A 230686-nucleotide genomic window follows, 5' to 3' on the forward strand; every position below is an offset into this window, starting at 1 on the left:
TCCAGGATACGGATTTTCAGGACCGACCCGGCAACCTGGAATGGATATCCAACGTATCGCACAGATGTTTATAGTGCTTATGGAACGATTAGGATATCAACGTTACGGCGTACAGGGTGGAGATTGGGGTTCATTTATTTCTCAACAAATAGGATTGCTAAACCCTGATCATATTATTGGAATTCACCTTAATATGTTGACGACATTTCCTCCTGAAGATTTTAAAGAGGTAGAGAGTCTGACAAAAGAAGAAAAAGAGCGTTTAGAAAAATTGAAGCTTTATGATCTTGAATTATCTGGGTACATGAAAATCCAAGCCACACGTCCACAGACTTTAGCCTATGCTTTAACCGACTCACCTGTTGGTCAACTAGCATGGATTGTTGAAAAATTTAAGGAGTGGACGGACTCTACAAACCTTCCTGAAGATGCTATCGATCGTGATGATATTCTTACAAATGTCATGCATTATTGGCTAACTGGAACAGCTGGATCTTCAGCACGTCTATATTATGAGACATTATTTAAGTATGATCCTTCAGTGGAAAACAAGGAAATTTCTACAGTACCCACTGGTGTAGCAGTTTTTCAGAAGGATACTATGCTACCGATTCGTCGATTTGCCGAGCGCGATCATAAGATCATTCACTGGTCGGAGTTTAAACGTGGCGGTCACTTTGCAGCCTTAGAACAGCCTGTACTTCTCATGAATGATATAAAGAAGTTTTTTGGCAATTTTAAATAAACGAAGGGCAGGTATTAAAAATTTAAATTACATGTTGTGAGGTCGGGATTAAACATCTAACAATTTAGTAATTAATGAGTCTCGAACGGTCTATTCAACCATTGCCAGTTCAGAAGAAAATAAAGTCTCAGACTGACATTGCTTAAATACATGTTAAATACGTGGCAGAGAACAGCAAATGATCATAAAAAATGGCGATGCCAAATCTCAAAATGGACTTAGATAGGTTAAATTATGATTATCCAAAATCAGATGTTGCAAGAACTATTATGTCTTGGGCATTAAATATTTCTGTATTGAACTTGTCTCGGGAAACGTTAGCTTAATCAAAACAAGAAGGCAGCTGGATCTGCGGCTTTTATTATGCCGAAAATCAATAGCATGCAATGGTTAGACTGATTGCCTTGTCCATTCATTAAAACACTGAAGTGCTAATCACGTATTGGAAGCATAAGTTTGCCATAAGTCGAAGTTGTAAGCATAAAGTTGCCGTGAGTCTCCATTAGGACGACTTATGATAATTAAATTTAGACAGCCGGCAAGTAATGAACTGCACCCCATTTGTTAGACACACTAACAATGGAGGTGCAGTTTTTTTGCCTAAATTCAGTTTAAATGAGAAATTGAAAGCCATTCATAGATATCAGAATGGTGCTGAAGGAGTCAAAAGTATTGCAAAATCATTACGGATAAATCATGAAACTTTACGTATGTGGATTAGGCAATACGAATATCACGGCGTCAAAGCTTTTGAAAAGAGCTATACAGCTTACACTAAGACATTTAAACTAGACGTACTCACCTATATGAACGAGAATGGGACGTCTCCAAATGAAGCTGCGGTCATATTCAATATACCCTCTCCTGGGATTATTAGAAAATGGCGTATTCAATTCAATGAGGATGGAATGGACGGCCTGAAATCAAAGAAAAAGGGGCGTCCACTCATGAAAAATACGAACAAAAATATGACGAAGAAGCTAGAACCTGCCGATGAATCAGTCGAAGTTCTACAAGCTGAATTAGAACGTTTACGTATGGAAAACGCTTATTTAAAAAAGTTGAATGCCTTAGTTCAAAACAAGGAAAAATCACCAAACAAGACAAAGCGCAAGTAGTCTACGAATTAAGGCTTGAATTCCCGGTGGTTGCATTGCTAGCGTTCGCTGAAGTCCCACGTAGCACCTTCTATTACTGGGTGAAACAGTTTGACAAGCCCGATCTAGACGCAGACCTGAAACTCCTTATTCAATCCATTTACGAGGAACATCAGGGGCGTTATGGCTATCGTCGTATCCGGGATGAACTAGTTAATCGTGAACACCGAGTTAACCATAAAAAAGTACAGCGTATCATGAAAGGATTAGGCCTGAAATCAGTAGTGCGTATAAAAAAATATCGTTCCTATAAAGGAACAGTGGGTAAAATTGCACCAAACGTACTGGATCGTAACTTTCAGGCAGAAAAACCAAATGAGAAATGGGTTACCGATATTACGGAATTTAAGTTGTTTGGAGAAAAACTTTATCTATCACCTGTTCTAGATTTATTTAACGGTGAAATTATCACTTACACAGTAGGATCTCGCCCTACTTATTCATTAGTCTCCGACATGCTAAATAAAGCTTTTAAACGCTTATCCAATGAGGATAAGCTCCTCCTGCATTCGGATCAGGGCTGGCACTACCAGATGAAGCAGTATCAACATGCTTTGAAGGAACGGGCGATAATCCAGAGCATGTCACGCAAAGGAAATTGCTACGATAATGCAGTAATGGAGAACTTCTTTGGCATTATGAAGTCAGAATTTCTCTATCATAATGAGTTTGAAAGTGTAGATGACTTCAAGCAAGAACTAGCACGATACATCGATTACTACAATCACAAACGCATCAAGTCAAAATTAAAAGGCATGAGCCCGGTACAATACCGAGTTCATGCCAAACAGGTTGCATAATAATATTTGTCTAACTTTAAGGGGTCACTTCATGTGGTCAGCTGCTTTTGTTAGCTTGTCATCCAGATGGTTGAAAACATTTGATTATAAAGGGTCTCAACGTTAAGCAATTCAAAGATAAAAAAGTCGTATTCCCTGTCCTTTAAGGAAAACGACTTTTTTATTTGACTTCTTCAAGTAAATCCCCATTAGCCACTTTTCGGAACTATTTGTAATCTCTGCGCAGGTTAAATTAAACCTGTGCTAGCCCGCCATCTACGAACAATTCAGCACCCGTCAAGTAACTGCTTTCGTCTGAAGCAAGGAAAGATACAACGTTTGCTACTTCTTCAGGTGTCCCAACTTTTCCAGTTGGAATAGTATTTCTGTTATGTTCCATTACTCCTTCAAGTGCTTCACCAAAAAGCTCATCGTAGACAGGTGTAAGAATAACTCCTGGACTAACCACATTCACACGAATTTCAGTTCCTTTTAGGTCAAGAATCCAGTTACGAACTAGTGCTCTTAATGCTGCTTTAGATGCTCCATATACACTAAACGCTGGGTTGCCAATTGATCCAGCAGTAGAGCCCGTTAGAATAATAGAACCTTCTTTGTTCGGAAATAGTGATAAAGCTTTTTGAACAGTAAAGATGGTTCCTTTAACGTTAATGTCGAACGTTCTATCAACCTGCTCTTCAGTAATTTTACCTAATGCAAGGAAGTCGCCGGTGCCTGCATTAGCAAAAAGAATGTCCAACTTACCTTTTTCCTGCTTTATAATGTCATATAGTTTGTCTAAGTCTTCTAGCTTAGAAATATCACCTTGAACACCGGTTACGTTCTTGCCAATTTGGTTAACAGCTGTATCAAGTTGAGTTTGTTTTCGTCCTGTGATATAAACATAAGCACCTTCGTTTACAAACATTTGTGCTGTAGCAAGACCAATCCCACTTGTTCCGCCCGTTATAAGCGCTATTTTACCTTCAAATTTACCCATACTGAACACTCCTTTAGAGTTAATTTTGTTTTATGTCAAGTATCATTAAGTACTTGAAAAACGACTTACAAGAAATAGTATCCGTCAGTGATGACATTTTTGGAAGTACCCACTTTTTTGTGATATAGTACCTAAAAAGTAATAAATGTAGAATGGTGAGGTTTACACATGAAAAAAATTATTGGTTTCGAAGCGACAATGGAAGTTATTGGTGGGAAATGGAAAGGGCTTGTGTTATTTTTTTTAATGAATGGACCAAAGAGAACGAGTGAATTAAAGCGTATTATCCCAAATATAACTCAGAAAATGCTGATTCAAACGCTTAGAGAGCTTGAAGCCAGTGGACTTGTGAGCAGAAAGATGTATAATCAAGTACCGCCGATGGTTGAATATTCACCGACTGAACTTGGAGAATCTCTTAAACCTATCTTGCAGGAGCTCTGTCAATGGGGAGTCCATTATGCGGAGCAAGAGTATCCAAAAGGTGAATTTGAAATCGTACCACCAGAAAAAGTTTCATATTAAGGAAAGCAACTTTAACATGTGATAAAAACGTTGATTGGTATTTCAATCAACGTTTTTTTGTTGTCGGAGAGACTCTATCGTCTATATTAAGTTGAGTTTTAACCAGTGAATTAACATAGTATACTAACTGACTTAAAAATTAGAGTTGACAGATGAGTAAAAATAGATATTATAGATATATGTTATCTGTAATGTATTTTATGGAATGTTTATATGTAAGAGGAGGGACTTTTATTGTTATAAAAGGGATATTACATCAATTTAATATCTCTTTTATCTATAATATTGAAATGAGCTGGAGGAGATATTGTTGAATAAGATTAACGAATTGGGAACAAAGTCGATAACAAGACTTATCTTTATATACTCAATTCCCGCCGCGCTTAGTTTACTCATCAATGCATTATATACATTGATCGATAGAGCATTTGTAGGGCATATCCCTGGAGAAGGATCATCAGCACTTATTGCTATCGGATTATCAATGCCAATGATTAGCGTCATCACAGCCATATCAGCTTATATTGCGTTTGGTTCTCTGGCGAATATTTCACAGAGTCTTGGAAAAGGCGAGCACCACAAAGCGAGCAGATTTGTTGGTAATGCCATTAGTCTATCTATAGTTATTGGTCTGGCTTTTACAATAATATTTTTTATTTTTAAACCACAGATATTTCACTTTCTTGGTGTAAGTAACGGGATTTACCCATATATTGACCAGTTCTTATCCATATTAATGGGTGGTGCATTCATTTCTATTTTGGGTTTCGTTCTACCAATCCTAGTACGCGCAAATGGCGGGCCTTTATACTCTTCCATGGTTATTTTAGCTGGTTGTTTGTTGAACATATTGTTAGATTGGCTATTTCTCTTCGTTTTTCATTGGGGAATAGGTGGTGCTGCGATTGCGACTATAATTTCTCAAGCTGTCACAGTCATTTTAAGCATTTTTCACTTTGTTCAAGGAAATTCAATCATAAAATTAGAGAAAAATAACTTCGCTTTGAATTTTAATATTATACATTCAATCAGTCTCATTGGTCTGGTTCCATTAACAAATAACTTATCGATTGGAATTGCACAGGTTATTATGAATTTCTCTTTAAGTCATAATGGAGGTGAGATGTATGTCGGTGCACTGGCTACAATCGTTTCGATAATCTCTCTTATATTGATGCCAATTTACGGTCTGAATCAAGGAATTATGCCGATCCTAGGATATAACTTTGCTCAAAAATCATTCAAACGGGTATTTCAAACTTTGTATCTTTCCGTGGGATATGGATTCATTTTTTTGACATTAGGCACAGTTTTCATTTGGATCTGTTCAGGACCAATGGTTAATTTGTTTACGAAAGAGGCATATCTTGTTCAAATTACAACGGAAGGATTAGAAAAATACGTTTCTTTGTTACCCATGGTAGCAATTTCAACCGGCATCATAGGTTTTCTCTCGTTAACGGGCTTCCCTAAATTTGCTGCCATCATTAATGTACTCAGACAAACAATTATTTTGTATATATGTGTTACTTTATTGCCAATGTGGATAGGGATGAGTGGTTTATGGTTAGCACAGCCTATTACTGATTTTGTAACTGCTTTGATTTGTATTGGTATTCTACTGAAGTTGTTTGGAAAGAAAATGGTTAGAAATGGTGTATTAATGGAGTCAAAACAATCTTGACTGCAGCTTTGATCATGGTCCGGAATGTCCAATACAACAAGTGGTGTTAGCTGCAGAGGTTACGATGGAAGAGCATTTAAGAAACCAGAAGATGGCGAATTTAGTTCGTCAAATGAAGATAGAGATAACATTTCCATAATAAATTACAAAGTATACAGTTAGGTTTGGGGTTGCGGAATGAACTCAAATTATAAACCATAAAGGAGAAGAACACTTATGAACACTAAATTGCTTGATGAAAAGACCTGGGAACAAGCTTGGGAGAACGACCCGTATACAGGGGTAAAAAAGATGATCCAAGCAGGAATCGATCCTGCACAGACCTTCGATGATAAGGCTAATGCTTTCAATGAAGATGTCTTTAGTGAAGAGGGGCGAAGAAGAGCAAGGAGAATAATCGGTTGGCTTCAGGACCAAGGTGTACGCTTTTCGAATGCAACTGTACTCGATATCGGAGCCGCATCTGGTGGTTTCTCAGTACCATTTGCACAGCTGGGCGCTGATGTCACAGCAGTTGAAACATCCCCGGCTTTGGTTGAATTACTTCACCTAAATACTTCTGATTTGAAATTCGGGACTGTTAGTGTAGTACATGAACCGTTTGAGAATATCGATATCAGAAAGTGGGAGGGAGCCTTTAATCTGGTCTATGTTTCTATGTGTCCAGTGTTGGTTGACTGGGCAAGTGTAGAACGGGTATTAAACTGTGCTAGAGAATTCTGCTATATGAGTCTGCCCATCGGTTTTAGGGAACATAGCTTGGTTGATGAGGTGTGGCCACTTGTAACTGATCAGCCAAGAAAGCCGGAGTTCATGGAGATGATCTACCTCACCCATTTGTTAATGGTTAAAGGTTACGCGTTTCAGTCTTTGGTCACTCGTGAAATGAAGACTGTTACACTTTCCAAAGATAAAGCATTTGAAAATACTATCACTTGGTTAGGTATGCATGGTCTAACAGTGAATCGTCATATTCGTGAAACGGTTATGGCTTACTTGGAGCAAAAGTATCCTGGTGATCAGGTGAAAATACAAGAAGGCGGCAGATTTGGTAAAGTGTTAGTTCGTCTCAAAGATCAGAGTATGTATAGTAGAGAGGAACGAATTTAATTTTATAATTTTAGATCTAGGGGGCGCTTTTAAATAAGAGGGATTTTAATTATGAAAAAAAGCACTTTGTTCGTAGGATTCTTGGTAGCAGCTTTCACGGTTCCATCTGCAGCACCAACAAATAATGTAGTGGACTCATTTACTGCATCTACACAAGGAGAAGGAATCATTACTCCAATGGCAGTTGATAATGAGATTGTGAATTCACAGATTTCCGGAAGTAGCTACACGAAGAATTTTAATATCCAAGCAAATTTTGGATAGGTCAAAGTTTGGGTCCAAAATACATCTAAGGAAACCTTAACTGTCCGAGTTACTCAAAGTACTCTGTCTGGTACCCAAAAAATTTCATTCTCTGTAGCTCTTGGTGCATCTTGGACTGAATATGGAACAAAACCATGGGCAACAGGTACTCATTGGGTAAGCATTAGCACTAAAAACGGCGGTAACATGTCAGGATTGCTTTCTGTTAAACTCGCAAATACGAAGGAAGAGCTTTAATACGGAATAAAATAATAGAAATATTTGGCCGCAAACTGAAATCGGTATTACCGGCGTCAGATGTTGTTTTCAACTAGCAGGCTGACAAAAAAGGATCGTTGCAGATATGCTAACGATCCTTTTCTGTATACCTTTGCGGACATTAAAATAAGGTCTCTCCAGAAGTTGTCGAGGGACAAGAACTTGTGCCGATTACCGAAATGGACAAGCACATGTTCCCATTACCGATTACGCTTATATCTAATTGGTGGTATCCTCCCCGTTAATTCATTAAACTAACGGGAAACGATAGTTGATTACCGGCCAAAAAGTTAAGGAGAGAAAGGATATGACATTAGTATTTAGAAAGTCAATAATTGAAGATATTGAAATCTTACTTCCAATTCAAAAAGCTTTCAAGAGGACTTGGATAAATACGAAGACTTGGATTCTAATCCAGCTTGTGAAACATATGAAAAACTAGCTGATAATATAGAGAAATATCATCATTTTACAATATTAGAGGGAGAAACAATTATTGGCGCTATGGATATAAGAGGAAATGATGATCGTATGCATATTGATAAAGTGTTTGTTTCTCCTTTAAATCAGAATAAAGGAGCAGGTACTGCAGCTATTCAGTTTTTAGAAGAGCAATTTAATAATGTGAAATTATGGACCTTATACACGCCATATCTCAGTTTTCGTAATCATCATTTTTATGAGAAATTTGGATACAGAAAGACCAAAGAGGTTCAGCTTACGCATAAGTTAATTTTATTTAAATACGAAAAATCAACTGTGTGAATACTGTTTTAGTAAACCATTGGTAGTTCAACTAAAGAGAAACTATAATTCAATAAAACCAAGGAGGCAGCCGATCTACAGATTGGTTGCCTTTATTCGTGTAATGTACACTTATCAAAGCTTCCTCCCGTGCGAAAGTAGGAGCGCGCAGCGACATCCAAGATCTGTTCTCTGCGCTGTAAGTGTATAAGCTAATTTTGTTCTTTGGTACGGGGAGACATACGTGACCTTAGACCTGCAAATTTGTTGATGTTCTATAAGAAACCAAAGGAGGAAGCCGATCAACTTGATCTGGCTCGGGACAAGAACTTGTACCGATTCAAAAGCAAACCATAATAAGTCGTTATACTAGCGGCTTTTCTTGTTTTTCGATATTGAGTCAATTAGGATCTCTTTGGATGTATTTTTACTATATTGATCTTTAAACATAAATATAGTCATAGTCTTATTAAAACAAGACTCAAGAATATACATATTGACAAAAAGATAGAGGATATTTAAGATTATTATTCGTAATGATTACGAATAAGGAGAGGAACAAGTCTAATTACAAGGCAATCCAAAGCGAAGAAGGAGACAAATATGAAAAAAAATTGGTTTACAACGGTTTCTTTGATTGTTTTTTGCATCGCATTGTCTGCATGCGCTGCTCCAAACAAAAATATACTTACTGACGGAGCTTCTCCTAAAGAACTCAAAAAAACGATTTATATTGGGCAAACCAATATTGCATCTTCAATTAATCCAACAGACTCAGGTGTTCCCTGGTCTCTGACAAGCCACGGAATTAGCGAGAATTTGTATATGTTGAATGAGAAGGGTGAACTCGTGTCTCGCATGATCGATGAGTTAGAGCAATTTGATCAAAATAACTGGAAGGCAACCCTTAAAGGGGATGTATTTTTTTCAGACGGAAGTCCTGTTAATGCCGATGCAATCGTCGAAAGCATGAATCGAATTTTGGCGGAGAATTCTTTTTCCAACTCCACTGCGGGTAAGATGGAATTCACCAAGGTAGATGAATATACGTTCAACATCTCAACAGAAAGACCAACGAAGTTAATGCAATCCGTACTCGCTGAGTGGACGTATATCGTGTTTAAGGAAACGGATGAAGGCAAGTTTATTTTCACCGGACCTTATATGGTAAACGCGTTTAACGCAGGTGTTGAACTCAAATTATCTCCTAATCCGTATTATCCTGATGCGGACAAGCGTTCCAACGTGGTCATCAAAGTATTCAGAGATACCAATGCAATGAAACTGGCCTATGAGAGCGGAGATATCGATATGGCATTTACAATCACACCAGAAGTGGCAGAGATGTTAGAAGAACAAGGCTTTACTGTAAAAAACATCGACGCTGGATATCAGTACTTTGCCATTGTTAATATGGAGAACGAACCATTAGACGATCTAAATGTAAGAAGCGCTGTAAACGAAGCCCTCAGTCGAAATGACATGATCCAAGCTTTGCATGGAGGACGAATTGCTACGGGAGCGTTCGCACAATACTATTCATTTGCGGGTAACCTTACCATAGAATCCAATATGGATGATGCTAAGAAGCAAATGCTGGAGGCAGGCTGGTCGTATAATACAGATGGGTTTCTAGAGAAAAACGGAGAAGTGCTTAAACTTCGCCTGGTTACATATGCGTCACGGCCGGATTTAACCATTTTGATGCAGGTTGCGGCTTCACAATTGAAAGAATTAGGTGTCGAAACTACGACTGAAATCGTCGATAACATAGATACAACGGCAGCCAAAGGGGATTATGATATCATTTTTTATGCCCAGCATACGGCACCGACAGGAAATCCCTCATTCTTTTTGAATCAGTTCTTTAGAACGGATGGCGGAAAAAATTTCAATCATTATGATTCCGAAGAATTGAATACGATTCTGGACGAGATGGGTGACGTAGGAAATGGCGCTGAGCTAGATACTTTGGCTGTAGATGCTCAGTCAGTGATCTACAAGGACCTGCCCGTTCTGTTTTTGGTTGACCCTCAATGGCATATTGCTGTATCGGAAGATTTGAGGGACTATCAACCCTATGGAGGGGATTATTACATCGTGAACGATCAATTAGGACTGTGAGAGCTGATGTGGATTTTGAAGAAAGCTCTCGCTTTTCTATCTAGATGGATCTTGTTTTTGATACTAGCATCTATCCTTGTTTTTACCGTTACTAGAACCATTCCGGGCTCGCCGGCAGAACAATTATTGTTCGCATACCAGCTCGCACCGACAGAGGAGAATATTTCGAGGCTTAATGCCAAATGGGGTTTAGATCAGCCACTGATCCAACAATATTGGACCTGGATTTCTAATTTTGTCCAAGGGGATTGGGGGAAATCGATAGTTAGCAAAACAGATATTAGAGCAGAATTCATGGCAAGACTGCCATACTCTTTAATTATTGGTTTGGGTGGTTTGTTATCTGCAGCCACTCTTTCATTCTTTTTCGGGTACCGTGCAGCACTGCATCCTAATGGATTATTCGACAGGCTCACCCGGTTTTTGGCGCTGTTTTCGCAAGCCGTCCCTAATTTTATCATCTCCGTCTTCATCATTTATTATCTTGGTGTTTATCTAGACCTGATACATTTCTTTGGAGCTTCATCCATCCCCAGCGTATTTTGTGCAACGGTTGTTTCGTGCATCTATTCGGTGGGGGAATATCCCGGGTTGTTAAAACACAGTTTCAGGAGCAAATGAGCCAGACTTACTTTAAATTTTACCTAACCAGGGGGTTTTCTGAAAAGAGGATCTTGTTCCGACATGCGTATAAACCGGTATTGCATGCACTGCTTTCTATCATTATCGCGAGACTGGCTTGGGTTATGGGCGGTAGTGCTGTCTTAGAATTCACGTTTGCTATACCTGGTATTAGTTATTTCCTGGTGGATAGTATGAACGCCAAAGATTATTATGTGCTACAGTCCTACGTTATGATAGTGATGCTCTGGATGTTTGGCATGCACGTAATTATAAATTTACTTATGCGTTTTCTGGAAGGAAGAGGGGGAGAATGAGAAAAAAAATGACGTTAATTCTTTTTGGATCAACGATGATTCTATTCTTCCTATTACCTACTCAAGATATTGACAAGGTGAATTTGAATTCCACTTTTCAGGGAATGTCCCAACAACATTTGCTCGGAACGGATAATTTGGGCAGGGATCTGTACTCTTTATTCCTGGGAGGAGCGATGCGTACGCTGACAGTCGTGGGAATCTCAACGGGAATCTCGCTTGTCATTGGCACACTGCTAGGCATGATGGTGGGGTATTATCAAAGATGGATGAAGTCAGTCGTTCATTTCTTTTCGGATTTTTTGTTAATCATTCCATCTTTTATTAGTGCACTCATCATTTCATCCATATTCGGACTGAATCCAGTTACAGCGGGTATCGTTTTCGGCTTGAGCCATATGGGAGAATACGTAAATCAATCGGCAGCTTTAACCAAACGTGTAAAATCCCTTTCTTTTGTTCAAGGAGAAATTGCTTTGGGCTTACCGGATTGCAAAATCCTGATCAAACACATCCTTCCCAATATCATGAGGCCGCTCTTAACATTCATGGCAAATAAGGCAAGTACCGTTACACTGTTATATGCTTCATTAACCTTTATCGGTTTAGGCGCGGATGTGAGCAATCCGGATTGGGGTACAATGCTTTATCAATATCGTGTGTATATTCTAAATGCCCCCATGCTAAGTCTTATTCCTGCCACTGGAATACTTCTATTGTGCTTGTTTTTCCATATTCTATTTGACGATGTTCAGCCTGAGAATCGAAAGAAAGGGGCGTATACATGAGTAAAGCTTTAATTTCAGTGAATGACCTGTCAATGAGTATTGAGGAAAACAAAACATGTTGCCAGATTCTCCAAAATGTCAGCTTTACACTAAACTCCAATCAGTTGTTAGGTTTGGTTGGTCATTCAGGAGCAGGCAAAAGCATGACCATGAATATGCTGTGCGGAATGGTGCCTGAGCATACGAGGGTTTCCGGGAAAGTGATCTTTCATGGGGTGCAGGATATTATGAAACTGAATAAAAAGAAACGACGTCACTATTGTGCCAGAAATATAGCGATCATATTGCAGGATTCAATTAATGCATTAAATCCGTATGAAAAAATCAAGAAGCAATTGGAAGATTCGTTCCTCTTACATCATCCTTCCCAAAAAGACGATCAGGATGTATTTGTTCGCCAATCGCTGCGCGATGTTGGGTTGGAGTATGACAATACATTGTTAAATAAGTACCCCCATCAGTTATCAGGAGGGATGCGACAACGAATCGCAATTGCTATGGCCTTGTACTCCGATGCGCGCGTTTTGATCGCGGATGAACCGACAACCTCACTGGACACGGTGAACCAGAAAGCATTCATAACCTTTCTCAAACAAATGTGTTATACCAAAAATCTTTCCATGATCTATATTAGCCACAATTTAGGACTGGTACAGTATCTCTGCGAGGATGTAATGGTTATGAATCAGGGAAGAATCGTGGAACGCGGGACAGTACGCGAGGTGTTTTCCAATCCTGTAAGAGCCTATACCCAACAGCTTGTCGAGGCAACGAGCCGATTATTGGACATAAGGAGTTCTAAAGGAGATGTCTGATACTATATTGGAGGTCCAACATCTGTCGAAGTCATTTTCAACCACTAATCCATGGGGAAAGAAGAGCCTAACGAAAGGCATTTCAGATGTCAGCTTTTCAGTAAGCCGAGGTGAAATTGTGGGCGTTGTTGGACAATCAGGCTGCGGAAAGTCTACTTTGGCCAAGCTTATACTTCGATTGGCTGACGCGGACAGCGGACAGGTTTTTTATGAGAAGAACAATATTTATAAAATGAATAAATCGCAGTTTAGACGACTTCGACCTGAAATTCAGTTAATATTTCAAAACTCTTATGATTGTATGAATCCTAAAATGACCGTTCAAAAACTGCTGCTTGAAGCGATGCTGGAGCATAAATTATACAAGAACAAAAAAGAGGCCGTACACGTTATAAAAAATGTGTTACTGGAATGTGGTATGGGATCAGAATGCTTGACACGTTATCCTCATGAATTGTCGGGAGGACAATTACAACGTATTGCCATTGCAAGAGTTCTACTGCTAAGACCACGTTTTATCATTGCAGATGAAGTCGTCTCAGCTTTGGATGTTCCTGTTCAAGAACAAATTCTGGAGTTGTTTATATCTTTACAAAGGAAATTGCAACTAAGTCTATTATTCATATCTCACGATCTGGCTGTTATTCGCAAAATATGTGATCGAATCATCGTCATGGAACAAGGCGAGATCGTTGAAGTAGGGAAGACAGAAGATATTTTTGAGAACCCTCAGCATCTTTGTACCCGCAAGCTAATCTCGAGTGTTTTAAAATTTTCATATAGTTAGATTCAGATATTGCTTTGTTTGGACAAGGCTCTGATGACTCTGCATAATAATGTGTTGCAGAATGATTCTTTTTGCATTACAATTAATCGTAATGATTACGATTAATTGTAATGCTTACATGCTAATTTTGGAGTTCATTTATCCCAGATAGAACATAATTTGAAGCTATTTTGCACATATAAAGGAGAGAAACGTACTTTGGCTACTTGGAACTTGGAACACACGCAATGTCACTTGTTAATCTGTAACGGTGGTAGCTGCACACAGCTTGGAGCGGATGATATTACGGAGTCTATACGGGATGAAATTCAAAAGCTAGATGCTGATGAGCTCATCCATACCTCCAGAACACAATGTAATGGTCGTTGCAGTGATGCTTGTGTCGTTATTGCTTATCCAGAAGGGGTATGGTACAAAGACATCACCCCTGAATCGGGGAAAGAACTTGTCCAAAAGCACCTTCAGGGTCAACGCCTGGATTCTCATATGGTTTATCATTTTGATCAAACTTTTATTCCTACAGGTACAGCCGTTAAGGGAATAAGCAAAACTAAAAAAACAGATAGTAGATAACGCTATGTTTACTTACCATTCGTAATATGAATATCGGTTTATCCATCAGAAAGTTCATTCGAATCTGGAGTAATCAACGAAAATTGATTTAGAAGCATGTTAAGGAATGTCCTTAAGTATACAAACAAAAGGGAGGAGGAAGCCATCTATGGACTGGCTTCCTCCTCCCTTTTATACAAACTGTCTACCTTCATTAAGAGTGGTAACAATATATGCTAGCAAGCCTATCGCCTGCCTTGAAGTATCATACGTGAAGAATCGAAAGCGCTGTAATTACACTTGTTATAGCTTCCGTATACGGCGTCAACCTGCAGGCCGGCATTATTAATCAGTTCCACGAACTTATCAAAAGAATAAAGTTTGACTCGCTCATGATATTGACGCGATGTATTATCAATCTTGTTACTTATGTTAATTTGCTTTTTTACATATCCATCTTCTATTTTTCGAATTTCTTCTATTTGGAATATGCCATCATTCCGGACCGAGTGGGGGACTAAATGACGAACAACAAATTCAGGATTAAGAAAGTCGATCACAAATTTCCCTCCCGGCTTTAGCACTCTACATATTTCACGTAAAACTTGAACATGATCATCATCTTCTTCGAAATAACCAAATGACGTAAATAAATTAACAACGGCATCAAATCCCCCTTCCAGAGGTAAAGCACGCATATCTCCACGAAGCCAGTTAATGGCTTCTGCACCATCCTGTTTGCGTGCTTCTCTGAGAAGGGCTTCAGACAAATCCAATCCTGTAACCACATAACCCGCTTCTTGAAGAGCCAAGGAGTGACGTCCCATTCCGCAACATAGATCCAATATTTTTGCCTCGGGAGACAGTTCTAGCCAACTAATCATTTGATCAATTTCGTTTCTAGCACCTCTTGAGTCACGGTGTTTATATACAAGTAAGTAGTCTTCTCCAAAGCTATTTTCATACCATTCGTTCATAATGATCTCCTTCACTTTTATTTCAATGAATTGACTTATTAAAAAAATAAGATATGCTATATTATAACACTTATTCGTAATGATTACGAATAAGAACCGTGTTACTTTCAACAGTTCATAACAAAGGAGGGGGAGTACCTACATGAGAGCTGTTCCTATTTTAGTTCTCTCAGGTTTTTTAGGGAGTGGAAAAACGACATTTCTATCACAAATCCTAAAAGAATGCAATAAGAAGGGCATTAATCCAGCGGTTATTATGAATGAAGTCGGTGAAGTTAACCTCGATGGTCAAATGGTGGAAGAGGTTGTGCCGATGCGTGAAATGCTCAATGGTTGTATATGCTGTACCATTCGTGGAGATTTATCTATGGAGTTGATGAATTTAATTGAAGAGGAGGCTCCCGATTTAGTTATTATTGAATCAACGGGGGTTGGAAATCCAATTGAAATTTTGGATGCAATCACGGAGACGGCTATGGGCACTGCAATTGAAATCAGGGCGTATATCACGATCGTTGATGCGAGGGACTTTTTGCATCGGTTTGGCAAAAAGAAAGGTAGGACCTACCGGTTGATGAGAGATCAAATTCGATGTGCATCAGTTCTTTTACTTAACAAGAGTGATTTGGTTAGTATAGAGGAGTTAAATCAGATAAAAGAAGAGGTAGCGGCGTTAAACCCTGTTGCTCCTATTATACCCACTGTTCAAAGTATCTCGAGTCAACTCGATTGGAATCTATTTCTTGAGAGTAGTCATAACACCTCAATGTTACCATACGCAGCGAATGTACAGGAAGAACAGTGCATTCATAACCATAACAACCATGAAGATGGGCATAACCATGCTCATCACTTACACGATGACCATCATTCTTATGAGCACTTGATGGTACATACTCATTATTTTCCCTGCTCTTTAGATAAAGTCAGTTTTAGACAGATGTTTAAAATGTTGCCCGATAACATCTATCGCGCAAAGGGAATCTTCACAGATACGGAAAGCGGAAAAAGAATGATGTTCCAATATGCGTTTAAAGAGTTGGAACTGTTTCCTATTCAGCCTAAAGGAAAAGTACAAGATGTGGCCGTATTTATTGGTGAGCATTTTCCGAAAGAGGATATTACCAGAAAACTGGAATGGATTGTTTCCACAAGTTTGAAATTAAACACTAAGGTTTAACAATGTTGCTTTCGTCTACAAAAGAAGGAGTCGCCCAATCTGAATTGAGCGACTCCTTCATGGTTATTAAATTGATGATAATTATTATTTTTAGTCAGCTACGCAACCAGCAAACTGTTCACGGAACCAATTCTCGTCCAAATTTCGCCCGATAATAACAAATTCGCTAATCGGTTCTTCGCTGGTTTTCCATTCTCTATCGGGAAACGCACCAAATAACATATGGATACCTTGGAATACTATTCTTTTTTTGGAGCCCTTGATGTTCAAAATTCCCTTGTAACGAAACGTATCTGTACCGTGATCTTGAAGCCATACGTTAATGAATCGTTCGAGTTTATTTAAATCAAGTGGTCGAGTTTCTCGGAAAAACACGGAGGATACCTCATCGTCATGATGATGGTGATGGTCTTCCTCAAGGAATTCTGGTTCTATTTCTAGTTTTTTGTCTAGATCGAAAGCACCGATTCCTAGAATTTGTTTCACGTCAATTGAAGATTGCTGCGTTCGATAGATTTTAGCAGCCTTGTTCATGCCCTGAAGGCGATGCTCAAGCTGTTGCAATTCCTCTTGTGAAACAAGATCGGTTTTGTTCAATAGCAGTACATCCGCGAAAGCCACTTGTTCCTGTGCCTCATGCCCTTCGTCAAGATGCTGACCAGCATGTTTGGCATCTACGACCGTAACAACTGCATCCAATTTGTAAAAATCGGCAATCTCCTGATCTACGAAAAAAGTCTGTGCCACTGGAGCTGGATCTGCCAAACCTGTCGTCTCAATTAATACACGATTGAAATCTACCTTACGGGAACCATTTATTCCGAGCTTCGCATTCTTCAAATCACTAAGAATACGGATAAGATCTCCTCTCACCGTACAACAAATGCAACCGTTGTTCATTTCGAAAATTTCTTCGTCTGCACCAACTACAAGTTGGTTATCAATACCAACTTCTCCGAACTCATTAACTATGACAGCGATCTTCTCACCATGATTTGCGGTTAAAACATGATTGAGCAAAGTGGTTTTTCCTGCTCCTAGGAAACCAGTAAGAACAGTAACAGGGATGGTAGTATCCTGAATGGTAGACATAATGTTTGCTCCTTTAAAATAATTAATAGTAATTATTACGATTAAATCATATTCGAATAACTATTTTTTGTCAAACTGCAGCAGCACATCTAGAAACATACAACCAATCTCCATTTAGAATTTAACAAAAATTGATTTAGGGGATGGCTACACGATTTAGGAGGAGAAACGGATGTATAAGCTTGACATAAACAGATAAAACAGATTATGTTTGATTAATAGTAAATATTACGATTAAAACTCTGGAAACATGGAATCTGTATCTATAATCTATCCCTAATTCAATGGATAAGGAGCGAATGTCATGGAGTATACATACGAGAAGCTAATTGATGATATGTCTTCTCGAGGAGTAAAACTTACAACTCAGCGAAAACTAATCGCTGAGGCTATAATAAATTTCCATAAGAACATTTCACCGCGCCAAATTCATGACTATCTATCAAAATATATCCCAGGGGTCAGTTATGATACCGTATATAGAAATCTTAGATTAATGGTGAAAATCAGTGTTCTTGAAGAATACCATATGATATCAGGAGTGCGGTTTGCGTTGAAATCTAACCATATTAACATGACCTATTATTTTATTTGTACAGATTGCCGACGAACTTTCCAAAACGAATTCACTCCGAATCATGAACAGGTTCATCCACCAGAGGCAGTTCATGTGTTATCTCGTAGCATGGAAATACATGGAGTATGTAAAGAATGTGTTTAAGAGTTTGAACGAAATAACCATACAAGATATTAGAATAAATACCGTCAGTACTGGTTGCTGACGTTTTGTTACCAATACATCCAACTAGATCGGGGTGGGAAACTGAATGATATCCATCACAGATAAAATTAATTTACTAGAGCTTGATATGTTTTTTTTGGGCAAACATAGAACTATCCATCCTATACTGATCCATGATGGCAATTCGAAGATACTTATTGATGCAGGATTACCACATCAGTTCGAACAAATGGAAAATGAATTGCTTAATGCAGGGATTTCGGCCGCTCAGCTCACTCATATATTAATTACACATCAGGATTTGGATCATATCGGTTGTCTCCCTGCGTTATCCGCGGTAAATTCCTCTGTTAGTATCTGTGCACATAGTTTAGATGCTCCATATATCCGTGGCGACGAAAAGTTGATTAAGGATAACATCGTTCCCTGGCAGTCCGAACTGAATGCTTTACCCTCTAGCAGAGTGGATCAGCTACTATCTGATCACGAAAAGATGAACATAGGAGGTGGAATTAAGGTAATTCACACACCTGGTCATACGAATGGACATGTGAGTTTCCTACTGGAAGAAACCGGTCAACTCGTAGTTGGTGATGCACTCTTTTATATTGAAGGACAGTTGATCATTCCTGGGCATGACCTAACTGTAAACGTACAGGAAGCAATTTACTCTCTCGAAAAATTACTTACCTATGAATTTGATGAGCTGCTTTGTTACCATGGCGGCATTTGTCCCGATGGAAAGAATCAGATTGAAAACTTACTTAACTCTCTTGATTGATAAAGTTAATGAAGCAAGTATCAATACACTTTGATTTGTTAGCAGCAATCGTTTCCCGTTCTGGTTATTGTATTGACATATAAACTAAACAACGATATAGTCTTATTTAATCGTAATTATTACGATTAAATAAGACTATATTTGTCTGCATCATTAATAATAGGCACAGGTGATACCCTATGGATCAGAGCTTGCTCAGGGGCATGTATTGATAATCCTCTGCCTTCGCTTGTGGAAGCAGTTTAATACGAAATCTGAATACAAATAAACATTCAAAAGGAGATGTATCTGAATGGCCAAAAAGTCAAAAGTAGTGCGTGAAAAACAACGTCAGGCGACTGTAGCCAAGTACGCAGAGTTACGCCGGGAGTTGAAAGAAAAGGGAGATTATGAGGCATTGCAAAAATTGCCACGTAATGCATCACCAACCCCCTTGAAAAACCGTTGTGAACTGACGGGACGCCCAAGAGGATATTTACGCAAATTTAAGGTATCACGGATTGTTTTCCGAGAACTGGCTCATCAAGGCCAAATTCCGGGTGTTACCAAATCAAGCTGGTAAAAAGGAAGAATCAATATGCTTACGAATGTGCTGAAGCAAGTGCCTAACAAGGAGCAATGTAAAAATGTATAAAAGTGCTAGACACGATGAGTATGTACTACCGGATAAGGCTGAGAGGCTTCGGTTATTCGGCTCAGTCGATCCGGTACAGGGAAATAAACCGGTTCGCAAAGAAGAGATGCAGGATTTGCAAAATAGTAAAAATGACTTTCTATTTGAATTGCAACAGGTTGGAATAGATAACGTGAAGTATCCTTTAGAGGTCATTTCGGCAAAGGACCCTGAGAAGTTGTCCAGTATCGGTAATTTTCGACTGACGACATCGCTGGACCGCGAATCCAAGGGGATTAACATGAGTCGTCTGATGGAGCAGCTTCAGCGTAGCCGCACTCACGGACTGAGTGATCGGATTCCGGATCTAATTACGTTAACGCAGCAGATTGCTGAACAGATGCATCAACCGAAGGCAGAGTTGAAAGTCACATACCCCTGGTTCTACGAACGGGCAGCACCCGTAACGGGGGGTTCGGGTTTAAACCATTCGCTCGCTACGGTGACTGTTATTTGGGAAGCTGGCAAGACTCCGGTTATCCGAGCCGGTCTACATATACAAATCACGACTTTGTGTCCCTGCTCGAAGGAAATCAGTGAATATAGTGCGCACAATCAGCGGGGCGTGCTCCGTATACAGGTGCAGAGTAGCCCGAGCGAAAATTTGCCAGGCTACTGGAAGGAAGAACTGTTGAATGCGGCTGAATCGAATGCAAGCAGCTGTCTCCATCCTGTTTTAAAGAGACCAGATGAGAAACGGGTTACAGAACGTGCATATGAGAACCCAAGGTTTGTTGAAGATATAGTAAGGCTGGTGGCGGCCGATTTGTACGAGAAACACTGGGTAAGCAAATTTAAGGTGGATTGCCGCAATGAGGAGTCCATTCATCAACATGATGCAGTAGCACGAATTGTGTATGATAAGTTTAAGCAACAGTAGAGTACGAAATGTCTGATGATTATATATCAAAAAACGCCGTGTAGCATATTCTGCAACGGCGTTTTTTGATGTTGAATTTATCCTTCTTTCGTGATGATATTCTTTGGATTATCTGTCGTAACATGGTCTCGTCTTAAACTCACATTATTGAGTTGGCGTAATGCTCTTTGATGTCGAAAGACAAAAACTGGGTTTTGCCGAAAAAGAAGACTGGATGTTTCGATTGCTGGTTTACTTTTATCTCATCCTTGTGATTAGGAATATGATTTTATTTTCGCTTAAAGAATTAACTTTAGACAGAGCGGATTTGAGTTTTAAGAATTGCTGAATGGATTGAAAACTTTGAAAAAAACGAACTATATACATACGCAATAATTAGGAGATTCCCCAATTCTTTTGCTATCCATTCTATTATGGTCAGTACAAAAGCGGAGATAATTACTGTTAGCCATGGATGTGCACGTCGCATATTAATGTAATAAATTACGAGGCATCCAGCCATAGGAAAGAGGCTAAGATCGAAAGGTAGAGCTGCAAAGGAGCGGTTAGTAAATTCAGGATGTAAGCGCCAGAAATATTGAAACCGACATTGTTTATAATGGAAGATGTTGCTATACCTAATGGATAAAAAATTTGGAGTATATATAGTTTTTTTCTTAAAGTATAGCAACCTACAATAAGAGGGATGACAAAACCTAAATAAACATGTTTTAGAGATGATTATGAAAGCAATAGAGAAAATAAATTAGATATTCTTGAAGTGTTGAGAACCCAGTAGTGGACCTGGAGGTTAGGTAGGAGAAAACATTTGTTAAATCAACTTTGGTAGAGAAAAGAACCGAAGGATTTAGCCTAAATACATTGCTAACATATGCTTTACAAATCAAGTTGCTGATTCAGACTTTGGAGTAGATATCTAAGTGATCTACAAACATATTGACTATATCTAGAATCAAAGTTATTCTTAATCGTAATAATTACGATTGCAGGTTGCAGCGGGAGCAATGCTGCAGATTTGATAACTACAGATAAAGGAAAAGAACTGGTATATGCTACAGCAGTAGATATTAATGATATGAATCCCCATGTGTATATAGGCTCAACGTCAGCGCAAGGGATGGTATACGAGTCATTGATTGAAAATACAGAAGATGGAATCAAGCCATTGTTGGCCGAATCCTGGAAGGTTTCCGATGATGGAAAAGTGTATACCTTCGGAGGCTTCATAGAGAGGTTAGACTATACAATTGTGGATGGTGGTTCAGCGAAAGTATTCCGCTCCGTCACAAGGGTAACCTGTAATATTGAGAAGAAAAGGAGCTACTTGCAACATGCAAGTGGTAGCATCTCCTCATGGTAGACAGTGAAAAAAAGATCATGTTACAATGAACTCAAACACTGGAAACCGGAGGGAATTTTTGTTATGCCAGAGAAAGTCACCAGCGGGCCGCGGACTAGGTGACACGCTTTTATGTTTAGACATATGCACAAAAGCCGTAATTTGTACATATGTATAAACGCCTTTTTCTTAGGCACTTGGTAGGCAACTTTTTGTGTCTGAGGACAAAAACATTGTTCCTTAAAGGACAAGAACATTGTTCCATTGTTGTTATTCTGCCCTTTCTTACAACAAAAAAACCGTTATATCATCATATCACAAGATTTAACGGTTTTAAAAATTTAATTTTTTCACATATGCTTCAATTGATTTTTGGAGTATCTTTTTATCCTCATCAGGTGTGTTGCCTCTGAGCATTAGCGCAACTGCTGGTGGTGTATAAGAACTCATTTCTTTAATGTTGAGTCGAATATTTTCATTTTGATATATGCATTCGTATTTGTTAAACAGTGTCGTCTCAGTATTTTCACCATGATGGTACTCGACGTAAGTTCCTAGCTCATCAGTTCTACATTTGAGAGCAATATTCGGAAACGCTCGGTCTCTCATTTTAATGACTTCTTTCCAAGGAGGAACACTGATCTCTTCACATCCCTTCCCTGCTATATCAAACCATGCATCGAAGAAATTTTCACTAAACTGAGTGACTAATTTTTCAAGAACCCACAATATAATTCTTCTATCAATACTATTGTGCATCTTTATTTGATAATTTATAAGTTGTGTTGTAAAGTGCTCTAGATGCTCTTCAATTAATAAAGGAGCTTTAGTAGAAATCAATTCATTATTGAAAGGATTAAATCCATAAAAACGCTCTTCCATCAATAATGATTTTCTCCAAAAAACATAAGTATATGCATAGGGGCAAATTGTTGGGAAATCAGACATGTCATCCTTTTTTCTTAGATCTATTAATTGAGTGATGCAGTCCTGATGGTTCCCAAGGAATTCTTGTAATAAACTTTCTTCTACTATTTGAAAGGCATTTGAGCAAATTTTTTGCTGTTCTTTTCGAAACAAGTTTGAATAAAGATAATCTTGTTGAATAGGTTCTATTGGATCAAAATACTTAATTTCTTCAGGCTCATTTTGAAGTAACAATGTTAAATTACAATGTTGTTCATGAACAATCCATTTCGTTTGCTGCTCGTTTACTGAATTCATGTTAAATTCAAGCCAGCTAAGTATAGACTGATTTAATTGAGGGGACTCCTTCCAATCGTTCCAATTTGAAAAACCAAGAGTAGCAAGTATATGTCCACACTTACATTGAAAAGCACTTTCCAGCTGTTTGTTAGACAATAAGAAAGGTATTGTCTGCATACATTTTGGACAGGTATCAATAAGTTTATTTTCATGAAATGCACATGTATCGAAGAGCTTAAACTGATGTAACCAAGAATGGAACCCCCCTCCATGCACTGCGGACACCACTGCAAATCATCGTGAAACCAAGGATCCCAAACGCCATAAAAATCGTAAAAAGGTGCAAGCAACTGCATAATGATGTTATCACTATGTTCTTTTAGTTTGTAATCCAGTGTTTGATGAAGTTTCTCAAGATCAAATCCGTTTAATCGCAAAAGATCACGATGAGTATCACCAATGTGCTGTTTGATTTTTTTGACTTTTTTGCTGCCAAAAACATATAAAATCTCGTTTCGATTTATTAGGTTAACTAAAGCTAATTTTTCAAATACTGACCAAGGTGATTCGTACTCATGTATCCAATCTTTCCTCCAGACAATATTCATTCCTTAACTTCCTTATGAGCCAGTGTCATATAGATCTCAGATTCAATATAACCAGTTAATTTAATGGCCTCCAACCACTGCTGTGAAGTAATCCATTCAAGTTTCTCCCCATGAGTTCCGTATATTTTCAAAGCATTTTCCACGGCATAGGTAAAGTACTCCATTGGAATTTCAAGCTTTGATGTTACACCATGCTGCTTACGAAGGTCAGTGAAATGACGATAAATAATATTAGTGTCTTTCTCTAAACGCTGTCCTTTTTCATAACCTTCCGGAAAAAAGTATTGCGTAAAGCTACAATTGCTGTTTTCGGGGTACTCCGAAATTTCAGCTGAATCGTAGCAGCGAAGTACACTTTTAATGTCTCCTTGTGATGTAATACCAAAAAAACGGTGCTCATGTGTCATAAAACGACCGATAATTTGTGATTTCCTTTGCCCAAGGAAAAAAGTCCTTCTAGTCAATAATTCTTCTTGGCCAACACAAATCACTGACATACTGATCCTTGAACGATCTAGTTGATTATAGATGTCTATTAACCATTGATAATGAGCTTCGGTTAAATTTTGGCCCTCATCCATAATTACGATGACTCTTCTTGTACCCGAAGTTTCTGCTTTCTCTTTTAGCAAGTTCACAATTTGGTTTCTCATTTCACCAGGTTTTCTACGTGCAACAAACGGGAAATTAAAATCATACAGTAGGTCAGAGTAAAACTTCTCCTCACTAGGGACCCTGTATGAGTTACTGTTGGCTATAAAAATGGGGATTGGTGATTGAAGATAATTTGGTAAATTCTCTAATGCAAACTTCAGTGCGGTTGTTTTTCCTAAACGTGGGCGCCCATATACAATCATCCCAGGTAATCGGTTCGTTACAATTTTTTTTATGTTTTCCATTAATCGAACCACTTCTTTAGTCGGGAGTTTATAGAAGCCCACTTCAATAGGGTGTGTCCCAATAGGTACAATTTGTTTATCCATGTAGATCTTCTCCTTTATTAGTACATCTTGGTTTTGAATTGTTTGGCCAGTCGATCGTAATCTTCCATTTCACTGAGCTGTTCTTTATACATTTGCTCTTGACGTACTTTATCCAACCTTTCATGTTGGAAACTAGCTTCTTCCAAAGCCTTTTTTTGTTCACTGGGTGCGTTGTCAGGCTTATACGTACTCTCCTCCATGATCTTGATCTGTTTATTAACCATTTTTTTAGATTTTTTTTGATTCATAATATAGTTAGTATAAACAAAGATCGGATCATCCCAAGTGGTTAGATGTATCAATTTCTTCCTTACTAAGGAATTGATAGCTTTTCTTGTTTGCAGAGAGTGTGGAGTTAAAGACCATCGTCCGCTTGCTGTCAAATATCCAAGTTCGCTTCCATCGGGTAGAAATGCTTTCAGTGTCCGAAGATCATCAACGTTCACATGAAGTGTAATCTCGGTATTTATCAAGTAAGCTAAATTCGCAAGTCTGTCACTTCGATAAGGAACTCCTTCGTATTCTATATACGGCTTCTTACCTGATTTTAATGATCCACGTATTGTTCGTTTTTGTATCGTTTGCATAAAGAGTATCTCCGATCTTTTATCTTCCTCTAAAATTCGTGGCATTAGCCCCGAGGTGTTCATTCTTTTCTCAAGGAGTTCTAATGGAGTTTGATGGTAGATTCCACCGTGAGGTGTCCCATTATAATTTGAGATTAATACATCAATGAGTTGTTTTAAATGATCATAAGTGATATTCAATTGAATGGCTTGTTGTTCCGGATTTTTTCTTCTCGGATCCTTTGGTCCACTTCCTGTAGTGTTAGGTAAACGGTGAAACCCGTTTTCCTCTAAAGTCTGAAAAAAACGTTCGATAATTCCTCTTCTCATGGGAAGAGCTACCGGTCCAAAATTCATGAAGCAACCGATTAAGTTCTCCAGGCGATTTTTCACCATTCGAGCATAATGGGCTTTAGCATTGTCCAAGCAAATAACATCCCATACAGCCCAGGCTATTTCCGGAAACTTCTCTGATGGGAAGCCTCCTTCTGGATGGTAGGACAATCCTGGAATCGTAAGTTCTAATCGTTTATGTGGCATTACAGCATTACGTGCGCATTGCATAAAATCACTTGCACTATATTCATGATTTAAACTAATGTGGTATCCCAAAATATTTCTGGTCGCTACATCAATAATCGTCAGAACCCAGAAACGTTCTAATACCTCAGTCATAATATCCCCATCAGGAGTAGGTATTTCGACCACAAAGTAACCATCAATTCTGTGGGCGTCGAATTGGACTTTCTGAAAGGGGAACAAGTTGGAAAGTTGATTTTGTTGTCCTTCACCAACGTGTCTCGCTTTTTGTAATGCATCGTCCCCATGTCGTTCGGCAGATCTAGAAAAATATTCATAAGAAATCCGTTTTACATACCGCTGTACTGCTTTATATCCCATCCATTCTGTATTCAAGGGGTATTCTGCTTGTGTAATTCCTTTCTTACGGCATTCATCAACGAAACGTTTATGAATGTACTTTACTTTCATGACTGGTTCTATAGAGCGTCCCTTTCTTCCACGAAAAAGGTCTTCTAAAAGCTCTCGAATATCAGGATATTTGTCTAGGAAACGATTGAACTCTCCTGTCCTTCGCAAGTTGTTCTGCTTCTTAGTGAATAAATCCAATTGATATTCTTTTACATTCTTTTGAGGAATCAATGCTCTAAATCCCCAAACAATACCTGTTTGATCATATTGCATACAACGTTTAGTGAATCTCCTAACGTTTTGACGCACTATTCCGGTTTCCTGTTTGATTTCTTCTAAGCTGACTCTTTGAAAATACATTGTCACAGCTTTTTTACGGTTAATGTATATAAAACGTTCTGATTCATCTAAAGTGCTTTCATCAACTGTAGGCCAATATTCTAAATTCGTTTGTTCCATTGCTAAGCCGCTTTGTTCATACACTCGTTCTCTACTCATTCCTATAAACCTCCAAACTCTTTCCAAAGATTTGATCTTCAATGTTCGCACAAACCTGCCCTTCATAATACAACCATTTAAGTGCTAGGTTGACCTGATCTTCTGGATACTGAGGTAATTCACAAAAAACATTTGAAATTGTTTTCTTGTGCAAAGAAACGCTATGTAGTACTTCTAAAGTACATACTGGCTTTCTACTGTTTAGTACTGCGGTCGTAATTGCGATCCTATTTTCAATGGAGTGTCTCCCCTTTCTGATTGTTTTTTCTGTACGAACTTCATAAGCTATATTGTTCTTTCTACACCACTCTCGTTGAGCCTCAATCTGACGTTTAGTTCGATCATACCTCGGCTCTGTTGAAGTTAATTCCTTTTCATATTTCACTTCGACAAACGTTTCAGAATGATCTCGATATAGAATCCACATATCAAAGATCGATTTACGCAGCCTCCCATTTAGGAGATATGATATCTCTAAAGGCTGCTCACAGTATCCAATTACTTCAGGATTTGTTTCCACAGTAAGCCAATGCTCGAATTCTAAATCACTATAGAGATCAAGAGTTCGTTTTCCTATCTTATTTCCCCGTGGAATCCAATAATTATTTCCATATTTTGTTCCTCTCGGGATCTTAATTGGCTGATATTTTATGAATCCGCCTCTGTCCATCATGATCATCCCTTCCTCGTATAGTATTTTTTGAAGGCAGTTTTGACTGAATTACCAGTTCCCTCGGGAACTGGCGACCGCCTTGTAAATTTCCAGTTTGCTCTTTGAAAATTGAATGTCACTACATTTGGGACTGGACTTTTCGGAATGCCTCTGGACAATGAATAATAGGGTTCATTTGGGGAAATTCTTTTCTCTCCTGTAGCATTGACTACTTCTGAAGTCTGTTTCCCTGGCACTCGTTTGGAACTTCTGACCCGCTGGCTGTCCCCTCTGGCAGCCCATGCCCGAACGTAGCGGTTCGGGGCAGCACATGGACCAGAGTGAGTTCTTATAGGCGAGGGTGATTGATCGGCGAGCGCGCTGGGGGCATCCCGAAAAGTCCAATTCCCCGAATCCCCCATAGAAAGGAGGAATTCCACTTGAAATTATTTGTCGGTATTGACGTAAGTAGTGACCATCTCGACACGTGCTTGATGAACATGGAAGGCGAACAGCTTGAATCCTTCCGCGTGGACAATAATTTGCCAGGTGCTCAGCATCTGCGCGACCGTATTGTAAGGATAGCCGATACGCTGCTGCCTGCCGAGATTCATATTGGCCTTGAGGCGACCTCTGTTTATAGCTGGCATCCTGCCATGTATCTGCATGAGGATGAGTCGCTTAAACAGCGGAAGACCAAGGTGTTTACCATTAATCCCAAGCTCATCAACAAGTTTAAGGCCGCCTATGCTGATCTGGATAAGACGGATCGCATTGACGCCTGGATCATTGCAGACCGCCTTCGCTTTGGCAGACTGACGACCACCATCGTCATGCAGGAGCAATATTTGGCCCTTCAGCGCCTCACACGAATGCGGTTCCATATGGTCCACAATTTGACGCGCGAGAAGCAATACTTTTTGCAAAACCTGTTCTACAAGTGCAACGCTTTTCGCTCAGAGGTCGACAGTTCTGTGTTTGGCCATGCCATCATGGAGATGCTTTCCGAGAAGTTCAGTCTCGATGAAATCGCGGGTATGGACGTAACAGATTTAGCCGATTATCTCAAAGATAAGGGGAAAAATCGCTTCCCCGATCCGGAGAACGTTGCTCGCTGTATCCAGAAGGCCGCCCGTGCCTCTTACCGCCTGTCTAAAGTGATGGAGGATTCCATTGATCTGGTGCTCGGCACATCCATTCAGACCATTCGAAGTATTCAGGCACAACTCAAGGATATGGACAAGGCGATTGCCAAGATCCTGGATGGCATAGCGGGCTCCCAATGTCTGCGCTCCATTCCGGGCATTGATCTGGTCTACGCCGCTGGCATTCTTTCTGAAATTGGCGACATTGAGCGCTTTGACGACCAGGCAGCGTTAGCCAAGTACGCCGGTCTGACGTGGCGTAAACACCAGTCTGGTTCGTTCGAAGCCGAAGAAACCAAACGCATAAAATCCGGCAACCGATTCCTTCGCTATTATCTCGTTGAAGCTGCCAACTCGGTAAAACATCGCGAACCGGAATTCGGTGAGTTCTACCGGAAGAAGTTTAGTGAAGTAACCAAGTACCAACACAAACGTGCCCTCGTCCTAACGGCAAGAAAACTCGTGCGTCTGGTCGATGTGCTGCTACGCAACGGCCAACTTTACACGCCTGGAAGGAAGGTGAATAAGGCCAGGGATTGACGACTCCATTAGCCAAATTCCTTCTGAATTCCCAGTTAAAATCTGGAATTAATTTCGATTTTCAACTGGGTCTAGTTTGCTGATGTCTTTTTTTCGGCTGCGGATGCTTTTCCTAAGGAGAATTTCCAATTCAACACATTTAGGAGCTTGACATCATACCGCTGGACTACTTGTTCTAATGTATGAACAAAAAATTAAATTCTTATACACATCTATGTATAAATGTTGTCTCTCTATGAACATACTAAATAGTAATAGAATGATAGATGGAGGAGTCTAAGATGTCTGAAAAAGAATTCTATAAATGGCTTGGAGGATGTTTACGTGATCTTCGAAAGCTGAAGAATCAAACACAAGAGGAGCTATGTCAGGAATTTCATCTTGCCCGATCTTCAATTGCTAATATTGAAAGAGGTGGGCGTGTAATTAGTGCTTATAATCTATATTTACTTCTAGAAGCGTTGAATTTGCCTCTTGAAACATTGTTTAAAAATACAATTTCAAAATGATAACCCGACCTAAGAAATTACCTCGTGAATGTATAAAACATAAGCACAGTGGGAACACAACCTGAAAAAGGACCAAAGGGTGCGTGATAATATGAAAGTACAAGAACGTAAAGATTTAGAACTAGTCTTAATCCGATTGAATGAGATGCCTCAACCCGTACAAATTTTCATAAAAAATAAGTTAGACAATAACCTTTCTCCCTCTTCTGCTTTAGAGTACGTAAGAGATTTTGGTATATTCTTTAACTGGATATCGCCAAAACTATGGCCACATGTTGAAATAAGTAAGCTGACTTTAGCTTTGTTTAATGATATAAATGCAGATCATGTAAAACAATATATGAATCACTTAACGTATTCCAAGAAATTACAACATTCCTCTATGTGCCGGAAAATTCTATCGTTACGATCCATGTTTGGGTCCCTACATCAAGAATTTGATAACGACGGCAACCCTATTTTAAGACGTAATGTTTTTGCTAGTTTTACCATGAAAAGACCTAAAAACACTAGTGAAGTCGCACATCAATTGCAGGACAAAATTCTACGTGTCAACGAAATCCCTGCATTCGTTAAGTTTGTTCAACAAGACGTGTCAAAACTAAATAATCCTCAAGCACAATGGTTTCATAACCAAAATCGAAACCGGGATGTTAGCATCATCACCTTGTTATTGGAATCTGGAATCTTAGTAAGTGATATTGTCAATCTGGATCTCAATGATATTTGCATCCAAGATGGCTACGTTATGGTGACCAGGCAACAGTCACAAGTAAGAAAGAAACATCGAATCATGTTTGGAGAAAGTGCCAAAACTTTTTTGTATGAGTACTTGAAAGTTAGAATTGGCACTTATGCCCCTAATCCTGATGAGGCGGCCTTATTTTTAGCAAAACCTAACGGAGAATCACATGGTCAACGAATTTCAAAGCGTACTATTCAGGCAATGGTTAAAAAATACGCTTCTAAATTTGGAACTTCAGAGGTTACTGTTCGCCAGCTTACTCATTCTTTTGGTTTTCAGTATGCAGAAACAAATAATATCCGCAATTTGAAACAGCAGCTAGCCCAACGAAATATTGAATCTCTTGAGAAGTACTTTATTTTGTCGAGCTTACATGAATAAATAATAGATCTATTGGGCCTTGTTCGCTTTAAGCAAGGCTTTTTTTCTATATTTAGTTTATCTGTTTTCTAATGCTTTTCTTAAGCTGCTTTAGTTGATTCAATCGATCGTGGTACTCATTCACATCCTTTACGTTTCTCTTTTCTAAGCTTACCCATGTAGCGACACTGACCTCTTGAAACTTTATAGAAATGATCAGAATTGCTTCTTGATAGTCTTTGATATGAACAATTGGAATCTTCCACTCTCCTTGATCTCTAGCTGCGTCAAACCACTTCTTTTTGATCACTTCTCGATTGGTATACATTCTTCCGTTAAACAAAATTCCATTTGCCGTTACCGTAGCAATTTCAATACCTGCTTTGAGTTTGAGTTTTTCATTCATCCTCTCCACCTCCCCTATTATTTATGTCCATTTGAAATGATATATAAACTTATCATTTTTTAAAAATAATCTATATACATTAATGTATCGAGGGTTTCGCATTGTTTAGACTAAATTAGAGGTGTAGCAATGAACGAACCTGTATTAAGATTAGTGGGACAACGTGTCCGGGAATTACGGAAAAAACAAGGATATTCGCAGGAAGAATTAGGAGAAATGGCGGGCTTCCACTTCTCCTATATTGGGGGCGTTGAGCGTGCCGAGAAAAACATAACCTTGTTAAACCTTCAAAAGATTGCAGATGCGCTCCAAGTTAGTGTCCACGAACTTTTTCATTACAGTAAGTATGTTAAAGTTGGAAACAATGACAAGGAAAAGCTATTAAACGAGATCAATGAGAAGCTCTGGCCAATGAAGTCTTCTGATCTCAAAAAGGTTAACCTGCTCTTATCTGAAATTTTTGATAACTAAACTAAAAAGCCGATGTCTTTAGACGTCGGCTTTTTATTACATATTCAATTTAAACTTCCCATCCCTTTTGGCTACGTAGATTTACCCAAGAATACCGGTTAGATTGTTGAATCATTCCCTCCATCATATTACGTTCACTTGTTAATGTCAGGAGAATATACTTTGTCCTTACATCCACTACCTTTAAGTGTTTCTGAACCTCAGTCATCGAATAGTAGCCTTTGGCTGCTAATAACTTTACTTGTTCCATATCAATCTTTCCACATCGCTGTAGTAGTTCTGTTCCTCCCCATTGAAATGCAGCGTTAGTATCGACGCATGGATCAGGTATAACTACACTTAGCTTTCCTTCAGACAGGGATATCGTGATTTGTTTGGTCTTAAGCATCTCCGTTAGAGCAGAAACACGTAAAGCATTCCATTGATCAAACAACCTAGAGTAGATCCATTTTTGTTGTTTCCAATTAGCTAATAACCCGTCTATGCCATAGTTCACCAAGTCATTTCTGTAGCTGATGTGTCCCCCATCACGTTCCTCTTGATTGATCCTCTTTGGAGTGAATTTTAAGTATGGCTTGCTGGCTAAACAGTTCTCCTGAAGTGAGTGTTGTTCCAGCTCATTTAAACTATTCCATTTAATTCGAACAGTCTTAGGGAGCACACCATGACTATCTAGTAGCTCATATAACTGATCATTATTCAAATCGTAATGTTTAGTTGCAATGAATTTGCCGACCACATTCCGCTCAGCCCACTCAAGCCGCTGTAATCCAAGAGAAGCCTGATATTCACTGATTAGTTGTCTTAGAATATTTACTTTAGCTCCAGAGAAAAACATCTCCTCGTAGTGGGGTGATTGAACAAAATGACTTATTTTATCTATGCTCACTATGTGTTTACTCCTTTTTTAAGATAGTGAATGGTATTGACGGTTCAAATTAAATTTATTCATCATCTGAGTAAAGAAAAAACAAAGAAGCTGCCTAACGGCAGCTTTCTAGGGATCTAAGCTTTACGTTTCTTTTTTTTGGAGGAATGTGCTAGACCCCACTACTTAGATCTGTTAGATGCTCTTAGTCTCTAAATAATAAGTCAAAAATGATCTTCTTAACATTATTAAAAAGTTCACTTCGTTAAATTGTGACTTTTCTTTTTAAGAATTCAAAGTATACTGTTGATTAAATTTAATCGATTTAGCAATGTTATCAAAATCTCCATAAATACTTTCGATATTTATTCCTAATAAGTTGAGTTCATTTAAAATTGCCTGATGATTCTGAATCTTAATAATAAAATCCGGTTGTATAGATTGAAAACGTAGCATTCTATGTTTATTATGTTCATCCGTTTTTGACAAATATAATTGGTAAATGAACATTCCCTTTTGATTAATAATTCTATCAAAAAGATCTGGAGGTTGATAAGTGAAGTAAACATTAAGATCCAGTTTAAGGGGCTTATCAATGTTTCTATATTGGAGCTGAAGCAAATTTATTAATAAAGCAAAAAAGACTCTTATACCCAGTTCCTCATTAGAATAATACTCTGCATTATTTAAGTGATATACTTCCCCATGAGTAATATTTTCGTCATAAATCTCATTAGCGAGAAAGTAATAAAGTTCGATAACGTCGTTTTTCCCTTTAAAATCAGTAAGTTTTTTCAGATTGTCATAATCATCCTCTAAGAATTCTTCATCCAGATCTACACTCTCAGTCAGCTCTTCGCCATCGATATCTATATTGTTTAATTCATAGCATTCGATCAGTTTGTTAATATAATTTGGCAAATCATGAGCTTGATTTGCGAACATTTTTCGTAAATTGGAAAACAACTTTAATTGAGCATCTTTAGTTTGAATTAACAATTCAAAAAAATTCTCATTCTGCAGAAGTAATGGAGTAATATCAATCAACTTTTTCTTATTAATAAGGTAGATTTCTGCTTCATTACTAGTAAGTTGGTCTTTTCCGTAACAAGCAAAGAATAGAGCGACCAAAGGAGATGTAGTGAAGTCAACCAAATTTGTAGGTAAGCCGTGATGTTGGCAAAATGCTAAAAAATATTGTTTCTCTTCTTCTGATATTTTTCTAACTACTTTACTATAGAATTGCTTTTTCATTTCCTCAATATCATAATATTTACTTGCCTCTGCGCTACCTGAATATGATCTAAAACCACTAGCTTGAATTCCGTTGTAAGCTTCGTTTTGTCCTCTGAAAATATAATTGTGAAAATCATTAGTTCTTATCAAATCCAAATATATAGAAATATTGGGTATTATGTATTCTTTAATCAAGTTAACACTTCCTCTGTATGATTTTTTGATTGTACAATTATTACTCTATTTTTCCCTTTCATGTTATTTAAATAATCTTCCTAGGGCGCTAATGGAACTGAGATGTATTTACTTATTTTTTTACTAGAAAGAAAGGCCTCCCAGTTTTGGATTGTATATTTCAGGTGTACCTCTAGGGTGATAAATAGCACAAGTTCTCTCTTTGATCTTGTGAGCGCTACATATAGATAATTCATCATTTTATTCTGATCTTTTTTTATACCAAGCAAATACTCTGCAATTTCTGTAGTAACAATGAATAAACACTTTTCTCCTTCTAGTCCTTTTATAGAGTCAATTGAGTTTACCAAAATACCTGGTGAATGGGATTTTTCATTAGCAATCTTCAATGAATCATGTATCTTGGCTTTGTCTTGTGAGTTCAATTTCAAATTTAAAACTTTCTCTATGAGTAATAATATTTCGTTATTGTTGGAATCTTTTAGTCTAGAGAAAATATCTTTTAGCAATTCATACTGAATTAATTTTCTTTCTTTCTCATTATCAGTTGTTCTAGAAATTAGTTTCTCGAGTTCAAAAATCAAATTATGATTGCTAGCTTTATCTTTTTCATGAGTGTTAAATCGATTGTTTTTTTGATATATATAAATCCTATCCCAATTTTGGTTATTAAAGAAATCTTCGCTTGATTCAATCTCTTTTTCGAGCACAAATTTTATTTCCCCTTCTATCTTAGATAGTGGAATTTGCTTTTGTTCAAAAGGAATGTAATGATTCGAGAAATTAACATGTGATAGTGGACTTCTATGATTAGTAGGTTCATAGACAACCGCCTCTTGATGTTGTATGACCAAATTTGAGAAAAAATTACGACCACGTAAATCTTGCTTCGGATCTCCAATTAAGAATATATATAACCCTTTATTATCTAAAAGTTTGACTATCTGAGTCATATGTTCATCCATGTCTTGAGCCTCATCAATATAAACACAATCTAAATATCTTGAAATGGTATTGATGATTTTTTCGCGTTTCTCTTTAATTAACCTATTGTCACCAGTCTTCTTGCACAGAATCCATTTAGCAGTTTCCGTCACTTTCTCTACGTGGATATAATTATTTTGTTTTAGTTCCTTTAATTTCCCAGCAGAGAATGCTCTATTTGTAGGTAAATTTATATATGAAACACTATTAAAATGTCCTTCGAATAGTAAATGATGAAATGGGTAAATGACTTCATGGAGAAGGAAAGCATGGATGGTTTCAATTCGTAATTGTTTCGGGATGATCCCTTTATTCTCAATAATCAATTCTCGAATTTTATTCTTTGCAGAATTAGTGTAAGTAATTACGTAGAGTATCTTTCCATCCTCAACTTTTTCCAACCGGTTCAGAATATGACTAGCCATAGAGGTTGTTTTCCCAGCCCCAGCTCCAGCAACTATTATATTCATTTTTTCTCTCCACTTTTTAAGAATTCAAGAACATTAGCTATGTGCTTAGGTAGCACTATATTGGTAAGCTCATTTTTACCAAAATCCCTACAAAACCTCAACATAGTAGAAGCTTTTGCCGATCTCCAACGTTCTGATAACTCCTCAGGGCTTGTGCACTTCTCCCACCCGTGATTTTGAGTAAAATACTCATTCATTTTCTTAAAATTAGTGCTCGTCTTTACGAACTCTGGTTCTAGAGTATATTCAGTTGTTGTCGTTACATATATGTTTGAATACTCATTATATCTTTCATGATTTATTTGTGCATTTGGTTGGTCATCATAATCCCTAATAATTCCTATTCTACTGGTAGTATACTGGTTTATTTTAAGCCAAATGTCCAACATCTTAGTGAAGCCTTTATGCAAGGCTATAACCTCTATATCGTACAAGGAATTAGCATTAGAACTCAGGTATGCCTTTATAAGCATCTCTTCAGTGGGCCCCTCTACTAAAATGCAATTTCTAGAGAAAAGAAACTTTAGAAAATCTAAGTTAGGCTTTTTGGCTAAATAGTTCAATTCTTGTGAGGTAATTGTGTCCTTTAAAGAAAATGCAGATCCATTTGCTAAAACAACAACGTTTTGTAATTCGAGTTTATTAACAAATTCTGTGCTATGTGTTGAGAGGAACAACTGTAAGTTACTACTCGAATTCAAAATCGAATTAAAAAAACTGGCAAGGAGATGCTCATTACTGACACATAAATGTGCCTCAGGCTCCTCAATTGTTAATATATTTAAAGCACTGTCGGTATGTACTTTTAAAGAATTTATCATCACAAGCAAATAAATTAAGTTACGGTAACCTAATCCTTGAGTGTTCAAATATTCTTCGCCAAAACCGAGTCTTAGATTGTTCAATAATGAACCCATGCTTGGCATATTCGGGAGCAATGTAATTTCTTTGAAAAAGTCTTTTGCGTTCTCTAAGGCAGAATCTTCTTGCCAATTAAAAACTCCCTCTAATTTACTGATGTGCTTGAGATCTGAGAAAAAGTCCTCATAAGATTTTTCTACAGCTACCTTCTGCTCATCACTAAGCTTGTTTTGTAATAAATTCACTAAAGCTCTAGAACCTAACTGGTTATTCTTAATTGAAAAATCGTCTCTCTCCGCAGCGAGGGAGTTATATTTGAAATTAATAAGATCACTAAAGGATACTGGATCTTCTGTGAGAGGTACTTGTATCGTATATTTGTAAAACTCAATGGGTAGGAGGTTCATTTTAATATTATCAATGGATGAGTTCGTCATCAGAATATTAGTAACTAGTTCTAATAGTTTTTGGTGGTCTTGTACAGCATATTTATATTGAATACTGTATTGTGGCACTTCTTCATCCATAGCAGTAATCCATTTATGTATGTAATATTCGTCTGATCCATCAGGAGAAAATGATACATCTACTGTAACTATAGGCACAATCTTAATAAACTCTTCTATGTTTATTTCTTGGTTCGTTATTCGTTCTTTGTTTGTCTTTAAAAAGTTAAAATACATTTCCTTAGCTGAATTATTTATGTCATGCCATCCTAATTTTTTACTTAAATTTCCTACCTCGTCGTTTAAAAATGGAAGTGTGATGGCTTTTAGTAAATTACTTTTTCCACTATTATTTTCACCGATTAGAATCGTAATTCTATTTAAACTGATATCAATACATTTTAAGTTACGGAAATTAAGAACTTTGACTTTTGATAGTTTCATTATGTATTACTCCTTTAAAATAAAATTAGCGAGATACATGCAGTGAGAACATCTTTGCATCAGCCTTCAATTATCGTTTCTTAATTACCTGAATAAATTATAAAGGTTCTATAACAGCAGTATTTCCTAGTTCTCACCTAGTAAGATCTCTCATTTCCCGAGGATTGCATCGTGGAATAAAGCAAACTGCTCATCTCTCTTCAGCAATTCTTCAATTTCTAAATTACTCGCTGCTTGACGACATTGCTCAAGGCGATGCTCTAATCTCCATTTTTTCATCAGACTAACGTCGAGGTCAAGCCATACTTCAATAGAAGGATTAGGGATAGCAGCAATCCACTCGTTAAATTCGAGGCCTTTCTGCAACATTTCTTTTGTCCTAACAGGATCATCATCACCATCGGTCACTATTAAGACCTTAGATTCTGAATAAAAAGTATTCCACAAAGCATTCGCTACACGGGGAATTGTGATCTTGCCCCTTGCAACAGTAATTTTAATTGACCGATTTGAACCCGCTTTACCTAGAATCCTTTCAGACAGTAGGGCAATTATTTCACGGTCAGTATCACCTTCGCATACAATTAATAAATCAGCTGTAGTTGCATCAATTGCTTGCGTAGTCACTACCCCACCTGAGACATGGTCATAATGAAGAAGATCGATCTCTACGAGTTTTTTCTTTTCAGCGGTCACGATCTCACCTTCAGAAGGGAAATAAATAGCTCCTTCCTCAGCAGCCATACGAAGCTTACGTTTGAGAACATTTGTAAATCCAAGACTACGAGCTATAGCAACATCTAAGTCTCTTTGGTCGAGTAAAATAATATTTAGCGTCTTACCTAAAACTAGTGCATCAACGGCGTCTTCTGCATATCCTGACATTGAAATAAATATTCCAATTGTACCTGCCAACTTACCTTCGACCTTGCCTTTGAACTGGTAGAGGGTTGAAGCTGGTAGTGGCTCTGCATGCCACTTGGCTTCCAGTAGATATATACGTCCGTCAAGATAAATAGAGCCATCAATTTGCTCACCCAAAGGTCTGTATCCTGTGCGCGGTTCAAGTTGTTCAAAATTAAAAAGCTTATACAGTAATCGCTCGAATGCAAATCCTCTGCGCCTTTTATCAACTCCTGTTGCGTTGGAAGCTAGGCCAATAAGTTCTTCGTATTCTTCTCTTATGGAAATCAACTCTGTCTCCATTTTATCCCCCTCAAGTCGTAGTCTAACAAATTTCTCTACAAATCTATTTTATCATGATTCAGCAAAAGGAATATTGAACTTCAAGTTCACCTTGAAAATTCACGCCAACAGGAGCATTCTATGTTGAAGAGTAATTTGAAGATTAAAATAATATTTTGTTATGTAGTGTTCACGGTTGTAGAGATAGAGACTATGTCGATATATTAGCAAGAAATTCAAATAAACTACGCCTAACTTGAGTTATGTGCAGTAAATTGCGCAATCAGCGCAACAACAATCCTAAAAATAATTGAAAATAATGGGATCAAAAGTTCTTGTCCTTATCGGTAATCGGTACAAGTTCTTACCCTTGGCTCGGGACACGAACTTGTACCGATAACATAAAAAAGCCGCTAAAATAGCGACTCCATTAGGAATATCTTCTAGTTTAGGTTTCATCTTACATATTGGACATAGTACGAAATATCATTAATTAAAAGATTATGAAACCTTCTGATCGAAGCAAGCAGTGATCCTAAGATATCTATATCGAAACCTGTGTTGAGTGCAACTTGCCATAGTTTATAATGCTTGCCTATGGGTTGCTCCAGACGATGAACTTCTTCTTACCCCATCCACGTTTTCAGATATGATATTCCGTATATTCAGCTTTTTCATAACTTCTTTCAAGGGTACCTCGCCAATCTCATTTCTATGGCTTTCATCTTTAGTTCGACGGGATAACTCACTCCAGTTTCCAGGGAAACACCAACTTGAATTTACACATTTTTCTATAAGGAAAAAAATCGTTTATTTACTTTGAGGAATGACGGCGCACCATAGTTTTTTTCGCTATGCACAACGGTTACTTCGCGATAGGGACCACCATCTGCCGATGTAGCCATACGTTTAACTCTCGGGAGGTCACCCACACGATTCTTTTTAATAACGAGAACTTCAAGTCATGAGGTTACAAGCTTTCACTTAGATATATATTAGGCACAGTCGATTATCAGAATTATTCCCATAACGATCGGTGTGATCATAGAGACGAGAATCGTATGTGTCTCTAAAATAGGGACAGTTAGCTTGGCATTAGGATAAATAATCTGTTGCAGTCGATAATTTATAGCTACATGAGCTAAATGAACACCTTTAAGCATCGGTTCCCTTTTATGTTCCTTAATCAGACTCAATAAAACGTTTCCTATCTGTCTTGTACTTTTCATTTTATTTATTACAAATTGATCTGCTTTTAATTCCATTTCAACTTCATAGTAGCTAGCTAATTTTTTTATTACCGGCAAAAAAATATAACATTCAGATAATATTTTTAAAATAACCGTGTAAAAGGGATGACGTTTTGTACAATGATAATATTCATGGTAAATAATTGCCCTAATTTCCTCATCATTAAATTGATCTAATAGACTCGTTGAAAGGATAATGTCTGATTTAAAGAATCCAGCTGACATTGCTATTTTGTTTGGATGTGATACCACTTTTATTTTTATTTTTAGGGAGTTGTATTTTTCTGAATACCCATTAGATAACTCTAACTTCTCCATCTGGAAAAGGAGTTTCTTCATATTCATATAACGTAAATATTGATTAAATACTTGATACCCAAAGGTTATAACTGAAAAGGCAATAAAAGCATTGATAATCATTTCGGTAGTTACATGATTCACAAACATATCCGTAATAGTAGCCTGAAGCAATAAAATTATATTATCGTTACTTGGTACATCTTGAAGCTGATGATATATAACATAGCCCATCTGAAAAATAACCAAACTGCATATAACTATCGCCACGAACAAAGCCCGCTTTGGGTCAATTAGTATCTTCGAATAACTATTCATTTTTTAATTCCTTCAATTTGTTTTCTAGTTGTTGAATCAGCTCAGGGTCGGCTTTGTCCAAACTTTCAATTAAATTACGAACCATATATGAACCAAAGTCAGCAATCAGTCCATCAGTGACTGCTTGGGTTTGCGCCTGAATAAATTCTTCTTTAGTTGTAGGTGCTGAGAAAAAAGTTAATCTCGTTCTTCCCCGGCCACTTGATTCTTTTATTAAATAATCTTTATCAGTCAGTCTTGTCATTACCGTCATGACTGCGTTCAATGAGATGGGGGATTCTGCATTTATTAACTCATGGACTTGTTTAATTGTCATCTTGCTATTGTTCCACAAAATCTCCATAATTTTGGCTTCTAAAGAACCAAAAAATTTATTGATACCTTCTTCATCTAGATGGAATCTCTTTACTCGCATATTTTAGCTACCTCTTCCAGAAAAGTTTCGTTCTTATTTACTATTTCTGTTTCCAACTACAAACTATAGTTTAAACTAATTAAAGTTCAATGCCAATTTAACTAAGCAATCACAATCAAATCTTCAGATTAATATGACCCAATCTATGTTAAAAAGTGCGTTGCAAGAGGTTCAACCTCTTGCAACGCACTTTTTAACTATCCTACTATCCGAAATATTCCTACCTGTAATCCTTGTTATCATTAGTACGAATAATAATCATTGCAAAGACCTTTTGAACTAATGCTCTATAAATAGCTTAATGGGTTCTGTGGAGTTCCATTCACACGGACTTCAAAGTGCAGATGTGGACCTGTTGAATTCCCTGTTGAACCTACTTCTGCGATTTTTTTACCTCGGGATACTGATTCACCTTCTTTTACTTGAATACCGTTCTCCCTAATGTGAGGATATAGAGTCCATAAACCATCCCCATGATCGACGATAACTGTATTGCCATATCCGCCATACCATTCTGCCATAATGACAACCCCATCTTCTGCAGCATATATACTCGTACCCTGAGGAGCAGCAAAATCAGTCCCATTATGCATTTTTCCTAACTCACCTGTTATGGGGTGGACACGTGGTCCAAAGTTTGATGAAATGGTTGCACCTTGAATTGGCATCCCTAACACTCCGCTTCCATTGGAAGAACTGCTGGAGCTTGATTTAGTGCTAGAGCTAGAAACCTTCTGTAGTTTTTCTCTTCTTTCAGCCTCTTCTGCAGCTGCTTTAGCTTTTGCAGCTCTTGCAGCCTGCTCTTCTTTCAGCGTATTTTTTTCTTGAACCAGTGCCGACCGCTTTAACGCAATTTCAACTAGCATTTGATCTTGCCTATCACTGAGCTCACTTTGTGTTTCAATCTCTTTCTCGTATCCAAGAATAAGCTTCTGCTTCTCTTGCTCCTTACTAGCGAGCTCTGTCTTGTGGGCTTTCTTCTCTACATATAGCCGCTTATGTTCCGCATACTGCCTATCAAGCTGTTGCTTCTTCTCTACAACAAGCTGCTTATCTTTCTTATGCTCAACTAATAGATTCTGGTCTTGGTCCACAATCATTTTCAGAGAATCCATACGCTGAAGGAAGTCAATAAAACTAGTAGATGATAACAGCACATCCAAATAGGAAATTGTACCATCGGTGTACATCAAACGCACTCGGGATGCTAGTACGTCCTCACGAGCATCAATTCTTTCTTCTGCAGCTTCCAACTCTTTTTTTGTAAAGCGTAAATTTTCTTCCGTTGTTTCAATATTGTAAGAGACAGTTGCAAGCTCGTTACTTACATTTTCTATTTGCTTCATGATGCTCTTCAAATATGTCTCTTGCTTTTGCTTATAGTAAACGGCTTCCTTCTTCTTCTTTTCAGCTTTTTCCTGTTCCGATATTGCCGAATTAGACTGTTGTTTGAGCTTTTCCAACTCATTATCAATATCACTAATGCCTGATGCTGCATGACTATAAGCAGGACTAAGAATTGTGATTGTAATCAAACTTATTGCAAGTGCAGTTGCTGTCTTTTTCAACTTAATTCCCATCCTTGTACATATTTTAGATTTGAATTATTTCTTTCATTGAGTTTAATGGCCTTATGATTGATAGAACGCTGCTTGTCCTACATCGCCACAAAGTTACTAAAAACTCTAAAATTATCAATAATTGCATTCGAGACATGGCGAAATTATTAAAATTTTGTTACCCTACATAATGTAGTTTATTTATCACTACCTTGTCAACTTTTGCGACGACATATAAACAGAAATTATTATCTTATCTGACAGCAGAGAAGATCAATTAAAAGAGCGTTAACTTATTTAGAATTCTCTATGTAAGTGTAGGTTCACAGTCGATCTAATTGTTAGTAACATAATGCAAATCGCTTGCTAAAGTCCTGTACACAAAGTAAACAACCTTAGTCTAGTCAATCACCATGATCTAAGGATGATTTGATTGTAAACAAAACATGAACCTTTTAAAGATTAGTGTTTGTGATATGACAAAAGAAAAGAGCAACTAAGCTGCTAAAATAAACACTTTAACGGCGTGATCTTCCCAAAGAATTCTCCCATAAAAAAACACCTTAAGAAAAGACAAGTTGTAACCCTCGCCTGTTTACTTAAGGTGTTCTGTCGAAGCCTAATTATGCTTATGAACTTTTCAGTATTCGTACTGCATTTAATACAGCCAACAAAGTGACACCAACGTCTGAGAATACCGCTTCCCACATCGTTGCAATACCAAATGCACCAAGGAGCAAGAAAACCACCTTCACTCCGAGAGCAAAAATAATGTTCTGCCACACTATTCTTCTTGTCCTTTTTGCTATCCTAATAGCCGTTGTAATCTTTGACGGCTCATCAGTCATAATGACTATATCTGCTGCCTCAATAGCAGCATCAGATCCAAGTCCGCCCATAGCAATTCCTACATCTGCCCTCGCCAATACCGGCGTATCATTAATTCCATCACCAACAAACGCGATTTTCTCTTTTGACGCTTTTTCTTGATCTAATTTTTCAATTTCTTCTACTTTGTTTTGTGGGAGCAACTCTGCATGCACTTGGTCTACTCCAAGCTGGCGTCCAACCGCTTCTCCCACTATTTTTGAATCACCAGTGAGCATGACTGTTTTTTTAATTCCAAGCTTTTTCAATGATTGAATGGCTTCTAAGGAATCTTCTTTCACCTCATCAGAAATGACGATATACCCTGCATATTCATTATCAATGCTCAAGTGCACTATTGTACCTAAGTCAGCTGGTTGATCATAACGAATTTGTTCCTTAACCATTAGTTTTGCATTACCAGCAAGTACTTCTTTTCCATCGACCTTAACCTTAATACCATGTCCTGAAATCTCATTATACTCCACTAACTCGTTCTCATTTATACTTTCACCATAAGCAGCTCTAATGGATTCGGCGATGGGATGAGTTGAGTGAGCTTCTGCATAAGCTGCATATTTCAAGAGTTGCTCTTTAGAAATATGCCCTCCAGTTTGAATGCTTGTAACCGTAAATGCTCCCTTAGTTAGGGTTCCCGTCTTATCAAAGACGACATATTTCACATCATTTAGGGCTTCCAAGTAGTTACTCCCTTTAACCAACACTCCATTCTTTGATGCTGCACCGATTCCTCCAAAGAAGCCAAGTGGAATGGAGACCACCAATGCGCAAGGGCAAGAGATAACTAAAAATATAAGTGCACGGTAAATCCATTCTGAGAAAGTAGCTCCACTTACAATGAGAGGAGGTACCACAGCAAGCAGTACAGCAATGATCACTACTACTGGTGTATAATAGCGAGCAAACTTTGTGATGAAGTTCTCTGTTGGTGCTTTCTTGCTGCTGGCATTCTGAACCAAATCTAATATTTTGGATACAGTTGATTCAGCAAACTCCTTCGCTACTTCTATCGTTAACACACCATTTTTGTTTATAAAGCCACTGAGCACATCATGACCTGGCTCCACTTCTCTTGGAACAGATTCTCCAGTTAGAGCAGAAGTATCCATAGCAGATACACCTTCAATGACTTTGCCATCTAACGGAACCCTTTCACCAGGCTTTACTAAAATGATGTCTCCGATCTTCACTTCTTCAGGAGATACACGTTCTATTTCGTCACCTATTTTTAAGTTTGCGTAGTCTGGACGGATATCCAGGAGTGAACTGATCGATTTTCGAGAACGATTTACAGCAATGCTTTGGAACATCTCTCCTACTTGATAAAACAACATGACGGCTACACCTTCGGGATATTCTTGTATCGCAAAAGCTCCCACCGTTGCAATGGCCATCAAAAAGTTTTCATCAAAAACTTGACCCCTGACAAGATTTTTGATTGCTCTGAATACAATGTCGCCACCAATTATGATATAAGCTAATGCGAACAGTGAGAACTCTATATAGCCAGAAAAAGAAGAGAACCACGCACCAGCAGCAATAAGAGTACCAATAATTAACCGGGTTAACATACGTTTGGTGTTCTCATTTCCATGGTCGTGGGCATGATCGTGAGCATCTTCATGACTATGATGTTCTTCTGTACCTTTGGAGCCACTTCTTGATGAAGATTCACCTTTTTCAATTACACGTATATGAGGCTCTAATGTCTTCACCTTTTCTTTGGCTTTTGATACAATACTTTCTGCTCTTCCCTCATCAGTCTCTAAAGTTAAAGTTTTAGTTACGAAATTTACAGAACAAGTACTAACTCCATCAATTTTCTTAACGCCGTTCTCAATCTTCATAGCACAGTTCGCGCAGTCTAAACCATCTAATATTAAGTCTTTTCTGACCTTCTGTTGCTGTGCTTCCATATAACGCTCACTCCTCTCCAGAGATAAATTCAATTTCGATATATGAACAAATGCTCATACGTTTGTATATAAACTCATTATACGCAAATGAAAATTTAATTGTCAATAAATCGTATGAGATCAAAATAAAAAAGCACCTGCCATAAGCAGATACCTTTAATGTTTAATTTTCATGCATAGTATGCTGAAGAGTTTGTGTGAATATTTGTTCAATATGAGTATCATCTAATGAATAAAAAACAGTCTTTCCCTCTTTTCGGCGCTTAACGATTCTCATATTTCTTAAATAACGCAGCTGGTGAGAAATCGCGGACTGTCCCATTTCAAGAAGAACAGTAAGATCATGAACACATAGTTCTCTCTGTAATAAAGCATGTATTATTTTAACTCGAGTAGGATCACTAAATGCCTTAAACCAGTCTGCCACTTGAACTGCCACATGTTCTTCAATCATTTGAGTCTTAGCTTGTTTATAATCATCCTGAGAGCCAAGACATGTAGTATCACAATCTTCGATAAGGGTGGCTTTCTGGTCATCTTATAAATCACCTTCCTATTCACCATTACTACTTATTTTATAGTAAAGGTCAAAAAAACGAAAGGATTACGATTAAGATATGTTACATAGATGAATATAGTTAACTCTGCTCAATTCATCTGAGTAACATATTGACCCCATCCAACCATTGTATTCTCAAAAGGTCTGCCATGGTAAACCAACGAAATAAAGCCCCTCGGCTACAGATACCCCCTCCGAGTGCTCAATCTCCCCTTCTTTAAACGCCTCAATAATATCTATCCATTAATCAACACGTTAAAACCAGTAGCAAAAAAAATCACGATTTAGAGGATAATGGGTTCACCAAGCGACAGGTTGTACCATTTGAAGTCTCTATAATGGAAGGACAGATCAACTTCAATTGTTTATTTGTTAGACAGTACAGCCTTAATTACTCTAATGACTTCATTTTGTATACTGACATTGCTAATTATTTTCGCAGGTCTTATTGTGAGCAGATACTTATATTTTTGGATTCCCTATATTCTAGATTGGCTTTAGCTTTGTGGAATTTAGTGTCGTGCGACGAATTCGCATCGTCCGCAACATGATCTAAACCTTCCCATAAAAAGCGGGGTCATGAAGTCTTTTCAAGGACTTTAATTATATCTTTGACAGATGCTTTATTCTTCAGCTATATTTTTTCTAGTCGATTGTGGGGTAAATGCAGCAAAAAAAGAACTACATATTGTAGTTCTTTACACATGACTTTATATTTAGATCGGATCACCTGTCGATCAATCCAGTTCTAACGCTGTTACTAATGCATTTCTTTTGTCATCTTGTTGGAGTTATTTTGTGAAACGACTCTTCTTGCCGTCACATACCGCTCTTTATAATACTTTTCACTTAGCCGGCTAATTGTAACTCCCCTACTACTTGAGGAATGAGCAAAAGAATTGTCTCCGATGTAAATACCAGCATGTGAAATTCCTCGCCCGCTCGTATTAAAGAATACAAGGTCACCTGTTCTCAGGTCTTCCATCTCAACCTTAATCCCCGATTTCGCTTGCATTTGTGAAGTGCGCGGCAAATCAATGTTGTACTTGTTCATAATATATAAAATAAAGCCAGAACAGTCAAATCCTGAAGTGCTTGTCCCCCAGACGGTATGGAGTGCCTATCACTTCATTTACTTCTGTCTCAATACGTACCTCGTTTGCCGACACAGACTCTATGTTAGAGAACATAAATATAGCACCAAGGGCAATCATAAATACTCTTTTCAAAAGTTTACTCCTCCTTTGAAGGTGAATATCTGTTATTGAATGTCAAAAAAGATTAAAAATTTGTAACCCTACACACTGTAGTATATTGTTGTATGGCTCGTCTACTTTTTCTCCATTCTTTTAATTCTTGTTGGTCATAGGATTAATCGCTTCAATGCGTGGGTATGACTCTCTGACATCACGCTCTGACTCGGTGAACCTCTCACCGTAGAACTGTTGTACCAGGAAATTTAAGTTAAAAAGGTAATCATCCTGGATAAGAATAGTCATCTGTCTCAGCATTTTTTTGCAATCTCTCGGACTAAATTAGGATACGGAATGTATGAAGCCAACAAATGACACTAGACTAAATAATACACCAAAGGCCACAGCTGCATATACATTCTTATTTTGTTTTAAAACGACGTACATGGCGATAATTGTACCCAAGGCCAATAGATACATAAATACTGTAAAGGTTTGAACATGAAACTGAACAGGGTACAAGATGGGACCTCCCTGGTTAAACCAATTGTACAAACCTGAAGCAGATAGTTTCATGGTTTCGGGGTTCAGTTCATGTGGTGCTGGTTGTTGATTCAAAAAACCGGTGATGATATAAATGACCAAAATTAAAATACCTTCTGCCATTAGCCATGTTTTAGGATTGAAATGGGCATTATTTTTAATTCTGCGTTTCATTATAAACCCGTTGAAAAAGGCCATTATTAAGAGTGGAACAATTAATAGATGTTTCATAAGTAATGCTTGCCCGTACGAAGTAACCCATGAGTTAACATAGTCTGGATCCGTTCTGAAATTTAGAAAGAGGCCAGAAAGAAGAATCATGATCATCACTACTACCGCAAATGGATGATACCAAGAAAGAAATGCTTTCCAGTTATCGGCGCTATTCGGCATGTATCTACCAGCGACCATCAAAATCCCCGCCCAAATCGTTACAGAGAACAAATGAATGAAATGATTCCAAAAACCGACCATCCCAAAATAGGAAGAAGAATGGCTTGACCAGGATAAAGTAGCTATAAGCCCAATCGCTATCAGTAATAGTGCCACTGTGTGAACACGACTCATTTGTCTTTTCGTGAAAATCATCATCATGAACAAGATTGAGAATATCAATGTCCACATATATGCTTTTCCTTCTGCAAATGAAAGCATAACACTTCTAAATATGATGAACCAGTTTGTGTCATTTGCGAAAAAAACAATAATCCGAAGAACCGGAAAAAATGAGAATATAATGATCCCTGTAACGACCCAAACCATTTTCATTTTAGGCACCTGAATATTAGGATGGATTCGTGGAAGGATTATCGTACCCAATAATAATGCTAAAAAAATGTAAAGAAATGGCTCTCCTAACCAATACCAGTTCATGATTTTCTCCTTCTTACAAATCGTCTGGAAAGATCAATAATTATCAAAATCACAGCTAATCCAATAGCAAAATACCACAAAGCATTAGAGTTGGATGAATTCTGAGTTAACTCTTCACCTTCAGATGGTGCAGTCGATGTAAACTCAGGAGTAGTTTGCGGATTATTTGGGGTCATGTCATTCGTTGCTATTTCATCACTCACAGGAGGCTGAATAGGAAGATTCACTTGAAATGGGTAGTCTCCTTCAATAGGATGACCATCCTTACCAACAATCTTCCACTTAATCGTGTAGTTCCCGTTTTCAAGACTGCTTCCTGTACTGATGTGCCTGATCATGGTATTATCCTTAATTTCAGTAGAATCCAATGGGACTTCTTTTTCTCGTTCATCCAACAATTTAAACGAACTTAACACCTCAATCTTTGTGTTGAATTGAAGTGTGATCACATCTAGATTCGTTGTGACCACCTCGCCGACTTTTGGGGAAGAAGATTCCAGCTTGGTATGTGCATATGAGTTAGATGGAAACAAAAAAAGAAAACTAAAAGATATAATCAGAGCCAATAGTATTGTTGATTTACGGATGTTCATGAAGAATGAGCCCACCTTCCTAGGGATAAAATAAGTCATTTAATTTACTGTAGAGTCATACTGTCTTGAAAAGTGGAATCCACCAGCGGCATAAAAGTGCCCCAATAATGTGTAGTCATTGCTTGATAACAATTTCGTTTCTGTCGAGTATATCCCTTCACCTTCATAGGCAGCTTGGAGCCATACGGAACCATTAGTCTCAGCGCTCCATATCTCAAACATAACCCATGAACCATCACTAATGATCGACTCATCGAGAATTACTTCAATACGGGATTCATCCTCAGATTCTTGTTCAACCTTGATCTGCATATCCGAAACACCCCCTGTTCCAGCCATTGGTGTACTACACCCTGACAGAATCAGGATTATAGTAAGTAGAGACATGTATACTGTATATCTACGCATTCACTACCCTCCTTTTATTTAAGTATCGCGCCAGCCACAGTCATTCATACCTGACGAATCTTCTTGTTTAGACTATCATATGAACATGTATTCATTCAACGAGGTGAATTCGACAAAATTCCAAACAAAGTATCAACTTTATCTTTTGAACTGGAAAATTAATATTTAATAATTCTATTGAAAAGTTCTTTCATATATTCACTTGTAGATTGTTATTTGTTCATCTATGGTATCCAATGATTGAGGAAGAAACTAGAAATAAAACGAGGTTTGTTCCTTCATTAGGAACAAACCTCGCTAGTATATTAATTTGCCCTTACAAATCCAAGGTAATCAATGACTATGATGAGCATGTGCATCAGGCTGATCTGCTTTGACAACGCATAAGACAGAAGAATCATGCAAATGTTTTTCTGATTCAACTTGTAGAGTCACGTGTTTAATCCCTTTATGTTCAAGCATATGTTCAACCTTCTGTAGGAGTACTTCAGTTTCATATACATTCTGATTTCCTTCTACGACGACGTGGCCCGTCAGGACATTAAAGCTACTGGTGATCGACCACACGTGTACGTCATGCACTCCTTTAACACCGTCAACTTGTTCTAGCCGGTGTTCCTTCCATTAATACATTTAATGCTGACTTCGTCACATAGTATCCACTACGTAGAACCAAAGCTGCAACAATAACGCTTGCAAGAGGGTCTGCCCAGCTCCAGTTAAAGAACATCATGAGCAGGGCCGCCGCTATTGCGCCGATGGAACCTAACATGTCACTGATAACGTGAAGGTAGGCACCACGCATATTTAAATTGTTTTCGGTATCGCTTTTGCGCATCATCACCCAAGCAACTAAGATGTTAACTAGCAAACCAATTACGCTGATGATTAGCATTCCTAATGTAGCAACTTCTGGCGGACTGATGAATCGGTTGATAGCCTCGAAGAAAATATACAGAGAAACCACAATTAGAGTGATGCCATTCAATGCAGCTGCTAAAATCTCAAAACGACGGTAACCATATGTTTTCCCGGTATTTACTTTTTTTTCACTAAAGGTAAATGCAAGCAGTGCTACACCAAGTGCAATAGAATCGGACAACATATGCCCTGCATCCGATAGTAGGGCTAAGCTGTTCGTAATAAATCCACCAAATGCCTCCACAAGCATATAACCTGTTATGACAATAATGAGACTAAAAGTACTTTTCTGTTAGCTGATTGTCCATGACTGTGTGTATGATCATGACTTTCATTATAACTGGACATTTGCTCTCTCCTTATATGCGGCAATCACTCATACAATTATGGGTTTTTTTTATTGTATGGATGGTTCTAATGTCCACCATATGAATGAAAGTTATGCAAATGATATTTAAAGATAAATCAAACATCTCTTTGTTCCATAAATCTAAGATTTTGTTGTTTTCGTAATAAATTGACTAGCAAATTTAACCTTGAATTAAAAAATAATCAGTTAACAATAATATGTCTTGACTCCCATTTGAAAGGATGATTTTTATGCAAGAAATTTCCATCCCTGAGCATTACGAAGTGAGACTTCACAATGGCCATTTTGACTTAGCGCAACATGAAGAAGCGCATACTGGTTATTATGAAGGAAAAATGGAAACTCTCTCAGGTGAACCACCACAAGGACATATCCCACACGGATACCATTGGATCTCAATACCTGGACATTATGATCGACACGGTGATCATGATCATTATGAGGCACCTCACTGGGCTCTTCATGAGCATCATTAATACTGATCCGCTGAATTAAGTGTGTAGGGTAGGGTGTTGTTTTGAACAATGCCCTACCCTTTCTAGGTTAATCCAGACATTATTCAAAAAATGAGCACTCGTGTACGTGACAAGCACTCTTCTTTACTTTTAATATACATATTCCTAGATTTTTATTTACATTTAAACGATAACCTTCATATTGGTAGATAGATGAATAAAAGCACATGCGTTCATATTTGAAACAATAGGAGGAATAAAAGTGAAATTATCAAAAAAAATATTCCCTGCTGGTATTATCCCCTCATGGTAGACAGTGAAAAAAGAGGACATGTTACAATGAACTCAAACACTGGATACCGGAGGGGATTTTTGTTATGTCAGCGAAGAAAGGCCATACCTTTAATCGATAAAGCGAAGAAACGAAGAAAGAAGCCGTTCGTCTGCGAGTGGAAGAAGGTTGGGCGTACAGTCGGATCATGACAAAGTTTGGGATTGAGAGTGAGAGCCAGATTATCACATGGGTTCGTTTCGTAAAAGCCAAAATGGAGAAAGTTTCGAGGATTACCATGGACGTTGGACGAAGAAGCATTTTAGTAGTGCAGAAGAAGAAAATGCTTTTCTGAAAGCACAGGTAGAATATCTAAAAAAGCTCAATCCAAATTTGCACGGAGAGGAAAGTTGGATTTCGAAGTCCGGTACCAGTCCGTTCGAGAAATAAGCACGAGGGCACCTGTGGTTTTGCTGTGTAAATTGGCTGGAATTTCGCGAGCAGGTTACTACAAATGGAAAAAAAATGCTGCCCTTAGAGAGAAACGAGCAGATCGGGATGCAGATCTAAAGGCACATATTTTAGGCATTCATCGCCTTCATCCTTATTTCGGCTACAAAGGCATGCGAACCGCGTTAGGCAAAGAAGGCCTTGTAGTGAATCACAAAAAGGTACGCCGCTTAATGAGAGAACATCAGATTCGTTCCGTGATTCGAAAGAAACGCCAATTTGCTGGCCGGAAACCGTCCGTTCTGTTCCGTAATGTCCTAAATCGGGAATTCTCAGCGACAGCTCCTGTGCAGAAGCTCGTGACGGATATTACATATGTCCGGATTGGGCATGATTTTGCTTATCTCTCCGTGGTGATGGATCTGTACAACAATGAAATTGTAGCGTGGGAACTATCTGAGCGAAATGACTTAAAACTCGTTACGGACTCAGTGAAGAAACTGAAATGTGGACCTTCTTTGCTCCACTCGGACCAAGGGTTTCAGTATACAACACAAACCTATGCCAAGTTACTGGAAGAGAAGAAGCTTACAGGAAGTCATTCCCGGCGTGGAAACTGCTATGACAATGCTTATATTGAGTCGTTTTTCTCCCACTTAAAGACGGAGAAGTTGTATTTGGAGAGACCTCAGAATCCGGAGCAAGCAAGGAGCCAAATTACGGAGTATATTTCGTTTTACAACATGGAACGTTTCCAAAACAAACTGGGCGACCTCTCCCCGATTGAGTTTGTGAAAAAGTCGCCGCTTGATAAAATCTCTTTTTTATTGTCTACTTGACGGGGCTATGACCACTGTTATGCTTCATTTCATTGAACTAACCTTCCCGTTAGTTGAACAAAGACCACCGTTCATGTTGATCGGCGGCCTCCTATGGTTTAAAGAACTGTTGAATATTCATTAGATAGATATCTAATCAAAATAACTCATCGTGTTCGCACCTTAACATTCGAAGTGTTCTTCTATTATAATGGTTGGTTAGCTATAAATATGATGAATTGCAATTCGTAAGATTTGAGCAAGATTCTAATGATTTAGCTCATTTGTTCTAGTTATGGCTACGTCTTATCTGTACTGCAGACCATATAGCCGTATCCCCATACGGTCCGAATGAACTCGTCTCCTTTAGGAGAATGAAAAAATAGCTTCTCCCGTAATTGCTTGATGTGGGTATCTACCGTACGTTGATCATAAATCTTTTGATGGGACGACGTCCATACTTCTTTAAGCAATTCCTCCCTTGAAAAGGCGGTCTCTTGATGCGTGACCAGAAAATAGAGCAGATCGTATTCTTTTGGCGTTAAATGAACTTCGCTCTTATGCACCAGAACACGTCGAGCGGAAGGCTGAATAATAAGGTCTGAAATCAGAATTTCGCTGTCTGAAGGATTGTTGAATTCAAAAAAGGACGTTCCCTCCATCCGAGCCAGAATGCTTTGGATTCGCAGTACGACTTCTCTTGGGCTAAATGGTTTGACCACGTAATCATCAGCTCCTGCTCTAAAGCCTTCGAGTCGATCCCTTTCTTCCGAACGCCCGGATAACATGACAATTGGAAGGCCCTGATGGTAGTATTTTATATATTCGCAAATTTCAATGCCGCTCATGTCAGGAAGCAACCAATCCAACACCATGAGATTATAATTTCCACCATTGATATAACAATTCCGAATGGCTTCTCCCCCACTATCGGCCTCTTCTACGATGAAGTTCTCTTTCTCCAAATACTTCTTCAGCAATGCACGAATTCGGCTCTCGTCGTCTACCAACAAAATTCGTTTATGAACATGGATCATGTCTCTGCACCTCCTCCAACCATTTGCCGTTCGATCTGCTTCATTTCATAGAAATAGCCTTGTTGCATCATTAATTCTGCATACGATCCCGTTTCTACAATTCTGCCTTGCTCCATGACGACGATCCGGTCCATTTGTTCCAATCCGGTAAGCCGATGACAGATCAGCAATAGCGTATCTCCGGCTGCTTGTTCGTATAGATGTGTCATCACCCTTTGTTCTGTCACGTAATCCAGGGAGGAGGTCGGTTCATCCAATAGCCATACTCTTCCCTGACGGAGTAAAGCCCGAGCCAGAGCGATACGCTGCTTCTCGCCCTCGGATAAATTCTCCCCTTTTTCGAGCACTAGATCCGTTAAAGAAATCCTGGACAATTGAACTTTGGCAAGTACGTCCAACAAATGCTTGTCGGTATGATCTCCACGACTGAGGAGCAGATTGTCACGAATCGTTCCCCGAAAGAAATGATTTTGTTGTAATACAACATTCGCCATTTCCCAAAGGCTCGTCTCATTCAGTTCATCCATCGAAACGTCGTTCAATCGAATATCTCCAGCCATTGGTGTACGAAGTTTCAGAATCAAATCGATTAGCGTTGATTTTCCCGACCCACTCGGCCCAACAATCGCTGTTTTGGAACCTGCAGGAAAGTGCAATGAGATTTCTTTGAGCGCTGGCCTCCATTCCCCCTCATATTGAAATGTAACTCCAGATAGTTCGATCGAGGCGGGATGATCCGTGGACACTTTTCCGATCGGTTGTTGTGATGACAGCGTGGCGGAGGCAACTACCGTTTCCGTTAAACGTTTGGCCGCATGCTCGCTATCCTGCTTATACACAGGTAATGTTGCCATGGCCGCCGCTTCTTCAAATACCGTTAATGAGGCCATCACCAGCATGGCCAAAAATACGCCAGCAAGCGCTCCATCCATGATTAAATAGCCGCCAAGCGCCAGCACTCCCCATGAAATCAGAAACGTAACAAAGGCATGTATCGATTGACCACGCAACAAGTTCCCTGCTGCACGTTGCTGCTCAGCTGCTAATGCTGCGGAGATGTGCTGGAGCTTCTGTTCGCCCTGTGCCATCTGTCCGTATACTTTCAAGTCCCGGAATCCGTACAACACCTCCGTAACTTCTGTTGACAGTTGTGCCCGCTGTTTACGGACGCGCCCCTGTGTTTTTCGCTGTCCTAACAAAACGATTCCAGGCACAATCAGTGCCGTTGCCAGCATTCCAAGTACGAACAAACACGCAATCCAGATTGAAAATGAAGCAGTGAACAGCATCGTAGCCAGAAAGACCATGACCACAATCACTGGCGGATAAGCTACCCGCAAAAAGTAATTTTGCAAACTTTCAACATCGCCGACGATTCGAGCTAGCAGATCCCCGCTTCGCTTTTTATTCAGCACACCAGGTGCTAGTGGGATCAATTTGGCAAAAAAGGATGTACGCAAACGGCTGAGCATGGAGAACGTCGCACGATGGGAATATAAGCGTTCTGCGTAACGACTCGCCGCTCGAAGGAAACCAAGGAGTTTGACCAACGAAGTAAGCACAATTAATGTATAAAGCGGCGGCGCAAAAACGGTTTGTGAAATCATGTATCCACTTGCGGAAAAAAGAGCCACACCAGCGATGCCGGCAATTAATCCTCCCAATATGGAAAGAAGAATGTCTTTTCGCTCCCCAAGCATCGCTTTTGATAAAATAGTCAGTTCGCTCACGCGAATCCCCCTTTCGTTGAAGATCGACCATTTCGGCATACTGCGGCAAGCGTTCCAGCAGTTCAGCGTGTGATCCGGAATCGACCAACACTCCTTGCTGCATAAATAAAATGTTGTCAGCTTGTTGAATCGTATATAATCGGTGAGCCACCGTAATCATCGTCGCTGTTTTTGCCAAAGTAGCGATGGAGCGTTGCAACACACGCTCGGTTTGTAAATCAAGTCCAACTGTAGGTTCGTCAAACAATATAATGGCAGATCGCTTCAGAAAAGCCCTTGCCAGAGCAAGCCTTTGCTTCTCCCCGCCAGAGAGCCCCTGCCGCCTTCGCCCACAAAGGTATCAAACCCCTGTTCGAATTGAGCAACAACCGCAGCAAGCCCTGCGTCCACCGCTGCTTGCTCGATTTCCTCTCGAGACACGTCTCGGCGGGTACCGATGGCAATATTATCAGCGAACGTACCTGCGAAAATATACGGGTGTTGCGTAATATAACTAACGTACTCGAACCATGCAGACTCATCATGTGTCGTGACTGAATTTCCGTTGATAAGGACCTTGCCTGACGCTGGTTTCAGTAAACCAGCAATGAGATGTAACAAGGTTGTTTTGCCTGAACCACTTTGTCCAACAATGGCGATATGTTCTCCCGGAGTAATCGAGATCTTCTTCGTTTGAAGCTCAAATGAATCGCTCCTATACTGAAAACGGACATGATCCAGTTCGATGGTTGGTGGCAGGGGTAATAGATTTTCATGAGATGTCTCGTACTCTTGCGACAGTTCTTTTAGGGCCTGGTTACTGCTTGGATGTGCCCCCAGTTCCCCCTCAGTTTGTGTATTTCGATCGTCGTCCGTTTCAACCAGCAACTTTTCAACTCTGCGAATCGCCCCCATACTCGTTCTCCCGCTATGAAAAGCCGTTCCGGTATTCTTCAGTAAGGTATAGAACTCTGGAACTAGCAACAATACCAGAAAGGCGGTGTGAAACGACATGGATTTGAAGACGAGCAGCTGAATGGCCAGTTCGAGAGCGATAACGCCGATGCTTAGCATGACAATCGATTCCAGCATGAACGTATTCGTAAAAGCGATTTTTAAAATATCCATCGTAGCATCACGGTAACCTAGGCTGCTGCGTTCGATGACCCGCTTCTGATGATGGGCCCGTCCAAATATTTTCAAGCTAACCAGCCCTTGAAGCGAATCCAGAAAAGTACCGGAAAACTCAGCCAATTGCTCATATTTTTCTTCTGATTTGTTTTTTGTTCGTAGTCCCACAAGAATCATGAACAGCGGGATAAACGGAGCGGTAAATAACATAATCCATCCCGAATTGGGGTGCTCGATGAATGTAATGATTAGAATTAAAATCGGAATGATTGCGGCTTCCAGCATACGTGGCATGTACTGACTGAAATAACTGTCAGCCTCATCTACTGCATCCAAAGCGACACTCACCTTTCCACCCGTTTGCCCGTGAAGAGTTGACGACATTGAAGCATGGATCAAGTTCTGCAGTACGGCTGCTCGCATATTCGTCTTGGCAGTCGCCGCCATCTGCAAGCCAACTTTTCCGTTTGCATACGACAACGCCGTGCGTAGAGCCATGACGGACAACAATATGCCGAGCAACATGGCAACAGAAGTAAAAGACGACTTCTCCACGAAAATCCGCTGTACCACTTCGGCCAGAAGTGCAGCCTGACTCACGATAGCAACGCCAAGTGCGGTCGACATGACCGCAAGGAGAACAAGACGATTTCGCTGTAAAGACATTTGTTGAGAAATGATGCCTTTGTTCTTTCTCTTCTTCTTCAACTCTTCCCCTCCTTGGTGTTTATGGCATGCGAGGGTACACCCACACATGCACTCTTGAAGAAACTACTTTCGTTTGCCCTTCACATAATCCGCGTCAAACAGGAAAAGTTTGAAGACCAGAATCAGAGACGGTATCAACAGACACATCCCGCCGATAAACACAACAACGAGTGCGAAGCCCATCGATGGTGAAGTGACGCTGTTCTGAATCGTAATATATGGGTCAAGAATGTACGGATACTGACCAATGCCATAAGCGAAGAAGGCACAGAAAAATTGCAGCATTACACATATGAATGCTAGTCCGTAACGGCGTCCGTTATATAACAGCCACATGGCGACCATGAAGAATGCAACCGAAAGCGCGAGCAGCCACCATAAATCCATCATATTTTGAAAATGGCGTTCATTGTGTTGACCTAAATAGATGAATGCAGTGAGCGCGATGATAATCGTCGGCGTACTCCAGAACAGTGCATAAGTGCGCATCAGCTTTAACGCAGCGTGATCCTCTGCCCTAGAGGCATAGAAGGCTAGAAATGAGCCGCTAATGAACAAAACGGATACGATGGCCAGCCCTACGATGCTCCAAGATAACGGATTGGTAAACAGGGCCCAATAATTCAGGGAAACCGTCTCACCTTGCTGCAAAATAAAACCGCCTTCAGACAGTGTCAGTGCCACTGACAACGATGCAGGAATCAGCAAACCCGTAGCGCCATATAAAAACAGATATACGATGTTGTTTTTCGATCCATAATTTTCAAAAGCATAAAACGAACCCCGAATGGCGAGCAAAACAACGGCAATGCTGCCAGGAACGATTAGAGCTGAGCCGTAATAATAGGCCGTATCTGGAAAGAAACCGATAATGCCGATGTAAAAGAAAACAAAGAACACGTTGGTGATCTCCCATACGGGTGATAAATAACGGGAAATCAGGCGATTGATCAAATGGTCCTGTTTCGTCAATCGTGCATAAAAGGCAAAGAACCCTGCTCCAAAATCAATCGAAGCTATAATTAAGTATCCATACAAGAACAACCAGAGCACCGAAATTCCAATCAACTCGTAACTCATTGTGTGTGCTCACCCTTTACCGTTGTTTTGTCGCCTACATGCTGCATCCACTTCTCCATCTCAGTTTCAGCTGGATTATTTTTGAATAGGCGTCGAAGTACGAGAACACACACGGTACCCAATACGATATACAACAACGAGAAGAGGAAGAAAAGAATTCTTACACTTGGTGATGTCGTAGCCGCCTCTTCTACGCGCATATATCCTCGGATAATCCATGGCTGCCTTCCGATTTCCGCGTAAAACCATCCTAGCTCAACCCCTAAAAATGCGAGTGGCGCGCCCAAAGCAATAATCCGCAGTAGCCACTTGTTAACTTCATTACGTTTTTTCCAGAATACAAACAGAAAATACAACATGGAGATGCAAAGCAACGCAAATCCGATTCCAGCCATCATGTCAAACAAATAATGCACAAGTAGCGGCGGCTGCTCATCCAGGGGAAATTCATTTAGCCCCGTCACTTCTGAGTTGAAATCTCCAAAAGCCAGAAAGCTGAGAAGTTTCGGCAAGTGAAGCGCCCCTATAATTTCATGCTCTGCATTAAGCCAGCCTAGCAGAATCAGATCCGCACCACTTTCGGTCTCGAAATGCCATTCTGCAGCAGCCAGCTTCTCCGGCTGATGTTCGGCTAGAAATTTAGCGGAGACATCTCCGGCTAATGTGTTGAGTAACCCAAACAACATCACAACAGCCATCATTAGCTTCAGAGCTTTTTTGTGGTATCCAGATACGCCCTTTCTCAGCATCGTAAAAGCCGCAATTCCTGCTAACAGCGCAGCACCAGTTAAGTAGGCGGAACTTAAAACATGGAACACCTTGGAGAACGTGGCTGTATTCAGCATTGCTTGAATTGGGTCAACAGCTGTGAAGAGTCCTCCTTCCATCGTAAATCCACCAGGTTGGTTCATGAATCCATTCACCGTTGTGATAAAGACCGCGGACATTCCTGCTCCCGCGACAATCGGAATCGTGAGCAGCCAATGTATGTATGGATTTTTGAAGCGATCCCACGTATACAAATAAATGCCTAGGAAAATCGCTTCAAAAAAGAAAGCGAACACTTCCATAAATAATGGCAGTGCAATCACGTTCCCTGCCAGCTTCATAAAATTAGGCCATACCAAGGCTAGTTGCAGCGAAATCGCCGTACCTGTCACCACACCAACTGCCACAGAAATAACAAAACCTCTCGACCACCTCTTTGCCATCAAGATGTAGTGGTTATCTTTTTTGCGAATACCTACAAACTCCGCAATAGCGATCATAAGGGGCACACCGACGCCAATCGTCGCGAATATGACGTGGAACCCCAGGGTCATCCCTGTCACAAGCCTGCTCCACAGTACCGTGTCAATGCTCATCTCTTCCCTGCCTCCCTTCAAAATCCGTTTAATTATTGTACTAAGATGTTGCTAGATTTCTGAAACACTTGCCCTACATTACATTCGATATCAGGTTTGGCCAGTCAATGAGCTCAACACCCACAAAAGAGAAATATTTCACAAAGTAATTCGCAAAAGTGACCACTGCTCAGTAAACTTCCCGATTGGTCGGTTCGATGTGCGCTCCAAGTAACTGCAAAATCTAATATTTAAAATTATTATATCTTTGACTTTAAACAATTCAATGACGGTCACGTATTCGCCCCTAAACGTTCAAGAAAGGATCAATTCTTCCTGACATATCAGTGAATATCTTAATAACCACCCGATAGAGCTATTGATTGAACTTATTATACGTGATGATCCACTCCACTAAGTAGTAATCACATCAATATCATCTACCTTATATCCATTAAGACTTCGTTGAAACGTCATTCCAACTGTTTCTGGCCACTCTCTTTTCATCATTGTCATTTCTAAAATAAATTCAGCCTTAAGATTATCCGAACCTTGGATCGGTAACACGTGGAGGTTCGCGTACAAAAGGTTGTCGCGATATTTTGACGAAGAGTGTTCTGGATTAACGAGCATTGCGTTGTGTGTTATACAGACAGAGTTTCTTCTCGTTTAGCTGGAGTTTTGATTAGCGAAGATAACCCGAGCGCTAAAACGATTGTCAAAAAATTAGCTTTATCAAATGCAATCACCTCATAGTTGGAATTTTTTATTTTTCCTCATATGGGTGAGTTTTATGTATAAAGGAGTTGTTCTGTTAAAATGTCCGTTAGATGAACAAAAACAGCCGATCATATTGATCAGCTGCTTTCTTAGTTTTATTAGGCCATCGCTTCCCGTTAGCGTAATGATTAAAATCCTTGTTTCAGAATATTTTATTTAATAATTCCTTTTGAATTGGTTTAATATTAATGATACTTCTGATGTGTTTTGCCTTTAACTCAGCATCCTCAATTGTACTGGCTAATCCTAGTTCTAACAGTGTTCCAGCTGCGACGGTCCCCGTTCTACCCTTGCCTCCCCCACAGTGAAAAGCAACTTTCTTACCGGCGTTATACGCTCCAACAACCTCATCAATCGCTTGTTTAAAAAGTTCGGCTTCGTTTTCTTTCGTGTTGTCATCAAGCGGAACTTTTACCCACTTCACATGATCTGCTGGATACGCGCCCTCTGTTGCTTCCTCCCGAAGATCCACCACGACCTCAATGCCTTCGTTCAGAACCATTGCCTCTACGTCGGCAGCTCCGCCCATAAATACTTGTTCAGCAATAAGGGCATGGTATTTCTTTTCGGCATGATCCATTTTACTTACCTTCTTTCAAGAATTGCTCAATGCGAGCTTTAATTGAATCACGAACCTCAGCAAATGTAGCTGTGATTTCTTCCTCTGTACCTGTCGCCTTGGCTGGATCCTCGAAGCCCCAGTGCCATCTTTCAGCTTTATCATTACGTACAACTGGACAATTATCGTTAGCATGACCACAAAGCGTGATGATGTAGTCTGCTTGTTTTAAAATCTCAGGATCAATCACATCGGATGTATGACTCGAAATATCGATTCCAGCTTCTTTCATCGTTTGAACAGCACGAGGATTTAAGCCATGTGGATCTAACCCAGCACTTCTCACCTCATATTTGTCACTACCAAGTGCCTTTAAAAATCCATCGGCGATTTGGCTTCTGCAAGAGTTTCCTGTACACAAAAAGTAAACAAGTGGTTTGTTGTTCATGATTATTGATCTCCTTTGTCTTTGGTTTGGCTTACTTGTATTTTCGCTTCGCTCATTTTTGAGTTAATCAACGTTTTTATGATCACAGCAACAACAACCAATGCTACTGTGATTACGGCAATCATTAACCAAACGTTTATGTTTGTTGAATGAATCAAGTGTAACCACAAATACAGTCCTGTTAACGTGATAAAGAGCGTTGGAATGGTGAGCACAATTCCGATTTTGAAATAACTTCCCCACGTGATTTTTACATCTTTGCGGGACAGTACATGTAGCCACAAAAGTGTGGCGAGCGATCCAATCGGTGTGATTTTGGGACCCAAGTCACTGCCAATAATATTGGCATAAATCAGCGATTCCCGGATGACACCTTGCGTGCTGGTTCCATCAATAGCAAGCGCATCAATCATCACCGTCGGCATATTGTTCATAACCGAAGACAATACTGCAGCTAGAAAGCCCATACCCAGTGTGGAGATGTAGAGCCCTTGGTCGGCAATAGCTTGAATGACCTTCCCCAGTTCATCTGTCAATCCCACATTTCGCAGTCCATAAACGACCACGTACATACCAATGGAGAAAATCACGACTGCCCATGGAGCTCCTTTAATGAGCTTCCATGTTTGAATAGCGTGACTCCGCCTTGCAGCTAATATAAACAAGATGGCTATAACCCCAGCGATAACAGACACCGGAACTTGAATGAACTCGCTCATCAAGTAAGCAATCAGTAGTACGACTAAGATCACCCAAGATATGTTGAACAGTTTCTTATCCTTGATCGCTTCGGCTGGCTTTTTGAGCTGACTGACTTCGTAGTTCCCTGGAATATTCTTTCTAAAGAACAAGAACAGGACCAGAAGACTTGCAAATATTGAAAAGAAATTCGGAACAATCATACGACTTGCATACTCCACAAAGCCAATACCAAAGTAATCGGCAGAAACGATATTGACGAGGTTGCTCACGACGAGCGGAAGTGAAGTTGTATCTGCAATGAAACCACTAGCGATAATAAAAGGTAAAATCATCTTTTGATCAAATTTGAGCGCTCGGACCATAGCAAGCACAATGGGCGTTAAGATCAGTGCGGCTCCGTCATTTGCAAAGAACGCTGCCACCCCTGCCCCAAGCAGCACAACATAAACGAACATCAGCTTGCCATTACCTCTTGCGAGCCTTGCCATGTGTAGAGCAGCCCATTCAAAAAATCCAATTTCATCTAAAATCAGTGAAATTAAAATAATAGCTACAAAAGCAAGCGTGGCGTTCCATACAATCCCTGTAACCGTACCTACATCGGATAGACTCACGACTCCAAAAAGAAGTGCAAGGACAGCTCCAGCTGACCATCCAATATTAAGTCCCTTAGGTTGCCAAATCACAAAAGTCAGTGTTAGCAAAAAGATTAATATCGCGATAATGGTCATGCTTCCTCCTGAGGACCGCAGCAGTTTTTCAATCCTGCTATTTTTTCTTTCATGGATGGCAGATACGGATACACACACTGAACATATGCTTCTGCATCTGGATTAAGAGAGTAGTAGACCCACTGCCCTTTTTTCTTTTCATTAAGGAAACCGGCTGCCTTTAGTTTTCGAAGATGCTGACTGGCGTTTGGTTGTGACATGCCAATAATGTCTGTGATATCACATACACAAAGTTCCTGTTCCTGAAGTAGCGCTATTATGGTCAAACGTGTTTTATCAGCAAATAACTTATACGCCTCAGCCATCTCCTGAATTCTTTGTTCCATATGTACACCCCCTGTGATTAGTCTTGTCGGCTTCATTTAATGATATAAGCATATAACAAACCACTTATATAAGCAATCACGAATATAAAGGATTTTAGTGCATCAAAAAAGTCGGCAATAAAGAATACCGACTTTACTCACGAACTAGAAATTCACATTTTGACTTCATAAAATAATGACCGTCTTTTATCTTAACTATATCTTTAATTTGATACTCAATGACTCCACCTTGATCTAATAATTCATCATGCTAATATACCTCTACGTGCTATTGTTTTAAAATTGCATCATTAAGTTGTGCTGCGGTATACAAAAGTGTGCCCTTCATTATAGTCACCTCAAGAATAGTTATAATCACCAATTATAACATCCTCCTGAGATTCGATAGCTCACAATCTTTTCACAAGCGAATGTACAGCTTTTTTCGCATCTTTCCCTGAGCCTCGAATCGTCGCAGAAGCAAAAGAGGTCTGCCACGGTATACCTACAAAATGAATTCTTTCATCGCTTTGTTTTAAAAGTACACCTGATGCGTCAAGAACATTCAATCCACTAAGATATTCGAAATTCGGAATATACCCTGTGGCAAAAATAACGGTATCCACATTTTCACGAGTCTCATCTGCCCACACTATCCCATTTCCCGTAAAAGCTTTAAACATCAGTTTGGCATCCGGCTTACCTTGATCGATAGCATTTTTATAGATACCGGTATCAAGGACACCGTCACTGCTTTTTTGCAATAATCGTTTGCCCCAATTGGATTGATCAAGCCTAAGTATGGTTAGCCAAAAGTGAATATCTTTCCCTGCAATAACCTGCGGCTTGAATTTGATCGGGCTTCTGGATGCAATCGTTACATGCGCCGTCTTAGCAAGTTCAACCGCTATTTGGACCGCCGAATTGCCTCCTCCCACAACAATGATCCGTTTGTTTTTAAACTCTTTCTCATTTCGGTAGTCCTTCGCATGAAGCAATTCCCCCTTAAATTCATGCATGCCAGGAATGTCTGGAATATGAGGATTCACGAATGCCCCGCTTGCACAAATGATGGACTGTGTACGAAACTGTTCTCCGCTTGAGGTATGGACTGTATAGATATTACTTTCCTTATCCACTTTGATTACTTCTTGCCTTGAGTGTATGGGAAAATGGTATGTAGCCGCATAAGACTTTAAGTATTGAACAACCTCATCTCTGGTCGGATAAACATTTGCACCGCCTGGAAATGGGAGTCCTGGCAATGAGGAATACGGTGCAGGTGAGAACAACGTTAAGCTATCATAGTAATTTGCCCAAGATCCTAAATGCTCTTCACTTTTTTCAAGGATGATAAAGTTCCGTTTAGCTTCCTGTAAGTAATAGGCTGCTGCCAAACCGGATTGACCACCACCAATAACGATGCAATCATATACCAAGTTTTTCATTTTTCTCCTCCTTCTATAAAAAAGCTACTGCATCACGATTCGGGTGCAGTAGCTCTACATTCTTGATTATCAGCAGCAAGAATTTGATCCTGCTTTTCCCGTTTTTGAAGGTGAGCAGCAATCCGAAGTTGTTTCCTTCACTTGAACCGGTTCACAGCAGCTTTCCGTGCTACTCGCACCTAGACTACAAACCCCCGTCTCCGGCAGTTCCAGTTCTACTTTTTGCGCTGATTCCATATCTCCCACTAGTGCTGCTACAATGGATCTGACTTGCTCATATCCCGTTGCCATGAGGAAGGTTGGCGCTCTTCCATAACTTTTGGCACCTACGATATAAAAGTTCTTTTCTGGTTGACGGAGTTCTTTTTCGCCATGTGGTCGAACTGTACCGCAGCTGTGTACATTGGGGTCAATTAATGGTGCAAGTTCATAAACACATTCTAAGCTTGGGTCGGTTAATACCCTTACTTCTCGCACCATTGATAAGTCAGGGCGAGAACCTGTATTACCTACAATTTCATCGATGTGATCAATAACCAGTTGTTCATCTTCAATGGTTCCGGAAACCTGGATCTGTTCACCTTGTTTTTGGAGCTTTTCAATATGAAATGCTGTCAGGACCTTTACTGCACCGGATTCAACCACTTTTTGAATCCGATTACCCAGTTCTCCCCTTGCCTGAAGCCCATCTAATTCTCGTCCGCCATAAACATTCTCAATATTTGATTTGCGAATAGCCCAAACGATCTCAGTTCCCGACTCCTCTTTTGAAGCCGGGCAAGTTCAAGCAACGTGTTAATCGCAGAATGTCCGCTCCCTACAACAAGCACCTTCTTTCCGCTATAACGATTTCTCTCTTTTCCTAATACCGCAGGAATGCCATATGAAATGTGACTTTTTAGTGCTATTTCCTCTTCTGAAAATACACCGTCTGAACGAAGCGGGTTGGGATTGGACCATGTCCCAGACGCATCGATAACAGCCCGCGCTTCATAAATAAACGAAGATCTGCTTTGTTCAACATGGATCACAAACGGCAGTTTCTCACGCCCATTTGTTTTCACCTTACTTAACCCTTTACGACTGATCGCGGTAACTTTCGTATTCAAATGCACATTTGGACTTATTTCAGGTAGCGCAGCCAAAGGTTTTAGATAATGCTCAATAACCTCCTTACCCGTTGGGATTGTTTCGTTCTGTGGAGCAACCCAATTCGCCTTTTGCAGCAACTCTTTAGCAGCTTTATCGATGTTATACTGCCATGGCGAGAACAGTCGTACATGTTCCCATTTTCGAATGTTTGCCCCCACTTCATCTCCAGCTTCAAACAACATAAACGGCTCACCTTTTGATATGAGTTGTGCTGCTGCCGCAAGACCAACCGGTCCAGCTCCAATGATTACAACAGGTAATTTGCCCTTCTCTTGTACTGGTGCTTCGCAGCAGCTCACTTGGTTCACAGGAATATGTTTAATCATTTTAGTTTCCTCCTCATAATTAGTTGCATTTTGCAAGTATTTTATAAAATAAACGGGATAAGTACTATCCCAGTGGTGTACAGCATACGCTTGATTTTGCCATACTTTCATTTAACAGTTTGACGGCGTTAATCACCATATCCCGTTCAAATTCAGACATATGCGAAAAGACTTCTTTTAAATAATCATTCATCTGCTCATCAATGACCGTAGCAACAAACTTACCTTGTGTAGTCAAGGATAAGATGTAAATCCGTCGATCTTCATGTAAAGGCGTTTTTTGAACCAAACCCAACTTTACGAGACTTTGAACCTGGCGGCTAAACGTCGTGATGTCAATGGAGAGTGCATCTGCCACCTGCTGAATGGATGGATTAGGCTTACGATCAATTTCATAAATGATATGACTTTGAACAAGTGAAATATCCAGCCCTCCTGCGGTGCAGCAGTTTTTATCCAGTATTCCAAAACGTCGTGTCATGATCTGAAACATCTCTCTTACGTTGTTTTCCAATGACCTCACCTCTTGTTATAGTTATACCCTTATTATTTGCAAAATGCAAATGTTTTTTTCAATCCCCTTCCCATTTCAAATTACATTGTGATATATAAACATATACACAACAAAATATAGGATTGATCAACATGATAATTCAGCGGCAAGCTGCCGAAGACGCTCTGAGAAGGATTTTAACTATCTATAACCAAGGTATTGAAGACCGCATTGCCACGCTAGAAACAGATATCAAAGATGAAGCTTACATGTCAGAATGGTTTAACAAGCACCAGGGGCGTTACTCAGTACTTGTAGCCGAACAGAATAGTCTAGTGGTAGGTTGGGATTCTATCAATTCATATAGCTCAAGAAGCGCTTATAACGGTGTCGGTGACCTCTCCATTTAAATTCATCGTGATCCTCGCGGCAAGGGATCGGAAAACAATTGATACAGATATTAGAGGATATCGGTAAGCATATCTATATAATTTTGTTATAAAAATAAATGGAAATGTATTCTCTATTTTTTATCAGTCCTATACTGTATATCCGTTCTCTCTACTTTTTTTATCAAAAGTCGAGAACTTCAATGTACATTTGTCTATAACTATGTGCAAATACCGGATTTTTTTTGAACAATCACTGAATTTTTCGAATTTAAACTGTATTCTTTTTGTAAATGCACTACAATGTGTAGTACATGATTATTTAAAATTTTATATATCGGGAGGCTTATTATAATGTTACTTACATTATTAAGCATAGTAATGATTATCGTTTTGTCCGGATACGTCGTGCTGAATACCTATAGACGTAAGGATAGAGTCAAAGGTATGCCTGGAATGATGATTGCCATGAGCATCGGAATGATGTCTAGTCTTGCCCTTGGTTTTCAACTAGGTATTGTGTTTGATCACGACTTGGCTGTCCCTTCCATCATCGCTATTTTATTCGGTTTGGGGATCGGTTACTTTACAGGAAAGCCTATTAGTGTACTGGCATCGTTAGATGGCATGTTAGCTGGAATCATGGGTGGAATGATGGGAGCCATGCTCGGATCTATGCTTGGTTTCACCTATATCATGGCATTGTTTATTGATATCGTATTTATCCTTATATTTTGTGTTGTTCTTCAATTAACAAGTTTAGATGCAGTTAAAACCAATAAAACAAAAAGTAGTGGGATCAGCATACCTTTTATTGCGGGTATAATTACGGTAGCCTTTGGAACTGTTTCAGTGGGTTTGCTGCTATTTAATCAGTATCATGATAATCGAACCTCTGTAGTTTCTTCTCAAAGTAATGAACATAGTTCAAATCAAGAAAATACAGACTACCAAGTTATTTCAGTGGATGTAAAATCCAATGGTTTTAGCCAAGAAAATATTGTCGTCAAAGCCGGTGTTCCAACAAAAATAAATTTCATAAAAAAAACAGGTTATACTTGTATAAAAAGTGTTGAGTCTACAGATCTAGATATTGATGTTTACCTTGAAAAGGGAGATAACTACATTACTTTAGATGATTTGAAACCTGGAACATATCATTTCAATTGTGGGATGTATATGTATTATGGGACTATTACAGTTGTATAACTGAGTTTTGACTGGTGTCGGCACAGTAAAACCATCTCTTTAGAGATTTATTCATGTTACTCAACCCTTAGTTTTTCGTACATTGGCCGTTCTAAGAGTTTCATGCTTTAATTAATGCTAGAAGCATAAGTTTGTTGTAGACCCAATAGAACGCAATATTATAATTCAAGTAGACAGCCGACTAATTAGTCGGCTGTTTTTCGTCAACCTAACAAGTAGGGTAGTTCAATTCAATTGTAAGTAAGGAGTATAGCAGTTACAAAAAAACCGCCTTTCAGCGGTCGGATCGTATTACTTTTGTTTTTGTATTTTTAAAAGCCTTAAGCTGTTCAGGGTTACAATCAAAGTTGCCCCCATATCAGCCAGAATCGCAAGCCATAAGGTAAGCCATCCGGGAACGATAAGTATTAACGCTAGCAATTTTATTCCTAAGGAAAAGGCTACGTTTTGTTTGATAATAGACAGTGTTTTTTTGCTTAACCGGATTGTGTAAGGCAATTTTCTTAAATCATCTGCCATCAGTGCAATATCAGCAGTCTCTAGAGCAGTATCCGTACCTGCGCCTCCCATGGCTATACCCACAGTGGAAGCAGCGAGTGCAGGCGCATCATTTACTCCGTCACCCACCATCGCTACATGAGAGTATTCACTGCGGAGTTTCTTAATGTAATCCAATTTGTCCTGAGGTAATAGATCCGCTTTAATTTCTGCCACACCTAACTGCTGCCCAATTGCGTTAGCTGTCGCTTGGTTGTCACCAGTGAGCATGATCGTCTTTTTTACACCGATAGAATGCAATTCATTAATTACAGCCTTACTCGAATCACGTACGGCATCGGCAACCGCAATTAAGGCAAGGACTTCGTGTTGTGTCCCCAGCACCATTACCGTTTTCCCTTGAGTCTGAAGCGTGATAATTTGTTGACATATTGGACTGGATACCTCAGCTTCCAATTCATCAAAAAGCTTAGGGCTACCAATATAATATAGCTGTTGTCCCACCGAAGCTTTGACGCCTTTCCCTGTGATTGACTGAAAGTGCTCAACTGAAATGGAGAGGTCGGCTCCCATTTGTTCCGCTTTGCGCACAATTGCTGATGCTAGTGGATGTTGTGATCCTTTTTCAATTACAGCAGCAATGGAAAGCATATCGCTCTCAATATGTTCTCCAAATACAGTAATATCCGTTACCTCCGGAAATCCTTTAGTAAGGGTACCTGTTTTATCAAATGCAACAGCCGAAATGCGCCCAGCTTCTTCGAGATGGATACCACCTTTAATCAATACACCGTTTTTCGCGGCATTCCCAATTGCAGTAACAATAGAAATCGGGGTAGAAATGACCAGTGCACAAGGACACCCTACTACAAGCAAGGACAACCCACGATATATCCAGTCTCCCCAGTCCCCACCTAGCAAAGGCGGAATAATGGCGATACCCAAAGCCAACACCATAATCGCAGGCGTATAGTAATTTGCGAACCGATCGACAAAAGCTTGAGATGGTGCTCGTTCAGCCTGAGCCTCTTCCACGAGATGAATAATTTTAGATATAGTCGTATCTTCTACATGCTTGGTAACTCTGACTTCAAGCAGCCCTTCTTCGTTTAGTGTTCCGGCAAACACCTCATCGTCCACAGTTTTAGCGACCGGAACTGATTCTCCCGTGATTGCTGCCTGATTTAGCGTTGACGTTCCTTGTATTACAACTCCATCCATAGCCAATTTTTGTCCTGGCTTAACGATCATTACATCTCCAACCTGAATATCATCAACACTTATGGTCATCTCAGCAGAACCACGTCGAATTAGCGCTTCCTTGGGAGCAATATCCATAAGTGAACGGATCGACTGACGTGCTTTCTGCATAGAGTAGCGTTCTAACGCTTCGCTAATGGCAAAGAGCAACACAACAACAGCGCCTTCGCTCCATTCTCCTATAGCAGCTGCACCGATAATGGCAACCGTCATCAGTGTGTTCATATCGAATTGCAGCTGAAACAGGTTCTTGATCCCTTTTTTAAATAGTTCATACCCGCCAATAATAATGGCGGTACCGAATGCCAATGCAGGAACCATGGCTTCATCACCATAGTACGAGGCCAAATAGTAACCTGCCGCCATCAATACAAGTGAGAGAAGCACGTTCCAATTCTCTTTCCAAAATGGCTCTTTCTTTTCTATAACTCGTTGCTTTTCAGGCGTTATCTTTAAGTTTTCAAAAGCGCCTGCCTTTTCCAGCTCTTCAACAGTTGCATTTCCCATTACGGTTATTTTGGCTGCCCCAAAGTTAACTTGTGCGTCTGTGACACCAGGAAGTCTTTTTACGTTATTTTCAAATTTACCGGCACAGTTTGTACAGGTGAACCCTTGTACACGATAGACCTCTTTATTACTGTTTTCTTCTTCATGTTGTTGCATGCAACATCGACTCCTTGCTATGTGTTGAAGCTAAATGAACTAATTGGCGCATGTATTCATCTTCCAGTGAATAAAACGCCAACTTTCCTTCTTTCCTGTATTTAGCTACTCCAAGCTGTTTTAGTGATCGCAAATGGTGAGATGCAGTTGCAAGTGAGGACCCTGTAATATTGGCCACGTCACAAACACAAAGCTCGTCCTCTTCACATAAAGCAAACGCGATCTTCATTCGAGTTTCATCGGCCAGAACTTTAAACATCTTGGCCATGCCCTTTATATCTTGCTGTTCTAATGCCTTTTGTACTTTACGAACTTTAGGCTCGTCATAACAGTAAATTTCACAACTGTCCTTCATAAATATACCCTCCAGTCAATCAAAGTTGTATTTGATTATTGTTACCTTACCATATTATAATTATTCAATCAAACGAAAATTTGATTGAAGTTGATTACTCAATTGAAGGAGGATAACTATGTACGATGTGTTAGTTATTGGTGCAGGACAAGCCGGATTAGCCACAGGGTATTACTTAAAACAAACGGGTTTAAACTTTATGATTTTGGACTCTGCACCATCAATAGGCGATTCTTGGCGTCGCCGATACGAATCACTCCATCTCTTCACACCTCGCATGTATGATGGATTACCAGGAATGTTGTTGAATGGGGATCAAAATGGTCTACCGAGTAAAGATGAGATTGCAAGTTATCTTGAATCATATGCAAATCACATGGAGTTACCCATCATGTTGAAATGTTTAATTAAACGACTTCGTAAGAAGGATAAACACTTCATAGTAGAATCATCCAATGGTGGTATAATGGAGGCGCGTAAAATTATCGTTGCAACAGGCCCTTTCCAAGTCCCCAATATCCCGCCCTTTTACAAGTCCTTTTCAGATGAAATTATCCAGTTGCATTCTTCAGAATACTTAAATCCGGAACAGTTAAGACCTGGAAACACGGTGGTTGTTGGTGGAGGAAACTCTGGTGCTCAAATAGCAGTGGAGCTGGCAAAAGATCAAAATAGAAACAACTCAATATACATATCCATAGCACGGGAGATTGCGTTTAAGCCTTTGTACATTATGAATCGAAGCATCTTCTGGTACTTTGAAAAACTCGGGTTTCTCCGTGCTAAGACTCAGAGTCCAGTTGGTAGATGGTTAAAAAACCAGACTGAGCAAGTATATGGATATGATCTGAAACGACTAATTAAAAGCGGAGAAGTATGTGTTGCTCCTCGGGCACTGAACGCTAGTGGCAACTATATTACATTTGAGGATGGGACTCAGATCAAGGTGAATAATATAATTTGGGCTACTGGATTCAGGCGAGATGACCAATGGATTGATATACATGACGCATTTAATTTGCATGGCCAAATTCAACATACTGAAGGTGTTTCCCAGGTTGCTGGATTGTATTTTGTCGGGCTACCTTGGCAAAGTTCTAGGGGTTCAGCCTTATTGGGTTGGGTAAAATATGATGCTCAAAAAATTGTAAGCCATCTAAATGCAACTTTTAATTAGAAAATGCTTCTGTTTTCACTAACGGTTGAAAATAGGGATCGGTGCAGAAAAGCTACGATCCTTTTTTTATACCTTTACGGACATTCAACTACCCTTCGTTAGCTTAATGATTTAACGAAGAAAAGACCGATTAGTTATATTCCTAATCGGTAATAAGACCATGTTCTTGTCCAATACAGTAATCGGTTCAAGTTCTTGTCCCTCTACAAGTACAAGTCAGGACAAAGTACGATCTAGATAATATTTTCACTCTTTGATACAAAAGCACATTCGCCATCCTCTACATTTCTTTGCTAAAGTGCTTATTGACGAGCTTGTTATATCCATTTCAAATGGGATTAAAGTTCCAGTTGATATACTTCCGAGTATTGAAGCTGGTCTTTTGATCATAATCCAGCCTTCAGCGTTTTAGTCACTCAAAAGAGACCCACCACTTCCACTTTAGATATTCACCTAATCGGTAATAGGACTATGTTCTTGTCCATTCCGGCGATCGGTACAAGTTATTGTTCCTCGACAACCCGGTCTCAGATTTCATAATAAAAAAAATAAAACAAAAAAGCCGCTATAATAGCGACTTTGAATGGGACAAGAACTTGTACCTTTGTCAGCATCGTTGTTTACTGTTTTCATCCCCTATCGATCTCATTAATTAATTTAATAAGTGACTCCGTTTTTTCAACTGATATTTTGTACCCAGTGTCCGTATCATCTTTATTCATGTACATCGCATTACTTTTCTTCGTTTTGTCGTTAATATTGATCCATAAATAACACGAAATTTCATTACCATCGTTCTGAATGGTCACTTCATAATTTGGAGAAGCTACATTAGCTATTCCGCTTATTTTTTGAATCCTTAATCGCATCAGTAAACTATGTGGTGTTCGAAGAATCTTCAACTTCAAGGATTACATCCTTTTGAGTATGAAGCTTGTATTCCTGAATTGTTGTGCGTATCGGTAATTTATTAATTATGATTTTCCCTTGAATTGCTCTTTCGGTACCAGAACTCCCCTCAATTTTTTCACTCGTTGTATTACAAGCGACACTTACCAGCATAAACACAACAAGCAAAAATAAAACACTTGTTTTTCGCATCTTTAGAACCCACTTCCAAATTTAATTGTATTACCTTAAAAGACGTTACATAATTGAAAAACATTTCTGGAAAAGGATATTTTCTCAAATGTTTATTCTTCATTTATTCCTATAAAATGATTTTTTTACATACATCGGCCATTTCAATTCCTTCAAAATTTCTTGCTTATTGGTGTTAGATTAATTATAAACCTTCTGCAAAATGAAAATAACACCCTTTATAACGAGTTCGCACAGATAGGATATCAGTACTTCACATCTTACAAAGAGTGTTTACGTCAATAGTACTTACGCGATTGAACCTTGTACCAACAGGTAAGTGCAGTGGTGGGTAAGCTTTTCTTATCATCTGATTTTTTTAGTCCACACTAAAATTTCCCACGCTATTTATGGATACGGTTCTTCATGACTAAAACGAACTATCCTGCCTTAGTTTAATGAATTGAAGGCAAGATGACGATTAGATACACGCCTAATCGGCAATAGGAACATGTTCTTGTCCAACACGGTAATCGGTACAAGTTCTTGTCCTCAGCAGCTATTTTCAGTCAGATAAGTCGCCTTATTAATACCGAGCAACCGTCTTTAACCTCTCACCTTGTCAGTTGTCACATAACAATGTGAACATGTTCATGTTTTATGATACTTAATGAAGCTTTAAGTGCATGTGATCGATATTTAGATATCCATCTAATCGGCAATCGGACTATGTTCTTGTCCATTTCGGCAATCGGTACAAGTTCTTGTCCATGGCTCGGGACAAGAACTTGTACCGATAAATAAAATAGCCGCTAAAATAGCGACTTCAATGGGACCATGTACTTGTCCCTCGACATTATCACCCTTATATAAATTCTGTAGTATTACTAAACGATGATTCAACATCTATTTTAAGGGTAAAGACATATTTGGGATACTAGTTTTATCCTGAATATCCCTAAGGGGAGTTTTGGATGAATAACTTTAATTTTTTCGATACAGATGAATCATCTGGATGCATAATTGTACATCTTATTAGTGGTGAGTTTTATACTGGAAAATGCATCAAGACTTCTAAACCTAATATCATCACTATAGATACCACAGAAAGTAAAATTGAAATTCCATTGTGGACAATCAAGCGTGTTAAATTTGTCTAAAACTTTGACTTATCATGGTCATGATGCAGTTTAGATATCTGGCAATAATTTCTCAATGAGCTTCTTAAAGACCATTGTTAACCCTTCTAAATATATCTGTCTTAGTTGAACAAAGCAGCTGATCATATGGATCAGCTGCTTTGTTGGTATTATCCAGGTATTGTTTAAACTAAGAAAGCCTTAGAAATAATGACCAATAATATAAAGAGTACGAGTATTGCACCGATGGACGTAAAACTACTATAACCTCCACTTACTCCTCCTACATTACCATTTCCATATTCACTCATGCTCCCATCCCCCTCTTTGTGATATGAGATAGATTATTCAGATACATCTTTTTTGTTAAGGCTCTACAAAAAAAGGGCATTACCACAAACAGAGAACGTCTTCTCCGTTCAGTTTATGAAATATGTTATACCTATTAGTCTTAAAACCAACCATGCAATCAAACACTTTTATTGTTATCTAATTGATAATAGCCTTTTTTATTTTGATAGCCACTTCATCCATGCAATTTACCGGGTATTACATATATTATGCCATATCTAAGTTGTAAGGAGGTGAGTATTTCATGACCACTTTTTTGGATGCTCGAACATCACAAAATGCAAGTTTAGCTAACTCTATTTCTGTACCCCATTCTATTAATTAACACTCCTCAGTTATTCGGACAAATTGGACTACTGACAGCCGGTGCTGGGACAAACCCACGTGTTCAATTTAAAGGAACGGTTTCCGTTACACTTCCGCTAGCCCTTGCTGGAATTACGATTCGAGTCATACGAGGAACCCAGGCAACAGACCCTGCAGTATATTCTGCCACGGCTACATTTGCGCTAAGCGTCTTAGCGCCACAGGTCATTACGTTTTCGGGTAACGATTTTAATCCACCTATCCTCCCCCAATTGACGTACACTGCATTTATCAGCTCCAACCTACTAGGCACCGTGCGTGTAGGACCGGAAAACTTTGATGGATTTATTGTATCCGATTAATAAAAGTGTATAGATAGGAGGAATCGCCATGGTACGTACGCTAGATGCTCGTACTTCTCTCGGATCCAACGGTGTTACTCCATTAAATGCTCCACTAGCACCCAATGTGCCGACTCTTGTGGGGATCCTCGGACTTAATATTTTTAGTCCAGGACCACTCATTCGAACACAATTTAACGGCACGTATCGCATTTCAGTTGCCAATTTGTCTTCTATTCCTTCTGCAGTCCGCTTTGAAATATATAGATCTGCTTCAAATTCAGGAACACCAGTCTATGTCGTTCAACAACCCGTTTTCCCTTCGGAAGGAAGTATCTTAGCGAGTTTTGAAGGATCCGATTATAACGTTCCAGCTCCCCCATCTGGCCAACTGATCTATTCATGTTATGTAACGTTTGTTCCAGTATCTCCATCTGAAGTAGCTACACGTGTAGGGCCCGAATGTTTTAATGCCGTTGCATATAGTGACGATTAAGGTCAATCCACTCCTAAATAAGAGAGGAGGACTACCATGGTCAAAACGTTAGATGCACGTATTTCTCAAGGTTCCAATGGACGAAATATTTTAACTCCGAGTTTTACAAATGGAGTTCCTTTACTTTTTGCGCAATTAGGATTGCAAGTAAATAACCCGGGTGCATCGGTCCGTACGCTTTTTTCAGGTATAGTCGAACTTACAGCGAATGAATTGCCTATTAACGGAAACCTTGTTATCGAAGTATACCGGGGATTAGGAGCCTCTCAGCAGCTGGTTTACCGAGCTGGAACGATCGTACTTGGTAACGAATTTTTTAGTCCATGTGTATTTAGCTTTACGGGTGCAGAGTACAATGTACCCACTTCTGGAAGTGGACAAATTATCTATTCAGCTTACGCAATATTTACCTATAATCCTTTGTTTAGTGTGAATAACGTGCGTTTGGGGCCAGAAAGTTTTAATGCAACGATGTATTCAGACGATTAGGGTTCGGATATACTTGGTGGCTGCAGTTCTTTCAGTTAATTAGCCTTCGAGTGTATAGTATAAACTCTATCACCGTATAGCTAATATGTTGAGTCAGTTGTATCAAGTTAGCTGTACAAGCTCTACAATAACAAAGCCAGCCGGGAGTGAATCGGCTGGCTAACCTTTTCCAACAGAAGTAGACACAATGTCTACAATAATATGATATGTAACTCTACAGAATTGGTGCAATTTTAACTTTGAATGACAAATAAAAGGTTCGAAGAACGATTCATCATTCCTTTCCGTTAGCTTAAAGAAACAGATAAATGACCTAATCAACATTGGTACCATATACTTTATCTTTCCAATGTAACAAGCTCTTACCTTAGCCAGAAAAAAGATGGTTTTTAGATACAAAACACGTTTTCAAAACGGTGAATTTTTTATTACCTTGCTTTTATCAGCCACAATAGTTCCAATTAAAATTTTTCAGATAACTATCTAATCCGAAATGACACAATGTTCTTGTCCTTTTCGGCAATGGAACCAAGTTGTTGTCCTCAGCTTGGGACAACAACTTGGTTCCATAAAACAAAAAAGCCGCTATAATAGCGACTTTGAATGGAACAATGTTCTTGTCCCGCGACATTTTGTCATTCTTGTCGGAGGACAAGAACATGTACCGTTAAAGGACAAGAACTTGTACCGATTACCGTAAACTTCCGTAAACTTCTCCCTTTTCCTTTTTTCCTCTGGGGTTTAGTGTCTAAACACACAAAAAAACCGTTGATCATTTTCGATTAACGGTTTTAAAAATTCAATTTTTTCACATATGTTTCGACTTTTTTTTGAAGCATCTTATGCTCATCACTTGGATTATTCATGATAAGCATTGCAACTTTTTGTGGTGTGAACGATATCATCGACTGAATATCTCCTTTAGCGCTTTCATGCTGATAAGGACATTCGAAATCATCAAGTATCGATTTTGATTCATTTTTATTTAGATGATAATACTCAATGCTGCTGGAAGAACTGCTCTCATCAAAATTGTATTTAAAAGCAACACTGGGAAAAGACCGATCCCTCATGTTCTCAATTTCTTGCCAAGATGGTACGCTAATTTCTTTACTCCTCTTCCCTGCAATCTCTAACCAAGCACAGAAGAATTTTTCACTGAACTGCATGACTAGTTTTTCTAGAATCCAGGTAAGTATTCTCGGATCAAGTCTTTGGATAATCTTCATTTGATAACTGACGACCTGATCAGAAAAATACTCCAGAAGATCCCTGATTATTAGTGGTTCAGCATCAGAGATCAAGGTTGTTCTTAAAGAATTAAAGCCATAGAAATGTTCCTCCTTTAAAATAGATTTCCTCCAAAAAATATAAGCATAGGCATAGGGACAAATTTCAGGAAACTCAATCGCTTCATGCGATTTTCTTAGCTCCATTAATTGAGTGATGCAATGTTGATGGGTTTGGAGTATATCCTGAAACAGTCGCTCTACAACTCGTTGAACAGCATCGGAAGTAACTTTCAGCAATTCTTTTTGGAAACGATTAGAGAAGTAATCCCCATGTGTAAGGATTCGGCTGAATGAAATACTTTTATTTCTTCAGGCGAATCCTTAACTAATCGTTTCAGATTGCAATGTTCTGAATGAATGATCCATTTAGACTGCATATTTGATTGACTTGCCTGATTTACTTGAAGCCAACGAAGGACATCGGGATTCATTTGATTAGGCGATCTCCATTGGTTCCAACTGGACACATGAAAATTAGCCAAAGCATGTCCACACTTACATTGAAATGCATGTTCTAACTGTCTATTAGACAACAAGAAAGGTATTGTTGACCCACAGCAAGGACAAACATGATTCAATTTAACATCATGAAATACACACTCATCGAAAAGCCTGAACTGATGCAACCAAGAATGAAACCCTCCCTCCATACACTGCGAACACCAATGTAAATCTGGATAAAACCAATGCTCCGAGGAGCTGTATAACTCAGTAAATGGAGCTATCAACGACTGAATATTTTTATTAATGTGCTCTTGCAAGTTGAAATCCATTGTTTTATGAAGTCTTTCGATGTTAAAACCACTTAACTGTAATAGTTCTCTTTGCTTATCTCCAATGTGGTGTTTAATACTCTTTACATGACTACTACCAAATACTTGTAGAATCTCGTTCCGATCTGTAAGGTTTACCAAAGCCAATTTTTCAAATACAGACCATGGAGATTCATATTCATTAATCCATTCTTTCCTCCATATGACATTCATTAATTAATCTCCACTACCCGCTAAAGACATATAAATTTCTGACTCAATGTAGCCGCTAAGCTTAATGGATTCTAACCAATCTTGAGGTGAAATCCATTCAAGTTGTTCCCCATGAGCCCCATATATCTTCAAGGCGTTTTCAACAGCATACGTAAAGTACTCCATAGGGATCTCAAGTTTTGAATGAACACCGTGTTCGCTGCGAAGGTTCTGAAATTGTTGATATATTAAAGTAGCATCATCTTCCAAGCGATGACCTTTCTCATATCCTTCTGGAAAAAAATATCTGGTGAAACTCCAATCACTGTTTTCTGGATATGCAGAGATTTCTGATGAATCGTAGCATCGAAGAATAGCTCTGATATCGTCCAAGGAAGTGATACCGAAAAAACGATGCTCATGTGTCATAAAACGTCCAATGATTTGTGACTTACGTTGCCCTAGAAAAAATGTTCTTCTCGTGAGCAATTCTTCTTGACCAACGCAAATCACAGTCATGCTGATTTTCGCACGATCCAGTTGATTGTGGATGTCCATTAACCAAATATAATGTGATTCTGTCAGGCGATGTGCCTCATCCATAATTAAGATTACCCTTCTTAAACGAGACAATTCTGCTCTTTCTGTTAGCAGATTGACAATTTGGTTCCGCATTTCATCAGCTTGTCTTCTAGCTATAAACGGAAAATCAAAGTCATGAAGGAGATCTGCATAAAATTTACCTTCGTTTGGAAACTTGTATGAATTACTGTTGGCTATAAAGATTGGTATGGGCGCATTCATAAAATGTGGCAGATTCTCCAAAGCAAATTTTAATGCAGTTGTCTTCCCAAGGCGTGGCCGACCATAGACAATCATTCCTGGTAATCGGTTCAGTACAATCTTTTTGAGGTTATCCATCAAGCGGAGTACCTCTTTGGTTGGGAGTAAATAATGCCCTACTTCAATAGGGTGTGTTCCTACAGGTATTAAGTGATTTTCCAATGTCATCTTCTCCTTATTTAATTTAATACGTCTTTGTCTTGAATTGTTTTAATAAGCGTTCATAGTTATCCATCTCATTAAGCTTTTCCCTATTCCTTTGTTCTTCTCGAACTTTGTCTAATAATTCATTTTGTGCTTTTGCTTCTTGTAATGCTTTTGTTTGTTCTTCCGCTTCATCTGTTAACTTTTGTTTAATTACCTCTTTTACTTGAGTAATTTTATTTATTGTTGATTTCTTGGAATTTTCTTTACTCAATAAATAGTCAGTATACACGAAGATAGGGTCGTCCCAAGTCGTGTAATGAATTAGCTTTCGCTGAACTAATGAATTGATCGCACGTCTCATTTGCAAGGAATGTGGAGTGAGTGACCACCTTCCACTAGCTGTTAAATAACCAAATTCACTGCCGTCAGGTAAAAATGCTTTTATGATACGCAGATCGTCAACATTCACATGTACAATGAGCTCTTGCTTGATTAGATGAGCAGAATTCGCAAGTTTTTCACTCCGGTATTCTACACCTTCATATTGAATGTAGGGCTTTCTTCCAGTCACTAGAGAGCCTCTTACGGTTCGATTTATTTGGGTTTGCATAAACAACATCTCCGATCGTTTCTCTTCTTCTAGGCGCCTTGGTAATAAGCCTCTTTGGTGTATTCTTTTTTCAAGAAGTTCAAGGGGCGTTTGTTGATAAATCCCGCCATGAGGTGTACCATTGTAATTTGAAATCATTACATCCACGAGTTGCAATAAATGTTCGTAAGTGATGTTAAGACGCAGTGCTGCTTCTTTAGGATTGTTTCTTCTAGGGTCATCTGGACCACTCCCCGTTGTATTTGGTAACCGGTGAAACAGGCTTCCTGCTAAGGTTCTAAAATATCTCTCAATCACTCCTCTTCTCATTGGAAGTGCTACGGGACCAAAGTTCGGTGTACATCCAATAAGATTCGTGAGTCGATTTTGCACCATTTTAGCATAGTGGGATTTCGCATTATCTAGACACATTACATCCCATACTGCCCACTCTAACTCCGGAAACTTTTCTGATGGAAAACCTCCAGGGGGATGGTAACTCAGGCCTGGGATTGTCAATTCAAGTCGTTTATGTGGCATGACTGCATTACGAACGCAGTGCATCACGTCACTTCCCCCATACTCTCTACTTAGTGAAATTGAATATCCCAAAATGTTCCGAGTACTTACATCGATAATAGTAAGAATCCAGAACCGCTCAAGAGTCAGGGTCATAGGGTCTCCATCTGGTGTAACGATATCTACTGTAAAAAAACCGTCAATTCGATGAGCATCAAACTGAACTTTCTGATAAGGGAATAGACTTGATAGTGAGTTTTGATCCGCTTCCCCTACTCGGTTTGCTTTTTGGAACGCATCGTTACCATGGCGAGATGCAGCTTTTCTAAAGTTTTGCTCAGCTATTTGTTTGATGTAACGTTGTAGAGCCTTATACCCCATCCATTTTGTATTTAAAGGGTAATCGGAGAGCGTTATCCCCTTTTCCCTGCACTGATCAATAAATCGTTTGTGTATGTGCTTTATCTTCATGACTGGTTCCAATGAACGCTTTTTTCTTCCTAAGAAAAGATCTTCTACCAGGTCTTTAATATCTGGATGAATATCCATAAAACGATTGAATTCTCCGGTTTTTTGATCTTTATTTCTTTTTTGACCTAATAAATCCAACTCATATTTTTTTATATTTTTTTGTGGAATCAATCCTCGAAATCCAAGAACAACGCCATCTTGATCGTACTGAATACATCTTTGAATTAATCTTCTCAAGTTTCTAGGGGAAACTCCGGTTGTGCGGTGAATATTGTCTAAATCATCTCTCCGGAAATACATTATTACTGCGTTTTTACGCTGTACATACATTGTATGTGCAGATTCAGTGAGAGCATTCTCATCTACAGAGGGCCAAAGTTCAGGATTAGCTTGGTCAGGTTCTAATCCATTCTGCTCGTATATTCGCGATCTGCTCATGATCTCCAAACCTCCATATCAAACCCGATAATTTGATCTTCCATGTTCGCTTTGATATTCCCCTCATAAAGAAGCCATTTTAAGCTTAAAAGTGTAGACTCAATAGAAAGATTAGAGAGCTCTTTCACAACTTCTTTAATCATTATCCCTTCAGGAGGAATAATGCCGATTACTTCGTTTAAATAAAGAGGCTTCTTATTATTGACTACTGACATACACAAGGATGTTCTGTTCTCAACTGAATGTCGGCCCTTTCTTATATCGCCTTCTGTGCGAACTACGTAATGTTTGTTGTTGATACGACACCATTCTTTTTGCGCTTCGATTTGCCGTTGTGTTCTCGCGTGTTTTGGATGTTTAGATGTCAGTTCCTTCTCGTATTTGACTTCAACAAAAATTTCCGATCCATCTTTTTTTAAAATCCACATATCAAATATAGATGTGCGAAGGCGGCCGTTTAATACATAAGAGATCTCCAGTGGTTGCTCACAGTATGTAATGACTTCGGGGTCCGCATCAACCATAGCCCAGTGATCGTATTCCAGATCACTATATAGGCTCACGATCCGCTTACCTACTTTATTTCCACGCGGGGTCCAATAATTGTTTCCATATTTTTTGCTTCGTAGAATCTTGATGGGCTGGTACTTTAAGAGTTCGTTTCTATTCATAGCAAGTTACCCCTTTAGATTTGTTTACCTGTATAAACAAAAATTTAGAATTTTATACACATCCATGTATAAAAATTGCCTTTCTATGAACATACTAAAAAGTAATAGAATGATAGAGGGAGAGAATTTTATATGTCAGAAGAAGAATTTTATAAGTGGTTAGGTGAGCAACTTCGGGATCTTCGCAAGTTAAAAATGAAAACGCAAGAAGAGTTATGTCAGAATTATCATCTTGCTCGTTCTTCCCTTGCCAATATTGAGCAGGGAAGGCATATGATAAGTGCATATAATTTGTATCTATTGTTGCAATTGTTAGATGTTCCACTCGAATTATTGTTCGATAGTCCTCTTCAAAAAAAGGTTTTAACAAACAAGGTTTCATCTTAAAATGTATCAAACTGAGGCATTTGGGGCACACATTCTGAAAAGAGATTAAGGAAGGTGTCCGTGTTTATGAAAGTGCAAGAATCCAGAGATTTAACCATACTATCGGAGCTCATTGAAGAGTTACCTTTAGCCGTAAAATGTTTCATTGAACATAAGCTAGACCATGATCGATCACCTTCTTCTTTGTTAGAGTATACCCGAGATTTTCGTATTTTTTTTGACTGGATCGCACCACATCTGTGGCCGTTCGTTGCTAGTGAAAAAGAAATTACCTTAGACATGTTAAATGATATAAGGCGTGAACATGTGCAAGAGTTCGCAGATTACTTGACATCGTCTAGAAATTTGAAATATACGTCCCTAGTACGTAAGATTCATTCGTTGCGCTCGTTGTTTACCTATCTTCATTTGAGATTTGAGTGTAACGAAACACCTATTCTGAAACGTAATGTTTTTGCTACTTTCATCATGGAAAGGCCTAGTAATAATATGGAGGTCGCGCGTCAGTTACAGAACAAGATCCTACGTCTCAATGAAATCCCTGCATTTGTTAAGTTTGTGCAGGAAGGCGTAATAGAACAAAATAATGTACAAGCCCAGTGGTTCCATAACCAGAATCGAGCTCGTGATGTCAGTATCGTTACCTTCCTCTTAGAGTCTGGAGTGATAGTAAGTGATATTGTCAATTTGGATCTTGATGATATTAGCCTTCAGGATGACTGCGTTATTGTGACGAGGCAGCAAGCTAGCGTACGAACGAAACACCGAATTATGTTTGGCGATAATGCCAAAACCTATCTTTACGATTACTTGAAAGTTCGAACTGGCACGTATACTCCTCAAACAGATGAACGAGCGTTATTCTTGGCAAAACCTAACGGCGAAACACAGGGTAAACGAATCTCAAAGCGTGCAATTCAAGTTATGGTTAAGAAGTATGCTTCGAAATTCGGTGCCTCAGAAGTTACTGTACGCCAGCTCACCCATTCATTTGGAGTTCAATACGCAGCAACGAATACTGTCCGTAATATGAAACAACAAATGGCTCAGCGTAATATTGAATCACTAGAGAAATATTTTATACTGTCCAGTCTAGTTGATTGAATTACACTTACTATTAAGGTCTTATTCTCTTTGAATAAGACCTTTTTATTGTTTCGGTGTGACTAATTAATCTGTTTTGTGATGTTCTTCTTTAGCTGCTTTAGTTGGTTCAATCGATCGTGATAATCATCTAAATCCTTTACGTTTCTCTTTTCCAAGCTTACCCAAGTAGCCACACTTACTTCATGATATTTTAACGAAATAATCAGAATTGCGTCGTGATAGTCTTTGATATGAACGATAGGGATCTTCCATTCTCCTTGATCTCTAGCCTCGTCAAACCACTTCTTTTTTATGACTTCTCGATTGGTATATTGTCTTCCGTTAAACAAAATCCCTTCTGCCGTTACCGTAGCGATCCCAATACCTGCTTTGAGTGTTTCATTCATCCTCTCCACCTCCCCTATTATTTATGCCCATATAAATTGATATATAAACTTATCATATTTTAAAAATAATCTATATACATTAATGTATTGAAGGTTTCACATTGTTTAGACTTAATTAGAGGTGTGGCAATGAACGAACCTGTATTAAGATTAGTGGGGCAACGTGTCCGGGAATTACGAAAAAAACAAGGATATTCGCAGGAAGAATTAGGTGAAATGGCCGGCTTCCACTTCTCCTATATTGGGGGTGTTGAACGTGCCGAGAAAAACATAACCTTGTTAAACCTTCAAAAAATTGCGGATGCTCTTGAAGTTAACGTCCATGAACTCTTTTTTTACAGCAAGTATGTTAAGACTGGCCAAAATGATAAAGAGAAATTGCTAAACGAAATCAATGAGAAGCTTTGGCCTATGAAATCTTCTGATTTAAAAAAGGTTAACCTGCTCTTATCTGAATTTTTCGATAGTTAACACAAAAAAACCGATGTAACTGACATCGGCTTTTTTTGTGTTTCATTATTCCTTCCAGGCTGCTTCACTTTTTATGTTAATCCAAGAGTATCTATTATTCTGCTGTACTAGTCCCTCCATCATATTACGCTCACTCGTTAATGTTAAAAGCAAATATTTCGTTTGGATATTCTGCACATGTAGAAGTTCATACACTTGTGACAATGAAAAGTATCCTTTAGCTGCATATAATCTTACTTGTTCCATATTAATCTTTCCGTTTCGTTGTAGCAGCTCCTTCCCCCTAGTTTATGTGCAACATCGGTATCAACGTGAAAGTCTGGAGTAATTAAACTTAATTTACCTACAGGCAAGGTTACTTTGTACTGATTTGTACTCAACATTTCTTTGCAGGCGATATTTCGTAGAGAGTCCCATTGTTCTACCAAGCAAGAGTAAATCCTTTTATAATGCTTCCATTGGTCTAATAGGCTATCCATGTTTTTGTTGATTATGTTCTTTCTATACACACTTATTTCCTCTTCTTTATGGCCACCAATCCCTTCAAATGGAGTAAATCTTAAATATTCGTTACCAGCCATACAGAATTCTTTAAGTAATAGTTTATCCGTCTCGGTTAGTTTGTTTAATTTAATCCGGACTACTTTAGATAGAACTCCATGACTTTCTAATAAGTCGAACAATTGTAGATTTTTCATGTCATAATGTTTAGTTGTGATGAATTTTCCAACGACATTATGCTCTGTCCACTCAAGTCGTTGAAGTCCCAGAGATGACTGATATTCACCAATGACTTGCTTCAGCAATCCTACTTTTGCACCTGAACTGTGCATTTGCACATAGTTTGATGATTGAACAAATTGAATGATTTTTTCTATACTCACTAATCTATTCTCCTTTGCCTCAGCAGATTAATTAGTGAGTGGTATTGACTATTTTTTTATATTTTATTCAAAGTAAAGAGTAGCGAGTATAGAAAGTTGGTTGCATCATATAGATAAATGTGTCTATAAGTATCTATATTCCTTGTAATTATTCTCATTTTGTATGGTTTAATATGCTAACTTATGAAGCTAAATGAGCTCTGAAATTATGTGCTTTCATTACTGTTTAGTTCTATACTAAACTAATTCACCCTATTATTTTTATCCAATTAAGAATTATGTTGTTGAGATGACTTCTATTTCGAAAATGAATTAACTGAGGAAAACATCAACATGACTTGATAAATTCAATACCTTATATAAAGAAAAGCCAGCATTGAAATGCTGGCTTTTCATTGTAAATCGTTTATTTATCTTTGAGGAAAGAAGGTATACCATAGTTTGCTTTTCGTTGGTAAACAACGGTAACTTCGCGATCAGGACCACCATCTAACGAAGGAGCCAGGAGTTTCACTTTCGGGAGGTCACCAACTTGCTGTTGTTTAATAAACTCTTCATTCGTTTTACTCATTTTAATCCCCCTCATAGAGATAATTTAATGTGGTGATAGGTTCTTGATTTTCTTCATCTAAAGTAGCAAACTCTTCAATCGAAACCTCTTCCTGACCTCCGATATGAAGAGTGACACAATTTACCCAAAGGATAACATAATTCATGTGAAAATGACACTCTGCCATACTAATTGAATGTTACATTAAGACAAAAAATACCGACCTTTCAACTTCAAAGGTCGGTTTACCCATATGGGAGAAGAAAACAATGGTAATAACTGCATTATATCCACCCTATGTCGTTATATACCGTATTCTGTTCTAACTCTATGTTTATCTGTGCATAAATGTAACAACGTTTTATTAATTAGCCCCTTTTCACAAAAAAAACGTCGATCATTTTCAGATAAACGGTTTAATGGTTCAAGAAAATTTCATTCAATCTCATGTCTCGATAGTGAGTGTATACCAGCTTATACTCATCACATTTCCAAATAACAAACATTAAAAGAATTGTTAATTGAAAGAAATACAAGCTGTTATACATTAAAGAAACCATATCTCCCTACTTCTTTGTTTTTTGTAAACTCAATGTAATTTATTTTTTTTGAAATAGATATTGGAGGTTTTTTATTTTCCAATATAATTACTTGTCGTTTTGTTTGAGCTAATTCTTCAAAGAATTTGTTTTGCAGTTCTTCAGGCGTCTTATCTTCGTTTTCATCTTGTTCCTTATAGGAGGTTACAGGGGAATCAAGAACAACAAATCCTGGGTGAGGCAAAGCGCTACTAATACAATATTCCATTAATCCTATAATAAAGGCTCCATAACTAATAGATCGGTATCCTTTTCCAAATAACCTCCTTGCTTTTCCTGATATAAGAACATCTTTATTTTTAGGATCAAAATCAACAGTAGAAGAATCCGGAAAGTTCCAATCAGTCAAAAATCTTTGTATATGCACACACAATTCAGCTATTAATCCAGTGTAGTCCATTTCAACAGTTTGATTCTGTTCGTCTACTTTTGTTAAAACTAATTTACTTGCTATTAATTCTCTTTCATTCGTCAGTTTTTCAATCGATGATCGAAAACCAGAATATTCAATTATGTTTTTTTGCTTTTTTAGAAATGCTGTCAATTCCTCTTGAATAAATAGTATCTTTGGAGAGAGTTGCTCATCGAGTTTAATACTTATTTCTTCATACTTTAGATTAACATCTAAGGTTGATTCTAACAGTAAAGCTTTTTCACCTTCCATAGACTCAAGTGCATCATTAAGGTCTTTAAGATGACTATTTATTTTAAGAAGTTCTTTCGTATATGAGTCCTTCCTTTGTTTAATTTCTACGTGGTCGCAATCTTCTGTATTTGTAACTAGTTGATTACAATGAGGACACCGTTCAAAGTCTAACATCGAAAAGTAATGATCCCCTTCAATCAAGAATGATAACCTTTTAATGTCAGTCTCATATTGTTCTTTCAGGAGATAAAATCTCTTGATTAATTGATTAGTAGAGAGTAGCCTAGACTCATTACTTTGAATATTCTCCCAGAAGATCTTACGTTTTTCTGTTAATGTTTCGATTTCCGAACTTAATCCACTCCGTTTTAATAACAATTGTTCAATATCTTTAGATAAATTCTGGTCACTCTGTGGCAATTCTAATAATTTAATTTCCGCTTCTATATCCAAAATTAGTTTATTAATAATATCTATTTGAGCATTAAAAAAACCATTTTGGTTGTCAGTCTTTACTGTATTTCGTGTTACAGAATCATCTTTATTTGAGATGATAAGCTTAAAAATAGATTCCTCTGCGGTTTGGTTGTTATTTTTAGATTGAATTGGTGAGTTCTTTGAAATGATCTCAACCTCATTAATAAGAATATAATCGTTAAAACTACGGTAGCTGAACCTTTGAGTTTCCTTAGTTCCCTTGTTTTTAATTACAAATAACTCTGTGTTTATAAAGCCAGACAACTTCATGAGAAAACTGGATACGCTTTCTTTCTTCGCATGCTTTTGAGCTAATTCTGTAAATTTGCTATTAGATTCAATTTCCGAAATAGCTGAGTTATATTTTTTAACTTTTCCCCTGTCAGTCCTCTCTCAAGAGTATAGACTTGGTTATTACGGCTGATTATCTCAAGCTGGACAGTGTGGTACTCCTTAGCTTCATCGATGGGTTCAGGTAACTCGGTACCACCTAACATAAAGTTAATACATTCAAAAATATAAGTTTTCCCTGTATTCGACGGGCCTGCAATCACATTCAATCCACTCTTAAACGAAACCTCTGAAACTTTCTCATCATTCCCTATAATTCGGAGCTTTCTAAGTTCAAAGCCGTAAATCATTCAAGACCACTCCTTGTAAGAGCTTCGTACATAAACTCTCCTCCCCAACTTCCAAGTTTATTATCAATATATCCTTTTAGTTCTTCATCCGAGTATTCTGAAAAAAATTGACTAACCCAAAATGCATTGTTCCGTAATAACTTATAATACTCAGACTCAAAAAGATCTAGAAAAGCATTTGATAATTCCGTGGCTATATAAGAAACACCATTTCCCCCAAAAACAATTTCTAATAAGGTTCTACTGTACATTAAATCCAACCCATCTTGCATAGCTTTCCTTCGAACAACAATTTCTCCTGAACGATGAGGAGTAGCGGGGTGAATTGAATCCGGTGAATTGGGATCACCGATATCCCTGGTATGTAATACTAAGTAATCGTAGTAAACCAATCTTTGCAAATCGAGATAAGCCGGCTGATTCACTGATAATATGATTAAAGCTCTTAATCCAATCTCCAATGGAGAATTAAAAGCCATATCATTCGCCGAATGCTCTGCCATTAGTTCACCCATTTCTTAATTTCGTCTTCATTAGCCAGATGATGGCATATCCCTGCCAAATCATTACCCTTCAGTGAATTGTATAGAGGGTAACTCGGTACATTTAGGTTTCGAGCTGCTAGACAAACTTTTTTGACTCTCTCAAATCCATCTTCATGTTCAGACTCAAGTATGTCTATTATGCCATCGTAAACTTCTTCCTTCAGCTCTTTAAAAGCATCTACACCAGGAGGAAGTGTATCTCTTTCAAACCTCATTAGTGATTCAGCAGAATAAAAAGATTTCCTTTGCCTTTCAAAATGGTTAAAAAAGTTATGATGTTCAGGAAGCTCTTTAACAATAATCCGCTTTACTTTATGACTATCAGAATATGCCTCAAGGAGCTTCGTAATGTATAACAACTCATCTTCCGCAATTTGTTCAGGAGGAAGCACTGGCTGAGGCCGGTTCTTTTGAAGTCCACCAAACCTATAAGGGAAATATCTAGTTTGAGCATGTTGTTCGATTAATCTTTGTGGTTCAACACTATCAATAATAGTGAAATCGAAGGAGGAAACATAATCAGAGAAATCTCCTTGTAATTCAATATTCTGCTTAATGGTAATCTTTTTCTTACACTTTGTTTCCCAGTTTGCTATGAGTCCTTTCCTTAGAGATTCAGGCTCATCTATTAAATCTCCTAAAGTTGTAGATACACCTTTTGGGGCTACGAAGTAATACTTTCTAGGAACAGTATATTTACCAATATAAGTGTAGTAACAAAGTTTTCCAAGTTCTATCCAAATATTGCTGGGAGTAAGAGCATTATCGTAATGCTTGCATTGATAATTATCCCATATAAGTTGCTCCTTCTTGTCATAGACTGAATATGCAACTACATCTCTACCCATATCACCGGCTCCCCCACAGCGGCGAACCTTTACATATGTCTGAGCAAGATATCCTGTAGCCCATTCACAAACTAAATCTTCAAAGTCATCTTCGGAAATAACTTGTAATCTTTTAATCGGTTCAATAGTCTTTCCTAAGAGTAAATCCGCATTTGTGATTTTCTTTCGAATAACAGGAATTGGTATCTCTATTTCTTCCTCATCGTTCACATTTGTTCACTCCAATCTATACAATATTTAGTAAAATAGTACCACATGCAGCCAGTATAATCACCTAAATATTCCATCAATTGAGAGGTGGTATTATGATATTCGTAACACACAAAACGAAAAAGCTAAATTATAGTCTGTTGTGTCTGATATGACATGGATTAAGGGGGTTTCTCGAATCATATGTTATAAAACATGTTACATATTTGCAACTGACATTAACAGTACAAATTCTTATAATGCCTATATATATCTTGAGTTTTATGTAGTCCTATGTGTTATTCTTATCTGCTAATACTTTCAACTAACGAAAATCCAAATATACAATTGTGATTTTGCATGCGTTAAGATATAACTGAAATGAGGTGAATAAAACATGGAAAATGTACGCGAGTTGTTCCAAATCATGACTAGACGGTTTGGTCTGCTCAATAAGAATTGTTGTACCGTGGGAGCTATTGATGTATCGCCGGCTCAAAGTCATATATTGTATGAGGTAGATCGTCAGCACAATCCCTCCATGCAGCAAATTGCCGACACTTTAGGAACAGATATTACAACCTTCAGTAGACAGGTTCAATCCTTGGTGAAGCTTAAATTACTTAACAAAACACCAGATTCTACAGATAGACGTGTATATCTACTCTCACTTACAACCGAAGGGAAGTTTGTTGCAACCACTATTGATCAGCAAATGAGTGCCTATCTAGATGAAATCTTTTCGCATATGAGTGGATTTGAGAAGGAGATGGTGATTAACTCAATTAAACTGTTGAATAAAGCAATGCTTCAATCTGATAACTGTTGTCAACCTGTGAAGGGATAAACACACAATCTAACTCCTCCTACAGTGACAGATTTTTTAAGATATCTATTATCTGGCTTATGTTACATACAACAAAAGACCACCGAGGTCTCTCGGCGGTCTTCATACATTAATGTAGTGTGTATTTGGAACGTAAAGCTTTCTCGAGATGTTCATATTCAACCTGTTCCGCAAAACTCATAAGCTCACCATTAATGACAACGGCAGGTGTAGCAAACTCGATGAGCTTATCTGACTGTATATGTGCAAAACCTCGCTCTTCGAATAGAGATCTTAACTTCCGTTTTGCAAGCGCTCGATCCATAGGTAGGGAATAATCATACACATGAATAGTTAGCTCGTTTTCAAATGTCTCTTTTAATTTCTGCTTAATCTCAGTATATATACTCAAAGAAGCGGAATAGTCAGGCGCAGAGCAACAATCAGCAGCTTCTACCCCGTCTTCATCGCAACAATCAGTTGTTTGCTGACTATTTATATTTGGAAAGAGTTCGATAGAGTTTTTTGTATTCAACATATGTTCCTCCTCACTTTAAGAAGTTACTTTCATCCGATGAGTCGGTTGTGGAGGCAGTGGACTAAAACATTCGTGGTACGTTTGATCCCAAACCGTTCCCAGATTCTGATCAATGGAGGCAATCGCATCCGATACGACTAAGTCCAGAAGTCCCGGTGAAGCTTCAATCCTAATGTTCAGAACGACCCGGTACTGATTACCCATTTGTGAGTAGCTATTGGTGTATATAGGTGCTGCACCTGTTTGAACAACACTTGCTTTGACATAGCCTGTATCATTACCAGCATGTACCTTCAGATGCGCTACGGCCATCTTTTCCCTCAAAAAATGCCCGTTTAATTTACTTAAAAGTCCATCTACCCACTGCTGAGGATCGAATGCTTTTCCATCCGGATGCTTCACGTCACCCAGCATATTCATCCACGCAAGCTTGGCTTCGCCTTCAGCATATACACTGTAATCAATATCCAAAAGTTTGTGACCGCTTGGAATTGTACTATTCCATAAATCGAGTAGAGGGGCTAAGTTAACACCTGTAGTCGCTGAGATCGGCTGTATGATTGAATTCGGATAGCGTTGATGAAGATACGTGACCACTCTATCCATCTCTTCTTCCGTGTATTGATCCAGTTTATTTACAGCAATAATATCTGCCTCGGCCAACTGCTTCTCAAAAATATAACTAACGGATTGAGAAAATAGAAGACGTCCTGCTTCTTCCTCATTTAATTCAGCCAACAATCTAGCCGGATCAACCACAATAGTCAAGGGTACCGTTGTGAACTCGTTAGCATAATTTTGTTTTAAGGGCTGAATGACCGTTGCAGCGAGATCCGTACAACTACCAACGGCTTCACAGATGATATAATCCGGTTTCTTTTCTAAAGTAAGTTGGTTCAAATGTTCATACAAGTCTTCAAACCGACAGCAGAAACATCCCCCTGTTACTTCTTTGGTTTCCAGTCCACTGATTTGTGCGAGTTCCGTATCAATTAATTCTTTCCCTTGATCGTTAGTAATGATGGCGACCTGCTTCCCCTGCTCTTGTAAAACTTTGGCCATTTGTATCATTGTTGTTGTTTTCCCCGCTCCTAGGAAGCCACCTAACAACACCATTTGGACCTTTTTCATATAAACGCTCCTCCTCTTTCATTCAAAATGGTTATTCGTGAAGTATTCTGTAGACATAAGCAGCCGTGATCGCGCCCATGGTTGTCCATACGATATATATCCATAAAAACTCCAAGTGTCCGGAGGCCAAAGCTGGGCCTAAAGATCGTGCAGGGTTCATAGATGCCCCACTTACAGGACCTCCAAACATTGCTTCTAGAGCGACTGTTCCTCCTATAGCGATTCCAGCGAATGATTTTGATGCTTTTGCATGGACAGCAGAACTTAAAATGACCATCATTAAAATAAAGGATAGAATGAATTCCAAAATGGCACTTTGCAACCAGGGCCCTGAAGGAAGCGTTGCCCCCAATCTCCCTACATTACCAAACATAAATAGTAAGGTAAGGCTGGCTGCATAGGCTCCAACACATTGTATGAAAACATAAGAGAAGGCTTCAATCGCTGTGATTTGTCTTGAGAAATAAAAAGCGAGGGTGACTGCCGGGTTAAAGTGAGCACCTGATACATGTCCAAAAGCATATATCAAAGCCATGACCACAAGCCCAAACGTTATAGCTACCCCGATATGTGTTAATGTTTTTGTAGTGGTATCTACTACTACCGCACCTGTGCCGGCAAATACTAAGAAGAAGGTTCCAATAAACTCAGCTATCCATTTTTTTCGGAGATCAAGTAGTAAAGAACTGCGACTGGTTTCAAAGCTCAATAATGGAAAACCATCTTTGACTTCTGTCGCATTCAAATGGTTGTCCCCTCTTAACATTTTAAACAACAGCGTTTAAAAATACCGTCTTCAGGAACTGTAACGATCTCTTGAAATAGTTCATCCATATCGGGGTTAGGGTGTTTCCATTCGTAATAGAACTCATGTTCAATCAGATCAAGTGTTTGTATAGAGGCTTGTCTCAGTAAAGGGGAGCCCTTATATAGGTACAGTCTTGTTTCATATTGTATGGGGTCAATGATGCTCTTCAGGTCATTATCATCTACAAAAGAGCGGAAAGTCGTTAAATCTTCTGTATTGGTCCAGGGGTTGAACATGATAAAGGTTGGATTGAGTGAAATCTCGATGTGGCGGAGATATGCAATAGCCTGTTCGATATCTTGAATAGAGGTGTCTTTGGCTACGGCATCCAGTACAACTTCCGATGGAAATTCTAACGCGGATGTAATGAACTTAACACCGAGCCCTTTCATTTCAGCTAATGTTTCTTTATTTTCAAGAATATGATCTACTCGGGTAGTGAAGTCGTAAGTGAGATCAGGAAATTCCTCATGTAACTGACGCAATATCTTGATACCGTGGTATTTCGCATTAAAGAAGTCTGCATCAATAAAGGATAAGTGCGTCATCCCCCCTTCGACAAGGTTTCTGACATCCTGTAGTACAATCGATTCAGATACCAGGATGACTTTACCCTCATAGGCAGCATATACCGAGCAATACAGACACTTATGATGACACCCGCGTGCGATTTCAGTGGAGCCCACGATCTGCTCAGAGCCTAATAGTTTGTTGATTTGCTTCTGGGGATACTTGTAGAGCGGCGGAAGCATATGCCGTGTCGGAACGCTTAAATGATCTCTAGACATATACGGATGAATTTCTTTACCCTGCAGAGCATCACGTCCGATGAGAACCCCATCCAGGGTACAATCAGTGTCTCCAGACAGATACTTTGCAAGATTGACCAAAGGTCTCTCCCACTCTCCACAAACGCAGGAATCACTATACTTCCCGGCAAGTCGGCTGGCATTAATAGTTGCATGCTGACCAAAGTACGTAATATGAGCCTTCGGATTAACCTGACGAATGATTTGAGTTAGTTCAGTGGCCGCTTGAACAGCATCAAATAATGGAATGGAAATGGCGATAAGCTCTTGATCCAGAAATCGTCCTTCATCAATTCCTTCGACATAAGTATCAAGCACAGACACATCGAAATCTGCATGTAATAAAGCGGTCAAGGCTGTAGCTACCGTCATCGGTTGATAGCCACCTTCAAAGTTAGAAACCAACAGGACCTTCATGAGCCTTCCTCCCTATCTTTCAAGGTTCTTCTTCGGTTAAACTTTCGTGGCTTTAATCAAGTAATAGCCTACTTTTTCTTCTAAAAAATGATGGGCCTCAGCATGATCCTGCTGAAATTGCAGATATTCATCTTTATACTCTTCACTCGATTCCATCAGCTCACGATATCGTTTGTTTTTGTCATCTGTAAAATTGATAACTTCCAAATCGATATACCCCGCTTCTTCAATTTGGGCAATGTTCTCGCTTAACTGAATACTCCCAGCGCGGCAACCGCTAACCAAGGACAAATCATTCTTGATGGAAGACGGGACGGGTGCATAAGAAACAAAATCCGTGTAGATAAAGGTACCCCCAGGTGCTAACACACGTGTAATTTCCTGGATGGCTTTAATCCGGTCAGGCACCAGATTCAGAACACACTCACTGTATATCAAATCAAACTGGCCATCCATATACGGAAGCGACTGGACATCGGCAACAAAGAAGCCCAACTTTTTACGAAACCCATCTGGAAATTGGGTGCTTTTTTCCCTGGCACGGGCAATCATGTTCTCACTGAAATCTACACCAATAAATTGCTTTCCATCTTCATGTGACTCCACCAAAGAGAGCAGTGTTGTTCCCATGCCACAACCGATATCGAGAATTCGCTGTTTATCTGAAGCAAGAACAAACTCTTTAATACGTTCTGTAGGTCCGGACGGAGAAAATTTATCCGTTCCTTCCGAGTAGTTACCTTCACCTTCAGCTACAGAGTTATAAAAGTCTTTGATTGCTTGCGTTGCTGCATCCAATTCAGCTGGACCAGGCGAGCAGCAGTTTGAAACATTGGAAACTACCAGTTCTTGATTAGACATTTGTTATTTCTCCCTTCGAGATGCTTTGTATTTTTATGGAACGGACATAGGCAGTCCATAATACATAGAAAACAAGAGTGCCTAGAATCCAAAGGAAACCTGAGAAATAGAACGTAGTGTCAATTTGAAAAGTGTCCATTAGAATGCCAGATGTCAGCGGACCCACAATCATTCCCAAGCTTGTCGCAGAACCCAAAAATCCCATCGTCGCCCCCATTCCCGCCTCTCTTCCCAAAACAGTAGACAATGCTGAAGAGGAAGCCAGTGTGACTGCCGAAGTTAGTCCGGTTCCAATCATCAGTAAAGCGATCGTCCAAAGCGAATGCATAGAGGGAAACATCATTAAAAGAATCGTGGTCAACATAGCTGAGATAAGAATTAACTTCATTTTATTAAAACGGTCAACCACCCAACCTAGCGGTACCTGTGTTGCACCTATTATGATGTTGTTTAAGGCAATTAAAAAACCGATCATCAGGGCATTAAGCCCTCTGCTTTGGGCGTACAGGGTGAAGAAGGAAATCATGAACATGGAAAGAACAGCTACAATGACATTGACGGAGGACAATGCTAGAATCCCGGGATGTCTCCAGGGAGATCGTTTCAGATGAGTACGCTCTGAATTGGTTTCGTTAAGATCAGCCACATTGGTTTCTTTCTTCGCCCTTGATGAAGGTAAAGCAAAGACAATAACTAAGGCGATGACCGCAAGGCCGAGTAAGGAGAAAAATGCATTCTGTGTCCCGTACTGAACTGATATATATCCACCGAGAAAGGGACCCAACCCATTTGCCAAGAAAATAGCAGTGTTGTATATCCCCATATACTTGCCTTCTTGCCCTTTAGGGCTAATTTCGCCCATGTAAGCCATAGCCATAGGTAGCATCATGGCTGATGCTACGCCATGAAGTAACCGTGCCCCTAGAAGACCTGCTATACTACTTGCTAGTCCATAACTTAGCGCAATAAAGGGGTAAAGTATGAGGCTATAGATAAGAATGGCTTTAGGTCCTTTTTTATCTGCCAATCTCCCGATCGGTGTACCAATTAAAAGACGAACTACGTAAAATCCGCTGTACAACGTTCCGACCCACAAACCGGTTGCCCCTAAGTTTTTTGCATAAGGAGCAAGTAGTGGTGCTACAATCCCGGTACCTACGACCAATATAAAGACAGATAAACACAGGAAAATAATATTCTTTTTCATATGACACCCATACGTTTATCAGTAGACGAAGGCACCTCTCCATCTTGATCCTTTGTTATGAAAAAATGCATGGCTTCTTTTGCGGTATTCAAGACTTGAGATGCATGCTTACCATCTACACCATGAGCTATCATATAGCCCAAACGATTATAGTTGCTCTTAGTCATCGTTACGTAATCACCATTTTGAACAGAGATCTCAACTTGCTTTATTCCTTCAATTGATTGAGCTGCGTTCTTGTTCAATCGAACATTTCCATCTTGATACGCAAGTAAAAATTGAATTTGGGCTGAATCTGTGATGGGTATGTCCCTAGGAGCACTTGCAAAGGTTCCCCCGTAACAATATGAAATGCCAACTTACGCAGATCATATCCGGTAACAGCATGAACCAAGTTGTGAATTTGATCTCCGCCCACCCTCGCATTCACCTCGATTACTTTGGGTCCTTGAGGAGAAAGCTTAACTTCAGTGTGGGAGACAATATAATCTACGCCTAGGACCGCCAAAGCCTTAATAACGACCTCTTGAATCAGGGTAGAATCCTGTTCTGATAATAGAGCAGGTACCAAGTGTCCTTCTTCAATTAATGCGGATGTATTTTTAGCGGTAATTGCAATGATATGTGTGGTTCCATTGATCGTACATGACTCAACACTAAATTCAGGTCCTTCGATGTATTCCTCTACGAGAATATGCTTCTCTAAAGGTTGTCCAACCCAGTTTAGAGCATTAGTGCTAATAAGTTCAGCAGCACTCCATGCTTCTTCTAACGTATTACATTTTTGTACCATATGACTGCCCGCATCATTAGAAGGTTTTACGATAACGGGTAACTTCATTTCACTAAGGATGTGTAGTATCTCTGCAGGTGTTTGGATTAAAGCGTATTGGATGGGGGATACCTGGTGTTTGGTTAAATATGCGCGGGTTTGTGCTTTGCTGCGGCAATTTAAAGCGGCCTGTGAAGATAAGTGGAATTGCAGACCCAAGGCCTCGGCTATTTTCGCACCTAGAACGATGCGATATTCATTATTCGTATACACAGCAACAATAGAAAGCCGTTTAGATATTTCGATTGCCTTAGCGATTGCCTCTTCTTCCTGATTCAAATCCATTTCAAAAGGGAAATCTGCAATCATGGCATCTTCAAAAGGTATCTTCGTATTCATGAGAACCACCTTATAGCCTTGTTCCTTTATGAAAAGGATCTCCTCAACATCATCTCGCCGACCAATAAGCAGAACTACAGGACGATTCACCATTTTAATGCCTCCTTATCTGCAACACTCGGATTGGGAACTCTGTGGCAAGATACCTTCTTGAGTGGAGGTTTCATTGAATAATTTCTTTGTTTTGGCTACGGCGATGATACCGGCAACTTGTCCAATTTCTTCGTTCGTAATGAACTCTTGCTTAGCAGAAATAAGTGCCTTCCTCAAATCTTCTTGATCTCCGATGATCATCGCACTTGTTAGTTCAACTAATGCTCGATCTCTGGGTGAGAGGTACTCCGCTCTTAGAGCTTCTTCCACAAAATCAGTATACTTCCGATGTAGCTCAGGCAATAATTGGAGCATTTTAAATTCACCTCACGATAGAATGGTTAGTACATTTATATCAATCTATCCTTATGTAAAGACAGACATGATAACTCACTTATAATAGTTGTTTAACGCAAGTAATTACACGCCTTGTTATATATCACATTTAAATGAATAAGAGACACACATTGAATACACTTCATTATTTATGGCTTAATTCACATTAAAATAAGGATACAAAATACATTTACTTGAATAATTTTCCTTTATTATATTCTGATAATTTGCAAATAGCAACTTTATTTTTCGTTGTTCAACATTAAATTTAAGTGTTGATTTCCAAAAACAGTCATGCTAAAGTCTGTTCATGAATTCATTATTTACTTACAATAGATAGTTAAAAAGTGAGGGATTCTTATATGCAAATGGTATCTATCCGCCAAGCCAAAGTGAACGATTTAAATAGTATATTGGGCATCTACAATCAAGGTATTGAAGATCGAATTGCAACGCTAGAAACGGAAACGAAAGATATGATATACATACAAAAATGGTTTAACCAACATCAAGGGAGACATGTCGCATTGGTAGCAGAGGTATCAGAACAAGTTATTGGATGGGCTTCGTTAAATCCGTACTCGCACCGCTGTGCTTATCACGGTGTCGCTGATTTGTCGATATATATTCATAGAGAGTATCGTGGAAAAGGCATTGGAAATGCGCTCCTTTTAGAGTTGGAAAATGAAGCGAGGAAGCATAACTTTCATAAAATTGTGTTGTTTACCTTTCCCTTTAATAAGGCTGGGCAAGGATTATACCAGAAACTGGGGTATCGAACTGTAGGTTTTTTTGAACAGCAAGGTATTATGGATGGCGAACTTATTGATATTATGATTATGGAAAAACTCATTCACCAAGCTGGAATGCACGGATAAAGGGATGAAAACAACGCTCTTCAGCGACTACTAAAAGAAATGATAAAGGGACGTCGTCATTGTGTATGACAACGTCCCTTTATTAAAAGAAATAATATTAACTATTAGTTGCTTCATACATACTCTTCAGTACATGACGCATTTCAGGCTTGATTGAAATGTCCGGACGTCTCTCCATTGCGAGTTTTTCAGCTTCTTCAACTGTAGTAGCTTCACCCAAGTTCATCAAAAGAGCTGTAGCTACTGTACCCGTACGGTTCCGGCCACCAGCACAGTGAAAGAATACTTTTTTACCTTCCTGAACAGCTTCAGTCACGGCTTGAATAGCGGACTTGATGGATTCTTCCTGATCATTCCCATTTTCAACAATTGGATAATGATGTCGGTGTGCTGAATCAGGAAATCCTTCTTGTGCCTTACCATCATCTCGGAGATCAAATACCTCAGTTACACCTTGCTCCTTGATCGCACTTAGAGCAGCATCTGCTCCCCCAATATATACTTTACCTTTAACCAGTTCATGATAGTTAGACATCGTTATCCTCCTCTTTTCTAATTGTGCTTAACAGCAACTTGAGCCTCCACTAACGACGAGTCCAAGTCCATCAGCAGATTGTTCCACATCCAGGGTAATCGATTCTACGGTAGCTGCAATCTCGGGATCGACAGCTACGCGTATCGCATTGATTTCCTGTACCACATCGTTCTCTGCAGGATCAGCGAGCCCTAGTTGAAAACTGGGTCCACAGCATCCGCCGCCAACCATGGCAAACCGAAGCGTATGCACACCTGCTTCTTTCATCATTGCCTCGATATAGGTTTTAGCACCATCGGTAATCATCATCCTCGGTTGACTCCTCTCTATACTTCACTCGTACTTCCCGCTTCAGTCCAGGTCTTTAAGCTATCATAACCAACTACTTCTCTGGATTCCCATGGTATAATCACGGTGTTTCCATCCGAAGCTTTATGAATCTGCTGAATCCATTCCTGCTCAGCGATGGCCCGTCCGCTAAGAATGGGGTCCATGGTGTCTGTCACGGCAAAACTTTGATTAATGGTCCACCACTTGGTTGGTATACTGGCCCGCTGTAAGTCCTGTTCCAAACGAAAAGCCTCATAATACGGTGTAGCCTCTGCGAGTGTAACAATAACAACACTTGTTTCATTCGGATCACGAAGTCGTGGTAACAAATGCTGAACGGCAGCCGGGATGGCACCTGCTGAACGTGCAATCTCCTTATGGTACTCTTCCGTTGCATCGAGAAGAAGTAACGTGTGCCCTGTTGGAGCCGTATCAATAACCACAATCTCATCGCTGCTTCGTTCAACCAGATTGGCAAATGCACGGAAAACTGCAATTTCTTCAGTACAAGGTGATCTTAAATCTTCTTCCAAGTAAGCCAGACCATCCTCATCCAAAGAATCCTTGTTCTGCTCCAGGACTTCCTGTTTATATCGTTCCAGTTCGACCTTCGGATCGATACAGCTCACGGTGATGTTGTCCGTCTCTTGTTCGAGCACATGACTCAGATGGGAAGCGGGATCGGTTGTGCTCAGATGTACCCGGTGACCTCTCTCTGCCAGACCAACAGCTATAGCTGTTGCGACCGTTGTTTTGCCTACGCCGCCTTTTCCCATGGTGAAAATCACTCGGATACCCTGGTTCTCCATATCATCTACGAGATGTTGCAAAGGGAAAACCAACGAAGAATTTACATTTTTCTCTTGTACCAGCCTAACCTCCGGGGCATCGAAGAAATGACGCAAATGCTCAATGCCAGTGATGTTAAACGGCGCTAGAGGAATTTGATAGATTGGAAGCTGCTGAACAGCTTCAGGAAGTTTCTCCAATGCACGTACCTGTCGACCGTAAAAAGCAGAAGAAACTGTATCCTGCTCGACAACCGAAGAAAGCATCCCGTTCACGATCAATAACTGATTCTGAATACCGATCTCTCCAAGCTCTTGCGATGCCCGCGCAGCTTCCTTCAGCGGCGAATCATCCGGACGAGTCACCAGTACAAGTGTCGTCTCATTGGAATCAGACAAGGTTTGGACGGCATCCTCATATAATGTTTTTTTCGCTTCCAGACCGGCAAGCGGTCCCAGACAGGAAGCGCCATGCGTACTTTCAGATAAAAACCCGCTCCAGGCGGTCGGCAATTGCAACAAACGCAGCGTGTGCCCTGTCGGAGCCGTATCGAACAAGATGTGATCATACTGCTCTCGCAGTTCTTGATTAGTCAGCATGGAACTGAACTCATTAAAGGCAGCTATTTCAACCGTACAGGCTCCAGATAATTGCTCTTCCATCGTGGCGATCACTGTATCTGGAAGCACGCCGCGGTATGGCCCAACCATTTCAGCTTTGTACTCATTAGCGGCGGTTTCAGGATCGAGATTGGCGGCATCCAGATTATTCATTCCAATTACAGGTACGGGGTGATTAGAGAGCTCCATACCAAAAACATCCTGTAGGTTAGAAGCTGGATCGGTGCTCACCAGCAAAACACGCTTCCCCGAATCGGCAAGCGATACGGCTGTTGCACAAGCCGTAGACGTCTTGCCTACGCCCCCTTTTCCGGTAAAAAACAGATAAGGGGTTAACGACATGGATTTCGGTTCAAATCGGTTTAACATGTTGAGAGGACCTTCTTTCCTAAAGCTCGGATTTGGTTTTGACTTCAAGACGTATTCTCGGCTTAGCCACCAGTTCTTCTTCCGTCAAACCGGTCCATTGAACGAATTCTTCGTTGCTTGGATAACCATTTTCCTTTACCACTTGACCATCTACAATGATAATGGGCAGCACTTGAGGACCCTTTTCAGCCAAAAGCTGTCCTACGAGCGGACTTGCCACAAAAGCATCAGGTTCACTGGTTAAGTTATAACGGGATACCTGAAACTGTTTCTTTTGCAAATTATGGACGACAGCAGATACACGAATCAGTTCCGGATCAACACCCGGACCACACACGCCGGAAGAACAACACATGGCAGGATCGTAGATCTCCATTGTTTTCAACGCGAACACCCCTCTCCAAATTAGAAAAGCCGGGAAACATTCTCCCGGCAGTTTGTATTATTTGCCGGTTTCAGCGAACGTTTTAATGCGCTCCCCAATCTGGTCACGAACCCTTTGGAATACAGCCCATTTCTCTTCATCTGTCCCTTGCGCTTTGGCAGGATCATCGAACCCCCAGTGTTCCCGCTTGACATGTTGTGGTGTCATTGGACATTTATCCGCAGCGTCTCCACACAATGTGACTACAAAATCAGCATTGTTCAACAACTCTGAATCAATGATATCGGAAGTTTGAGTTGAAATATCTAGGTCAACTTCTTTCATGGCTTCCACTGCTTTTGGATTCAGACCGTGTGCCTCAATTCCCGCACTATAAATGTTCCAGTCCTCACTTAGATATTTCTTAGCCCAGCCTTCGGCCATTTGGCTCCGGCAAGAGTTGCCAGTGCATAGGAAGTACAGTGTTTTTTTACTCATGTTCATCGTCTCCTCGTTGTTTGAATTATAGAATGCTTTTTATAGAATGCTTAACCACAGATACAGACCCAATAGCGTAATAAGCAGAGTCGGAACGGTGATCATGATACCTGTCTTAAAGTAAGTGCCCCATGAAATTTTGACGCCTTTCGTGCTAAGTACATGAAGCCAGAGTAGCGTCGCCAGTGAACCGATCGGAGTAATCTTGGGACCCAGGTCTGATCCAATAATATTGGCGTAAATGAGCGCCTCCCGAACCTTTCCTGTAGCCGTTGTTGCATCAATGGCAAGCGCATCAATTAGCACGGTAGGCATATTGTTCATCAAGGATGAAATAATTGCCGCAATAAAGCCCATACCCATCGTTGCAGCAAACAATCCTTGATCCGCCACAGCCTGAATGACCACGGCTAGGAGATCCGTTAAACCCACGTTACGTAGACCATAGACCACGACATACATGCCGATGGAGAAGAATACGATGGCCCACGGCGCTTCTTTGACAACCAATGTAGTCGGTACAGCAGAACTGCGGGAAGCCATGAACAGGAAGAATATCGCGACAACACCGGCCACAAGGGATACGGGAATACCGACGAATTCACTGGTGAAGTATCCAATGAGCAGAACTCCCAAGACCACCCACGACAATCGAAACATTTTCATATCTTTAATGGCAGATACTGGAGGTTTCAATTCACTGGCATCAAAACGTTTGGGAATACTCTTTCGGAAGAAGAGATACAATACGCCGATACTCGCAACCAGTGAGAACAGATTCGGAACAAACATCCTTCCTGCGTACTCCATGAATGTAATGCCAAAGAAGTCAGCAGATACAATGTTGACTAGGTTACTTACAACCAGTGGCAAAGAGGTCGTATCCGCAATAAATCCGCTGGCGATAATGAATGGAAATACTTTTTTCTCATCGAAATTCAGTGCGCGTACCATGGCTAGAACAATCGGTGTCAGAATCAGTGCGCCTCCGTCATTGGCAAAGAAGGCAGAAACCACAGCACCCAAGATTGAGACGTAAACAAACATCCGGACACCATTTCCGTGAGCAGCCTTGGCCATATGTAAGGCAGCCCACTCGAAAAATCCGATACGATCCAGAATTAACGAAATCAGAATGATCGCTACAAACGCAAGCGTGGCATTCCAAACGATTTGCGTCACATCCCAGACGTCTTGGAGATTGACCACACCCACAAGTAAAGCAAGAATTGCTCCGCCGCAAGCAGACCAACCAATGGACAGGTTTTTAGGTTGCCAGATGACGAGGACTAACGTAATTAAAAAGATAATGCAGGCCATGACGACAGAAAACACAAGTTCTACCTCCTCTAATCAAGTGCAGTATAGCTAATAACATTCTCCTCATACCTTCATGTCATTCAATTATTATATAATGATGTACTTATATAATGATCAAAAGTTCAACTACAAATGCGAGGTACGTCCACCTTGTTCAGAGTCCGGAGAATGTTTTGGGAATGAGGCATGGCGTCCAGAACGGTTTTGATATAAGGTGTATCATCCACATTTAAAGAATAGTAGACCCACTGTCCTCGTTTATTTTCCTTAACCATCCCTTGATCCTTTAATTTACGTAAATGCTGACTAATCCCCGGTTGAGAAATATCCAAGACATCAACAAATTCGCAAACACACCAATCCCGATCTTTAAGGAGCGTCAACATGGTTAAACGGGTTTTGTCTCCCAAGAGCTTTAGTTTGTCTGCCGCTTCATGTATGGTCTTCAATTGAATTCCTCCTTCCAGACGGTATATAATCGAATAATTATATTATAATATAGTTATTTAATTGTATCAACCCTTTACCGTAAAAAAGTGTGCGTCGACTCCATGGTATAAAGAGTCCACGCACACCGTTTTATTCGGTTGAGTATTCAGCCTCCCTTAACACTGGGAACCGACTCCTTTTTCCCCAAAGACAGCAGCACAGTTTCCTGATCTGGCATCTGATCGAGCACCGCTTTAATATATGGCTTATCTTCTACATCTAAGGAATAGTATACCCACTGCCCCCGGCGTGTTTCGCTAACAATCCCCTGAGACTTTAATTTGCGTAAATGTTGGCTAATTCCGGGTTGAGACATATCAAGTACTTCAACAAAATCACACACACACCATTCTTTCTCTCTAAGAGAATGAGCATGGTCAGACGGGTTTTATCTCCAAGCAACTTTAACTTATCTGAAATTTGTTCAATAGATTCCATTTGCGTTCATCCTTCCCTGCGTTCAACAATCCTAACTGATATATAAGTTTATATTTATATTCTAAAGCAAGGATATGTTGAAATCAAGGAAGTCAGTGTAATGCTTCTTTCGTGAACATAACCTTCAACCAAAACGACCTGCAACATAATTCTCCGTTTTTGGATTTTTCGGGTTACTAAATATTTGGCTTGTGTCGTCGTATTCAATCAGTTCTCCATCCAGAAAAAAGGCACAATGATCTGAAATCCTTGCAGCTTGATGCAAGTTGTGAGTCACCATCACAATCGTATAGGATTGTCGAAGTTCTTTAACGAGTTCTTCAATTTTAAGGGTGGATAACGGATCTAATGCAGCAGTAGACTCATCCATCAGCAAAATTTCAGGATTCATCGCCAGAGCTCGGGCGATACATAAGCGCTGCTGTTGTCCTCCTGAAAGCTGCAGAGCGGATTTTTTTAGCAGGTCTTTCACTTCGTCCCATAAAACCGCTGCTTTCAGACTCTTCTCCACAATATCATTCAACTCGGGTTTGCGGGTAATGCCGTGTAACCGAGGACCATAAGCGATATTATCATAGATTGATTTGGGAAACGGATTAGGCTGCTGAAACACCATTCCCACTTTTTTTCGGAGTAGTTCCACACGCACTTGATCATCATAGATAGCATGCCCCATAATGCGAATATTTCCTTCAATTCGCACCCCATCGATACGATCATTCATCCGGTTAATGGTTCGAAGAAGTGTTGATTTTCCACAGCCCGAAGGACCAATAAACGCAGTAATGGAATGTTCAGGTACATCTAGACTAATATTTTTCACAGCCTGTTGCTGTCCATAAAATACACTCAAGTCTTGAATTTGAATGGCGTTCATACAATATGTCTCCTTAAAATTACAGGTTTTTCTGATATTTATTTCTCAATACAACGGCAATCAGATTAAGTGTAAGCAGCAGAATGAGCAGAACAATAATACCACTCGCGGCTAAATCGTGAAACGAAGTCTGCGGTTTGGATATCCAGTTGTATACCTGTATAGGAAGCACCGTAAATTGGTCCATCAGATTACTAGGTAAAAAGGCTACATAGGTTAAAGCTCCAATCATCACCAGAGGAGCCGTTTCTCCGATTGCTCTGGACACTGCCAAAATGATCCCCGTCAAGATCCCTGGAAAAGCGGACGGAAGGACAGAACGTTGTACGGTCTGCCATTTGCTGGCTCCCAGTGCAAAAGAAGCATCTCTGCGGGAACCTGGAACGGCTTTTATCGCTTCTTGTGCAGACACGATAATCACCGGAAGGACAAGCAGTGTCATGGTTAATGCCCCGGATATCAGACTTCGCTCCAGGTTTAATCCTCTCACAAAAATGGTGAGTCCCAGGATACCATAGACAATGGATGGAACTCCGGCAAGTGTACTAATATTAAGCTGTATTAGTCTAGTCAGCCTGTTTTTCTTTGCGTACTCTTCCAAAAATATAGCTGCTCCGACACCAATAAGAAATGAAATTGGAGCCATGATACAGACCATATAGAGCGTTCCAACGAGGGCTGACTTCAAGCCAGACCCCTCTGCCCTGCGAGAAGGGTAATTGGTAAATAACTCAGGAGTAAATGTAGCAACTCCGTCAATCATAATATCGATAATAAGAAGCATAAGTGCAAGTACCCCGACGGACGTCGCCGCCAGAAACAAAATTTTCATCCAACCGTCTCTTTTTTTCTGGCCTGAACCTGTTTTGTTTCTGTACTCTGGATGTTCTGCTTCACAACCGTTTCAGGCATTTAGTAGACCTCCCTATATCTTTTCGATACAGCCGCAGCAATGATATTTAAGATAAGCGTGATTACAAACAACGTAAGACCTACAGCAAAAATAGATCCATACGCTAGTGATCCATGCGGAGTATCACCCAAACTCACTTGCACGATGTAAGCTGTCATGGTTTGAATACTATCAAGTGGGTTCGCCGTAAGCTGAGGAGTCGCACCTGCTGCAACAGTTACAATCATGGTCTCTCCTATAGCACGAGAAAAGGCAAGAACAAATGAAGAGATAATTCCGGATAATGCTGCAGGAAGAACAACTTGTACAGCCACTTCAAATCGTGTTGCCCCCAGCGCATAAGCCCCGTATCGCAAACTGCTGGGCACAGCTCTCATGGCATCTTCGCTGAGTGATGAAACCATAGGAATGATCATCACGCCAACGGCAATTCCTGCACTTAGGGCATTAAACAGACTCGTTCCGGGAATAAGCGTTTGAATGACAGGGGTAATAAAGCTTAAGGCAAAATATCCATAAACGATGGTTGGAACTCCGGCCAAAACCTCTAGCACAGGTTTCACGATGTTTCGTACTCGCAGTGTTGCATATTCACTCAAATAAATGGCTGTTGCCAGCCCTACAGGGATGGCAATACAACAAGCAATTAGCGTGACCATCAATGTTCCAAACATTAACGGAACTACCCCAAAGCTTACTGGCTGAATTAACAGCGCCCAAGTCGTACCTGTTAAAAATTCAAGAATCGGCACCTGCTTGAAGAATGCAATGGATTCTGAAACGAGTGTGTATACGATGCCTATTGTTGTAAGGATGGACACCAATGCACATAAGAATAAAAGGAAAGGCATCACATAATCTGCGTATCGCACCTGGTTAGAGCGAAAAGGATGATTTCCTTGGGGTATTGTGTTCATATCAGCTCTCCTCATTAAAAACTAAAGCGTGTGTGACGCCTCTTGGTCCCCAAGAAGCATCACACACGTTAAGGTTTACGCGGTTACTTTAACTTCTCCAAATCTTCCTTATACATTTCTTCTGGCAAACGAATATAGCCGACCTCTTCTGACAATTCAGCAGCATTCGTCAAGTAGTATTCAACAAATGCCATAACTTCAGGATTTTCCAGCTTTTGTTTGTTCACATAAATATAAAGCGGTCTGGATAGAGGTGCATAGGTCCCATCATTAATCGTTTCGTGTGTAGGTGTAATTGGACCGTTTCCTCCATCAATGGGAACCACCTTCAACTTGTCCTGATTCTCTTCATAGTAAGCAAATCCGAAATACCCAAGGGAATACTTCTCACCTGCCACACCTTGAACCAGTGTATTATCATCTTCACTGAATGTAACTTGCGCATCGTTCCGGCTTTGCTGCGCTTCCTCGTTTACCGTTTCTGTGAAGTAGTCAAATGTTCCTGAATCGGCACCTGGTGAGTAGATTTTAATATTCTCATTTGGCCATTCACTGCGTACGTCACTCCATTTCATGACTGTACTTCCAGGTTTGAAGATGCTGTGCAACTCTTCTACAGTCAGATGATCGACCCAGTCATTCTCGGGATTGACCAAGACGGAAAGACCATCATATGCAACTTCAAGTTCCAGATACTCTACGCCATTTGCTTTCGCATTTTCGGCTTCTTCCGGTTTAATTGGACGGGATGCATTATTAATCGCCGTCTCTCCGTTAGCAAATCGTTTAAACCCGTCTCCTGTACCTGAAACACCAACGGTGACACGGACATCTCCATGTTCTTTACCAAACTCTTCAGCTACCGCCTCAGTAACGGGATATACCGTACTTGATCCGTCAATATCCACCGTTCCTGTCAATTTTTCCGAGGTGCCTTGTTCTTCTGATGTAGCGGTTTGTCCATTCCCTGAACTCTCGTTACTACCTGTACTAGCTGTACCCCCTGCGCATGCTGACAAAGATAGTGCTCCTACCAGCACCAACAGCATATAAAACCATTTTCCCTTTTTCATGATCCCCATCGCTCCTAAAATTTAATGTTTATATACACATATCATTATTAGTTTATATGATTAAATGAATTCTCCTTTTGTGTTAAATCTGTGTAAAAGGTTTAGCCACAATCGTTTTGGATTCAAAAAGTCCGGAGTAATCCATATTCGTTTAGCAATTCCCTCACGTACATTTTGATCTCTTCTCTAGTTTGACGAACAGCAAGGATCGTAGGATTATTTACAGCGAGTGGATCGGTAATCGGCCATACTCGGTAATCCAGACCAAAAGGGATTACGGGACAGGCCTCTCTGGTCTCATCGCACAGTATAATAATAACGTCGGAATCTACAAATGAAATCATATTGAGGAGCTTGCCCAACTCTTCATGACAAGGTACATGTTCTTCCTGAAGAACTTGAATGGTAAGTGGATGAACAGGCCTCGGATCTATGCCGCCGCTATCTACCTGCACCTGTTTGTCCGCATAGAAAGAAGTATACGAAGCCGCGAGCTGACTTCGACAACGATTATGTGTACACCAGAAAAATATTCGTTTGGGCTGTTTCATTAACTCACTCCTTTAAATTGCAAGCAATATCCAAAGTTTCGTTTGGTTTGAATATGAATCAAATCATCAAATATCTCTATCTTCCGCCGCAGTTCATTCACGTAATACTCAACACGCCTCCGGTCCAGTACAATGTCTTTCGCTAGCAAAAGTTTTAGCTGTTCAGCCGATGTATACTGCTCTGGCCGTTGAAGAAGTTGCATTAATAGATAAATTTCTGCCTTGCGTAGTGCCTGACGAACATGCCCCAAACGTATCTCCATACAATCGAGATAAATTTCAATTTCATTTAACTTAAATGCTTTATGTTGAACAGATACTTGCCAGTCATAAGGTCGAATCTTCATTCTGTACTTGGCCCAAATCAACTTTAGTTTCAAGTTCAATTCCTCAAATTCAAAAGGAACGTTAAGATTTTCCTTAACAAAATCTAAACCTTCTCCAGCTTCATTTCTTTCATCATCAACGGGCGTCTCAGCAAGCAAGAGAATTGGTGGCGTATGTCGAAAAGACTGTATTGTCAAAAGAATATCCCTCTCCTTGGCTTGCTTCGAATCTAAAATAATCAGATCCAGATGACTCGAATCTGTATAGTGTCTATCTTCAAAGTTTTTGACGTGGTATCCTTGCTTGGATAAACCGAATTGCAATAAGCTGATCATCATTGGATTATGATGAATAACTAAAATTTGTTTTGGTACAAAGTCCATCCATTCCATAAGCAAAATCACACCTTCTTCCGTAGACTATAATCAATCTTCTTGAGATACTTAAGTGTCGATAAAAAACTCTATTTCAGACAAATATAAGCCTATGCTTATATTGTAATACTCAATTTACCTAAAGCAAATGGTTTTACAGAAATTTTACAAAGGGCTGGTTTTCAGCAATCCTGATTGGGTGGCTAAAAGATAACCATATCAACATAATTACCGTTTGAAGAAGTAGATCGAGCCATAATAATCTTGACGGAAGTAGGAAAATTCAAGAAGAATATAAAAAGGTACGTTAACAAATAGGTTGTTAACGTACCTTTTTTGAAATTTCAACTCATATCATCCTTCATTAGAACAAGAGGAACTGCAATCACCGGTGGCTTGCACTTGCTTTGCTTGTGGACGACTGACACTGCATACCCCTGTTTCAGGCAGATCGAGTTCTACTTTTGCAGCAGCCTCCAGATCACCCGCCAGAAAAGCAACTACAGATCGAACTTGTTCGTAACCTGTGGCCATCAGGAAGGTCGGTGCACGGCCATAACTTTTCATACCCACAATATACAGGCCTGGTTCTGTATGACGCAATTCCTTTTCCCCATGAGGTCGAACGGTACCGCAACTATGAATGTTCGGATCGATTAGCGGAGCCAACGCTTCCACACTTTCTGTTGCCTGGTCAATGCTCAAACGTAGTTCGCCAAGAAAGGAAAAGTCAGGTCGGCTTCCTGCATTCACAATGATTTCATCCATGTGCTGCAGTTCGCGGCTTTCCCCAAGCTGCTCTCCACTAATAGTGATTCTCTCCCCATCTTGCTTCAACTCCTGAATGTGGAACGGGTGACCACACTAACCTTTCCGGAATCCACCAATTCATGCATGCGACTGCCTAATTCCCCCCTAGCTTCCAGTTGATCATTCGCTTCTCCACCATAAGCTTCCTCTACTTGATCTCTTCGCATAATCCAGGTCAGTTTGGTATGAGCATTCGTTTCTTGCAGTTTAGCTAAATCAAGTAAGGTATTTAAGGCTGAATGGCCGCCACCTACGACAGCAATATGTTTACCCGTATAGCGCACTTGATCGGCCCCAAGTACATCCGGTATACCATAGAATATCTGTTTATGAAGAGATTGCTCCTGAGAAGTCAGTACTCCGCTTGAAAGCACCGGATTTGCTTTTCCCCAGGTTCCCGAAGCGTCAATGACAGCTCTCGCCTCATATTGTTTGGCCTTGCCTTTTTCTTCTACATAGATGACAAAAGGTTGTTGTTCTCTACCGGGTGTTTTCATTTTATCTGTATTTTTGCGACTGATCCCAACAACACGTGTATTCAAATGAAGATCGGAGTTTATCTCGGGTAACTCAGCGAGTGGTCGTAAATACTGATCACGCAGCTCATGTCCCGTCGGTAATTCGTCTGGAGATGGGGCAATCCACCCATTCTTCGTCAACAACCTTTCTGCTGCTTTATCTAGGTTATACTGCCATGGCGAAAATAGACGAACATGGCCCCACTTGGAGATATTCTCACCTACTTTACTCCCCGCCTCAAAAATGATAAATGATTGGCCAGCTTCAATCAGATGTGCCGCTGCTGCCAGACCAATAGGCCCAGCACCAATGATGGCTACAGGTAAATGAGATAGCTCTCCTTGGTGTACAGGATCTTGAAGAGAGATCTGCTTTTCCATGAGCGTAGGTTCACAACAGGACTCGACTGGTTTAAATTCAATGTTTTTCATTTCAAATGACCTCCAGTAGTTAGTTAAATATATTTGCAACCTACAAGTATTAGAGAAATGTAACGGGGTAATAATGCTCATTACCCCACTGACGTACAGCACATTTTCGATTTTAACATACTCTCATTAAGCAGTTTAACAGATTGCATAACGATTGCTTTTTCTGTATCAGTCATGAAAGAAAAAACCTCTTCCAGATGTGTATTCATCCGATGATCTATAGCTGTCGCTACAAACTTCCCCTCTACCGTCAATCTCAGAATGTATACTCTCCGATCTTCAGGATGAGGTGTTTTTAAGACCAGGTTTTTCTTAATCAACGTCTGTATTTGACGACTAAAGGTTGTAATATCCATGGCTAGCGTTTCGGCAATTTGTTGCATAGATGGCTCATGTTGATGGTCAATTTCATATAGGATATGACTTTGGATTAAAGATATTTCCTGCTCTCCAACCGTGCAACAATTTTTATCCAGCAAGCCGAAGCGACGTACCATGATCTGTAATAACTCTCTTGGGTTTTGGTTATCCGGCAACATGATCACCTCTTGGTGTCTATTATAATCATATTATTTGTATATTGCAACTATTTTAAATTATTCTGCTTTTCTAAATTGTTTTGGATATGCTTAACGACATACTCAGCATCTGGCCCCACACCCCGAAGAGTTGCTGATGCAAAGGAGCGCTGTCCAGACAAGCCTACAAAATAAAGTCCGGGGATTGTCTTGCTAATCCCGTTCTTTTGCTCGGGTTCGCCTTGACCATCCAGTCCACCTAATGCATCAATATAAGAAACGTTGGAACGATATCCTGTCGCGAAAATGACGGTTTGGACCTCTTCTTGTGTTCCATCAGACCAGATCACACCTCTGTCATAAAATGCGGTGAACATTTTCTTTTGTTTCGGGTTCCCCGCTTTAAGCCGCTGCTTATATCCATCCAAATCCAGAACGGATGACCCGTTTGCAAATGACTTCCCAAATTTCCAAAACGAATCGATCCCCGTTAGCTTAAACCAGAAGTGAATATCCTGGCCCAAGAGACGCTGCGGGATTAGTGCTACTGGTTCTCTCACAGCAAGTGTTGTTTCAGCTACTTCGGATAGTTCCATCGCAATCTGAACCGCGGAATTTCCTCTCCCTACAACAATGACCGATTGATTATGAAAAGGGGCCGGTGTTCGATACGTCGCGGAATGTAAGATTTCTCCCTCAAATTGTTCATGGTTTGGAATCGAAGGGGTATAGGGTCTACTAAACGATCCAGTTGCCAAAATCAGATTGCGAGCCACGTATTTCTTTCCACTTGAAGTTGTTACTGTAAAAACCCCGGATTCTTTGGATACTTGATCTACATGGCTGTTATAAACCAAAGGCAATCCAAAATGAGAAGCATAGTCCTTCAAGTATTGAATAACTTCATCACGTTGTGGGTATCGATCCCCTGGAGAATCTATCGAAAGCCCCGGCAGAGACGAGTACTTGGCCGGTGAGAATAACTTCAAATTATCGTAATACTGTGGCCACGCCCCTACCGCTGCTCCTCCTGCCTCCAAAATCAAAAAAGACAGCCTTTTCTTTTTTAAATGATAACCGGAAGCAAGTCCTGCCTGACCTCCACCAATAACAATGACATCCCAGATTGGCTCCATAACACATCTCCTTCAAATATAATTAGAGTGATTCATTCTTACAAGGTATGTACTCGTTTAGTATAATTGTTTATTTGCAAATTGCAAGTATATTTCTTCGATGACTAGTTATCTCATCTAAAAAGCTACCCTGGAAGTGTTCATTAAAACGCTCGGTAAAAAAATTATAACGTTTACTTACGTAAACGCTCCACGTCATAAAACCAATGTAAACATGTAGGCTTATGCCCATTATTGCAAATGTTGTATACCTTTCTATAGGCGGCTGCATAGGGTGTGAGTAGATATTTCACCAAAGAAGGAGAATGACTATGTACCCTAAATTATCAAATCGAAATCAATGGCATAATCCAGTGCCTAACATCCGGAATAACAACGGACAGGTCCTCACCCCTCCGTATTGCCATGGAAATGTGAACCTTAGTCACCCTGGTGGAAATATAGAAATAAGAGATTATGGACAACAACCACTTGTAATCAATATTGATCAAGCTACAAAGTATAATCAAAATTATCGTACGGCTCTATGGACAGGAAAGCACTTTCAAGTGACTCTGATGAGTATCCGTGTTGGCGAAGATATCGGTCTGGAAGTCCACCCGACAACCGATCAATTCATACGGATTGAAGAAGGTCAGGGACTTGTGCAAATGGGAGACGAGAAAGACAAATTGAATTTTCAAACGATGGCCTGTGAGGACTATGCCGTTATGGTGCCTGCTGGAAAATGGCACAATATCCAACACAGGCAGTATACCTCTTAAAGTGTACGTGATCTATGCACCGCCTGAGCATCCTTATGGGACAGTGCATGGAACAAAAGCCATTGCCATGTCTTCTGAAAGTTAGTTGATCGTATTCTAATGCAATTTACAAAAGCCTGATTTCTCTTCATCGTCGTGGAGAAAAATCAGGCTATTTCTTAATTTAATTACTTATCGAGGTATCGATACAGCGTTGTTTTGCTAATACCTGTTTCTTCACGAATTTCAGCAAGACTGTACTCTTTACTTTCATACATTTGTATCGCCTTCATTACGTTCCCATCCAATTTACGAGGACGACCTAACTTCGTCCCCTTTTCCTTCGCTTCATCCATTCCTTTTTTCGTGCTTTCACTGCTTAAATCTCCTTGGAAGTCAAGTAAAGCCTTCACATGCTCCAGAAAAATACGACCAGAACTGTCCTGTGTATTCAAATTTTCATTCAGAGAATACAGATGGGCCTCTCGCTTTTGAAATTCCTTCAGCAGATCGACAAGATGTTTTGTAGAGTCAGCTAAGGAGAACAATCGAGTAACAACGACGACATCTCCTGCTTCGAGCTGGTTCATCATGGCATTTAGCTGCGTTCTTTGCTTTGCAGATGAATGTTCTTCCTTCAATATTCGATCACAGGATTTCCGCTTTAAAATTTCGTGTTGATTTTGACAATTCGGGTCATCCTGTGAAGGTCTCATATAGCCAATAATCATGTTAAAACTCCTAACTGCAACTGACATTATAAAATTATAACACAAAATAAGAACCGAAATGGTTCCTTTTTGGGACTTCCTGTGATAAGATCAATATACTTCAACCGGATATGACTTTTAGTCGAGTAAGAGTCATAAAAAAAGATAAGGAGTGGAAGTACACGTGATTGAACGGATTAAGAAAGATTGGTTCTCTAATATTCGAGGGGACATATTAGCCGGGATTGTAGTGGCATTGGCACTCATCCCCGAAGCCATTGCATTTTCTATTATTGCTGGTGTAGATCCCATGGTGGGTCTGTATGCATCGTTTTGTATTGCTGTCATCATCTCATTTATTGGTGGCCGACCAGGGATGATTTCGGCTGCTACTGGAGCCATGGCCTTACTTATGGTTCCTTTGGTCAAGGAACATGGCGTTCAGTATTTACTGGCTGCCACCATTCTTACTGGGGTTATCCAATTGCTTTTTGGCGTATTCAAAATCGGGAAACTCATGAAATTCATCCCGAGGGCTGTCATGATCGGTTTTGTGAATGCTCTCGCTATTCTGATATTCATGGCACAAGTTCCCCATTTTGTAGGCATATCTACGCTGACCTACATCTTCGTTGGAGTTACCTTACTTATTGTATATGTTTTACCCCGATTCTTCAAAGCCATTCCAGCACCTCTTATTGCCATTGTGGTTCTAACCGCAGCTGCCATTTGGGGGAACCTGGATTTGGGAACGGTTGGAGAGCTAGGTATTATCACACAATCTCTTCCCTCATTCTTTATTCCCGATATTCCTTTTAATATCGAAACATTGCAAATTATATTCCCTTATTCTATTTCACTGGCTATTGTCGGGTTGGTTGAATCTCTATTAACGGCTTCCATCGTGGATGATATGACGGGAACGAACAGTAACAAAAACAAAGAAGCTCGCGGACAAGGAATTGCTAACGTCATTACCGGTTTCTTCGGCGGTATGGCAGGCTGCGCCATGATTGGACAGTCTGTAATCAACGTCAAGTCTGGTGGGCGAGGAAGGTTATCTACACTCGTTGCAGGCGTATTCCTCATGTTCCTTATCCTTGTACTTGGCGGTGTCGTTGTTCAGATCCCTATGCCTGTACTCGCCGGGATCATGATCATGGTAGCCGTCGGAACATTTGACTGGTCTTCCTTCTCTTATCTCCGTAAAGCTCCAAAAAGTGATGCACTCGTGATGCTAGTCACCGTTATTGTTGTTGTAGCAACCGATAATCTTGCACTAGGTGTCATTGTCGGCGTCATTCTCAGTGCCATCTTCTTTGCTTCTAAAATTTCAAAGGTGAGTGTGAAGCAGCTCTCAACGGAGAAAAACGTAAGATTTGATGTGTCGGGTCAGCTATTCTTTGCATCGGTGGAAGGTTTTATTGAATCTTTTGACTTCGAGATTGCGGATTCGGACATTAGTATTGATTTTTCAAATGCACATATTTGGGATGACTCAGGTGTAGGGGCTGTCGATAAAGTAGTCATTAGATATCGGGAGAATCATAACCGAGTTAAGATTAAAGGACTGAATACGTCAAGTGAAAAACTCGTAAATAAGTTAGCGGTTTATCAAGATCCAAATGCACAATTAAAATCACATTAAGGTAGGAGAGATGAACATGTATCAACATATTCTACTTGCTGCAGATGGTTCTAATAATGCCATTCGGGCAGCGAAAGAAGCCGCTTATATTGCATCCTTAATCCCTGATGCTGAGGTCGAGATTCTGTTTGTTGTAGACCTGTCCAAGGTCAAAGATGAAGTGCTCCATTCTCAGAATCATGAGGAAATTGAACTGAAACGTAAACAGAAACTTATGCCTGTTCAGCAAGAACTTACAGAGAAACATGTGAACTATCGAGTTACCTTCGTAAATGGAGATCCTGGTCCTACGATTGTTGATTACGCGAATAAGAACAGCGTTGATCTGCTTATTATCGGTAGCCGGGGACTGAACTCCTTACAGGAATTCGTACTTGGAAGTGTGAGTCATAAAGTCGTTAAGAGGGCTCATTGTCCAGTTATGATTGTGAAATAGATGATGGATATGAAGCACAGGACCTCTGCAATTGCAGAGGTCTCGCTTCTTTTTCTAAAGGAATTAGATTAGATCATTTAAACGTTGACTGGAGGAGAGGAAATCTTGGAACACTCCAAATTAAAGACTCAAAAACCACAAAAAACATCACGCTATCTTCCTCCTGCTGTACGTATTTTTGCGCTTGGAGGTCTCGGGGAAATTGGAAAGAACATGTATGGGATCGAATATAAAAATGAAATCATTTTGATTGACGCAGGTTTGAAATTCCCCGATGCCCATATGAACGGTGTAGATTACATTATTCCTGATATACGTTACTTGCTGGACAAGCCTCAACAGATTAAAGCTCTTTTCCTTACTCACGGACATGAAGATCATATTGGCGCTATTCCCTATTTACTCAGACATCTTTCGTTTCCAATCTATGGCGGTGCACTAACAATCGGCTTGGTCAAAGCCAAGTTGGAAGAGCACAAGTTAACGAATTCAGTGGATTTTCATATCATTCAGGATCACGAACGCGTATCATTTCAGCAGCTTTCTGTTCATTTTTTCCGAACAATACACAGCATACCCGATGCCTTTGGTATCGTTGTAGATACGCCCTATGGTTCTATTGTGCACACAGGTGACTTCAAATTTGATATGACACCTGAAGGAAAGACAGCAGATCTTCATAAAATGATGCAGTTAGGTGAAAAAGGTGTGCTTGCTTTGCTGTCTGATAGTACCAACAGTGAACGCGAAGGTCAGTCTCTTTCAGAACAAACAGTGGGTGAATCTGTTTTGGAATTAATCCAGCAATGTGAAGGCCGAGTTTTGTTTGCGACTTTTGCATCCAATGTCCACAGGTTACAACAAGTCATTCATGCTGCTTCAGAGTGTAATCGGAGAATTTTAATACTGGGCCGCAGTATGGAAAAAATATTCTCCATTGGTCAAGAACTTGGACACCTTCATATACCACAAGGTATGTTAATGAATATGAAGGAAATCCACACCACTCCACATCATCAAGTCATCATTTTATGCACGGGTAGTCAAGGAGAGCCTAATGCAGCTTTAACCCGTATTGCAGCCGGCTCCCACCGTCACGTTCAAATATTCCCAGGAGATATGGTTGTCTTTTCTTCTTCTCCGATCCCTGGTAACGTCATTCAAGTCAATCGAAGCATAGATATGCTGATGCGTTCTGGAGCCGCTGTCCTCTACGGAGCAGAGTATGACATTCATACTTCAGGGCATGGATCACGGGAAGATTTAAAACTGATGATACGGACCATGCGCCCGAAATATTTCATACCGATCCATGGAGAATATCGAATGCTGGTAAGTCATCAAAAACTAGCTGAGCAAGTTGGAATACCCTCCAACAGAATCTATGTATTGAACAATGGAGAGCCTCTCCTCATTACTAAATATCATGCTCGAAAAGGAAGGAATCTCCCTTCGGGATCGTCATTTGTGATACGTGGTAAAGTTGAGAGGCATGAGCCTGAACTCATTGATGAACGCAATAGATTGGCTAAGGATGGTGTACTTATTGTAGCACTTGTCTTAAACAATGAGACATGCCAAATGATATCAGGGCCTGATCTCATTAGCCGAGGGTTTGTCTATGTACGAGATGCTAACGAACTGATGAAAACAGCAGAATCACATTTGAAATCCGCACTATATGGACTAGAGCAGAAAAAAGAAGCCCGCTGTGGGATTTGGGAAAGGAAGATCTCAGAAGTACTCCAGAACTTCTTTTACTCACAATTACAACGAACTCCTGTGATTTTCTCTTCCATTCATAGCGTTTCACATCCTACTCAAGTAAAGGACGACTAAACAATGAGAATGATTCAAAAGTTAATTCATCCCGATACACCTGATCCAAATGGCCGAATGTTTGAACGAAAAGCAGCACGTGGCATTATTATGCGTGGTTCTGAGATTCTTCTACTCTATACCCGTAGATATAATGACTACAGTTTTCCCGGAGGTGGTGTGGAAGCGGATGAGGACCTACTAAGTGGGCTAAGAAGAGAAATTGCCGAAGAAACCGGAGCTACCCAGGTTGAGGTAACAAACGAGTTCGGCTACATTGAAGAGTATCGTCCCCATTACAAACCCGAATATGATCTGATCCATATGTTATCTTATTATTATGTTTGCAACATTCATGAACAGCTTGGAGAAGCCAAACTCGAAGATTATGAAATGAACAATGGGATGTCTGCCGTCTGGATCGACATTCATCAGGCCATTAAGCATAATCGGCAGGTAATATTGAATAAAGAGGCTTCCATGGGATTTTCCATTGAAAGAGAGACGATTGTTTTAGAGTTGATTGCATCTGAATTAATCTTTTAGATTAGAATATTAGACTCGCAATGTAATTTGTAATGGCCCCACATTCATGTCCTCAACCAGGACATGAATGTGGGGCCATTAAATTAAACTAACCTGTCTATAACGAACTATCTTATGAAAGTTCGATATAATTATTAGAGTTGAAGCCATCTAGTTACATCTTCAGATATAAGACCATTCTGACGATGTGTGACAGGCATTTCACTGATTTGTAATAAAAAGTAACTATCATGCGTCCGCAGACACTCAAGAAGGTACTTATCTAACAAATCAATATCATCAGCTGTTTTAATTAAATACACTCTGTCATGAAGATGTTTGACCTCAAACAGGTGTTCAAGATGAAAGTTTATACACTCCTCAGTCCATCCTTCATTTTTAGGCTTATAAGAAAACAAATAGAGTTTAGATATAATATTCGCCCCCTTTTACTCTTATAGTCCGCCTTCTTTTGAAGCAGTTTCCTTACGTGGCTTAAATAACACCTTTAACATTGGTGGAGCCATTAAAGTTGTAAGAATGACCATTATAACAACTGAAGTGAAATATTCAGGTAAAAGAAGCCCTGCTTGTATACCAGTTGAAGCAATAATTAATGCAACTTCTCCTCTTGATACCATCCCAGCTCCTATAGCAAAAGAAGATACATTGCTGAATCCTGTAATCTTTGCTCCCAATGCACCGCCCAGTAATTTAGTCAAAACAGCAGCAATGGTTAGAACGACAAGGAATCCTATCTGTTGTCCTACACCTTCAAATGAAACATTGAGGCCAATGCTCACAAAAAACACGGGAACAAAAATTGAATATGCAATGGGCTCGACCTTTTTTCAACAACATTCTTAAAATTCGTTTGTGAGATTGCAATACCGGCAGCAAATGAACCAATTATACCGGCCATACCCATCAAATCAGCAAAGTACGCAAATCCAAAACAAATGAAGAGTGCGATTGATATTATGGGTTCTGTTACCTTAAGAGTTGAGAGCCACTTCATAACACGAGGAACTATAAATACCCCTGCAACAAACACACCTATGAAGAACAGCACTTTCTTCCCTACTAAAAGTCCTAACGATACATCCTGATCTGTACCCAAGAAACTCATCATAAATGCCAAAAGAATAACAACTAAAATATCGTCTACTACAGCAGCTCCGAGAATAGTTGTGCCTTCTTTTGAACTTAAACGATCCATATCCTTCAGCACTTGTACTGAGATGCTTACAGATGTTGCACTGAATAAAACACCCATAAAAAGTGCATAGTTCGTGGATAGTCCAAATAGATCTGCTACTCCAAATCCACCTACAAAAGGAAGAATAATTCCGCCAATGGCAACGGCAACCGCGGACTTCCAGTTTTTCTTTAACTGGTCAAGGTCCGTTTCTAATCCAGCAATGAACATAAGTAATAGGACACCTATCTCAGAGATGTAATGAATAAATTCATTATTATTAATCCACCCGAGAATTGCAGGTCCTAAAATAATACCGACTACCAGTTTGCCAAGTACAGAGGGTTGCCCCAATTTTACTGATACATGTCCTGCTATTTTTGTACTAACAATGATTAAAGCCAAATACCATATAAATTCCATTCTATCTACTCCTCAACAACAACATATAAAATAACTTGAACGCGTTCCTGAACATAATAATTGACCTAAAACCTTAGGTCAATATAGCATTTAAACCAACGAAATAGAGTTGTAATACTTATGATAACCCTTGATAATCCCTGTATACGTATTTTTTAATTAAAAGCCAAAAAACAAGCATTAGGGTCGATTTTTAATATGTACAAAAAAACATAATTACTGAGAAGCGGAACCCCTCAGTCATACTCTACTTGCATACGCATCTTGCCTGAAATAATGAAATCAACTTCATCACCATAGTCCAAATAGCTTGACTGAAGGATCTTCTTTGAAATGATCTATAATCAGACCATCTTGTTTGGTCTTGTAACGTTGTGCATGCTAAGAGTCATTTTTCTTCCTCTGCAGTAGGCAGCCGTCTTTGCTATGATCCACAGTATAGCTCAAAGGCAACCGTCGTTTGTATTTTTATGAACCACCTCCTTTTCTCTGCATTTGTTTAACTAATCTACCTGTTAGCCTAATGAATTGATGAGCGAAAACTTTATTAGAAATATGTCTAATCGGTAATCGAACTATGTTCTTGTCCACTCCGGCAATCGGTACAAGTTCTTGTCCTCAACTGCCAGTTCATTCTGATAATTCTCTTTTTTAATGCCAAGCCGACCGTGTTTAACCTCTCATCGTGTCAGTTTTCCTTTAACAATATAAAAATTGTTATGTATTAAGGTATTTAATGAAGTTGTAACTGCGTGTGTTAAATGTTTAGATATATACCTAATCGGCAATCGGACTATGTTCTTGTCCATTCCGGTAATTGGCACAAGTTCTTGTCCCCAAAAGCAAATTCCAGTAACCAAGATTTCGGTTTTTAATGCCAAGCCGCCCATATTTACTTCTCACATCTTGCCTTTTGTCCCAAAACAACGTGAACATTTTCATGTTTAATGTAGCTTAATGAAGTATTAAGTGCATACGCTGATTATTTAGATATCCATCTAACCGGTAATCAGATCATGTTCTTGTCCATTTCGGCAATCGGTACAAGTTCTTGTCCTAAAAGCTAGTTCCGATAACAATATTTCGCTTTCTTTACCCTATCTGCCCGTGATTTATCTCTAATCAATTCATTTGATCCATTAGAAATGAAAAAACTGTCCTGCACTATACTGACTATTGAGACTTTAATTATTTCTCATTTTATTTAGACATGTATCTAATCGGTAATCGGACTATGTTCTTGTCCATTCCGGCAATCGGTACAAGTTCTTGTCTTTTGCTCGGGACACGAACTTGTACCGATAAATAAAAAAGCCGCTAAAATAGCGACTTCAATGGGTCTATGTTCTTGTCCCTCGACAACAATTGAACTTAAAGTTTATTGCATAAAAAAATTTAAATCCATTTTATTAACCGCTTTCTTCAAATCATCATCTGATAAATGTGTATATATCATCGTTGTCTGTACTGATGAATGACCTAGTTGATCTTTCAGTTTTGGAACATCATTGTTAGCCTTATGATATCGAGTTGCAAATGAATGTCTCAATGCATGCACATTTAAAGATGGTTTACCATAAAGATTAGCATATTTTTGAACTAACTTTTCTATGGCTCTTTGAGTAAGTCTTCGTGTGCCTCCTTTTCTTCCTACAGGAGCAGCTATAAATAAGGCTATCTCTTTTGAGCTGGGTTTATACTTTTGATCTCTAATTTTTATATATTCTTTGATGTCATATAATGCAAGATCACTAAAGTAAACATACTGCTCCTTACCGCCTTTACGGACTACTCGTAGTAAATTTTCAGTCAAGTCTACATCTTCAATATTAGCGCCAACCACTTCGGACAGTCTCAATCCAGATCCCAGAATCAAAGAAGCGATGGCTGTATCACGCTCACGATTAAATAAAAAATAGTTATATAATCTCTTATTTCCTTTAATCAATTCACCATAATCATTTGCAATAAATTGTCTGAATAGATTGAACTCCTCATGCTTCAGAATCTTACCACTGATTTTTTGTGCACTCGACTGAGCTGTGCTTAAAACAGGATTTAATTCTAACTTGGCCATCAGATTACGCTTAATATAAGGAGCTAATTCAGAAGTTTCAGCTTTATTCTGTAAGTAATTAAACAATGATTTAAGTGCAGCCAATTTTCTGTTCACAGTACTTTTAGAGTTCCCTAGTTGATTCTCCAAAAAGAAAAGAAAATTTTCCCCATCACGTATAGTCAATGATTCCAGTGTACTTAACTCAACTTCTTTACGACTACATTTAACAAGCCCCTCAGAAATTAGCCAGTCAAAAAAAATTATATAATCATGGCAATAGTTGAGCATGGTGGTTGGTGATAATTTTCTTTTTCTGCTATCTATATACTCTGTAACATACCAGGGCAAATCATCAAGTTTTTCTTCAATACGTTCTAAATATTTAATTTTTGTTTGCTTTTCCATGGGATTCTCCTTTTTCTAAAGGATACTTTGTACATATTATAATTCAATATTTTTATTCGTCAAATTATTATTTTACGTAATTATATGAGATTATTTGATATCGTTCTTACCATACCATATATATCCATACCAGCAGCCGGGTTGGTTTGGGAAGATAATCAAGGATAAATTTAACATCAAATTAAACATTATTTCCGGCGGGAGCAAAATTCCGGTATATTTGGCGCAGCGACAGCAGTAGAAGTACCACCCATGGATGCATGAAAAGTCACTAGGATAGAGTACGTTTTTACCTTTCTTTAGAGTGAGAATAAAGCCTTCATCATCAAACATAACTGCAAATGCGTTTCCCCTCGTACCTTCACATTTCATACCAAAATAAGTCTCTAAAAACTCGCGAGCAGCAGGAACATCAGTAACTGTTAGGTTCAGATGATTTAATTTCATAATTACACCCTTTCCTACATATTTTGTACGTCCTCCGTAGAGCTTTATCTTCAATCCAAATAATACCACATAATGGATCCGTTCTGTAGCGACAACACCGGCACTGCGAAGTTTCTGCAAATGTTGAGATACGGTTGATTGGGGTAGATCAAGACATTCCTGCACATACTCAAGAATTTTGTCCAGAAAAAGCTTTAATTACTCTTGAGAGTTAGTTTAATTTTTAAATGCTAACAGCCTTCTCCCGATACTCGGTGAACCTCTAAGTGTTATTGAGGTTTTAACTACATATGCTTATTATTTAGATGATCATCTAATCGGAATATGTTCTTGTCCTTGTCCATTTCGGCAATCGGTACAAGTTCTTGTCCTTACCTTGAGACAAGAACTTGTACCGATAACATAAAAAAGCCGCTAAAATAGCGACTTCAATGGGAATATGTTCTTGTCCCTCGCCATCTGCGGTCTGCTGCCACAATGTGTGCATAGCGAGAGGTTTGAGGATCTCTTTTCATTTTTTCATTTAATTACCATTAGAACTGCTGAATGTAGTCAGAATATTTCCATAATAAATTTCCCACTACAGTTATTCGTAATTTCTGATTCAGGTGCTACAATTATTTGGGTTATGTTTTGACAGCTACATGCTCTTGAATTTCCGGGGTATACTGGAAAAATGTACGAACCATCATTATAGAATATATGAACTAAAAGTGAGGTTGTATTCTTTTGATCATTATATATGGTTATTGATGCATGTAGTTCTTTGTTATTTATAGAGGACCAGATCGTAAGGTTCTCTAATCCCGTCTTTGGATCAAAAAATATTTCTCCACTTAATGAGATTTTAGCCCCTCCATTCGCTTTCTTTACTGGGTTATCATTTTTTTCTTATTTCTCATAGACAATTGTCTTAAACATTCCACCAATTGGTTTAGTGAAGTTATTGGATATATGATGTGGCATATGGCAATGGAAGGGCCATGTTCCTGGGTTATTCGCGCAAAAGAGTAAGTCGTATGTCGTTCCACTCGAAACTTCTATCGTATTTCGAAGTAATCTGGCGGAACTTGAGATTTCATTACCGTCTGCAGCTGTGAGAAGAAATTGATGTCCATGAAGATGAATGGGATGTGCATTCATTCCTATGTTCCCAAGACGAATACGAATGTTTTCGCCATATTTAACTGGTAAAGAATTAGAATATGGAAAACAACGCCCATTCATTGTGAAAAAATTAAAACTGTCCGTTAAGGGGTCTAAATCGTAATCTCCTTTCCTCAATTCACCCTTAGGCAGGCCTTGAAGATGAAATTCCTGAAGCATGATGAAGTAATCTCTATGAATATAGTCATTACATCCCGATTCTATTATAAATCCACCCCCTAGTCCCATTAATTCTTGAGTAACTGTATTGTGATGAGTATGATACATATGCGTTCCCGGTGCATTCATAATCTGAAAACAATAATCAAAGTATTCACCTGGTCTAATTTTGGGTGTTGGTTCAACTTCAGGAACACCGTCCATAGAGTTGGGGATATCCAGGCCATGCCAATGGACACTGGTTGCCTCCGGTAGATGGTTTATAACCCTGATCTTAACCCAATCGCCTTGTTTAACTCGTATAGTTGGACCCGGAATGAAACCGTTATACCCCCAGCCCTTCATTTTTATTCCAGGCAATAGTTCTCTCGTTACAGGCTCCGCAACTAACACAAAGCACTTCATTCCCTCTTCGACGGTAAAGGGAAGATCCGGGATATCCGGTGTGATAACCATAGTACTCCTCCATCCCAAATGGAATTGTTTACAATGGAGGATATATATGAAATTCGAGGCTTGTGCTATTACTTTATTTCCATAGCCGAATACTATGTCTAAGATGAACCTTAGTTTATATCAAATGCTTGCTCGCTAGTACATCCAAGGACATTTATGATTTTCAGCCTAGGTTGTTGTTCTCCGATATAGTTATTTCTGTGTTGTGTCGCAGGAGCCTAAACGATATCCCCTAAGTGACTTCTTCTTCACTTTTCAAGTCCAAACAAGAAAAGCGTGCAACAATCGGAATTCTGCCCTATCCCCCAGTTCTTACTAACAACTCTTGCTATCATATGGTCACTATAAATCAATTGAATAATATTTTTGTTTTTATTTGACGGCTCATTTTGCTGGATTGCTACCCAGTCCATATTCCCTATCATAGGCATCAAATATTTCACGAGCAATGGGTGCTGCGCTACTTGATCCATACCCCCCTTCAGGTACAACCACGGCTACTGCCAGTTTTGGATTCTTACGAGGTGCAAAGGCGATAAATACGCCGTTCTCAACATTAATCGATTGACCATTTATATAAATAGTCTGTTGAGAGGTGCCTGTCTTTCTCGCGAAATCATAGGGAAACCCACTGAACGCGGCATCTACATTGGTAGACATTCCACGTTGAATGGTGCGCCAGTATCTGTCATCATAATTTGCTGTATTTAGTGTTTTTGGTTTAATTTTTTTAACGACATTACCTTCAGAGTCACGTATTTCTTTTACCAGGTGTGGTTCAAGACGTTGTCCTTTATTCGCTAACATCACGGTATACTGTGCGAGCTGCATTGTTGTATATTTGCCTTGTTGTCCAAATGAAGCAAAAGCCAAGCCTGTGAGTGCAGATTGATTTTCTTGGTTATATTCAATTCTGCCTCTAAATTCTTTGGGTAAATCCACTCCAGTATCCACGCCTAAGCCGAATTCTTTCATATATCTGTCCCATACTTTAATACCTTCCACATTATACTTGTTCCAAAGCTGCTCACCGATCATGTCAATCATAAAAGCATTTGATGATTTCGTGATTGCTGTCTCTGGATTTAAAAGACCATATACGCTTCCTGAAGAGTTTCTGACTCTGGTACGATCTTTACCAAACTCCGCGTATCCGCGATCCTGATATGTTGAATTCGGAGCAAAAAAACCTTCATTTAAGCCAATCAAAACACTTAATGGTTTTATTGTTGACCCCAATAATACGGTTGACTCTGGGTGCTTTCCGGTGTCGTTTGGAGGAAAGGATTCAACTGTACCATTTCTATAGATGTACTTAATCTTTTCATAATCCCATTCCGCATTCGGATCATAATCAGGCATACTTGCCATAGCCACGACATTACCGCTATCTACTTCCATTGCGACAGCAAAAGCTGTTTTTGCATTAGTATGAAGTTTTCCTGAAACTGGAGTCCGCTGTAACCAATTCAACTGTTCTTTTATAGCTTGTTCTGTTTGAACTTGTACGTTTTTGTTGATGGTCGAGATGATATCGTATCCTTTTTCTGGAGGGAGCATGTTTCCTCCCTCTTCAGGCAAATTTAACGCATTAATGGGGATCTCTTTAAAACCACTTTGTCCTCGTAACACGTCCTGATATTGAAGTTCAAGACCATCAACACCAACATTTTCTAGCTCAGAGTATACAAGCCCAGGATTGGTTTGAGTTGGATTTAAACGATCAATTTCTTTGTATTTTGCTAGTGTCTTTGATGTTTTGAATGTTTTCATGTAACCAATAGCTTGAACAGCCACGCCATCCTTATCATATTTGCGTTTGCTTTCTTCCACTACACTCAATCCAGGAATGATATTTCTATTCTGAAGAAAGTAAGCGACTTCTCTATCAGATAGGTCACTCTTGATCAATCTCGGAGAATAACCTTGGGTCTGTCGATATTCCAGATCCATCGCATTCAAAATATCATCTACCGAGAACTCTTTACTCCCTGGATCTTTAAATTCCTGAAATACTTCATACAATTTTTCTGCAAATTGACCAGCTTCCTCACGATTGGGATTTTTAGGCCCCCCCTCCTGTTGACTATAATTTTTATACAATGTGATGTATAACGACTGAATGGGCTCGGAATATGCCAATTTTATTTTACCTGATGAATCATAAATGGAACCACGAACGGGCAACAAAGGACTTGTTCTGGTGACACTTTCACTTTGTAAACGGCTAAGCTCGGGGCCTTCTACGAATTGCATATAAGCGAGACGAATGATGATAACTGAAAAAATGACAAAGGATACAAAAAAGAAAAAGTTAATGCGAAACTTAGAACTGATTGGTTTTGGTTCTTCTGCATCGTAATGATTGTTCATCTGATAATACTCCTCTTGGTCGTTCTTAAGTAACAGTGTAAATTTTAAATTTGAAGGAAGTGTGTTTTTTTGTTATATCAATACAACCAAATTTCAAATAGCTGAAGGCAAACCAAAAAAGCTCTACGAGGACGTAGAGCCTTTTTAGTCACCTTATTGAATTGTATTTATTCTTTATATCGAAGATATATTCTATAGCCGATAAAAACCAGTAATAAAAATGAAGCATACATCAAACTGACTTGTACTAGTCGTGTTCCTTCATTCCATATTTCATGCCCTATATAGGCAAAGGTCATCATTGCGGGGATTTTACCTAATAAGGTTGCGAGTATGAAAATCTTAAAATTTAAATGGAATACTCCTGCGTAAATATTGATTGCCGCAGCTGGTAAAATGGGTATGATGCGAGCTGATAGAATCATCCAAAACAGGCGCTGGCTACTCATCGCATGTAGTTGATCTAGAGATGTAAATCTCTGGGTAATCCTTCTTCCCCAAGAATAAAGTAAGTATTTTGCCAATAGATAGACAATAATCGCAGCTAAAGTGGATATGGCCACGTTCATAGTACTGCCCAATACTACACCATATTTAGCGCCGATCACTCCACCTACAATGCCAAACGGGATCACAGGAAACATAGCAAGAATAGTAATTACAAGAAACATCAGAGGTAAGCTAGCCGTATTATCCCCAGCTATCCATGCATACAATAAATCCCGCTTCATGAAAACAAGCATAAATACAACCAGGTTAATACAGAATATAATCCATTTTTTCAACCTAACATTCTCCTGAACGAATTTCTAGTTTACAAGTGAGTTTTGGCAATCTTTTTCTAACGTACACATAGGGGTACCCCTGTTACTGATACTTTATATAATGTAACACAAACGTACCCCTATCGTTATATTATACAATGATTTTATCACGTCAGTTTTTAAGAATTACGAATTTTCACACGTTGTAGCCGAAGTGCATTAAGAACAACAGATACTGAACTTAATGCCATTGCAGCACCAGCTACCCATGGAGCCAAAAGGCCGATCGCAGCTATTGGAATACCCAGCGTATTGTAACCGAGTGCCCAAAATAAATTTTGTTTAATGTTAGCCATAGTTTTACGGCTCATATAAATAGCGTCAGGGATACTTGAAAGATCGCCACGCATCAATGTTACATCAGCAGCTTCCATAGCAACGTCTGTTCCTGTACCAATAGCCATTCCGATGTCTGCCATAGCAAGGGCCGGAGCATCGTTTATACCATCTCCTACCATCGCTACCTTTTTACCTTGTGCTTGCAGTTTTTTAACTTCTTCCGCTTTACCTTCAGGGAGAACTTCAGCCAGGACGTGGTCAATGCCAACTTGAGCCGCAATCGCTTTTGCCGTCCGTTCGTTGTCCCCGGTAATCATAATGACCTGGATACCCATCTCCTTCAAACGGCTGACAGCAGCCTGAGAGGTTTCTTTAATGGTATCTGCCACAGCAACCATCCCCGCATACTCTTTATCAATAGCGACAAGCATAGCTGTTTTCCCGGATTCCTCTAAAGTAGACATCATGTTGTAAGCTTGTTTTGCTTCTACATCGAATTTATCCATTAGACGACGTGTACCAATTAATAACTCTTTACCACTCACAACAGCCTTGATTCCAAAGCCTGGAATGGCCTCAAAGGATTCTGTTCTGAGCAGTTCAATATTTCTTTCCATAATGCCCGCAACTATAGCCTCAGCTAATGGATGTTCTGAATTTTTCTCAGCTGCCCCACAAGTTTAAGGAATTCTGTTTCATCGCCCTCGACCAAAACATCGGTAAGTTCAGGTTTACCTTTTGTTACTGTACCTGTTTTATCGAGAATAATTGCATCAATTTTATGGGTCTGTTCCAGATGTTCTCCACCTTTAAACAAGATTCCAAGTTCAGCTGCACGTCCAGAACCAGCCATAATGGAGGTTGGTGTAGCAAGCCCAAGTGCACAAGGACAAGCAATAACCAGAATGGCAATTGCTTTTTCTAAAGAACCAGCAAAATCACCCGGTGTTACTCCGAAGTACCATACCAAGAATGCCACTACAGCGACTCCTACAACAATCGGCACAAAAATCCCTGAGATGACGTCTGCTACCCGTTGAATAGGAGCTTTTGATCCTTGCGCTTCCTCGACAACTTTAATAATTTGTGCAAGAGCTGTTTCTTTACCTATTTTTGTTGCTTTCATTCGAAGCACACCGTTTTTGTTTATGGTTGCTCCGATAACAGCATCCCCCACTTTTTTTTCTACAGGGAGACTTTCACCAGTAAGCATCGATTCATCCACAGACGAGAGTCCTTCCAGAACTTCCCCATCCACAGGCACTTTACTCCCTGGTCGAACAATTACAACATCACCTACAATCACTTCTTCCACGGGAATGGTCAATTCTTGATCTTCTCGGACAACTATCGCCGTCTTGGCTTGAAGTCCCATTAGGGATTTAATAGCTTCTGACGTACGTCCTTTTGCCAGGGATTCGAACAGTTTCCCCATAACCACTAAGGTAATCAACACGGCACTTGTCTCATAGTACATCGCAGGTCCATGATGTACGCTACCGCCTTCAATTGCCCAAACGATGGTTAAATACAGACTGTAAAAATAAGCAGCTGAGGTCCCTAATGAAACAAGAACGTCCATGTTTGCACTGCCATTGCGTAAAGCTTTATATGCACCAATATAGAAGGGTCTTCCGATATAAAATTGAACTGGCGTTGCTAATGCCAATTGGAACCATGGATTCATAAAGAGATCTGGTAACCATACCCACGAAGTAAATGAAAAGTGACTTACCATTGCCCAGAGTAAGGGAAACGATAAAATCGCAGAAATAAGAAGTTTTCTTTTTTGTTTTGATAATTCTTTTTGTCGACGTTCAGCTGGGTCGCTTTGTTCCTGTTTCGGTACAGCTTGATAGCCGAGTTTCTCTACTCTCTTTTGCATATCAGTCACAGAAACATCTGCCGGATTATATTCGACATGAGCAACTTCCATGGCGAAATTTACGGTGGCCGTGCTTACGCCAGGTAACTTATTCAGAGTCTTCTCGATTTTTAAGGCACAAGCCGCACAAGTCATACCGAAAAGTTCCAAATCAACGGCTTCCTTAACTGTACTGTAGCCAAGCTTCTCAATGCTTGCTTCCATCTTACCGATGTCGACTTTACTTGGGTCATATGTTACTGTCGCTTTTTCCATCGCAAAGTTTACGTTAGCTTCTGATACACCTTCCAGCTTGTTCAAAACCTTCTCAATTTTTAAAGCACAAGCAGCACAAGTCATACCTGAGAGTTGAATTGATGTTTGTGATTTTTTCTCTTCAATTGTTGACACTATATATACACCTCACCTTTTAGACTTCATATCCTTGCTCTTCAATAGCCTCTTTAATGGTCTCTAGAGTCACCTTATTTTCATCATATACTACGGTAACAGTGCCATTTTCAAGATTAACATTCCCTTGAACACCGAGCGATTTCAAAGCACCTTCGATTGAGTTGACACAATGTACACAAGACATGCCATTCACATTTAACACTTCATTTTTCATAATTCACTTCTCCTTATATATGAGATTTTTATTTCAGTAATATTAACTTCACTTCATGTATAAAGCATACCCCCCTACCCTATATTTTGTCAAGCGCAATACCCGAAAATTTTAAGCCCATTTTATTGTTGATATGTAATTATGTTATTCTTCCTTTTCAAAATTCGAATTATTTCTTAGGAATTTAATAAAAGGAGTTCTCTCAGAATTTATGAACTGATTCTGAGAAAACTCCTTCTGTGCTACATTTCTTTTATTAAGCGGCCATTTCACGACACATTTTTGCACAAGCAAAACACGCTTCTGCACATTGTTGACAATGCTCATGATCATGTTTTTTACATTCGTTCCCACAAGCTTCACAAGCGTCTGCGCAAGCAAGACATATCTCTTTAACATATTTGCTATTGATCGACATGGCATGAGCGGCAAATTCACAGATATCCGCACATTCACGATCCAAGCGAATACATTCTTTCATCATTCCAATATGCTCCTCATCTAAACAAGAAACATAACAATGATTACATGCAACCATACATTTTAAACACTCTTCAATACACTCTTTGTACTTTTGATGTGACATTATAATTCTCCTCTCGTATCTAAAGTAGTAGGGTAGTCCCCTATTTTATATTTACCCCATATAGAAATTTCTATTCATGGCGGCATTTCAGAAGATAATCTACTACTCTAGAGTGTGAAAGAGGATAATTCTGTGCACATTTCACAATCGATGGAGTGAACCGAAATATCATTTAGGGTTCTTATCCAAGAAGTGTTTTTTCAATTTCTTGACGATTGAAGACAAATCCGAAATAAACTTTACCTTCAATGAAAATTGTAGGGACCAAATTTTTACCTGTTCGTTCGCGCAGAAGGACAGCATTTTCTGGATGATCAGCTATACTAAACTCTGTATACGGTATTTGATGATCATTTAAGAATTTTTTGAAATTTTTGCAATCTTCACAAGTTGGCGTTGTAAATACCTCGACATGCATACGCTTCACCTTCTTCTAACTTGAAGTAATGATTCAAGAAGATCATGTTATTCGACTATGTCGTAGCCTTGATTTTCAATTGCTTCTTTAATATCCGAAAACTCTAGTTTGGTTTCGTCAAATTTAACTTCAACCTTACCTTCCGCGAGAATTACTTTTCCTTCTACGCCTATTTGATTTAAGGCACCTTCAATTGAATTTACACAATGCCCACATGACATACCTTTTACTTTTAGTGTAATATTTTCCATTTTTCATACTCCCCTTTAATTGAGTTTAAATATATGTTATTTCATTGAGGCATGAACTCTTTTGATTAATTCATTCACTACTTCAATATGCTTTGTTGACTCCATTAAGTGCACCTGCAGCGGATAGGAGCATTAGGCCTCAATGATTGTTTGTCATTGGACCATTAACTTCATCCTATATTGTCCAAATGAATGACTTTTAATGTACATCACCTCCTTCATTAATACCATACCCCCCTCACTATATTTGTCAAAGTATTTAGCTGTAAACAAAAAAAGAGTTTTTGCAAACCCTCTTTTGTTTACAGCACTATTTGATTAATTTATTTATGGTCACTAACAATTCATCTATAACTTCGTTTTCACCTTCCTGAATTCGTTCAATTACACAGCTTTTCATGTGATGCTCTAACAAAAGTTTTCCAACACCGTTCAAAGCCGATTGGACTGAAGAGATCTGATTCAGCACATTATCACAATAGGTATCTTTTTCGATTAATCCTTTTAGCCCTCTAACTTGTCCTTCAATTCTGTTAAGTCGGTTAATTAAATTATTCTTTGTTTTCTCAGAATGATGGCTCCTGCGTTCTTCCGTGTTGCATGACTCATGCTCTTGAATTAGGTCTCCCATTTTCCGATCACTCCTCATTATTTTATCTTATATTATACTATAGCCCCCCTATACTATACAAAATGAAATTCATCTACATTATTTCTACATATATTTTCTATACTATTATCGTTATTACCAATCAAATACAAAACGGTGGAGGAAAGAATATGAAATTGATGCTTTTAAAGAGGTTCATCGTAATTGGTTCTTTAGCTATTCTCGCTACGGGATGTACTAATGCGATTAAAAATAATGCAATGGAAGGAATGGATCATTCAAACACGAATAATCCTACTTCGGCTGGTTCCAGTCCTGTGAAATTCACATCTAGTACTCCAGTGGTAAATGGCAAAGAATTTACGATCACCGCACAAGAGAGCAATCTTGAAGTTTCCAAAGGTAAGATATTACCTGTTTGGACTTTCAACAATTCTGTCCCCGGACCTCAAATCCGTGTAAAGGTTGGAGACAACGTAAAAATCAATCTAAAAAATGAGTTGAATCAGCCTGTCTCCATTCATTGGCACGGCTACCCCGTTCCGAATAACATGGATGGCATTCCTGGCGTTACACAAGATGCCGTTGAACCAGGTAAAACATTTACGTATACGTTCAAAGCTAATGTACCAGGTACCTATTGGTATCATTCTCATCAAGACAGTGTAAACCAAGTGGATAAAGGCTTGTACGGTTCCCTTGTTGTTGAGGAACTGAAAAATGACTATGACCGGGACTATACTCTCATGTTAGATGAATGGATGAGTTCCAGCGACATGAATACGAGTGATTCCGACAATATGGGTATGAAAGAGATGAATCATAATGAAATGAATATGTCCGGATCGGATATGAACATGGACGAGAACACTACGGGTATGGGCGGACATGATATGAGCATGTATGACCTATACACGATAAACGGGAAATCAGGTACTGCCATTGATAAACTCATGGTTAAAGAGGGCGATAAAGTTAGAATTCGCTTAATTAATGCAGGATACATCAGTCATCAAATGCACTTACATGGCCACAATTTTAAAGTAATAGCGTTGGATGGACAGCCCATAAATGAACCCGAGATGATAAAAGATCAATTACTTTCTATAGCTCCTGGAGAACGTTATGATATTGAATTTACAGCGGATAATCCAGGCTCCTGGCTACTTGAAGAACATGGAATTGAGTCGCCGAAACAAAATATGAAAGCCGTTATCCAATACGAAGGTTCAAAAGTTCAAAATGACAATTCCAATGCTTCAGCTACGCTTCCTGTGTTTGACTTCGAAAAGTATGGTAACATGTCAGATTCATTATTTTCGTTGAATCAGATATTTGATCAAAACGTGACAATGAATTTAAATACAGAAATGAAAGATGGAGAAATGGTGTACACCATAAACGAAAAGGTATTTCCGGATACAGATGTCATAAAAGTCCAGAAAGGTGACAAGGTCAAAGTTACTTTTGTGAATCAGTCCAAAACGGATGACCATCCTATGCATCTCCATGGACAGTTTTTCCAAGTGCTAAGTAAAAATGGTCAATCCTATCAGGGGTCAACGATCATAAAAGATACACTAAATGTTAAACCAGGGGAAACTTATGTTGTTGCTTTTGAAGCCGATAACCCTGGAAATTGGATGTTCCATTGCCATGACTTGCATCATGCTTCCGCGGGAATGGTAACGGAAGTCATGTATACAGATTATGAAAGTAACTATACACCTGATCCGAGTGTGGAGAACGTAGCGGAATAAATAAGTAGCATTGATTTACTCTTTATTAAGATCTGCTAATAATACGTTAAAAGATAAACAGAAGAAATTATAATGCGGCGATCTTTCCCGGAATGTAACCGAGGATTGGTTGCCGCATTTTTTTAGAAACACCATAATTGTAAAAAAGCGATACTGTTGCGCTTAAATGCATATCATTCTCTTCTATTAGCTAGCATACCAAAATCCCCCAGGTATAGAGAACTCATTAAAATGAACTCTAATCCGAGGGGACGATATTTCAGAACTATATTGGCGACGTTACTGACTTTTTTATTACAATATCATTCTATTGGAAGATGGACCTGAAAAGGAATACGCACGATCTTCAATATATATTTGATGCCATAAGATAAATACAAGAATGGTCCACAATTTACGGCTTGCATCCAATTTCCCTTCCTTATGGATCTCAAGTAGCTGCAATACATACGTTTTATTGATCCATTGATCTACGTCTGCTGTCATAATCAGATTCCTAGCCCATGAATACCATTCACTTTTTAACCATACTCTCGTTGGGACAGGAAAACCTAATTTTTTTCGTTGCTGTACATCAGGTGGAACCACATCTTTCATAGCATCACGGAGTAATAATTTAGTTGCTGTGGGTGTAACTTTATACTTTGTAGGGATGGTAGCAGCTAATTCAAATACTTTGGTATCTACAAAGGGAACGCGAAGTTCCAAGGAATTTGCCATCGACATTTTGTCTGCTTTCATTAGGATATTCCCACGTAGCCACGTATGAATATCAATATACTGCATCTGTGTGACTTCATCATATAACTTCGCTTGTTCATAAAGTGGCTTAGTCACCTGCTGGGTTGGTTTACATACTCCCTGCTCCGATAACCATGGTGCTAATACCTTACTTTTTTCATGATCCATAAAAATCTTCGCATTTCCAAAGTAACGTTCTTGCAGAATAAGACTCCCTCTTTCCAAGAATCCTTTGCCTTTCATGCCGGTAGGCATTAATCGTCCAAGATGTCCTGCAAGACTTCTCCATGGACCTGGAAGACCCTGAAACATGCGGAGAGCATAGGGTTCCCGATAAATGTTGTAGCCACCAAAAAATTCATCTGCACCTTCACCTGAAAATGCCATCTTAACATGCTGACTAGCCAACTTCGATACAAAGTAGAGACCCACGGCTGATGGGTCTGCTACTGGCTCATCCATATGCCATATTAGAGAAGGTAGTATATCTATATAGTCGCGGGCATTAATCCGAATTTCATGATGCTCAGTCCCTAAATAGGCTGCTGTCTTCCTAGCATCATCCAATTCACTATAGCCCGGCATATCAAATCCAACGCTGAATGTTTGGGTGGGCTCCAAGCGATGAAGTAAACCAACTAAACTGCTTGAATCAATACCACCCGATAAGAATGCTCCCCTAGGGACATCTGAGTTCTTATGAATACGAACAGATTCCGTTATTACTGATCGTGTTTCCTCTACTAAATCGGAATACGACCTACTTTCATGGGGCTCAAACTTCACTTCGTAATACGGTCTGATGGTCATTCCATTATTCTGTACAATCAAATAATGGCCTGCTTTCAGTTTATGGATCTCTTTGAACATCGTTAGAGGTTCAGGTACATATTGAAATGTGAGATACTGATAAAGAGCATTTTCATCCACTTCCCTATCAATCCTACCTGAAGCCAGCAACGTTTTAATTTCAGAGCCAATCATGTATCCGGAGGCGGTCTCACTGTAATAAACAGGCTTGATTCCGAAATGATCCCGTGCCGCAAATAAAAGATCACTCCTTTGATCCCATATGGTGAACCCAAACATGCCTCGTAAATAGTTGACACATTTAATTCCAACGTCCTCATAAAGCCTCAGTAATACTTCGGTATCGGAATCTGTATAAAATGTATACCCCTTCTGACTCAACCAATCCCTCAACTCTTTATAATTATAAATCTCTCCATTGAATACCAACCAAATATCTTTGTTCTCATTGGTCATGGGCTGTGCCCCGTGCTCAATATCCAGTATACTTAGTCTCCTAAAACCCAGACCGATATGATCATGGATATATATCCCTTCATCATCTGGGCCACGATGAGCTATGGAGTCGGTCATATGTTGCAGAATGTTTGCATCTACTGGCATACGATATTTGTTATATAAACTTACAAATCCACACATAGGGCTATTCTCCTCTAATCAATATAAGATTAGTTTAGCTTTTATGTATGTGGAATCTGTGAAAGATTACCGTCCATATCATAAATCACAGTTTAGATAAGTTATTTACTTATTTATTAGTTTAGTTCACTGGAGAATGGTTCTATCTGTTCGAGGCAAGTTGCTAAACAAAATGGACAAACCCGTGAATTACCCACGGGCTTGTCCATTTTAATGACTATCGTTAACCATTTTAAGATAGTTCTGCTCGCTAACCACTCTACGAGCTGTTACATATTTGGTTTTATAATAACTTTCAGATAAGCTACTAATTCGAACACCCTTACTGCTTGATGAATGTGCAAATTGATTGTTACCTACATAAATTCCCGCATGTGAAATGCTGCGACCATTCGTATTGAAGAAAACGAGATCCCCTGGGCGTAATTCTTCTTTCTCTACAAACGATCCCTTTGCTGCTTGCATACTAGAGGTGCGCGGCAAATCTAGTTTAAACTTATTAAAAACATACAGGATAAAACCGGAACAATCAAAACCAGATGTTGTTGTCCCACCATAAAGGTATGGCGTTCCAACCACTTCTTTTATTTCTTCTGTTAGCTTTGCCTGACTAGCAAATGCACCTGTTGCTGTGGAGGTAAATAAAACTGCTGCTCCAAGAACCGATAAAATGACTTTCTTCAAACTTTTGTTCCTCCCTTAGATGCCTACGGAGTTAGCTTAAGGATTCGGTTAAAGGCTCCCTATATTCTTTTCTTACAAGAATAATTCACCCAACAAATGGTTCCCCCGTTTTCAATACGAAATTCGGCAAAAATAGTTAAATATTTGTAACCTATAGAGTATTATATTGTTAAATTGTGTGGATTTAATGTGGAATTCTCGTATATCTTATTCTAAAAGAAACGACCGTCTCCTGCTGAAGTTAGGGAGCGATCGCTTCTTAGCACATGTTCTTTTTGTATTGCCGAATTCTAGTTATAAGTTCAAGGCTCCTCTACACTATACAACCACTTATACCCTATGCCCCAAACCGTTTGAATGGGGTTCTGTTCCAATCCAGCCAACTGCAACTTCTCCCGGATATTTTTCACATGGGTGTCTACGACTCGGTTATCTCCAAAAAAGTCACTTCCCCAGAGACGTTCAATGATTTCATCTCTAGAGAAAACTCTTTGTGGATTCTCGGCCAATATAAGCAATATATCAAGTTCTTTTTGGGTCAAATCCAGATTTGTGTCGAGTACAATAACCTGTCTTCGATCTGGATAAATAATCATGTCAGTATACATGATTTTTTTACCGATTTCTTTAAGGCTTAAAGACTGTGAAGAGCGTCGAACAAGCGCAAACAAGCGAGCAATGAGTTCATCAGAATTTACAGGTTTCACCATATAATCATCAGCACCGACACCTAACCCATGTACCTTATCCTTCACATCCCCTCGAGCTGTAAGCATCAATATAGGTGTTTCAGTAAACGATCTGATTTTTTCACAAAGATGCCATCCATCCATATCCGGCATCATAACGTCTAATAAAATGACATGATACGAATTTTTCTGAAGATAGGACAGTCCTTCGGTTCCATTATGAGCTTCCGTAATATCAAAACCCTCTTTAGTTAAATAAATTCGCAACAGATTTCTCATGTTCCATTCGTCATCAATAACTAATGCTTTCAATTTATTCATATGGTCATCCCATCCATTTCATTAATCTTTAGTAATATGCGGTTTCTGACCGTAAATTTGAACGATCATTAGCTCATTTGTTTCACATATTATATTTTGAAGCTGTGTGATTTTAATGAAGAAGAGGTGATGGACGGGAACATCACTTTAAATCGCGTCCCCTCTCCAATTTTACTTTCCACATGAATTGTTCCTCCTTGTTGTAAAACAAGACTTTGAACAATGGACAGCCCCAGTCCTGTTCCTCCATATGCCCGGGATCTGGATTTCTCAACCCGGTAAAAACGTTCAAATATATTGGGAAGTTCTTCTGTTGAAATTCCGTGCCCCGTATCGCAAATGCTTATTACAACCCCTTCTAATTCAGAAGTTAAAGAAACTTGAATATACCCCTCGGCTGTGTAACGAATGGCATTATCCAATAGATTCAAAATAATCTGTTCCAGTCGGTTAGAGTCTACAAAAATATGGGGTACGGGACTCAACTTACTTCGAATCGTAAGATCTTTTTCTTGGGCTTTTAATTGAACCTTATCTATAGACCTTTGAATAATCGAAGTGGGTTCTACAGACATCAGTTTCAAGTCAATTTTACCTTCTTCCATCTTAGACAATTCAAAGAGATCATTTATGATTACATTTAAACGTCGTGCTTCCTCAGAAATGATTTGTAGATATTTTTTCTTTTCTTCATCATTTTCCACAAGATCTTTAGCCAATATGTCTGCATACCCTTCCATATAAGTAATGGGTGTTTTCAATTCATGAGAGACGTTGGCAAAGAACTCCGAACGATTATCTCGATATTGTTTTAATTCTTTAGCGAGGTCGTTTATGGCTTGTGACAATGAACCAATCTCATCTTTAGTTTCCACAGGAATTTCAAGATTCAGTTCTCCTTTGGCAATTTGGCGAGTTGCACTTTCAATTTTTAATAATGGATTCGATAATCTTTTGGATAGAAAAAATATGCAACCCAACGCCAATAACAGTGCTCCAAATCCAGTGATAAACAGTAAATTTCTAATCGTTTGGATCGAATCTTTCATATTTTCTAGAGAACTAATCACGTAAATCCCTTTGACCGTTGGATTAGTGGTTACGGGGATACCATGAAGCAGGTAAAGTTCGTTATTAAAAGTGAATTCTCTTTCCACCTTCTTCCCTTCTAACAATTTGCGATTATCCCAGATATAGTTAGGATAAATGGAGGCGTCTGAAGTCTTTGATTCAATGAATCTTCCTTGTGAACTCAAGATGTACATCTGGACGCCTGTAAAATCAGCCATTTGTTCCGCACTGTTGCCTTGCTCCTCAAGCATAGTAGACAAATGTGCTGCTAACTCATTAGCTTCATCGTGTACCTTTGATGACAAAAAATTCGTGAATATGAGGTTAAGTACAATACTTAGCAATATTAAAATCCCAATAAACAAGCTGAAAATGGTAAAGCTAAGTTTTAAATGAATTTTATTCCACACCGAATATATCACCTTTTGAAATCATATTAGGAAAACAAAACAGTCGCCATTATGGCGACTCATAAAATTTATTTTGACTCAGAAAGGACGAATTGTTTTTCACGCTACGTAGTATGCACTTCATTTGTTATTAGACGGTTCCCCACTTGCAGTGCTTTAATTTTATTTTTGCCAATTACTATAGAATTAAAGCATTCTCTTTAATTCTTCAGCAGTGATTCTCTTCAAAAACTTGCTGAATTTTTCTTTACCTTTTGCATGAATTTTGTAATAATCGATTATTTTCATTACCTTTTGTGTCACTTCCGCTTCCGTTAAACCAGCTAGAAAAAGTTCAGCCAAAGAAGCTTTGATTCCCTTTGGATCTCCACCTATATACATATCGAATTTGTCTTTCATTTTAACGATTCCGATATCTCTCATGAGGGGTTCACTACTCCCGAGTGCACAGCCAGCATATCCGATCTTCAGAGGTGTCGGTGTCAATATCCCAGCTATAGCTTGATTTAACTTTTGAGCAATGTCTAGTCCGGAATCTTCAGCCCCTCTGCAGAAATTACAAGCGATCAGGGCCTTAGTTGCATAACCTGCAGGGTTTACCTCAAGTCCAATGCTTCGAAGATTGTCAGTTACGACGCCTTCCGATTCAGCCGATATTTCAATATAAAATTGTTTAAACGGAGTCATCTCGGTCTTTTGCTCTGGACCCATAAGTTTACTGATAGCTGAAAGTTGTACTGCAGTAAACAAGCTTCCTCCTACTTGAACCGGTGGGGAAACTGCAATCATCAATCTTTCATTGTTCACTTCTTTTTCTCCTTTAACCGAATTAATGTTATAAAGAATGCGTTTAGTTTATTGCCCTCTTCATGTATTTCATATGACTGAATCAAAGCAACTCTTACTTAAGTCCACCGTTGCATTTGATGACTTTAGAATACCCCCCTATAGTATAATTTTCAAGCTTTTTCTTTATATATACACTTAGATTTAAATTCTTTTTCATAATAAAGGAGCTACCTAGGTTTATTCTTTCACGATTCCCTTAAAGACCAGTTCTCTCCACCATCATTGCTTTCATAAACCGAATACTGATCTGTCACAATGATGAGCCGATTGGGATCTTGTTTTGAACTTTTGATCCCCAAAGGCATCTCACCATTTAAGTCTACGTCGAGGTCAGACCATATTTCCAAATCAGTAGATTTTAAAAATCCACTCTCTGTCATGATAATCGTTCCTCCATCGAACAAAGACAGTACTCCGTATGCCGGCTCGTTTGTAATCTGGATTTGTTCCAAATCTCTGCCCTTGACATTATAGCGAACCAGCCCTGATTCCGTTGCAGCCAAAATGGTCTCTTTAGCCGAAGGAAGTATAGAAATCGAATACGCCCCTTGGGGGATACTTCCGATTTTGTTCCACTGTTTCCCACCATTCTTCGTTTGATACACATTGTTGTCAGCACTAGCCAACAACGCAATTAATCGACTTGAATTCCTCGGGTCCATCGCTAAGTAGTGCACATCCGGCTCATTGGGTTTTGCTTTATTTGGAAGTCCATTCTCTGCAGTTTCCCAGGTCTCCCCACCATCATTAGAACGTTTCACAAAACCATGGCCCGCGACAAAGATGTTCATGGGATTATTCGGATTCGTTTCAATTGCCATTACATCACTTGTCATAAGTTCTTTACGAGTTCGCTGCCATTTTTGATCTATAAATTCATATATACCATTATGAGTTCCCATCCATATGGTTGTATCATCATCTGCAAAACTAAAGATATGCGGATGGGTGGTGGACTGAGGTGTTAATAGATCCAAATTTGCAGTCCTGTCTTCTCTACTCTCCCCCAGAAAATAAAACCGACAATCACTACTAATGATAATGCGAGATAAAATCCAACACCCAGGGATAGCCCTTTTTTCTTTTTTGGCATGGGTCATTCTCCTTGTCTAAAATAATTTTAGGTCAGTATAGAGAAAAATTGTGAAGATTCTGCGTGTTTTGACGAAAATATAAAGGAGGACACCCTATATCTACAAGATGTAATAGCTTAAATATACAAGCGCATCAATAGCCAATGGTCAACACGATTTCCATGTATCAGCCCATGATCAGCTTTTAGTGGGGGAAAATCAATAAAAAAACCCAATCAGCAGAGCTAATTAGGGTGAGTGCATACTTACTGTTATGAGAGGGTTGAGCCATGGTCTTCATGCCAGATTTGATGGATTACATCGGCCAAGATCGAAATCGTTCTATAATTTTCTTCAAGTACATTTTCTACACCACCGATTTCGATCAGGGCACTAGATTCAGCAAGCGATTGGTTGTATTGTCCGTTACCGCTAGAATGATCTTTTGAGTATATCCCCTTTGATATTCCGGGTATTTTCTTGTTTAATTTATTCTGTAATTTGGTGGCAAACTCCATCGTTTCTTGCCAATTGGGATTTTCTTTTCCTACGACAAAATATAATTGTGCATAGTTAAGTTCATCAAACTCTATGGTCGTCTGATCTTTGGGTTGTGAATCACGATGGATATCAAAGACATAGTCAATGGATTTATGATTAGACAATTCTTGGCTCAATGTATCCTTCGAATAACTATACGATTTAGCGTAATCGAAGTTCTTAACTACACTTGGATAATCAGCAGTAGATTGAATCACATTCATCCCCTTTGCTGTTAGTTTTTTAGTGAGGTCCTCTCCTAGTAAGGTGACATTAATATTAGAGTCAAATGCTTCATCTGCAGAGGTTTTGCCTTGCAGCTCCGGCAACCAAGATTCACGGTTATGAGTATGATAAATAAGAATTTGTGGTTGTGTGGATCTAGAACCACTTTTTTGCTGGTCTTTGTTTTTCGTGACGGTTATATTATTTGGCTTCTTAGTCACATGCTCATGGTTTGTATTTTCATTTTTTGTTTTAGTCGTTGATTTGGTTATCTTATCTTTAGAAGCCTGATTATCCTTACTCAGTTTGGTTACTTCTTTAGATTTTATTCCGACTGTTTGATCTGAAGTAATGTTGTTCATCTTTACCTGGTTGCGTGGAGGTAGGCTTTCCTCTTCAGGAATGAAGTCAATGTACATAGGGATAACCTTCAAGGAAATTATGAAGGATGCTAGAAATGTAAAAACGACTAACTTACTCCTTCTTCTTCTACGTGCCATTTCGTTCCTCACTTCCTTTTCGTTTTGTCTCTACCATTTCTATTCGCTTTTTCATAGAATAGAACAAATGCCCTTCCCTTACCCGCAATAAAATAGGAAGGCCTTTGAAAGCCTTCCTTTGGATTTATATATCGATCTTATTGAATTAATTGCCTGTTCTCGACCTCAATTTTTTTACTTTTTCTTTTCATGTGTATACCAACAATGGTTAGCGACTAAGAGGCTAGATCTTCTGAAAGATATTCTTTAATTTTTTGAGATTTTGAACACGACAGTCTATAAAGTATGTAGTTTAACTTCGCTACATATTGCAGCATAAGAAAGAATGACGTCATTACTGACGTCATTCATCATAAAGAGCTATTTTGTAGAAAGTTCACTCTCTACTAACCATTGGTGATTTTTAACCGGGTTTCCACCGGTTGCTGGTGTATAATCGACCATATAAACCGTTGTTCTCTCAGCTGAGTCAATAGTGGCCTCAGCACCCATCATGCCTTCCATATGATCAGCTTCAAGGGTAACCTTGTCCCCTTCTTTTAAGGGCTCACTGCCTGCATCTTTGATTTCTTCTTGAATAACCCACTTATGATCCGGTATTGGGTCTCCTCCAGTAGTCGGAGTAAAAGTTACTGTGTAGGCTACCGTATCATATGCGCCTACTACTGTTGCCTTTGCTCCGTTCATACCCTCCATGTGATCAGCTTGAATGACGACTTCGTCTCCAACTTTATAAGTAGGATTCTCCGCATCCTTTATACCCTCCGGAACCTCACCCGATCCTGAATGATCCATCTCACCCATATTCGAGTGCTCGCTTTCTGTAGCCGTGTTGGAATTGTTGCTGTTTTCCTTGTTCCCACAGGCACTCAACACCAATATAACTGCCAAGCTAAGTAAAACAAGTGATTTTTTCACTGCTTTCACGCACCTTTACTTTTATTTTTTTGTACTTATGGGTCGGTGTAATCGAGTCACTTTAACATTTTACCCAAAAACTTTGAAGATATTGTGAAGATACTCCGATTGATTTGAGCATTTTAACAACTTCTTTTCAAGAATGTACGCTGAGCAAATGCTAGGAACAAATTGCATTTCTAGTTTTTTGGTGATATTATCCCCTTGTTTAATTCAACTATCCTGGCCCGTTAGTTGAACAAAAACAGCCGATCACATTGATCAGCTGCTTTCTTTGTTGTATTGAACTAACGTTTCCCGGTAGTAGAACAAAAGCAGCTCACCCTCTTGGCCGACGGCCTCCTTGTTTTAGTGAGCTATCGTTCCCCGAAAGCAAAATCCGGACGATATTGTTTCCTAATTCGACTTTATCAAATCTATTTGGAATATATTTTTTGTAATAATTCCTTTTGCACAGGCTTAATATTGATGATATTTCTGATTTCTTTTGCCTTTGTTTCAGCATCATCAAGTGTACTTGCCAAACCTAGTTCTAATAGTATACCAGCTGCAACGGTCCCCGTTCTGCCCTTGCCTCCTCCACAGTGAAAGGCAACTTTCTTGCCGGCGTTATGAGCTCCAACAACCTCATCAATTGCATGTTTAAAAAGCTCGGCTTCATTTTCTTTTGTATTGTCATCAAGCGGAACTTTCACCCACTTCACATGATCCGCAGGATACGCGCACTCTGTTGCTTCTTCCCGCAGATCCACCACGACTTCAATGCCTTCGTTAAGAACCATTGCCTCAACGTCTGCCGCTCCGCCCATAAAGATTTTGTCAGCAATGAGTGCATGGTACTTTTTCTCGGCATGATTCATTTTACTTACCCTCTTTCAAGAATTGCTCTATACGAGCTTTGATTGAATCACGGACATCAGCGAATGTAGCTGTGATTTCTTCCTCCGTACCTGTCGCCTTTGCTGGATCATCGAAGCCCCAATGCCATCTTTCAGCCTTGTCATTACGTACAACGGGACAATTATCATTGGCATGACCGCAAAGCGTGATGATGTAATCTGCTTGTTTTAAAATCTCAGGATCAATTACATCCGATGTATGATTTGAAATATCAATTCCAGCTTCTTTCATGGTTTGAACAGCACGGGGATTTAAGCCGTGAGCTTCTAGACCAGCACTTCTCACCTCGTATTTATCACTTCCAAGTGCTTTCAAAAATCCATCGGCGATTTGGCTTCTGCAAGAGTTTCCTGTACACAAAAAGTAAACAAGTGGTTTGTTGTTCATGTTTATTGATCTCCTTTATCTTCGGTTTGGCTAACTTTTACTAGTTCATCTTGAAATTTCGCTTTGCCCATTTTTGTGTTAATCAAAGCTTTTACCAACATAGCGATAACAATCAATACTACAGTGATAACCGCAATGATTAACCAAACATTTACGCTTGTTGCATGGATCAAATGAAGCCACAAATATAGTCCTGTCAATGTGATAAAGAGCGTTGGGATAGTGAGCACAATCCCAATTTTAAAATAACTCCCCATGTGATTTTTACATCCTTACGGGACAGTACGTGTAACCATAATAGTGTTGCAAGCGAGCCGATCGGTGTGATTTTTGGACCCAAGTCACTGCCGATAATATTGGCATAAATCAGTGATTCTCGAATCACACCTTGCGTATTGGTCGCATCAATAGCTAGCGCATCGATCATCACTGTGGGCATATTGTTCATGACCGAAGACAATATCGCAGCTAGGAATCCCATGCCGATTGTGGAGATGTAGAGCCCCTTGTCGGCAATGGCTTGAATGACTTTCCCAAGTTCATCCGTTAATCCCACGTTTCGTAGTCCATAAACTACGACGTACATACCAATTGAGAAAATCACGACTGCCCATGGAGCCCCTTTAATGAGCTTCCACGTTTGTATTGCCTGACTGCGGCGTGCAGCCAAAATAAACAAGATTGCAATAATCCCAGCGATGACAGACACCGGAACTTGAATGAACTCGCTCATCAGGTACGCGACAAGAAGCACGGCTAAAATCACCCAAGAGAATTTGAACAGCTTCTTGTCTTTGATTGCATCAACTGGCGTTTTGAGCTGACTGACTTCGTAGTTCCCTGGAATACTTTTTCTAAAAAACAAGAACAAGACCAGAAGACTCGCTAATATTGAGAAGAAATTAGGGATAATCATCCGACTTGCATACTCCACAAAACCAATACCAAAGTAATCAGCAGAAACGATATTGACGAGGTTGCTGACTATAAGTGGGAGCGAAGTTGTATCTGCAATAAAACCACTTGCAATAATAAAAGGCAAAATCATCTTTTGATCAAACTTGAGCGCTCGAACCATGGCAAGCACAATAGGCGTTAATATCAGTGCGGCACCGTCATTCGCAAAGAACGCTGCTACCCCTGCACCAAGTAGCACAACATAAACGAACATCAGCTTACCATTGCCTCTTGCGAGCCTTGCCATGTGTAGAGCAGCCCATTCAAAAAAACCGATCTCATCTAAAATAAGTGAAATCAGAATAATGGCTACAAAAGCAAGCGTGGCATTCCATACAATTCCTGTAACCGTACCCACATCGGATAGACTTACGACCCCAAATAGGAGAGCGAGAACAGCTCCAGCAGATGCTGACCACCCAATATTAAGTCCCTTAGGTTGCCAAATCACAAAAGTGAGTGTAAGCAAAAAGATTGAAATTGCAATGAGTGTCATGCTTCCTCCTCAGGACCACAGCAGTTTTTCAATCCTGCTATGTTGTCTTTCATGGAAGGCAGGTACGGATACACACATTGAACATATGCTTTCGCTTCAGGATTAAGGGAGTAGTAAACCCACTGCCCTTTTTTCTTTTCATTAAGAAAACCAGCTGCCTTCAGTTTTCGAAGGTGCTGACTGGCGTTTGGTTGAGACATCCCAATAATGTCTGTGATATCACATACGCAAAGTTCCTGTTCCTGAAGTAGCGCAATAATGGTCAACCGCGTTTTATCAGCTAATAACTTATATGCCTCAGCCATTTCCTGAATTTTTTGTTCCATATGTACCTCCCCTGTGATTATCTTCGTTGGCTTCATTTAATGATATAATCATATAATAAACCAATTATATAATCAATTGCGAATATATAAAAAATTATATAAAATTCAATTCACGAAAAAGCCGGTAATAAAATTACCGACTTTAACGTCGCTATCTTTGCTCTCGAACTAAAAATACACATTTTGACTTAATGAAAGAGTGACCGTCTTCCATCTTTAATATCCTTCGTCTGATACTCAATGACTCCCCTTCATTTTAGTTCACAGCTTATACCATTTCTAAATCCAATACCTCACAATTTTTTCGCAAGCGCTAGGACCGCTTTCTTCGCATCTTCCCCTGCACCTCGAATCGTCGCCGAAGCAAATGATGTCTGCCAGGGTATACCTACAAAATGAATATTTTCATCGATTTGTTTTAAGGGGTTACCCAGGGAATCAAGAACATTCAATCCGTTAAGATATTCAAAATTTGGAATATAACCTGTAGCAAAAATAACGGCATCCACATCTTCACGAGCATCATCTGACCACACTACACCTTTTTCCGTAAAAGCTTTAAACATATTTTTAGTGTCTGGCCTATTTTTATCAATTGCATCTTTATAAAAACCATTATCAAGGACACCTTCACTGTTTTTCTGCAGTAGGCGTTTACCCCAAGTCGATTGATCGAGTCTAAGTATGGTTAGCCAAAAATGAATATCTTTCCCCGCAATGACCTGCGGCTTAAATTTGATCGGACTTCTGGATGCAATTGTTACATGGGCCGCCCGGGCAAGTTCAACGGCTATTTGGACAGCTGAATTCCCTCCGCCCACAACAACGATGCGTTTGTTTTTAAACTCTGCCTCATTTCGATAGTCTTTGGCATGAAGCATTTCCCCCTTAAATTGATCCATCCCTGGAATGTCTGGAATACGAGGATTTACAAATGCCCCACTTGCGCAAATGATGGACCGTGTAAGAAACTTTTCTCCGCTCAAGGTATGGACCGTATAGATATTGCCTTCCTTATCCACCTTGATTACTTCTTGCCCTGAGTATATTGGAAACTTAAATGTAGCCGCATAGGAATTTAAGTATTGAACAACCTCATCTCTGCGCGGATAATAATTTGCACCGCCTGGAAATATAAGTCCTGGCAATGAGGAGTACGCTGCGGGTGAGAACAACGTTAAGCTATCATAATAATTTGCCCATGATCCTAATTGTTCTTCACTTTTTTCGAGTAGAATAAAGCTCCGTCTAGCTTGCTGTAAGTAATATGCTGCTGCCAAACCTGATTGACCACCGCCAATGACAATGCAATCATAAATAATGTTTTCCATTTTGCCCTCCTTCTATAAAAAAGCTACTGCATCACGTTAAGGATGTAGTAGCTTTGAATTCTTGTTTATCCGTAGCAAGAATTTGATCCTACCTTTCCGATTTTGAAGGAGAGCAGCAATTCGTAGAGGCTTCCTCCACTTGTACGGGTTCACAGCAGCTATCTGCACCACTAGCACCCAGACTGCAAACACCTGTCTCCGGCAGTTCCAGCTCTACTTTTTGTGCTGACTCCATATCTCCCACTAAAGCCGCTACAATGGATCTGACTTGCTCGTATCCCGTCGCCATTAAGAAGGTTGGTGCTCTTCCATAACTTTTAGCACCAACGATATAAAAGTCCTTTTCAGGTTGACGTAGTTCCTTTTCGCCATGAGGTCTAACTGTACCGCAGCTGTGTATATTGGGATCAATTAATGGCGCGAGCTCATAAACGCAGTCTAAACTGGGGTCCATTAATACCCGCACTTCGCGGACAATCGATAAGTCAGGACGAGAACCTGTATTACCTACGATTTCATCAATATGATCAATAACCACTTTTACATTTCGAATGGCTCCGGAAACCTGTATTTTTCCACCTTGTTGTTTAAGTTCTTCAATATGGAATGCCGTCATGACTTTTACTGTACCGGATTCAACCACCTTTTGAATTCGGGTACCCAGTTCTCCTCTTGCCTGTAGCCCATCTAATTCTCGACCGCCATACACATCTTCAATATTTGCCTTACGAATTGCCCAAACAATTTCAGTTCCCGATTCCTCTTTTTGAAGCTCTGCAAGTTCAAGCAAAGTGTTGATCGCAGAATGTCCGCTTCCTACAACAAGAACTTTCTTGCCTTTATAACAATTTTTCTCTTTCCCTAATACAGCAGGAATACCGTATGAGATGTGGCTTTCAAGCGCTTTTTCTTCTTCTGAAAAAATACCGTCTGAACGAAGCGGGTTTGGATTGGACCATGTTCCAGAAGCATCGATAACTGCCCGCGCCTCATAAATAAACGGGGGTCCGTTTTGTTCAACATGGATAACAAACGGAAGTTTCTCGCGTCCACTTGTTTTCACTTTGCTTAACCCTTTACGACTGATCGCAGTAACTTTCGTATTCAAATGCATGTATGGACTTACTTCAGGTAGTGCAGCCAAGGGTTTTAGATAATGCTCAACAATCTCCTTACCCGTTGGGATGGTTTCGTTTTGAGGAGCGACCCAATTCGTGGGAAGCAGCAATTCTTTAGCAGCTTTATCGATGTTATATTCCCAAGGTGAGAACAGACGTACATGTTCCCATTTTCTAATGTTTGCTCCCACTTCATCTCCGGATTCAAACAACATAAATGGCTCACCTTTTGAAATGAGTTGTGCTGCTGCCGCAAGACCAACCGGTCCAGCTCCAATAATCGCAACAGGTAATTGGTTTGTTTCTTTTACGGGTGATTCGCAACAGTTCACTTGGTTAACAGGGATACTTTTAAACATTATATTTTCCTCCTCAATATTACTTGCATTTTACAAGTATTATATGAAGTAAATGGGATAACAAATTATTATCCCAGTGGTGTACAGCATACGCTGGATTTCGCCATACTCTCGTTTAGCAGTTTGACCGCATTAATCACCATATCACGTTCAAACTCAGACATATGCGAAAAAACTTCTTTTAAATAATCATTCATCTGCTCATCAATGACAGTAGCGACAAATTTACCTTGTGTAGTCAAGGATAATATGTAAATCCGCCGATCTTCTGGTAATGGCGTTTTTTGAACCAATCCCAACTTCACGAGACTTTGAACCTGACGGCTAAACGTTGTGATATCAATGGAAAGTGCATCTGCCACCTGCTGAATGGAGGGATTATGTTTACGATCAATTTCATAAATGATATGACTTTGAACGAGTGAAATATCCAACCCTCCTGCGGTGCAGCAGTTTTTATCCAATAATCCAAAACGCCGTGTCATGATCTGAAACATCTCTCTTAAGTTGTTTTCCAATTCCCTCACCTCTTGTTATAGTTATACCCTTATTATTTGCAAAACGCAAATGTTTTTTTGTTTTATTCTTTGCCCTTCCCATTTCGAATTACAGTATGATAGATAAACATGTAAAAAACAAACGTAGGAGTGATCATCATGGTAATAATACGACAAGCTACCGAAGGGGATCTGGGTAGCATTTTGACTATCTACAACCAAGGTATCGAAGACCGCATTGCCACGCTAGAAACCGAGTTAAAAGACGAGGTGTATATGTATGAATGGTTTAAAAAACACCAGGGACGCTACACCGTACTCGTCGCTGAAGTGAACCAATGTGTTATCGGATGGGCATCCATTAATGTCTACAATCCTAGAAGCGCTTATGACGGTGTCGGTGACCTTTCGATTTATATTCATCGTGATCACCGCGGCAAAGGGATAGGCAAACAGTTGCTTGGGAAATTAGAGAAAATCGGTATGCAGCATAACTTTTATAAGTTTGTTCTTTTCACCTTTCCATTTAATACGCTTGGGCAGAGCTTGTATCATAGAGCCGGATACCGAGAGGTAGGTGTATTTCAGAATCATGGCTTTCTAGAGGGGAATTTTGTAGATGTGATGGCAATGGAGAAATTACTTTAAGCATCGTATCGTATATGTATTGTTTGTCATAATTGGTCTTCTAAGAAAACCTTCGAATTATTAGAGTACAATTCAGTAAAAATTGCACCTCGGTAAATAATCCTGCTACCAGCGACAAGAAGCCGATTCCTGAAGGAATCAGCTTCTTAGGTTATTTTCTGTCAAAAGTACATGACAGTTAAATTTATAGGTTCAACGCTTCATTTCTATCGCATGAGGCTACTTCATTCTCCACTTGTGCATACACATCATCCATGACTTGCAATAGGTTCCTGATCTGTTCATTTCTTAAGGAATAATAGATGTACTTTCCTTCCTGTCTGCTTATGATAATTCCACATCCTTTTAAACAGGCGAGATGCTGCGAAATGTTGGATTGGTTGCCCCCAAGCTCTTCTACAATTTGCGAAACCGTTTTTTCTTTCTGATGTATGGAATCTAGAATTAGCAACCTCGTTTTGTCGCTGAATCCTCTCAGAAACTTGGCTTTTACCTCACAGCCGGTTGTATTCAATTTTTATCCCCCAAACCTTACACTATTGATACTAATTTAAATTTAGCATGTTGCCATAGAAGATTCAATTCAACCGTTGTACTTCAAGGTTTAAGGCTTATGAGCTTCAAACAACTACTCGTGGAATTCCGAAAGTACAGGGTTGTTCTGGGAGTAGTCATATATGATTTATCCTACTCCCCGCAATAACGCACTCAGTAACGTAGCAATGATCAATTTTCGCGAATGCTGTTTGTTTCAGAAATTAACCTCGTCTCTAAATAACGTTCAGATCTTAGCTTCTCATTCGCAACAATCTCATGCTGTTCAAAATCACCAGCAATGCCGCTCCTGTGTCACTCATCACGGCTGCCCATAAGGTTAACCAGCCATGGAAAATGAAAGAAAGAGCAACGACTTTTACTAACAGCGAAAACCAGATGTTTTGCTTAATAATTCGAAGCGCTTTGCGGCTCAGTTTCATCGTATGAGGAAGTTTTTCCAGATTATCGGCCATCAGGACGATGTCTGCTGTTTCCATGGCCGTATCCGTGCGGCTCCTCCCATTGCAATGCCCAAGTTGGCTGTAGCCAGCGCAGGAGCATCATTGATCCCATCTCCTACCATGGCCACGAGCTTGCCTTCTTTTTGAAGCTGCTCCACTGCGGAAACCTTCTCTTCCGGAAGCAATTCGGCGAAATAACGATCAAGTCCAGCTTCCCTTGCGATTTTGCGTGCCGTGCCCTCATTGTCTCCGGTAAGCATCACGACTTGCTCGATGCCCGATTGTTTCAGCGCCTGCATCGTGGTTATTGTAGTCTCCCGAATTGCATCAGACACGGCTATCATGCCGAGCAGATTGGATTGCGTACCGACAAGGATCAAGGTGTTTCCTTCCTGTTGGAGTCGGGAAGCCTGCTCTTCCAGGTGCACCATCGGTACGCCCATTTCTTGAAATAGCTTTGGATTACCAGCGAAATATTCGGTGCCTTGAATGGTTGCATACGCACCTTTACCCACGAGAGCTCCGTATTGTTCACCTTGGAGCGGGATAGTTCCCGCTGCTTCGCGTACTCCACGATGGCTGATGCGATTGGATGTTGCGAATGCTCTTCAATCGTTAACGCAATGCGAAGTAATTCTTCTTCGGAGACCTTTTGCGTAAATAACGCAGATACCTGGGGTTTACCCACAGTCAGTGTTCCTGTTTTATCAAAGGCAAGCGCCTTGATCGAACCGGCAACCTCTAGGAACGTTCCGCCTTTGATCAGCACGCCGTTTTTGGCTGCGTTCCCGATGGCAGACACGATGGCGACCGGTGTGGAGATGACCAATGCACAAGGACAGGCCACGACAAGCAACTCAAGCCCCCGGTAGAACCAATCGCCCCAAGTGCCCCATCCAAACATAGGAGGGATTACCATGATTAAAAGAGCGATAGCAAATGTAATCGGGGTATAAATTCGTGCAAAACGGTCTACGAAGGCTTGCGAAGGGGCTTTTTTCTCTTGTGCTTCCTCCACCAGATGAATGATTCTCGCAATCGTGGTATCTTCCACCAGCTTTGTGACGCTTACCTCAAGAGAACCACTTTCGTTTACCGAGCCTGCATAAACAATACTTCTAGGTTCCTTCTCCACAGGGACGGATTCACCGGTAATTGGAGCCTGATTGACCACAGAGTGACCCCTTGTAACTTCACCGTCCAGCGGTATTTTTTCACCAGGCTTGATGACGATGACATCCCCGATATGAATGTCTTCTACGGGTGTGCGCACCAATTGTTGCCCTTGTTTGACCCATGCTTCCGGAGGAGCCAAGTTCATTAGACCACGAATGGATTTTCTTGTTTTTTCGATCGCTCTATTCTGCAGGGTATTCCCTAACGAGAACAGGAAAACGACTGTGGCGCCTTCGAACCATTCGCCAATCAGTGCGGCGCCCATAGCCGCAACGGTCATCAATACGTTCATGTCGAGTGAAGCGCTTCGTACTGCATAATAGGCACTTCGGGCAGGTTTGTATCCACCTATAACGATAGCCAGGGCATAGAGCAATGTGATGAGCATTTCCGATACATTGCCGTACGAGCCCACAAATCCCATAACCAAAAATATGCCGGAGTACAAGGTTGCTGGTGTTGGCTTCTTCGATTTCTCCTCCACCATATCAAATGGAGACCGACTATTGGTAGGCAACAATGCCGTGAACCCCGCTTTGGATACCTCTTCCTTCACTTTATCATTCGTTAAATCATGATCGATCCGCATCTTCCCTGTCGAGAAGTTTACGTTAACTTCACGGACTTCAGGAAACTTGAGCATATGTTTTTCCAAGGTGACGGCACAAGCCCCGCAATCCATGCCTTCAATGATATAAGTCTGTCCGGTTTGCTTCGGAGCAATGGATTCAATGGAATACCCCAGTTTTTTGACCTGCGATTCAATTCGATTTCCGATGGATGGATCAGAGACGGTAACACTCATCTTGGCCGTGCTGAAATTCACTTGAACCTCTTCTGTACCTTCCATGCGGGAGATGCTCTTTTGAATCGTTTCAGCACAAGAAGAACAATCCATGCCCTGAACCCGATATTGAAGCATCTGCCCTGTATCTAATTTCAAATCGAACTCAGAGACCCTTGGAACGGAAGCAGCTGAGCTGGAACAACAAGAGTCTTCTTTGCCTTTTTCTTGCCCCGCGCTGCTGCAACAGTCTTGTTCATCCGCACAGCAGTCACTATTTTTCGTTGGTTTGGAAGTTACCGTGAACTGAATCTGCTGTTTAAACGTGGCACCTGGTTTGATGCTGGGTTGAATAGAATCGGTGCAGGAATGGCTTGAACAACAACTTTCCTGCTGAATTTGTTGTGACTCCGGTTGTTTTGCTGATGAGTTGCATCCTCCCGTTTCAGAACAACAGGAATCCGGATGATTTCGTTCAGACATGGCCAATCAACTCCGTTTCTTTACTTCACATCATTGTACGGTAAAAGTTTGAAAAATAAATTAGTTCCTATTAATATGACAATCATATTAGCGTTTACTAATATATACGTCAATGCAGAAATTATTCACTAAACACTCTCAACCGGTCGCTACGTTAATTTAAAAAAAGATGATCTTATTCTATCGTGTTCATTATAGGTATGAATAGGATGTTTCGATAACATCAGTCGACTTTAAACGTGCAATAAGTTAATGAATTTACCGGATGTTAACTCAAGTAATTTTGGATGCACAAAATTTGATCTTTTTAATTTTTCAATTAGTCCCTACTGTACACCCGTTCACTCTACTTTTTATATCAAAAGTCAGGAACTTCCTGCTGGAGATTGCCTTTAAGCAAGTATAAATATCTTGTTGGATGTTAATATATGGTTTGAAATTGATTTATCTAACTGGAGAGAATTAAGTATTTAAGAATAAAGATGGTTCAGGGTGCCCTGTTGGAGAAGCATGGGAAAGTAGATGGACAGTTTGTTGACGTTATGATTATGGAGAAAATCTTATTAAAATCGGCTAAATCAAAGTCCCTAGGCTTATCCTAAGGGCTATTATTCTCTAGGAGCCTTTATGGATAAATCCCATACCCGAATAGTTTTCCTTCTTTGAGCTATTTACTTAAAATTTTATGAACAATTAGAGAATGTTTCGAATTTAAACTGCATTGTTTTTATAAATGCACTACAATGTGTAGTACACATTTATTTAAAATTTTATATATCGGGAGGCTCATGATAATGTTACTTACATTATTAAGCATAGTAATGATTACCGTTTTATCCGGATACGTCGTGTTGAATACCTATAGACGAAAAGATAGAGTCCCAGGTATGCATGGAATGATGATCGCCATGAGCATTGGAATGATGTCTAGTCTTGCCCTTGGTTTTCAACTAGGCATTGTGTTTGATCATGATTTGGCTGTCCCTTCCATCATCGCTATTTTATTCGGTTTGGGGACCGGTTACTTTACAGGAAAACCTGTGAGTGTACTGGCATCGTTAGATGGAATGTTAGCTGGAATTATGGGTGGAATGATGGGAGCCATGCTCGGATCTATGCTTGGTTTTACCTATATCATGGCATTGTTTGTTGATATCCTATTTATCCTTATAATATGTGTGGTTCTTCAAATAACAAGTTCAGATTCAAATGAAACCAATAAAAAAACAAGCAGTGGGATTACCGTGCCCTTTATCGCAGGAATAATAACTGTTGCCTTTGGAACTGTATCGGTGGGTTTGCTGCTATTTAATCAGTATCAAGATAATCGAACCTCTGTAGTTTCTTCTCAAAATAAGGAACAGAATTCTGTTCAAGAAAATGCAGGCTATCAAGTTATTTCAGTAGATGTAAAAACCAATGGCTTTAGTCAAGAAAATATTGTAGTCAAAGCCGGTGTTCCGACAAAGTTAAATTTCATAAAACAATCAGGCTATACGTGTATAAAAAGTGTTGGATCTACAGATTTAGGCATTGATGTTTACCTTGAAAAGGGAGATAACTTCATTACTTTAGATAATTTGAAACCTGGAACATATCATTTCAATTGTGGTATGTATATGTATTATGGGACTATTACAGTTGTATAATCGAGTTTCGACTGGTTTCCGCACAGTAAAAACGCTATTATCCCATAGTTTGGCTTGTAATGTCCGTTTTAAAGGGGGGCATGCTTTCTTTTTTTAATGCAACTTAGAAGCATAAGTTTGTTGTGAGACCCAATAGAACGCAGTATTATAATTCAAGTAGACAGCCGACTAATTAGTCGACTGTCTTTTCATTAAGCTAACGAGTAGGTTAGTTCAATTGTAAGTAAGAAGGATAGTAGTACAGAAAAGACCGCCTTTTAGCGGTCAGATCATATTACTTTCCTTTTTGTATCCTTAAAAGTCTTAAACTGTTAAGGGTCACAATCAAAGTTGCTCCCATATCTGCCAGAATCGCAAGCCATAGAGTAAGCCATCCGGGAACGATTAGTATTAACGCTAACAACTTTATCCCTAAAGAAAAGCCCACGTTTTGTTTGATGATCATCAGTGTTTTTTTACTTAGGCGGATGGTGTATGGTAATTTCCGTAGGTCATCTGCCATCAATGCGATGTCGGCTGTCTCAAGAGCAGTATCAGTACCTGCGCCACCCATGGCTATACCAACAGTGGAAGCCGCAAGTGCAGGTGCATCATTTACTCCGTCACCCACCATCGCTACATGGGAATAATCTCCCCGTAGCTTCTTGATGTAATCCAATTTGTCTTGAGGTAACAATTCTGCTTTAATTTCTGCTACACCTAACTGCTGGCCAATTGCGTTAGCTGTTGCTTGGTTGTCACCAGTGAGCATAATCGTCTTTTTTACGCCGATAGAATGCAATTCATTTATCACAGCTTTACTCGAATCGCGTACAGCATCGGCAACTGCAATTAAGGCAATGACTTCATGTTGCGTCCCCAGCACCATTACCGTTTTCCCTTGAGTCTGAAGCATGGTAATTTGTTTACGTATTGAAATGGATACCTCAGCTTCCAGTTCATCAAACAGTTTAGGGCTACCAATATAATATTGCTGTTGTCCGACCGAAGCTTGGACGCCCTTCCCTGTGATTGATTGAAAGTGATCAACTGAAATGGAAAGATCGGCACCCATTTGTTCCGCTTTCCGGACAATGGCTGATGCTAATGGATGTTGTGATCCTTTTTCAATTACAGCAGCAATGGAGAGGACTTCGCCTTCACTACGTTCCCCAAATACAGCGATGTCCGTTACCTCCGGGAATCCTTTAGTAAGGGTACCTGTTTTATCAAATGCAACTGCTGAAATGCGCCCAGCCTCTTCGAGATGAATACCACCTTTAATTAATACACCGTTTTTCGCTGCATTTCCAATGGCAGTAACAATAGAAATTGGGGTAGAAATGACCAATGCACAAGGACACCCTACTACAAGCAAGGACAACCCACGATAAATCCAATCCCCCCAGTCCCCACCCAGCAAAGGCGGAATAATGGCAATACCCAAAGCCAGCCCCATAATTGCAGGCGTGTAGTATTTAGCAAACCGGTCCACAAAAGCCTGAGATGGTGCCCGTTCAGCTTGTGCTTCTTCCACGAGATGAATGATTTTGGAGATTGTTGTATCTTCAACATGCTTAGTAACTCTGACTTCAAGCAACCCTTCCTCATTTAGTGTTCCGGCAAACACTTCATCGTCAACAGTTTTAGCGACAGGAACAGACTCTCCTGTGATTGCTGCCTGATTTAACGTCGATGTTCCTTTTATTACAACTCCATCCATAGCTAGCTTTTGCCCTGGCTTGACGATCATTACGTCTCCAACTTGGATATCATCAACACTTATGGTCATTTCAGCAGAACCACGTCGAATCAGAGCTTCTTTAGGTGCAATGTCCATAAGTGAACGGATCGACTGACGTGCCTTTTGCATTGAATACCGTTCTAAAGCTTCACTAATGGCAAAGAGCAACACAACAACAGCACCTTCGCCCCACTCTCCGATAGCAGCTGCTCCAATGATGGCAACAGTCATCAGCGTGTTCATATCAAATTGCAGCTGAAATAAGTTCTTGATCCCTTTTTAAACAGTTCATATCCGCCAATAATAATAGCAGCACCAAAAGCCAGGGCAGGAACCAAGGCTTCTTCTCCATAGTACGAGGCCAAGTAATAACCTGCCGCCATCAATAAAAGGGACAAAAGCACATTCCAATTCTCTTTCCAAAAAGGCTCTTTCTTTTCTATAACCCGTTGTTTCTCAGGCGTTATCTTTAGGTTTTCAAAAGCACCTGCCTTTTCTAACTCTTCGACAGTTGCATTTCCCATAACGGTTATTTTGGCCGCCCCAAAATTAACCTGTGCATCTGTGACACCAGGAAGACTTTTTACGTTATTTTCAAATTTACCGGCACAGTTTGTACAGGTAAACCCTTGTACACGATAGACCTCTTTGTTACTTTTTTCTTCATGTTGTTGCATGTGTCATCAACTCCTCGCTATGTGTTGAAGCTAAATGAACTAATTGACGTACGTAATCATCTTCCAGTGAATAAAACGCCAACTTTCCTTCTTTCCTGTATTTAGCTACTCCAAGCTGTTTTAGCGATCGCAAATGGTGAGATGCGGTAGCAAGTGAAGCCCCCGTAATATTGGCGACGTCACATACACAAAGTTCGTCTTCTTCGCATAAAGCAAACGCGATCTTCATTCGAGTTTCATCTGCCAAGACTTTAAACATCTTGGACATGCTTTTTATATCTTGCTGCTCCAATGCCTTTTGCACTTTACGAACCTTAGGCTCGTCATAACAGTAGATTTCACAACTATCCTTCATAAATATACCCTCCACTCAATCAAATTCTTGTTTGATTATTGTTACCTTACCATATTATAATAATTCAATCAAACCGAAGTTTGATTGATAGCGAACGAATAGCTTATATTAACTCAATTTAAGGAGGACAACTATGTACGATGTTTTAGTTATTGGTGCTGGACAAGCAGGATTAGCCGCAGGGTATTACTTAAAACAAACTGGTCTAAACTTTATGATTCTGGACTCTGCATCATCAATAGGCGATTCTTGGCGACGCCGCTACGGATCACTTCATCTCTTTACGCCTCGTATGTATGATGGATTACCAGGAATGTTGTTGAATGGGGATAAAAATGGTTTACCGAGTAAAGATGAGATTGCCAGTTATCTTGAACCTTATGCAAATTACATGGAGCTCCCGATCAAGCTGAAATGTCTAATTAAACGACTTTGGAAGAAGGATAATCACTTCATAGTAGAATCAACCGATGGTATGATGGAGGCGCGTAAAATTATCGTTGCAACGGGTCCGTTCCAAGTCCCTAATATCCCATCCTTTTACAAATCCTTTTCAAAAGACATTATCCAGTTACACTCTTCAGAATACTTAAACCCGGAACAGTTAGGCCCTGGGAACACGGTGGTTGTAGGTGGAGGAAACTCTGGTGCTCAAATAGCAGCGGAGATGGAAAAAGATGGAAATAAAAACAAATCAATATACATATCCGTAGCACGCGAGATTTCGTATAAGCCTTTGTATATTATGAATCGAAGCATTTTCTGGTATTTTGAAAAACTCGGGTTTCTTCGTGCTAAAACTCAGAGTCTAGTTGGTAGATGGTTGAAAAACCAAACTGAGCAAGTGTATGGATATGATCTGAAACAACTAATTAAAAGTGGAGAAGTAAGTGTTGCTCCTCGAACACTGAACGCGAGTGGTAACTATATTACTTTTGAGGATGGAACCCAGATCGAGGTAAATAATGTCATTTGGGCTACTGGATTCAAGAGAGATGACCATTGGATTGATATTCAAAATGCTTTTAATTCGCATGGTCAAATTCAACATCATGAAGGTGTTACTCCGATTACTGGGTTGTATTATGTAGGTTTACCATGGCAAAGTTCTAGAGGTTCTGCATTGTTGGGTTGGGTGAAATATGATGCTCAAAGAATTGTTAAACATCTGACTCTAACTACTAACCAATAATTGAGTTTATTTCCTATGGTGATTGTGGGTTTATAGAGCGTGACTCGAAGATCTATTAGTCCATTTGCCGTATTTATGAGCTAGTTTTGATTAGAATGCCCTCTAATCGGAAATATGTCCTTTTCCGTTACGGACAAGGGATCAAATAGGGATGCAATATGGCCAGTTTAGCTATTTGATGTTTCTTGATACCGGCTTTGTAAGGGGTTGTACCTGTCATCTGGCTGTTTCAAATGATTTTCTTCAATGGGAAAACGCTTTAAAGGCCCTATTGGAGATGTATTAAGGAACTACCACTGTTGTATGTTGGATATTATCTCAAAATTGATGAACAGGTTAGCACATAAAAAACTCTCCATCGGGAGAGTTTTTTTGTTTCCACCTTGCGTGGTCTCTTGTCCCCCTCAATTGATTGAGGTGCAAATATAAACACTGCTGTGCCCTAAGACCCTAGACAGGTAATTTTACTATCAGAGGGCAAGAACTTGCATTTTAATCTAAAGTCATTTTTCGCTACTTTTACTTCGCGTGTACAGATTGCTTGAATTTTATTTACACTCGAATGATAATCTTCATATTATCAACAGATGAATAAAGCTTCATACATTCATACTTATAGATAAAGGAGGATTCATCTTGAAATTATTAAAAAAAGTAATCCCAGCAGCAGCACTGAGCCTAGCCTTTGCTGCTTCTACAGTCTTTTCTGCGGGACAAGCACATGCAGTTCAAGCTGTTAGTGTAGAAAAAAAACAAATTAAGAATATCATCTTCCTCATTGGTGATGGTATGGGTACTGCTTATACTTCCGCTTATCGTTACATAAAGGATGATCTTTCTACAAAGGTAATGGAGAGAACAGCATTTGATCCATACCTTGTGGGAGCTCAAATGACATATCCGGATGATGACACTCAGAACGTAACGGATTCAGCTTCCGCAGCTACTGCTATGTCTGCTGGCGTAAAGACATATAATGCCGCTATCGCTGTAGATAATGACCAAACAGAAGTCAAAACTGTGTTAGAGCAGGCAAAGGAAAACGGAAAATCTACCGGGCTTGTTGCTACCTCAGAGATTACCCATGCCACACCAGCAGCATTCGGCGCCCATGACATCAGCCGAAAGAATATGGACGCTATTGCGGATGATTACTATGATGAAATGATCAATGGAGAGCACAAACTTGATGTCCTATTAGGTGGAGGAAAAAGCAATTTTGTACGTGAAGATCGTGACCTGACGAAAGAGTTCCAGGAAGCCGGTTTTAGCTATGTGACTGATCGGAGCGCCCTGATCGCAGATACAAATGAACAGATTCTAGGACTTTTCGCTGATGGAGGCTTGGACAAGATGATTGATCGGACTAGCGAAACACCTTCGCTGGCTGAGATGACGAATACGGCCATTGATCGTCTGAGCACAAACGAAAATGGGTTTTTCCTAATGGTTGAAGGCAGTCAGATCGACTGGGCAGGACATGATAATGATATCGTAGGTGCTATGAGCGAGATGGAGGATTTCGCGGGAGCATTCCAGGCAGCTATTGATTTCGCCAAAAAAGATGGAGAAACCCTTGTCGTAGCTACTGCTGACCACTCCACTGGCGGACTCACGCTTGGGAAAGACGGAGAGTATAACTTCTTTGTGGATCCGATCAAAGCTGCATTACGCACTCCCGACTTCATGGCAACTCAAATTGCTGAAGGTGCTTCAGTTGAAGAAACGCTTAAGAGCTATCTCAAGCTTGAGCTAACAGCTGAAGAAATTCAATCTGTAAAAGATGCTGCCAAAGACGCTGATGTGACGACGATCGACAATGCCATTGAGGCTATTATCGATAATCGTTCATTCACTGGCTGGACAACAGGTGGACATACGGGAGAAGACGTACCAGTTTATGCTTACGGTCCGGCAAGCCATCGATTCTCCGGCCTAGTCGACAATACGGATAATGCAGAAATCATTTTCGATATTTTAAAGAAACATAAATAATTATATCCTCAACAATAGCCCTCTCTTCTTTTTATGAAGAATCAAAGAGGGACTTTTTTATTTATTATAGAAATGATGCACCTCTCAGATGTGCCAGTGAATCCATGATTCTGTAGACTTCGTTAGTAGGTAATTAGTTTGCATTAAACCCTTTTAATGCAAATTAATTACCTACCACATCTTTTACCTCCACCCCACTTTATTCTTTTCCTTTTTAGCACTCTCTTGATAGCGGCGGAGATGAGCCTTCAATGTGTCAAACACCAAATTCTTCTTCACGATATATGACCCTTTACCGACCTTGGCTGCCTGTACCCCTCATGGCTCTAACACTATTTCATCGTAGCATCGAAAATGAGTAAACTGTCATCTTATGCAGATACAATCGTAAAAGTCATTCCTATACATCTTGCGTTTATGATCAACATGCCATTTATTATTCGCTTGATTGTAAAAGGTTTCTCATTGGACATGCGTTCAGGAAGGGCTGTAGTGTTTAGTGCTGGAACCCGAATTTCTTTAGTCGTGCTCCCTCTTGCCCTCTCCTTACCTGATGAATGGAGCTCACTAGTTGCGGTTATTATCGTAACGAAACTATTGTTGAACTATTCGGAGAGCTGATCTATATCCGTCTCGTTCCCAGTGTTATTTTACCGAATAAATCGATGAAACAAAACTCCGGCTAAAAGATCAATATATTCAGGAACGTAATAGCTAAACGATAAAGAATCAGGGTCTTGTCTCTACTTAGAGCGAGGTCTGGGTGTTTGCTCACAATTTTTTTCTGCGCTTGCCTTAAGGGTTTTAATCACTCAAAAGAGACCCACCACCACCTATACTTAGATACCCATCAAATCGGAAATGGGAACATGTTCTTGTCCACAACAGCTAGTCCAGTACCAATACTTCGTTCCTATAATACCTAACCACCGTGTTGTACCTTTTCATCGTATCACTAGATTACACAGTGAACATTTTCATGTAACATGGTACTTAATTAGGTTTTAAGTGCATGTGCTCATTGTTTAGATATACATCTAATCGGTAATAGGTACAAGTTCTTGTCTTCAGCAGTTAGTTTCAGTCCTATATTTCGCCTTTTTAATACCTAGAAGCACGTGTTTAACCTCTTATTGAGTCAGTTATTACATACCAATGTGAACATTTTCATGTATTATGATACATAATGAGGTCTTAAGTGCATGTGCTCAATGTTTAGACATACATCAAATCGGCAATCGGACTAGGTTCTTGTCCATTCCGGCAATCGGTACAAGTTCTTGTCCTTGGCTTGGGACAAGAACTTGTACCGATAAATAAAAAAGCCGCTAAATTAGCGACTTCAATGGGAATATGTTCTTGTCCCTCGACAGAACTCCCTTACTCACTGACTAGGACTGGTCGCTCCAATGTGACCCATCCCACCATTTATGATAAATTCGATTATTTAAATCTCGAATAAAGCAATCTAAGCGATTCGCACCCCATGATACCACGGCCGGTGAATTTGCAAGGTCGCCACCAAGATCTTCCCACCCACCCCAATTTGAACCATCATACCACTTGTGAAGCATATTGTTATCTGATTTTCTTACAATGAAACAATCTAAGCGATTTGGACCCCAGGATATAGCTGCTGGAGGAGAGGCCAAATCTCCACCAAGATCTTCCCACCCACCCCAGCTGGATCCATCCCACCACAGATGATGCATATGATTATCTATACTTTGAATGAAGCAATCTAAACGATTCGGACCCCAAGAGACCGCTGTTGGAGGAGAGGCCAAATCTCCACCAAGATCCTCCCATCCGCCCCAGTTAGATCCGTCCCACCACTTGTGATGTAGATGGTTGTCTGCACTTTGAATAAAGCAATCTAAACGATTTGGACCCCAAGAGACGACTACTGGAGGAGAGGCCAGATCTCCGCCTAGATCCTCCCATCCACCCCAGTTAGATCCGTCCCACCACTTGTGGTGTAGATAGTTGTCGGTACTTTGAATAAAGCAATCTAAACGATTTGGACCCCAAGAGACGACTACTGGAGGAGAGGCCAGATCTCCGCCTAGATCCTCCCACCCACCCCAGTTAGATCCGTCCCACCACTTGTGGTGTAGATGGTTGTCTGCACTTCGAATAAAGCAATCTAAGCGATTTGGACCCCAAGAGACGACTACTGGAGGAGAGGCTAGATCTCCGCCTAGATCCTCCCACCCGCCCCAGCTGGATCCGTCCCACCACTTGTGATGCATATGATTTTCAGTACTCTGGATGAAACAATCTAACCGATTTAAATCCCAGGAAGCCACTGTTGGATTAGAAACGAGTTCGCTAGAAAGATCTTCCCAGGCAAAATCCCGCGGGTACTTACCATATAAAGACTGCACAGCTTTAATGTCATCTTTATGCAGGAAAGGATGCACGGAATAATAAGAGTACATCAGAGAACCTATTTCACTTGAGTGTGGTAATCCAATAGCATGCCCAATTTCATGTGCTGCAACAGAAACAAGATCAATTCCAGTTGGAGGTGTAATCGTTGACCAGATCTCAAAATCATCAAAGTGAATCTGTCCAGGCAAAGAACCCAGTGTTGCATGTGCTAGTGTATTCCCAGAACTATTACCACCATCATCAAAAGGACTACCATCCCCATGATCACCGGTAACAAATGCTATAGATAGATTGGCTGTTTCTTCCTGAACCTCGGTAAAGGAAAGCGGCGCTACTGAACTCCAAAGATCACAAGCTGAAGTTATTGCACTCCTAATCTCTTCTTCAGTCAGATCTGGTGTGAAATTTAAAAACCTATACGTTAAATTTGTTATAGGCAAGCGAGAAGCATCTGGCCTTCTAATTAAATTTGTTATAGGCAAGAGAGCACCATCTAATTTTTGTATATCTTTATTGCCACACCTCGGTAAACTCATCTGATTAACAGTGATTTCATCAAGTAGCCCCGTTACTGGTAAGCTGTTAAATTCTTGAAATCGTTTTAAAGCTTCACTTACTGTAGATTCATCAAATTGTGCCAATTCATTGTTAGGAGATGAACTTATTTCGGTTAAATACCCGAATTGTTGTAAAAATTTTATTGAATTCTCTACTGTAGCAGGAATGTTATCCGCCTCCCTAATATTATTTTATCTTCAATATTATTTACATATTCAATGTCTTTTTATTAATTATATAAATCCTATTTTAAGGAATAATATTAAGTTGATACTTGCGCGGGATCTGCCCTTCTGACCTTACTTAGTCTCCACACTGCGAGATCATCGGCACAAGTTTCTTGTTGGCTCGGGATTCAAACTTGTACCGATAAAATAAAAAAAGCCGCTAAATTAGCGACATCAATGGGAAAATATTTTTGTCCCTCTACTCTGGTAGTAAGCAACCATTATTATGTCCGCTCACTCGCTTTCAAGCGGTCACGCAGAATTTTATCCCAGCGCGCTTCTGGATCTTCTTCGTTAGGGTCATAAGCAATTGAAGGATCACTTTCCTTGCGATATTCTTCATCCTGGGCGCACGCAAGAGACATCCAATGAATCCTCCGTTTCTAGCGGATCGTTGTATCCGTCTCCACCTCCTGCCTCATATTCTTCTACCGCCCGTTCAAGAACCCCGGCACAATGCTCGTTTCTGCACGCCAATAATTATTTTCGTAAACCAGCCGGCCATTATCGCAATCAATAAGCAGCTCTATGACGTCTTCCTCATAACTGCCCAAGGTTAGGGACTTAGGGCAAGTCTTTTGGAGGAAAATTGTTAGATCATTGATGTCATTGATCGTTTAGTAACCTTCTTGGTTTAATGCTAATGCCAGTTCACTTGAAAGTTCCAAGGTCTGTTCAGTAAGGTTCCTCATATACCCGGTCAACTTCTTAGAATGATGTACGTAGTAGATCGATGTACTACTTTACTGCTCAATACTCAAGTAATTTTTCCTTCATTATCTGATAAAAAATTTGCCTAGGAAACTTCCTGTATCAGATCTAAATTGTTGTTCCTCACATTACCAACTGAAGAATCAACTTTGTATGCGTGCATCTCTGACGCTGAGAAGGGTCTGAGAAGGCTTGTAACACTCTTAGTGTCCGTTTCTCTATTTAACCACTCGGATTCATCTTGTGGCCTAATAATGGCCGGCATTCGATTGTGGATTTCGGCCATTAGGCTGTTGGGCTCGGTGGTGATAATGGTACACGTTGATAACTTGTTTCCGTCCGGATCCAACCAAGTGTCATACAGACCGGCAAGGGAGAAAATGGAGCCATCTCTCATTAAGATTCGCATTGGCTGCTTTCCGGATTCATCCTTCTTCCACTAATAAAAACCTGAACAGGGAATGATACATCGCTTGGGACTGACCAGCCGCCTAAATGCAGGTTTCTCGGTTAGCGTCTCAGCTCGTGCATTTATCATCTTAGATCCGATTTTGTCATCTTTAGCCCATGAAGGTACCAAGCCCCACCGGAGTGAGCCTAAGCGATTACCATTACTGGTTGCAATGATTGACGGGATAAACTGCATAGGGGCAACATTATAATTTGGACGATAATCAAAGCCTTTAACGTCTGAAGCCAAGTATCGTTCCATTATGCTTTCAATGGGATCTATAATTGTAAATCTGCCGAACATACGAATACACCTCACTATAGAATTCGTTATAGGTACAGGTGGGAATTTGTTAGTCTCACAGGCTCCGCACCTCGTTATGCTACAGTCAAATCAACTAGTTCCTCTATTATTGGTGATCTTAGTTTACCATCTTTGGTAAAGCACTGAAATCGAACTTTGCAACTTAAAACTGGTTCAAGATAAATCCAATTCTTATTCTCATTTCTTACAAGTTTCTTAGAAACATGATGAAACTTAGATAGTATATCTCTATGTGGTGGAAATTCAAGTACCCCCACGTATTTACCATTCAATTGTAGTCCCCAGCCAAATGCTCCTTTTCGAGTTGCAGAGACCTGGCAAGTTACATATTGATATGCCTTTATTTTTGTAATTACATTCTTGGGTCTTGAATTTAAAAAATATGGCGCATCACTGTTGTACTGAACTATGCCCTCTAAGCCTTGTTGTTTTACTCCTAAGAAGAGCTGGAGACCATCATCATACAAAGGTGTTATGGATATTGTCTCAGATGGGGTTAACAACGTCTGAAGAAGTTCACGCCTCTTATCAAATGTCATGGTTGTTACCGACTGGCCATCGACCCACAAGACGTCCCATATCGGAAAATGAGCTTTTAAGGTTTTACAGATTGATTTGACGGCGGTAGACTTTTTCGTGTGAAAACGGGTCATTGCATCGTCCCACCAGATTTTCGGTGGCTGATCTGTTTGCTGAGTAACATCAAAAGCGATGCATTCTCCATCCAGGATGGCCGTTTTAACTGATAACTTTATTTCTTGAAGCTCCGGAAAGCGTTCTGTTACTTCAGTTCCATGTCTTGTATATGCACGTACCCTACCATTATCGTAGTGAATTAATATTCTAAAACCGTCCCACTTAATGCTGGACTTCCAATCTTTTTTAATCTCACCAGGTACTAATGGCTGTAATAACATTGGTTTTAATGGTTTATTTAGCATAAGCAAAAACCTCCACCCTAAACTTAGCATGGGAAGTATAAGTGATTCCATATGAGATTGTTGGGTTGATTGAGAATTATGTACAGTAAATGTTTCATTCGATTCCAGTGATATTTTTAAAATTCCGAATCAACCTTAGAGAGTATTGCTTAACCTGGCGTTCCTGTTGTAGTGTCACGCATTCAATCTAATCAGTCATTTTTTTGTGATGCTTGTTTGATTCACTTTGAAATGAATTTAAATGATCACGTAAACAGTAGGTCATTACAACTGACGCAGCACGTGTCAGTCCGTTTTTGTGATAGAAAGAAATGCCCGGATACCCTTTACGAATTTCTGTCTTCCAATGCCCATACTGAAATGCAATATCCGAATCATCAGAGAAGTGTTGAGCTGTAGGTGGCGGTGTTACGCATTCCTTAACCAACACATTGACCAGCAACTCTGCTGCTTGTTCTCGATTAACTACAGCATTCGGTCTGAATTCATTGCTATTAAATTCTTTTGCGATACCGTTAACAATAGCTACATCTAGTTCATCTCTACACCATGCAGTCTCTTTGACATCCTGGAACGGTATTGTGATGGATCCGACAGGACTAGCATTTAAAACACGTACAATTTGCTGCAAATGGTCCAAGATGCTCATCAAGAAGAGTTTTTCAATTAGGATGAACAAATACGGAATTAAAATGTTTGAAATAATTAACAAACTTTTCTACTCAAGCGGTGTTTTTATTTGTATAAATGAAAATATCATGACTATTTCGTAAATATTGGCTATATTGTATGAGTAAATCCAAATATAACCTAAGGAGCTGCCCCATGAATAAGAAAATGATTCTTTGCCTTGTTTTACTATGCACTTTTGTTATCAGCTGTGAGTCTAATTCCACTGAAGTAAAGAATGAACCATCTATAAGCAACGTGGTAGACAATGATAAGAACAATAAAGATGTTTTCAGCTACGAGCAATATACTACCTTAGTACAAGACTTTGCTGAGAAGGTCCAGATCCCCAATTATGAAATTAAAAATACCCCCCTCATCAAGAGCCTCGTCCTCGTAGAAGAGGAACTAACTTTTGATAAAAACAGTCGCTAACTGTGGAAGGTAACAAAACCGATATGCGGCCCACTCAACAAATTTTCATGTATGAAAATAAAGATCAATCTACCCAAATTCAAATTAGAATAGGTTTCACAAAAAATTATCTGGATGAGGACTTAGTAATTTGGGATTCATCAAAGGGATTCGAGGAAACTAATACAGAATTGTCTAGCAAAACCGATGTTGCAACATATCTCTACAAGAATCTTGTAATTTCTATTCTTGTAAATACGGAAAAGGATGCAAGTATCCCTACAATGAGGAACGCAATGCATGAAATTGTGGATTTTTTAAACAATCATTGACATATATTATATAATATAGTAAATTATGATAGAAAGAAAAAACACGAAAGTAGGTACCTAAATGAAAAAGAAGACTTTAATGAAATTGTCTATCCTTTCAGTCCTATCTCTTACGTTGTTGACACCACAAGCAGCTTTTGCACAAGACGGAATTCCCGCCGATATACAAAAGAAAATTGATGAGAACATTTCACAAAGTGAGTTTAAAATCCCGGAGAATAGAGCCTGGGAAACAGATATGAATGGTAACACAGTAGAAGTTACACCTTTAAGTAAGCGTATTCAGACTATGGCCCCGCCAAATGATGGTTATATTTATTCCTTTGAGAAATATGACCCAAACAGTGTCGCTAAAAACTGGCGTTATCAAAATATGGGGACATTCCGTGTAGCAAATACTAGTCCTGGTAACACAACAGCAACATATACACAACAATCGACCAATACAGCTACTTGGAATGTAACAAGCAGTATTAAAAATTCTGCTCAACTAAAAGTTGGTTTCTTGGCTGGAACGAGTCTTGAGATGGGAATTCAACTTTCAGATGCCAAAACATATTCATCCGGTAAGACCTATGGTGTATCAAAAACCATTCCAGGGAATACAACCATTTATATGACCAATTACGCGGTAGGTGTAAATACGGCTGGTAATCTGGTTTATAAAAAATATGCTCCAGGCGGTACTTCTCAAGTGGGAATTTACACTGAGCAAGTAGGTGGAACAGTTGTAAGTATTCCTGATGTTAACATTGAAATAAACTAACGAAATTCCATCCTGATAACCAAAAGGCCACTTTGCTTATAGCAAGGGGCCTTTTGGTTCAATTTAGCTGATAACTATATTTTTTTAAAGCCGAAAGCGTTCAGTTACTACAGTCTTCCATGTGCTTGTGTGCACGTACCCTACTATATTAATACTGGCCTATGATTGGGTCAGCCGTTGCATTATGAGAGATTCGTTGAAGGTCAATCAACCAACATATTTTTAGAATTTCAATTGCACCTCGTATTTGTTTTCCGGAGCTAATAAGAAGAGCGTTCTTATTTTCTTGTATTTCTTTTTCAATATCCTTGAATATGATACCATCACAACTTTTTCATAAATTATTCCGGTTCCGGTCTGTTCAAAATTAACTGAGACTATCTCTTGAAACTTATCATCTAATAGCTGATCTAAGATTCGTTGGTGAGTCTTCATGCGGTACGTTTTCTTTGTATTTCGAGATCCTTTTTCGAGTGCTTCTATAAGTTCTAAAACAATTGATTTAAGTTCGTGACGATCTAGTGTACCTTCTGGGAGATTCATGTGAAGAGTTTTCATAAATCGGTTCATTAGCACATAGGTGGTGATTTTCTTATAGACAAGTCGATCGGCTACGCTTACAACGAAAAATAAGAATGAAAGTAACACTAGATCAGCAGCAGCATTAACATTAAATCGCAGAAGAACAATAAAGCTACATAAACATAATGTGATCCATAAAGCCCAGACATACTTTGCTTTAATAGCAAATCGAATAGTATCACTACATAACTTAAATAAAACTAATTTGATCATAATAACTTCTCCTCTTCTATAATATATAGATTCATTATAGAATTTTTAAAAATTGAGATGGGTTAAAAATGGTTCTATACTGTTTGAGTCAACATCTTGATTCGTTGAAAGAATAAAAGATTAGGAATACATGATCTGATTTTGAGATTGTTTGCTCTGTATCCCTGTTTTCAAGGGATTACGTCATACTGGCTGCTGTCATATCATAATTCATAACTTGAAATTCCTAGGCCGTTGCGGACCTTCGCTACTAGAATAAAAAAGCCGCTAAATTTAAGCGACTCCAAGTGTTGCTATCTTCTAAAAACAAAAACACCTAGATTTACTAGCTACCCCAACCGTGACCACACATTAATATAGTTCCTTTATGGTATCTTTACGTTCCTGTAGCTGTTTATGTACTTCAGTAATCACAGTTGAACGTATAAGTGTCTTTAATTCTATCAAATCAATAGTGACTTCTGGTTCAGGGGAGTGTACACAATGGACTCCGCCTTACCTAAAATAAACCAATTCAAAGTAACATTGAAATGCTCACATAAAGCGATAGCCATATCAAGGGATGGTCTATGTCGATCTTTCTCTATATTGGAGATTGAGGCGCTCGTGGTGCTTTTATATTCTGTTATGACATTGCTACCCTGCTCTCGAATGGGTATACGCATAACTTTAGCTAAACAGTCCATGCTATCACCAATTGTGTCCAAACTGGAAGCCCTCCTTGATTAATAAAGTAATTAACTTTCAATGTAATAGCGTTCGGATTATAAGTCAACAAAAAGAGACTGATTAATTCAGTCTCCTCTGGAGAGTCTCTGGGTTAGCAGGTAAATAACCGGGCAACTCACTGATGAAACCATACGAAAGATTTTTTAGATCAAGTGATCTGCCGCAGCTTATTATTATCTAATTTGGGAGTAGAATCATAATTTTCTTCTTTCCATTCATAAACCCACTTGTCCATTTCAACTATATGTGACTTCTTCTCCACCCTTGCCAGGTGAATCCCCTCGACCGTGGTATCAATAAATATCCCCTGATCCAATGCTCCGACAAAGTCTTTTGCTTCAATTACATACCTTTTGTATTCAGCATTACATAAATCGTAATCTCCAATACAAATTAAACCCATTTCGTTGTCGTAAACTAACCAAAGTCCTTCTTTGTCCATCCAACTATCCCCCAGTAAGTAAATATAGGCGATCATTTTTCATGTTTACTCAGGTATTTATAAGACCGATTCTATCTCAATTGATAGGTAATATAATCTAACCTCCAATGATTCCAACACTATACTATCTAAGAAATAAGGATGAATAAAGTTATCAAGCCCAGCACACAACAGCCTAGAAAAGCTTTTGGTTGATTAAGGTTTTCTTTAAACTTCAGAATCCTGAAAAACGCAACACAACCAGCAAATATAAGAATCAAATGTTCAGTTTTTTCTGGAAATAAAATAAGACCTGTAATGCCCCATAAAGATAAAACTAAGTAATACAAAGCAAATGCTAGAAAAGGAATTTTATTGATAAGGTTCATTTGAAAATTTCTCCCGTCATCATGTTCTACATAAGTTGTTGAATCCATTGGTATCTACGAAGTTGGAACTGATTACTCCTTGAGTTTGGTATCATTCTCGAGTACGATATTTCGTAGGACGGATTGAAGTTCATCTTGTCTGAAAAGTTCCATATCCATAATCTCTTTATCATATCCACACCATGTTTCCCAATTGAGAAAAAGATCAATTTCACATATATCTGGATCATATTCAATAATCTCTACGGGGTTGTCATACAACATGAGAACTATGTCCATAACCTCGTCTTCCGACATTCCATAATGCGGGTCAATGTCAGAAGCTTGCAACTGAATGTAAGCAATTAAAAATTCCATGATTTGTGGTTCAATAGATGAATTCATTATGCATATGGTGTCTTCAAAGCCGTAGGTGTGTGTCAACATATATGCATATAAGGTGTGTGAGTTGAGTTTTTTCTTCTGCAATACCTCATGTAATCTATTTTCTCTGGTATCTATACGTTTCTCAACTTGTTCTGACTGATCCGATCGTTGAGAGGGTTCATTTAGTGCCGCCACTCCTTTCCAATCTTCAAGAGTGAAATTTCGTCCTATTACCGTTCGTTCAAGTGAGAAAATACCTTCTCTTTTCAAAATATTATCTTGGAGAGATATATTATCGTCGTGCTTAAACGAGGCAAGGGTGTTTCTATTTAGCTCAATCTCTCCTTCAACTAAAGCCGCAAAAGGAACGCCGCTTTGCAATGCAGGATAAACTTGAATGTCCACCAATTGTAGTTGGATACAGTATGGTCCCTGAAGATAGACCAATCTCTTTCCGATAGTTTGTTGGATAATGGATTGAATACTAACTAATTCACCGGATATAGTAATTCCAGACTGAGGTTTATATAAACCGAAAACAATGTGAATTTCGTCCTTTTTGTGAGGAGCGATCTCAATCAAACTATTGGAACGTTGAAGGTATTCAATTTCGGAAACATGCACCAAGTGCTTGCTGCCATCACGATCCATTACTGCGTATTCCATGCGAACTCTCCTTTGTTATATGGTACAATTAAGTTTGAGGTTCATAGTCATACCTGGCAACTACACCATACATGCCTGTATGCAGATGTTGATTACCAACGATGAAGATTTAATTACTTCTCAGGTATTACAATAAAGGGCCGAGCATTGAGGATAATTTCTGAATTCGTATTTACTGGTTTTTGGCCATCCCCTCTATCTTCATGTGCTCTGAGTTGTTCTTGTACGTTTCTAATAGCCCGCTGAAGCTGACGTATTTCTTCTTGCAGTTCCACAGGTACATCCGTATATTCCAGGACCGTTAATCCCCATGATACGTGATGAGAAGCATTTCCGAGATGCACTAACGATTGAAAAATATAGTCATCCTGCTTACCGAGTTGCTGGAAATCTTCATAGTTTGGTTGATGAGCTGCGTAGCTACCAAATGGCTTGTCTGAATTTAAATCATTCATCTATTATCCTCCTTGATGAGCCAGTCAAACAAATGACGAGCTTCATATTGTTTAAATATTGCAGGGCAATAGTGTCCAGATACTGATAAGATAGCGGCTAATCAGTCCTCTGTGTACCATTCATCATCTTTTCGTAACTCTCTAACCGATTCATGTTGAGATTCACCGCCACACTCCGGACAGTTTTCCCAGCAGATGAGGAGGCTGTCTACCCACTTATTGTTACAATTAATGCATATCCAGGGCATAATTTTAGTTATGTCCTTTCCCTCTGTTGTACAATTGTTTTCTCCACCCACATCCAATTCACCGCCTGCAGTCATCGATTTGACCTTCAGCAAAATTTGCTCAGTTTTTTCATGGAGTTCCTTCACTATTCCATCTAAATACTTAAAATTGATAACCCATCGACCATCTTGATCTGATTGACGTGGGAATTTGAACATAGTTCTTTCTTCAATCTTCATGTGCTGCTGACTGATCCCAACATCTGGTGAATTCTTCCGCTCATACTCGTTCCAAACAATCACATGGTGCGAATTCTCGGGCTCGTTCTCGGTACTTACAAAAGATTGCTTTTCAATTCTTGCAAGTACTATGCGTCCCTCGCCTTCAGATCCATGAGAAGAAAACTCGTTCTTTACTGCCTCAACTTGCCCCTCATACTCTTCAGAAGCCTTGTTGTATTCCGCCACACACATTAGGCCTTTATGGTTGTCCCACACCATCCATAAATCAAATGTATTCTTGGTCGACTGTACTGGCTTAAATTCTTTCTCCCAATCTTGAGGATGTGATACCTCTATTAGTGTCATATAAGCAGCCGTAGCCCGCTGTAAAGGTGTTGCATCTAACAACCAAGCGATACCTTCCGGCGCCATATGACCTTCCACACTGTAGAATATGTTCGCCTCCATCAGGTTGGATAAATTTGTTACATAACTCTCAGCGTTTACTTGAAGGGCCTTACTTTGAATTTTCAGTGAAGCGGAACACTCATAGGTGTAGCAGGGTTCATCATATTCATCCATACCTTCAAATGAAGTCAACTCGGCAAGCGCCGCGTTAAGGTGTTTATCCGTCATGGCGTTTATATTCATGTTAATTCTTCCTCTCCTAAACCTTGAAAATTGAGCTGTGCTGCGTATGTCCAATTAAATCTGCGATCGTATTGACAACAAATCTGGCTTAAGTCTGTAGTGCCTCTTCCCGCCGATTAACATACATTCGCACCATTCCGATTCATAATTTGATAGCGCAGCAGCAAGACTGTTTTTTGGCGATGAGTAATGCGTGCTGCACTTCTCCAGTAGATCCGGCAGTGACACCCATCCATCCTGGCATCTTAAGTTTGCACGTTCATGATCATAGCGGTCATGCATCCGTTCAAGAAATTCCCTGACCCTGAGCATAGTAGTGCGGTATGCCGTAACGTGACCGCCTTTGTTGCTTCCTTCATCCGGTGAGTGGGTCAAGTGGTACTCCGTTAGAGCTTCGCGTAGAATTGGCTTAATTTTGCGGTTTAGCTTTGCTCTAATGACGTTGTGTACCTTTTCCTCTGTTACATATAAAAGACCTATCCCATACATTTTCATAATCTCAAGCGCAAGCTCTGGCACAAAGTTACTTATGAGCTGACCGTGCACGTATCTTACCGGAGCAGGGACAGCAGCGTAAACAAGGTTGGCGTGTTCCCTCCAACCTACACACTGGTCCAGTAAGACGAGAGAAAGTGATGTTTTAAGTTCAACTACCGTATCAACTGGACCATGTAGCCCAAGCAAGTCGGCCCTGCGGAGCGTTCCCCTCTTCGGCTGTACCTCTGAGAAAACAGAATTCCCTCCATATTCAAGCCAGGATTTCACTGGCAAGAACAGTTCAGTCTCTTTCATTCTCCACCACTCCTTCCTGTTATAAGGACTGTGTTTGTATTGAAGGTTTTAATTCTCTCGCGGCCAAGAGTTCATCTACCCTCATCTTGAAGTCTTCTGCAGCAGCATCGTGATGATTAGCGGTATCTTCAACTTCAGGGAATAGGTGATATGTAAGGTCATTAATAAGGTCGTATCTTGTAAGTCCTTCTCGCCGGTAGGCCTTTATATTATTTTTGTATTTGTAGATTTCCTCGATACCTGACGCTAACCAGATCTCCAGAAGCGTCCGTTCCAGCTCTATTGTTGATTTTCGTGAAAGAGCATTCTTTGCTTCTTCAAGTTCCAATCTGAGTCGATTAGCCTCTGCTTGTGCGTCAAGCATTTCGCATAGATTTTCACCACGTTTAGATTTATAATCTCTCAGTTCTTGAATAGCTTTGTCCCTATCCATTTCTGCAGTGGACAGATCCGTAGGTCCATTAATTGAAACTTGGGAGTTTGATGCATTCTCAGTTAATTTCTTATTCTTAACAATGACTTGTTCCAAGGTTAGGAATATTTTCTCTAATCCGCTATTTGGACGAACTAGCATATTCTCAATACCGCTACCTGGACAGATTGTAATTGCAGTACTCGTGCCTTCAGATCGCCCTGTATAGTTAAATAGTAATTGATCGCCTGCCGTCCAGAGTAACTGCCCGTCATCGATTAAATCGAGTACTTTATAACTCTGGTTATCTAAATTCACACTCATCTTCAAAACCCTCTTCCTGGAATTTTTTTTATTGTGCTGAAGTCGTACTAGATTACAATTTGTTTGCGGTTAAGTTGTCAGATACATCAATGTCCCAATGATGCAATTCTCCAAGAATTTGTCGCTGCTGTACGTCTGTCATTCGATCCAGTTTAGTAAGTAGCCATGTCACTTGTTCATCTGTTGGTTTATTCTGACCGAGTACATGACATCCTGAATTCCCCTGTTTGTCCACCCATGGTAGGCATCCAAACTTTATGAAATTTGGTACCTTGTTAGTGTCACCTTCAAAAAGCTCTACTTTGTATTGCTCCACAAGCCTCACAGCCAGGTCTTTGTGCTCCTGATAAGCACACTCGTGAAATACACCATCTGGTGCGAGAAATCCGGAAAGCCCGTTATAGTCTCTTGGACCACGTCTGACTCTATTGGCTTTCACCGCTACTGAATTGGCTTTCTCTCGAATCTTCGTTAAAACTAACTTGTCATCATTACTGAGGTGCGTCATGATAGTCTAATAAATTGAGTATCCAACTTGCTTCTTTTGTCGATAGATATACTTGTTGTCCCATACGAGCGTCACTCCTTTATAAATTATTGACTCATTGCAAGTTGCCGTTAGCTTTTCCGTGCTCTCTACTATTTTCCGGATGGAGAGTTAATTCTGCATCCGGTCTAATTCCTGACCCCTATTCCAACGTGTTTCCCAGTTTATTAGGATCATCGTAGAGGTACACTGGGCCTTCCCAGTAATACTCGCACCGTTCACATTCCCGTTCCACGTACCAACAGCCTAATGACTGATCAAAAGTCCACTCCTGCTGTTTTTCACTGCACGAACAATCTGTGACCATTTTACGGGGAGGGGGAGGCTTACTATAAACCTTAGGAGTATTGAGTGCTTCGATAATAGGTGCCTTTTCCGACATAGCTTTTCTGCGCTTCTTTTTCCAAAACCACATTTCTTTCACCTCATAAATTTTGATAATGGTGCATCTGCCGGAAGTGACCCGAGTAAGAAGATGCTATAAGGGGTTTGTGTGAAACGCCCCCGGTTGCAAAACAGGAGATATTCGGGGTGAATCCTTTACAAATAAATTTGGAATCTCCCGGTGTAGAATGTAATAACTAGAATGATTACTGTAAGACCAATACATGCTCCTTCCACAACCCTTCCCCAGCGTGAACCGGTACTCATGAGATTAACCTTTAAACGATACTTAAATGGTGGAAGTGGGCGTATCCCCCGGTTCGTGAGGGAATCTGCTAACAGATGTAGAGCATAGGATAAGCTGCCCCCAATCCATATCGCACTGCTTATTTCATGTGAAGCAAAATATAAGATGGCTGCCCAGATGCCAAGTCCGTAGATGGTGTGGGTGAGTCCCCGGTGTGGAAGAAAGACACAAACCACAAGTAAAGCACCAATAATGTAATTCCAAGGGGCGAGACCTTGGCCAACTACGATCAAACTTGTACCGATCCCCACCATGCACATGTTCCGGAGTGTGCGGAGGGGGAGAAAGGAGAACAGTCCAATTGCGATCGCTATTCCTATATTCCACGGCCAAGGCATGACACCGGAAAAGAAGACGACTGGACCGGTTGCAATGAGTAAGAGCTGCAGAAGACGTATGAGCCCCTTTGGCAGTGTTCTTGAGACGATTAAAGAGTTGGGTTCATCAATATCCGGTAATAGCGCACTTATCCCTGTTATGAGTATGGCCGGAATAGTAATAGGCTGATTGAGGATAGCTAGCGCGGACAGTGTTAGTCCTGTGCTAATGACAAAATGGGATCGTCCCATCATTTGAGTTGCCCCCTTAACAAGGTAGAATATGTACCAAATCGGACACGTTACGCGAATACTTGCATGTTGGCAAAGTCTTAATTATCATCTTTCCGTACCTTTTGGTGTACATACGATTATCCAGGATGATGACAGCCCCTTGGCACTGCATGGATCGATTCAAACGTCCGAATCCTTGCTGAAGTTTGACCATCATCTTGGGAAACATATAATCGAAGAAACTGCTACGTTCTGCCTTTTCTATCACAGCAAGCTGTGCTTGGATTAAAGGTTCATTGGGCATAGGAAAAGGTAGCTTTACAATGACAACGGTCGTCAAAGCATCTCCTGGTACGTCTACGCCTGTCCAAAAGCTAGAACATCCTAGCACCACTGTCCGAGGTTCCGTCTTCAGCTGCTTAATAATGAACTCCCGATCGCAACCAGGATACTGAATCAACAGATTCAACCCACTCTCGACACAGAAACTTTCTATGGATTTCGCGACTTGGTTCATGGTTTCAAAACTTGTGAACAAAACAAGCATGCGGCCACCGGTATACATCAGGATCTCTTCTAACTTTTCACCGAGGTACGTGTTGTAGTTAGAGCTGTTCGCATCTGGTGCGTCGTCCGGACAGATAATCATCGTTTTATTCTTATAGTCGAAAGGGCTGTCAACGATAATGCTACTGTAGTCATAACCTTTAGCCCCAACACGACCAGCGTAGAATGCGAATGTTTTACCATTGGATGTGATCGTAGACATCGTGGCACTGGCAAGAACAACAGTCACTTTATCGAATAAACCTTTAGACAAGACAGCTTTTGGATAGAGCGGAGCTGCATGGAGTATAAGCTGGCCTCTGCTCTCAATCGTGGCCCAGTATGCCCACGATTTCCTTTCATTTGAGCTAATGAAGTCTAAGTCATCGTTCGATTCAAACATGCGCTCTAATACGTCTGAAACGCCTTTTAAGCGATAGGATTTAACCTTCTCGATAAAAGCACCGAGTGTGCTAACGACTTCCGATACCTCAATGCCCTGGTTCATCAGTTTAAATGCGATCTGTTTACCATCCTCGTTCTTCATGTGATCACGTACATCTTGGTACACATCATCAATCTGTTTTTGAAAAGTTTGTCGCAGTTCATTCAGTTCCATTTGTTGATCCAATCCGAGTGAATTTACTGAGTTGCGTTTATATAGGTTTTCAAATAAGTTTTCGAAGTGTTCTACACTGACTTCTTTCTCGAAAACTTTGCAGCATACATCCTCAATTTCATGAGCTTCATCAAAAATGACTGCATCATAGGGCGGTAAAGAGCCATTTCCGCCGGTTTTCTTTCTCATTTTCAAATCATTAAAGAAATATGCGAAATTGGTTACGATGATATGGGCTTTTTGCATCTGTCCTTTGAGTACTTCAAGCATGCAATTGTCTGGTTTGGAGGTGGCGGGACACCTGGATGCACTAATTTGCCGCCAAAGTTTGTCCTCGACATCAAACCCAAGCTCGGTACGTTCTCCAATCCCATCACGGCTCATACGGGAATGTATTTTTTGGATGACTTTTGCATCCTCATCCGCACTTAAAAGTTTTTCTTGCCACAGTTTTTCTACCTTTGTATGACAGAGGTAGTGATCCTTGCCTTTTACCAATTGATACTTGAGTTTCATGTTTTCCATTTCTAAGATGCTTGCTACTCGGGGGAGTTCAACATTAACGATTTGTGTCATGAGGGGAATTGTGTGGGTACAAACGATGACTGTTTTTTTGTTTTGAATGGCCCAGCGTGCAGCGGGAGTTAAATAACCCAATGATTTACCGGTTCCCGTTCCTGCTTCACAAAGCAAATGTTCACTTTTCTCAAGCGCATGTCCTACTTTTGTAGAGATCATGATTTGCGGAGCCCTGGGCGTATAACCATTTATCATTTTAGACAGATGGCCATCTGCCCCAAATGCGCGTTGAATGAAATCGTCCAATTTACATCATCCTATCATATATATTAATATACTAATATATTAACAAATTAAAAGCGGAAAGTATTCCTTTCCACTGAAATTGTTGCTGCTTATGTTTCAAATTTTTTCAACGTATCCTTATTAATCTTACGCTTCAGGTGGTTTGGTAGATGTCCAAAGCAGTAGGTCATTTTTTCACGATTTAAATTGGGGACCTGACTTAGTAGTTCCCATTCATCTGCAGTGAGCACTTTATTACATACTAAGCATGTACGATTAAATGCTTCTTTTGAAAGTACGACTGTGGTTTGATTGCTAGGATTCATATGTTCCAATAAGTGCTGCAGAGCAGGATTACCAGCCCAATCGTTCTTTTTGTATGGAGCCAGATCGCGCCAACCCATTTGATAAGTATCTAAGGCGGTAAGATAGGCTTCGTTCACAGCCTGGTCTACAGCAGTAGTGATATTTTTTGGATCTGCAGAAGGATCGCCTGGAATGACGGCAAAGCCATATCCGTCTCTGTAGTGTATGTCAATTTCCACACGCACAATAGATTTTACATAGCGAAAAGGAACATTTATTTCAAGTTCTTTGATTTCTAAGTTCCACCGGCTTTCAGTTGCTGACTCCACCCGATCGGTGTACACCTGGTTCGGTATATATGGTCTATTGTTATCACTGCGAAACTGAACTGTACCATTGGCAAAAGTACGTTTCAGCTCGGCTACTATTTCTTTGTAATCTCTTTCCAATGGTATTCGTCCCTTCACTCATATTTTTTCAATGTGGACTCAAACGCCTTATAAACGCGTAATGCCAATGAGACCCGGTCTGGAAGATCTCGCTGAAGCTGTTTGAAATATTCAATACCAGACTCCGTGATTTCATAATAGCGGTAATAACGGTTCTCGCTTTCCCAATAACTATGAGCATGGCCTTTTTCAGCAAGCTTCTTAAGCCTTTGGGTGAGGTAGGAGTCGTTGACTCCCACTCCCTTCAATGTTTTGGTAATGACTTGATCGAGCTCTTTACCGAATCTCCGTCCGGATTGTAACTCGGCCAGAACTAAAAAGTCGATAACTTGCTGAACTTTGACCACATGCCCTAAGGATGACTGTTTATCAATTTTGGTTGTATCTTTGCGCATGCAGGCTTGCCTCCTTTGTTTTATTGAACGAGTTTTTTGAAGATCAACTTCATGAACTTATCTGATTTCTTTTCAGGAAACTGATCAATGAATTCTTTAAGAATGGTAGTAAAGTCTTCAGAATCTCGTGCAAGCCAGTGTAAATACTCTTTGATAGTAATCTGCCAGATCGTGTTCTGAGCCACATAAATGGGCTTTTTTTGGTAGTGCAAAACAAACATTAAACTAACTAAATTGAGCAAAGCAAAAATCGCTATGAAACCAGCTGAACCAAATTCAAAAAACAAATTATTTAGAACTGCAGTACAAACTAAAGATCCAATGGTTGCAACGATGGTAGAGGTTGTGATGTAAAAGTCAATGATCTTATGCAGTTTTTCTGTCTTGGCCAGTTGTTCCATGCCGTAGTAGCTAAACAAGACCAGGTTCTTAAATTCAATTTGGTTCGAATCTGTCAGACCACTCATGTACTCAGTGAGTTCAGCCTTACCTGGATTCCGTTCTAAAAATTCAAGATATGTTCTGAGTTTGAGAGACACATTCAGGTCTCCTTCCGGTTTGAGTTATGAGCATTAACGTAACTGGGGATGCTTGGCAGTATACACTGCACCACCCTGATGATACTTCTCCAATTTAATGACCATATCATAGTACTTTTGTCTTCTAAAAAAGCTTGGACCGAATGTATCTCTGTAGATCACATGATTTGTTGCTAGGGTACCTGTGCAACGCATAGAAGTAAGCATCTCAGTGATTCGGTCGAATTCTGCACCTACATCATCAACTACAAAAAAGTCTGGAGCTTTAACGCTACCTATTTTTAATACATCACTCGCTGCATAATCGGAATCTAAATTAATTGCTCGAGCAACCCGACGAACATCCCAAGGGTGGATATTTCTCTCATTATATGTTGCATTCATCCCATTTCGATAAAGGTAACCAAAATGGTGTTCCGGATCAGTCAGTAGTATCAAGTCCTTCAGCAGGGAGGTCTTTCCGCTGCCCACTGGCCCGGTAATGAGGATGTTCCGGTATTCTTCAATGTGTTCTACAATTAACGAAAAAGACGCTGGATCAAAATTCCATTCGGCAAGCCGTGCAAGGTTAGAAACGGGTTCAATTTTCAATATGTACACCCCTTATAAAGTTGTTTAACGAATTGGGTAACTCAAGTATACCACAAACTTACGTGTTTACAACTTACGTGTTAACACGTAAGTTAATTCCGCTTTTGCATCATTCCCCTCTATCTTCGTATCTCCCCTCTCCCTTTAAACCCAACTGTTCTCTGTATCTAGATTCGTACTCAGAAACAGAACAGCAAAATTAGTTACTCTATCCGTATCTATTCTTTTGCTAAGTACGTATCTATATCAGATCAGGAATTCTGATTCTATATATGAACAAAGTAACAATTTTCGATAGAATGGGGGCGCGGCTGGATCGCGAAAACCGGGTCACAAAGGGAAAACCGATCTGGAAAATAATGTAACTTGGTTCATGATAGATTATCTACCTTAAGGGAAACTAAATCCGCGCAAATGGTCCCCGTATGAAGAGACAAGGTACTAGTGGAGTGAATCTGAAATGAACGTCCCAAGGTACAGTAACGAACGTACGTATACGTATAGTGATTCAGATGCCGTAACAGGGACCTCGCTGTCATGTAGCCGAAGAGACACATTAGAAAAAAAATGATGCGTGTAAACACGTAAGATTAAAACACGCAAGTTTATCTCTCTGCTGCTGTGCCACATGAAAAAATAGAGATCTACTTACTGATCTATTGTGATGACCCCGTCCGGATACCTATGAAATTCTTCTATAAGTACCGAAAGCCATAGTACAGCGATCCGGTAAGTGCTCGCTGTATTTAAGAGGTTGAACTTCCTGTGTCGCTGAGATTCAGCAAGCAACTTTTTTAATCCGAGTTTAAGTGTTGGCAGCACCTCTATCGAGATTTTTCCATCCGATTCATAAAGAACCTCATATACTCCGGCTTCTTTCCACATTCGATTTAGATTATGCCTGGTGTGCTTATCATCCGCATTATTTCCATCTTCAACGGTTAACCGAATATCCAAGCTCATCTTGTTCCTCTTTTCTCGTTGATCACATCACTCATCTTATTTCGTAATTCTATTATATGAACCATTTTCTCTCTAATTTCGTTATTTATCTCGGGTACATCAGGAAAAACTTTATCACCGTCCAAATAGCAATCAAGCTCGCTGCCATTGTCAAATCTTACTGTGAATGATCCATCACCCACCCATCGGGCAGTATACATTTCAATTGATCCATTAGTACATATGGACGCTTCTGCAATCGCATCATTCAGCGGCTTGAGCACTTTTTCTAATCGTTTAACCGGCCAAGAAGGATCAAATTTCTCACACTCTTCATTCATACAGATCCATCTTGCTTCTCCATACTGACCTTCTCGCATGGATGAGCCACATAAATCACAGGGTTCAATAGTCATTTTTATTCTTCCACCTTCCCATAGAGTATTTCATTACAAAAACAAGGTTCACGCTTCATGGTTTGATGTTCCCTTCCTTATTTACAAGCTTTGGCTGTTCACTCTTGGCCACGATCTGGCGCTTCTTGTAATCTTTTAAAATAAAATATGCCACTATGATTAACGCGATCGGAATTCCATAATTAACTACCATATAGAACACTAGTAGTGTAAATAGCCATACCATGGCAGTAATCTCGTTCAATTACAGGCCTCCTTTGTGCGAAACGATCAGACTATTTAATAATATAACGAATAAGGATCAATTCCAATATATTAATTAATATATTGGAATTGATCCGACCTTACCTTTGACTTTATTGACCTTCATAATCAGATCAAAGCTTATCCATCAGTCTGAAGTTATTACAAAGACAGCGAAAATTACTCATATGAACAATTGGGAATCACAAAAAGGCCGCATAAACGCAGCCTTCTTATTAATGAATCAATTAGTCCAGTGGATAAATTTCAATTCCAAACATAATACTCCAAAATGGGGAAAATTGAAGACCAAATCGATCTCCTGGATACTCCCGTTTAAATTTTGGTTCGAGAGTATAATCAAAATTGCTAATTAGATCCCTTATCTTATTAAGTTGATCTAAAACCCTAGCCATATCTGGATGCTCATCATCTATGTACCATCCATTGTCCCACAAAACCCTCCCTTCTCTTTTTAAACTATCGAGCTTATTGACATCATACTGGTCTGATACAGTAAATGCCGTGTCATTGTACGAATAATACAGCACGCTTTGAGCTAGTCTATTAAATGGTCGTACAGCTTCTCGTACCTCATCCGCAAGCTTTAGTAATGTTTCCCACTCGTTTAGGTTAGCATCATCCATTGCCTGTACTTCTTCAGCATCTTTCATTTTACGAAGATATTCATTTTCTGTCCGAAGTCTAGTCAACTCATCATCTGCCTGTGCAAATGCTTGTTCTGCCGATTCTTTCTCTGTTCTTAACTGCTTTACTAATGCTGGTGAAACAATTTCTTTTGCTCTCATTTCTATAATAAATGGTTCAAGATAATCGGTCTGAAAGACTTCAGCGCGTTTTAAGAAACGGGTCAAATTCGGGTCTCTTCCAATTTTTCTTTTGTTGAATGAATCAAAGATTCTAGTAAGTCCATCCCGAGAATCTAAAGTGATGACCTGAATCACTGATCTGTAAGGTGTAGAATCTAATGCTCTGTAATCAAGTGGAGGTATGATAATAGGGACAAGGTTTGCATCGTTTACCCAAGCAGCACCCAGTTCACATAAACAAAAATCACTATCTAAATAATTTGGTGTTATGATTGCGATGATTAGGTCCGCATCTTGCATACTTTCCCGGATTTCTTCTACCCAATTTTTCCCTGGATTGAGCTGCTCGTCAGACGTATTAAAGAAATTGTCCCGCACAAGATTAAATTGATTCTGAAACAGGTCTAGAAAGGGAGTTACTAGATCCGCATCTTTTACAGCATGGCTTACGAAAATCTTTGTCAAATTCAATCAACTCTTTCTTAATTTTTTTAGTTGAGGAATATCAGAAATAGCCCAGAAACAGGTTTGTAGTATTTCTATTTACACTTAAACCAGTATCTAAAATCTGAGGATGTTGTATTTTTACTATCTTTCAACACCAAAGTTCTCTGATTCCTATATCAACGAGCTTTGAACAATTATACTATTTTTAATATAGTTCAACATCAAAAAATAAAAGCGTTCCACTTTTAGAGGAACGCTTTTTTACCTAACTCAATTCCAATTGTAACTGAGAATTATTTTGAACAGCTAAAAATGTAAAAGCCTCTTTAGCCCGGTGGTGGTAAAAGTCTTCGATTACCAGAGGTCTCTTATTATGAAGTAGCCGTTGCTCTGAAGCCTTGTTTATCTCTTGCATTATCTTAGTAAGCATTCCACGAATTCCATCTTGCTCCGTTTCCATTCCTTCTTTGATACACTGATCGTGGAAAACAATATATCTTCCAATGCGGTCATTTAACATTCGGATAGAGGTTTGTATGTCATCATCATCTTCCGGATCAAACACTCTTAGTGCATCAGCATAATTTTCTTCAATAGCCCTTATGATGTATCCAGATATATTACTCACTTCCATGTTACGCTTTTTTCGTACACATATTTGATGTTTGCCCGTATGTGTTCTTCGCCATGTTTAGAAAGTAATTCTTTAGCGAGTTTCTTTTTAATTTCAAACCGGGCTAAAAGCTCAAGCGTATCTTCCTTATCAATGTATTCCTCATCATTAAGGCTAGCCCGTTCTCCTTTATGGTTAGGGAAGATATGGAATACGATTCCTATCACCTTTGCACCACTTTTAATCTCTTCAAAAGTAAATCGTATATCTGTTTTGGCTTCGAGTTCCACCTGAGATGAAAGAAGTATCCGGTTTTTGAGATGGCTATACTTTACATACTTCCCTTCTTCCAGCTCCAGTTTGTCCCGCAACTGTTCCATGGTGAACTTACGCTTTTGCAGAGGCAGGTACTGTTTAAGTAGCTTGTACAATTTTGAAGAGTAGAAACTCTTCAAATAGAGTACATTCCATAACTTGAATTTAGTGAAGTTCTGATGGAGTTGCAGTAAATAAGGCCGCAGCATCTCAGAAAACTCCAGCTCAATCATGCCCTTACCATGATAATATCGTGCAGCAGCAAGCCAGTGTGCAGATAAGGTGGAATTCATGCTTCGTTCCTCTATTACTACTTTCTTGTCCTGGAGGCTATCGATGATCTCCCAAACCCGTTTATAGAAGTTTTTCTCAGTTAAGCCCAGCTTCTCAGCAATATCCTTCACTCGGAAGTGATGTGTCTTGAAACTCGTATCTTCCGGATGAATCCGTGAGGCTAAAATATATATCAATCGTTCTTCATGTAAGGTTAAATTTGTCCGTGCTTCAATCAATGCATTGGACTCGGAGACAATGTAGTGGTCTGAGATCGTATCAAGTTCAAATTCAAATTCTAACTGGTTATCCTCACCCATGTTATTATCCTCACTATATCTTTGATAATTAGATTGTATGGTAGTATCAATGTATTAGCCACTCCTTTTCTTGTGGCCTTTCTGTACTCATAAAAGAGGGGATTATATTTGAAATGCCACATAAAAAGGAGTTTGTCCTTAAAGAAAAGACCCAAACAACACCGATTTTGAAAAAAGGCCACACTAAAGGGAGTTGTTTTCGTTAAAATTGTGGATAACTCACGATAATACTCCTTTATATGTGGCCTTTTGCCATACATTTCTCCTAAGGCCACATATAAAGGAGTTAATTTAGAAAATATCCACACATCGTGCTTTATCTCTTATGCTAAGGAAACTACATTGCGGTTATCATCTTTATAGAAACAAACTGCCACACCAAAAGGAGTGAAGTATGTAACAAAGCTGAATAAATTACCTTATGAAGCGATTTATTTAGCTTAAAGTGCCACACAAAGAGGAGTATCGGGTTGCTTTATCCCCAACATTTGCTAATCGTTCACTACCCTACTCCTGTTAATGTGGCCTTGCTTATCCCTTACGTGTGGCCTTTCACTCCCTTTGGTGTGGCTTCTTAGGAATTGTATGTGTGGCCTTTCACTCCTATATCTGTGGCCCTTTACTCCCTTACATGTGGCATTAAAGGTCCTTCAAGCCAGTCGTGGCCTTACTCTATCAATCTCTTAAACAAGCAAAACAATAAAAATAAAAACTAAAATAATAAAAATATATATCTAAAGAAGAATAGATTCCGATAAATCCTAAGTCACCCTTTTCGTGTGGCCTTTCATACAATTATCACTCTTACCACATGAAATACAGCTACATCTTTTAGTACTTTATGCTTCAATACATAGGCTTAGAATCAATTCCTCAAACTTCATAATCAACATTAGATGCCCTGTGGCCAACAAAAAGTTTTCTCATTCAGGTCATTTGTAGCTGTTTTTAAACCATACGATCCATCACTCACCTCAATAATTCGAAGGCAAACAGAATGAACAGCATCTTTCCATTCATTATTATCAACAAGTAACTCTATCTTATTTTCAAGTTTATTAAGAGCTTCGCCAACATTTTTAGCTTGTGCTGCTGGAATCCACGATCCTTTATTATCTAAATACCATTCAAGCTCAACTGCTTCAATATCTCCACCACCTGTAATATCACGTAATTGATCAACATATGCTGCAGGGCCAATCATCGCCCACACGTCTCCCCCATAACGAGCTTCCCACACTTCTAACGTCCACCCATGTGAGACTAACTGATTAATAGCAGTAATATTCATACCTATCTCCTTCATGAATTAATTTTGTAGCTATAGCTACAAAGATATTGCAGCATACCTTTCTTGATCCAACCACATCTCTTGAAAAACGTCTGACCAATATTCAGCAATAGCTTTATCATGAATCACAACCAGGACCTCATCATTATATTTTGTGGCAGCTGCTGAATAGTTAAACGAACCCGTAGTAGCAACCGAACGATCCGCGATCGTTGTTTTATGATGCATCAAACCACTATGTGTATTTTCCTTTACCTCTATACCTTCATCTAAGAGCTGATGTATTCTTTTAGCTTGTGATTCGCCTTCTGATTGAGAGCGATCTGTAATAACTCGAACTTTTACCCCACGCTGATGAGCATTAATTATTGAATTCGTAATATTTCTTTCAGTCAAACTATAGATTGAGATATCTAAAGTATCTTGTGCATCATCAATCACCTGGATAAGAAGTTTTTCCGGATGCTGATCTTTCTGAGTGAAAGCATATTCAATGTTAGAAGACTGAATACTGACAGATTGCTCTGGATCTGAAAAAGAAGATGTAAAAAGCGTACTTACTCGATCAAATGAATCAGTTGAGGAGCAACCTGCACTTAGAAAAAAAATAATCCCAAAGCAAGAACACCTTTTGAACGGATAAACATATTCGACATCCCTAATCTCTTTTTCTCTCTGAAAATGCTTGTTCTGCCCATTCTTGAAGAGTAAGTCCGTGCTTCAACTTAAAACCATCAAGTTCTTTGCCGGCATCATAGACCAACAACTCCTCATCAGCAGCTTCATCTATAGTCTTACCATCAGATGTAAAGCCATAATTAAAATCATTAGGTACAGCATGCAATAAACGCACATAATCACCAGATTTAGTACAAGCAGCTCCGATGGCTGTGTTGTTTGTTTCTGCTAATGATACCGGTCCATATATTGCACAGTGGGTCATATCTGCTTTTAATTTGTCGCATAGATTGCAAGTTGGATAAATTTTCAGTTTTGTACTCATAATTCTCGTTCCCCCTAATTCAAGTTATATTTTTATCATATAACGGTTTTTCATTTTCTCCAAACAATTAATTAATTAACTAATTAATATGTGATAAAAATCCAATTGCATTGTACATCGATAAAGTAGAAGACGAACAACCACAAGGATTGTTCGTCTTCTACTTTAAATCTATACCTCTATCAATTTACGTCCAGTGTGTTTATATTTTTCTCTTAAAACATTACGACTAATATCAATTCCCAATTTCGATGCAATTCTTTCAATTGTTTCCCATCCCCGCTGATCCGGTGCATCATCGAGATAGTTTGTTAATGGTGTTCTATAGATTTCCCCAGCAACTCTATTATCTAAATCATCTTTACTAAATCGATAATTAACCATAGATGGATCAATTGAACAATCATTTAAATCATGCCCAGCGTACACTCGTGAATGTCGCTTCTCATCCAACGTCAATTGAATAGCAATATCAAAAGGGGCCCCATCTATCTCAATCCAAGAATGATCAAAATATCCTAAGCCAGGCACCTCCACTTCTCCAATACATGCTTCACATTCAACGTTTTGCTCTTGCAGTAGTACATACATCACGCTCGATGTGATATGACAAGATCCAGGATTAGGGTTACGTCTAAAATCCTCATTTATTGCTACATATGTATCACAAATTACTTTTTTCTGAGGATGTTCAAATGGAATATTCAAAATTTCTTTGTTATATACCTCATCATTGCCGTGGCATTTCTTATACTTCTTTCCACTTGAACATAAACAAATATCATTTCTCCCTAGCATTTAGAATCTCTCCTTCAGAATAAAATACGAACAAATATAGTATACTTTCTACAAACAATACTTCATATAACAATATGTGAACTGCTATATATAATGTATTGAAATAAAAGATCCCCACCCTATTAGAAAATGGGAGGGGATCTGAGCAAGAACTAATGCTTACAAAATAAAAGCGATTTGCCCTTCAGATACGTTATAGATTTTCTTTCTTTTCGTCTTAACTTTCTTTCCTTCAATAACAACTGACGGAGTCCATTCATCTATACCGGCTCTCACCTGTACAGGCATATTCGTCAAATTAAACGCCCATCTACGGAATGCTGTTTCATCCCCGCTTATGGCAGATGGATCCCACACAAGTTCCATATCACCAACGAGTGACGCTCTTGAGTACGACAGACCCTCTACTCCACGTAAAACATGCTGTGAAACAAATTCAATATGTTTCGTAAAACGAGGAACAAGATCACTTGGAATATGGTGATTAGCCCAGCTCAAGATAGCATCCTCAAGCGTTTTCCGTGATAGCGATTGCTGACAGGAAGCAATTCGCTGTTAAAGTTTTCTTCCACTACTACTTCAACTGCACCGACAGTGGCCGACTCTATTTGAGTCGCAAATTGAGTAGCATCTATGGTCATCTTACCCCAGATCGATTCTGCACTCTCTACACCATCTATTTTATTTCCAATGAAACGTTTAGCCAACTCATTAGCCAAACTACCACCACCAGAACTATCCGTCAATGCGGATAAACCATCCTCACTAAACTGTCCTTCAAGGGCTAAGGCTGCGTTCATTTTAGTTGCCATTAGATTAATGGCAAGTTCCTGCATAGACCCTTTGTACCCACTGTAGACAGTCTCACAAGCGTTTTTCTGACCAATGCGCCAATGTCTTCCACTTGCTTGACGAACAATCGTCAAACGATGACCAGTCTGATAGAAAAACAGTGAAGGGAAGCCAAGTAGATCCAGCCCCGTACTCACAAGTATCGGGTTCGTCAACAAGACTTGTATCCCTTCCCTTTCCTTTTGTGCAATCCATTCTTCTCGCTCCGGACCCTCAACATTAGACTCAAGAACTGCTGTCTTAATGTTTTGCTCCTCCAGCAGCAACTGTAATCGCTGTAGAGTACCCAATTTTCCGGTATACGTTGCATAGATACCTACCTTACGGCCCGCTCTAATCCGTGACTTTACAAATTTAAGCAATTGCTGCTCTTTTGGATAGATTACCCGGTCACTTAAACGATACATTGGTGAAACGATCTCTTCACCTGTGTCCGGATGATAAACACCTTTGAAGTTAAAAGGAACATCGGGATAAGACAGTAATGTATTCACCAAACTCCCTAACAAAACTGATTGTCCCACCGCCAGTTCCTTCTCAACCGCGCTTCTCAGTTTGTTCGAGATTATATCTAGGTTATTCTGAAGATACCAGGACGGAGCCACTAGCCGCATCCCTTTTTTTAGACGTCGTCTGCTACCTGGTCTTTTATGAATCTTAGTGACGTTATTTACAAAACGTCTTTCACCTTCCATGTCCACAAACATAGGCCCCTGATCAAGTGTAGGCAGAACCTCAAACATATCAGACATCTGAATAAAGCATGATACATCACTTAAGATATCTGTATAGAGCTGAGGAGCTGCTGCAGGCAGTTCTTTCGTGCTCACCTTCACCGATGAGCCATTACTTGAACTATTCAACTCTACATTTTTCTTGATCTTCGTCGTTTTTTCCCTAACACCATAAAGATCAATCCACTTACCGACGTCACCCCACATAAAGCCCATATGCTTCATCCGATTAGGATACATTCGGAAGATCAGTTCGAACAAGTTACTCGCGTAACCATTCATCAGAGTACCGGTCATAGCGACTGTATTTTTGGCACAACCCATAAGCACATGAAATGCATGGGCTTGAGCACTCCCACCAGTGAGTTCGTGGCACTCATCTCCGATTGTTAAATCAAATTTACGTTTGAAATAGCGCTTGAACAGATCTGCAGGCGAAACCTTTCGGGGTGCTGCCCCAGACACTTTAACGCGTTCTCCAGCAATGTTCATTTTGTTTTTATTCTTTGCCGACCACAGACGTGCACCACACTCGCGGTACTCATCTTTATCTGGATCTGCATTCTTGTATAATCTAAGCTGATTTGAACATGAGAGATTATACTTCCGACGTGCAGGTTTACCATGTTTATTATAAAAATCATCGTACTCCAGAGGGACGGCATCCCCCTCTTCCTTTTTCATCAATTGCCCGCCACAATCAGGACAAACCCATCCTTTGAAACTGGTCTTCATGAAAGATTCCTTTTGCTCTCCATGACCAACATGTTTCTCATATGTACGGTCAACCCACTTCGCTACAGGTTCATACATGTAACCGAGTTTGCACGTATCTCTGGCAATGATATAAACTTCCATTTTGGTTGGGGGCGAATTCATGATCCCGCTGTCCCGCAGTTGAATCACATCCTGATAACTCTTTAGATAACGAGCTTCATACAAGTCCTTATCCAATAAAATAGAGATTTCTCGCTTCGTTTTCTTTAGCAGATGATTTGGAACCATGTAAATGACTCTACCTGTCCCCTTCAACATCTCGCGTATAAGTGAAAAAAAAGTAGAAATGGATATAGCAGTTTTGCCGGTACCCATGCCTCCTATTAAAAAGAGCCTTTTGTGCTTCTGGAACCCTTTAATTAAAGCTGTGACCACATGGGCTTGAGCATTAAATAAAGGCCGTTTAATCTCTTCGAGGACCTCTAAGGGACTATCTGTACCAGGATGATGAACAGGGATATACTCACTATTTAGGCGCTTGATCAAATCAGGACCAAACATGTGCAAATAGTCACTTATACTCTGAATGTCACCTAAGGTCTCAAGTGGACGATCTTCTAGGACTGCAATCTGATTTTCTGTTTGCATTATATGGCCTCCTGTTCAATCTCCGTCAATGTGATCTTTCCGTTCTGTAATCCGCGGGTAACATATTCATCTAATACATCCTCGTTAGCGATTAGATCGTACACTACCAATTCGGAATAATTCCCATCAAAATCATACACCGTGAGTGGAACAAAACGTTTGTCCTCGATCAACATGTCCATGAGATACGCTGTCCATTCTCTCAGCAGTGGAGTCTCATAGTAGCTATCCATCGCCCAAAACAATTTCTCTTCTATATTCCCGTCCCATGCAAAGATGATATATCCATCTTGTTGTCGCTGTAGGGCGTTTTCACTAACAACAACCCCGGATACTAAGGTCTCATCTTCACGCTGTGACTGATGTTTATACTTTCCTGCAGGGCGGACAGAAAACGATGATTTATCATAATTCTTTTCTCCGATTCCTGGTGCATGCATCAACATAAAGTACACGTCACTTGCTTTTCTTGCGGAATGAAACTGGGCAAATACAGCCTGTACCCTGGAATCAATATCAATGACATTGGCATACACTAGTTCATCCCGAAGTTTCTTCTCTTTTTCAAAGACTTCACGAGTTACAATGAGTGATGTGTGTACTTTTACATAGATATCCTTATGTCGAAACTCCATAAATTTCATTTATATGACCTCCTGAATTAACCTTCGATTGTACGAATGGTGCCGTAGCGATCTACCGTTTTAAACGTAATTTTATATACCTCTTTGTCCGTAATGATTTGCTCAGTGGCAGTTTCTTCAACGGATTGGATTATAGCCTTCTTCACAATCCCCTTTAGTACATGCAGGAGCTCACCTGAACCGACTTTCCCGTTCAGTTTACCTGAAGCCATCCTCATGACCCGATGCATCTCTTTATCTGGTAAGAGTGGCTGCAGCTTCTCTGATGGTTTCTTGGGAGTCGTCCAGTCCATTGTTTTCTTCGTTAATGACGATGCCAAAGAAACCTTCACGATCTGCTCCACATCCATGTGACTCGAGCGAAATAGCTTTAAAGTAAAATTACCTGCTTTCACTTTGTAAAGCGGTTGCTCTAAAAAAGGAATTCGTTCCAGTTCATTGTCCTCATGTAGAAGATCCAAGATACATTGGACTTCATTACGATTTATCATCTTCTCCGCACGTTTTCGACCAATCGTATATACCTGGTGATATGTATCATCATGTGACTGATAAATTCGAATATCATCCAGATTGGCCACAAGCATCGTGACCACATCTTTCGTCATACGGCCGCGGGGAATGTTATAAATCAAAATCCCGTCTGCCGAAACATACTGAAGGAGCTGCCGGAGAAATCGTTTCTCTTTCCTCTCCAATTTCGAACTTGCAGTCTCACTATCAGAATCGTAAGGTGGATTAAGATACATCAACCTAAAGGTATCCCTACTGATACGGCACTCCTCATATCCCCAAATAAAGCGAAATTCGCTCTCTGACGTAACTCCATATATTTGTTCTCGTTGGGTTCAATCCCAAAGGTAACAGCCTGAGAATCGTCGCTGAGAGTCTCTAGAGCTTTCCCGCTGCCTGCACAAAAATCGGCTACTGAAAAAGCTTCATTGGGATACTGAAGCAGACTGCGTAGACAATGCATGTCCTTTTCGGTTGTTTCGTAATTCCCCATCCGGACCTTATTTCTCTGGATTCGATCGAACATACCCTTTAGATTGTGATTGCTCATATTATCCTCCTCAAAAATAAAGAAGCCGGCACAAGCTCAGCCAGCTCCTCATTGTTTTAATTCACTCTTATCTAACCGGATTGATGACGACCATGATAGAAGGATCTCCTTCAAAGGAAACAAATCCAGGTAGACTACTCCCACTCACCCGAAGATGAATATTTTGAATGCCCTTGTCACAAATCGTGATTGCATCTTTCAGGTATCTTCCGTTGAATTTCATTACAGGAAAATCTTCTCCTACAGCGACGTCTTCAAAGGGATCACAGACCTCACTGTTTTCAGATTCCGTATGAACCACAAATACACCATACTCATCGACTTCTAACGTCACCCGGTTGTTCGTTGCATCCAAAGACAGTGCTCGATTCAGAGTATCATTTAATTCACTCTGATTAATGGATAGCTGCATGCCTTTATTCTCACCCCTGAAGATCACGTTTAGTGAATCTAGTGGGAAGGTGAGATCGAGTTGTCTCCCAAAATATATCGAATTCTTTTCTCTCAGGATCAAATAATGCTTAGTGATACTGAGATCGACCTGTTCACCATGAAAGGAATCTACAATTTGCTTAAAAGCAATTGCTGGTATAAGGGCTGATACGAATTGATCTGGGTCTAAAATGTCTACATCGGTGACATATCGAAAGACCCGATGCCGATCAGTGGCCACGAAACCTAGCTTCCCCTCATGATTATATAAATGAACTCCTGTTAATGCCGGTGTCTTATCATCACCTAAAGCAAACCTTGCAGCGTTAGCTGCCTTTCTAAGAACTTGAGACGGGATTTGTAGAAATTCATCTGTGACAGGCTGAGGTAAATTCGGATACTCCTCGGAAGATAAGATCTTCAGATTCGCTTTTCCCCTCTTCCCATACGATATATGAATGGTCCATCCTTCTTTCACAAAGGTTAAATTCCCATGTGGCAATCGTTTCAGCAAATCAATACCTTCTCTAGCCGGAAACAGAAAACTACCGGTAGAACCACCTGTGTTGGTAATGGGTATCATCTGAAGTAAAGATTGCTCCGTGTCCATCGCCGTAATAAATAACGTCTCGCCTTTAATGTCAAATTTCAGATTTTGCAAAATAGGAATTGACCCTGACTTAGGGACGATTTTTGCACATACAGTAAGTACGTCAAGAATCTGTTCATGCTCAATTTCAAATTGCAGATCATTGACAACTACGTTCTCCGAAATCTCTTGTTCTTGCAGGTCTAATAGCTTAACCATTGAAATTCCTCCTGATGTGGGCACGCAAAAAAGCCATGGAAATAAAAAAGACATACCTGTGGTATGTTCCTTTAATTCTCCATGGCTAAACGATGCCAATTTTTATGTGTTCTCTTTGAACGGCTCCCTCACTAGCTGTATTGAACAGCAGTGAAAATAAATAATTCAATCGTAATAAGCTGATAATACAGCATTGTTGTGTAACTTTCAACCAAAAGGTATAAGCGGATCGATATACAAAGATCTGTTATACCTTTTGGTATGAAAACTTACCACTTAACTTTATTGATGATCAAGCTCATCCAGGATTTCAATGAATTCAGTAATTTCGAAACCTCCAAAAGCAAAGGTAACCGAATTCTTGACATAAGTTGTATCAAGAAGATCTGTACCTTCTAAATCAAATTCGAGTGAAAAAGTCCCAGTAATGTCACACTCTCCAATTATAGTTTTGTCTAGTTCAGACTCTATCACTAAAAGAGATACCGAGACTGTTGTTGAAAATGTACCGTATATATAAAATTTCTCTCGTTCTCCTACTCCTTCAACTGCAAATTCAGGGATTTCTGAGAGGACTTCAATTACATCCCCGAAAGCTAAATATCCTGTTTTTAAATATGATTGTAATTCACTATTAAAATGAAAGTAGCCTTGAAATCCTTCACTTTTAATCAGCGCATGCTGCCAATTTTCTTTGGTGAAAATTTCATGGCACAGATCTATAGAAGCCAAATCTAATAATGCCAACCTTGTCTTAATATGATTTAGGTCTGAAACATAACTGATAAAGTTAACTCCTCTTACCATAATTAAACTCTTACCGACTATCTCTTTAAATTCCTTAGAAAGTTCATATCTTGCTTGAATGGGCTTGTTTTTTTCATCGATTTCCCACCAGTCTTCTTTAGTATCGTTTGTTACAAATATCAAATCCTTACCCTCTTTTGATGCCTGATCAAGAGTCTGTTTCCATAAGATCAAATCTCCAAATTTTCTTTGTTTGGTTCCATCTTCCTCGTCTTTCTTTATATCTTTATATCCAGGAGGAATTAGATGCTTATATCTGACCTCTCCTTCCTGAAATAGAGAAATCATTTCTGAGAGAGTGTAAGAATCACCGGTTGCTCCATCCTTCATAATTCCAGTAACAAAATTCTTTACATCGTCTACATGGAGCATCTGTTTATTCGCTTCTATGTCATACTCTATGGAATTCTCGTAATTCTTTAGAGATGCATGTATGTCAGACATACTCTGATTAATCTGCCCTCTCAGTTCTTCAAGTAAGGGATACTTGTACTCCTGATGTTTAAGGAACTCTCCTTCTAATGAATTTTTATTCTTACTAATAGATTGTCTGATTGAGTTTATGAACGTCGTATATTTATTAAAATTTTTCTTATGTTCCTTTTGATGATTCTCATGATACTCTCTTACTACTTGATGTGGTAACCAAATTCGCTTCCTCATTGATCTTAAAATTTCAAGGGACTCTTTTGTTGCCTCTGGATTAAGATGATATAATCGTAGCAATACATTGGTATCCAGTACCACCATAGCTTCATTGTCCCATGTAGTCTTAAAGTTCTCAAAATTATCTATCAAGTGAATTCCCCCAGCATCATCAGTATGTATACAATCCCCATGATTGTAACAAGAAATAGAATCACTTCCAATATCAAACTTTCCACAATGACCACCTGATAGGCATACAAAAAAACAGTACCCTTCAAAAAAAGGGGTACTGTTTTTCAGTTAATTTGCTATGCTTTATTCAATCCATATTTCTTAACGATAGGAAGTGCGATTTCTTCAGCTGCAACCTGCGGGTAACGAAGGACAATCGTATTTTCGGTACGTGTTGTAACGTTACCACCCAGTGTTTTTAATAACTCACGAAATGCAGCATCCAATACATCCTCATCTTCATGGGTATAAGCCCCTTGTGCAAAAAACTTAAAGTTTTTATCTATTAACATAATGAAACACTCTCCTTAGATAATTTCTAAAGAAGGCATGCCGGTATGCTCGGCTGCCTCACTCTCATGGAATTACGGTGCAGATCTAATTCATTTCGTGTGATGAAACTTGGAATGAGACGTAAAATTGCTGTGTTAAACAAGTTCTTTGCAATGTCTGGCAACCATATGCAATCCAAAAACCAGCAATCCAGCAGCTCTTCCTTGTCCATAGCAGGAAAAGAAATACTTAGTCCCAAATGATATGATCGAATGGTTAACTGCAGCTTTCCTTCTACCTCATGTACACATAAATTAGTGTACGGATCTCCAATTGGGTAAAAAGAGCATACCGTGATTTTACCTTGCTGATATGAGATGCCATTGCAACAGTCACACTCAAGTGTACTCACTGCCCCAAGTTAATAGTTCTTTTCAATTAAACCTAATTTTTGCATCAAATTCCCTGTTTTATCTGTCATATCAGTTCTCAGAATCACTGTCATTAGATTGAGGAGAGAACATTCCTCTCAACATATCGACAATGATATCCCCATCAGTGGTACACTTCTACCTAGAGATACATTGATAAGCGTACGCATCTTTTCTTCCGTAAGGATTGTTGGATTAGCTGCTTCGACCGGATATTTGACCTGTTTCAATGACTCATCTAACCTTTCGGTACCGTCAAAATGATAGGTCCAAATTTTTTCTTCATCATTGGAAGGATACATATTAATGCGAATAATTTCGGCATATCCGTCGTCCAATGATAAAACTGTGTCGCTTGCAGTGAAGCCATTATCCATTAGGAAATTAAAGCACTCTTGTTCAACTAAAGGTAGTAACTCAGAGAGTTCATATCTAGCACATGTTCTTCTTACAATTCCCCCGTCTACAAGATGCAAGATATAAATAGTAACTCCCACTGTCAGTTCCATATATATTCCTCCATGTGAACCCCTTTCGCCGCGGGATTCAGAAACTTCCCCGCGGCAGGGGCTTAAAAGGATTGATGATTTAGAAATCAAACCATGAGATCCCACATGAAATTGGCAACAACATTTTTATGTGCTCCTACCTCAGAAAGGCAAGTCATCATCTGAGATGTCAATCGGCTTTCCATCTTCAGAGAATGGATCCTGATTACTGGAACGAGAATTATAGTTAGACTGGCTTCTCCCTCCACCGGACGGTTCTTCAGGTCTGTTTTGACTATTACCACCTCGGTTATCCCGGTTGGCCGATTCTAAAAAACGAACATTGTCAGCAATAACTTCTGTGACATAGACGCGTTTTCCCTCGTTATTCTCATAATTACGAACCTGAATTCGACCTTCAACTGCTGCTAAGCGGCCTTTACGCAAATAATTGGCACACGTTTCTGCTAATTGACGCCAAGTGACGATCGGGATAAAATCTGCTTCCTTTTCGCCCAGTTGACTTGTAAAAGGTCTATCCACTGCCAAAGTAAACTGAGTTACGGCAGTTCCGCTCGGAGTATAGCGTAAATCAGGGTCACGAGTTAACCGACCAATCAATACCACTCTGTTCAACATATGTAACACTCTCCCTAAATTTTTTTTATTTACTCTACCATGAGTGAAACCTGGGGGGTGAAGCCTAGGTCCAATAAATCGTCGATTCCTTTACCTTGTGACATATCCCACAGAGCCAAGCTAAGCTTCATATCTGTATTTTCTGCGAAGAAAGCAGCGCATAATTCCAAGGCCTGTTGCACCTCTGGAGTGGACACCGCATCTGCATCGAAAGCAAGTACAACATGCTTACAGCCTAATTGTTTAAGCGGCTCTAAAATAAGGGGATATGATCCAACACCAGGCAGACCGAAAAATGGCTTTAATAAACCATCTGCGGCTTTATCTGCCTTTAAGGCACCCTCGGTAACCCATACCTCGGAACAATCGATTAATTCTTCCGGACTCTCGCCAAGCTGCCAATAGGGCATGCAGGGTGCCGGTAAAGCGAAGTGATAAGGGATGGGCCCACCGATTGAAGAACCGTTTGTTTTGGATCCACTGCTCCACCACCAGTATCTTTGGGTTTGTTTAAGTTCAATACTGAAAACGAACTGACCGCTTTTAGAAGTACACACTTTCTTCTCTTTCTCTGTCAGTTGAACAATCATTGTTTTCCCTTGAACTTCTATTTCGCATTGTGCACGACGTTTACCCAGCTCATTTTTTTCTATCTCCTTCTTAATGACTCCTTTGATTGCTCCCTTCATGTCTATTTCCAGTGGAGGATTGTCTACACGGATCTGCCAACCAGTGATTTCATTGTAGATGGAGCGGAATGGCACCATCAGGCCAGAATATCCGGCCATCGTCCAGTACGGACCATATTGTCCCTCATTTACAAAGAAACCTGGTACGCCCAACAAATCAGATTCATCACTTAACCGATGAATGATTTTTTTGGCAACCTTATATCGATCACCAACAGGCATTGTCCGGTATTCCCTGGTTCTAATAACCGGTTCCTCCATTTTTCGAACATCACGTAAATGATTTTCGTGGAAAACGGATAACGGAAGTTCTTGGGTCATTACTCGATAGACACGATTCAGGTGACGATTAGATTTTTTGTCAACAGAGTCTACCTGCATGATTTCCACTTTAGTCGTAGGCCTCTTATCCGGATCAAGATAATGTTTATACTGCCTGCCCATGGTGGAATCGAAGTAATCGTCTGATGCAATTCTCATGCAATTGACAACGGACTGATCACTATCAATTGCACACCATCCTTTGTGACCACAAATCGGACAACGGGACATGATCTCATACCATCCTGGCTGATTTCTTAATCTACGTAGCTTCATGAGCATATTTCCTCCCTTATTGTTGACGTTTAATTGAACTACTGGATATTCAGTACAGACTTAGTGTTGTGAATTCGATTTTCCCGCCAAGAAAAGTCATCTGTACACCAGCAGTCAATCTTCTTCCAGATCTGCAGCTGCAAACGTCTTATGCAAAAAAAGGCACATTCATTAAGTGAATGTGCCTTCCTGGCGTAAACAGATAGCAAAAAAGGACGCACGTATAGTGGGCGTCCTTTATAGCAACTGTTACTTTATCTTAAATCGATGCTTAATAGCATATCTCACTCTTCACCATCTTTAGATGCGAAGAAAATCAATTCGTTTTCGTATTAAAGTGATTATACCATTTGTCATTTGGTGGGTAAAGTTAAGAAATGAAAGGGGCAATGATAAACAGCTTATATGCCGTATCATTGCCCCTTTGCGTGCGTTATTAAGTTGATTTAAGTTTATCACACGTCATAAATTATGACAACGACATAGTTTGATAGAAACTGCCAAAATTATCTTTACCCTAATATATTAATATGCTATAGTCGAAGTGCGTGCAAAGCAATGGGTGAAGTCTCTTCGTATCGAAGAAACGGACCTCTGTTTAGTCGCACACAAATTCAAAATTGTGTGTTTTTTTTATCTCTCATTACTAATTAATTACTATATTAAATAACTACCGTAAAAGAAAAAAGCCCCTATCGCGAGAGCAAATCGTGTCTTCGGCCGCCAAGCGTACGACATGAATTGCTAGAAGATTAGGGACTCTACTTACAAACATTTGTGAAACCATCTTATCACAGAGTTTTTTAAAAGTGAAGTCCCTACTCTTCTTCAATGTTGCCTAATTGGGTGTCAATTAAAGGAGAGTTTTTATGTATGAAAAAAACCTGAAGGGTTCCCCTCATAAGTTACTGTACTATCGTTATAGACCCACGGGTGCGGAGGAATCGAAGATCCGGGTCGTAAACGAAGAAGAACAGGCTTATACCAAAAAAGAAATCGAAAAAATCTATATACCTGAAGAAGAAATAAGACGGTTCAGCTTAGATAAGCATGGGCAACCCATACCGCACGTCGATGGTCACATGACGATTATAAGTAACTACATATGGGATTACTGGGGGCACTTTTTTAGCGCTGAAGGGGTTGCTTTGTATGGCCATCTTAAGCGTTTCTGCTACGGTGATAAAGACTACTGTTGGCCCGACCTCAAGCTCATATCACAAAAAATGAATAAAAGCCGCAATACAGTGAAAAGAATACTTGGAATTTTAGAGAAGTATGGATTTGTTGTCGTCTTCAATGTCCAAAATGCTGACAAAAACAATCTGGAGGAAAGCCCACTTTATAAGGTGCGTAAGAAGGTCCCTTTTCTACCAGTTGAATTGTATGAGCAGCTGCCCACAGAATTAAGGTTAGATCACGATAAGTACATGCAGCGGATCGTGGAGGACATGGATGATGTCATTCATCTGGACCCATCAGTTGATTTTACGGAAGTATATGACAACGTAATCCAGAAAGGTACGGTAGTTAGAAAACAAAAAACAGGTCAAAAATTGGAGAAGGAAACTCAAACCAAAGTTAAGTCACTCGAAATTGAACGATCGGACCAGGACAGAAACTTATGGATTGAGGCTCTCAACATTTTACAAATTAAAATGACGAAGCCGTCTTTTGATACCTGGCTAAAAGATTCATTCTGTATTAAACGTGATCGCATTGTGACTGTCTATTCACCTACTCAATTCGCTTCAGAATGGTTAAGTACCCGAATGGATATTTTGATACGTGAGGCGTTGCTACAGTCTGATCCAAGTATTGAGGATTTTAAGTATGATTATTTGTATCAATAACTTAATTGTAAATTTCATTAAATAATGATTTCAAAATAACCGCAGTCCTCAATGGAGTTGAGAAACTCGGTTATTTTTTATTTTTATGTTCATTTGTCCAATAAAAATAAAGTATTTTCTTAGTGCTTAAGTTAAGATAAGTCCCCTGTTTAAGCACTACATGCTACCCGCGTACGTTCTTTAATAGGTGATTGGAAATGGAATATAATGAGGAGGACGTAGCCCAAGCGAAGGCGCGGGAGCGTTCTTTTTATTGAACTAACTGACAGTTAAGTAGCAACGCATTACAAAAAGCCGTATACAAAAAACAAATCTAAAAATTATCGTTTAAATCGTACACGGTCCAAAACGATTAGAATATGTTCACCTTTAAGGTAGGTAAACAAAAAGACATGATAAAGAAGTTTATCCAGTGTTTCGGCTAAAGGCTACGCAGAATCCCGGCTTCTTCACGGAGTAGAAGCCGGGATTCTGCGTACTCGAGAAAATTGTTTTGCCTTTTTAGCGTGAAAAATCTATCAGGTCAACCTCATAAGTGCGGAAATCGCCCGAAAATCTCTCCGGCCGTTCCGCCCAGTTTCGGCGGCCAATTCACCTTGATTTTCTCGATTTCAGGTAGAGGAAAACCAGCTTCGGTCATTACTTGAATAATTTCATCACGCTCTAGTTTTAAATTTTCAAAGACGTCGGCCACCTTATTCGTATCCCACTTCCAGTCGATTTTTGCATGGGAAGCGATATCCACCGGTTTAAAACCGATCTCATTAAAACACTCGGCCATTTCTTCGTTTGTAACGGTGTTAAAGACACTTCTGATCCCAGCCTCGATTACACCCATCTCGTCAGATAGCGCTAAAAATGCTTTTCCTAAGTCAGGAATGCTTGTCTTGAGGGTATCCTGAATGCCTTTGCCGATCTCCGAGATAGAGTATTCAGCATAGTGAAGAAGTTTAGCCATGTTTTTGGCTGTAATATCATCCCATACTTCGGTTAATGCCTCGGCCACTTCGCCTACATCGTCTGGAAAGACTGCTTTTAATAAGCTCACCAACTTTCCTTGAGGTTTTAATCCAAGTGAATGCAACCCTTTCGCAATTTTAGAAGCAGGAAATTTAAGCTCTTTTAGCTTCGCGGCTATTTTTGCTGGTTTCAAACCGTCTAAATCGAGCAGCTTCGCCAGAGCAAGTGGATCTGTTAGGGTTGCGTTGTAGTTGTCTTCGACCTGACTCATAATGGACTTTAAGATCGCATCTGGAATTTCTTCTAAGTTGGGAATAGCTTCGTTAAAAGTTTGATTCACGTTTAGTTCTGGAAGGCCAGGTAGTTGCAGTGTTGCAGAGACCTGTAGAAGAAATGTCTCCTTATTGAGTGATATAAACATCTTCCCAGTAACTTTTGTACCTAATGTAAATGTAGCAATGGTTATATCTTGTACCTTCAGTTCAATACTTTGGTCCGGGAATTCATATATTAACGCGGCCTGGCCTTCAAAGTTATCCATCCCCGACAACCGACAACGGAGCTGAAATTTAGAAAGTCCCCTTACACTGTACGCTAGCAAACACTCGAAGGTATTCTGCGCCGCTTTAATGGCCACACTTTGCGTTATGCCAAAAAGTGACATCTTTGCAGAGAGATGGATATATCCGAACTCCTCAGTCCACTCACTAGTTTGAGTTGAGTCGATGATGAAGAAAGGACCTTTCGTACCCGTTTCGTCGGTAATTTTCAGTACCCCGCCTAAATCAATGATACCCAGCTCGCCTTCTGCTTTAACCCCGCTATTTTGCTGAAATTCAATCAACGCTCTGCATGCTAATCCGAATAATGACACCTCAGCATTCATGGCTAATCCACGATAGATCTTACCAGGGTCTGATGGGGGTTCAAAACCATCAGGGTCAGCGACAACATACATCGTTAAATCTTTAATCTTAACTTCTTTAAGCAGAACAAAGTCCCTCAATGGGATCTTTGTGAAATATTCAACAAGACGGGAAAGCGGAATTCCATCTTGAGAGGATGACGACGCCCGAAGGGAAGCAAGTAGTGCCGATGGGACTTGGCCATTAATAAACTTGACCCCTGCCTCCATGATGATCTGATCAGCAGAACCTTCTTCTCCTATGGCAATCTCACCAGATAAGCTAATTTCAGTTCCCGTTGTGCCTAAAGCTATACCTACGCCAAACTTTTGTATAGTAATGCCGGAGAATCCAAAGGGATCAGTCCATCCAGTTGTTTCTGCCATCTCTTGACCTTGTTTTTTAACCCCAGTTAAAGCACATGTGAATTCAAAAGTTCCGTTCGGTAAAACTGCTCCCCACCATCCAAGAATAAAGAGTCGTTTTGAATGTCTAGTTTGAGTGTCGTCCGAAGCTGAAGTGAATCCGTCTTGATGATGATTCGAGGATTCAAAAGTTTAAGAGATCCCATGGCGGGAGGGTCACTCGGTACTTTAACCTCAATAGGTCCTGAAAATACTTCAGATGTAAAAGGCGTACTTAAATCAAGAGGATTAAGTGTGCCGAAGATACTTTGCAATAGGGTAATGGGTTGACCTTCAATATCCAATGTGGAAAAAAAGGAAATCCCTTTGGTTGCGAAGTCTGGATGAACCGTAAAAAGATTTGGTGGAAAGGGTAAGTTATCGACCGAGGCGAAAACAAGACCCGAGTTATGCATTTTATATGAAGATTGAAAGATGGAAAGCGTATTTCGTAACCAGGTAGCCACGCTTGCTGGCTCCCACCCATCAGGCAGCTTAACCCCAATCGTACATTCCGGCTTATCTGCGACGAGAAAAAATTCTAGTGCCACCAAAGGTTTGGTTAGCCCTAGAATATTTACTTTACTCTGTCCCCGAATTATAATGCTGCTTTCATTCTGCATTTGTATAGAAGCGTCGTTCAGCATCAACTTATCTGAAATGAAGGTCTGTATTAACGCTTTGAGTTCATTGTTGAGATGAGAAACATCCGGCAAGGTAAATTCTTCGCCACTCATCCCCGCTTTCAAAGTCGCTTCAAGCTCCGTAATCAGCATGTATGTTCACCCAACTTTTCTTATTTATAGTTGAAATGATTCCCCCAATCTTATCTGAATATGCTTTTGTCCGATGAAAATAAAGTGAGGTTTGGTTCAACTAACTGGGAACGTTAGTTCAATAAATAGGCTTTTACCACTTTTGAGCAACATGCTAAAGTACCGTAGTACCCAGTTAACCTCTGAGTCTAATGTGGAGCTTAGAAAGACTACTATAAAGTATTTGTGGTAAGTGGTACCGTATTAGAAGGAATTAGCCCTTAATAGGCGTATATATAATTGTGCAGTGACCTCTCAGGGAACGACCGCCCAGAATAGGTTTGGAGCCGGCAGGACATCCTCCTGGACTTCTTTAACAGAAATGGCGCGCTCCATGTTTTTGGTGCTGCACATTTGATGATTATTCAACCTGTCGAAATGACAGTTTTTTTTTTGCTCATGTTTTGATTATCGAAAGCACCCTTTTTTCACCAAGCCGTTTTGTTAAACGCGGCATACGAATCGGCCGTATAGATCTGGATGATATTTTGTGGCGGCACAGAAGCATCTTCATTTAAAAAAGAAATAGTATCCTCTGGCCCCATCCCCCATGCTATGCAACTCGATAGTGCGCGGAGGGCTGTCGTCAGTAAGCCATGAAGTTTCATTTCTTCGATCTCTTCAGAAGATGTCTCTGCCAGAAATTCTCGATGTATTGCAAATGTAATTGGACTGTAGTCCGATATCGGGGCGATAAATTTCAGCACATATGCTTGCCGATTTGGATCCCTCACCCAATCCGATTCAAGCCTTTGATCTTTAAATAACTTAGCCACATTCATTATAAACTCAGGCCGCAGATGCACATCCCCGCCATAGTCAAGCACATCCTCTGTACATAGGAATCCATTGATTTGATGATCTTCGTAAAGTTTAAACGCGACAAAGTCTCTGACTTCGTTTGATGTATCTCCTATCCCACTATAGTTTTTTCTTAGGTCATACACGTTGCCTTCTCTTCTTACGGTTTTGTTATCCAGGTCAAAAATAACGTCGTGTTCAATTAAGTATTTTGCAAGTGGCGTGTCTTGCCTTATCGTTTCTCTTAAATTTAGTAGCCCAAGCATCTGTATGGAGGCGCAGCCATCCATATTGGTCGTACTATGATAGGAAGCTAAGTATAGATCAGGTCTTATCAGTGAATCTTCCATAATTTCATTTGCTTCACAAAAAGAATCCAGCGAAACATCATCGTTCATAATGATAAAATCCTCAATCTGCTCCTCAGAGAGTCCAAAATATCTGCACATGGATTCCATTAATGAATCTTTGCTGGTCATATCAAAAATAAAGGGTGTTGTCATCACATTATCATCTCCTATTACTCTTAGTATAAGACAATAGGTGCAAGCCTTGAAAGGAGGTTCTCGATGTTTGGAAACTGTACGAATGTGACCACCTATATTTATTCATAATAAGGTGAGTTTCCATTTCATATTACGCTTCTCGAAAATTGAGAGGCTACCTATATATTTTTGAGAAGCTGTTTCTCGAAGGTTGAAAGTCTGCATCTCAAAAATTGAGAAGCGGCGTATCTCAGAATTTGAGAAGCGAGAGTATAGCGGTATTCTTGCTTCTCAGAATTTGAGAAGCAGCTTCTCAAAATTATATAATCGGTTTAGCTTCTCAATATTTGATAGTACCCCCTTTAAAATTTGAGAGAAGGTATCTCAGAATTCGAGATATCCTATCTCAGATATTGATGGACCCCCTCTCAAATATTGAGAATAAATAATAACAATCTTTAATCCTTAGAAATAAGCTTTAAAAAGAATTAGAACTGAAGAATAGTTTTCATCATAAAAAAGAACGCGGCTGATTAGCCGCATTCTCTGTTTAATCTTTTATTAAAGTCATTAAGAAGCAAATCTAACTCCTGAGATACTCTTAGCACCTCTGGCGACATTAACCCATGAAGTGTTCCAGCTTCATGCATTTCTAATCGCTTAATCTCTATTTCCTCGCAGATATCGGTTGGTTTATCCATTGTATAACCTCCAGATAGAATATGTGATAGTGGTTTTCCCAGTCTCAGCATTTATCTATTCCAAATTTGGTCATCATGAAAAATGCCTGAATCGTTTAATGTCTGCCACCAATTGCGGAAAGCATCGTTAATGTCTTCACGTTCTTCATGTAATGGATAGGGCCCACCGAATTTGGTGCCGGTGACTAAATATGAATTGTCCAGCTGCGCTGTATGAAGCTCATCTTCAATCCATGACTCGAATGCTCTTGCAAATAGTTCATGGTCTCTTTTCCAGTATGGTCCGCGAGATCTGGCATCAAGTAGGAAGTTACTTTCATCCGTGGGAACACGGAATGAAGCCGGAACTTCTAATCCTTTACGCTGTAGCATGTTACAGTAGAGTAACCCGATATCATTCCACATTCGCGGTTTAACATTAAAATTACAGTTTTTAAGAACCAGCATTGCAGCATCGATGTCATTATTATTCATTTCGAGTAGTTCAATAACACGAGCCCGATATTGGTACTCCTCAGATGGTAGCGGATCCGGAACGATCACGCGTTTCACACCATCTCCCTCTTTTATAATTTTCATTAGTTCAGTAAAGGCGATACCCACATTACGGGGTAAATAGTTACCCGGCTTATGTCCAGTCAGTGAGAGAGGTTTGCTATTGGAGAATTGATGAGAGAACGAATATAAGTTGAAGTCCAATGCATGTGCCCACTCATGGCAAAGGGATCCCCCACCTCTGAGTTTAGTAATGTTCATGATATTGCTGCCAGGCTCGTAATGAGCTGAGGCTGACCCAGATCCTCTTGCACCGAAGGCTAATCCTAACAAGCCATAGAAAGATGCTGCCTTGTTTGGAATGTCTAACAGGCCCACCAGATCGTTTAGGGCGTGGCCACAACTTAAAACATGATACCTCCCAGCGACATCCTGAACCCAATGGTGATAGGTAAGGGTCAGCGTCGGCTTTATCCGCTACGCTCCCCTTTCCCCACCTCACACGGAACGTGATAGTTTCCCATCATTCCGCGTTCCATCATCAGTTCTGAAAATCAGATTTCCTTCAATTTTTCTCTAAAACCAAGAATCTTACTCCATATTTTCTTACCTAGATGCGAGAGATCTTCACTTGAATGGATCATGCTATGACATTTCTGATGAACCGTAGCTAGGTGCATCACACGGTTAACTTCCGACAAAGACAGATGAGGTTGAATATGATGGATGTTCACATTTTCAGTTACATGCTCCCCACAAACTCTGCATTTACCTTTGTCTCGATTAAATACATAGGGTCGATTTAAAAAGTATTCAAAATTGTATATAGCCGGCAATGTTCCCTTAAGGATATGGAATGCAAGATTAGATTGCATCAGGAGTTCATCAGCACGGTATTTAGGAAGGGTTCTCCGTCTTCTCGCAACACTTAGAATTCTCCCCTCTTCTGAGAAGGGAGTCTCAGCTGGAGCCTTCGGAAACGTATCCTTCCACCTAGAAAACGCTAGTGAGGTGATTCCAATCTTCATCCCTCTGTACTCGATTGCAGGCACTGTCATGGTGTAGTCCAGATGAATCGAAGGAAGATTGTATAACTCTTTCGCTTGAGTCCAGCAAACAGCATACTCTTTCAAGGATTTCCATCCTGCATATCGTAGCTTGTATGAATGTTTTCGAAGTTCGATATTAACCCATGTTGCTGGTTCATAATACTGGATCACTCCACGGATCATAGCGTTAACTTCGTTGATTCGTGCAAGTAGCCTCTCCTTGTCTGGCATGTACCTTAGTCTTTTGATCTTCCTGTGTATCTCATCGACTTTAGTTTTTAATCTTTTCCGATTTGGAATTGTCTTTGTAACATATCCATGCCTTGCGTTCCCTCTTATCATTTTTAGCTCAAATCCAACAAACTGAATTGGCCTTTTTGTGGCATTAGTGATCAAAGTCTTTTCTTGGGAGAGACTGAGTTTAAGGCGAGTTCTCAGGAAACGAGTAATCCGAGCTTTTAATCGTTCAGCGTTTGCCTTTGAATCCGTAATGATTACCCAGTCATCAGCATATCTGACCAAATAGGCTGGCTTAATGTTACTACTCTCACGTAGAGCCCTAAGAGTCCCATCATGCCTAGCATATCGATGTTTAGTCTGCTTTCTCTCCCATTCCCTAGTGATCCATTGGTCGAAGTTGTGCAAATATACATTAGCAAGTAATGGAGATATAATTCCGCCTTGTGGCGTCCCTAACGGGTTAGTATCATATTCATCCATAACTCCTACTTTTAGCATGCACTTAATAATCATCAAAACTCTACGATCACGTATCCCCATGTGCCAAATCTGCTTCATCAGGATGGAATGATTAACGTTATCGAAGAACCTGCTGATATCTCCTTCAATTACCCAATGATCACCAGATGTGTGAATTAACCTTTTAATTCTATCCAATGCCATATGAGCATCTCTCATAGGTCTGAATCCATAACTATGATCAAAGAACTGAGCTTCTAAAATCGGTTCTATGACAAGCCGAATACATTCCTGTATGATTCGGTCGACGATTGTAGGGATACCTAAAGGCCTCTTGTCCGGTTTACCAGCTTTGTCGATATAAACTCTTCTAACCGGCCTAGCTTGGTATTTACAAAGGAGGTTTTGTACCCTTGTAATAACTTCCGGATACTGTTTCTCCAGAATGTTAGCCCTCATCGTTTCCCTGTCGCTCCCGGGAGTTTCGCTTCCTTTATTGGCTTTCAGTTTGTGGATTGCTGTAAGAATTACGGCCTCCGAGGCCATGATTTCTAGTAGGCCTTTAAAACTCGGTACCCCACCCTTATCGATGGTTTCCTTTGTTAGGGCATACATTTGGTCTTGGATTAGCCTGAATTCAGATTCTGATTTTGGATAGTCAAATTTTTGAGCCAATGCAACCACCCCCTTTTTCGGAGATTGGAAGATTGGTTGTAGTCAGGTTTGCACAACGGCTTCCTTGACAATTGAAGGTGATTAACATGAATTTGATGACTATGCCCCTTCGCTCCATGGGCATTACCCCACTTCAACACTACTACGGGCTGCTGCCCCAAAATATACAGGTCATTTCCTACCTATTCGCTTCATTGCGTCTAGCCTCGCTCCACGTTTTCGGTTCCATTGTTCCTTATATCCTAGCCTTGCATTTTCGCTGTAGCCGCCTTCTTTAACCCGTCTACCATCCTTTTGACCATGCAGGCGGTCGCAGGACTCTATAACACTAGTTGGATATAGTGCAGCAGCCGAAAGGCAATATTTTCGGTGCCGCGATAGAACTCCACTTGGGAGTGACAATCTTACTATTCGACTGTCCCAATTTTACGAGCCGTACATACGAAGGTTCCTGGTGAGTCGGCATGGCGAATTTGTGGCCCCCGCTTACTTCTCTAACCACTTTTCAGGTCTGATTTTCAGCGACTTCACCGGGCTTCACACATTGAAAGGGCTAACTTTCTTTGCATGCCGGATTTTAGGGCGAGGTGTTTGCCTGCTTTACCTCCACGTAAGGAGCTTCCCCTTACCAATTAGGATATAAAGTTAAGTTACAGTTAACTTCTCCTATATCCGAATAAAGACTATAATATAGAGAAAACAGCTTAAGGTGTGTGACAAATGGAAACCAAAATATCGATTATCAACGGTTTATTTAATGAAGATGAGTACATTCCAACTGAAAAAATTGAGTTGGTTGATGCGTTAGTAAACCAATCAATTGTATTTGCTGATTTTAGTAAACTATCACAACAGGAACGCGACGAATTATTTTTCATCATCCAAGGAGAGCTTATGAAGAGGAATCCTGATTCTAGAAGTTCCTGGAGAAAACCTCAATCAGAAGATACCCAATCTCCATCAGAAGACTATGAATCACCGTATTATAATTCAGATCACAATTTGTTACTTTACCTCGGTGCTCTATATAAAGAAAGAATTTTTTCGGACTATAGGGGGTAACCATAACCCCCTAGTTTTGTTGCGTATTTCTACGCAGATTGTCTAGGAACAATGCGCACATTACCAAACTGAACCCCTCTAACACCAAAGATATCGATTAGATCATCCGGTTTATTAACTCCAGATGCTTCATTGGATTTTCGGACTACCTCTTCAGGAACGAGCCGTTCCCACTTTTCTTTATTCTCTTTAATGGTTGTCTTTTTCACTCTACTTGTGTTCAGCCAATTCCAGTCCTTACCCTGTTCAGAATAAAATGCTTTCTGAATCAAGTTATACAAGCCAGGATGGCCGCGCCGAGTACTATAGAACAGTGATTGAAATCGATCTCCCAATGCGAGCCAAAATTGAGAACGAACCAATTCAGGTTGCTCATCAATTTTATGGGAATAGGTTGATAGTCGAGCCTGATACAAAGCTTCTTTAAGCATCTGGAAAGCTTTATTCATGCGATCCTCATCCTTGGCTCCGGACAAGATGGACTGTAGTGCTCCTATGCCCTGAATATAGTCTGCCCGCTTTTGTGGTGTATCCTCCGGATTCTGGCACACTCGTGCCCATATCAATTTAATCGCGAAGGCAGCTTCCGAAGTAAATCCTTCAGCCTGGAGACTTCTCAGATCAAAATCCTTTAGTAATTCATTCTTGCAGACCATTTGGTATGCCACCGAAGGGTTCTCTTCAATTTTGGACCAATCAACTCTGGTTTGTTGACTCAAGTGTTTTTTTGCACCAAGTAATTCTTCCCCGACATCATAAACATAGGAATTCTTCGAATTCCTATGAGCCCAGCCCTTTGTTTCCGCAGGTACTAGAGCATTTACAGATAAGATTGCATTTTGATTTGGGAAATAGTCGAAAAGTGAAATTTGATTCATATTTATTACCTCCATACTCTCCCGCGGTAGGCGGGAGGTTTTTCTCCGCCAGCCGGCTGGGATTGCATGTGGTTCCTACCTAGGTTACAAAGGAAACCTAATTTCTTTTTGATCGTGAATGCATGTTATTGCAAAAACAATTCTCCTGTTTTTGGACGCAAAAAGGAGACTTAAATACACGTGTGTTCCGTGTTAAGTCTCCTAATACAAGTCCTTAATTTATAGGCTAATAACTTAGCATACTCCCTCTTTGTCTCATTTAATGTGACAAAGAAAATTAATGAATCTTTTAATAGATTTAGTATACATTAAGGATAAGTCAGTTGTAAATTTATTGAAAGAAACTTTAGGTGATTATGTATCAGTCATTGAATGATTCAATTATAGATAACGTTAATTAGGATGTAGGTATAGCGTAGTTTCGTATAGGAACTTAAAAAGGCAGTCGAGAAATTGTCGACTGCCAGAACTAAAGCTAATTAAGGAATATAATTATAAAGGTGACCCCAACCGCTACTCAAAGTCTCAACTATTAGTCTATACTGCTTACCCCCTTCTAGATAATAGTGTGTTTTAACTTTAGGGTTTGAAGGAGTTGCAACTAGTGTATACATACTTACCCAAGTGCCTGATTTAATTTCCTGTAGTGTTACATTCACCCTATAGTTCCCGCTATGGAGAACAGCTTCCAGTTCCCCGTATTGATGTTGTCCCATAATTGGACTACTCTCTTTCGTACCACCTGTAACAACAGTCCCTGTTTGGTCATTTGCAGCAAACACCTTACTTGAAAATACCCCCATCAGAACCAATACCAACAGAAAAGAAAACCAACTCTTTTTCATCGTCATTAGAGATCTCCTCCTTAATAGTATGTAAAAATTAATTCTATCTTCAATAATATAATTACATCTTATTTGCATATGATATCTATCACTTTGAATCAAGTATATTACATTTTTTTGTTAAAAATTGAATGAAGATTGTTATTCCTTATATGATCAGTAGTTTTGTTTTGTACATAAATCGTTTAGGTCATTGTATGGACAATATTTAAATTAGGGTTGTATAACGACACTTTACTTTTCCTACATAGTGAAGAGGAAATAAACCACTTCAAATAAATGATTAACAGAGAGGAGGCATTCTTTTATGGCACTTAATGGTTACAAGGTTTTCGTTGACCCCGGACATGGCGGTAAAGACCCAGGGGCTGTAGGTGGCGGGTACACGGAGGCATCAATCGTACTGGACATCGGTAAGTTTCTGAAGACCGAACTGGAGAAGCTCGGCGCTACGGTCCAGATGAGTCGCTCTACTGATACCTACCCAGAAAACCCGGATCGCTCCGTAGCGTCCAATAACTTTGGGGCGGACATTTATGTGAGTCTCCACATTAATGCGGGTGGGGGTACCGGTATTGAAACATGGATCCACGACAATGCAAGCAGCTACACCACTTCATTGGCTAACGCTGTTAACAATGCACTGGTTGCCGCACTGGGCAAGACCAATCGTGGGGTGAAGAAAGCGCCGAGCCAACGTGGTGGGACGAACATTCACGTCATTGATCCTAAGAACACTCGAGCGTGGGCCATTCTGCCTGAAATGCTGTTTATCGATACCGCATCGGATCGCAATACGTTGGTTGCCAATAAACAAACGTGTGCCCGCGCAATTGCTAACGGGATCAACAGCTTTGCCATGACTCTCCCTCCTATTTAATTCATAACACAAAAAGATTAAGAACTTAATCGTTCTTAATCTTTTTGTGTCGTGTCTAGATTTTTCAATTTAAGGCGCACAGCTTTCCTTTATTTCTTCTATATATACGTTTCCGCATCATGCTGATGTACTGTCTCCTTCAAAACCATTTATCGTTGGATATATGCTGGCCGCTTGGTTCTAGGCATATTACACGCTATAACTACCTCAAAACTATTTTATAACATTAAGAATACTACGATTGAAGAGGAAGATCGAAGTCGTTCGTGAATAGTCCGTAATGTTGAAGAGCAGTTTCTCGCTTAGCATAAAACTCTTCTAAATTTTCTTTTTTCCATCTTTAATGTACTTTTTAAGTGAATCAATGGCCTCTTTATAAGCTTTTAAACTTTGATTTGCATTGGCGAAGGCAAAGGATGAAGAATAATCCATGATTGGTGTGAAACTTGCTGTATCAAAACTTTTAGATTCTACTTCTACAACACTCACTAACTCCGTTATCTTAGTCATTTATGGCGGGCACTAAAAACAATTTACGAAAAAATATAAATTAGGTTGTATATCATCATGGATAATCACCTACATAGTGAAGAGGAAAAAACTTCTTCTCACAAAATGATTAACTTCTAATAATGGCTGCACTAGTGAGGGATACACTAGAACAGTTCTATCCCATGAAGTTAAACAAACGTGAAACACATTTTATTAAAAGGGGATATTTCTATGTCTTGTAACCAAAATACGAAAACCAAAGTCTCATTTGTTATTCCGGAGTCTGCACCAAACCAACTAGTAGGAACTAAAGCAAATACAGATACTCGATTTGTTATTTCGGATAACCATGAAACCATTAATGCGAACACTCCGTTTACGAATGGATACTGTACCCTATGGCATGATACTGCTACCGGAAAAACCTCTGTAAAATACCGCATGTTCGTATGGCACCTTAATAATAAAGGGGCAAGCATGAAGTATGGGATCACTATAGGTAACAACAATACTTCAGCGTACTCCATTCATAATGTGAAAAGTACCATTGCCCCGATTACTTCGTTCGTTGAACAGGGTCGGTGTACTGCAGCAGCTTTGGTCGGTGACACAATGGATTCTATCACGCCAACCGATACCTCCGTACCCGCGGGTAAACTGGGGGTTGTTAAAGAGTGGATCGTGCCTAACAACCAGTTGATTGGTGGGCTCATTGAATTTACTGTTACTAATACTACTTCTACTGCAATGTCTTATCGATTGCGTTCCGTTGCAGCAACAAGTACAACAGCAGATTTGAGACTGAATCAAAGTCCGGTTGTTTCCTACTTTACAGGTGGTAATGACTCTGTACATCCTCGCGGTTCCTGGGACTTCGCCGAGATTGCTAGCAGTGTAAGTTACTCGGCAGGTAGTGGATGGAAATATTACAATATGAGCAATGGACAGAACGATAACTTAATGACCCAAGCGGCATCGTACGACAGTGCCAACGCAGCAGACAGTAACAAAGGTCATTACGGCGCAAAATACACGCTCACTGTCAATCTTTCGAATCCAACAACAGCTGAAAAAACAATTAGTATCTACATGGGATCTCGCGTAAAACCTTATGGTGGTGCTGTGAAATGGAGCGGAGACAATGTAACATACAAAGTACCCAATCTGGCAAGTCCTCCGGATAAAGTCGCGGGTACAACTCAATATCAGGAAGGTGTCCTGCTTGCTGAGGTCAAATTATCGGCAGGGCAAAGTCTTACGCGGACCATCACTGCAGCATCAGCAGGAGGATTATCAACCCCAGCTTTGATTGCGTTCCAAACCAAATAGGAACTCTGAAATCTACAAAAGAAGCCGAAACGACTCATAAGTAGTCGCCTCGGCTTCTTTTGCCTTTACTATTTAGATGATCCTAGCGTGTATCCAGGAAATACGCGTTGAACATCCACTGCAGTTGATTTTACAACTTCGCGTTTGCTGACCACGTATTCCATTTTTCCTCCAGTAGATATGGTCGTTCCATTATCGACGGTTGGAGCCAACGTTACGGTCAGATTCCAATGATTTACTTTAAGTTCATCTCCCCCCGTTTGGATGCCTACTCTGACCAAATACTCTGGTCTTTGGTCATTTAGATTTTTTTTAAGGGTTTTCATATCGAGAATTTTGGTAGACAACATGGTTGGTCCCATAGAAGAGTGCTCTTGTTTCAAGCGATCCAAGTCTAGTTTGGTTGTTGATTTCTTTAAGAGATCTTCATCTCCAATATCTACTCCAGTAAGGAAAACCTGTACCGTGTTATTAATACTTGCTAATTGATAGGGTCCAACATCTTTCATGTTCTCATCCCACACATTTTCGTAAGGGATACCGGTTGTATTGATGGAAACGGTCTGTGTAGTATTGTTCCAAGAGACAGATGCACCTAAGGCTTTGGAGACAAAACTAATAGGTACCATGACACGGTTTTTGTCCATTTTTGGAGCCACATCAGTTTGTAAGTTGCTTCCATTGACGTTCAATTTGATCACACCGGCTGAATACGCTGATCCGAGTACTCCTGACATAATTGTAACTGTAGTTAAGATTGAGAAAATAATCTTTTTTTTCATATGCTTGAAATCCCTCCCATTTATCAATATAAACGATTTATACCCAAATAAGTTACATAAAAATCAAAATTATTTTTCACATTAGAAAGAGGTGAGGTGAATACCCGGATTTTATCATGCTTCCAATACAATTATTGAGGTTTGAAGTAATAATTTTAGTGGATTCCTGACTGGATTCAATGCAGCTCTTTATCTAAACGAAAATGACCTAGATTAATTCCGTTCTATAAAATAGTTACCTATATTATACAACATTAACGCGGTGTCTTGTGAAATCAAAATCACATAAAGAAGGCTGTCGAGACTTTCTCGACAGCCTGAAAGGGACTAAGAACTTACAAGTTCTTAATCCCTTTTTTTGTTTAAGTGTGTTATTATACTTTTAGAAAAAGGAGGTATATAATGAAAAAAATTCTCTTTATGTTATTTTTAGTTGTAGTATTATCAGCTTGCAGTAACGGAGAAGACTCAGCAAACTCCTCGAATGCCCAGGAACCAGGAAATACAGATGCTTCTAAAATTGAGGAACTTCAGAACGAGAACAATTCACTTAAAGAACAATTAGAAAACAGCAAAGGCGCGACGGATGAGACAGATCTCGTCAATAGTTTAAGGGAGACACTCAATCTGACTTTTAAAATAATTTCTGCTATGGAAACTAAGGACTACGCGTATATTGAATCCGTATCATCCTCAGACGTTGAAGTATCACATCAAAACAATTCCATTCTTTTAAAGAACGCAGAATCTCCCTCAGAAGTTGCTTTTCTTAACGAAATAAGTTTGGAAGAACTTGAATTTAGAGGATACAACCAAAAAGATAAGGATCACTTTATGCTAGCGTTAGCTAAAGTCATCACCACTAAAGGTTCTGAAGGTAACATTGAGTTGAATTTCGACTTTGTTCGTGCGGATAATGATGGCTGGCTCTTTAATGGTTTTACAACAAATTAAATTTCGTCGTAACTAAGAAGAAGATCATAAACGGAAACTCTCGTTTATGATCTTCTTCTTTTATTAAATATTCATTTTTTTTGTGTATCCGAAGAATTTGTCTCAAATTCTCTCACCACCGATAGATCAGTTTTAGTTAGTTTATTTAAGGTTTTATCTACCAGTAAAATTGACTTATTAAGTTGTATTAATCTCTTATCTAAATCGTCTAATCTTTGATTGAAATTACCCAGGACACTTCTTAGTAGAATAATAGCAATTAAACTTGGAAATCCAACCGTCCCGATCAAAGCACCTAAATTCTCAAGAGAAATTGTTTCCACAAGATCTTCCCTCCTCTCCTAATCAAAATTAGCTACCTTTCATTTTTAATAAACTCAAGGAATTCAGTAATAATTTCTGAAGCAGCATCTTCTGGTGGTAGATAAATATATCGACTTAATTTTTGTATGTCAGGATTAAATAAGTTCAACAATTCCAAAATCGCTGCTGGCTCGTTGTTTTTTGCAGCAGTCAACAATTCTATGAACTGATTTTCTGAGATAATAGGTTCAACATTTTTCTCTTCCATTTATTCACCGCCTGCTGACTAATGTTTAGTTTAAGAGCAACTTCAGATTCTTTGTAACCCTCTAAATAAATCTTACTTAGTACATTCTTCCCTATATCTGGTAGAGAGCTAATGAGTTGTTCTGCCATAATTTTGTTTTCAGAGAAGAACGTAAAATCCCCCTTTATTGCTTCATCTTCAAAAATTGGTAACTCACGATATTTAATTTTTTTTGCTCTATACTGTACTCTCCAACCAATTCGATAAATCTCTTTCCTATATCGCTCGTATACTGTTTGCTGATTTTCCAACTCGAAAACCACTCCTTTCGAAATAAACATTCTACATATGTAGGGAAAACAAAGAAATATTTTACAACCAAAATAAGAACATTTGTTCTATTTTATTATAACATTCTTATCGTTTTTTGGCTTCTATTTATAATGAAGCTATTTAAATTCAGACCTGTATTTGAAACTGATTCGTTTCTTCAAAATTGAAAAGAAATGAAGGTAAGTATCAATAAGAACCAAAACCCGAGAATTGCTCCTGCGCGCTATAATCCATGCAATCTGATAGTTGAATATACCCTTAAAATTTGTTATCATTTAGTTATAAAAAACTCACCATCAAGCGCTAACCTATGTATATGGAGATTGGGTTCGGCCATATACGAAAAAGAGCCTTACCGCGTCAACGGTAACGACTCATAGTACCCAAAAGGCTGTGGACTGCCACGGCGAATGCTATTCAAGCGAAACCCACCGTCAGGCGTCCGACCTTATGAGGTGGGTTTTCTCTTGCCATGAATTCTTGAGGTAATCACGTTGATTTTTATTTGGATTTCATGAATTTGGAATAAATGTCACCTCAAAAAACAACCATCTTAAATTAAGATGGTTGTTCTTTAGATTTTTTAAAAGCGGGTTACTGCTGCAATGGGTGCATAAACAATGGCTACAATTCCAAATGTGATCATAGGATAGGTCCATAATCGATCGGTATTAGGATTCCTTCTTCCGATCAAATAGTAAATTGAAATCATAATTGTAGTCACGAGTATGCCTGGAATAAAGAAACTCAAAAATAATGACACATCAAACTCCATTTTTCTCAAAATTTCACCTCGCCACTTACGGTTAAAACGCAAATCCTATCTGGCCATGTTGGTCCCTTATCACTCCTATGTTGTCATTGTTCTTATGATTCACCCCCGCAAATCTGCGGAAGAACAACGAACTAATTTCGTTGGCAAAGGCACGGATTACACGGCCACATACACTTTGTCCAATCATCTCGTATATACGAGACATAGGAATGTGCTCAGGAAATTTAAACCATGCTGGAATCTGGAAAATACGCCGTAATTCATTGATAGTCAAGAAACGCCATTGGTCGCCCTGTTCGTTTAGAACATAGGAATTACTGGCACTATGACTTCGATATCTTGCGGGTATGCATTGTAGTTCAGTACATTCTTCTGGTTTGACGAAGGTTTTATCCGTATTGCGATCTGCCCACGAGTTATTCTTCGCTTTTTTCCCTAGAAAACTGTCCCACCAAGTTTTGACCGATTTCCATTCATGATCTGTTGCAGTGTCCAGGTACTCTTTTAATTTGTGTCTTCGGAATACTGGAGCTTTTGGTTCACGGAATAGATCGAAGTCCTCTTTATCCTTAACAAAGAGTGTATAGGAACGCTTCCGATGCGCTATAGAACCAAAGTTATAACTATCAATCGTGATAGGCCCAATCATATAAGGATAATCGGGAGTCAAAAGTTCCTGAAGATTATGAAATACAGTAGATTGATAGAATGCCGGGACGTTCTCAGAAAAAATAACACGGGGATCCGCGGCTTTCAATATTTTATAAGTTCCTAGGACAATGTTATCGAAATAACCTTGTCCGCCGTCTCCTATACTACTGTGTTCGGAACAATCCAAGGAGATGAAAGCTACATCAGCCTTAGCCACCGTATTGCAATCTCTTAGATCACCATTGAATAAGTAGGAATAAGGAAAGTTCTCTTTGATAACCTCCGCGCAATCTTCTTCGATTTCAACTTCCTGTACCGCCGTGTAGTATTGGCTATCTACAAACATGGATGCTCCTATCCCAGATCCCGAACAAACCGTTAGAAGGCTAATACGTTCGTCTGAAGACTCAAATGTTTCAGTGTCGAATAAGCGGAATCGAAGTGGTCTCACAACAATTTCTGCATGTGGGCCATTGCGATATACACTTATTTCAATTTTCTCCTGAATGCAAAGGATAGACGAAAATTTCGATCCGGATGTGTCTACCAGAGGACGTGGTTTGCCACTAGTACGGTTCATTCTAGACGAAACGCTGATCTCGTACACATCTTGTGTTTCATCGAATGGACTATTCCGGATCGTAATTTGCTTATTCATTTCATCCACTTGAACGAATAGTTCTGATCTAGGTATCAGACCTGCAGCTTCACATACCATGTGTTGAAGCCACAAGCGTGGAGCATTATTCTTTTTACTTACCGTGTAGACCTTTTTTAAAGTCAATTTGCGATTATTCATATTGTGAGTTTCCCCATAGGTGAGGGGAAATCCCCTCAACCTTATGGGGATTCCCTCCTTCCTATTCGTTAATTATGTTAACAACCAAACTGTGAGCCAGAATCTCTATTGGTTAGTTACTGACTTCAACCAGCACTTTTCTTATAAGCGGGACTAGTTCTGCCCCATTTCTCGCTAATATAGCATTTCCACTCATCAAGCCACATGGCAAAATCCTTTTTATAAGTACTCCGTAGCAGCTCGTATACAGGGAACACGTCTCGTAAAGGCCGGCGGCTATAATGAAGGAAGGGAATACTCCTCATAATTTTTGATCCAGTCGCCTGAACTTCGCGCAGCTGCTCATCAAACCAGCAGGCCTTTAGAAAGGATAATGGCTCTTCTCGAATGATCTCGTCCCAATCCATACCGATTTCATTGTCTGCTGAGCAATTGAATGGGCATAGATAGCAGCGCGATCTCCGTGTAGGGAAGTCATTATCAATCAGGAACCTTATGCTATCATCTGTCGTTACGTTCTTCTCAACTAGCGGGTAAGCTAATCGCATGTAATCGTATTGAGGAGACTGATACGTTTTAATTCGGCGGATTTCATCAACACTAAATCCAATGTCGATGATAAATCCCACGTGGTCTGGCATTTGCTGCCTTGGGCCTAGACCGTACAACTGTAATACAAGCTGCCGGGCTCTTTGTTTAACAGGTACAATCTTAAAATCGACTGTACACTGTCTCGGCATCAAACCACCCCGAATCATCTCTCCTGTCTCCGGATCTATCCGGTTGCAGTATACAGGAAGCTGAAAACGTTGATAGTCCGTATAAATGTAACGCATCAACATTTCCTCCAACCCGCGCTCCATCGTATTATGTTGCGTTGTAATGAAGGGGGTTGTGTTGCCAACATCCTGTTGCCTTTGACGCCACCAGGCTACTTGCTGGTGAATAAATTCCGGCTCAGCCCCCGTATCAGCGAATATGATAAAGTCGTAATGAATCAACCCTCTAAAGTGCTGTTCAAGTAATTGTGTTGACTGAGTACCGGCTCCAAAAGATAAAACATGAAATATCTTATCTCTTCCCTCTTCCTGGAATTTTTTAATTAGCTCCTCTTTGGATTTAAATACACCATCCAGGTATTTCCTATGTTCCGTAAAATCGGTTTGGAATAGGTCAAGTTGCTTGTCTGTAGTCATGATGACTCCCCCTCTTCGAGACAAAAAAATGGACACAAAAAAGGCATACGGGTCCCGTATACCTATTTGTCTCCATTGTGTTTGACTCTATATTTATTGCTTTTTAAGCGTCTCCCTCATTGACTGCAACTACTGTGCTTCAATGAAAATTATTCATTAATTCGTAATAGCATTAGTTTATCAGATTTAACATCTTTTGAACATGAGAAGCCTATTGAGTTCCTTGTAGATATGGTCTCTTCTTACAGACGTATGCTTCATAAGATTATTCTCATGAAAAAAGCACGTACCGATTAAATACCGGCACGCGCTAGTAAGATAAACTTTCTTATATGCTCCTTGCTGACAGGCTCACACCTTAACTGATACTGATTTATTAACCTGTCTCATGTGTTTTCTAAATTGTTCCCCCAAAAACTTCTCATCGCAACCAGTGTCGTACCAGTCTTCAGACTCAGCTGGACGGTACCAAATTTCACCTTGGATACCGGTCTCTGTAGAACCATCATGTATGCTCTTATATTCATACTCTATGTCGTCTACATCAATATTATTGAAATATCTAGCATGACAATCTTCAACATCAAAACTGGTTTTTCCACCAAATGCTAATGAGATCGCCTTTTCTAATTCTTGTACTTCAAGGATGTTTTCCATTGTATATCTCTCCCTAAACTCATTTTATTTACTCCAGTGACTCATAAATCATAAGCTGCTATAACACAGGGATATTAACGTAATCGATTGTGGAATCAAGCAACATGGCCCCGTTTTCCAGGTTTAATGTAACGAGTTTGGCTCGTACATTGTAGTGATTTATTGGATCCACAAGAACAAAGAATTTGCCCATCCAGTTCCAGGAAACATCCATTTTATTTAATCTAACTTCAATTTCTTCTTTAGTTAACTTCCACTCTTTAAAATAAAGATTCACGATGTTGTGTATGACACAGTTCTCGTTTACACACACCTCTGCAGAAGTAAATCCACTTTCCGTTTCTAAATACTCCATTGTTTCCATTTCTTCTCTACAGTAAATACATCTTGGCATAGTGTTCCTCCTGTTGTGACTTCTATTTCTATTTTAAAAAAGTGGAATTTGAGTATTCTGCTCCGGTAAATAGTTCATGAAGACATACTCGGTTTCATTCCGTCGTGTCTGTCCTAACTCAGCTTTTGCTACCGTCCCCACTTTTGAATTAAAGGTTAGACAATGCCAGTCCTTATACAGGTCCAAAATTAGCGGATCACCATAATAAGTCACCATAGCCTTCCCCTTAATGTTGTTTAACATATCTGCAAGCTGAATATGCTCTTTAAAAGCTCCCTTATAATAGTGCTCCCGGTTTTTGTAGGGCGGATCGATGAAGAAAAAAGTCCTTTCAGAGTCATACCGTTTGATGATTTCCTTATAGTCCAGGCATTCGATCATGACTCTGCTAAATCTTTTCTCAAACTCATGCAACTTACTTACCGCGTTTTGATAATCATTTGCTGTGTTTTTGATCTTTCCAGATCGCCAGCCGCTCTTAATACCATTAGCTGGAATGATGCATTGCCGGAGTAAATAAAACCACCGGACTGCTCGCTCGAATGAGTCTGCAGGTAGCTGCTCATACTGCCATCGTTCAAATAAGCTGCGGCTTGTTGGGAGTGAGCTAAGGTTTTCAATCAGTTCTGCTTTATGAGTACGGAGTACCATCAGGAAATTAATCAATTCTTCATCCGTATCGTTAAAGACTTCGACCGTGCTTCTTTTTTCCCAACAGTCATATGGGCACCCCCACCAAATACATCAGCCCAGCAATGATGTTCCGGAATTAAAGGAATCAAATCACGCGATAAAAAGTGCTTACCTCCAAACCATCGAATTACACTATCAATTCTATTTACATCAACATAAGATTTTGTCATTTCCATCTCTCCCGTTTCCGTATCATGTGTTATCGATCCGGAAATAGGCAGGACTCTCTTTGTCCTCTTACGCTTTCTCGAAGGCCGCGTAAGTGCTACTTATCCCTCTATGGGGAGCTCGCCTGAAGGGGGCTACAATGAACCTCTAAATGAACTACATCGTCCATTCCTTCATCACACCTGTTAGTAGAGAGGATGGGGTATTTTCATAATCCTATTATTCATATAGTCCACCTTTATTTTATGAGTGCGATTTGGGTACGAAACAAGGCTTCGCTAATTTTGTTCTCAATCAATCGGACATAGCCCTTCTTGATCAAGTAACATGTGAACTTAGCAATGCTCTTTCCATACTTATTTTTATATAATTCGAACTGTTTATTTTTATGAAGATCAGATAGCGTCTCTTGATACTGAAGAAAATGCTGAAGTTCTCCTCCGGGATCTTCCTCTTTCATTGCATACTCAAAATCTCGATAAGCTTTATCTTCATCTTTCTTTTTTTGCCGGAGTCCTCCGAGAAGCTTCTTCAATTCCTCCACATTTGGCTCAACACCATACAACTGAGCTGAACTGCCGTATGTGTTGATAATTTTGCTGGCTTCCGAAGGAGACAATTCACTAATTAAAGAAGAGATATTCCACTTTTCTCGTTGAACTTCTTTAAATCGTCTTTGCTCCAGCTCATCACTTATTAGCATTTCATAGTAGGTAGGCTTTGTTCCTAATGGAACGCCATCCGCATACAGTCGATAAGGAATATTATTCTCATCTAACAACTGTCTCAGAGGATCTGCCAACGTTCTACCTGCGTGGATCTCTACGAACACACTTACTCCCATGGAATGGACATGCGCTAAGATTTCCTTTGCGAACACATTGGCATCACTAGCCCTGGGTGATTTTTCTGCTTAGGATATGGTTCGATCACCTCTTGGTAAGGGATGATTCGATTTTTATAGAAGCTTAAGAAGAATATATCTTCTGTTGGAAAGCTTCTTGTCTCCATGTACTGAATCACCGTATTGATCCACCGACTCATCTTCCCTTGGTAGAAAAGGTGAGCAGGCATAGCCGTATCCGGGCGAGCCGAGGATTCAGTAATCAAAGCAATTCTTCTCATGTTTACATCGTCTCCTTTTTGGACACAAAAAAATGGACACAAAAAAGGCATACGGGTCCCGTACACCTATCTGTCTCCATTTTTTTGAATCAGTATCTTTTAGCTGTTAAGCGACTCACTCATTGCATGCTCAGTTTGGGGCAGCAAGGAAAACTAATAAAATAATCGTAATATGTTTATATTAGCAAAATGAAATCAATTTGAAAAGTAACTAACTAATAATAAACTATGTCTGAGACCCTATCCAGCAAGCATGTACTGATAAGCCGATTATTTAAAATTCAGCTGGGCTTCGGCGAGGCCAAAAGCATTCCATAGCCCGTTTAAAGCAGGCTTAATGGCTAAACCAATTTCTTCGTAGCATCTAGTCACGAGGTTCTTTGGATCAATTAGAACATCCGGTAAAATAATCTTCTCTTCATTTAATGGCCAAGTTGCTAAAGAGGACGATTCTGGACCAAGAAGGAAACCAATATCTTGTACTCCATAGAATGAACAAATAAAGTAAAATGGTTCGTCAATTTCTAGAACGTTGTAGTTATAAATTTGTCGCTTTACGTGTATGAGTGTTTTTCTATGGTGTAAGGAATGATCGTAGAATATTCCATCATTCGAACTGTTGATAATTCAATAATTACGTCCATTATTACATGAACCATTACAGGTACAATCAAATTGTTCAATGCCCAATAAATCTAGACAAACATGAGACTTGGAAGGAAAATGTTTAATAACATGATTGTCCTCAAGAGAGTTAAACATTGGATGTAAGACACTAAAGGAAAACAAATTTTGATTATCAATTGGTTATTATATGAACAAACCGGAAATAATTCACTCATATTGCCTTAGGAGGGTTATTTCATGGATACCAATGATATTCAATCACAGCAGAGCGCTTATTTTAAAGAACTGAATGCCTTATTTATCCCTTTGGATGGCATGGAAGATCTGGACCGCATGGTTAACGCGATCGGGGATGCAGATATTGTGCTGCTCGGTGAAGCAAGCCATGGGACAGCTGACTTCTATCGATATCGCGCCGAGCTATCGAAGAGGCTAATTGCAAGCAAGGGATTCAACATCATCGGCGTGGAGGGTGATTGGCCCGCTGCTTATCGATTGAACCGGTATGTGAAAGGAATGTCGGGATCCGATTCTTCGGCATCCGATGCACTGGGCGATTTTACCCGCTGGCCCACCTGGATGTGGGCGAATACGGATATTTGTGATTTTGCCGAGTGGCTGAAAGAGCATAATGCAACCAAACACACTGAAAGTATTGAACGTCCGAAGGTTGGATTTTATGGAATAGACATGTATTCGTTGTGGGAATCCATGGAGGCCATTATCGGTTATTTGGAGGCAACAAAGTCCCCCCAACTTGAACAGGCACGAAATACATACGCCTGCTTCGATCCTTACAGCAAGGATCATCAGAGTTATGGCATCGCTGCAGGATTGCTTTCGGAGAGCTGTGAGAATGAAGTGGTTGAACTGCTGAAACAGATGCAGAACAGCCGCATGGCACATCCAGGCAGTGAGGAAGAGCTGAATGCTGAGATCAATATGTTGGTTACTTCCAGCTCCGAGGCCTACTACCGTACGATGGTCCGAGGCGGTCCGGAATCCTGGAATGTTCGGGACAAACATATGGTTGAATCGCTGAAGAGAATCATGGCCTATTATGGAAGATCTGCCAAAGCCATTGTCTGGGAGCATAATACGCATATTGGTGACGCGCGGGCAACGGATATGATACAGGATGGCATGGTGAATGTGGGTCAGCTGCTGCGAGAGGACCCGGAGCATCGGGTGTATGCCGTTGGCTTCGGGACCTATCAGGGTGAAGTACTCGCTGGAAGAGCTTGGGGAGATCCTGTGGAAAAAATGATAGTTCCTCCTGGACAGCCAGGAAGCTGGGAGGATTACATGCACCGTGCAGGTAAAGGCCGGGATGGTATGGTCATGCTCTCCGATACATCCTCCGTCTTGCATAAGTCCATTGGCCACCGTGCGATCGGTGTGGTATACAATCCTGATCATGAGCGATACGGCAATTATGTACCTTCCAACATGGCGGATCGTTATGATGCGTTTATTCATATCGATCGAACCACTGCTCTTCAGCCATTGCCAGTGCATCAATCGGTTGCAACAGAAGCTTTATTTTAAACATAACGGATCTTGCTAAACATCTGTGTGTATCGCAGGCGGATTCCAACATAAAAGCAGCAGTCACTGCATCGTTCAATCGAGATGGGAGACTGCTGCTTTTTATTGGACTATCGTTTTCCGTCAGTAAATGAGTAAAGAACTAACATGGGCAGCTCATTCGCCCCTTATTCCAGCTCTGACCCATGCCGATTAGCTTAAAATAGGATATCATGAAAAAACAGCTAACCGTGCTAAACATATGGAACCAAGGTCAAAACAGTTGAAAAGTTATTATCTGAGTTAAGCCTGCAGCATGTGAACGAAGATGGGTACGAACTGTGCGAATCAAAAATGAATTATGGTTCAGAACTCGTATAATCTATAGGTATTATCGGCGGGCCTAACATTGTTAATGAATAAAGACAAGAAACCATTCTAAATTAAATCGGAATGGTTTTTTTATGAGAATAACCCCTCACCGGTATTATTTAAATTTTCGCCTACCACACATACTTCCCTGATAGTACAATCTCAGTAAGAGCCCTCCATAAGAAAACGACGCTCAATTCATCTTCTTTACTTTCAATCACTATCTCGCTGTTCCACAAGAGAATCCACCCAGCACCAAATGAATTCAGTATGAACGGGTGTAATTCGGTTAGGAATTCCATGAGCATACCAACTGAAAATATTGGGAAGATTTCTTCGTACTTGGCTGTCTGTCCCCCTCGTACACGAAATCATCTGCATACTCAGCCAACACAGTGAATACTGTGTCTGGAGTATTTTTGAAAAAGAATCGGTCCCCCACCTTGTAGTCAAAACAGGTCTTTTCCAAGATTAAATTTAATGTAGATACTCCTGCGGAAAGGGTCTCATCTGGAGTTAATGAATCTCTTTTTAGTCTCATATACTGGTTTCCTTTCAATGATAATCTCTGCATTGTACAACGATATAGGGTTAACGTCGAGATGAGGGAATCCAAAGTCATGATCATACGCGGGATAATAATTCAATATTGTACAATAATAATCCTCGAACGTTTCAGTTATTTCACCCCTGAGGAGGTAAAGGAATATGTGTATTGAAGCAGCACGGGTCAATGCCTCAATGGATTATGTATTGAGAGAACTTAAAGGCGAAGGGTACATTGCAGGGTTCCCTAATTTTCATCAGGCTGATTATGGTGAGGGTGTAGTATTTGGTACGAATCTTATAAAAGGTGAGGCTGGTGGTTTACGTGAGGTACCACTTTCAGCTCTTAACATGCCTTTTTATGAAGAGGTATTTGCACTCCGAATAAGAGCACATCATTGATACCGAATATTGGGGAGACATCACGTGTATGCTTGCAAACCTGGATGGGCACTTATGTTTGTGCCGAGAATGGGGAGGTAATCTTTGTGTTGTAAATCGACCAGAAGCTAAGGCATGGGAGACATTTGAACTTCATCGATTGGATGAGGTAAGGATTACTTTAAAGGCTAATAATGGTCAGTTTCTGAGTACTGAGCAAGACGGAAAGTCACTTGTTGTAGCTTTCAGTCTGGAAGCTAGGGAAAGGGAGACTTTCCAGATCTACATTGATGAGAGTGGATTGGTTGCGATAGCTGCATATAACGGAAAATATCTAAGTGCAGAGTCTGAAGGTATACTTACAGCAAATATCGCGATGTCCCTAAATCGTGGGAGGGGTTTCGTATTATAGATCCCAGTGATGCAAATGTTATTAAACAGACTCAAATCGTAGTAAACGTCTATAAAATTCTCACAGCACCAATATGGCATACAGGCACGGTCATTGGAGATCGAGAGTATTATTTCCAAACGAGCAATCGAGTTGAGAGTTGCGAGCCGGGTGGCATGGCACTCCAACACCATCGAAAAATGGTCCGAATTATCCCAGGGAATCTGGATCAGGTGAAATTGAAACTTGATGCTGTAATCAATACATGGAATGGAACAAGATATGATGTTACTGGTCACAATTGCAATTTCTTCACGAATGCTTTGCTCATTGCCTTGGGTGCTCCAGGATTAGATCAAGAGTATCTTGAAGCTAGCGGAATTGCCAAAGGACTTAATCAGATACCAGGTACTACTCTTCTTCAAGAAGTCCCTGTAAAGTGGCCAATTAGTGACAAACGACTTGATGTGGCATTCATGGATGAGATAAGAAAACTTGCACGTCTTCCAGAGGATATAGTAAGTGAAGTGGAGCGATTCAGTAAAAGATTGGGAATCTCGAGTATATTATCAGGTAGTGGTATCCCAGGTATCCCAGGTATTTTTCGTTAGAAAGTATAGAGGCCCGTACCCGGTGCCTCTATTAAACTCATTTTCGTTTCTTTAGCAGATCCAATACTTTTTTGTTCTGGTCTAATATCTTCTTGATTCCCCAGTCCGGTACTGTAGTATTTGGTTTATCATTAACTGCAGGTTTAAGAGGTTTCTTTTTCACGGTAAGCCATCTCCCCTATTGTTTTGTTAACAAGGGTTGGCATAATCAAAGAGATTTATACAAGGAGTCTCTTTGATTCTTTTAGGTAAAATGAATAAAAAAAGTGCTCTATGAATATTCATAGAGCACTTTCGTATATTATTATCTATTGTTGATGATTTTCAGGGCGCGATCGTTTGCCTTCAGTATTTTTTCCAGTCCCATATTAGAATGGATTACTGTTTTAGGACGAGGGCTTTTCGATTTTGGTGGCGGCTTCAGCGTATTGTTTTTAAATTGTTTGAACATGGTCATCGTAATCACCTCTTATATTAAATATACCACACTATCCATCTACGAACCAATCAAAGATTTGGACCAAGTTTACTATATTGTTTGCGTCAATACCGTTTAGTACAGCGCCAGCTTCAGTCGTTTGGATCGTGACTATGAAACTATTGGTTGTTCCGAATAATGGGACACAGATTAATTTCCCTTCTTCAATCACATAAGCTTGAGCTTTAGCTAGTTGCGAACCCATTTCTTCCTTTTTTTCAGGAGGAATAACAAGAATGTTTGAACGCTCAATCTGCGAGAACGATCGCATTATATTTTCTTTACGAACGCTTTCGTCCGCATCATATACAAAAGCGGTAGTTGAAGCTTTTAACCCAAATGTGTCCGTGTACAGGCAAAGGTATTCTTTTAATAAGGATGAATACAAGTTCCAATTAGGTAATTGATCTCTTTGGGACTCTGTAAGTTCAGAAAAATGGTGTTGTGAATAATGAACAACAGCAGTGAACTGTTCCGTTTTTTGAAAACTGGAACGGATAATCTTTTCGTTGTTCTCTATCGTATCAGCAATGATTCGATCATTTCGTTTAAACTCTGCATTCCCAATTTTTATAATGCTAGGCGTCTCCAA

At 39.8% G+C, this 230686-nt stretch carries 222 protein-coding genes, 17 pseudogenes and 1 riboswitch (2 of these 240 only partly in view); of the genes and pseudogenes, 58 read left to right on the forward strand and 181 right to left on the reverse strand.

Going from position 1 to position 230686, the window contains the following annotated elements; all coding sequences use genetic code 11:
• Both ACTWJ7_RS34960 and ACTWJ7_RS34965 read left to right on the forward strand, forming a co-directional pair.
• A protein-coding gene (locus ACTWJ7_RS34960; protein ID WP_443146576.1) for an epoxide hydrolase family protein crosses the window boundary here: on the forward strand, positions 1-745 show its 3' portion. The gene continues 455 nt to the left of window position 1, outside the view; only the last 745 of its 1200 coding nucleotides appear in the window; its start codon lies beyond the left edge, outside the window; the stop codon is at positions 743-745.
• Positions 746-1341: 596 nt separating this feature from the next.
• Positions 1342-2702, forward strand: a protein-coding gene (locus ACTWJ7_RS34965) for an IS3 family transposase (RefSeq protein ID WP_443146577.1) whose coding sequence is annotated in 2 segments (ribosomal slippage) — positions 1342-1798 and positions 1798-2702 — 1362 coding nt in all. Because the reading frame shifts where the segments join, the coding sequence is not laid out codon by codon here.
• A 232-nt stretch (positions 2703-2934) separates the two neighbouring features.
• On the opposite strand, the gene ACTWJ7_RS34970 is transcribed toward ACTWJ7_RS34965, so the two are convergent.
• Positions 2935-3681 carry an SDR family NAD(P)-dependent oxidoreductase gene (locus ACTWJ7_RS34970; protein ID WP_443146578.1) on the reverse strand — a complete coding sequence of 249 codons (747 nt, stop codon included), beginning with the start codon at positions 3679-3681 and terminating at the stop codon, positions 2935-2937.
• Between the two features lie 168 nt (positions 3682-3849).
• Here ACTWJ7_RS34970 and ACTWJ7_RS34975 point away from each other — a divergent pair, with 168 nt between their 5' ends.
• From ACTWJ7_RS34975 to ACTWJ7_RS35030, 12 genes are all read left to right on the forward strand, one after another.
• Positions 3850-4206, forward strand: a complete 357-nt coding sequence (locus tag ACTWJ7_RS34975) for a winged helix-turn-helix transcriptional regulator (RefSeq protein WP_443146579.1) — start codon at positions 3850-3852, stop codon at positions 4204-4206.
• A 310-nt stretch (positions 4207-4516) separates the two neighbouring features.
• Positions 4517-5890 (forward strand): MATE family efflux transporter, encoded by a 1374-nt coding sequence (locus ACTWJ7_RS34980; RefSeq protein WP_443146580.1) that lies wholly within the window; start codon positions 4517-4519, stop codon positions 5888-5890.
• A gap of 216 nt (positions 5891-6106) precedes the next feature.
• Positions 6107-7000 carry a class I SAM-dependent methyltransferase gene (locus ACTWJ7_RS34985; protein WP_443146581.1) on the forward strand — a complete coding sequence of 298 codons (894 nt, stop codon included), beginning with the start codon at positions 6107-6109 and terminating at the stop codon, positions 6998-7000.
• Positions 7001-7051: 51 nt separating this feature from the next.
• Entirely contained in the window at positions 7052-7264 is a 213-nt protein-coding gene (locus ACTWJ7_RS34990; RefSeq protein ID WP_443146582.1) for a hypothetical protein, read from the forward strand.
• Positions 7265-7906: 642 nt separating this feature from the next.
• On the forward strand, positions 7907-8287 hold the full coding sequence (locus ACTWJ7_RS34995) for a GNAT family N-acetyltransferase (protein ID WP_443146583.1): 381 nt from the start codon (positions 7907-7909) through the stop codon (positions 8285-8287).
• 582 nt (positions 8288-8869) lie between these two features.
• Entirely contained in the window at positions 8870-10390 is a 1521-nt protein-coding gene (locus tag ACTWJ7_RS35000; RefSeq protein ID WP_443146584.1) for an ABC transporter substrate-binding protein, read from the forward strand.
• A 6-nt stretch (positions 10391-10396) separates the two neighbouring features.
• Positions 10397-11011: an ABC transporter permease gene (locus tag ACTWJ7_RS35005; RefSeq protein WP_443146585.1), complete on the forward strand. Its 615-nt coding sequence runs from the start codon at positions 10397-10399 to the stop codon at positions 11009-11011.
• Positions 11008-11328: an ABC transporter permease subunit gene (locus tag ACTWJ7_RS35010; RefSeq protein ID WP_443146586.1), complete on the forward strand. Its 321-nt coding sequence runs from the start codon at positions 11008-11010 to the stop codon at positions 11326-11328. The genes ACTWJ7_RS35005 and ACTWJ7_RS35010 overlap by 4 nt, the downstream gene beginning before the upstream one ends.
• On the forward strand, positions 11325-12116 hold the full coding sequence (locus ACTWJ7_RS35015) for an ABC transporter permease (RefSeq protein ID WP_443146587.1): 792 nt from the start codon (positions 11325-11327) through the stop codon (positions 12114-12116). Before ACTWJ7_RS35010 ends, ACTWJ7_RS35015 begins: the two co-directional genes overlap by 4 nt.
• Complete coding sequence (locus tag ACTWJ7_RS35020) at positions 12113-12931, forward strand: ATP-binding cassette domain-containing protein (protein ID WP_443146588.1); 819 nt, start codon at positions 12113-12115, stop codon at positions 12929-12931. Before ACTWJ7_RS35015 ends, ACTWJ7_RS35020 begins: the two co-directional genes overlap by 4 nt.
• Positions 12924-13718, forward strand: coding sequence for an ABC transporter ATP-binding protein (locus ACTWJ7_RS35025; RefSeq protein WP_443146589.1), 795 nt, complete (start codon positions 12924-12926; stop codon positions 13716-13718). The genes ACTWJ7_RS35020 and ACTWJ7_RS35025 overlap by 8 nt, the downstream gene beginning before the upstream one ends.
• A 198-nt stretch (positions 13719-13916) precedes the next feature.
• A complete protein-coding gene (locus ACTWJ7_RS35030) occupies positions 13917-14291 on the forward strand; it encodes a (2Fe-2S) ferredoxin domain-containing protein (RefSeq protein WP_443146590.1) in 375 nt (124 codons plus the stop codon).
• Between the two features lie 224 nt (positions 14292-14515).
• On the opposite strand, the gene ACTWJ7_RS35035 is transcribed toward ACTWJ7_RS35030, so the two are convergent.
• The gene (locus ACTWJ7_RS35035) at positions 14516-15247 is read right to left on the reverse strand and encodes a class I SAM-dependent methyltransferase (RefSeq protein ID WP_443146591.1); all 732 of its coding nucleotides are present in this window, start codon (positions 15245-15247) and stop codon (positions 14516-14518) included.
• 142 nt (positions 15248-15389) lie between these two features.
• On the opposite strand from ACTWJ7_RS35035, the gene ACTWJ7_RS35040 reads away from it, so the two are divergent.
• Positions 15390-16427 (forward strand): CobW family GTP-binding protein, encoded by a 1038-nt coding sequence (locus ACTWJ7_RS35040; RefSeq protein ID WP_443146592.1) that lies wholly within the window; start codon positions 15390-15392, stop codon positions 16425-16427.
• Positions 16428-16517: 90 nt separating this feature from the next.
• Here ACTWJ7_RS35040 and ACTWJ7_RS35045 read toward each other — a convergent pair whose 3' ends face one another.
• The gene (locus ACTWJ7_RS35045; protein WP_443146593.1) at positions 16518-17519 is read right to left on the reverse strand and encodes a CobW family GTP-binding protein; all 1002 of its coding nucleotides are present in this window, start codon (positions 17517-17519) and stop codon (positions 16518-16520) included.
• A 304-nt stretch (positions 17520-17823) separates the two neighbouring features.
• Here ACTWJ7_RS35045 and ACTWJ7_RS35050 point away from each other — a divergent pair, with 304 nt between their 5' ends.
• The 5 genes and pseudogenes from ACTWJ7_RS35050 to ACTWJ7_RS35070 all read left to right on the forward strand — a co-directional run.
• Positions 17824-18240 carry a Fur family transcriptional regulator gene (locus ACTWJ7_RS35050; RefSeq protein WP_443146594.1) on the forward strand — a complete coding sequence of 139 codons (417 nt, stop codon included), beginning with the start codon at positions 17824-17826 and terminating at the stop codon, positions 18238-18240.
• Positions 18241-18346: 106 nt separating this feature from the next.
• Entirely contained in the window at positions 18347-19042 is a 696-nt protein-coding gene (locus tag ACTWJ7_RS35055; RefSeq protein ID WP_443146595.1) for an MBL fold metallo-hydrolase, read from the forward strand.
• Between the two features lie 292 nt (positions 19043-19334).
• Positions 19335-19604: a 30S ribosomal protein S14 gene (gene rpsN, locus ACTWJ7_RS35060; protein WP_443146596.1), complete on the forward strand. Its 270-nt coding sequence runs from the start codon at positions 19335-19337 to the stop codon at positions 19602-19604.
• Positions 19605-19668: 64 nt separating this feature from the next.
• A complete protein-coding gene (gene folE2 / locus ACTWJ7_RS35065) occupies positions 19669-20595 on the forward strand; it encodes a GTP cyclohydrolase FolE2 (protein ID WP_443146597.1) in 927 nt (308 codons plus the stop codon).
• Between the two features lie 976 nt (positions 20596-21571).
• A pseudogene (locus ACTWJ7_RS35070) lies at positions 21572-21811 on the forward strand (nickel ABC transporter, nickel/metallophore periplasmic binding protein); the annotation flags it as partial.
• A 456-nt stretch (positions 21812-22267) separates the two neighbouring features.
• Here ACTWJ7_RS35070 and ACTWJ7_RS35075 read toward each other — a convergent pair.
• The 5 genes from ACTWJ7_RS35075 to ACTWJ7_RS35095 are packed head-to-tail and all read right to left on the reverse strand — an operon-like array spanning position 22268 to position 27398.
• Positions 22268-23158 (reverse strand): hypothetical protein, encoded by an 891-nt coding sequence (locus ACTWJ7_RS35075; protein WP_443146598.1) that lies wholly within the window; start codon positions 23156-23158, stop codon positions 22268-22270.
• A 32-nt stretch (positions 23159-23190) separates the two neighbouring features.
• Entirely contained in the window at positions 23191-23748 is a 558-nt protein-coding gene (locus ACTWJ7_RS35080; RefSeq protein WP_443146599.1) for a hypothetical protein, read from the reverse strand.
• A complete protein-coding gene (locus tag ACTWJ7_RS35085; RefSeq protein WP_024630810.1) occupies positions 23745-24731 on the reverse strand; it encodes an ATP-binding protein in 987 nt (328 codons plus the stop codon). The genes ACTWJ7_RS35080 and ACTWJ7_RS35085 overlap by 4 nt, the downstream gene beginning before the upstream one ends.
• Positions 24732-24748: 17 nt before the next feature.
• Positions 24749-26725, reverse strand: a complete 1977-nt coding sequence (locus tag ACTWJ7_RS35090) for a hypothetical protein (RefSeq protein WP_024630809.1) — start codon at positions 26723-26725, stop codon at positions 24749-24751.
• The gene (locus ACTWJ7_RS35095; protein WP_024630808.1) at positions 26718-27398 is read right to left on the reverse strand and encodes a TnsA endonuclease N-terminal domain-containing protein; all 681 of its coding nucleotides are present in this window, start codon (positions 27396-27398) and stop codon (positions 26718-26720) included. The genes ACTWJ7_RS35090 and ACTWJ7_RS35095 overlap by 8 nt, the downstream gene beginning before the upstream one ends.
• A gap of 419 nt (positions 27399-27817) precedes the next feature.
• Here ACTWJ7_RS35095 and ACTWJ7_RS35100 point away from each other — a divergent pair, with 419 nt between their 5' ends.
• The 3 genes from ACTWJ7_RS35100 to ACTWJ7_RS35110 all read left to right on the forward strand — a co-directional run bounded on the left by ACTWJ7_RS35100 (position 27818) and on the right by ACTWJ7_RS35110 (position 30697).
• Positions 27818-29062 (forward strand): IS110 family transposase, encoded by a 1245-nt coding sequence (locus tag ACTWJ7_RS35100; protein ID WP_443146600.1) that lies wholly within the window; start codon positions 27818-27820, stop codon positions 29060-29062.
• Between the two features lie 281 nt (positions 29063-29343).
• The gene (locus ACTWJ7_RS35105) at positions 29344-29571 is read left to right on the forward strand and encodes a helix-turn-helix domain-containing protein (RefSeq protein ID WP_024630807.1); all 228 of its coding nucleotides are present in this window, start codon (positions 29344-29346) and stop codon (positions 29569-29571) included.
• Between the two features lie 91 nt (positions 29572-29662).
• The gene (locus ACTWJ7_RS35110; RefSeq protein WP_024630806.1) at positions 29663-30697 is read left to right on the forward strand and encodes a tyrosine-type recombinase/integrase; all 1035 of its coding nucleotides are present in this window, start codon (positions 29663-29665) and stop codon (positions 30695-30697) included.
• 52 nt (positions 30698-30749) lie between these two features.
• Here the strand turns inward: ACTWJ7_RS35110 and ACTWJ7_RS35115 are convergent, their stop codons facing one another.
• A complete protein-coding gene (locus tag ACTWJ7_RS35115; protein ID WP_024630805.1) occupies positions 30750-31082 on the reverse strand; it encodes a hypothetical protein in 333 nt (110 codons plus the stop codon).
• Between the two features lie 129 nt (positions 31083-31211).
• Between ACTWJ7_RS35115 and ACTWJ7_RS35120 the strand changes: the two genes are divergently transcribed.
• Entirely contained in the window at positions 31212-31553 is a 342-nt protein-coding gene (locus ACTWJ7_RS35120; protein WP_024630804.1) for a helix-turn-helix domain-containing protein, read from the forward strand.
• Positions 31554-31602: 49 nt separating this feature from the next.
• Here the strand turns inward: ACTWJ7_RS35120 and ACTWJ7_RS35125 are convergent, their stop codons facing one another.
• The 17 genes and pseudogenes from ACTWJ7_RS35125 to ACTWJ7_RS35205 all read right to left on the reverse strand — a co-directional run bounded on the left by ACTWJ7_RS35125 (position 31603) and on the right by ACTWJ7_RS35205 (position 50323).
• Positions 31603-32442, reverse strand: coding sequence for a hypothetical protein (locus ACTWJ7_RS35125; protein WP_024630803.1), 840 nt, complete (start codon positions 32440-32442; stop codon positions 31603-31605).
• A gap of 264 nt (positions 32443-32706) precedes the next feature.
• Positions 32707-33852 carry an FRG domain-containing protein gene (locus tag ACTWJ7_RS35130; RefSeq protein WP_024630802.1) on the reverse strand — a complete coding sequence of 382 codons (1146 nt, stop codon included), beginning with the start codon at positions 33850-33852 and terminating at the stop codon, positions 32707-32709.
• Between the two features lie 80 nt (positions 33853-33932).
• Complete coding sequence (locus tag ACTWJ7_RS35135; protein ID WP_024630801.1) at positions 33933-35306, reverse strand: UvrD-helicase domain-containing protein; 1374 nt, start codon at positions 35304-35306, stop codon at positions 33933-33935.
• The gene (locus tag ACTWJ7_RS35140) at positions 35303-37057 is read right to left on the reverse strand and encodes an ATP-dependent nuclease (protein ID WP_024630800.1); all 1755 of its coding nucleotides are present in this window, start codon (positions 37055-37057) and stop codon (positions 35303-35305) included. Before ACTWJ7_RS35140 ends, ACTWJ7_RS35135 begins: the two co-directional genes overlap by 4 nt.
• A gap of 150 nt (positions 37058-37207) precedes the next feature.
• On the reverse strand, positions 37208-38263 hold the full coding sequence (locus tag ACTWJ7_RS35145; RefSeq protein WP_024630799.1) for a TOPRIM nucleotidyl transferase/hydrolase domain-containing protein: 1056 nt from the start codon (positions 38261-38263) through the stop codon (positions 37208-37210).
• A gap of 608 nt (positions 38264-38871) precedes the next feature.
• Positions 38872-39003, reverse strand: a pseudogene (locus ACTWJ7_RS35150) (IS3 family transposase); the annotation flags it as partial.
• Between the two features lie 234 nt (positions 39004-39237).
• Positions 39238-40059 (reverse strand): M56 family metallopeptidase, encoded by an 822-nt coding sequence (locus ACTWJ7_RS35155; protein ID WP_161634268.1) that lies wholly within the window; start codon positions 40057-40059, stop codon positions 39238-39240.
• Positions 40060-40099: 40 nt separating this feature from the next.
• Entirely contained in the window at positions 40100-40522 is a 423-nt protein-coding gene (locus tag ACTWJ7_RS35160) for a BlaI/MecI/CopY family transcriptional regulator (RefSeq protein WP_024630797.1), read from the reverse strand.
• Between the two features lie 287 nt (positions 40523-40809).
• Complete coding sequence (locus ACTWJ7_RS35165; protein ID WP_024634432.1) at positions 40810-42090, reverse strand: murein hydrolase activator EnvC family protein; 1281 nt, start codon at positions 42088-42090, stop codon at positions 40810-40812.
• Positions 42091-42710: 620 nt separating this feature from the next.
• Positions 42711-44921, reverse strand: a pseudogene (locus tag ACTWJ7_RS35170) (heavy metal translocating P-type ATPase); the annotation flags it as partial.
• A 127-nt stretch (positions 44922-45048) separates the two neighbouring features.
• Entirely contained in the window at positions 45049-45402 is a 354-nt protein-coding gene (locus ACTWJ7_RS35175) for an ArsR/SmtB family transcription factor (RefSeq protein ID WP_029881674.1), read from the reverse strand.
• A gap of 802 nt (positions 45403-46204) precedes the next feature.
• The gene (locus ACTWJ7_RS35180; RefSeq protein ID WP_443146601.1) at positions 46205-46498 is read right to left on the reverse strand and encodes a C40 family peptidase; all 294 of its coding nucleotides are present in this window, start codon (positions 46496-46498) and stop codon (positions 46205-46207) included.
• A gap of 25 nt (positions 46499-46523) precedes the next feature.
• Positions 46524-46673 carry a hypothetical protein gene (locus ACTWJ7_RS35185; protein ID WP_443146602.1) on the reverse strand — a complete coding sequence of 50 codons (150 nt, stop codon included), beginning with the start codon at positions 46671-46673 and terminating at the stop codon, positions 46524-46526.
• Positions 46674-46979: 306 nt separating this feature from the next.
• The gene (locus ACTWJ7_RS35190; RefSeq protein WP_024634526.1) at positions 46980-48053 is read right to left on the reverse strand and encodes a copper resistance D family protein; all 1074 of its coding nucleotides are present in this window, start codon (positions 48051-48053) and stop codon (positions 46980-46982) included.
• On the reverse strand, positions 48050-48646 hold the full coding sequence (locus ACTWJ7_RS35195; protein ID WP_024634527.1) for a copper resistance CopC family protein: 597 nt from the start codon (positions 48644-48646) through the stop codon (positions 48050-48052). The genes ACTWJ7_RS35190 and ACTWJ7_RS35195 overlap by 4 nt, the downstream gene beginning before the upstream one ends.
• Before the next feature lie 39 nt (positions 48647-48685).
• Entirely contained in the window at positions 48686-49054 is a 369-nt protein-coding gene (locus ACTWJ7_RS35200) for a hypothetical protein (protein ID WP_024634528.1), read from the reverse strand.
• 333 nt (positions 49055-49387) lie between these two features.
• Positions 49388-50323 (reverse strand): annotated as a pseudogene (locus ACTWJ7_RS35205) (cation diffusion facilitator family transporter).
• Positions 50324-50575: 252 nt separating this feature from the next.
• Here ACTWJ7_RS35205 and ACTWJ7_RS35210 point away from each other — a divergent pair.
• A complete protein-coding gene (locus ACTWJ7_RS35210) occupies positions 50576-50821 on the forward strand; it encodes a hypothetical protein (RefSeq protein ID WP_024634529.1) in 246 nt (81 codons plus the stop codon).
• 356 nt (positions 50822-51177) lie between these two features.
• Positions 51178-52360: pseudogene (locus ACTWJ7_RS35215) on the forward strand (IS3 family transposase).
• A gap of 278 nt (positions 52361-52638) precedes the next feature.
• Here ACTWJ7_RS35215 and ACTWJ7_RS35220 read toward each other — a convergent pair.
• The 12 genes and pseudogenes from ACTWJ7_RS35220 to ACTWJ7_RS35275 form a co-directional block, all read right to left on the reverse strand.
• On the reverse strand, positions 52639-53376 hold the full coding sequence (locus ACTWJ7_RS35220) for a response regulator transcription factor (RefSeq protein WP_024634517.1): 738 nt from the start codon (positions 53374-53376) through the stop codon (positions 52639-52641).
• Positions 53373-55106: a thiol reductant ABC exporter subunit CydC gene (gene cydC, locus ACTWJ7_RS35225; protein ID WP_024634578.1), complete on the reverse strand. Its 1734-nt coding sequence runs from the start codon at positions 55104-55106 to the stop codon at positions 53373-53375. Before cydC ends, ACTWJ7_RS35220 begins: the two co-directional genes overlap by 4 nt.
• 7 nt (positions 55107-55113) lie before the next feature.
• Positions 55114-56882: pseudogene (cydD, locus tag ACTWJ7_RS35230) on the reverse strand (thiol reductant ABC exporter subunit CydD); the annotation flags it as partial.
• 105 nt (positions 56883-56987) lie between these two features.
• Positions 56988-58004, reverse strand: a complete 1017-nt coding sequence (locus ACTWJ7_RS35235) for a cytochrome d ubiquinol oxidase subunit II (RefSeq protein ID WP_024634576.1) — start codon at positions 58002-58004, stop codon at positions 56988-56990.
• A complete protein-coding gene (locus tag ACTWJ7_RS35240) occupies positions 58001-59368 on the reverse strand; it encodes a cytochrome ubiquinol oxidase subunit I (protein ID WP_024634575.1) in 1368 nt (455 codons plus the stop codon). The genes ACTWJ7_RS35235 and ACTWJ7_RS35240 overlap by 4 nt, the downstream gene beginning before the upstream one ends.
• Positions 59369-60269: 901 nt before the next feature.
• Complete coding sequence (locus ACTWJ7_RS35245; RefSeq protein ID WP_029881670.1) at positions 60270-60707, reverse strand: protein-tyrosine phosphatase family protein; 438 nt, start codon at positions 60705-60707, stop codon at positions 60270-60272.
• A 1-nt stretch (position 60708) separates the two neighbouring features.
• Positions 60709-61134, reverse strand: a complete 426-nt coding sequence (gene arsC, locus ACTWJ7_RS35250) for an arsenate reductase (thioredoxin) (protein ID WP_024634574.1) — start codon at positions 61132-61134, stop codon at positions 60709-60711.
• A gap of 2 nt (positions 61135-61136) precedes the next feature.
• Positions 61137-62567 carry an arsenic transporter gene (locus tag ACTWJ7_RS35255; RefSeq protein ID WP_301248433.1) on the reverse strand — a complete coding sequence of 477 codons (1431 nt, stop codon included), beginning with the start codon at positions 62565-62567 and terminating at the stop codon, positions 61137-61139.
• The gene (locus ACTWJ7_RS35260; RefSeq protein ID WP_175393887.1) at positions 62564-62893 is read right to left on the reverse strand and encodes an ArsR/SmtB family transcription factor; all 330 of its coding nucleotides are present in this window, start codon (positions 62891-62893) and stop codon (positions 62564-62566) included. Before ACTWJ7_RS35260 ends, ACTWJ7_RS35255 begins: the two co-directional genes overlap by 4 nt.
• Before the next feature lie 389 nt (positions 62894-63282).
• Positions 63283-64320, reverse strand: coding sequence for a flavin-containing monooxygenase (locus ACTWJ7_RS35265; RefSeq protein ID WP_175393888.1), 1038 nt, complete (start codon positions 64318-64320; stop codon positions 63283-63285).
• A 69-nt stretch (positions 64321-64389) separates the two neighbouring features.
• A pseudogene (locus tag ACTWJ7_RS35270) lies at positions 64390-65798 on the reverse strand (NAD(P)-binding domain-containing protein).
• 64 nt (positions 65799-65862) lie between these two features.
• Positions 65863-66291, reverse strand: a complete 429-nt coding sequence (locus ACTWJ7_RS35275; protein WP_029881704.1) for a MarR family winged helix-turn-helix transcriptional regulator — start codon at positions 66289-66291, stop codon at positions 65863-65865.
• A 152-nt stretch (positions 66292-66443) separates the two neighbouring features.
• Between ACTWJ7_RS35275 and ACTWJ7_RS35280 the strand changes: the two genes are divergently transcribed.
• Positions 66444-66701 carry a GNAT family N-acetyltransferase gene (locus ACTWJ7_RS35280; protein WP_175393890.1) on the forward strand — a complete coding sequence of 86 codons (258 nt, stop codon included), beginning with the start codon at positions 66444-66446 and terminating at the stop codon, positions 66699-66701.
• Between the two features lie 333 nt (positions 66702-67034).
• A complete protein-coding gene (locus ACTWJ7_RS35285) occupies positions 67035-67889 on the forward strand; it encodes a cupredoxin domain-containing protein (protein WP_175393891.1) in 855 nt (284 codons plus the stop codon).
• Between the two features lie 291 nt (positions 67890-68180).
• Here ACTWJ7_RS35285 and ACTWJ7_RS35290 read toward each other — a convergent pair whose 3' ends face one another.
• Together ACTWJ7_RS35290 and ACTWJ7_RS35295 are read right to left on the reverse strand one after the other, a co-directional pair.
• Positions 68181-70310 carry a heavy metal translocating P-type ATPase gene (locus ACTWJ7_RS35290; protein ID WP_175393892.1) on the reverse strand — a complete coding sequence of 710 codons (2130 nt, stop codon included), beginning with the start codon at positions 70308-70310 and terminating at the stop codon, positions 68181-68183.
• Entirely contained in the window at positions 70297-70665 is a 369-nt protein-coding gene (locus tag ACTWJ7_RS35295) for an ArsR/SmtB family transcription factor (protein ID WP_024634449.1), read from the reverse strand. Before ACTWJ7_RS35295 ends, ACTWJ7_RS35290 begins: the two co-directional genes overlap by 14 nt.
• A gap of 118 nt (positions 70666-70783) precedes the next feature.
• Here ACTWJ7_RS35295 and ACTWJ7_RS35300 point away from each other — a divergent pair, with 118 nt between their 5' ends.
• Positions 70784-71842 carry a flavin-containing monooxygenase gene (locus ACTWJ7_RS35300; RefSeq protein WP_024634450.1) on the forward strand — a complete coding sequence of 353 codons (1059 nt, stop codon included), beginning with the start codon at positions 70784-70786 and terminating at the stop codon, positions 71840-71842.
• A gap of 876 nt (positions 71843-72718) precedes the next feature.
• Here ACTWJ7_RS35300 and ACTWJ7_RS35305 read toward each other — a convergent pair.
• Positions 72719-72943, reverse strand: a complete 225-nt coding sequence (locus ACTWJ7_RS35305; protein ID WP_152532794.1) for a hypothetical protein — start codon at positions 72941-72943, stop codon at positions 72719-72721.
• A gap of 1303 nt (positions 72944-74246) precedes the next feature.
• Positions 74247-74372 (reverse strand): YjcZ family sporulation protein, encoded by a 126-nt coding sequence (locus tag ACTWJ7_RS35310; protein WP_236642278.1) that lies wholly within the window; start codon positions 74370-74372, stop codon positions 74247-74249.
• A gap of 284 nt (positions 74373-74656) precedes the next feature.
• Between ACTWJ7_RS35310 and ACTWJ7_RS35315 the strand changes: the two are divergent.
• From ACTWJ7_RS35315 to ACTWJ7_RS35325, 3 genes and pseudogenes are all read left to right on the forward strand, one after another.
• Positions 74657-75080 (forward strand): annotated as a pseudogene (locus tag ACTWJ7_RS35315) (hypothetical protein).
• Positions 75081-75108: 28 nt separating this feature from the next.
• The gene (locus tag ACTWJ7_RS35320; protein WP_024634216.1) at positions 75109-75555 is read left to right on the forward strand and encodes a hypothetical protein; all 447 of its coding nucleotides are present in this window, start codon (positions 75109-75111) and stop codon (positions 75553-75555) included.
• Between the two features lie 36 nt (positions 75556-75591).
• On the forward strand, positions 75592-76044 hold the full coding sequence (locus ACTWJ7_RS35325) for a hypothetical protein (RefSeq protein WP_024634215.1): 453 nt from the start codon (positions 75592-75594) through the stop codon (positions 76042-76044).
• Between the two features lie 791 nt (positions 76045-76835).
• Here the strand turns inward: ACTWJ7_RS35325 and ACTWJ7_RS35330 are convergent.
• The 5 genes from ACTWJ7_RS35330 to ACTWJ7_RS35350 are packed head-to-tail and all read right to left on the reverse strand — an operon-like array spanning position 76836 to position 81979.
• Positions 76836-77573, reverse strand: a complete 738-nt coding sequence (locus ACTWJ7_RS35330; protein WP_443146603.1) for a hypothetical protein — start codon at positions 77571-77573, stop codon at positions 76836-76838.
• Positions 77567-78322, reverse strand: a complete 756-nt coding sequence (locus ACTWJ7_RS35335; RefSeq protein WP_443146604.1) for a hypothetical protein — start codon at positions 78320-78322, stop codon at positions 77567-77569. Before ACTWJ7_RS35335 ends, ACTWJ7_RS35330 begins: the two co-directional genes overlap by 7 nt.
• A 3-nt stretch (positions 78323-78325) precedes the next feature.
• Positions 78326-79306, reverse strand: a complete 981-nt coding sequence (locus ACTWJ7_RS35340) for an ATP-binding protein (RefSeq protein WP_024634213.1) — start codon at positions 79304-79306, stop codon at positions 78326-78328.
• Positions 79307-79328: 22 nt separating this feature from the next.
• On the reverse strand, positions 79329-81308 hold the full coding sequence (locus ACTWJ7_RS35345; RefSeq protein ID WP_024634212.1) for a hypothetical protein: 1980 nt from the start codon (positions 81306-81308) through the stop codon (positions 79329-79331).
• Positions 81305-81979: a TnsA endonuclease N-terminal domain-containing protein gene (locus ACTWJ7_RS35350; protein WP_024634211.1), complete on the reverse strand. Its 675-nt coding sequence runs from the start codon at positions 81977-81979 to the stop codon at positions 81305-81307. The genes ACTWJ7_RS35345 and ACTWJ7_RS35350 overlap by 4 nt, the downstream gene beginning before the upstream one ends.
• Positions 81980-82111: 132 nt before the next feature.
• Here ACTWJ7_RS35350 and ACTWJ7_RS35355 point away from each other — a divergent pair, with 132 nt between their 5' ends.
• Both ACTWJ7_RS35355 and ACTWJ7_RS35360 read left to right on the forward strand, forming a co-directional pair.
• Positions 82112-82366: a helix-turn-helix domain-containing protein gene (locus ACTWJ7_RS35355; protein WP_024634210.1), complete on the forward strand. Its 255-nt coding sequence runs from the start codon at positions 82112-82114 to the stop codon at positions 82364-82366.
• 66 nt (positions 82367-82432) lie between these two features.
• Positions 82433-83470, forward strand: coding sequence for a tyrosine-type recombinase/integrase (locus tag ACTWJ7_RS35360; protein ID WP_024634209.1), 1038 nt, complete (start codon positions 82433-82435; stop codon positions 83468-83470).
• 62 nt (positions 83471-83532) lie between these two features.
• On the opposite strand, the gene ACTWJ7_RS35365 is transcribed toward ACTWJ7_RS35360, so the two are convergent.
• Positions 83533-83859 (reverse strand): hypothetical protein, encoded by a 327-nt coding sequence (locus ACTWJ7_RS35365; protein ID WP_024634208.1) that lies wholly within the window; start codon positions 83857-83859, stop codon positions 83533-83535.
• Between the two features lie 129 nt (positions 83860-83988).
• On the opposite strand from ACTWJ7_RS35365, the gene ACTWJ7_RS35370 reads away from it, so the two are divergent.
• The gene (locus ACTWJ7_RS35370) at positions 83989-84330 is read left to right on the forward strand and encodes a helix-turn-helix domain-containing protein (protein ID WP_024634207.1); all 342 of its coding nucleotides are present in this window, start codon (positions 83989-83991) and stop codon (positions 84328-84330) included.
• 233 nt (positions 84331-84563) lie between these two features.
• Here the strand turns inward: ACTWJ7_RS35370 and ACTWJ7_RS35375 are convergent, their stop codons facing one another.
• The 6 genes from ACTWJ7_RS35375 to ACTWJ7_RS35400 form a co-directional block, all read right to left on the reverse strand.
• The gene (locus ACTWJ7_RS35375) at positions 84564-85214 is read right to left on the reverse strand and encodes a hypothetical protein (RefSeq protein ID WP_443146605.1); all 651 of its coding nucleotides are present in this window, start codon (positions 85212-85214) and stop codon (positions 84564-84566) included.
• 406 nt (positions 85215-85620) lie between these two features.
• Positions 85621-85785, reverse strand: a complete 165-nt coding sequence (locus tag ACTWJ7_RS35380) for a hypothetical protein (RefSeq protein ID WP_161634271.1) — start codon at positions 85783-85785, stop codon at positions 85621-85623.
• Positions 85786-86304: 519 nt separating this feature from the next.
• Positions 86305-87756 (reverse strand): hypothetical protein, encoded by a 1452-nt coding sequence (locus tag ACTWJ7_RS35385; protein ID WP_443146606.1) that lies wholly within the window; start codon positions 87754-87756, stop codon positions 86305-86307.
• Positions 87757-87797: 41 nt separating this feature from the next.
• Entirely contained in the window at positions 87798-88127 is a 330-nt protein-coding gene (locus ACTWJ7_RS35390) for an AAA family ATPase (protein WP_443146607.1), read from the reverse strand.
• On the reverse strand, positions 88124-88642 hold the full coding sequence (locus ACTWJ7_RS35395) for an ABC-three component system middle component 2 (RefSeq protein WP_024634204.1): 519 nt from the start codon (positions 88640-88642) through the stop codon (positions 88124-88126). Before ACTWJ7_RS35395 ends, ACTWJ7_RS35390 begins: the two co-directional genes overlap by 4 nt.
• A complete protein-coding gene (locus ACTWJ7_RS35400; protein WP_024634203.1) occupies positions 88630-89730 on the reverse strand; it encodes an ABC-three component system protein in 1101 nt (366 codons plus the stop codon). The genes ACTWJ7_RS35395 and ACTWJ7_RS35400 overlap by 13 nt, the downstream gene beginning before the upstream one ends.
• 376 nt (positions 89731-90106) lie before the next feature.
• On the opposite strand from ACTWJ7_RS35400, the gene ACTWJ7_RS35405 reads away from it, so the two are divergent.
• Positions 90107-90556: a MarR family winged helix-turn-helix transcriptional regulator gene (locus tag ACTWJ7_RS35405; protein WP_024634202.1), complete on the forward strand. Its 450-nt coding sequence runs from the start codon at positions 90107-90109 to the stop codon at positions 90554-90556.
• A gap of 109 nt (positions 90557-90665) precedes the next feature.
• Here ACTWJ7_RS35405 and vcpD read toward each other — a convergent pair whose 3' ends face one another.
• Genes vcpD through ACTWJ7_RS35450 form a run of 9 tightly spaced genes read right to left on the reverse strand, consistent with a single transcriptional unit; the run spans position 90666 to position 97885 of the window.
• A complete protein-coding gene (gene vcpD / locus ACTWJ7_RS35410; protein ID WP_052016867.1) occupies positions 90666-91073 on the reverse strand; it encodes an ArsD-related vicinal cysteine protein VcpD in 408 nt (135 codons plus the stop codon).
• 15 nt (positions 91074-91088) lie between these two features.
• On the reverse strand, positions 91089-92204 hold the full coding sequence (locus ACTWJ7_RS35415) for a GTP-binding protein (RefSeq protein WP_024634200.1): 1116 nt from the start codon (positions 92202-92204) through the stop codon (positions 91089-91091).
• A 31-nt stretch (positions 92205-92235) separates the two neighbouring features.
• Complete coding sequence (locus ACTWJ7_RS35420; RefSeq protein WP_024634199.1) at positions 92236-92949, reverse strand: MIP/aquaporin family protein; 714 nt, start codon at positions 92947-92949, stop codon at positions 92236-92238.
• Positions 92950-92963: 14 nt separating this feature from the next.
• A complete protein-coding gene (arsL, locus tag ACTWJ7_RS35425; protein ID WP_024634198.1) occupies positions 92964-94238 on the reverse strand; it encodes an arsinothricin biosynthesis radical SAM protein ArsL in 1275 nt (424 codons plus the stop codon).
• A 36-nt stretch (positions 94239-94274) separates the two neighbouring features.
• Positions 94275-95099 (reverse strand): putative arsinothricin biosynthesis methyltransferase ArsM, encoded by an 825-nt coding sequence (gene arsM / locus ACTWJ7_RS35430; protein ID WP_024634197.1) that lies wholly within the window; start codon positions 95097-95099, stop codon positions 94275-94277.
• A complete protein-coding gene (locus tag ACTWJ7_RS35435) occupies positions 95092-96306 on the reverse strand; it encodes an MFS transporter (RefSeq protein ID WP_024634196.1) in 1215 nt (404 codons plus the stop codon). The genes arsM and ACTWJ7_RS35435 overlap by 8 nt, the downstream gene beginning before the upstream one ends.
• Positions 96303-96551: a hypothetical protein gene (locus ACTWJ7_RS35440; RefSeq protein WP_443146608.1), complete on the reverse strand. Its 249-nt coding sequence runs from the start codon at positions 96549-96551 to the stop codon at positions 96303-96305. Before ACTWJ7_RS35440 ends, ACTWJ7_RS35435 begins: the two co-directional genes overlap by 4 nt.
• Positions 96548-97570, reverse strand: coding sequence for an ATP-grasp domain-containing protein (locus ACTWJ7_RS35445; RefSeq protein ID WP_443146609.1), 1023 nt, complete (start codon positions 97568-97570; stop codon positions 96548-96550). Before ACTWJ7_RS35445 ends, ACTWJ7_RS35440 begins: the two co-directional genes overlap by 4 nt.
• Positions 97571-97582: 12 nt before the next feature.
• Positions 97583-97885: a carboxymuconolactone decarboxylase family protein gene (locus tag ACTWJ7_RS35450; protein ID WP_024634194.1), complete on the reverse strand. Its 303-nt coding sequence runs from the start codon at positions 97883-97885 to the stop codon at positions 97583-97585.
• A gap of 383 nt (positions 97886-98268) precedes the next feature.
• On the opposite strand from ACTWJ7_RS35450, the gene ACTWJ7_RS35455 reads away from it, so the two are divergent.
• Positions 98269-98784 (forward strand): arsinothricin resistance N-acetyltransferase ArsN1 family A, encoded by a 516-nt coding sequence (locus ACTWJ7_RS35455; RefSeq protein WP_024634514.1) that lies wholly within the window; start codon positions 98269-98271, stop codon positions 98782-98784.
• A 97-nt stretch (positions 98785-98881) separates the two neighbouring features.
• On the opposite strand, the gene ACTWJ7_RS35460 is transcribed toward ACTWJ7_RS35455, so the two are convergent.
• From ACTWJ7_RS35460 to ACTWJ7_RS35540, 17 genes and pseudogenes are all read right to left on the reverse strand, one after another.
• Positions 98882-99319 carry a protein-tyrosine phosphatase family protein gene (locus ACTWJ7_RS35460; protein ID WP_301249749.1) on the reverse strand — a complete coding sequence of 146 codons (438 nt, stop codon included), beginning with the start codon at positions 99317-99319 and terminating at the stop codon, positions 98882-98884.
• Positions 99320-99346: 27 nt separating this feature from the next.
• Entirely contained in the window at positions 99347-99628 is a 282-nt protein-coding gene (locus tag ACTWJ7_RS35465; protein ID WP_301249748.1) for an iron-sulfur cluster biosynthesis family protein, read from the reverse strand.
• Between the two features lie 17 nt (positions 99629-99645).
• Positions 99646-101427: an arsenical pump-driving ATPase gene (arsA, locus tag ACTWJ7_RS35470; protein WP_301249747.1), complete on the reverse strand. Its 1782-nt coding sequence runs from the start codon at positions 101425-101427 to the stop codon at positions 99646-99648.
• Between the two features lie 19 nt (positions 101428-101446).
• Positions 101447-101812, reverse strand: a complete 366-nt coding sequence (gene arsD / locus ACTWJ7_RS35475) for an arsenite efflux transporter metallochaperone ArsD (protein WP_024634599.1) — start codon at positions 101810-101812, stop codon at positions 101447-101449.
• A gap of 57 nt (positions 101813-101869) precedes the next feature.
• A complete protein-coding gene (arsC, locus tag ACTWJ7_RS35480; protein WP_024634598.1) occupies positions 101870-102289 on the reverse strand; it encodes an arsenate reductase (thioredoxin) in 420 nt (139 codons plus the stop codon).
• Between the two features lie 39 nt (positions 102290-102328).
• Positions 102329-103624 (reverse strand): arsenical efflux pump membrane protein ArsB, encoded by a 1296-nt coding sequence (locus ACTWJ7_RS35485; protein WP_024634597.1) that lies wholly within the window; start codon positions 103622-103624, stop codon positions 102329-102331.
• Positions 103625-103731: 107 nt separating this feature from the next.
• Positions 103732-104058 carry an ArsR/SmtB family transcription factor gene (locus tag ACTWJ7_RS35490; RefSeq protein ID WP_024634430.1) on the reverse strand — a complete coding sequence of 109 codons (327 nt, stop codon included), beginning with the start codon at positions 104056-104058 and terminating at the stop codon, positions 103732-103734.
• A 146-nt stretch (positions 104059-104204) separates the two neighbouring features.
• Positions 104205-104536: pseudogene (locus ACTWJ7_RS35495) on the reverse strand (ArsR/SmtB family transcription factor).
• A gap of 124 nt (positions 104537-104660) precedes the next feature.
• A complete protein-coding gene (gene pstB / locus ACTWJ7_RS35500; RefSeq protein WP_024634428.1) occupies positions 104661-105413 on the reverse strand; it encodes a phosphate ABC transporter ATP-binding protein PstB in 753 nt (250 codons plus the stop codon).
• Between the two features lie 19 nt (positions 105414-105432).
• Complete coding sequence (gene pstA / locus ACTWJ7_RS35505) at positions 105433-106245, reverse strand: phosphate ABC transporter permease PstA (RefSeq protein ID WP_443146610.1); 813 nt, start codon at positions 106243-106245, stop codon at positions 105433-105435.
• Between the two features lie 80 nt (positions 106246-106325).
• A complete protein-coding gene (gene pstC / locus ACTWJ7_RS35510) occupies positions 106326-107243 on the reverse strand; it encodes a phosphate ABC transporter permease subunit PstC (protein ID WP_443146611.1) in 918 nt (305 codons plus the stop codon).
• Positions 107244-107326: 83 nt separating this feature from the next.
• Complete coding sequence (locus tag ACTWJ7_RS35515; RefSeq protein ID WP_443146612.1) at positions 107327-108316, reverse strand: phosphate ABC transporter substrate-binding protein PstS family protein; 990 nt, start codon at positions 108314-108316, stop codon at positions 107327-107329.
• Between the two features lie 122 nt (positions 108317-108438).
• Positions 108439-108867 carry an arsenate reductase/protein-tyrosine-phosphatase family protein gene (locus tag ACTWJ7_RS35520; RefSeq protein ID WP_443146613.1) on the reverse strand — a complete coding sequence of 143 codons (429 nt, stop codon included), beginning with the start codon at positions 108865-108867 and terminating at the stop codon, positions 108439-108441.
• Positions 108867-109586 (reverse strand): winged helix-turn-helix domain-containing protein, encoded by a 720-nt coding sequence (locus tag ACTWJ7_RS35525; RefSeq protein ID WP_152532790.1) that lies wholly within the window; start codon positions 109584-109586, stop codon positions 108867-108869. Before ACTWJ7_RS35525 ends, ACTWJ7_RS35520 begins: the two co-directional genes overlap by 1 nt.
• Positions 109587-109922: 336 nt before the next feature.
• Positions 109923-111328, reverse strand: a pseudogene (locus tag ACTWJ7_RS35530) (NAD(P)-binding domain-containing protein).
• Positions 111329-111408: 80 nt separating this feature from the next.
• Entirely contained in the window at positions 111409-111867 is a 459-nt protein-coding gene (locus tag ACTWJ7_RS35535; RefSeq protein ID WP_175395102.1) for a MarR family winged helix-turn-helix transcriptional regulator, read from the reverse strand.
• 47 nt (positions 111868-111914) lie between these two features.
• Positions 111915-112982 carry a flavin-containing monooxygenase gene (locus ACTWJ7_RS35540; RefSeq protein WP_024634062.1) on the reverse strand — a complete coding sequence of 356 codons (1068 nt, stop codon included), beginning with the start codon at positions 112980-112982 and terminating at the stop codon, positions 111915-111917.
• A gap of 311 nt (positions 112983-113293) precedes the next feature.
• Here ACTWJ7_RS35540 and ACTWJ7_RS35545 point away from each other — a divergent pair.
• Positions 113294-113831: pseudogene (locus ACTWJ7_RS35545) on the forward strand (cupin domain-containing protein).
• 82 nt (positions 113832-113913) lie between these two features.
• Here the strand turns inward: ACTWJ7_RS35545 and ACTWJ7_RS35550 are convergent.
• Positions 113914-114456 (reverse strand): recombinase family protein, encoded by a 543-nt coding sequence (locus tag ACTWJ7_RS35550; protein ID WP_024634061.1) that lies wholly within the window; start codon positions 114454-114456, stop codon positions 113914-113916.
• A gap of 163 nt (positions 114457-114619) precedes the next feature.
• Here ACTWJ7_RS35550 and ACTWJ7_RS35555 point away from each other — a divergent pair, with 163 nt between their 5' ends.
• The 4 genes from ACTWJ7_RS35555 to ACTWJ7_RS35570 all read left to right on the forward strand — a co-directional run bounded on the left by ACTWJ7_RS35555 (position 114620) and on the right by ACTWJ7_RS35570 (position 118883).
• Positions 114620-116083 (forward strand): SulP family inorganic anion transporter, encoded by a 1464-nt coding sequence (locus ACTWJ7_RS35555; protein ID WP_024634060.1) that lies wholly within the window; start codon positions 114620-114622, stop codon positions 116081-116083.
• 16 nt (positions 116084-116099) lie between these two features.
• A complete protein-coding gene (locus ACTWJ7_RS35560; protein ID WP_024634059.1) occupies positions 116100-116519 on the forward strand; it encodes a universal stress protein in 420 nt (139 codons plus the stop codon).
• A gap of 105 nt (positions 116520-116624) precedes the next feature.
• Entirely contained in the window at positions 116625-118358 is a 1734-nt protein-coding gene (locus ACTWJ7_RS35565; protein ID WP_024634058.1) for an RNase J family beta-CASP ribonuclease, read from the forward strand.
• Positions 118359-118361: 3 nt separating this feature from the next.
• The gene (locus ACTWJ7_RS35570; RefSeq protein WP_024634057.1) at positions 118362-118883 is read left to right on the forward strand and encodes an NUDIX domain-containing protein; all 522 of its coding nucleotides are present in this window, start codon (positions 118362-118364) and stop codon (positions 118881-118883) included.
• A 434-nt stretch (positions 118884-119317) separates the two neighbouring features.
• On the opposite strand, the pseudogene ACTWJ7_RS35575 reads toward ACTWJ7_RS35570, so the two are convergent.
• The 14 genes and pseudogenes from ACTWJ7_RS35575 to ACTWJ7_RS35640 form a co-directional block, all read right to left on the reverse strand.
• Positions 119318-120483: pseudogene (locus ACTWJ7_RS35575) on the reverse strand (cation:proton antiporter).
• A gap of 1378 nt (positions 120484-121861) precedes the next feature.
• Positions 121862-122947 (reverse strand): tyrosine recombinase XerS, encoded by a 1086-nt coding sequence (gene xerS, locus ACTWJ7_RS35580; protein ID WP_024634443.1) that lies wholly within the window; start codon positions 122945-122947, stop codon positions 121862-121864.
• Between the two features lie 90 nt (positions 122948-123037).
• Positions 123038-123394 carry a VOC family protein gene (locus ACTWJ7_RS35585; protein ID WP_443146614.1) on the reverse strand — a complete coding sequence of 119 codons (357 nt, stop codon included), beginning with the start codon at positions 123392-123394 and terminating at the stop codon, positions 123038-123040.
• A 78-nt stretch (positions 123395-123472) separates the two neighbouring features.
• Positions 123473-123568, reverse strand: a pseudogene (locus ACTWJ7_RS35590) (ArsR/SmtB family transcription factor); the annotation flags it as partial.
• Positions 123569-123946: 378 nt separating this feature from the next.
• Entirely contained in the window at positions 123947-124240 is a 294-nt protein-coding gene (locus tag ACTWJ7_RS35595) for an S-Ena type endospore appendage (protein WP_442952320.1), read from the reverse strand.
• 45 nt (positions 124241-124285) lie between these two features.
• A complete protein-coding gene (locus tag ACTWJ7_RS35600; protein ID WP_024634441.1) occupies positions 124286-125176 on the reverse strand; it encodes a multicopper oxidase family protein in 891 nt (296 codons plus the stop codon).
• A gap of 384 nt (positions 125177-125560) precedes the next feature.
• Complete coding sequence (locus ACTWJ7_RS35605) at positions 125561-127549, reverse strand: peptidoglycan D,D-transpeptidase FtsI family protein (RefSeq protein ID WP_024634440.1); 1989 nt, start codon at positions 127547-127549, stop codon at positions 125561-125563.
• Between the two features lie 167 nt (positions 127550-127716).
• Positions 127717-128334 carry a TVP38/TMEM64 family protein gene (locus ACTWJ7_RS35610; protein WP_024634439.1) on the reverse strand — a complete coding sequence of 206 codons (618 nt, stop codon included), beginning with the start codon at positions 128332-128334 and terminating at the stop codon, positions 127717-127719.
• 158 nt (positions 128335-128492) lie between these two features.
• Positions 128493-130876: pseudogene (locus ACTWJ7_RS35615) on the reverse strand (heavy metal translocating P-type ATPase).
• A gap of 70 nt (positions 130877-130946) precedes the next feature.
• Complete coding sequence (locus ACTWJ7_RS35620; RefSeq protein ID WP_024634437.1) at positions 130947-131144, reverse strand: cation transporter; 198 nt, start codon at positions 131142-131144, stop codon at positions 130947-130949.
• A gap of 256 nt (positions 131145-131400) precedes the next feature.
• Positions 131401-131730 carry a four-helix bundle copper-binding protein gene (locus ACTWJ7_RS35625; protein ID WP_081718281.1) on the reverse strand — a complete coding sequence of 110 codons (330 nt, stop codon included), beginning with the start codon at positions 131728-131730 and terminating at the stop codon, positions 131401-131403.
• Positions 131731-131911: 181 nt separating this feature from the next.
• A complete protein-coding gene (locus ACTWJ7_RS35630; protein WP_024634435.1) occupies positions 131912-132148 on the reverse strand; it encodes a glutaredoxin family protein in 237 nt (78 codons plus the stop codon).
• A 47-nt stretch (positions 132149-132195) separates the two neighbouring features.
• Positions 132196-132399, reverse strand: a complete 204-nt coding sequence (locus tag ACTWJ7_RS35635) for a copper ion binding protein (RefSeq protein ID WP_443146615.1) — start codon at positions 132397-132399, stop codon at positions 132196-132198.
• 310 nt (positions 132400-132709) lie between these two features.
• On the reverse strand, positions 132710-133030 hold the full coding sequence (locus tag ACTWJ7_RS35640; RefSeq protein ID WP_024634433.1) for a metal-sensitive transcriptional regulator: 321 nt from the start codon (positions 133028-133030) through the stop codon (positions 132710-132712).
• 149 nt (positions 133031-133179) lie between these two features.
• Here ACTWJ7_RS35640 and ACTWJ7_RS35645 point away from each other — a divergent pair, with 149 nt between their 5' ends.
• Positions 133180-134769 (forward strand): multicopper oxidase family protein, encoded by a 1590-nt coding sequence (locus tag ACTWJ7_RS35645; RefSeq protein WP_443146616.1) that lies wholly within the window; start codon positions 133180-133182, stop codon positions 134767-134769.
• Between the two features lie 294 nt (positions 134770-135063).
• Here the strand turns inward: ACTWJ7_RS35645 and asnB are convergent, their stop codons facing one another.
• The 16 genes from asnB to ACTWJ7_RS35725 all read right to left on the reverse strand — a co-directional run bounded on the left by asnB (position 135064) and on the right by ACTWJ7_RS35725 (position 150610).
• Positions 135064-136959, reverse strand: a complete 1896-nt coding sequence (asnB, locus tag ACTWJ7_RS35650) for an asparagine synthase (glutamine-hydrolyzing) (RefSeq protein ID WP_175395183.1) — start codon at positions 136957-136959, stop codon at positions 135064-135066.
• Positions 136960-137169: 210 nt separating this feature from the next.
• Positions 137170-137643: a C40 family peptidase gene (locus ACTWJ7_RS35655; RefSeq protein WP_301882202.1), complete on the reverse strand. Its 474-nt coding sequence runs from the start codon at positions 137641-137643 to the stop codon at positions 137170-137172.
• A gap of 5 nt (positions 137644-137648) precedes the next feature.
• Positions 137649-137782, reverse strand: a riboswitch (cyclic di-AMP (ydaO/yuaA leader).
• Between the two features lie 163 nt (positions 137783-137945).
• The gene (locus ACTWJ7_RS35660) at positions 137946-138653 is read right to left on the reverse strand and encodes a response regulator transcription factor (protein WP_443146617.1); all 708 of its coding nucleotides are present in this window, start codon (positions 138651-138653) and stop codon (positions 137946-137948) included.
• A gap of 89 nt (positions 138654-138742) precedes the next feature.
• Positions 138743-140134, reverse strand: coding sequence for a sensor histidine kinase (locus ACTWJ7_RS35665; RefSeq protein WP_443146618.1), 1392 nt, complete (start codon positions 140132-140134; stop codon positions 138743-138745).
• Positions 140135-140320: 186 nt separating this feature from the next.
• On the reverse strand, positions 140321-140941 hold the full coding sequence (locus tag ACTWJ7_RS35670; RefSeq protein WP_443146619.1) for a nitrite reductase: 621 nt from the start codon (positions 140939-140941) through the stop codon (positions 140321-140323).
• A 227-nt stretch (positions 140942-141168) separates the two neighbouring features.
• A complete protein-coding gene (locus ACTWJ7_RS35675; protein ID WP_443146620.1) occupies positions 141169-142083 on the reverse strand; it encodes a WD40/YVTN/BNR-like repeat-containing protein in 915 nt (304 codons plus the stop codon).
• Between the two features lie 245 nt (positions 142084-142328).
• Positions 142329-143321: a stage II sporulation protein P gene (locus ACTWJ7_RS35680; protein WP_175395188.1), complete on the reverse strand. Its 993-nt coding sequence runs from the start codon at positions 143319-143321 to the stop codon at positions 142329-142331.
• 360 nt (positions 143322-143681) lie between these two features.
• Positions 143682-144239: a YdhK family protein gene (locus tag ACTWJ7_RS35685; RefSeq protein ID WP_175395189.1), complete on the reverse strand. Its 558-nt coding sequence runs from the start codon at positions 144237-144239 to the stop codon at positions 143682-143684.
• A 416-nt stretch (positions 144240-144655) separates the two neighbouring features.
• A complete protein-coding gene (locus ACTWJ7_RS35690; RefSeq protein WP_175395190.1) occupies positions 144656-145099 on the reverse strand; it encodes a protein-tyrosine phosphatase family protein in 444 nt (147 codons plus the stop codon).
• 1 nt (position 145100) lies between these two features.
• A complete protein-coding gene (arsC, locus tag ACTWJ7_RS35695) occupies positions 145101-145526 on the reverse strand; it encodes an arsenate reductase (thioredoxin) (RefSeq protein ID WP_175395191.1) in 426 nt (141 codons plus the stop codon).
• Positions 145527-145528: 2 nt separating this feature from the next.
• Positions 145529-145783, reverse strand: a complete 255-nt coding sequence (locus tag ACTWJ7_RS35700) for an ArsB/NhaD family transporter (RefSeq protein ID WP_443146773.1) — start codon at positions 145781-145783, stop codon at positions 145529-145531.
• On the reverse strand, positions 145723-146979 hold the full coding sequence (locus tag ACTWJ7_RS35705; protein WP_443146621.1) for an arsenic transporter: 1257 nt from the start codon (positions 146977-146979) through the stop codon (positions 145723-145725). Before ACTWJ7_RS35705 ends, ACTWJ7_RS35700 begins: the two co-directional genes overlap by 61 nt.
• Complete coding sequence (locus tag ACTWJ7_RS35710) at positions 146976-147305, reverse strand: ArsR/SmtB family transcription factor (protein ID WP_175395193.1); 330 nt, start codon at positions 147303-147305, stop codon at positions 146976-146978. Before ACTWJ7_RS35710 ends, ACTWJ7_RS35705 begins: the two co-directional genes overlap by 4 nt.
• 293 nt (positions 147306-147598) lie before the next feature.
• Positions 147599-148636, reverse strand: coding sequence for a flavin-containing monooxygenase (locus ACTWJ7_RS35715; protein ID WP_443146622.1), 1038 nt, complete (start codon positions 148634-148636; stop codon positions 147599-147601).
• Positions 148637-148724: 88 nt separating this feature from the next.
• The gene (locus tag ACTWJ7_RS35720; RefSeq protein WP_443146623.1) at positions 148725-150113 is read right to left on the reverse strand and encodes an NAD(P)-binding domain-containing protein; all 1389 of its coding nucleotides are present in this window, start codon (positions 150111-150113) and stop codon (positions 148725-148727) included.
• Between the two features lie 68 nt (positions 150114-150181).
• Positions 150182-150610 (reverse strand): MarR family winged helix-turn-helix transcriptional regulator, encoded by a 429-nt coding sequence (locus ACTWJ7_RS35725; RefSeq protein WP_029881702.1) that lies wholly within the window; start codon positions 150608-150610, stop codon positions 150182-150184.
• Between the two features lie 159 nt (positions 150611-150769).
• On the opposite strand from ACTWJ7_RS35725, the gene ACTWJ7_RS35730 reads away from it, so the two are divergent.
• Entirely contained in the window at positions 150770-151258 is a 489-nt protein-coding gene (locus ACTWJ7_RS35730; protein ID WP_443146624.1) for an arsinothricin resistance N-acetyltransferase ArsN1 family A, read from the forward strand.
• A 184-nt stretch (positions 151259-151442) separates the two neighbouring features.
• On the opposite strand, the gene ACTWJ7_RS35735 is transcribed toward ACTWJ7_RS35730, so the two are convergent.
• On the reverse strand, positions 151443-151772 hold the full coding sequence (locus tag ACTWJ7_RS35735; RefSeq protein ID WP_443146625.1) for an ArsR/SmtB family transcription factor: 330 nt from the start codon (positions 151770-151772) through the stop codon (positions 151443-151445).
• A 274-nt stretch (positions 151773-152046) separates the two neighbouring features.
• A pseudogene (locus ACTWJ7_RS35740) lies at positions 152047-154699 on the reverse strand (heavy metal translocating P-type ATPase).
• A gap of 794 nt (positions 154700-155493) precedes the next feature.
• On the opposite strand from ACTWJ7_RS35740, the gene ACTWJ7_RS35745 reads away from it, so the two are divergent.
• Entirely contained in the window at positions 155494-156348 is an 855-nt protein-coding gene (locus ACTWJ7_RS35745) for a cupredoxin domain-containing protein (protein ID WP_443146626.1), read from the forward strand.
• A gap of 274 nt (positions 156349-156622) precedes the next feature.
• Here ACTWJ7_RS35745 and ACTWJ7_RS35750 read toward each other — a convergent pair.
• A pseudogene (locus ACTWJ7_RS35750) lies at positions 156623-158748 on the reverse strand (heavy metal translocating P-type ATPase).
• Positions 158735-159103, reverse strand: coding sequence for an ArsR/SmtB family transcription factor (locus ACTWJ7_RS35755; protein ID WP_443146627.1), 369 nt, complete (start codon positions 159101-159103; stop codon positions 158735-158737). The pseudogene ACTWJ7_RS35750 and the gene ACTWJ7_RS35755 overlap by 14 nt, the downstream one beginning before the upstream one ends.
• A gap of 133 nt (positions 159104-159236) precedes the next feature.
• Here ACTWJ7_RS35755 and ACTWJ7_RS35760 point away from each other — a divergent pair, with 133 nt between their 5' ends.
• Both ACTWJ7_RS35760 and ACTWJ7_RS35765 read left to right on the forward strand, forming a co-directional pair.
• Positions 159237-160295 (forward strand): flavin-containing monooxygenase, encoded by a 1059-nt coding sequence (locus tag ACTWJ7_RS35760; protein WP_443146628.1) that lies wholly within the window; start codon positions 159237-159239, stop codon positions 160293-160295.
• Between the two features lie 636 nt (positions 160296-160931).
• The gene (locus tag ACTWJ7_RS35765; protein ID WP_443146629.1) at positions 160932-162290 is read left to right on the forward strand and encodes an alkaline phosphatase; all 1359 of its coding nucleotides are present in this window, start codon (positions 160932-160934) and stop codon (positions 162288-162290) included.
• A gap of 1391 nt (positions 162291-163681) precedes the next feature.
• Here ACTWJ7_RS35765 and ACTWJ7_RS35770 read toward each other — a convergent pair.
• From ACTWJ7_RS35770 to ACTWJ7_RS35790, 5 genes and pseudogenes are all read right to left on the reverse strand, one after another.
• Positions 163682-165427: a matrixin family metalloprotease gene (locus ACTWJ7_RS35770; protein ID WP_443146767.1), complete on the reverse strand. Its 1746-nt coding sequence runs from the start codon at positions 165425-165427 to the stop codon at positions 163682-163684.
• Positions 165428-165693: 266 nt separating this feature from the next.
• On the reverse strand, positions 165694-165834 hold the full coding sequence (locus ACTWJ7_RS35775; protein WP_443146630.1) for a hypothetical protein: 141 nt from the start codon (positions 165832-165834) through the stop codon (positions 165694-165696).
• A 431-nt stretch (positions 165835-166265) separates the two neighbouring features.
• Positions 166266-166934 (reverse strand): annotated as a pseudogene (locus ACTWJ7_RS35780) (SOS response-associated peptidase).
• A 74-nt stretch (positions 166935-167008) separates the two neighbouring features.
• Positions 167009-167896, reverse strand: coding sequence for an ATP-dependent DNA ligase (locus ACTWJ7_RS35785; protein WP_443146631.1), 888 nt, complete (start codon positions 167894-167896; stop codon positions 167009-167011).
• Between the two features lie 187 nt (positions 167897-168083).
• Positions 168084-168608 (reverse strand): S-layer homology domain-containing protein, encoded by a 525-nt coding sequence (locus tag ACTWJ7_RS35790; RefSeq protein ID WP_443146632.1) that lies wholly within the window; start codon positions 168606-168608, stop codon positions 168084-168086.
• Between the two features lie 113 nt (positions 168609-168721).
• On the opposite strand from ACTWJ7_RS35790, the gene ACTWJ7_RS35795 reads away from it, so the two are divergent.
• The gene (locus tag ACTWJ7_RS35795; protein WP_443146633.1) at positions 168722-169000 is read left to right on the forward strand and encodes a hypothetical protein; all 279 of its coding nucleotides are present in this window, start codon (positions 168722-168724) and stop codon (positions 168998-169000) included.
• Positions 169001-169372: 372 nt separating this feature from the next.
• Positions 169373-170077: a hypothetical protein gene (locus tag ACTWJ7_RS35800; RefSeq protein WP_443146634.1), complete on the forward strand. Its 705-nt coding sequence runs from the start codon at positions 169373-169375 to the stop codon at positions 170075-170077.
• Positions 170078-170299: 222 nt separating this feature from the next.
• Here ACTWJ7_RS35800 and ACTWJ7_RS35805 read toward each other — a convergent pair whose 3' ends face one another.
• From ACTWJ7_RS35805 to ACTWJ7_RS35985, 37 genes are all read right to left on the reverse strand, one after another.
• Positions 170300-170872, reverse strand: a complete 573-nt coding sequence (locus ACTWJ7_RS35805; protein WP_443146635.1) for a hypothetical protein — start codon at positions 170870-170872, stop codon at positions 170300-170302.
• Between the two features lie 443 nt (positions 170873-171315).
• Positions 171316-171579 (reverse strand): helix-turn-helix domain-containing protein, encoded by a 264-nt coding sequence (locus tag ACTWJ7_RS35810; RefSeq protein ID WP_443146636.1) that lies wholly within the window; start codon positions 171577-171579, stop codon positions 171316-171318.
• A gap of 170 nt (positions 171580-171749) precedes the next feature.
• Positions 171750-172043 carry a hypothetical protein gene (locus tag ACTWJ7_RS35815; protein WP_289389336.1) on the reverse strand — a complete coding sequence of 98 codons (294 nt, stop codon included), beginning with the start codon at positions 172041-172043 and terminating at the stop codon, positions 171750-171752.
• Positions 172044-172171: 128 nt separating this feature from the next.
• Positions 172172-172411 carry a hypothetical protein gene (locus tag ACTWJ7_RS35820; RefSeq protein ID WP_443146637.1) on the reverse strand — a complete coding sequence of 80 codons (240 nt, stop codon included), beginning with the start codon at positions 172409-172411 and terminating at the stop codon, positions 172172-172174.
• A gap of 72 nt (positions 172412-172483) precedes the next feature.
• A complete protein-coding gene (locus ACTWJ7_RS35825) occupies positions 172484-173443 on the reverse strand; it encodes a hypothetical protein (protein ID WP_443146638.1) in 960 nt (319 codons plus the stop codon).
• A 113-nt stretch (positions 173444-173556) separates the two neighbouring features.
• Positions 173557-173898 carry a hypothetical protein gene (locus ACTWJ7_RS35830; protein WP_443146639.1) on the reverse strand — a complete coding sequence of 114 codons (342 nt, stop codon included), beginning with the start codon at positions 173896-173898 and terminating at the stop codon, positions 173557-173559.
• Between the two features lie 101 nt (positions 173899-173999).
• Positions 174000-174998, reverse strand: a complete 999-nt coding sequence (locus tag ACTWJ7_RS35835; RefSeq protein ID WP_443146640.1) for a hypothetical protein — start codon at positions 174996-174998, stop codon at positions 174000-174002.
• Positions 174999-175052: 54 nt separating this feature from the next.
• Entirely contained in the window at positions 175053-175790 is a 738-nt protein-coding gene (locus ACTWJ7_RS35840) for a hypothetical protein (protein ID WP_443146641.1), read from the reverse strand.
• 19 nt (positions 175791-175809) lie between these two features.
• Complete coding sequence (locus ACTWJ7_RS35845; RefSeq protein WP_443146642.1) at positions 175810-176526, reverse strand: hypothetical protein; 717 nt, start codon at positions 176524-176526, stop codon at positions 175810-175812.
• A 52-nt stretch (positions 176527-176578) separates the two neighbouring features.
• Positions 176579-176965 carry a hypothetical protein gene (locus ACTWJ7_RS35850; RefSeq protein ID WP_443146643.1) on the reverse strand — a complete coding sequence of 129 codons (387 nt, stop codon included), beginning with the start codon at positions 176963-176965 and terminating at the stop codon, positions 176579-176581.
• Between the two features lie 648 nt (positions 176966-177613).
• The gene (locus ACTWJ7_RS35855; protein WP_443146644.1) at positions 177614-178336 is read right to left on the reverse strand and encodes a metal-dependent hydrolase; all 723 of its coding nucleotides are present in this window, start codon (positions 178334-178336) and stop codon (positions 177614-177616) included.
• A 13-nt stretch (positions 178337-178349) separates the two neighbouring features.
• Positions 178350-180305 carry an ATP-dependent DNA helicase gene (locus ACTWJ7_RS35860; RefSeq protein WP_443146645.1) on the reverse strand — a complete coding sequence of 652 codons (1956 nt, stop codon included), beginning with the start codon at positions 180303-180305 and terminating at the stop codon, positions 178350-178352.
• Between the two features lie 89 nt (positions 180306-180394).
• Entirely contained in the window at positions 180395-181039 is a 645-nt protein-coding gene (locus ACTWJ7_RS35865) for a hypothetical protein (RefSeq protein WP_443146646.1), read from the reverse strand.
• Positions 181040-181053: 14 nt separating this feature from the next.
• Positions 181054-181434 carry a PadR family transcriptional regulator gene (locus tag ACTWJ7_RS35870; protein ID WP_024634259.1) on the reverse strand — a complete coding sequence of 127 codons (381 nt, stop codon included), beginning with the start codon at positions 181432-181434 and terminating at the stop codon, positions 181054-181056.
• A gap of 20 nt (positions 181435-181454) precedes the next feature.
• Positions 181455-181973 carry a hypothetical protein gene (locus ACTWJ7_RS35875; protein WP_443146647.1) on the reverse strand — a complete coding sequence of 173 codons (519 nt, stop codon included), beginning with the start codon at positions 181971-181973 and terminating at the stop codon, positions 181455-181457.
• A 33-nt stretch (positions 181974-182006) separates the two neighbouring features.
• Entirely contained in the window at positions 182007-182564 is a 558-nt protein-coding gene (locus ACTWJ7_RS35880; protein ID WP_443146648.1) for a hypothetical protein, read from the reverse strand.
• A gap of 648 nt (positions 182565-183212) precedes the next feature.
• On the reverse strand, positions 183213-183527 hold the full coding sequence (locus tag ACTWJ7_RS35885; protein WP_443146649.1) for a hypothetical protein: 315 nt from the start codon (positions 183525-183527) through the stop codon (positions 183213-183215).
• Complete coding sequence (locus ACTWJ7_RS35890; RefSeq protein WP_443146650.1) at positions 183524-183922, reverse strand: hypothetical protein; 399 nt, start codon at positions 183920-183922, stop codon at positions 183524-183526. The genes ACTWJ7_RS35885 and ACTWJ7_RS35890 overlap by 4 nt, the downstream gene beginning before the upstream one ends.
• Before the next feature lie 55 nt (positions 183923-183977).
• The gene (locus tag ACTWJ7_RS35895) at positions 183978-184166 is read right to left on the reverse strand and encodes a hypothetical protein (RefSeq protein WP_443146651.1); all 189 of its coding nucleotides are present in this window, start codon (positions 184164-184166) and stop codon (positions 183978-183980) included.
• Between the two features lie 247 nt (positions 184167-184413).
• Positions 184414-185460, reverse strand: a complete 1047-nt coding sequence (locus ACTWJ7_RS35900; protein WP_443146652.1) for a TIR domain-containing protein — start codon at positions 185458-185460, stop codon at positions 184414-184416.
• A gap of 247 nt (positions 185461-185707) precedes the next feature.
• The gene (locus ACTWJ7_RS35905) at positions 185708-186076 is read right to left on the reverse strand and encodes a hypothetical protein (RefSeq protein WP_443146653.1); all 369 of its coding nucleotides are present in this window, start codon (positions 186074-186076) and stop codon (positions 185708-185710) included.
• The gene (locus tag ACTWJ7_RS35910; protein WP_443146654.1) at positions 186067-186963 is read right to left on the reverse strand and encodes a replication initiation protein; all 897 of its coding nucleotides are present in this window, start codon (positions 186961-186963) and stop codon (positions 186067-186069) included. The genes ACTWJ7_RS35905 and ACTWJ7_RS35910 overlap by 10 nt, the downstream gene beginning before the upstream one ends.
• An 892-nt stretch (positions 186964-187855) precedes the next feature.
• Complete coding sequence (locus ACTWJ7_RS35915) at positions 187856-188254, reverse strand: hypothetical protein (protein WP_443146655.1); 399 nt, start codon at positions 188252-188254, stop codon at positions 187856-187858.
• A 36-nt stretch (positions 188255-188290) separates the two neighbouring features.
• Positions 188291-188695, reverse strand: a complete 405-nt coding sequence (locus ACTWJ7_RS35920) for a phospholipase D-like domain-containing protein (RefSeq protein ID WP_443146656.1) — start codon at positions 188693-188695, stop codon at positions 188291-188293.
• 217 nt (positions 188696-188912) lie between these two features.
• Positions 188913-189257 (reverse strand): hypothetical protein, encoded by a 345-nt coding sequence (locus ACTWJ7_RS35925; protein WP_443146657.1) that lies wholly within the window; start codon positions 189255-189257, stop codon positions 188913-188915.
• Positions 189258-189428: 171 nt separating this feature from the next.
• Complete coding sequence (locus tag ACTWJ7_RS35930) at positions 189429-190055, reverse strand: YecA family protein (protein ID WP_443146658.1); 627 nt, start codon at positions 190053-190055, stop codon at positions 189429-189431.
• Positions 190056-190214: 159 nt separating this feature from the next.
• On the reverse strand, positions 190215-190553 hold the full coding sequence (locus tag ACTWJ7_RS35935; protein WP_443146659.1) for a hypothetical protein: 339 nt from the start codon (positions 190551-190553) through the stop codon (positions 190215-190217).
• Complete coding sequence (locus ACTWJ7_RS35940; protein ID WP_443146660.1) at positions 190550-193006, reverse strand: helicase-related protein; 2457 nt, start codon at positions 193004-193006, stop codon at positions 190550-190552. Before ACTWJ7_RS35940 ends, ACTWJ7_RS35935 begins: the two co-directional genes overlap by 4 nt.
• Positions 193006-193650: a hypothetical protein gene (locus tag ACTWJ7_RS35945; protein ID WP_443146661.1), complete on the reverse strand. Its 645-nt coding sequence runs from the start codon at positions 193648-193650 to the stop codon at positions 193006-193008. Before ACTWJ7_RS35945 ends, ACTWJ7_RS35940 begins: the two co-directional genes overlap by 1 nt.
• Positions 193651-193667: 17 nt before the next feature.
• On the reverse strand, positions 193668-194399 hold the full coding sequence (locus ACTWJ7_RS35950) for a DUF6094 domain-containing protein (RefSeq protein ID WP_443146768.1): 732 nt from the start codon (positions 194397-194399) through the stop codon (positions 193668-193670).
• Positions 194399-194713, reverse strand: a complete 315-nt coding sequence (locus ACTWJ7_RS35955; RefSeq protein ID WP_443146662.1) for a DUF6094 domain-containing protein — start codon at positions 194711-194713, stop codon at positions 194399-194401. Before ACTWJ7_RS35955 ends, ACTWJ7_RS35950 begins: the two co-directional genes overlap by 1 nt.
• A 67-nt stretch (positions 194714-194780) precedes the next feature.
• The gene (gene dnaN / locus ACTWJ7_RS35960; RefSeq protein WP_443146663.1) at positions 194781-195953 is read right to left on the reverse strand and encodes a DNA polymerase III subunit beta; all 1173 of its coding nucleotides are present in this window, start codon (positions 195951-195953) and stop codon (positions 194781-194783) included.
• Between the two features lie 282 nt (positions 195954-196235).
• Positions 196236-197558: a PIN-like domain-containing protein gene (locus ACTWJ7_RS35965; protein WP_443146664.1), complete on the reverse strand. Its 1323-nt coding sequence runs from the start codon at positions 197556-197558 to the stop codon at positions 196236-196238.
• A 158-nt stretch (positions 197559-197716) separates the two neighbouring features.
• Positions 197717-197932 carry a hypothetical protein gene (locus ACTWJ7_RS35970; RefSeq protein WP_443146665.1) on the reverse strand — a complete coding sequence of 72 codons (216 nt, stop codon included), beginning with the start codon at positions 197930-197932 and terminating at the stop codon, positions 197717-197719.
• 509 nt (positions 197933-198441) lie between these two features.
• Entirely contained in the window at positions 198442-198852 is a 411-nt protein-coding gene (locus tag ACTWJ7_RS35975; RefSeq protein ID WP_443146666.1) for a hypothetical protein, read from the reverse strand.
• Positions 198853-198993: 141 nt separating this feature from the next.
• Positions 198994-199470 carry a single-stranded DNA-binding protein gene (ssb, locus tag ACTWJ7_RS35980; protein WP_443146667.1) on the reverse strand — a complete coding sequence of 159 codons (477 nt, stop codon included), beginning with the start codon at positions 199468-199470 and terminating at the stop codon, positions 198994-198996.
• A gap of 29 nt (positions 199471-199499) precedes the next feature.
• Positions 199500-200756, reverse strand: a complete 1257-nt coding sequence (locus ACTWJ7_RS35985) for a toprim domain-containing protein (RefSeq protein ID WP_443146668.1) — start codon at positions 200754-200756, stop codon at positions 199500-199502.
• A gap of 869 nt (positions 200757-201625) precedes the next feature.
• On the opposite strand from ACTWJ7_RS35985, the gene ACTWJ7_RS35990 reads away from it, so the two are divergent.
• Positions 201626-202609: a helix-turn-helix domain-containing protein gene (locus ACTWJ7_RS35990; RefSeq protein ID WP_443146669.1), complete on the forward strand. Its 984-nt coding sequence runs from the start codon at positions 201626-201628 to the stop codon at positions 202607-202609.
• A gap of 529 nt (positions 202610-203138) precedes the next feature.
• Here ACTWJ7_RS35990 and ACTWJ7_RS35995 read toward each other — a convergent pair.
• The 6 genes from ACTWJ7_RS35995 to ltrA all read right to left on the reverse strand — a co-directional run bounded on the left by ACTWJ7_RS35995 (position 203139) and on the right by ltrA (position 210598).
• Positions 203139-204860: a hypothetical protein gene (locus tag ACTWJ7_RS35995; RefSeq protein ID WP_443146670.1), complete on the reverse strand. Its 1722-nt coding sequence runs from the start codon at positions 204858-204860 to the stop codon at positions 203139-203141.
• 26 nt (positions 204861-204886) lie between these two features.
• The gene (locus tag ACTWJ7_RS36000; protein WP_443146671.1) at positions 204887-205654 is read right to left on the reverse strand and encodes a hypothetical protein; all 768 of its coding nucleotides are present in this window, start codon (positions 205652-205654) and stop codon (positions 204887-204889) included.
• A gap of 467 nt (positions 205655-206121) precedes the next feature.
• A complete protein-coding gene (locus ACTWJ7_RS36005) occupies positions 206122-207000 on the reverse strand; it encodes a hypothetical protein (RefSeq protein WP_443146672.1) in 879 nt (292 codons plus the stop codon).
• A gap of 512 nt (positions 207001-207512) precedes the next feature.
• Entirely contained in the window at positions 207513-207680 is a 168-nt protein-coding gene (locus tag ACTWJ7_RS36010; RefSeq protein ID WP_105410481.1) for an aspartyl-phosphate phosphatase Spo0E family protein, read from the reverse strand.
• 51 nt (positions 207681-207731) lie between these two features.
• Positions 207732-208436, reverse strand: a complete 705-nt coding sequence (locus tag ACTWJ7_RS36015) for an LPD1 domain-containing protein (protein ID WP_443146673.1) — start codon at positions 208434-208436, stop codon at positions 207732-207734.
• Between the two features lie 293 nt (positions 208437-208729).
• Positions 208730-210598, reverse strand: a complete 1869-nt coding sequence (gene ltrA / locus ACTWJ7_RS36020) for a group II intron reverse transcriptase/maturase (RefSeq protein ID WP_443146674.1) — start codon at positions 210596-210598, stop codon at positions 208730-208732.
• Between the two features lie 720 nt (positions 210599-211318).
• Between ltrA and ACTWJ7_RS36025 the strand changes: the two genes are divergently transcribed.
• Positions 211319-211660 carry a hypothetical protein gene (locus ACTWJ7_RS36025; protein ID WP_443146675.1) on the forward strand — a complete coding sequence of 114 codons (342 nt, stop codon included), beginning with the start codon at positions 211319-211321 and terminating at the stop codon, positions 211658-211660.
• A 29-nt stretch (positions 211661-211689) separates the two neighbouring features.
• Here ACTWJ7_RS36025 and ACTWJ7_RS36030 read toward each other — a convergent pair whose 3' ends face one another.
• Both ACTWJ7_RS36030 and ACTWJ7_RS36035 read right to left on the reverse strand, forming a co-directional pair.
• Positions 211690-212538, reverse strand: a complete 849-nt coding sequence (locus ACTWJ7_RS36030) for a hypothetical protein (RefSeq protein WP_443146676.1) — start codon at positions 212536-212538, stop codon at positions 211690-211692.
• A 479-nt stretch (positions 212539-213017) separates the two neighbouring features.
• Positions 213018-213389, reverse strand: a complete 372-nt coding sequence (locus ACTWJ7_RS36035; RefSeq protein ID WP_443146677.1) for a hypothetical protein — start codon at positions 213387-213389, stop codon at positions 213018-213020.
• 301 nt (positions 213390-213690) lie between these two features.
• On the opposite strand from ACTWJ7_RS36035, the gene ACTWJ7_RS36040 reads away from it, so the two are divergent.
• Positions 213691-214263 (forward strand): N-acetylmuramoyl-L-alanine amidase, encoded by a 573-nt coding sequence (locus tag ACTWJ7_RS36040; RefSeq protein WP_443146678.1) that lies wholly within the window; start codon positions 213691-213693, stop codon positions 214261-214263.
• A 318-nt stretch (positions 214264-214581) separates the two neighbouring features.
• Here ACTWJ7_RS36040 and ACTWJ7_RS36045 read toward each other — a convergent pair whose 3' ends face one another.
• Positions 214582-214752 (reverse strand): hypothetical protein, encoded by a 171-nt coding sequence (locus tag ACTWJ7_RS36045; RefSeq protein ID WP_443146679.1) that lies wholly within the window; start codon positions 214750-214752, stop codon positions 214582-214584.
• Positions 214753-214986: 234 nt separating this feature from the next.
• Between ACTWJ7_RS36045 and ACTWJ7_RS36050 the strand changes: the two genes are divergently transcribed.
• Positions 214987-216084 carry a hypothetical protein gene (locus ACTWJ7_RS36050; protein WP_443146680.1) on the forward strand — a complete coding sequence of 366 codons (1098 nt, stop codon included), beginning with the start codon at positions 214987-214989 and terminating at the stop codon, positions 216082-216084.
• Between the two features lie 68 nt (positions 216085-216152).
• On the opposite strand, the gene ACTWJ7_RS36055 is transcribed toward ACTWJ7_RS36050, so the two are convergent.
• Positions 216153-216866, reverse strand: a complete 714-nt coding sequence (locus ACTWJ7_RS36055) for a stalk domain-containing protein (RefSeq protein ID WP_443146681.1) — start codon at positions 216864-216866, stop codon at positions 216153-216155.
• A gap of 402 nt (positions 216867-217268) precedes the next feature.
• Here ACTWJ7_RS36055 and ACTWJ7_RS36060 point away from each other — a divergent pair, with 402 nt between their 5' ends.
• On the forward strand, positions 217269-217820 hold the full coding sequence (locus ACTWJ7_RS36060) for a lipoprotein (RefSeq protein WP_443146682.1): 552 nt from the start codon (positions 217269-217271) through the stop codon (positions 217818-217820).
• Between the two features lie 71 nt (positions 217821-217891).
• On the opposite strand, the gene ACTWJ7_RS36065 is transcribed toward ACTWJ7_RS36060, so the two are convergent.
• The 11 genes from ACTWJ7_RS36065 to ACTWJ7_RS36115 form a co-directional block, all read right to left on the reverse strand.
• On the reverse strand, positions 217892-218143 hold the full coding sequence (locus ACTWJ7_RS36065; protein WP_443146683.1) for a hypothetical protein: 252 nt from the start codon (positions 218141-218143) through the stop codon (positions 217892-217894).
• 32 nt (positions 218144-218175) lie between these two features.
• Positions 218176-218391 carry a helix-turn-helix domain-containing protein gene (locus tag ACTWJ7_RS36070; RefSeq protein WP_133387277.1) on the reverse strand — a complete coding sequence of 72 codons (216 nt, stop codon included), beginning with the start codon at positions 218389-218391 and terminating at the stop codon, positions 218176-218178.
• Entirely contained in the window at positions 218343-218681 is a 339-nt protein-coding gene (locus ACTWJ7_RS36075) for a sigma factor-like helix-turn-helix DNA-binding protein (protein WP_443146684.1), read from the reverse strand. The genes ACTWJ7_RS36070 and ACTWJ7_RS36075 overlap by 49 nt, the downstream gene beginning before the upstream one ends.
• A gap of 828 nt (positions 218682-219509) precedes the next feature.
• Positions 219510-220928 carry a DNA cytosine methyltransferase gene (locus ACTWJ7_RS36080; RefSeq protein ID WP_443146685.1) on the reverse strand — a complete coding sequence of 473 codons (1419 nt, stop codon included), beginning with the start codon at positions 220926-220928 and terminating at the stop codon, positions 219510-219512.
• Between the two features lie 125 nt (positions 220929-221053).
• Positions 221054-222124 carry a hypothetical protein gene (locus tag ACTWJ7_RS36085; RefSeq protein WP_443146686.1) on the reverse strand — a complete coding sequence of 357 codons (1071 nt, stop codon included), beginning with the start codon at positions 222122-222124 and terminating at the stop codon, positions 221054-221056.
• A gap of 351 nt (positions 222125-222475) precedes the next feature.
• Positions 222476-222781, reverse strand: a complete 306-nt coding sequence (locus tag ACTWJ7_RS36090; RefSeq protein WP_443146687.1) for a hypothetical protein — start codon at positions 222779-222781, stop codon at positions 222476-222478.
• Positions 222782-222839: 58 nt separating this feature from the next.
• Positions 222840-223175, reverse strand: a complete 336-nt coding sequence (locus tag ACTWJ7_RS36095) for a hypothetical protein (protein WP_443146688.1) — start codon at positions 223173-223175, stop codon at positions 222840-222842.
• A gap of 33 nt (positions 223176-223208) precedes the next feature.
• Entirely contained in the window at positions 223209-223826 is a 618-nt protein-coding gene (locus ACTWJ7_RS36100) for a DNA adenine methylase (RefSeq protein WP_443146769.1), read from the reverse strand.
• A gap of 11 nt (positions 223827-223837) precedes the next feature.
• Positions 223838-224038, reverse strand: coding sequence for a hypothetical protein (locus ACTWJ7_RS36105; RefSeq protein WP_443146689.1), 201 nt, complete (start codon positions 224036-224038; stop codon positions 223838-223840).
• Positions 224039-224274: 236 nt separating this feature from the next.
• The gene (locus ACTWJ7_RS36110) at positions 224275-224838 is read right to left on the reverse strand and encodes a hypothetical protein (RefSeq protein ID WP_443146690.1); all 564 of its coding nucleotides are present in this window, start codon (positions 224836-224838) and stop codon (positions 224275-224277) included.
• Positions 224839-224894: 56 nt separating this feature from the next.
• Positions 224895-225161 (reverse strand): hypothetical protein, encoded by a 267-nt coding sequence (locus tag ACTWJ7_RS36115; protein WP_443146691.1) that lies wholly within the window; start codon positions 225159-225161, stop codon positions 224895-224897.
• Positions 225162-226025: 864 nt separating this feature from the next.
• Here ACTWJ7_RS36115 and ACTWJ7_RS36120 point away from each other — a divergent pair.
• From ACTWJ7_RS36120 to ACTWJ7_RS36135, 4 genes are all read left to right on the forward strand, one after another.
• Positions 226026-227336, forward strand: a complete 1311-nt coding sequence (locus ACTWJ7_RS36120; RefSeq protein WP_443146692.1) for an erythromycin esterase family protein — start codon at positions 226026-226028, stop codon at positions 227334-227336.
• A 1059-nt stretch (positions 227337-228395) separates the two neighbouring features.
• On the forward strand, positions 228396-228635 hold the full coding sequence (locus tag ACTWJ7_RS36125; RefSeq protein WP_443146693.1) for a hypothetical protein: 240 nt from the start codon (positions 228396-228398) through the stop codon (positions 228633-228635).
• A 28-nt stretch (positions 228636-228663) separates the two neighbouring features.
• A complete protein-coding gene (locus ACTWJ7_RS36130) occupies positions 228664-229026 on the forward strand; it encodes a fascin domain-containing protein (RefSeq protein WP_443146694.1) in 363 nt (120 codons plus the stop codon).
• 212 nt (positions 229027-229238) lie between these two features.
• Positions 229239-229616, forward strand: a complete 378-nt coding sequence (locus tag ACTWJ7_RS36135) for a hypothetical protein (protein WP_443146695.1) — start codon at positions 229239-229241, stop codon at positions 229614-229616.
• 37 nt (positions 229617-229653) lie between these two features.
• On the opposite strand, the gene ACTWJ7_RS36140 is transcribed toward ACTWJ7_RS36135, so the two are convergent.
• From ACTWJ7_RS36140 to ACTWJ7_RS36150, 3 genes are all read right to left on the reverse strand, one after another.
• Positions 229654-229779 carry a hypothetical protein gene (locus ACTWJ7_RS36140; protein WP_443146696.1) on the reverse strand — a complete coding sequence of 42 codons (126 nt, stop codon included), beginning with the start codon at positions 229777-229779 and terminating at the stop codon, positions 229654-229656.
• A gap of 141 nt (positions 229780-229920) precedes the next feature.
• Positions 229921-230073, reverse strand: coding sequence for a hypothetical protein (locus tag ACTWJ7_RS36145; protein ID WP_443146697.1), 153 nt, complete (start codon positions 230071-230073; stop codon positions 229921-229923).
• Positions 230074-230104: 31 nt separating this feature from the next.
• Positions 230105-230686: the 3' portion of a type II toxin-antitoxin system SpoIISA family toxin gene (locus tag ACTWJ7_RS36150; protein WP_443146698.1), read on the reverse strand. It continues 237 nt past the right edge of the window; the window shows 582 of its 819 coding nt (coding positions 238-819); its start codon lies off the right edge, out of view — the gene reads right to left on this strand; its stop codon occupies positions 230105-230107.

Source organism: Paenibacillus sp. 1A_MP2, from assembly GCF_052244825.1.
GTDB classification, from domain to species: domain Bacteria; phylum Bacillota; class Bacilli; order Paenibacillales; family Paenibacillaceae; genus Paenibacillus; species Paenibacillus vandeheii.

Excerpts from the sequence above, each read along its gene's own strand:
- ACTWJ7_RS34970 (WP_443146578.1), bottom strand. The coding sequence starts at position 3,681 with ATGGGTAAATTTGAAGGTAAAATAGCGCTTATAACGGGCGGAACAAGT.
- ACTWJ7_RS34975 (WP_443146579.1), top strand. The coding sequence starts at position 3,850 with ATGAAAAAAATTATTGGTTTCGAAGCGACAATGGAAGTTATTGGTGGG.
- ACTWJ7_RS34985 (WP_443146581.1), top strand. The coding sequence starts at position 6,107 with ATGAACACTAAATTGCTTGATGAAAAGACCTGGGAACAAGCTTGGGAG.
- ACTWJ7_RS34990 (WP_443146582.1), top strand. The coding sequence starts at position 7,052 with ATGAAAAAAAGCACTTTGTTCGTAGGATTCTTGGTAGCAGCTTTCACG.
- ACTWJ7_RS35000 (WP_443146584.1), top strand. The coding sequence starts at position 8,870 with ATGAAAAAAAATTGGTTTACAACGGTTTCTTTGATTGTTTTTTGCATC.
- ACTWJ7_RS35005 (WP_443146585.1), top strand. The coding sequence starts at position 10,397 with ATGTGGATTTTGAAGAAAGCTCTCGCTTTTCTATCTAGATGGATCTTG.
- ACTWJ7_RS35010 (WP_443146586.1), top strand. The coding sequence starts at position 11,008 with ATGAGCCAGACTTACTTTAAATTTTACCTAACCAGGGGGTTTTCTGAA.
- ACTWJ7_RS35015 (WP_443146587.1), top strand. The coding sequence starts at position 11,325 with ATGAGAAAAAAAATGACGTTAATTCTTTTTGGATCAACGATGATTCTA.
- ACTWJ7_RS35020 (WP_443146588.1), top strand. The coding sequence starts at position 12,113 with ATGAGTAAAGCTTTAATTTCAGTGAATGACCTGTCAATGAGTATTGAG.
- ACTWJ7_RS35025 (WP_443146589.1), top strand. The coding sequence starts at position 12,924 with ATGTCTGATACTATATTGGAGGTCCAACATCTGTCGAAGTCATTTTCA.
- ACTWJ7_RS35035 (WP_443146591.1), bottom strand. The coding sequence starts at position 15,247 with ATGAACGAATGGTATGAAAATAGCTTTGGAGAAGACTACTTACTTGTA.
- ACTWJ7_RS35040 (WP_443146592.1), top strand. The coding sequence starts at position 15,390 with ATGAGAGCTGTTCCTATTTTAGTTCTCTCAGGTTTTTTAGGGAGTGGA.
- ACTWJ7_RS35045 (WP_443146593.1), bottom strand. The coding sequence starts at position 17,519 with ATGTCTACCATTCAGGATACTACCATCCCTGTTACTGTTCTTACTGGT.
- ACTWJ7_RS35050 (WP_443146594.1), top strand. The coding sequence starts at position 17,824 with ATGGAGTATACATACGAGAAGCTAATTGATGATATGTCTTCTCGAGGA.
- ACTWJ7_RS35055 (WP_443146595.1), top strand. The coding sequence starts at position 18,347 with ATGATATCCATCACAGATAAAATTAATTTACTAGAGCTTGATATGTTT.
- rpsN (WP_443146596.1), top strand. The coding sequence starts at position 19,335 with ATGGCCAAAAAGTCAAAAGTAGTGCGTGAAAAACAACGTCAGGCGACT.
- folE2 (WP_443146597.1), top strand. The coding sequence starts at position 19,669 with ATGTATAAAAGTGCTAGACACGATGAGTATGTACTACCGGATAAGGCT.
- ACTWJ7_RS35075 (WP_443146598.1), bottom strand. The coding sequence starts at position 23,158 with ATGAATTCAGTAAACGAGCAGCAAACGAAATGGATTGTTCATGAACAA.
- ACTWJ7_RS35080 (WP_443146599.1), bottom strand. The coding sequence starts at position 23,748 with ATGAATATTGTCTGGAGGAAAGATTGGATACATGAGTACGAATCACCT.
- ACTWJ7_RS35085 (WP_024630810.1), bottom strand. The coding sequence starts at position 24,731 with ATGGATAAACAAATTGTACCTATTGGGACACACCCTATTGAAGTGGGC.
- ACTWJ7_RS35090 (WP_024630809.1), bottom strand. The coding sequence starts at position 26,725 with ATGAGTAGAGAACGAGTGTATGAACAAAGCGGCTTAGCAATGGAACAA.
- ACTWJ7_RS35095 (WP_024630808.1), bottom strand. The coding sequence starts at position 27,398 with ATGATGGACAGAGGCGGATTCATAAAATATCAGCCAATTAAGATCCCG.
- ACTWJ7_RS35105 (WP_024630807.1), top strand. The coding sequence starts at position 29,344 with ATGTCTGAAAAAGAATTCTATAAATGGCTTGGAGGATGTTTACGTGAT.
- ACTWJ7_RS35110 (WP_024630806.1), top strand. The coding sequence starts at position 29,663 with ATGAAAGTACAAGAACGTAAAGATTTAGAACTAGTCTTAATCCGATTG.
- ACTWJ7_RS35115 (WP_024630805.1), bottom strand. The coding sequence starts at position 31,082 with ATGAATGAAAAACTCAAACTCAAAGCAGGTATTGAAATTGCTACGGTA.
- ACTWJ7_RS35120 (WP_024630804.1), top strand. The coding sequence starts at position 31,212 with ATGAACGAACCTGTATTAAGATTAGTGGGACAACGTGTCCGGGAATTA.
- ACTWJ7_RS35135 (WP_024630801.1), bottom strand. The coding sequence starts at position 35,306 with ATGAATATAATAGTTGCTGGAGCTGGGGCTGGGAAAACAACCTCTATG.
- ACTWJ7_RS35140 (WP_024630800.1), bottom strand. The coding sequence starts at position 37,057 with ATGAAACTATCAAAAGTCAAAGTTCTTAATTTCCGTAACTTAAAATGT.
- ACTWJ7_RS35145 (WP_024630799.1), bottom strand. The coding sequence starts at position 38,263 with ATGGAGACAGAGTTGATTTCCATAAGAGAAGAATACGAAGAACTTATT.
- ACTWJ7_RS35160 (WP_024630797.1), bottom strand. The coding sequence starts at position 40,522 with ATGCGAGTAAAGAGATTCCATCTAGATGAAGAAGGTATCAATAAATTT.
- ACTWJ7_RS35180 (WP_443146601.1), bottom strand. The coding sequence starts at position 46,498 with ATGAACAAGTACAACATTGATTTGCCGCGCACTTCACAAATGCAAGCG.
- ACTWJ7_RS35190 (WP_024634526.1), bottom strand. The coding sequence starts at position 48,053 with ATGAACTGGTATTGGTTAGGAGAGCCATTTCTTTACATTTTTTTAGCA.
- ACTWJ7_RS35195 (WP_024634527.1), bottom strand. The coding sequence starts at position 48,646 with ATGAACATCCGTAAATCAACAATACTATTGGCTCTGATTATATCTTTT.
- ACTWJ7_RS35200 (WP_024634528.1), bottom strand. The coding sequence starts at position 49,054 with ATGCGTAGATATACAGTATACATGTCTCTACTTACTATAATCCTGATT.
- ACTWJ7_RS35210 (WP_024634529.1), top strand. The coding sequence starts at position 50,576 with ATGCAAGAAATTTCCATCCCTGAGCATTACGAAGTGAGACTTCACAAT.
- ACTWJ7_RS35220 (WP_024634517.1), bottom strand. The coding sequence starts at position 53,376 with ATGATCCATGTTCATAAACGAATTTTGTTGGTAGACGACGAGAGCCGA.
- ACTWJ7_RS35235 (WP_024634576.1), bottom strand. The coding sequence starts at position 58,004 with ATGAGTTACGAGTTGATTGGAATTTCGGTGCTCTGGTTGTTCTTGTAT.
- ACTWJ7_RS35240 (WP_024634575.1), bottom strand. The coding sequence starts at position 59,368 with ATGAGCATTGACACGGTACTGTGGAGCAGGCTTGTGACAGGGATGACC.
- ACTWJ7_RS35245 (WP_029881670.1), bottom strand. The coding sequence starts at position 60,707 with ATGGATCATGCCGAAAAGAAATACCATGCCCTTATTGCTGAACAAGTA.
- arsC (WP_024634574.1), bottom strand. The coding sequence starts at position 61,134 with ATGAACAACAAACCACTTGTTTACTTTTTGTGTACAGGAAACTCTTGC.
- ACTWJ7_RS35255 (WP_301248433.1), bottom strand. The coding sequence starts at position 62,567 with ATGACCATTATCGCGATATTAATCTTTTTGCTAACACTGACTTTTGTG.
- ACTWJ7_RS35260 (WP_175393887.1), bottom strand. The coding sequence starts at position 62,893 with ATGGAACAAAGAATTCAGGAGATGGCTGAGGCGTATAAGTTATTTGCT.
- ACTWJ7_RS35265 (WP_175393888.1), bottom strand. The coding sequence starts at position 64,320 with ATGAAAAACTTGGTATATGATTGCATCGTTATTGGTGGTGGTCAATCC.
- ACTWJ7_RS35275 (WP_029881704.1), bottom strand. The coding sequence starts at position 66,291 with ATGTTTCAGATCATGACACGACGTTTTGGAATACTGGATAAAAACTGC.
- ACTWJ7_RS35280 (WP_175393890.1), top strand. The coding sequence starts at position 66,444 with ATGATAATTCAGCGGCAAGCTGCCGAAGACGCTCTGAGAAGGATTTTA.
- ACTWJ7_RS35285 (WP_175393891.1), top strand. The coding sequence starts at position 67,035 with ATGTTACTTACATTATTAAGCATAGTAATGATTATCGTTTTGTCCGGA.
- ACTWJ7_RS35290 (WP_175393892.1), bottom strand. The coding sequence starts at position 70,310 with ATGCAACAACATGAAGAAGAAAACAGTAATAAAGAGGTCTATCGTGTA.
- ACTWJ7_RS35295 (WP_024634449.1), bottom strand. The coding sequence starts at position 70,665 with ATGAAGGACAGTTGTGAAATTTACTGTTATGACGAGCCTAAAGTTCGT.
- ACTWJ7_RS35300 (WP_024634450.1), top strand. The coding sequence starts at position 70,784 with ATGTACGATGTGTTAGTTATTGGTGCAGGACAAGCCGGATTAGCCACA.
- ACTWJ7_RS35305 (WP_152532794.1), bottom strand. The coding sequence starts at position 72,943 with ATGCGAAAAACAAGTGTTTTATTTTTGCTTGTTGTGTTTATGCTGGTA.
- ACTWJ7_RS35310 (WP_236642278.1), bottom strand. The coding sequence starts at position 74,372 with ATGAGTGAATATGGAAATGGTAATGTAGGAGGAGTAAGTGGAGGTTAT.
- ACTWJ7_RS35320 (WP_024634216.1), top strand. The coding sequence starts at position 75,109 with ATGGTACGTACGCTAGATGCTCGTACTTCTCTCGGATCCAACGGTGTT.
- ACTWJ7_RS35325 (WP_024634215.1), top strand. The coding sequence starts at position 75,592 with ATGGTCAAAACGTTAGATGCACGTATTTCTCAAGGTTCCAATGGACGA.
- ACTWJ7_RS35335 (WP_443146604.1), bottom strand. The coding sequence starts at position 78,322 with ATGAATGTCATATGGAGGAAAGAATGGATTAATGAATATGAATCTCCA.
- ACTWJ7_RS35345 (WP_024634212.1), bottom strand. The coding sequence starts at position 81,308 with ATGAGCAGATCGCGAATATACGAGCAGAATGGATTAGAACCTGACCAA.
- ACTWJ7_RS35350 (WP_024634211.1), bottom strand. The coding sequence starts at position 81,979 with ATGAATAGAAACGAACTCTTAAAGTACCAGCCCATCAAGATTCTACGA.
- ACTWJ7_RS35355 (WP_024634210.1), top strand. The coding sequence starts at position 82,112 with ATGTCAGAAGAAGAATTTTATAAGTGGTTAGGTGAGCAACTTCGGGAT.
- ACTWJ7_RS35360 (WP_024634209.1), top strand. The coding sequence starts at position 82,433 with ATGAAAGTGCAAGAATCCAGAGATTTAACCATACTATCGGAGCTCATT.
- ACTWJ7_RS35365 (WP_024634208.1), bottom strand. The coding sequence starts at position 83,859 with ATGAATGAAACACTCAAAGCAGGTATTGGGATCGCTACGGTAACGGCA.
- ACTWJ7_RS35370 (WP_024634207.1), top strand. The coding sequence starts at position 83,989 with ATGAACGAACCTGTATTAAGATTAGTGGGGCAACGTGTCCGGGAATTA.
- ACTWJ7_RS35380 (WP_161634271.1), bottom strand. The coding sequence starts at position 85,785 with ATGAGTAAAACGAATGAAGAGTTTATTAAACAACAGCAAGTTGGTGAC.
- ACTWJ7_RS35385 (WP_443146606.1), bottom strand. The coding sequence starts at position 87,756 with ATGAAGTTGTCTGGCTTTATAAACACAGAGTTATTTGTAATTAAAAAC.
- ACTWJ7_RS35390 (WP_443146607.1), bottom strand. The coding sequence starts at position 88,127 with ATGATTTACGGCTTTGAACTTAGAAAGCTCCGAATTATAGGGAATGAT.
- ACTWJ7_RS35395 (WP_024634204.1), bottom strand. The coding sequence starts at position 88,642 with ATGGGTGAACTAATGGCAGAGCATTCGGCGAATGATATGGCTTTTAAT.
- ACTWJ7_RS35405 (WP_024634202.1), top strand. The coding sequence starts at position 90,107 with ATGGAAAATGTACGCGAGTTGTTCCAAATCATGACTAGACGGTTTGGT.
- vcpD (WP_052016867.1), bottom strand. The coding sequence starts at position 91,073 with ATGTTGAATACAAAAAACTCTATCGAACTCTTTCCAAATATAAATAGT.
- ACTWJ7_RS35415 (WP_024634200.1), bottom strand. The coding sequence starts at position 92,204 with ATGAAAAAGGTCCAAATGGTGTTGTTAGGTGGCTTCCTAGGAGCGGGG.
- arsL (WP_024634198.1), bottom strand. The coding sequence starts at position 94,238 with ATGAAGGTCCTGTTGGTTTCTAACTTTGAAGGTGGCTATCAACCGATG.
- arsM (WP_024634197.1), bottom strand. The coding sequence starts at position 95,099 with ATGTCTAATCAAGAACTGGTAGTTTCCAATGTTTCAAACTGCTGCTCG.
- ACTWJ7_RS35435 (WP_024634196.1), bottom strand. The coding sequence starts at position 96,306 with ATGAAAAAGAATATTATTTTCCTGTGTTTATCTGTCTTTATATTGGTC.
- ACTWJ7_RS35445 (WP_443146609.1), bottom strand. The coding sequence starts at position 97,570 with ATGGTGAATCGTCCTGTAGTTCTGCTTATTGGTCGGCGAGATGATGTT.
- ACTWJ7_RS35450 (WP_024634194.1), bottom strand. The coding sequence starts at position 97,885 with ATGCTCCAATTATTGCCTGAGCTACATCGGAAGTATACTGATTTTGTG.
- ACTWJ7_RS35455 (WP_024634514.1), top strand. The coding sequence starts at position 98,269 with ATGCAAATGGTATCTATCCGCCAAGCCAAAGTGAACGATTTAAATAGT.
- ACTWJ7_RS35460 (WP_301249749.1), bottom strand. The coding sequence starts at position 99,319 with ATGTCTAACTATCATGAACTGGTTAAAGGTAAAGTATATATTGGGGGA.
- ACTWJ7_RS35465 (WP_301249748.1), bottom strand. The coding sequence starts at position 99,628 with ATGATGATTACCGATGGTGCTAAAACCTATATCGAGGCAATGATGAAA.
- arsA (WP_301249747.1), bottom strand. The coding sequence starts at position 101,427 with ATGTTAAACCGATTTGAACCGAAATCCATGTCGTTAACCCCTTATCTG.
- arsC (WP_024634598.1), bottom strand. The coding sequence starts at position 102,289 with ATGAGTAAAAAAACACTGTACTTCCTATGCACTGGCAACTCTTGCCGG.
- pstB (WP_024634428.1), bottom strand. The coding sequence starts at position 105,413 with ATGAACGCCATTCAAATTCAAGACTTGAGTGTATTTTATGGACAGCAA.
- pstA (WP_443146610.1), bottom strand. The coding sequence starts at position 106,245 with ATGAAAATTTTGTTTCTGGCGGCGACGTCCGTCGGGGTACTTGCACTT.
- pstC (WP_443146611.1), bottom strand. The coding sequence starts at position 107,243 with ATGAACACAATACCCCAAGGAAATCATCCTTTTCGCTCTAACCAGGTG.
- ACTWJ7_RS35515 (WP_443146612.1), bottom strand. The coding sequence starts at position 108,316 with ATGAAAAAGGGAAAATGGTTTTATATGCTGTTGGTGCTGGTAGGAGCA.
- ACTWJ7_RS35520 (WP_443146613.1), bottom strand. The coding sequence starts at position 108,867 with ATGAAACAGCCCAAACGAATATTTTTCTGGTGTACACATAATCGTTGT.
- ACTWJ7_RS35525 (WP_152532790.1), bottom strand. The coding sequence starts at position 109,586 with ATGGAATGGATGGACTTTGTACCAAAACAAATTTTAGTTATTCATCAT.
- ACTWJ7_RS35535 (WP_175395102.1), bottom strand. The coding sequence starts at position 111,867 with ATGTTGCCGGATAACCAAAACCCAAGAGAGTTATTACAGATCATGGTA.
- ACTWJ7_RS35540 (WP_024634062.1), bottom strand. The coding sequence starts at position 112,982 with ATGGAGCCAATCTGGGATGTCATTGTTATTGGTGGAGGTCAGGCAGGA.
- ACTWJ7_RS35550 (WP_024634061.1), bottom strand. The coding sequence starts at position 114,456 with ATGATTATTGGCTATATGAGACCTTCACAGGATGACCCGAATTGTCAA.
- ACTWJ7_RS35560 (WP_024634059.1), top strand. The coding sequence starts at position 116,100 with ATGTATCAACATATTCTACTTGCTGCAGATGGTTCTAATAATGCCATT.
- ACTWJ7_RS35570 (WP_024634057.1), top strand. The coding sequence starts at position 118,362 with ATGAGAATGATTCAAAAGTTAATTCATCCCGATACACCTGATCCAAAT.
- xerS (WP_024634443.1), bottom strand. The coding sequence starts at position 122,947 with ATGGAAAAGCAAACAAAAATTAAATATTTAGAACGTATTGAAGAAAAA.
- ACTWJ7_RS35585 (WP_443146614.1), bottom strand. The coding sequence starts at position 123,394 with ATGAAATTAAATCATCTGAACCTAACAGTTACTGATGTTCCTGCTGCT.
- ACTWJ7_RS35600 (WP_024634441.1), bottom strand. The coding sequence starts at position 125,176 with ATGGTTATCACACCGGATATCCCGGATCTTCCCTTTACCGTCGAAGAG.
- ACTWJ7_RS35605 (WP_024634440.1), bottom strand. The coding sequence starts at position 127,549 with ATGAACAATCATTACGATGCAGAAGAACCAAAACCAATCAGTTCTAAG.
- ACTWJ7_RS35620 (WP_024634437.1), bottom strand. The coding sequence starts at position 131,144 with ATGAAAAATGAAGTGTTAAATGTGAATGGCATGTCTTGTGTACATTGT.
- ACTWJ7_RS35625 (WP_081718281.1), bottom strand. The coding sequence starts at position 131,730 with ATGTCACATCAAAAGTACAAAGAGTGTATTGAAGAGTGTTTAAAATGT.
- ACTWJ7_RS35630 (WP_024634435.1), bottom strand. The coding sequence starts at position 132,148 with ATGCATGTCGAGGTATTTACAACGCCAACTTGTGAAGATTGCAAAAAT.
- ACTWJ7_RS35635 (WP_443146615.1), bottom strand. The coding sequence starts at position 132,399 with ATGGAAAATATTACACTAAAAGTAAAAGGTATGTCATGTGGGCATTGT.
- ACTWJ7_RS35640 (WP_024634433.1), bottom strand. The coding sequence starts at position 133,030 with ATGGGAGACCTAATTCAAGAGCATGAGTCATGCAACACGGAAGAACGC.
- ACTWJ7_RS35645 (WP_443146616.1), top strand. The coding sequence starts at position 133,180 with ATGAAATTGATGCTTTTAAAGAGGTTCATCGTAATTGGTTCTTTAGCT.
- asnB (WP_175395183.1), bottom strand. The coding sequence starts at position 136,959 with ATGTGTGGATTTGTAAGTTTATATAACAAATATCGTATGCCAGTAGAT.
- ACTWJ7_RS35660 (WP_443146617.1), bottom strand. The coding sequence starts at position 138,653 with ATGAATAAATTGAAAGCATTAGTTATTGATGACGAATGGAACATGAGA.
- ACTWJ7_RS35675 (WP_443146620.1), bottom strand. The coding sequence starts at position 142,083 with ATGACCCATGCCAAAAAAGAAAAAAGGGCTATCCCTGGGTGTTGGATT.
- ACTWJ7_RS35680 (WP_175395188.1), bottom strand. The coding sequence starts at position 143,321 with ATGGCACGTAGAAGAAGAAGGAGTAAGTTAGTCGTTTTTACATTTCTA.
- ACTWJ7_RS35690 (WP_175395190.1), bottom strand. The coding sequence starts at position 145,099 with ATGAATCATGCCGAGAAAAAGTACCATGCACTCATTGCTGACAAAATC.
- arsC (WP_175395191.1), bottom strand. The coding sequence starts at position 145,526 with ATGAACAACAAACCACTTGTTTACTTTTTGTGTACAGGAAACTCTTGC.
- ACTWJ7_RS35700 (WP_443146773.1), bottom strand. The coding sequence starts at position 145,783 with ATGGGGAGTTATTTTAAAATTGGGATTGTGCTCACTATCCCAACGCTC.
- ACTWJ7_RS35705 (WP_443146621.1), bottom strand. The coding sequence starts at position 146,979 with ATGACACTCATTGCAATTTCAATCTTTTTGCTTACACTCACTTTTGTG.
- ACTWJ7_RS35710 (WP_175395193.1), bottom strand. The coding sequence starts at position 147,305 with ATGGAACAAAAAATTCAGGAAATGGCTGAGGCATATAAGTTATTAGCT.
- ACTWJ7_RS35715 (WP_443146622.1), bottom strand. The coding sequence starts at position 148,636 with ATGGAAAACATTATTTATGATTGCATTGTCATTGGCGGTGGTCAATCA.
- ACTWJ7_RS35720 (WP_443146623.1), bottom strand. The coding sequence starts at position 150,113 with ATGTTTAAAAGTATCCCTGTTAACCAAGTGAACTGTTGCGAATCACCC.
- ACTWJ7_RS35725 (WP_029881702.1), bottom strand. The coding sequence starts at position 150,610 with ATGTTTCAGATCATGACACGGCGTTTTGGATTATTGGATAAAAACTGC.
- ACTWJ7_RS35730 (WP_443146624.1), top strand. The coding sequence starts at position 150,770 with ATGGTAATAATACGACAAGCTACCGAAGGGGATCTGGGTAGCATTTTG.
- ACTWJ7_RS35745 (WP_443146626.1), top strand. The coding sequence starts at position 155,494 with ATGTTACTTACATTATTAAGCATAGTAATGATTACCGTTTTATCCGGA.
- ACTWJ7_RS35755 (WP_443146627.1), bottom strand. The coding sequence starts at position 159,103 with ATGAAGGATAGTTGTGAAATCTACTGTTATGACGAGCCTAAGGTTCGT.
- ACTWJ7_RS35760 (WP_443146628.1), top strand. The coding sequence starts at position 159,237 with ATGTACGATGTTTTAGTTATTGGTGCTGGACAAGCAGGATTAGCCGCA.
- ACTWJ7_RS35775 (WP_443146630.1), bottom strand. The coding sequence starts at position 165,834 with ATGTCTCTTGCGTGCGCCCAGGATGAAGAATATCGCAAGGAAAGTGAT.
- ACTWJ7_RS35785 (WP_443146631.1), bottom strand. The coding sequence starts at position 167,896 with ATGCTAAATAAACCATTAAAACCAATGTTATTACAGCCATTAGTACCT.
- ACTWJ7_RS35795 (WP_443146633.1), top strand. The coding sequence starts at position 168,722 with ATGAATAAGAAAATGATTCTTTGCCTTGTTTTACTATGCACTTTTGTT.
- ACTWJ7_RS35800 (WP_443146634.1), top strand. The coding sequence starts at position 169,373 with ATGAAAAAGAAGACTTTAATGAAATTGTCTATCCTTTCAGTCCTATCT.
- ACTWJ7_RS35805 (WP_443146635.1), bottom strand. The coding sequence starts at position 170,872 with ATGATCAAATTAGTTTTATTTAAGTTATGTAGTGATACTATTCGATTT.
- ACTWJ7_RS35815 (WP_289389336.1), bottom strand. The coding sequence starts at position 172,043 with ATGGACAAAGAAGGACTTTGGTTAGTTTACGACAACGAAATGGGTTTA.
- ACTWJ7_RS35820 (WP_443146637.1), bottom strand. The coding sequence starts at position 172,411 with ATGAACCTTATCAATAAAATTCCTTTTCTAGCATTTGCTTTGTATTAC.
- ACTWJ7_RS35825 (WP_443146638.1), bottom strand. The coding sequence starts at position 173,443 with ATGGAATACGCAGTAATGGATCGTGATGGCAGCAAGCACTTGGTGCAT.
- ACTWJ7_RS35830 (WP_443146639.1), bottom strand. The coding sequence starts at position 173,898 with ATGAATGATTTAAATTCAGACAAGCCATTTGGTAGCTACGCAGCTCAT.
- ACTWJ7_RS35835 (WP_443146640.1), bottom strand. The coding sequence starts at position 174,998 with ATGAATATAAACGCCATGACGGATAAACACCTTAACGCGGCGCTTGCC.
- ACTWJ7_RS35840 (WP_443146641.1), bottom strand. The coding sequence starts at position 175,790 with ATGAAAGAGACTGAACTGTTCTTGCCAGTGAAATCCTGGCTTGAATAT.
- ACTWJ7_RS35845 (WP_443146642.1), bottom strand. The coding sequence starts at position 176,526 with ATGAGTGTGAATTTAGATAACCAGAGTTATAAAGTACTCGATTTAATC.
- ACTWJ7_RS35855 (WP_443146644.1), bottom strand. The coding sequence starts at position 178,336 with ATGATGGGACGATCCCATTTTGTCATTAGCACAGGACTAACACTGTCC.
- ACTWJ7_RS35870 (WP_024634259.1), bottom strand. The coding sequence starts at position 181,434 with ATGCGCAAAGATACAACCAAAATTGATAAACAGTCATCCTTAGGGCAT.
- ACTWJ7_RS35885 (WP_443146649.1), bottom strand. The coding sequence starts at position 183,527 with ATGAGCTTGGATATTCGGTTAACCGTTGAAGATGGAAATAATGCGGAT.
- ACTWJ7_RS35890 (WP_443146650.1), bottom strand. The coding sequence starts at position 183,922 with ATGACTATTGAACCCTGTGATTTATGTGGCTCATCCATGCGAGAAGGT.
- ACTWJ7_RS35905 (WP_443146653.1), bottom strand. The coding sequence starts at position 186,076 with ATGGAAGTGAGTAATATATCTGGATACATCATAAGGGCTATTGAAGAA.
- ACTWJ7_RS35910 (WP_443146654.1), bottom strand. The coding sequence starts at position 186,963 with ATGGGTGAGGATAACCAGTTAGAATTTGAATTTGAACTTGATACGATC.
- ACTWJ7_RS35915 (WP_443146655.1), bottom strand. The coding sequence starts at position 188,254 with ATGAATATTACTGCTATTAATCAGTTAGTCTCACATGGGTGGACGTTA.
- ACTWJ7_RS35925 (WP_443146657.1), bottom strand. The coding sequence starts at position 189,257 with ATGAGTACAAAACTGAAAATTTATCCAACTTGCAATCTATGCGACAAA.
- ACTWJ7_RS35930 (WP_443146658.1), bottom strand. The coding sequence starts at position 190,055 with ATGCTAGGGAGAAATGATATTTGTTTATGTTCAAGTGGAAAGAAGTAT.
- ACTWJ7_RS35940 (WP_443146660.1), bottom strand. The coding sequence starts at position 193,006 with ATGCAAACAGAAAATCAGATTGCAGTCCTAGAAGATCGTCCACTTGAG.
- ACTWJ7_RS35945 (WP_443146661.1), bottom strand. The coding sequence starts at position 193,650 with ATGAAATTTATGGAGTTTCGACATAAGGATATCTATGTAAAAGTACAC.
- ACTWJ7_RS35950 (WP_443146768.1), bottom strand. The coding sequence starts at position 194,399 with ATGTATCTTAATCCACCTTACGATTCTGATAGTGAGACTGCAAGTTCG.
- ACTWJ7_RS35955 (WP_443146662.1), bottom strand. The coding sequence starts at position 194,713 with ATGAGCAATCACAATCTAAAGGGTATGTTCGATCGAATCCAGAGAAAT.
- dnaN (WP_443146663.1), bottom strand. The coding sequence starts at position 195,953 with ATGGTTAAGCTATTAGACCTGCAAGAACAAGAGATTTCGGAGAACGTA.
- ACTWJ7_RS35970 (WP_443146665.1), bottom strand. The coding sequence starts at position 197,932 with ATGTTAATAGATAAAAACTTTAAGTTTTTTGCACAAGGGGCTTATACC.
- ACTWJ7_RS35975 (WP_443146666.1), bottom strand. The coding sequence starts at position 198,852 with ATGGAACTGACAGTGGGAGTTACTATTTATATCTTGCATCTTGTAGAC.
- ssb (WP_443146667.1), bottom strand. The coding sequence starts at position 199,470 with ATGTTGAACAGAGTGGTATTGATTGGTCGGTTAACTCGTGACCCTGAT.
- ACTWJ7_RS35985 (WP_443146668.1), bottom strand. The coding sequence starts at position 200,756 with ATGAAGCTACGTAGATTAAGAAATCAGCCAGGATGGTATGAGATCATG.
- ACTWJ7_RS35990 (WP_443146669.1), top strand. The coding sequence starts at position 201,626 with ATGTATGAAAAAAACCTGAAGGGTTCCCCTCATAAGTTACTGTACTAT.
- ACTWJ7_RS35995 (WP_443146670.1), bottom strand. The coding sequence starts at position 204,860 with ATGGCAGAAACAACTGGATGGACTGATCCCTTTGGATTCTCCGGCATT.
- ACTWJ7_RS36000 (WP_443146671.1), bottom strand. The coding sequence starts at position 205,654 with ATGCTGATTACGGAGCTTGAAGCGACTTTGAAAGCGGGGATGAGTGGC.
- ACTWJ7_RS36010 (WP_105410481.1), bottom strand. The coding sequence starts at position 207,680 with ATGGATAAACCAACCGATATCTGCGAGGAAATAGAGATTAAGCGATTA.
- ACTWJ7_RS36015 (WP_443146673.1), bottom strand. The coding sequence starts at position 208,436 with ATGAACATTACTAAACTCAGAGGTGGGGGATCCCTTTGCCATGAGTGG.
- ACTWJ7_RS36025 (WP_443146675.1), top strand. The coding sequence starts at position 211,319 with ATGGAAACCAAAATATCGATTATCAACGGTTTATTTAATGAAGATGAG.
- ACTWJ7_RS36030 (WP_443146676.1), bottom strand. The coding sequence starts at position 212,538 with ATGAATCAAATTTCACTTTTCGACTATTTCCCAAATCAAAATGCAATC.
- ACTWJ7_RS36035 (WP_443146677.1), bottom strand. The coding sequence starts at position 213,389 with ATGACGATGAAAAAGAGTTGGTTTTCTTTTCTGTTGGTATTGGTTCTG.
- ACTWJ7_RS36040 (WP_443146678.1), top strand. The coding sequence starts at position 213,691 with ATGGCACTTAATGGTTACAAGGTTTTCGTTGACCCCGGACATGGCGGT.
- ACTWJ7_RS36050 (WP_443146680.1), top strand. The coding sequence starts at position 214,987 with ATGTCTTGTAACCAAAATACGAAAACCAAAGTCTCATTTGTTATTCCG.
- ACTWJ7_RS36055 (WP_443146681.1), bottom strand. The coding sequence starts at position 216,866 with ATGAAAAAAAAGATTATTTTCTCAATCTTAACTACAGTTACAATTATG.
- ACTWJ7_RS36060 (WP_443146682.1), top strand. The coding sequence starts at position 217,269 with ATGAAAAAAATTCTCTTTATGTTATTTTTAGTTGTAGTATTATCAGCT.
- ACTWJ7_RS36070 (WP_133387277.1), bottom strand. The coding sequence starts at position 218,391 with ATGGAAGAGAAAAATGTTGAACCTATTATCTCAGAAAATCAGTTCATA.
- ACTWJ7_RS36080 (WP_443146685.1), bottom strand. The coding sequence starts at position 220,928 with ATGAATAATCGCAAATTGACTTTAAAAAAGGTCTACACGGTAAGTAAA.
- ACTWJ7_RS36085 (WP_443146686.1), bottom strand. The coding sequence starts at position 222,124 with ATGACTACAGACAAGCAACTTGACCTATTCCAAACCGATTTTACGGAA.
- ACTWJ7_RS36090 (WP_443146687.1), bottom strand. The coding sequence starts at position 222,781 with ATGGAAAACATCCTTGAAGTACAAGAATTAGAAAAGGCGATCTCATTA.
- ACTWJ7_RS36095 (WP_443146688.1), bottom strand. The coding sequence starts at position 223,175 with ATGCCAAGATGTATTTACTGTAGAGAAGAAATGGAAACAATGGAGTAT.
- ACTWJ7_RS36100 (WP_443146769.1), bottom strand. The coding sequence starts at position 223,826 with ATGGTACTCCGTACTCATAAAGCAGAACTGATTGAAAACCTTAGCTCA.
- ACTWJ7_RS36105 (WP_443146689.1), bottom strand. The coding sequence starts at position 224,038 with ATGACAAAATCTTATGTTGATGTAAATAGAATTGATAGTGTAATTCGA.
- ACTWJ7_RS36115 (WP_443146691.1), bottom strand. The coding sequence starts at position 225,161 with ATGAGAAGAATTGCTTTGATTACTGAATCCTCGGCTCGCCCGGATACG.
- ACTWJ7_RS36120 (WP_443146692.1), top strand. The coding sequence starts at position 226,026 with ATGGATACCAATGATATTCAATCACAGCAGAGCGCTTATTTTAAAGAA.
- ACTWJ7_RS36125 (WP_443146693.1), top strand. The coding sequence starts at position 228,396 with ATGTGTATTGAAGCAGCACGGGTCAATGCCTCAATGGATTATGTATTG.
- ACTWJ7_RS36130 (WP_443146694.1), top strand. The coding sequence starts at position 228,664 with ATGCTTGCAAACCTGGATGGGCACTTATGTTTGTGCCGAGAATGGGGA.
- ACTWJ7_RS36145 (WP_443146697.1), bottom strand. The coding sequence starts at position 230,073 with ATGACCATGTTCAAACAATTTAAAAACAATACGCTGAAGCCGCCACCA.